This is a genomic window from uncultured Salinibacterium sp. (genome assembly GCF_963974405.1).
Lineage (GTDB): Bacteria > Actinomycetota > Actinomycetes > Actinomycetales > Microbacteriaceae > Rhodoglobus.
On record NZ_CAXBBH010000001.1, the window covers coordinates 453,021 to 683,706 of the forward strand.

213 protein-coding genes, 4 tRNA genes and 2 pseudogenes (2 of these 219 only partly in view) are annotated in these 230,686 nt (G+C 61.0%); 113 read left to right on the forward strand and 106 right to left on the reverse strand.

Features of this window, described 5'->3' with window-relative positions; all coding sequences use genetic code 11:
- Both purL and AACZ26_RS02195 read right to left on the reverse strand, forming a co-directional pair.
- A protein-coding gene (gene purL, locus AACZ26_RS02190) for a phosphoribosylformylglycinamidine synthase subunit PurL (RefSeq protein ID WP_339620615.1) crosses the window boundary here: on the reverse strand, positions 1-62 show its 5' portion. The gene continues 2,191 nt to the left of window position 1, outside the view; 62 of the gene's 2,253 nt are visible here — the first part of the coding sequence; its start codon is at positions 60-62; its stop codon lies off the left edge, out of view.
- Between the two features lie 146 nt (positions 63-208).
- Complete coding sequence (locus tag AACZ26_RS02195) at positions 209-604, reverse strand: hypothetical protein (protein ID WP_339618763.1); 396 nt, start codon at positions 602-604, stop codon at positions 209-211.
- Positions 605-760: 156 nt separating this feature from the next.
- Here AACZ26_RS02195 and AACZ26_RS02200 point away from each other — a divergent pair, with 156 nt between their 5' ends.
- On the forward strand, positions 761-1,594 hold the full coding sequence (locus tag AACZ26_RS02200) for an aminoglycoside phosphotransferase family protein (protein WP_339618764.1): 834 nt from the start codon (positions 761-763) through the stop codon (positions 1,592-1,594).
- A 207-nt stretch (positions 1,595-1,801) separates the two neighbouring features.
- Positions 1,802-2,809, forward strand: coding sequence for an Abi family protein (locus AACZ26_RS02205; protein ID WP_339618765.1), 1,008 nt, complete (start codon positions 1,802-1,804; stop codon positions 2,807-2,809).
- A 57-nt stretch (positions 2,810-2,866) separates the two neighbouring features.
- On the opposite strand, the gene AACZ26_RS02210 is transcribed toward AACZ26_RS02205, so the two are convergent.
- The 4 genes from AACZ26_RS02210 to AACZ26_RS02225 form a co-directional block, all read right to left on the reverse strand.
- A complete protein-coding gene (locus AACZ26_RS02210; protein WP_339618766.1) occupies positions 2,867-3,268 on the reverse strand; it encodes a hypothetical protein in 402 nt (133 codons plus the stop codon).
- Positions 3,269-3,284: 16 nt separating this feature from the next.
- Positions 3,285-3,521, reverse strand: a complete 237-nt coding sequence (locus AACZ26_RS02215; protein WP_339618767.1) for a hypothetical protein — start codon at positions 3,519-3,521, stop codon at positions 3,285-3,287.
- A 66-nt stretch (positions 3,522-3,587) separates the two neighbouring features.
- Entirely contained in the window at positions 3,588-4,169 is a 582-nt protein-coding gene (locus AACZ26_RS02220; RefSeq protein ID WP_339618768.1) for a hypothetical protein, read from the reverse strand.
- 49 nt (positions 4,170-4,218) lie between these two features.
- A complete protein-coding gene (locus AACZ26_RS02225; RefSeq protein ID WP_339618769.1) occupies positions 4,219-4,845 on the reverse strand; it encodes an ATP-binding cassette domain-containing protein in 627 nt (208 codons plus the stop codon).
- A gap of 196 nt (positions 4,846-5,041) precedes the next feature.
- Between AACZ26_RS02225 and AACZ26_RS02230 the strand changes: the two genes are divergently transcribed.
- The 4 genes from AACZ26_RS02230 to AACZ26_RS02245 all read left to right on the forward strand — a co-directional run bounded on the left by AACZ26_RS02230 (position 5,042) and on the right by AACZ26_RS02245 (position 8,151).
- Positions 5,042-5,491, forward strand: a complete 450-nt coding sequence (locus tag AACZ26_RS02230) for an antitoxin Xre/MbcA/ParS toxin-binding domain-containing protein (protein WP_339618770.1) — start codon at positions 5,042-5,044, stop codon at positions 5,489-5,491.
- A complete protein-coding gene (locus tag AACZ26_RS02235; RefSeq protein ID WP_339618771.1) occupies positions 5,491-6,069 on the forward strand; it encodes an RES domain-containing protein in 579 nt (192 codons plus the stop codon). The genes AACZ26_RS02230 and AACZ26_RS02235 overlap by 1 nt, the downstream gene beginning before the upstream one ends.
- 124 nt (positions 6,070-6,193) lie before the next feature.
- Positions 6,194-6,655: a Fur family transcriptional regulator gene (locus AACZ26_RS02240; protein WP_339618772.1), complete on the forward strand. Its 462-nt coding sequence runs from the start codon at positions 6,194-6,196 to the stop codon at positions 6,653-6,655.
- Positions 6,652-8,151 (forward strand): catalase, encoded by a 1,500-nt coding sequence (locus tag AACZ26_RS02245; protein WP_339618773.1) that lies wholly within the window; start codon positions 6,652-6,654, stop codon positions 8,149-8,151. The genes AACZ26_RS02240 and AACZ26_RS02245 overlap by 4 nt, the downstream gene beginning before the upstream one ends.
- 134 nt (positions 8,152-8,285) lie before the next feature.
- On the opposite strand, the gene AACZ26_RS02250 is transcribed toward AACZ26_RS02245, so the two are convergent.
- Positions 8,286-9,026: a sulfite exporter TauE/SafE family protein gene (locus tag AACZ26_RS02250; RefSeq protein WP_339618774.1), complete on the reverse strand. Its 741-nt coding sequence runs from the start codon at positions 9,024-9,026 to the stop codon at positions 8,286-8,288.
- 59 nt (positions 9,027-9,085) lie between these two features.
- The gene (locus AACZ26_RS02255) at positions 9,086-9,550 is read right to left on the reverse strand and encodes a GNAT family N-acetyltransferase (RefSeq protein WP_339618775.1); all 465 of its coding nucleotides are present in this window, start codon (positions 9,548-9,550) and stop codon (positions 9,086-9,088) included.
- 79 nt (positions 9,551-9,629) lie between these two features.
- Here AACZ26_RS02255 and AACZ26_RS02260 point away from each other — a divergent pair, with 79 nt between their 5' ends.
- Complete coding sequence (locus tag AACZ26_RS02260; RefSeq protein ID WP_339618776.1) at positions 9,630-11,858, forward strand: glycoside hydrolase family 3 C-terminal domain-containing protein; 2,229 nt, start codon at positions 9,630-9,632, stop codon at positions 11,856-11,858.
- Positions 11,859-11,946: 88 nt separating this feature from the next.
- Here the strand turns inward: AACZ26_RS02260 and AACZ26_RS02265 are convergent, their stop codons facing one another.
- Positions 11,947-13,389, reverse strand: coding sequence for a glycosyltransferase (locus AACZ26_RS02265; protein WP_339618777.1), 1,443 nt, complete (start codon positions 13,387-13,389; stop codon positions 11,947-11,949).
- A gap of 67 nt (positions 13,390-13,456) precedes the next feature.
- Entirely contained in the window at positions 13,457-14,839 is a 1,383-nt protein-coding gene (locus AACZ26_RS02270; RefSeq protein WP_339618778.1) for a DUF2254 domain-containing protein, read from the reverse strand.
- A gap of 125 nt (positions 14,840-14,964) precedes the next feature.
- On the opposite strand from AACZ26_RS02270, the gene AACZ26_RS02275 reads away from it, so the two are divergent.
- Both AACZ26_RS02275 and AACZ26_RS02280 read left to right on the forward strand, forming a co-directional pair.
- Positions 14,965-16,206 (forward strand): mechanosensitive ion channel family protein, encoded by a 1,242-nt coding sequence (locus AACZ26_RS02275; RefSeq protein WP_100387990.1) that lies wholly within the window; start codon positions 14,965-14,967, stop codon positions 16,204-16,206.
- 6 nt (positions 16,207-16,212) lie between these two features.
- Positions 16,213-17,055 carry a type II CAAX prenyl endopeptidase Rce1 family protein gene (locus AACZ26_RS02280; protein WP_100387991.1) on the forward strand — a complete coding sequence of 281 codons (843 nt, stop codon included), beginning with the start codon at positions 16,213-16,215 and terminating at the stop codon, positions 17,053-17,055.
- Positions 17,056-17,062: 7 nt separating this feature from the next.
- Here the strand turns inward: AACZ26_RS02280 and AACZ26_RS02285 are convergent, their stop codons facing one another.
- The 3 genes from AACZ26_RS02285 to purS are packed head-to-tail and all read right to left on the reverse strand — an operon-like array spanning position 17,063 to position 18,516.
- A complete protein-coding gene (locus tag AACZ26_RS02285; protein ID WP_339618779.1) occupies positions 17,063-17,527 on the reverse strand; it encodes a DUF3817 domain-containing protein in 465 nt (154 codons plus the stop codon).
- An 18-nt stretch (positions 17,528-17,545) separates the two neighbouring features.
- The gene (gene purQ / locus AACZ26_RS02290) at positions 17,546-18,244 is read right to left on the reverse strand and encodes a phosphoribosylformylglycinamidine synthase subunit PurQ (RefSeq protein ID WP_100387993.1); all 699 of its coding nucleotides are present in this window, start codon (positions 18,242-18,244) and stop codon (positions 17,546-17,548) included.
- Positions 18,244-18,516, reverse strand: a complete 273-nt coding sequence (gene purS, locus AACZ26_RS02295) for a phosphoribosylformylglycinamidine synthase subunit PurS (RefSeq protein ID WP_100387994.1) — start codon at positions 18,514-18,516, stop codon at positions 18,244-18,246. The genes purQ and purS overlap by 1 nt, the downstream gene beginning before the upstream one ends.
- 74 nt (positions 18,517-18,590) lie before the next feature.
- On the opposite strand from purS, the gene AACZ26_RS02300 reads away from it, so the two are divergent.
- Complete coding sequence (locus tag AACZ26_RS02300) at positions 18,591-19,844, forward strand: MFS transporter (protein ID WP_339618780.1); 1,254 nt, start codon at positions 18,591-18,593, stop codon at positions 19,842-19,844.
- A gap of 58 nt (positions 19,845-19,902) precedes the next feature.
- On the opposite strand, the gene AACZ26_RS02305 is transcribed toward AACZ26_RS02300, so the two are convergent.
- A complete protein-coding gene (locus tag AACZ26_RS02305) occupies positions 19,903-20,460 on the reverse strand; it encodes a YceI family protein (RefSeq protein ID WP_339618781.1) in 558 nt (185 codons plus the stop codon).
- A gap of 138 nt (positions 20,461-20,598) precedes the next feature.
- On the opposite strand from AACZ26_RS02305, the gene AACZ26_RS02310 reads away from it, so the two are divergent.
- A complete protein-coding gene (locus AACZ26_RS02310; protein ID WP_339618782.1) occupies positions 20,599-21,609 on the forward strand; it encodes a serine hydrolase domain-containing protein in 1,011 nt (336 codons plus the stop codon).
- On the opposite strand, the gene AACZ26_RS02315 is transcribed toward AACZ26_RS02310, so the two are convergent.
- Genes AACZ26_RS02315 through AACZ26_RS02335 form a run of 5 tightly spaced genes read right to left on the reverse strand, consistent with a single transcriptional unit; the run spans position 21,606 to position 26,856 of the window.
- Positions 21,606-22,466: a VOC family protein gene (locus AACZ26_RS02315; RefSeq protein ID WP_339618783.1), complete on the reverse strand. Its 861-nt coding sequence runs from the start codon at positions 22,464-22,466 to the stop codon at positions 21,606-21,608. The genes AACZ26_RS02310 and AACZ26_RS02315 overlap by 4 nt on opposite strands.
- A 43-nt stretch (positions 22,467-22,509) precedes the next feature.
- A complete protein-coding gene (locus AACZ26_RS02320; RefSeq protein WP_339618784.1) occupies positions 22,510-23,709 on the reverse strand; it encodes a pyridoxal phosphate-dependent aminotransferase in 1,200 nt (399 codons plus the stop codon).
- Positions 23,710-23,742: 33 nt separating this feature from the next.
- Positions 23,743-24,264 (reverse strand): Lrp/AsnC family transcriptional regulator, encoded by a 522-nt coding sequence (locus AACZ26_RS02325; protein ID WP_339618785.1) that lies wholly within the window; start codon positions 24,262-24,264, stop codon positions 23,743-23,745.
- Positions 24,257-25,606, reverse strand: a complete 1,350-nt coding sequence (locus tag AACZ26_RS02330; protein ID WP_339618786.1) for a M20/M25/M40 family metallo-hydrolase — start codon at positions 25,604-25,606, stop codon at positions 24,257-24,259. The genes AACZ26_RS02325 and AACZ26_RS02330 overlap by 8 nt, the downstream gene beginning before the upstream one ends.
- A gap of 2 nt (positions 25,607-25,608) precedes the next feature.
- The gene (locus tag AACZ26_RS02335) at positions 25,609-26,856 is read right to left on the reverse strand and encodes a Xaa-Pro peptidase family protein (protein WP_339618787.1); all 1,248 of its coding nucleotides are present in this window, start codon (positions 26,854-26,856) and stop codon (positions 25,609-25,611) included.
- A gap of 167 nt (positions 26,857-27,023) precedes the next feature.
- Here AACZ26_RS02335 and AACZ26_RS02340 point away from each other — a divergent pair, with 167 nt between their 5' ends.
- Positions 27,024-28,634, forward strand: coding sequence for an ABC transporter substrate-binding protein (locus AACZ26_RS02340; RefSeq protein WP_339618788.1), 1,611 nt, complete (start codon positions 27,024-27,026; stop codon positions 28,632-28,634).
- A gap of 127 nt (positions 28,635-28,761) precedes the next feature.
- Here AACZ26_RS02340 and AACZ26_RS02345 read toward each other — a convergent pair whose 3' ends face one another.
- Positions 28,762-29,838 carry an alkene reductase gene (locus AACZ26_RS02345; protein WP_339618789.1) on the reverse strand — a complete coding sequence of 359 codons (1,077 nt, stop codon included), beginning with the start codon at positions 29,836-29,838 and terminating at the stop codon, positions 28,762-28,764.
- A 362-nt stretch (positions 29,839-30,200) separates the two neighbouring features.
- Between AACZ26_RS02345 and AACZ26_RS02350 the strand changes: the two genes are divergently transcribed.
- On the forward strand, positions 30,201-31,172 hold the full coding sequence (locus AACZ26_RS02350) for a helix-turn-helix domain-containing protein (protein WP_339618791.1): 972 nt from the start codon (positions 30,201-30,203) through the stop codon (positions 31,170-31,172).
- 36 nt (positions 31,173-31,208) lie between these two features.
- Here the strand turns inward: AACZ26_RS02350 and AACZ26_RS02355 are convergent, their stop codons facing one another.
- From AACZ26_RS02355 to AACZ26_RS02365, 3 genes are read right to left on the reverse strand one after another with little or no spacing between them, the layout of a single operon-like run.
- Positions 31,209-31,778, reverse strand: coding sequence for a TetR/AcrR family transcriptional regulator (locus AACZ26_RS02355; RefSeq protein ID WP_339618793.1), 570 nt, complete (start codon positions 31,776-31,778; stop codon positions 31,209-31,211).
- On the reverse strand, positions 31,762-33,315 hold the full coding sequence (locus AACZ26_RS02360) for an MFS transporter (protein WP_339618795.1): 1,554 nt from the start codon (positions 33,313-33,315) through the stop codon (positions 31,762-31,764). Before AACZ26_RS02360 ends, AACZ26_RS02355 begins: the two co-directional genes overlap by 17 nt.
- A 50-nt stretch (positions 33,316-33,365) precedes the next feature.
- A complete protein-coding gene (locus AACZ26_RS02365) occupies positions 33,366-33,734 on the reverse strand; it encodes a VOC family protein (RefSeq protein WP_339618796.1) in 369 nt (122 codons plus the stop codon).
- A gap of 63 nt (positions 33,735-33,797) precedes the next feature.
- Between AACZ26_RS02365 and AACZ26_RS02370 the strand changes: the two genes are divergently transcribed.
- Complete coding sequence (locus AACZ26_RS02370) at positions 33,798-34,250, forward strand: MarR family transcriptional regulator (RefSeq protein WP_339618797.1); 453 nt, start codon at positions 33,798-33,800, stop codon at positions 34,248-34,250.
- Positions 34,234-34,830, forward strand: a complete 597-nt coding sequence (locus tag AACZ26_RS02375; protein WP_339618798.1) for a DUF4166 domain-containing protein — start codon at positions 34,234-34,236, stop codon at positions 34,828-34,830. The genes AACZ26_RS02370 and AACZ26_RS02375 overlap by 17 nt, the downstream gene beginning before the upstream one ends.
- On the opposite strand, the gene AACZ26_RS02380 is transcribed toward AACZ26_RS02375, so the two are convergent.
- Positions 34,827-35,471: a response regulator transcription factor gene (locus AACZ26_RS02380; RefSeq protein ID WP_339618799.1), complete on the reverse strand. Its 645-nt coding sequence runs from the start codon at positions 35,469-35,471 to the stop codon at positions 34,827-34,829. The genes AACZ26_RS02375 and AACZ26_RS02380 overlap by 4 nt on opposite strands.
- Positions 35,468-36,808, reverse strand: coding sequence for a histidine kinase (locus tag AACZ26_RS02385; protein WP_339618800.1), 1,341 nt, complete (start codon positions 36,806-36,808; stop codon positions 35,468-35,470). Before AACZ26_RS02385 ends, AACZ26_RS02380 begins: the two co-directional genes overlap by 4 nt.
- A gap of 152 nt (positions 36,809-36,960) precedes the next feature.
- Here AACZ26_RS02385 and AACZ26_RS02390 point away from each other — a divergent pair, with 152 nt between their 5' ends.
- The gene (locus AACZ26_RS02390; RefSeq protein WP_339618801.1) at positions 36,961-37,434 is read left to right on the forward strand and encodes a hypothetical protein; all 474 of its coding nucleotides are present in this window, start codon (positions 36,961-36,963) and stop codon (positions 37,432-37,434) included.
- Between the two features lie 43 nt (positions 37,435-37,477).
- Here the strand turns inward: AACZ26_RS02390 and AACZ26_RS02395 are convergent, their stop codons facing one another.
- The 3 genes from AACZ26_RS02395 to purD form a co-directional block, all read right to left on the reverse strand.
- On the reverse strand, positions 37,478-38,467 hold the full coding sequence (locus AACZ26_RS02395) for a squalene cyclase (RefSeq protein WP_339618803.1): 990 nt from the start codon (positions 38,465-38,467) through the stop codon (positions 37,478-37,480).
- A gap of 45 nt (positions 38,468-38,512) precedes the next feature.
- Positions 38,513-39,343, reverse strand: a complete 831-nt coding sequence (locus tag AACZ26_RS02400) for a phosphoribosylaminoimidazolesuccinocarboxamide synthase (RefSeq protein WP_339620616.1) — start codon at positions 39,341-39,343, stop codon at positions 38,513-38,515.
- Between the two features lie 65 nt (positions 39,344-39,408).
- Positions 39,409-40,659, reverse strand: coding sequence for a phosphoribosylamine--glycine ligase (purD, locus tag AACZ26_RS02405; protein ID WP_339618804.1), 1,251 nt, complete (start codon positions 40,657-40,659; stop codon positions 39,409-39,411).
- Positions 40,660-40,706: 47 nt separating this feature from the next.
- Here purD and AACZ26_RS02410 point away from each other — a divergent pair, with 47 nt between their 5' ends.
- Both AACZ26_RS02410 and AACZ26_RS02415 read left to right on the forward strand, forming a co-directional pair.
- On the forward strand, positions 40,707-41,078 hold the full coding sequence (locus AACZ26_RS02410) for a sterol carrier family protein (protein ID WP_339618806.1): 372 nt from the start codon (positions 40,707-40,709) through the stop codon (positions 41,076-41,078).
- On the forward strand, positions 41,075-41,437 hold the full coding sequence (locus tag AACZ26_RS02415; RefSeq protein WP_339618808.1) for a hypothetical protein: 363 nt from the start codon (positions 41,075-41,077) through the stop codon (positions 41,435-41,437). Before AACZ26_RS02410 ends, AACZ26_RS02415 begins: the two co-directional genes overlap by 4 nt.
- 6 nt (positions 41,438-41,443) lie before the next feature.
- Here the strand turns inward: AACZ26_RS02415 and purF are convergent, their stop codons facing one another.
- Complete coding sequence (purF, locus tag AACZ26_RS02420) at positions 41,444-42,901, reverse strand: amidophosphoribosyltransferase (protein WP_339618809.1); 1,458 nt, start codon at positions 42,899-42,901, stop codon at positions 41,444-41,446.
- Positions 42,902-43,018: 117 nt separating this feature from the next.
- Between purF and purM the strand changes: the two genes are divergently transcribed.
- A complete protein-coding gene (gene purM / locus AACZ26_RS02425; RefSeq protein ID WP_339618811.1) occupies positions 43,019-44,125 on the forward strand; it encodes a phosphoribosylformylglycinamidine cyclo-ligase in 1,107 nt (368 codons plus the stop codon).
- Here the strand turns inward: purM and AACZ26_RS02430 are convergent.
- Positions 44,122-45,054: a LysR family transcriptional regulator gene (locus tag AACZ26_RS02430; protein ID WP_339618812.1), complete on the reverse strand. Its 933-nt coding sequence runs from the start codon at positions 45,052-45,054 to the stop codon at positions 44,122-44,124. The two genes, purM and AACZ26_RS02430, sit on opposite strands and share 4 nt — an antisense overlap.
- Positions 45,055-45,138: 84 nt before the next feature.
- On the opposite strand from AACZ26_RS02430, the gene AACZ26_RS02435 reads away from it, so the two are divergent.
- Positions 45,139-46,047, forward strand: coding sequence for an EamA family transporter (locus tag AACZ26_RS02435; RefSeq protein ID WP_339618813.1), 909 nt, complete (start codon positions 45,139-45,141; stop codon positions 46,045-46,047).
- Between the two features lie 69 nt (positions 46,048-46,116).
- A complete protein-coding gene (locus tag AACZ26_RS02440) occupies positions 46,117-47,325 on the forward strand; it encodes an aminotransferase class V-fold PLP-dependent enzyme (RefSeq protein ID WP_339618814.1) in 1,209 nt (402 codons plus the stop codon).
- A gap of 46 nt (positions 47,326-47,371) precedes the next feature.
- On the opposite strand, the gene AACZ26_RS02445 is transcribed toward AACZ26_RS02440, so the two are convergent.
- The 3 genes from AACZ26_RS02445 to AACZ26_RS02455 are packed head-to-tail and all read right to left on the reverse strand — an operon-like array spanning position 47,372 to position 51,988.
- The gene (locus tag AACZ26_RS02445) at positions 47,372-48,514 is read right to left on the reverse strand and encodes an enolase C-terminal domain-like protein (RefSeq protein ID WP_339618815.1); all 1,143 of its coding nucleotides are present in this window, start codon (positions 48,512-48,514) and stop codon (positions 47,372-47,374) included.
- A complete protein-coding gene (locus AACZ26_RS02450) occupies positions 48,511-49,560 on the reverse strand; it encodes a Gfo/Idh/MocA family oxidoreductase (protein ID WP_339618818.1) in 1,050 nt (349 codons plus the stop codon). Before AACZ26_RS02450 ends, AACZ26_RS02445 begins: the two co-directional genes overlap by 4 nt.
- A gap of 25 nt (positions 49,561-49,585) precedes the next feature.
- Positions 49,586-51,988 (reverse strand): hypothetical protein, encoded by a 2,403-nt coding sequence (locus AACZ26_RS02455; protein ID WP_339618821.1) that lies wholly within the window; start codon positions 51,986-51,988, stop codon positions 49,586-49,588.
- A 158-nt stretch (positions 51,989-52,146) separates the two neighbouring features.
- Between AACZ26_RS02455 and AACZ26_RS02460 the strand changes: the two genes are divergently transcribed.
- From AACZ26_RS02460 to AACZ26_RS02490, 7 genes are all read left to right on the forward strand, one after another.
- Entirely contained in the window at positions 52,147-53,040 is an 894-nt protein-coding gene (locus AACZ26_RS02460; protein WP_339618823.1) for a sugar ABC transporter permease, read from the forward strand.
- A 2-nt stretch (positions 53,041-53,042) separates the two neighbouring features.
- Positions 53,043-53,861 (forward strand): carbohydrate ABC transporter permease, encoded by an 819-nt coding sequence (locus tag AACZ26_RS02465; RefSeq protein ID WP_339618825.1) that lies wholly within the window; start codon positions 53,043-53,045, stop codon positions 53,859-53,861.
- Positions 53,862-53,966: 105 nt separating this feature from the next.
- Entirely contained in the window at positions 53,967-55,256 is a 1,290-nt protein-coding gene (locus tag AACZ26_RS02470) for an extracellular solute-binding protein (RefSeq protein ID WP_339618826.1), read from the forward strand.
- Between the two features lie 73 nt (positions 55,257-55,329).
- Positions 55,330-56,496, forward strand: a complete 1,167-nt coding sequence (locus AACZ26_RS02475; RefSeq protein WP_339618828.1) for a mandelate racemase/muconate lactonizing enzyme family protein — start codon at positions 55,330-55,332, stop codon at positions 56,494-56,496.
- Positions 56,497-56,507: 11 nt separating this feature from the next.
- Positions 56,508-57,569 (forward strand): LacI family DNA-binding transcriptional regulator, encoded by a 1,062-nt coding sequence (locus tag AACZ26_RS02480; protein ID WP_339618831.1) that lies wholly within the window; start codon positions 56,508-56,510, stop codon positions 57,567-57,569.
- Between the two features lie 14 nt (positions 57,570-57,583).
- Entirely contained in the window at positions 57,584-58,567 is a 984-nt protein-coding gene (locus AACZ26_RS02485) for a thiamine pyrophosphate-dependent dehydrogenase E1 component subunit alpha (protein WP_339618834.1), read from the forward strand.
- A complete protein-coding gene (locus AACZ26_RS02490) occupies positions 58,564-59,547 on the forward strand; it encodes an alpha-ketoacid dehydrogenase subunit beta (protein ID WP_339618836.1) in 984 nt (327 codons plus the stop codon). Before AACZ26_RS02485 ends, AACZ26_RS02490 begins: the two co-directional genes overlap by 4 nt.
- An 80-nt stretch (positions 59,548-59,627) precedes the next feature.
- On the opposite strand, the gene AACZ26_RS02495 is transcribed toward AACZ26_RS02490, so the two are convergent.
- Positions 59,628-59,858, reverse strand: a complete 231-nt coding sequence (locus AACZ26_RS02495) for a DUF3073 domain-containing protein (RefSeq protein WP_339618838.1) — start codon at positions 59,856-59,858, stop codon at positions 59,628-59,630.
- A 155-nt stretch (positions 59,859-60,013) separates the two neighbouring features.
- Between AACZ26_RS02495 and AACZ26_RS02500 the strand changes: the two genes are divergently transcribed.
- On the forward strand, positions 60,014-61,135 hold the full coding sequence (locus AACZ26_RS02500; protein WP_339618840.1) for an NAD(P)-binding domain-containing protein: 1,122 nt from the start codon (positions 60,014-60,016) through the stop codon (positions 61,133-61,135).
- 50 nt (positions 61,136-61,185) lie between these two features.
- Positions 61,186-62,346, forward strand: a complete 1,161-nt coding sequence (locus AACZ26_RS02505) for an AAA family ATPase (protein WP_339618841.1) — start codon at positions 61,186-61,188, stop codon at positions 62,344-62,346.
- 20 nt (positions 62,347-62,366) lie between these two features.
- On the opposite strand, the gene AACZ26_RS02510 is transcribed toward AACZ26_RS02505, so the two are convergent.
- Together AACZ26_RS02510 and AACZ26_RS02515 are read right to left on the reverse strand one after the other, a co-directional pair.
- Positions 62,367-62,744 carry a CrcB family protein gene (locus AACZ26_RS02510; protein WP_339618843.1) on the reverse strand — a complete coding sequence of 126 codons (378 nt, stop codon included), beginning with the start codon at positions 62,742-62,744 and terminating at the stop codon, positions 62,367-62,369.
- Positions 62,741-63,136 carry a CrcB family protein gene (locus AACZ26_RS02515; RefSeq protein ID WP_339618845.1) on the reverse strand — a complete coding sequence of 132 codons (396 nt, stop codon included), beginning with the start codon at positions 63,134-63,136 and terminating at the stop codon, positions 62,741-62,743. The genes AACZ26_RS02510 and AACZ26_RS02515 overlap by 4 nt, the downstream gene beginning before the upstream one ends.
- Positions 63,137-63,280: 144 nt before the next feature.
- Between AACZ26_RS02515 and AACZ26_RS02520 the strand changes: the two genes are divergently transcribed.
- On the forward strand, positions 63,281-63,922 hold the full coding sequence (locus AACZ26_RS02520) for a hypothetical protein (RefSeq protein WP_339618846.1): 642 nt from the start codon (positions 63,281-63,283) through the stop codon (positions 63,920-63,922).
- 31 nt (positions 63,923-63,953) lie between these two features.
- Here AACZ26_RS02520 and AACZ26_RS02525 read toward each other — a convergent pair whose 3' ends face one another.
- The gene (locus AACZ26_RS02525; RefSeq protein ID WP_339618847.1) at positions 63,954-64,607 is read right to left on the reverse strand and encodes a hypothetical protein; all 654 of its coding nucleotides are present in this window, start codon (positions 64,605-64,607) and stop codon (positions 63,954-63,956) included.
- A gap of 61 nt (positions 64,608-64,668) precedes the next feature.
- On the opposite strand from AACZ26_RS02525, the gene AACZ26_RS02530 reads away from it, so the two are divergent.
- Together AACZ26_RS02530 and AACZ26_RS02535 are read left to right on the forward strand one after the other, a co-directional pair.
- Positions 64,669-66,090 (forward strand): PLP-dependent aminotransferase family protein, encoded by a 1,422-nt coding sequence (locus tag AACZ26_RS02530; RefSeq protein WP_339618850.1) that lies wholly within the window; start codon positions 64,669-64,671, stop codon positions 66,088-66,090.
- Between the two features lie 134 nt (positions 66,091-66,224).
- On the forward strand, positions 66,225-69,380 hold the full coding sequence (locus AACZ26_RS02535) for an efflux RND transporter permease subunit (RefSeq protein WP_339618852.1): 3,156 nt from the start codon (positions 66,225-66,227) through the stop codon (positions 69,378-69,380).
- 32 nt (positions 69,381-69,412) lie between these two features.
- Here the strand turns inward: AACZ26_RS02535 and AACZ26_RS02540 are convergent, their stop codons facing one another.
- Complete coding sequence (locus AACZ26_RS02540) at positions 69,413-69,886, reverse strand: ASCH domain-containing protein (RefSeq protein WP_339618853.1); 474 nt, start codon at positions 69,884-69,886, stop codon at positions 69,413-69,415.
- A gap of 83 nt (positions 69,887-69,969) precedes the next feature.
- Between AACZ26_RS02540 and AACZ26_RS02545 the strand changes: the two genes are divergently transcribed.
- The 16 genes from AACZ26_RS02545 to AACZ26_RS02620 all read left to right on the forward strand — a co-directional run bounded on the left by AACZ26_RS02545 (position 69,970) and on the right by AACZ26_RS02620 (position 90,803).
- Positions 69,970-71,118 (forward strand): hypothetical protein, encoded by a 1,149-nt coding sequence (locus AACZ26_RS02545; RefSeq protein WP_339618854.1) that lies wholly within the window; start codon positions 69,970-69,972, stop codon positions 71,116-71,118.
- 338 nt (positions 71,119-71,456) lie between these two features.
- Positions 71,457-73,706 carry a DEAD/DEAH box helicase gene (locus AACZ26_RS02550; protein ID WP_339618856.1) on the forward strand — a complete coding sequence of 750 codons (2,250 nt, stop codon included), beginning with the start codon at positions 71,457-71,459 and terminating at the stop codon, positions 73,704-73,706.
- Positions 73,707-73,821: 115 nt separating this feature from the next.
- A complete protein-coding gene (locus AACZ26_RS02555; protein ID WP_339618857.1) occupies positions 73,822-74,217 on the forward strand; it encodes a PGPGW domain-containing protein in 396 nt (131 codons plus the stop codon).
- A 146-nt stretch (positions 74,218-74,363) separates the two neighbouring features.
- Positions 74,364-74,573, forward strand: coding sequence for a hypothetical protein (locus AACZ26_RS02560; RefSeq protein ID WP_339618858.1), 210 nt, complete (start codon positions 74,364-74,366; stop codon positions 74,571-74,573).
- Between the two features lie 134 nt (positions 74,574-74,707).
- Complete coding sequence (gene kynA, locus AACZ26_RS02565) at positions 74,708-75,565, forward strand: tryptophan 2,3-dioxygenase (protein ID WP_339618861.1); 858 nt, start codon at positions 74,708-74,710, stop codon at positions 75,563-75,565.
- The gene (locus AACZ26_RS02570) at positions 75,562-76,719 is read left to right on the forward strand and encodes an amidohydrolase (protein ID WP_339618863.1); all 1,158 of its coding nucleotides are present in this window, start codon (positions 75,562-75,564) and stop codon (positions 76,717-76,719) included. Before kynA ends, AACZ26_RS02570 begins: the two co-directional genes overlap by 4 nt.
- Positions 76,716-77,981 (forward strand): aminotransferase class V-fold PLP-dependent enzyme, encoded by a 1,266-nt coding sequence (locus AACZ26_RS02575; RefSeq protein ID WP_339618865.1) that lies wholly within the window; start codon positions 76,716-76,718, stop codon positions 77,979-77,981. The genes AACZ26_RS02570 and AACZ26_RS02575 overlap by 4 nt, the downstream gene beginning before the upstream one ends.
- Before the next feature lie 6 nt (positions 77,982-77,987).
- The gene (locus AACZ26_RS02580) at positions 77,988-78,806 is read left to right on the forward strand and encodes a PaaX family transcriptional regulator C-terminal domain-containing protein (RefSeq protein WP_339618866.1); all 819 of its coding nucleotides are present in this window, start codon (positions 77,988-77,990) and stop codon (positions 78,804-78,806) included.
- 224 nt (positions 78,807-79,030) lie between these two features.
- Entirely contained in the window at positions 79,031-83,230 is a 4,200-nt protein-coding gene (locus AACZ26_RS02585) for an ExeM/NucH family extracellular endonuclease (protein WP_339618867.1), read from the forward strand.
- 181 nt (positions 83,231-83,411) lie between these two features.
- Positions 83,412-84,350 carry a cysteine synthase A gene (gene cysK, locus AACZ26_RS02590; protein WP_339618868.1) on the forward strand — a complete coding sequence of 313 codons (939 nt, stop codon included), beginning with the start codon at positions 83,412-83,414 and terminating at the stop codon, positions 84,348-84,350.
- A gap of 54 nt (positions 84,351-84,404) precedes the next feature.
- Positions 84,405-84,974, forward strand: coding sequence for a serine O-acetyltransferase (cysE, locus tag AACZ26_RS02595; protein WP_339618870.1), 570 nt, complete (start codon positions 84,405-84,407; stop codon positions 84,972-84,974).
- 61 nt (positions 84,975-85,035) lie between these two features.
- Positions 85,036-85,992: an ABC transporter ATP-binding protein gene (locus AACZ26_RS02600; RefSeq protein ID WP_339618872.1), complete on the forward strand. Its 957-nt coding sequence runs from the start codon at positions 85,036-85,038 to the stop codon at positions 85,990-85,992.
- Entirely contained in the window at positions 85,989-87,050 is a 1,062-nt protein-coding gene (locus tag AACZ26_RS02605) for an ABC transporter permease (protein WP_339618873.1), read from the forward strand. Before AACZ26_RS02600 ends, AACZ26_RS02605 begins: the two co-directional genes overlap by 4 nt.
- 189 nt (positions 87,051-87,239) lie before the next feature.
- Positions 87,240-88,571 (forward strand): ABC transporter substrate-binding protein, encoded by a 1,332-nt coding sequence (locus AACZ26_RS02610; protein ID WP_339618874.1) that lies wholly within the window; start codon positions 87,240-87,242, stop codon positions 88,569-88,571.
- Positions 88,572-88,710: 139 nt separating this feature from the next.
- On the forward strand, positions 88,711-89,844 hold the full coding sequence (locus AACZ26_RS02615) for a sugar ABC transporter permease (protein ID WP_339618875.1): 1,134 nt from the start codon (positions 88,711-88,713) through the stop codon (positions 89,842-89,844).
- On the forward strand, positions 89,841-90,803 hold the full coding sequence (locus AACZ26_RS02620; RefSeq protein ID WP_339618876.1) for a carbohydrate ABC transporter permease: 963 nt from the start codon (positions 89,841-89,843) through the stop codon (positions 90,801-90,803). Before AACZ26_RS02615 ends, AACZ26_RS02620 begins: the two co-directional genes overlap by 4 nt.
- Before the next feature lie 63 nt (positions 90,804-90,866).
- Here AACZ26_RS02620 and AACZ26_RS02625 read toward each other — a convergent pair whose 3' ends face one another.
- Positions 90,867-91,745: a DMT family transporter gene (locus tag AACZ26_RS02625; protein ID WP_339618877.1), complete on the reverse strand. Its 879-nt coding sequence runs from the start codon at positions 91,743-91,745 to the stop codon at positions 90,867-90,869.
- A gap of 62 nt (positions 91,746-91,807) precedes the next feature.
- On the opposite strand from AACZ26_RS02625, the gene recQ reads away from it, so the two are divergent.
- The 6 genes from recQ (at position 91,808) to AACZ26_RS02655 (ending at position 98,847) form a co-directional block, all read left to right on the forward strand.
- Positions 91,808-93,862: a DNA helicase RecQ gene (recQ, locus tag AACZ26_RS02630; RefSeq protein WP_339620617.1), complete on the forward strand. Its 2,055-nt coding sequence runs from the start codon at positions 91,808-91,810 to the stop codon at positions 93,860-93,862.
- Between the two features lie 37 nt (positions 93,863-93,899).
- On the forward strand, positions 93,900-94,853 hold the full coding sequence (locus tag AACZ26_RS02635; protein ID WP_339618880.1) for a siderophore-interacting protein: 954 nt from the start codon (positions 93,900-93,902) through the stop codon (positions 94,851-94,853).
- Positions 94,854-94,883: 30 nt separating this feature from the next.
- Positions 94,884-95,921: an iron ABC transporter permease gene (locus tag AACZ26_RS02640; RefSeq protein ID WP_339618881.1), complete on the forward strand. Its 1,038-nt coding sequence runs from the start codon at positions 94,884-94,886 to the stop codon at positions 95,919-95,921.
- Positions 95,918-96,910 (forward strand): iron chelate uptake ABC transporter family permease subunit, encoded by a 993-nt coding sequence (locus AACZ26_RS02645; protein WP_339618883.1) that lies wholly within the window; start codon positions 95,918-95,920, stop codon positions 96,908-96,910. Before AACZ26_RS02640 ends, AACZ26_RS02645 begins: the two co-directional genes overlap by 4 nt.
- The gene (locus AACZ26_RS02650; RefSeq protein WP_339618885.1) at positions 96,907-97,719 is read left to right on the forward strand and encodes an ABC transporter ATP-binding protein; all 813 of its coding nucleotides are present in this window, start codon (positions 96,907-96,909) and stop codon (positions 97,717-97,719) included. Before AACZ26_RS02645 ends, AACZ26_RS02650 begins: the two co-directional genes overlap by 4 nt.
- Positions 97,720-97,836: 117 nt before the next feature.
- A complete protein-coding gene (locus AACZ26_RS02655; protein WP_339618886.1) occupies positions 97,837-98,847 on the forward strand; it encodes an iron-siderophore ABC transporter substrate-binding protein in 1,011 nt (336 codons plus the stop codon).
- 92 nt (positions 98,848-98,939) lie between these two features.
- Here the strand turns inward: AACZ26_RS02655 and trxA are convergent, their stop codons facing one another.
- On the reverse strand, positions 98,940-99,341 hold the full coding sequence (trxA, locus tag AACZ26_RS02660) for a thioredoxin (protein ID WP_339618887.1): 402 nt from the start codon (positions 99,339-99,341) through the stop codon (positions 98,940-98,942).
- Between the two features lie 198 nt (positions 99,342-99,539).
- Between trxA and AACZ26_RS02665 the strand changes: the two genes are divergently transcribed.
- Complete coding sequence (locus AACZ26_RS02665; RefSeq protein ID WP_339620618.1) at positions 99,540-101,642, forward strand: acyl-CoA dehydrogenase; 2,103 nt, start codon at positions 99,540-99,542, stop codon at positions 101,640-101,642.
- A 64-nt stretch (positions 101,643-101,706) separates the two neighbouring features.
- Here the strand turns inward: AACZ26_RS02665 and AACZ26_RS02670 are convergent, their stop codons facing one another.
- The 3 genes and pseudogenes from AACZ26_RS02670 to AACZ26_RS02680 form a co-directional block, all read right to left on the reverse strand.
- Positions 101,707-102,513 carry a tryptophan-rich sensory protein gene (locus tag AACZ26_RS02670; protein ID WP_339618888.1) on the reverse strand — a complete coding sequence of 269 codons (807 nt, stop codon included), beginning with the start codon at positions 102,511-102,513 and terminating at the stop codon, positions 101,707-101,709.
- A gap of 70 nt (positions 102,514-102,583) precedes the next feature.
- A complete protein-coding gene (locus AACZ26_RS02675) occupies positions 102,584-102,718 on the reverse strand; it encodes a hypothetical protein (protein WP_339618890.1) in 135 nt (44 codons plus the stop codon).
- Positions 102,715-103,056, reverse strand: a pseudogene (locus tag AACZ26_RS02680) (DMT family transporter); the annotation flags it as partial. The pseudogene AACZ26_RS02680 and the gene AACZ26_RS02675, both read right to left, overlap by 4 nt.
- A 537-nt stretch (positions 103,057-103,593) precedes the next feature.
- On the opposite strand from AACZ26_RS02680, the gene AACZ26_RS02685 reads away from it, so the two are divergent.
- Positions 103,594-103,860, forward strand: coding sequence for a zf-TFIIB domain-containing protein (locus AACZ26_RS02685; protein WP_339618892.1), 267 nt, complete (start codon positions 103,594-103,596; stop codon positions 103,858-103,860).
- A gap of 702 nt (positions 103,861-104,562) precedes the next feature.
- Here AACZ26_RS02685 and AACZ26_RS02690 read toward each other — a convergent pair.
- The 4 genes from AACZ26_RS02690 to AACZ26_RS02705 all read right to left on the reverse strand — a co-directional run bounded on the left by AACZ26_RS02690 (position 104,563) and on the right by AACZ26_RS02705 (position 107,918).
- Positions 104,563-105,162, reverse strand: coding sequence for a metalloregulator ArsR/SmtB family transcription factor (locus AACZ26_RS02690; RefSeq protein WP_339618893.1), 600 nt, complete (start codon positions 105,160-105,162; stop codon positions 104,563-104,565).
- Positions 105,056-105,958: a cation diffusion facilitator family transporter gene (locus AACZ26_RS02695; protein ID WP_339618895.1), complete on the reverse strand. Its 903-nt coding sequence runs from the start codon at positions 105,956-105,958 to the stop codon at positions 105,056-105,058. Before AACZ26_RS02695 ends, AACZ26_RS02690 begins: the two co-directional genes overlap by 107 nt.
- A 620-nt stretch (positions 105,959-106,578) precedes the next feature.
- The gene (locus AACZ26_RS02700; protein WP_339618897.1) at positions 106,579-107,196 is read right to left on the reverse strand and encodes a DUF305 domain-containing protein; all 618 of its coding nucleotides are present in this window, start codon (positions 107,194-107,196) and stop codon (positions 106,579-106,581) included.
- A gap of 32 nt (positions 107,197-107,228) precedes the next feature.
- Positions 107,229-107,918 (reverse strand): DUF3105 domain-containing protein, encoded by a 690-nt coding sequence (locus tag AACZ26_RS02705; RefSeq protein WP_339618898.1) that lies wholly within the window; start codon positions 107,916-107,918, stop codon positions 107,229-107,231.
- Positions 107,919-108,232: 314 nt separating this feature from the next.
- On the opposite strand from AACZ26_RS02705, the gene AACZ26_RS02710 reads away from it, so the two are divergent.
- From AACZ26_RS02710 to lspA, 3 genes are read left to right on the forward strand one after another with little or no spacing between them, the layout of a single operon-like run.
- Complete coding sequence (locus tag AACZ26_RS02710) at positions 108,233-108,622, forward strand: metalloregulator ArsR/SmtB family transcription factor (RefSeq protein WP_339618900.1); 390 nt, start codon at positions 108,233-108,235, stop codon at positions 108,620-108,622.
- A complete protein-coding gene (locus AACZ26_RS02715) occupies positions 108,619-110,574 on the forward strand; it encodes a heavy metal translocating P-type ATPase (protein ID WP_339618901.1) in 1,956 nt (651 codons plus the stop codon). The genes AACZ26_RS02710 and AACZ26_RS02715 overlap by 4 nt, the downstream gene beginning before the upstream one ends.
- Positions 110,571-111,077, forward strand: coding sequence for a signal peptidase II (gene lspA, locus AACZ26_RS02720; protein ID WP_339618903.1), 507 nt, complete (start codon positions 110,571-110,573; stop codon positions 111,075-111,077). The genes AACZ26_RS02715 and lspA overlap by 4 nt, the downstream gene beginning before the upstream one ends.
- Before the next feature lie 461 nt (positions 111,078-111,538).
- Here lspA and AACZ26_RS02725 read toward each other — a convergent pair whose 3' ends face one another.
- The gene (locus AACZ26_RS02725) at positions 111,539-112,498 is read right to left on the reverse strand and encodes a cytochrome c oxidase assembly protein (protein ID WP_339618905.1); all 960 of its coding nucleotides are present in this window, start codon (positions 112,496-112,498) and stop codon (positions 111,539-111,541) included.
- 1,681 nt (positions 112,499-114,179) lie between these two features.
- Between AACZ26_RS02725 and AACZ26_RS02730 the strand changes: the two genes are divergently transcribed.
- Positions 114,180-114,575, forward strand: coding sequence for a M23 family metallopeptidase (locus AACZ26_RS02730; RefSeq protein ID WP_339618907.1), 396 nt, complete (start codon positions 114,180-114,182; stop codon positions 114,573-114,575).
- Positions 114,576-115,060: 485 nt separating this feature from the next.
- Here the strand turns inward: AACZ26_RS02730 and AACZ26_RS02735 are convergent, their stop codons facing one another.
- The 5 genes from AACZ26_RS02735 to AACZ26_RS02755 form a co-directional block, all read right to left on the reverse strand.
- Positions 115,061-115,273, reverse strand: a complete 213-nt coding sequence (locus AACZ26_RS02735) for a hypothetical protein (protein ID WP_339618909.1) — start codon at positions 115,271-115,273, stop codon at positions 115,061-115,063.
- A 268-nt stretch (positions 115,274-115,541) separates the two neighbouring features.
- Complete coding sequence (locus tag AACZ26_RS02740) at positions 115,542-115,793, reverse strand: hypothetical protein (RefSeq protein ID WP_339618911.1); 252 nt, start codon at positions 115,791-115,793, stop codon at positions 115,542-115,544.
- Between the two features lie 376 nt (positions 115,794-116,169).
- Positions 116,170-118,650 (reverse strand): heavy metal translocating P-type ATPase, encoded by a 2,481-nt coding sequence (locus AACZ26_RS02745; RefSeq protein ID WP_339618913.1) that lies wholly within the window; start codon positions 118,648-118,650, stop codon positions 116,170-116,172.
- A 62-nt stretch (positions 118,651-118,712) separates the two neighbouring features.
- Entirely contained in the window at positions 118,713-119,027 is a 315-nt protein-coding gene (locus AACZ26_RS02750; RefSeq protein WP_339618914.1) for a zf-TFIIB domain-containing protein, read from the reverse strand.
- Positions 119,024-119,467, reverse strand: a complete 444-nt coding sequence (locus tag AACZ26_RS02755; RefSeq protein WP_339618916.1) for a metalloregulator ArsR/SmtB family transcription factor — start codon at positions 119,465-119,467, stop codon at positions 119,024-119,026. The genes AACZ26_RS02750 and AACZ26_RS02755 overlap by 4 nt, the downstream gene beginning before the upstream one ends.
- 74 nt (positions 119,468-119,541) lie before the next feature.
- Between AACZ26_RS02755 and AACZ26_RS02760 the strand changes: the two are divergent.
- Both AACZ26_RS02760 and AACZ26_RS02765 read left to right on the forward strand, forming a co-directional pair.
- Positions 119,542-119,737, forward strand: a pseudogene (locus tag AACZ26_RS02760) (integrase core domain-containing protein); the annotation flags it as partial.
- Between the two features lie 610 nt (positions 119,738-120,347).
- Positions 120,348-120,605, forward strand: a complete 258-nt coding sequence (locus AACZ26_RS02765) for a hypothetical protein (RefSeq protein ID WP_339618918.1) — start codon at positions 120,348-120,350, stop codon at positions 120,603-120,605.
- Positions 120,606-121,307: 702 nt separating this feature from the next.
- On the opposite strand, the gene AACZ26_RS02770 is transcribed toward AACZ26_RS02765, so the two are convergent.
- A complete protein-coding gene (locus tag AACZ26_RS02770; RefSeq protein WP_339620619.1) occupies positions 121,308-121,649 on the reverse strand; it encodes a hypothetical protein in 342 nt (113 codons plus the stop codon).
- A 480-nt stretch (positions 121,650-122,129) separates the two neighbouring features.
- Here AACZ26_RS02770 and AACZ26_RS02775 point away from each other — a divergent pair, with 480 nt between their 5' ends.
- Positions 122,130-123,017, forward strand: coding sequence for a TerC family protein (locus tag AACZ26_RS02775; RefSeq protein WP_339618920.1), 888 nt, complete (start codon positions 122,130-122,132; stop codon positions 123,015-123,017).
- Positions 123,018-124,738: 1,721 nt separating this feature from the next.
- Here the strand turns inward: AACZ26_RS02775 and AACZ26_RS02780 are convergent.
- The 3 genes from AACZ26_RS02780 to AACZ26_RS02790 form a co-directional block, all read right to left on the reverse strand.
- Positions 124,739-124,814, reverse strand: a tRNA-Phe gene (locus AACZ26_RS02780).
- A gap of 78 nt (positions 124,815-124,892) precedes the next feature.
- Positions 124,893-124,966 (reverse strand) — tRNA-Asp (locus tag AACZ26_RS02785).
- Positions 124,967-124,990: 24 nt separating this feature from the next.
- Positions 124,991-125,066, reverse strand: a tRNA-Glu gene (locus AACZ26_RS02790).
- A gap of 258 nt (positions 125,067-125,324) precedes the next feature.
- On the opposite strand from AACZ26_RS02790, the gene AACZ26_RS02795 reads away from it, so the two are divergent.
- Positions 125,325-126,611 carry a peptidoglycan DD-metalloendopeptidase family protein gene (locus AACZ26_RS02795; RefSeq protein ID WP_339618922.1) on the forward strand — a complete coding sequence of 429 codons (1,287 nt, stop codon included), beginning with the start codon at positions 125,325-125,327 and terminating at the stop codon, positions 126,609-126,611.
- A gap of 105 nt (positions 126,612-126,716) precedes the next feature.
- Here AACZ26_RS02795 and AACZ26_RS02800 read toward each other — a convergent pair whose 3' ends face one another.
- Entirely contained in the window at positions 126,717-127,208 is a 492-nt protein-coding gene (locus AACZ26_RS02800; RefSeq protein WP_339618923.1) for an inorganic diphosphatase, read from the reverse strand.
- A 48-nt stretch (positions 127,209-127,256) separates the two neighbouring features.
- On the opposite strand from AACZ26_RS02800, the gene tilS reads away from it, so the two are divergent.
- The 13 genes from tilS to panC all read left to right on the forward strand — a co-directional run bounded on the left by tilS (position 127,257) and on the right by panC (position 139,142).
- Positions 127,257-128,336 (forward strand): tRNA lysidine(34) synthetase TilS, encoded by a 1,080-nt coding sequence (gene tilS, locus AACZ26_RS02805; protein WP_339618924.1) that lies wholly within the window; start codon positions 127,257-127,259, stop codon positions 128,334-128,336.
- The gene (gene hpt, locus AACZ26_RS02810; RefSeq protein ID WP_339618926.1) at positions 128,326-128,877 is read left to right on the forward strand and encodes a hypoxanthine phosphoribosyltransferase; all 552 of its coding nucleotides are present in this window, start codon (positions 128,326-128,328) and stop codon (positions 128,875-128,877) included. The genes tilS and hpt overlap by 11 nt, the downstream gene beginning before the upstream one ends.
- Before the next feature lie 10 nt (positions 128,878-128,887).
- A complete protein-coding gene (locus AACZ26_RS02815) occupies positions 128,888-130,321 on the forward strand; it encodes a serine hydrolase domain-containing protein (protein ID WP_339618927.1) in 1,434 nt (477 codons plus the stop codon).
- A gap of 171 nt (positions 130,322-130,492) precedes the next feature.
- Entirely contained in the window at positions 130,493-132,493 is a 2,001-nt protein-coding gene (gene ftsH / locus AACZ26_RS02820; RefSeq protein WP_339618928.1) for an ATP-dependent zinc metalloprotease FtsH, read from the forward strand.
- 7 nt (positions 132,494-132,500) lie between these two features.
- Positions 132,501-133,085 (forward strand): GTP cyclohydrolase I FolE, encoded by a 585-nt coding sequence (gene folE / locus AACZ26_RS02825; protein WP_339618929.1) that lies wholly within the window; start codon positions 132,501-132,503, stop codon positions 133,083-133,085.
- A gap of 10 nt (positions 133,086-133,095) precedes the next feature.
- Complete coding sequence (gene folP / locus AACZ26_RS02830) at positions 133,096-133,905, forward strand: dihydropteroate synthase (RefSeq protein WP_339618931.1); 810 nt, start codon at positions 133,096-133,098, stop codon at positions 133,903-133,905.
- Complete coding sequence (gene folB, locus AACZ26_RS02835) at positions 133,902-134,321, forward strand: dihydroneopterin aldolase (RefSeq protein WP_339618933.1); 420 nt, start codon at positions 133,902-133,904, stop codon at positions 134,319-134,321. The genes folP and folB overlap by 4 nt, the downstream gene beginning before the upstream one ends.
- A complete protein-coding gene (gene folK / locus AACZ26_RS02840; RefSeq protein ID WP_339618934.1) occupies positions 134,318-134,848 on the forward strand; it encodes a 2-amino-4-hydroxy-6-hydroxymethyldihydropteridine diphosphokinase in 531 nt (176 codons plus the stop codon). Before folB ends, folK begins: the two co-directional genes overlap by 4 nt.
- The gene (locus AACZ26_RS02845) at positions 134,842-135,330 is read left to right on the forward strand and encodes a DUF3180 domain-containing protein (protein ID WP_339618936.1); all 489 of its coding nucleotides are present in this window, start codon (positions 134,842-134,844) and stop codon (positions 135,328-135,330) included. Before folK ends, AACZ26_RS02845 begins: the two co-directional genes overlap by 7 nt.
- Positions 135,327-135,812 carry a PH domain-containing protein gene (locus AACZ26_RS02850; RefSeq protein ID WP_339618939.1) on the forward strand — a complete coding sequence of 162 codons (486 nt, stop codon included), beginning with the start codon at positions 135,327-135,329 and terminating at the stop codon, positions 135,810-135,812. Before AACZ26_RS02845 ends, AACZ26_RS02850 begins: the two co-directional genes overlap by 4 nt.
- Entirely contained in the window at positions 135,809-137,533 is a 1,725-nt protein-coding gene (locus AACZ26_RS02855) for a PH domain-containing protein (protein ID WP_339618942.1), read from the forward strand. Before AACZ26_RS02850 ends, AACZ26_RS02855 begins: the two co-directional genes overlap by 4 nt.
- Complete coding sequence (locus AACZ26_RS02860; protein ID WP_339618945.1) at positions 137,533-138,282, forward strand: DUF2520 domain-containing protein; 750 nt, start codon at positions 137,533-137,535, stop codon at positions 138,280-138,282. The genes AACZ26_RS02855 and AACZ26_RS02860 overlap by 1 nt, the downstream gene beginning before the upstream one ends.
- Positions 138,279-139,142: a pantoate--beta-alanine ligase gene (gene panC, locus AACZ26_RS02865; protein WP_339618948.1), complete on the forward strand. Its 864-nt coding sequence runs from the start codon at positions 138,279-138,281 to the stop codon at positions 139,140-139,142. The genes AACZ26_RS02860 and panC overlap by 4 nt, the downstream gene beginning before the upstream one ends.
- Positions 139,143-139,210: 68 nt before the next feature.
- Here panC and AACZ26_RS02870 read toward each other — a convergent pair whose 3' ends face one another.
- Positions 139,211-139,621 carry a GNAT family acetyltransferase gene (locus tag AACZ26_RS02870; protein WP_339618950.1) on the reverse strand — a complete coding sequence of 137 codons (411 nt, stop codon included), beginning with the start codon at positions 139,619-139,621 and terminating at the stop codon, positions 139,211-139,213.
- Between the two features lie 110 nt (positions 139,622-139,731).
- Here AACZ26_RS02870 and lysS point away from each other — a divergent pair, with 110 nt between their 5' ends.
- From lysS to AACZ26_RS02885, 3 genes are all read left to right on the forward strand, one after another.
- Positions 139,732-141,231 carry a lysine--tRNA ligase gene (gene lysS, locus AACZ26_RS02875; RefSeq protein ID WP_339618953.1) on the forward strand — a complete coding sequence of 500 codons (1,500 nt, stop codon included), beginning with the start codon at positions 139,732-139,734 and terminating at the stop codon, positions 141,229-141,231.
- A gap of 5 nt (positions 141,232-141,236) precedes the next feature.
- Entirely contained in the window at positions 141,237-141,404 is a 168-nt protein-coding gene (locus tag AACZ26_RS02880) for a hypothetical protein (protein ID WP_339618956.1), read from the forward strand.
- Positions 141,405-141,502: 98 nt separating this feature from the next.
- Complete coding sequence (locus AACZ26_RS02885; protein ID WP_339618958.1) at positions 141,503-141,691, forward strand: hypothetical protein; 189 nt, start codon at positions 141,503-141,505, stop codon at positions 141,689-141,691.
- 32 nt (positions 141,692-141,723) lie between these two features.
- On the opposite strand, the gene AACZ26_RS02890 is transcribed toward AACZ26_RS02885, so the two are convergent.
- From AACZ26_RS02890 to AACZ26_RS02925, 8 genes are all read right to left on the reverse strand, one after another.
- Positions 141,724-142,680, reverse strand: coding sequence for a pirin family protein (locus tag AACZ26_RS02890; RefSeq protein ID WP_339618960.1), 957 nt, complete (start codon positions 142,678-142,680; stop codon positions 141,724-141,726).
- 35 nt (positions 142,681-142,715) lie between these two features.
- The gene (locus AACZ26_RS02895) at positions 142,716-143,879 is read right to left on the reverse strand and encodes a peptidase C39 family protein (RefSeq protein ID WP_339618962.1); all 1,164 of its coding nucleotides are present in this window, start codon (positions 143,877-143,879) and stop codon (positions 142,716-142,718) included.
- Between the two features lie 41 nt (positions 143,880-143,920).
- Positions 143,921-145,522: an ABC transporter ATP-binding protein gene (locus tag AACZ26_RS02900; RefSeq protein ID WP_339618965.1), complete on the reverse strand. Its 1,602-nt coding sequence runs from the start codon at positions 145,520-145,522 to the stop codon at positions 143,921-143,923.
- The gene (locus AACZ26_RS02905; RefSeq protein ID WP_339618967.1) at positions 145,519-146,376 is read right to left on the reverse strand and encodes an ABC transporter permease; all 858 of its coding nucleotides are present in this window, start codon (positions 146,374-146,376) and stop codon (positions 145,519-145,521) included. The genes AACZ26_RS02900 and AACZ26_RS02905 overlap by 4 nt, the downstream gene beginning before the upstream one ends.
- Positions 146,373-147,311, reverse strand: a complete 939-nt coding sequence (locus tag AACZ26_RS02910; RefSeq protein WP_339620621.1) for an ABC transporter permease — start codon at positions 147,309-147,311, stop codon at positions 146,373-146,375. Before AACZ26_RS02910 ends, AACZ26_RS02905 begins: the two co-directional genes overlap by 4 nt.
- A gap of 54 nt (positions 147,312-147,365) precedes the next feature.
- Positions 147,366-150,038 carry an ABC transporter substrate-binding protein gene (locus tag AACZ26_RS02915; protein WP_339618969.1) on the reverse strand — a complete coding sequence of 891 codons (2,673 nt, stop codon included), beginning with the start codon at positions 150,036-150,038 and terminating at the stop codon, positions 147,366-147,368.
- Between the two features lie 77 nt (positions 150,039-150,115).
- A complete protein-coding gene (locus AACZ26_RS02920; RefSeq protein ID WP_339618971.1) occupies positions 150,116-150,349 on the reverse strand; it encodes a helix-turn-helix domain-containing protein in 234 nt (77 codons plus the stop codon).
- Positions 150,349-151,008 carry a hypothetical protein gene (locus tag AACZ26_RS02925; protein ID WP_339618973.1) on the reverse strand — a complete coding sequence of 220 codons (660 nt, stop codon included), beginning with the start codon at positions 151,006-151,008 and terminating at the stop codon, positions 150,349-150,351. Before AACZ26_RS02925 ends, AACZ26_RS02920 begins: the two co-directional genes overlap by 1 nt.
- Before the next feature lie 184 nt (positions 151,009-151,192).
- Between AACZ26_RS02925 and AACZ26_RS02930 the strand changes: the two genes are divergently transcribed.
- The 3 genes from AACZ26_RS02930 (at position 151,193) to AACZ26_RS02940 (ending at position 156,047) form a co-directional block, all read left to right on the forward strand.
- Positions 151,193-152,278, forward strand: a complete 1,086-nt coding sequence (locus AACZ26_RS02930) for a hypothetical protein (protein ID WP_339618975.1) — start codon at positions 151,193-151,195, stop codon at positions 152,276-152,278.
- Positions 152,279-152,445: 167 nt separating this feature from the next.
- Complete coding sequence (locus AACZ26_RS02935) at positions 152,446-154,923, forward strand: ATP-dependent Clp protease ATP-binding subunit (protein ID WP_339618977.1); 2,478 nt, start codon at positions 152,446-152,448, stop codon at positions 154,921-154,923.
- Between the two features lie 125 nt (positions 154,924-155,048).
- A complete protein-coding gene (locus tag AACZ26_RS02940) occupies positions 155,049-156,047 on the forward strand; it encodes a Gfo/Idh/MocA family oxidoreductase (protein ID WP_339618979.1) in 999 nt (332 codons plus the stop codon).
- An 85-nt stretch (positions 156,048-156,132) separates the two neighbouring features.
- On the opposite strand, the gene AACZ26_RS02945 is transcribed toward AACZ26_RS02940, so the two are convergent.
- A complete protein-coding gene (locus tag AACZ26_RS02945; RefSeq protein WP_339618982.1) occupies positions 156,133-157,560 on the reverse strand; it encodes an acyltransferase in 1,428 nt (475 codons plus the stop codon).
- A 264-nt stretch (positions 157,561-157,824) separates the two neighbouring features.
- Positions 157,825-158,211: a substrate-binding domain-containing protein gene (locus tag AACZ26_RS02950; RefSeq protein ID WP_339618984.1), complete on the reverse strand. Its 387-nt coding sequence runs from the start codon at positions 158,209-158,211 to the stop codon at positions 157,825-157,827.
- A gap of 31 nt (positions 158,212-158,242) precedes the next feature.
- Between AACZ26_RS02950 and AACZ26_RS02955 the strand changes: the two genes are divergently transcribed.
- The 4 genes from AACZ26_RS02955 to AACZ26_RS02970 all read left to right on the forward strand — a co-directional run bounded on the left by AACZ26_RS02955 (position 158,243) and on the right by AACZ26_RS02970 (position 161,128).
- Entirely contained in the window at positions 158,243-158,746 is a 504-nt protein-coding gene (locus tag AACZ26_RS02955) for an amino-acid N-acetyltransferase (protein ID WP_339618986.1), read from the forward strand.
- Positions 158,747-158,772: 26 nt separating this feature from the next.
- Positions 158,773-159,390, forward strand: a complete 618-nt coding sequence (locus AACZ26_RS02960) for a hypothetical protein (protein WP_339618988.1) — start codon at positions 158,773-158,775, stop codon at positions 159,388-159,390.
- 12 nt (positions 159,391-159,402) lie between these two features.
- Positions 159,403-159,828: an SseB family protein gene (locus tag AACZ26_RS02965; RefSeq protein ID WP_339618990.1), complete on the forward strand. Its 426-nt coding sequence runs from the start codon at positions 159,403-159,405 to the stop codon at positions 159,826-159,828.
- Between the two features lie 202 nt (positions 159,829-160,030).
- Positions 160,031-161,128, forward strand: coding sequence for a DUF2510 domain-containing protein (locus AACZ26_RS02970; RefSeq protein WP_339618992.1), 1,098 nt, complete (start codon positions 160,031-160,033; stop codon positions 161,126-161,128).
- Between the two features lie 71 nt (positions 161,129-161,199).
- On the opposite strand, the gene radA is transcribed toward AACZ26_RS02970, so the two are convergent.
- From radA to AACZ26_RS02990, 4 genes are all read right to left on the reverse strand, one after another.
- Complete coding sequence (gene radA, locus AACZ26_RS02975; protein ID WP_339618994.1) at positions 161,200-162,555, reverse strand: DNA repair protein RadA; 1,356 nt, start codon at positions 162,553-162,555, stop codon at positions 161,200-161,202.
- A 31-nt stretch (positions 162,556-162,586) separates the two neighbouring features.
- The gene (locus tag AACZ26_RS02980) at positions 162,587-162,907 is read right to left on the reverse strand and encodes a metal-sensing transcriptional repressor (protein WP_339618997.1); all 321 of its coding nucleotides are present in this window, start codon (positions 162,905-162,907) and stop codon (positions 162,587-162,589) included.
- 2 nt (positions 162,908-162,909) lie between these two features.
- Positions 162,910-163,212, reverse strand: coding sequence for a rhodanese-like domain-containing protein (locus tag AACZ26_RS02985; protein WP_339618999.1), 303 nt, complete (start codon positions 163,210-163,212; stop codon positions 162,910-162,912).
- A gap of 63 nt (positions 163,213-163,275) precedes the next feature.
- A complete protein-coding gene (locus tag AACZ26_RS02990; RefSeq protein WP_339619001.1) occupies positions 163,276-164,931 on the reverse strand; it encodes an FAD-dependent oxidoreductase in 1,656 nt (551 codons plus the stop codon).
- A 244-nt stretch (positions 164,932-165,175) separates the two neighbouring features.
- Between AACZ26_RS02990 and AACZ26_RS02995 the strand changes: the two genes are divergently transcribed.
- The 3 genes from AACZ26_RS02995 (at position 165,176) to AACZ26_RS03005 (ending at position 166,689) form a co-directional block, all read left to right on the forward strand.
- Positions 165,176-165,796 carry a hypothetical protein gene (locus AACZ26_RS02995; RefSeq protein WP_339619003.1) on the forward strand — a complete coding sequence of 207 codons (621 nt, stop codon included), beginning with the start codon at positions 165,176-165,178 and terminating at the stop codon, positions 165,794-165,796.
- A 96-nt stretch (positions 165,797-165,892) separates the two neighbouring features.
- The gene (locus AACZ26_RS03000; protein WP_339619005.1) at positions 165,893-166,480 is read left to right on the forward strand and encodes a DUF1349 domain-containing protein; all 588 of its coding nucleotides are present in this window, start codon (positions 165,893-165,895) and stop codon (positions 166,478-166,480) included.
- 119 nt (positions 166,481-166,599) lie between these two features.
- Positions 166,600-166,689: transfer RNA gene (locus AACZ26_RS03005), tRNA-Ser, on the forward strand.
- A gap of 68 nt (positions 166,690-166,757) precedes the next feature.
- On the opposite strand, the gene AACZ26_RS03010 is transcribed toward AACZ26_RS03005, so the two are convergent.
- The 3 genes from AACZ26_RS03010 to AACZ26_RS03020 all read right to left on the reverse strand — a co-directional run bounded on the left by AACZ26_RS03010 (position 166,758) and on the right by AACZ26_RS03020 (position 168,723).
- Complete coding sequence (locus tag AACZ26_RS03010) at positions 166,758-167,000, reverse strand: hypothetical protein (protein WP_339619007.1); 243 nt, start codon at positions 166,998-167,000, stop codon at positions 166,758-166,760.
- A 9-nt stretch (positions 167,001-167,009) separates the two neighbouring features.
- Entirely contained in the window at positions 167,010-168,014 is a 1,005-nt protein-coding gene (locus AACZ26_RS03015) for a TerC family protein (RefSeq protein WP_339619008.1), read from the reverse strand.
- 199 nt (positions 168,015-168,213) lie between these two features.
- Positions 168,214-168,723, reverse strand: a complete 510-nt coding sequence (locus tag AACZ26_RS03020) for a GNAT family N-acetyltransferase (protein WP_339619009.1) — start codon at positions 168,721-168,723, stop codon at positions 168,214-168,216.
- A 136-nt stretch (positions 168,724-168,859) separates the two neighbouring features.
- Here AACZ26_RS03020 and AACZ26_RS03025 point away from each other — a divergent pair, with 136 nt between their 5' ends.
- Both AACZ26_RS03025 and AACZ26_RS03030 read left to right on the forward strand, forming a co-directional pair.
- A complete protein-coding gene (locus tag AACZ26_RS03025; protein ID WP_339619011.1) occupies positions 168,860-171,406 on the forward strand; it encodes an AAA family ATPase in 2,547 nt (848 codons plus the stop codon).
- Positions 171,406-172,623: an MFS transporter gene (locus tag AACZ26_RS03030; protein WP_339619013.1), complete on the forward strand. Its 1,218-nt coding sequence runs from the start codon at positions 171,406-171,408 to the stop codon at positions 172,621-172,623. The genes AACZ26_RS03025 and AACZ26_RS03030 overlap by 1 nt, the downstream gene beginning before the upstream one ends.
- 63 nt (positions 172,624-172,686) lie before the next feature.
- On the opposite strand, the gene AACZ26_RS03035 is transcribed toward AACZ26_RS03030, so the two are convergent.
- Positions 172,687-173,577 carry a VOC family protein gene (locus tag AACZ26_RS03035; RefSeq protein WP_339619015.1) on the reverse strand — a complete coding sequence of 297 codons (891 nt, stop codon included), beginning with the start codon at positions 173,575-173,577 and terminating at the stop codon, positions 172,687-172,689.
- Between the two features lie 140 nt (positions 173,578-173,717).
- Here AACZ26_RS03035 and AACZ26_RS03040 point away from each other — a divergent pair, with 140 nt between their 5' ends.
- The 3 genes from AACZ26_RS03040 (at position 173,718) to AACZ26_RS03050 (ending at position 176,468) form a co-directional block, all read left to right on the forward strand.
- A complete protein-coding gene (locus AACZ26_RS03040; protein WP_339619017.1) occupies positions 173,718-174,713 on the forward strand; it encodes a YihY/virulence factor BrkB family protein in 996 nt (331 codons plus the stop codon).
- 103 nt (positions 174,714-174,816) lie between these two features.
- Positions 174,817-175,521 carry an SDR family NAD(P)-dependent oxidoreductase gene (locus tag AACZ26_RS03045; RefSeq protein WP_339619018.1) on the forward strand — a complete coding sequence of 235 codons (705 nt, stop codon included), beginning with the start codon at positions 174,817-174,819 and terminating at the stop codon, positions 175,519-175,521.
- Positions 175,522-175,526: 5 nt separating this feature from the next.
- Entirely contained in the window at positions 175,527-176,468 is a 942-nt protein-coding gene (locus tag AACZ26_RS03050; protein ID WP_339619019.1) for an amidohydrolase family protein, read from the forward strand.
- On the opposite strand, the gene AACZ26_RS03055 is transcribed toward AACZ26_RS03050, so the two are convergent.
- The 9 genes from AACZ26_RS03055 to dcm all read right to left on the reverse strand — a co-directional run bounded on the left by AACZ26_RS03055 (position 176,456) and on the right by dcm (position 186,241).
- Positions 176,456-178,762, reverse strand: coding sequence for a heavy metal translocating P-type ATPase (locus AACZ26_RS03055; RefSeq protein ID WP_339619020.1), 2,307 nt, complete (start codon positions 178,760-178,762; stop codon positions 176,456-176,458). The two genes, AACZ26_RS03050 and AACZ26_RS03055, sit on opposite strands and share 13 nt — an antisense overlap.
- A complete protein-coding gene (locus AACZ26_RS03060) occupies positions 178,762-178,986 on the reverse strand; it encodes a cation transporter (protein ID WP_339619022.1) in 225 nt (74 codons plus the stop codon). The genes AACZ26_RS03055 and AACZ26_RS03060 overlap by 1 nt, the downstream gene beginning before the upstream one ends.
- Before the next feature lie 85 nt (positions 178,987-179,071).
- Positions 179,072-179,353 (reverse strand): metal-sensitive transcriptional regulator, encoded by a 282-nt coding sequence (locus AACZ26_RS03065; protein WP_339619024.1) that lies wholly within the window; start codon positions 179,351-179,353, stop codon positions 179,072-179,074.
- A gap of 64 nt (positions 179,354-179,417) precedes the next feature.
- On the reverse strand, positions 179,418-179,789 hold the full coding sequence (locus AACZ26_RS03070; RefSeq protein WP_339619026.1) for a hypothetical protein: 372 nt from the start codon (positions 179,787-179,789) through the stop codon (positions 179,418-179,420).
- A 58-nt stretch (positions 179,790-179,847) separates the two neighbouring features.
- Complete coding sequence (locus AACZ26_RS03075; protein WP_339619028.1) at positions 179,848-180,555, reverse strand: hypothetical protein; 708 nt, start codon at positions 180,553-180,555, stop codon at positions 179,848-179,850.
- 160 nt (positions 180,556-180,715) lie between these two features.
- Positions 180,716-181,228, reverse strand: coding sequence for a nucleotidyl transferase AbiEii/AbiGii toxin family protein (locus AACZ26_RS03080; protein ID WP_339619030.1), 513 nt, complete (start codon positions 181,226-181,228; stop codon positions 180,716-180,718).
- Positions 181,229-181,627: 399 nt separating this feature from the next.
- Complete coding sequence (locus AACZ26_RS03085) at positions 181,628-182,494, reverse strand: type IV toxin-antitoxin system AbiEi family antitoxin domain-containing protein (protein WP_339619032.1); 867 nt, start codon at positions 182,492-182,494, stop codon at positions 181,628-181,630.
- A 178-nt stretch (positions 182,495-182,672) separates the two neighbouring features.
- Entirely contained in the window at positions 182,673-184,883 is a 2,211-nt protein-coding gene (locus AACZ26_RS03090) for a DEAD/DEAH box helicase (protein ID WP_339619034.1), read from the reverse strand.
- 119 nt (positions 184,884-185,002) lie between these two features.
- Positions 185,003-186,241: a DNA (cytosine-5-)-methyltransferase gene (gene dcm, locus AACZ26_RS03095; protein WP_339619036.1), complete on the reverse strand. Its 1,239-nt coding sequence runs from the start codon at positions 186,239-186,241 to the stop codon at positions 185,003-185,005.
- A 139-nt stretch (positions 186,242-186,380) separates the two neighbouring features.
- On the opposite strand from dcm, the gene AACZ26_RS03100 reads away from it, so the two are divergent.
- Entirely contained in the window at positions 186,381-187,127 is a 747-nt protein-coding gene (locus AACZ26_RS03100; RefSeq protein ID WP_339619038.1) for an Eco47II family restriction endonuclease, read from the forward strand.
- Between the two features lie 210 nt (positions 187,128-187,337).
- Here the strand turns inward: AACZ26_RS03100 and AACZ26_RS03105 are convergent, their stop codons facing one another.
- On the reverse strand, positions 187,338-187,736 hold the full coding sequence (locus AACZ26_RS03105) for a (deoxy)nucleoside triphosphate pyrophosphohydrolase (RefSeq protein ID WP_339619040.1): 399 nt from the start codon (positions 187,734-187,736) through the stop codon (positions 187,338-187,340).
- A 212-nt stretch (positions 187,737-187,948) separates the two neighbouring features.
- On the opposite strand from AACZ26_RS03105, the gene AACZ26_RS03110 reads away from it, so the two are divergent.
- Positions 187,949-188,590 (forward strand): hypothetical protein, encoded by a 642-nt coding sequence (locus tag AACZ26_RS03110; RefSeq protein ID WP_339619042.1) that lies wholly within the window; start codon positions 187,949-187,951, stop codon positions 188,588-188,590.
- Between the two features lie 124 nt (positions 188,591-188,714).
- Here AACZ26_RS03110 and AACZ26_RS03115 read toward each other — a convergent pair whose 3' ends face one another.
- The 4 genes from AACZ26_RS03115 to AACZ26_RS03130 all read right to left on the reverse strand — a co-directional run bounded on the left by AACZ26_RS03115 (position 188,715) and on the right by AACZ26_RS03130 (position 195,702).
- Complete coding sequence (locus AACZ26_RS03115; protein ID WP_339619044.1) at positions 188,715-189,494, reverse strand: DNA-formamidopyrimidine glycosylase family protein; 780 nt, start codon at positions 189,492-189,494, stop codon at positions 188,715-188,717.
- The gene (locus AACZ26_RS03120) at positions 189,487-194,196 is read right to left on the reverse strand and encodes an ATP-dependent helicase (protein WP_339619046.1); all 4,710 of its coding nucleotides are present in this window, start codon (positions 194,194-194,196) and stop codon (positions 189,487-189,489) included. Before AACZ26_RS03120 ends, AACZ26_RS03115 begins: the two co-directional genes overlap by 8 nt.
- Before the next feature lie 70 nt (positions 194,197-194,266).
- Positions 194,267-194,890, reverse strand: a complete 624-nt coding sequence (locus AACZ26_RS03125; RefSeq protein ID WP_339619048.1) for a dienelactone hydrolase family protein — start codon at positions 194,888-194,890, stop codon at positions 194,267-194,269.
- A gap of 23 nt (positions 194,891-194,913) precedes the next feature.
- Positions 194,914-195,702 carry a hypothetical protein gene (locus AACZ26_RS03130; RefSeq protein ID WP_339619050.1) on the reverse strand — a complete coding sequence of 263 codons (789 nt, stop codon included), beginning with the start codon at positions 195,700-195,702 and terminating at the stop codon, positions 194,914-194,916.
- 254 nt (positions 195,703-195,956) lie between these two features.
- Here AACZ26_RS03130 and AACZ26_RS03135 point away from each other — a divergent pair, with 254 nt between their 5' ends.
- Both AACZ26_RS03135 and AACZ26_RS03140 read left to right on the forward strand, forming a co-directional pair.
- Positions 195,957-196,763, forward strand: a complete 807-nt coding sequence (locus tag AACZ26_RS03135; protein WP_339619052.1) for an SDR family oxidoreductase — start codon at positions 195,957-195,959, stop codon at positions 196,761-196,763.
- Between the two features lie 138 nt (positions 196,764-196,901).
- Positions 196,902-197,441 (forward strand): NUDIX hydrolase family protein, encoded by a 540-nt coding sequence (locus AACZ26_RS03140; RefSeq protein ID WP_339619054.1) that lies wholly within the window; start codon positions 196,902-196,904, stop codon positions 197,439-197,441.
- Between the two features lie 654 nt (positions 197,442-198,095).
- Here the strand turns inward: AACZ26_RS03140 and AACZ26_RS03145 are convergent.
- The 4 genes from AACZ26_RS03145 to AACZ26_RS03160 form a co-directional block, all read right to left on the reverse strand.
- Positions 198,096-199,787 (reverse strand): DEAD/DEAH box helicase, encoded by a 1,692-nt coding sequence (locus tag AACZ26_RS03145; protein WP_339619057.1) that lies wholly within the window; start codon positions 199,785-199,787, stop codon positions 198,096-198,098.
- A gap of 312 nt (positions 199,788-200,099) precedes the next feature.
- Complete coding sequence (locus tag AACZ26_RS03150; RefSeq protein WP_339619059.1) at positions 200,100-200,702, reverse strand: DUF1684 domain-containing protein; 603 nt, start codon at positions 200,700-200,702, stop codon at positions 200,100-200,102.
- Between the two features lie 100 nt (positions 200,703-200,802).
- Entirely contained in the window at positions 200,803-201,789 is a 987-nt protein-coding gene (locus AACZ26_RS03155) for a DNA topoisomerase IB (protein ID WP_339619061.1), read from the reverse strand.
- Positions 201,790-201,853: 64 nt separating this feature from the next.
- Positions 201,854-202,354, reverse strand: coding sequence for a hypothetical protein (locus tag AACZ26_RS03160; RefSeq protein WP_339619063.1), 501 nt, complete (start codon positions 202,352-202,354; stop codon positions 201,854-201,856).
- Positions 202,355-202,426: 72 nt separating this feature from the next.
- Between AACZ26_RS03160 and AACZ26_RS03165 the strand changes: the two genes are divergently transcribed.
- Together AACZ26_RS03165 and AACZ26_RS03170 are read left to right on the forward strand one after the other, a co-directional pair.
- Entirely contained in the window at positions 202,427-202,948 is a 522-nt protein-coding gene (locus AACZ26_RS03165) for a 2-phosphosulfolactate phosphatase (RefSeq protein ID WP_339619065.1), read from the forward strand.
- A gap of 87 nt (positions 202,949-203,035) precedes the next feature.
- Entirely contained in the window at positions 203,036-203,338 is a 303-nt protein-coding gene (locus tag AACZ26_RS03170) for a DUF427 domain-containing protein (protein WP_339619067.1), read from the forward strand.
- Positions 203,339-203,431: 93 nt separating this feature from the next.
- Here AACZ26_RS03170 and AACZ26_RS03175 read toward each other — a convergent pair whose 3' ends face one another.
- From AACZ26_RS03175 to AACZ26_RS03210, 8 genes are all read right to left on the reverse strand, one after another.
- The gene (locus tag AACZ26_RS03175) at positions 203,432-204,070 is read right to left on the reverse strand and encodes a CGNR zinc finger domain-containing protein (protein ID WP_339619069.1); all 639 of its coding nucleotides are present in this window, start codon (positions 204,068-204,070) and stop codon (positions 203,432-203,434) included.
- A gap of 51 nt (positions 204,071-204,121) precedes the next feature.
- Positions 204,122-204,589 carry a SprT-like domain-containing protein gene (locus AACZ26_RS03180; protein ID WP_339619071.1) on the reverse strand — a complete coding sequence of 156 codons (468 nt, stop codon included), beginning with the start codon at positions 204,587-204,589 and terminating at the stop codon, positions 204,122-204,124.
- A 24-nt stretch (positions 204,590-204,613) separates the two neighbouring features.
- Positions 204,614-205,297, reverse strand: a complete 684-nt coding sequence (locus AACZ26_RS03185; protein ID WP_339619073.1) for a signal peptidase I — start codon at positions 205,295-205,297, stop codon at positions 204,614-204,616.
- 1 nt (position 205,298) lies between these two features.
- Entirely contained in the window at positions 205,299-206,147 is an 849-nt protein-coding gene (locus tag AACZ26_RS03190) for a hypothetical protein (RefSeq protein WP_339619075.1), read from the reverse strand.
- Positions 206,135-207,103 (reverse strand): hypothetical protein, encoded by a 969-nt coding sequence (locus AACZ26_RS03195; protein ID WP_339619077.1) that lies wholly within the window; start codon positions 207,101-207,103, stop codon positions 206,135-206,137. The genes AACZ26_RS03190 and AACZ26_RS03195 overlap by 13 nt, the downstream gene beginning before the upstream one ends.
- On the reverse strand, positions 207,100-207,702 hold the full coding sequence (locus AACZ26_RS03200; protein ID WP_339619079.1) for a TasA family protein: 603 nt from the start codon (positions 207,700-207,702) through the stop codon (positions 207,100-207,102). Before AACZ26_RS03200 ends, AACZ26_RS03195 begins: the two co-directional genes overlap by 4 nt.
- A 94-nt stretch (positions 207,703-207,796) precedes the next feature.
- Positions 207,797-208,348 carry an alternate-type signal peptide domain-containing protein gene (locus AACZ26_RS03205; protein WP_339619081.1) on the reverse strand — a complete coding sequence of 184 codons (552 nt, stop codon included), beginning with the start codon at positions 208,346-208,348 and terminating at the stop codon, positions 207,797-207,799.
- Between the two features lie 348 nt (positions 208,349-208,696).
- On the reverse strand, positions 208,697-209,563 hold the full coding sequence (locus AACZ26_RS03210) for a fused MFS/spermidine synthase (protein WP_339619083.1): 867 nt from the start codon (positions 209,561-209,563) through the stop codon (positions 208,697-208,699).
- A gap of 79 nt (positions 209,564-209,642) precedes the next feature.
- On the opposite strand from AACZ26_RS03210, the gene speB reads away from it, so the two are divergent.
- From speB to AACZ26_RS03225, 3 genes are all read left to right on the forward strand, one after another.
- On the forward strand, positions 209,643-210,656 hold the full coding sequence (speB, locus tag AACZ26_RS03215) for an agmatinase (protein ID WP_339619085.1): 1,014 nt from the start codon (positions 209,643-209,645) through the stop codon (positions 210,654-210,656).
- Between the two features lie 211 nt (positions 210,657-210,867).
- Positions 210,868-214,392 carry a DNA-directed RNA polymerase subunit beta gene (rpoB, locus tag AACZ26_RS03220; protein WP_339619087.1) on the forward strand — a complete coding sequence of 1,175 codons (3,525 nt, stop codon included), beginning with the start codon at positions 210,868-210,870 and terminating at the stop codon, positions 214,390-214,392.
- Positions 214,393-214,436: 44 nt separating this feature from the next.
- Positions 214,437-218,318 (forward strand): DNA-directed RNA polymerase subunit beta', encoded by a 3,882-nt coding sequence (locus tag AACZ26_RS03225; protein ID WP_339619089.1) that lies wholly within the window; start codon positions 214,437-214,439, stop codon positions 218,316-218,318.
- A 69-nt stretch (positions 218,319-218,387) separates the two neighbouring features.
- Here AACZ26_RS03225 and AACZ26_RS03230 read toward each other — a convergent pair whose 3' ends face one another.
- The 3 genes from AACZ26_RS03230 to AACZ26_RS03240 are packed head-to-tail and all read right to left on the reverse strand — an operon-like array spanning position 218,388 to position 221,226.
- Positions 218,388-219,386: a hypothetical protein gene (locus tag AACZ26_RS03230; RefSeq protein WP_339619091.1), complete on the reverse strand. Its 999-nt coding sequence runs from the start codon at positions 219,384-219,386 to the stop codon at positions 218,388-218,390.
- Entirely contained in the window at positions 219,383-220,612 is a 1,230-nt protein-coding gene (locus AACZ26_RS03235) for an ATP-binding protein (protein ID WP_339619093.1), read from the reverse strand. Before AACZ26_RS03235 ends, AACZ26_RS03230 begins: the two co-directional genes overlap by 4 nt.
- Positions 220,609-221,226 carry a response regulator transcription factor gene (locus tag AACZ26_RS03240; RefSeq protein ID WP_339619095.1) on the reverse strand — a complete coding sequence of 206 codons (618 nt, stop codon included), beginning with the start codon at positions 221,224-221,226 and terminating at the stop codon, positions 220,609-220,611. The genes AACZ26_RS03235 and AACZ26_RS03240 overlap by 4 nt, the downstream gene beginning before the upstream one ends.
- A gap of 228 nt (positions 221,227-221,454) precedes the next feature.
- Between AACZ26_RS03240 and AACZ26_RS03245 the strand changes: the two genes are divergently transcribed.
- The 8 genes from AACZ26_RS03245 to AACZ26_RS03280 all read left to right on the forward strand — a co-directional run.
- Entirely contained in the window at positions 221,455-221,901 is a 447-nt protein-coding gene (locus tag AACZ26_RS03245; protein WP_339619097.1) for a hypothetical protein, read from the forward strand.
- A gap of 92 nt (positions 221,902-221,993) precedes the next feature.
- Positions 221,994-223,667: an ATPase, T2SS/T4P/T4SS family gene (locus AACZ26_RS03250; protein WP_339619099.1), complete on the forward strand. Its 1,674-nt coding sequence runs from the start codon at positions 221,994-221,996 to the stop codon at positions 223,665-223,667.
- A 21-nt stretch (positions 223,668-223,688) separates the two neighbouring features.
- On the forward strand, positions 223,689-225,731 hold the full coding sequence (locus tag AACZ26_RS03255; protein ID WP_339619101.1) for a PilT/PilU family type 4a pilus ATPase: 2,043 nt from the start codon (positions 223,689-223,691) through the stop codon (positions 225,729-225,731).
- Positions 225,731-226,972, forward strand: a complete 1,242-nt coding sequence (locus tag AACZ26_RS03260) for a type II secretion system F family protein (protein WP_339619103.1) — start codon at positions 225,731-225,733, stop codon at positions 226,970-226,972. Before AACZ26_RS03255 ends, AACZ26_RS03260 begins: the two co-directional genes overlap by 1 nt.
- A 272-nt stretch (positions 226,973-227,244) precedes the next feature.
- Positions 227,245-227,694: a prepilin-type N-terminal cleavage/methylation domain-containing protein gene (locus tag AACZ26_RS03265; protein WP_339619105.1), complete on the forward strand. Its 450-nt coding sequence runs from the start codon at positions 227,245-227,247 to the stop codon at positions 227,692-227,694.
- 139 nt (positions 227,695-227,833) lie between these two features.
- Positions 227,834-229,216: a prepilin-type N-terminal cleavage/methylation domain-containing protein gene (locus tag AACZ26_RS03270; protein WP_339619107.1), complete on the forward strand. Its 1,383-nt coding sequence runs from the start codon at positions 227,834-227,836 to the stop codon at positions 229,214-229,216.
- Positions 229,213-229,920, forward strand: coding sequence for a type II secretion system protein (locus AACZ26_RS03275; RefSeq protein WP_339619109.1), 708 nt, complete (start codon positions 229,213-229,215; stop codon positions 229,918-229,920). Before AACZ26_RS03270 ends, AACZ26_RS03275 begins: the two co-directional genes overlap by 4 nt.
- Positions 229,917-230,686 carry the 5' portion of a hypothetical protein gene (locus tag AACZ26_RS03280; protein ID WP_339619112.1) on the forward strand. 976 nt of this gene lie beyond the right edge of the window, so 770 of the gene's 1,746 nt are visible here — the first part of the coding sequence; it begins with the start codon at positions 229,917-229,919; its stop codon lies beyond the right edge, outside the window. Before AACZ26_RS03275 ends, AACZ26_RS03280 begins: the two co-directional genes overlap by 4 nt.

A 230,686-nucleotide genomic window follows, 5' to 3' on the forward strand; every position in this document is an offset into this window, starting at 1 on the left:
GCGTACTCATCGTCTTTCAACCCCAGGGCGCCGTAGGGCTGCTCTTTCTCGGGCGTAGCCATCGCGTTCGATACCGTGTCGGCAACATGCTGGCGGGAATTGGTTGAGACGTCAGTCACGAGGGGCTTCTCCCAGAAGATTATGGATGCCGGGGTGCTCACGCCGGCCGCCTCCAGTCTACCTAGGTGCGCGGGCGCACTTCAGCGGGTCACAACAGCATCAGGATGAACCCCGCAACGATGCTCAAGAGGCCGATTGCGGTGAGGATCGAGCCGAGGAGGACGGCGCCGTTCATGCGGCGGGGCCGCGCAAGACTCCACCGAGAGGGATGGCACTCGTCGTAGTACAGATCGACTTGGGCGCCGACATCCATGATCGGAGCCTCGGATGGTTCGTGAAGGATGGAGTGCTGACTGCCATCGCCATCGGACCAGCGAAAGCCTTGAAAGCCACCGGCTTCGAAAACCTCGGCACTTGTCTTGACCCATTTGCACGCCCGCATGGCCATGATCCAGCCAAAAATCAGCAGCGGGATGCCGGGGACGAGTCCGACCCACGACATCGTTTCGAGCACCGCTCCCCACGCGCCCTCAGGTCCGCTCATTGTGCAATATTATCTGCTGCCGGGGTTCTGCAGGGTGCCGCTGGTGGCTACGAGGATGACGTTGAAGGGGACCACGCAACTACTCCAACGAGAGGTTGCGGTGGATGTGCTTGGCTGCATTTCTGGCAACCCTCCGCTCATGCGAGTATGAGTCACATGACGGCTGTGGAGACGGATGGCATTATCGCGGCGGTGTCGGAAACTTTGCGGCGCACGGTCACGCTCGTGCGCCCGCTGGCTGGCGGACAGCACGCGACGACGCTTGTGGTCGCGGACTCGACCACCGAGTACGTCGTCAGAGTGTTTCCGCCATTGGACGATGCGGTCGTGCATGAGCCACAGATCCTCGATTGGGTCGCCGCTCTGGGCGATCGTGTGCCTCGGCTCATCGCCACAGGCGAGTTCGGCGACTGCCCGTTCATTGTCACTTCGCTGGTCGCTGGCGGCCCGCCCTCATCCGACTTGCCGCTGCAGAGTATTGCGGGGCAAATGGCGGCGGTATTGGCGCAGATCCATCAACTCGACAGTGTCGGCCTCCGAACCCTGTCTTGGGAAACGCCGCGCGGTGACAGCACGATAGAGGTGCTTGGGAGCAAAGCGTGGAAGCAGCTTGACCTGGCCGACCACGTTCTCACCCATTACGACTTCTGGTGCGGAAATGCCATGTGGAAGGGCGACACGCTCACCGGTGTCGTCGATTGGTCGGGCGCTCGCAGTGCTCCACGCGGCTTGGATGTGTCATGGTGCCGCCTCGACCTCGTGCTCCTCGGCTCCGTCGACGCAGCAGATCATTTTCTCGCCGAGTACGAGCGTGAATCGGGGCATTCCCTTCCCGACATCCATGCGTGGGATCTGGTGGCTGCCGCCCGGTCGGCCTCTCGCGTTGAATCCTGGGCCCCCAACTATCGCGGTATCGGATACAGCGACCTCACTGAGAGCACTCTCCGCGCGCGTATGGACGACTGGACCTCACTGCTCTGCGTCAGCTGACTGTGCGTTCTCGGCATCCGTTCGACGTCGACCTGAATGCAGCTATGAGCGTGGGCCTCTGTTGTTACGGCCGACAGCAGGCGCCTATGCGGATGCCCGTAAGGGGGTTCGATTGCGAAACATTCTTTGTCGCGGAACCTCACTGCCCACTTGTCGGAGGGGCATGGTAGTTTGTATGTAATCGTTCAGCCCGCCCGGTATTCTGGTGTGGGCTGGATTTCTTTAACATGGCAGAATCAGGCTGTGGCCGCCACTTCTAAGAAGTATCAGACGATCGATCAGCAGGTCGATCTACTGAGAACTCGTGGCCTCGAAATTGATGGAGAACCGGAACGTTGGCTCCGCTCTGTGAACTACTACCGGCTCAGCGGCTACTGGTATATCTATCGGCAAATAGCCGTATCGAAAGATGGCAAAGTCAGCCGCTCGGATCAGTTTGAAGCCGGAACAACGTTTTCGTCAATCACAGACCTATACGAATTTGATCGCAAGCTTCGCACTCTTCTGCACGATGGTGTCGAACGTGTAGAAGTGGCGCTCCGCAGCCAAGTCAGTTACGTGCTCGGCGCTCACGGGCCACTCTCCTATGAAATCCCATCCACTTTTCGAGACACCTTCGATCATCAAGGCTGGCTTTCGGATGTGGATAGACGCGTGACCCGGGCCTCCAGACGGTCCCCCTCCATTCAGCATCACCAAAACCAGCGCAGCGGTGTAATCCCCATCTGGGTTCTGGTCGACATTCTCGATTTCTCCGATGTCTCTAAACTTTTTGAGGGCATGAAGGTTAGCGATCAATACGCGGTAGCCGACGGGCTAGGTTTACACATCGACTTAGACAAAGTCACCGGGAATCAGCGGAACAAATCTCTCAAGAACCATCCGCTGGCTCGCTGGCTCGAACAACTGTCAGTCGTCCGTAATATTGCAGCACACCATGGGAGACTCTGGAACCGAACGGTCGTCCCAGCCCCAACCGCCGCTATGAAAACAATTGAGGGCCTCGAGGGCCTGCCAAAGGGACAGAGCGAGAGCATCTTCGGCGCTCTCGCGGTCATCGCGAAGATTCTCCAGACGACATCACCGGGCTCGACTTGGGTCCACAAGGTGGGCGCGCTAGCGGGCCAGTCGCTCGACGAGATGCCTAGGCGTTCAACTCGGGAGATGGGCTTCCCCGACGACTGGCGCACAACGAAACCTTGGGTTGGCAGGTAGGGGAGGGACCACTAGTTCCAGTGCGCACCTTTAGCTATCCATTCCCGCACCCATCGTTCACCACCTGACGTCCGCTACGCACAGACCTTCTGCGCTCTCGCGATAGAAGACAAAAATCGGGCTCACGTCGCTGGTCCCGCTCCATCCTTCGAGGTTGATGCTCCAGGAGGCATCGAGCGACGGCCGGTCGAAAGAGGCGTCGGCATAGAACTGTTCGGGCTCTCCGGCGCGCAATCCGTTCCAGGCTTGCGCGTCACCAAAGCCCGCTGCAAAGTCTTCGCACGCGAGCGCGTCTTGATCACCTGAGGATGCAGCGCGGAGGAGCTGGTTCGTCGTGTCGATGACGCGAGCGCCGTCGGCGCCCCAGATGGCGATGTCGATCCAACGCCCCGCAAGGATCGCCAAGGCCACGACCGCAATGATCACGCCAGCGATCGGCAGTAGTCTTCGCGTCTTCATGGGGTAACCATAAGCGTCAGGCATCGAGAGACGACTCGGTGTTGAGCCCAGACAAGCTGACCGCGAAGCCCCCGATCATGAGGATTCCGGCGATGCCGCCAATCGCAAATGGGAGTAGGAACGTCGGTGGTGAAGCCGTGAGCGGCCCCGCTTCGTCGATCCACGTGCCGTACTCAATGCCGTGGAAGAACAGCAGCACCAGAATGGCGGCGCCCAGTAGTCCGCTCGTCACTGCCCAGATTCGGTTTCGCATGTTTGTGTTCTCCACGAGTGGATGAAAGTAGGTGAGGGTCGAAGGGTGCCTGCGCCGCTGGCGCAGTTAGCCCTGCCCGGGCCCGCCCCAGCGACCGCCGTCGGGAGGCTCTGGGCAGACGGTGTCCTCGGTGAAGACGCCGATCTCCGCGCGCACGGCGACTCCGTCCGCGGTGCGGTTCACTGTGAAGGCGATGCCTTCGAGGGAATCTTGCTCAGGAACGTTGCCGAGGGTCGCGCTGTCTATTTCTGGCCCGCCGGAAAGCGGTAGCGCCCCGGGGTCAATTAGCCCCGCGGTCGGGTGCTCCTTGAGCCAGTTCGCAGTGTCGATTACGTCCGCACCCGCGATGCTCCAATATCCCGTCCGCGTCTCCATAGGCGAGCACGGCCACGCATAGTACGAGTATGCGAACGGTGGTGTGGTTGCCGGGATACTCTCGGAGAGCACGGCATCGGGCGGCAGTATCGCGCCGTCGAGCCACGAGTCGGCCTTTGCGACAGCAGCAGAATCCACCTTCGTGGCGGCGGGAGAAGGGGAAGTGGATAGCGATGGTTCCGGAGCGGCAGCGCCGTCATCCGCTACCGCTGCGCATCCCGCCAGAAGTGCGGCGCTAACCGACAAGACGAAGACACTGCGTAGACGTGGCATTTGCTCACCTTACGTCGTGACGGTGATTCTGCCTAGATGGTCGCCGGGATTAGACCGCGGCGAGATCGAGCGCACGTTTGCGACCCGGCAGCGGGAACCAGCGCCCATCGTGTTGGCCGACGCGGATCGGATGCGCGAAGGGGGTCGTCACGTTTTCGGTGGTCAGCACCTGTTCGGCTGGCCCGGCCTGCGAGATCCGCCCGTCTGCAATTAGTGCGGCAGGGGATGTCGTGGAGGGCAGTTCTTCGAGGTGATGCGTCACGAGAATCGAGGCCAGTCGCGGAAAGCTGTGGGTGAGCGCATCGATGGTTTCGAGGAGTTGCTCGCGCGCCGCGACATCCAGCCCGGTGCTGGGCTCGTCGAGAAGCAGCAGGTCGGGTTCGGCGATCAGTGCGCGCGCGATGAGTGCTCTGCCGCGTTCTCCTTGCGACAGCGTCGGCCACCGGTGGGCGTCCTTGCCTGCCAGCCCCATCTGTTCGATGAGTTCTGCCGCGCGTTGGGTCTGCTGCGCGGTGGGTTCCCAGCGCGGGGGAGTCTCGAGGGATCCGGTGAGGCCAGTGAGTACGACACCCCGAATCGTGAGGGGTGCGTGAAGCGGATGACGCGGGTTGACGTGCCCGATCGAGTTACCCATCGCTCGCAGTTCGACCCGGTCGAGGTGCTCAATTACATACACCCTACAAATTTGTAGGGTGTATATTGGCGCTGTGGCCGAAAATAGAAATCGCGTGGAGTCAACTACTCACAGCGAGAATGGGCAGATTGTTTTTAAGCACGCGGGAGATAACGGGTCATTCTGGGTGCATGAGGACTCCGAACCTGCGATCAGGATGTCAGACGGCCGAATTATGCCATTCTCGAAGTTCAAATCCATGCCGGGCATCTTCGATGCGATCATCATCGAAGACGTACCCAAGGAGAAGCGGCCGACTCGCCCCAAGAAATACGCGTCGAAGACTGGGGCATCTGCGCCGAAACGAGTTGGAAAGCTTCTTCAAGCACAGCAGCGAGTTGAGTTTCTTATAGATAGCCTCGGGAGTCAACGAGAGCTCGCGGAATTGCTGAATGTTTCAAGGGGTCAGCCTAGCAAGTGGCTCAAGGGTGCGGAGAGCCCTAGCGCGGACACGGGAGCGTTTCTCGTCGATCTCGACCATGTAATCGCGCGCGCGTCCCTGGTCTGGGGCGGCGAAGTGTCTAAGCGATGGCTCGTCGGTTCCGAGCCGTTCTTGGGGGGTGCGCGACCCATTGATGTGCTGCGTCAATATGGAAGCCGGGACGTGATCGACGCTTTGGATGCAGTGACTGCGGGTAGTTATTCCTGATGCTGGTATACCGCGTTTTCGGCTACGACCCGGCGGCAGCCATTGGGGGTTCAGGCCACCCAACCTATATCTTTCCTAGACAGACGACAGGTCGTTGGGACAATTACGACCAGTACAAAATTGTCTATGTTGCGGCATCCCCTGAGGGCGCGATCGCAGAAATGTTCGCACGCATTCCCGAATGGTCCGACAGTATGTTTGACGTAGGCTACCTGCCTGGCGGGAGGTTCGCACTCGCGACTTTTTCAGTGCCGGATGGAATCTCCCTTCGAGACCTCGATGACGCGAATACTTTGGTTGAAATGTCGCTTAGGCCCACACAGGTAGTAATTCAGAATCCGTCTTACACCCAAGGGCTTGCGCTGTCGATATTTCGTGAGCGCAGGAATGATGGAAGCAAGCGATGGGCTGGAATTCGCTGGTGGTCCGCTTGGAAAGCTCAGTGGCCTGTAATGGCGATCTGGATTGAACCTGGAGAGCCCTTTCCGCTCAGATTGCAGTCTGTCGAACCGCTTGACGTGGCTCATATCGCAGTGGTGGACGCCGCAAGCTCCCTCGTTCGACAGTTCGTTTCTTGACGAAGGTCGTTCAGCCAGCATCTAGCCTGCAACGCGCCTGCTGGAGGCCGAGAAGCGCGCAAAGCGGATAGCGTCACGCGCAAGTTGTCTTGATCTATTCAAAACAACTGATACGGTCGTAACCATGGAAACAGTGACGGATGCGGCGCTCGCCGACACTCTGCGAGAGGCCGGTCTGAAAGTGACCGAGTCCCGCGTCGCTGTGCTGAGCGCGCTCACCGACATCCCGCACTCGGATGCCGACACGATCTTCGGGGCTGTGCTGCCGAGTTTGCCCGGCACCTCGATCCAAGCCGTCTACGGAGTGCTGGCTGCACTCACGACGGCGGGCTTGCTGCGCAAGATCGAACCGGCAGGGTCATCCGCCCTCTATGAACGCCGCATTGGCGACAATCACCACCACATCGTGTGCACCGAATGCAGTGCCGTGCGTGACGTTGACTGCGTCGTCGGTCACGCGCCGTGCCTCGCCCCCTCCGATGCCGGTGGCTTCACTGTGCACACCGCCGAAGTGAACTTTTGGGGCGTCTGCCCCGATTGCCAGAACGTATCGATCATCCACCCCCACACAAAGGAGACATCGTGACCAAACCCACGACTACCCAGGCCGGCGCACCCATTGCGAGCGACGAACATTCGCTCACCACGGGTCCTGATGGCGTAACAGCACTCCACGACCGTTTTCTGGTCGAGAAGCTTGCGTCGTTCAACCGTGAGCGTGTGCCGGAGCGCAACCCTCACGCCAAGGGCGGTGGAGCATTTGGTGAATTCGTCGTCACCGAAGACGTCTCGCAATTCACGAAGGCCGCCGTCTTCCAAAAGGGCGCCAAGAGCGAAACCATTCTGCGTTTCTCCTCCGTCGCCGGTGAGCAGGGTTCGCCCGACACCTGGCGCGACGTTCGTGGCTTCGCACTGCGTTTCTACAGCACCGAAGGTAACTACGACATCGTCGGAAACAACACTCCCGTGTTCTTCCTCCGCGACGCCATGAAGTTCCCCGACTTCATCCACTCGCAGAAGCGCATGGGCGATTCCGGCCTGCGCAACGGCGACATGCAGTGGGACTTCTGGACCCTCTCGCCCGAAAGCGCCCACCAGGTCACGTACCTCATGGGTGACCGCGGACTCTCGAAGTCATGGCGTCACCTCAACGGCTACGGCTCGCACACCTACCAGTGGATCAACGCCGCCGGTGAGCGCTTCTGGGTGCAGTACCACTTCCACTCCCGCCAGGGCGTAGAGCTGATGGAAGCTGCGGATGCCGAGCGCATCGCCGGAGAAGACGCCGACTACTACCGTCGCGACCTCTTCGACTCCATCGCTAACGGCGACTACCCCACCTGGGATGTCTCCGTTCAGATCATGCCGTACGAAGAAGCAAAGACCTACCGCTTCAACCCCTTCGACATGACCAAGGTCTGGTCGCACAAGGACTATCCGCTGATTCCGGTCGGCCACTTCACGCTCAACCGCAATCCGGAGAGCTTCTTCGCGCAGATTGAACAGTCAGCGTTCTCGCCGTCGAACATGGTTCCCGGCACCGACATCAGCCCCGACAAGATGCTGATGGCGCGTGTGTTCTCCTACCCGGATGCCCAGCGCAACCGCATCGGAGCCAACTACAACCAGCTCCCCGTCAACCAGCCTCACGCCTCTGAAGCGCGCAACTACCAGCACGAAGGCGCCATGAACTACAAGATTGGCGACGCCGCTGACCGCGTCTACACGCCGAACTCGTTCGGTGGACCAGCAGCTCAGCCCGAGCTCGCTGGCGAAGGCGGCTGGGCAAGCGACGGCGAACTCATGCGCAGCGCCCAGACACTGCACTCTGAAGACGACGACTTCGGCCAGGCCGGAACGCTCTACCGCGATGTGTTCTCCGCAGAATCCAAGAAGCGCTTCATCGAAACCCTCACCGGCCAGGGCCGCGGCATCACCGTGCCCGAGATCCTCGAGCGCTTCTACTGGTACTGGGGCAGCGTGGATGCCGAACTCGGCGCCACCCTGCGCAAGACCGTTCCGGGCAATGGCGACACCGCCAACGAAGAAGCCGACCCCGTCGGAGTCGGCCCCGCCGAGTAACACTGCAGTGACTCGTCTGCGCTAACGCGGAGTCGAACAACGGATGCCCGGTCCCGAGTGTGGGGGCCGGGCATCCGTTCGTTAAAACAGCGCCGGCAACCGCTGGGATGCGCGAGAGCTGACGTGCGAGAGCGCTAGCCCGCGAGCGCCAGAGCCCCATCGATGATCGCAACCGCCCCGCCGACGTAGGCGATGATGACGACCGCGATGCGCGCCGCCCGGTGGCTGACGTGAGAGTTGAGCACCTCACCCAGCACCAACCCGACAATGAGCGCAGCCACAATCACGAGCCAACTCAGGGCATCCAGTTGGGGAAGAGCGCCGTCAGAGAACAGACTCTTAGTAACGAGCGATGCCGTTCCGACAACCACAAAATAGGGCTGCAGGGTTGCCGCGAATTTCACTTGAGGCCACCGCATCATCACCGCATAAATACTGATCGCGGGGCCGCCAACGCCGGCAGCAGTATTCATAAATCCGGATGCTGCGCCAGCCACGATCGCCGCCGGGCGGGCCGCCGCCACGAATGTTGTGCGCCGGATCATCAGAGTCGCCGTGAGCGCGACAATCACCAGCACGCCAATGCTTAACTGTGTGATCGGGCCCGGCAGCCGAGTGACAAGAAGCGAGCCAGGCACAATGGCGATTACTGCCGGGATGACCAGCCACGCGAAAGTGCGCCACTCAATGTTGCGCCACACGCGCGGCACAATGAGCGCCGCCGACACCACACCGCACAGATTCACGACAAGAACGCCGTCGAAGGGGCCAAGCAGGATGACGACGAGCGGTGAAGCGACGAGCGCGAAGCCCATTCCGGTGATGCGTTGCGACAGTGCCCCCACGAGAACGGAGAGCGCGACGAGAGCAAGCACTGATCAAGACTAGAGTGCTTGTCTAACCGCCGCAGACAACAGTGGCCGAACGGCGCGAACTAGAGCGTTTTGGAATAGCAGACGCTGAGGGGTTCGCCCACGTAGTCACCAAAGTTCTCGATGCGCCCGTAGCCTTCGCGCTCATAGAAGCGCATCGCGTCAGGCTGGGCTGTGCCCGTCTCCAACAGGAGCTGCGTCGCCGACTGGGCGCGGGCCCACTCTTCGAGCCCCTTGAGCACGGCAATTGAAATGCCGGTGCCTCGCTGGGCTGGCGTGACATACATGCGCTTGATCTCGAAACGGTCATTATCGAGTTCGCGAAGCCCACCACACCCGGCAGGAACGCCATCGACGTAGGCAATAAGGAACACCACTACCGAGTCAGCGGTGGGCTTTACGCCGGGTTCGCTGTCTTCGGTTCCGTAGCGCGCAGTGAGTTCAGCCCGCTGCGCGGAACGAAGCATTACGGAGTCAGCGTGCTCAAACGGAACGCTACGGAGTTCAAGTTCGTAAGTGTCTTCCACGTCAGAATCCTAGTGTGCGCGGCTGACTATGCCTCCCAGATTTTGCGAGAGCACAGCTAGAGGGTGCAGACTTCGAATCATGGAGAATGCGAACGGCATCGTGCCGAGCGTTGGCGGCGGGCCGATCAGTGACCACGCCGTGCCGGTCGCGATGAAAGCCTCAGTTCACGCATTCGACGAGGCGGTTCAGGCTGTTCGTGCAGGTGAGTTCGATGTGGATGCCGCCTCCGACCAACTCATTAGCCTTCTGACCGAAAAAGAACTGCTCGGTTTGCTCGACGGAGACTCCCCGCGTCGCCTCTTACCCTTCATTCCTGCCCTCCTCGGGCGACGACCGTTCGTGGCCGGTGCGGTGTCGCGGCTCGGCATCCCGGGCATCCGGTTCAGCGACGGTGCTCGTGGTGTTGTGATCGGTGCCGCTACCGCGTTCCCGGTGACGATGGCGCGAGCAGCAACGTGGGATCCGGCCCTCGAAGAGCGGGTCGGGGCGGCGATCGGCGCCGAGACGCGCGCGAGGGGCGCCAACTACTCTGCCTCGGTGTGCGTGAACTTGCTGCGGCATCCGGCCTGGGGCCGCGCGCAGGAGTGCTACGGCGAAGATCCGGTGCTGGTCGGGCAGATGGGCTCGGCCCTCACTCGCGGTGTTCGGGTGCACACGATGGCGTGTGTGAAACACTTCGCGCTCAACTCGATGGAGAACGAGCGTTTCGAGGTCGACGTCGCCGTCGATGACCACGCGCTGCATGAGGTGTATTTGCCCCACTTCAAAGCGGTGGTGGATGCCGGAGCCGACTCCGTGATGAGTGCCTATAACAAGGTGCGTGGCGAATACATGGACGTCAATCGCGCCCTACTGACAGATGTGCTGCGAGACGAATGGGGTTTTACCGGATTCGTAACAAGCGACTGGGTATTCGGCACTCATGATGCGGTCGGGAGTCTGCAGGCCGGAATGGACATCGAGATGCCGCTACGGATGCTGCGAGCGCGCGCGCTGCCTGCCGCACTTCGTCGTGGGGAGCTTGACCGCGCGACAGTAGTGCAGGCGGCGCACCGCATCCTGCGGACCAGCGTTCTTCATGCGGCAACGCGGGAGAAGCAGGAGCCGAAGGTGACCGTCATCGCCTCCGCCGAGCATCGGGCCCTTGCGCTCCAAGCCGCCGCAGAATCGATCGTGCTGCTCAAGAACGATGCCGTCGGCGAGGCACCGCTGCTTCCGCTGGCTCCCGGCACACGGCGGCTCGCCGTCATCGGCCGCCTCGCTGACGAAGCGAACCTGGGCGATCACGGCTCCTCGCGGGTTCGTCCGCCGTCCACCGTCTCCCCGCTGCAAGGATTGCGCGAAGCGTTCCCGGATGCGCAGATTACGACCGACAACGGCACGAACGAGAGCGCTGCAGCCGAGCTCGCGGCGCAGGCAGAAACCGCTGTCGTTGTCGTGGGCCTCGACCAGCACGACGAGGGTGAGTCTGTCGTCACCGGCGGAGTCGACGTCGGGGTGCTGGGCCGCGCGTTCAACTCTGGCTTATCGCGGCGCCTCTTCATCGGGCTCGCTCACCTCGCGGCGCGGTTTGTGCGGGGCGGCGATAGGAGCTCGCTTGAGCTTCGACCATCCGACGCCAGTCTCATCCGGGCCGTTACCGAGGCCAACCCCCGCACCGTTGTGGTGCTGGTCGGCGGAAGCGCGATCTTGACCGAGGAGTGGCGGGATCGCGTTCCCGCCCTTGTTCTTGCGTGGTACGGCGGGATGGAGGGCGGGCACGCGCTCGCGAGCATGCTCACAGGAGACATCGAACCTGGAGGGCGCCTGCCCTTTGTCATACCGCGAGACGTGGCACATTTGCCGCCGTTCGATAGCGCAGCGAAGGCGGTCGTCTACGACGATAAATGGGGCCAGCGACACCTGGATGGTCAGGGCATTGCTCCCGCGTTCCCCCTCGGTTTCGGCTTGGGCTACACGACCATGACGCACGAACTTCTCGACCACACCTTCACCGAATCGGGTGGAACCGCTCGCGTTCTCGTGACCAATACGGGCGACCGCGACGGATCCACCGTCGTGCAGCTCTACGCCGCCGATCTGTCGGCCGGGCATCCGGTGGCCCAGCTCGTGGGGTTTCAGAAAGTGACGGTGCCGCGCGGGGAGAGCACGACCGTGCAGATCGGACTCGACGCGGGACCGACGTTGCAGCGTGACCCGAGCACCCGGCAGTGGCACCCCCGAGCGGGTGACTGGGCGCTGATCGTCGCTCAACACAGCCCTTCACACTGGACCGGAGCAGTGCCGTTGCGAACCGCTGACGGCTAACTGTCGGCGTCGATCGCCGACGCCTAACGCCTAACGCCTAACGCCTAACGCCAAACGGATTGCGGCTGCGACTACCCTGCGACTCTGTCTACTCGCGGGGCAGGGCGTCGATTCGCACGCGCAGCGCATCGTCGTTGCGCAGCACTGCCCGAATCAGTCGGCGCCCCTCCCAGCGGATCGAGGCGAGCGTTTGGTCGGGCCTCAACACGAGCTCTCCTTCAGAAGACGCGTACCGTTTCTGCAGGTCTTCCAACTCCTCTGCTCTCAGCAGCGCCACCGTGCTGTTATCGGTGGGATCAGTGAGCCGAACGAGGGCGGATTCTCCCCGGAGGTCGCTCGCTACCAATTGTCGTTCGCTGGCGGAGAGAATGGATTTTTGAGCAGCACGAGTCACGACGATCGGACGGCTCGGGCCGTCAAGCAAGCCAGCGAGAACGTCTGCCGCGGCATCCGGTCGGCCCGTGCTTTTCGCCGCCGATTTCATCCGTTGCAGGCGCCCAGGCTCGGTCAAGATTTGGTCGATCTTCCAGCCGAGGGTGGTGACGTTGTTGCAGCGAACCGCGGCACCCTGTTCCAGCAGGTAGTCACCGTTGCGAACTTCTTGCCCCGGGATGGGGTTCACCAGCACCATGGGCAACCCTGCTGCCATGCATTCGGAGGCGGATAGCCCACCCGGTTTGCCCACGAACAGGTCGGCGCTCCTCAGCAAGGCGGGCATCTCTGTCGTAAACCCGAGCACAGTGAAACGATCATCGGTGCCGACGAGCTTCTCAATGCCCCGTCGAGTCTCCTCGTTGTGCCCACAGACCACGGTCGCTGTGAACGCCGAGCGCATGTGCAGCGTCTGCCGTACCGTCGCGATCGCGTAATCTCCGCCTGCGGCGCCGGCAGAGATCACGATGTGGGGGATGTCGTGGGCGGCGCGGTCTGGTTCGGCATCCGAATATCTACTGATCGGGATGCCGGTGGCTGCCACACGATCGGGCGGAAGTCCGAGCGCTATCAGCTCGATCTTGCCTTCCTCGCGCGCCAGATTAAACGAGTGGAACGCGCTCGTCAGCCAGAGACCTTGAGGATCATAATCGGTCGTCACAACCGCGGTTTTGGCATCAATGACTCCGCGCATGAGGAGTGTGGCCATGAGCTGGGCGGGAAGAAAGTGTGTGCTGACGATTGCGGTCGGCTGGAAGCGTTTGATCGCGCGGATCACGGGAAGCGAGTTGGCTTGGGTCCACGGGTCGATCGGTCCCCTTCGCCAAAATGGTGCATCGCTGACGTCATAGGCCCAGTCGAGCAGCCACGGCAGACCCTTCGCGAGCACGAAATAGCCTTTGCCCACCACGTCACGGTAGAGAGCGCTGCTGACCTGCAAGACGTCGAGCACTTGCACTTCAGCGATCTCGGTGCGGGTCGCGCAGGCTTGGTGCACTGCCGCAGCGGCGCTGTTATGGCCCGAGCCGACGCCGGCGGACAGGATCAGTACCCGCTCTCCTCCGGTCACGGGAAGCTGAGGGCGGCGCTTCACGGGCATGGGGGAATGATAGCCGAACCGGGTGCGGGCGGGCCGGTTGTGCGCGCGTGAATCCCGCGGTAGTTATTTACACCCAATGGTGATCGTTGGTCGCCGCGCGGGCCGCTTTCGCGAATCCCTCAAACCGTTCGCGCTCCACGACGTCATACATTTCAGCCGCAATGGATGCCTCGAGTCGGTCGATCTGCTCAGACACCGCCGCGGACTGCTCGGGGCGTTGCGCGCGGTATCCCACTTCTTGCAGCAGTTGGAACAAGCGCTCAACTACCCCGGGGTCGCTCGCGCCGTAGCGGCGCGGCTGCGTCATGGCGATATCGAGCAGGCTCACAAAGTCGTGGGTCTTGATGATCACTCGCACCAGATCGTCGTCGTCGCTGAGCCCTGTCGATTGCACGGGCATGTCGGCGATCGAGCAGAGGGTCGCCGAAATATGGCCGAGCGTGTGAACGGCAGTCGTCGGGTCGTTCACTCCCGGTGAGAGCGCCCGTGACGCGATATCGACGAGTTGCCGAATGCCAAAACCAATATCTTGGCTAGCGGTGCGTTCGTAGGCGAGGCCGATAGCGCTCGCTAGGGGGCCGTTGATTTCGGCGCGTTCGTCGTCATCCACGTGGCGGAGGGGGTCGCGTGGCCACCAGCGCGCAATGGGGGTTCCGCTGACCACATGGTGCCCGACCGGGTGCTCTTCTCGCACCACAATGTCGTGCTTGATGGCGAGCGTGAGAAGTCGCGAGCGGTCGATCGAACGAATGAACCCTGAGCGTGTTGCGAGGCTCAGCTCGAGTCGCTCGGCTGGCGGCCACTCGGGTAGGTCGACTTCGCCGGTAGCCATAGTGGATGACACGAGCTCGATGGTCTTGCTGGTTTCGACGTACACCTGACGCATGGTGGTCTCAATGCGCAGTTGCCGCGCGAGGTGTGCCAAGAAGAGCGTCAGCATGACAACGCTCGCCAAAGTCAGGAGCGAAGCTAAGGTCACTGCGAGTCGCGGCACGAGGGGGTCAATGGTGTCTGAGCCATCTTGAACGGTGCGCAGAACGGTGAGGGCGTAAGCGAAGGTGCCGACGAAGACCGCGAGGGTCCAGTGCACGGTGCGGTCTTTCAGGAAGGTGCGCAGTACGCGCGGCGATGCTTGGCTGCTCGCGAGCTGCAGTGCAACAACGGTGAGGGAGAAAGTCAACGACGTTGCCGTGATGAGGGAGCCCGAGATGGCGGAGAGCACTGAACGGGCACTCTCCGGGCCGCCCGCAAAGAGCAACCGTTCGAGAGTCACGGGCAATGATGAGTCGATTGCGCGGTCGATGAGCGGGATGACAATTCCCAAAGCCACCGCGAGTGCGATTGAAATGGTGGGGAGGGGCCACAGTTCGGCGGCGACTCCTTCGCGCACTGTGGCAGCCCAGCGACGCAAAGAGTTTCGTCGTGCACTGTGAGTTGCTTGATCGCCCACGCTGTCCCTCTCGTGTTGTCGCCGACGTTGATCACGTCAGTAAACCACGTCACGCCATCACGTCAGGCAATGCCCCAGCGCCTGCCTCTAGGGTGGAACAACGCGAATGAAAGGAAATCACTCGAGTGTTCGAATGGAAATCGTGGCTGGGCCTTGCCCTCGCTGTGGTGATTGCGCTGGTTGCTGTTGTGGTCGTGGTGGGAGTGATCTCGCTCATTGTGCGCGGAATCGCCCGATTGCGACCAGGGGTTTATGAAACGCTTGCACCCTTGCGTCGACGCTTGAGGGTGCTGCTCGCGCTTCTCGCTATCTGGGTCGCGATCTCTATTACGCTGCCCGTTCAGGATCTCCGCGACGTCACCAACGGTGTCTTCCGCGTCTTAGTGATTGCTGCAAGTGGCTGGGTGCTCATTGCGGTCATCAACCTGCTGCTCAATCGTGCTCTGCACCGCTACCCGATTGACGTTCCCGACAATCGTGCCGCTCGCCGCATCCGCACTCAGGTTCAACTCATTCGGCGCGTCTTGGCTGCCGTCATCGTCATCGTTACTGTTGGTGCGATCCTCTTGACTCTCCCCGGCGCACAGGCTCTGGGGGCTAGCGTGCTGGCTTCCGCCGGCCTCGTCAGCGTCGTCGCCGGTATCGCCGCCCAATCCGCTCTCGCTAACGTTTTTGCGGGAATGCAGCTCGCCTTCAGCGACGCCATCCGAGTGGATGATGTTGTGATCGCCGACGGCGAATGGGGTCGTATCGAAGAGATCACTCTCACCTACATCGTCGTGAGCATTTGGGATCAGCGCCGCCTCGTGCTGCCTTCCACCTACTTCACGACCACGCCATTCCAGAACTGGACCCGCAACGCCACCGAGCTGCTCGGCGAGGTCAACTTCGACCTCGACTGGCGAGTCAGCATCGACCAGATGCGCACGCAACTGAAGAAGATCGTTGCCGAATCCGACCTGTGGGATGGCCGCACCGCCAACATCCAAGTCGTCGACACCACCGGTGGTTTCGTTCGGGTTCGGGTTCTTATCAGTGCCGCAGATTCGGGCGCCCAATGGGATCTCCGCACGCACGTGCGTGAAGAGATGGTCGAGTGGTTGCAGTCGAAGAACCCCGCAGCGCTGCCTCGCACCCGCGTGCTCATGGTCGAAAACGAGGCGCGTGCGCGCAGCAAGGGCTCCTCTGAACCTCAAGACCGCGGGCTCTTTAGCGGTAGTGCCGAAGCAGATGCCCGTCGCCAGGAGTTTACGGGCGCCATTCCCGTGCAAGAGAATGGTCGGGACAACATTCTTGATGTTGCCGAGTCGGATCCGGAAGACCCGCACGACCCCCTCGACAAGCGCAGTACCCACGATAAGGACTAGTACCGCATGCCCGCAGTCGACAGTGCTGTCAGCTCCTCTCCACTGAGTTCACGCAGTTGGGGGCTTGTGCCCGCAGCGCTGTTGAGCGGATCAGCGGTGCTGATGTTCTCGCTCAGGCTCACGCTTCTTGGCTACCTCGTGGTCGCTATCGCGCTCGCTGCAGCGTGGTTCACCGATCGCAACAAGCACACTGAGGGCTTGGCGAAGGACCTGTTTCTGATTGCGGTCGGAATGGTCATCGTCTCCACGGTGTCGGTCGCCGCCGACATCAGCTGGGGCAACTTCTTTCTTCTCGGGTTTGTGCTGGCGGCCGCCGTAGCTGTGCCCTACGCTCTGTCGCGGTTTGTGTTCAAAGACCGACTTATTCGCTTTCCGTGGCGGGGCGGATGGCCGTGGAACCGTGTTCAGTGGGGCTACTTGTTTCTCGTGCTCTTTCTTGGCTGGCTCATTTTGCCGTTCTACTTCATCACGAGCGGGGTCTACCTCAACTGGCCCATTGTCACGACGCCCGACGAGATCGGCCGCCTCTTTGTTGGAGTGAACGCGGTCGGCACCTGGGATGAGTTGTTCTTCATCCTCACCGTATTCGTGCTCTTCCGCAGGCACTTCCCCGTGTGGCAGGCCAACCTGCTGCAGATGGTGATCTTTGTGTCGTTCCTGTGGGAACTCGGCTACCAGTCGTGGGGCCCGCTGCTCACTATCCCGTTCGCCCTCCTGCAGGGCTGGATCTTCTCCACCACAAAGTCGCTCGTCTATGTACTGAGCGTGCACCTACTCTTCGATGCTGTCGTGTTCCTCGTCATTGTGCACGCCAGAAACCCGGGAGTGATTCCGTTCTTCCTGCTCTAGAACGACGCTAGTCTTTGCCGCCGGGAGGCCCAACTGTGATCAGCACGACATAGAGCGCGACAACGGCGGCAATGATGACGCTCGCGAGCAGCACCGGGTGGTTGAGCGCCCAGCGCATCGTGCGGTCAATCCAGCCAGCATCACGCGGATGCTCAGAAGCTTCTTTGCGCCAGTCACCGTTCAGGCGACCCGAACGTGCAAGCCACAGCTCAACCGGAATCGTGGCGTAGGGGATCACAGCGCTACCGATAGTGAGAACGGCGGTGCCGACGCTCCAACGCTGGTTCACCGTCAACAACACGGCAGTGGCACCGTACGCGAGGAAGACGAAACCGTGGATGGCCCCACCGATCGACACCGCGACATCCAGCCCCGCCGTAGCGCGCAAGATGAGGCCGGTGATCAGGAGGGTCCAGGTGACCGCTTCAGCGAATGCCAGTACGCGAAACAGTGACTTCGGTGTTGCAAACATCAGGCTGAACTTTCGGAGTTAGGCGTTGGCCATCAACGAGCTAATCGCGCTCGTGAAGAACGTGAGACCGTCGGTGCCCGAACGCATTGCGACGCGAGTGTCTGGACCAAAGCCAGGCTCGGTGGCGTGCTCCGGATGCGGCATCAAGCCAACAACATTGCCGCGAGCATTCGAAATGCCGGCAATGTCATTCGCTGAACCGTTGGGGTTGACCTCGAGGTAGCGGAACACAACCTGGCCTTCACCCTCAAGGCGATCAAGAGTGGCCTGGTCGGCAATGTAGCCGCCCTCACCGTTCTTCAACGGGATGATGATCTCTTCGTCTTCTTTGAAGCCGTTGCTCCAAGCGGTGTCAACATTCTCGACACGCAGTTTCTGGTCGCGGCACACAAAGTCACCGTGGTCGTTGCGCACGAGACCACCGGGAAGAAGGTGCGACTCCACCAAAATCTGAAAACCGTTGCAAATGCCGAGCACCGGCATTCCGCCGTTCGCAGCCGCGATGACCTCGCTCATGATGGGCGAGTGGGCTGCGATTGCGCCGGCACGAAGGTAGTCGCCGTAGCTGAACCCGCCCGGCAGAACAATGGCATCCACATTTTTGAGGTCGTGGTCGCCGTGCCACAGGGCTACCGGCTCGCCGCCACCCAGCTTGACCGCACGCTGAGCGTCACGGTCGTCGAGCGAACCCGGGAAGGTGATGACTCCGATGCGCACTATGCGCCCTGAGCGTCGTCGGCGGAACGAGCCTCGCCGACATAAATCACATCTTCGATCACCGTGTTGGCCAGAAGATCGTTGGCGATCTCCCGGGCCTCAGCCAGCAGCTCATCAGTGATCGGACCCTCAACGGTGAGCTCAAATCGCTTACCGATGCGCACCGAAGTGAACTCGTTCTTGTCGAGACGGACGAGGGCGCCGGCTACAGCCTTGCCCTGAGGATCGAGGATTTCAGCCTTGGGCATTACCTCGACGACGATTGTTGGCACCGAATCACTCCATGATTTCGCGCGGGAAGATGCCCTCAGTCTAGCGGAGCGCGACGGTGCGCCAGACTGTACCCATGGACATCGATCGCGCAGTGCAATCCCGCATCGTCAGAACCCTCGTGGCGGGCCAGGTGCTCGCCGGTCTCGGTCTGGGTGCGACCGTTGCTGTTGGCGCGATTCTGGCCGCGGACCTGGGCGGCGAGACGCTGTCTGGTGCGGCAGCAACATCCAGCACTCTCGGTGCAGCGCTCGTCTCAATTCCGCTGGCGCGACTCGCTCAACGCTGGGGGCGGCGACCCGCACTGGCCTTGGGTGCCGGTGTCGCGGCTGGTGGTTCGCTCATCACTGTTCTTGCCGTGGGCCTCGCCTTTTTTCCGCTGCTCATTCTGGGTTTCGCGATGCTCGGCGTGGGAACGGCCGTTGGTCTTCAGGCGCGCTTTGCGGCGACGGATGTTGCGGCTGCCGAACATCGCGGCCGCGACCTGTCGCTCGTCGTGTGGTCCACCACGATCGGTGCCGTCGCGGGCCCCAACCTGATTGGTCCAGGCGAAGCTATTGCGCAGTGGTTGTCACTGCCCACAAACACAGGATCGTTCGCCTTTGCGATTGCAGCCCAGCTCGCAGCTATGGCGCTGTACCTCGTGGCGTTGCGGCCCGATCCGCTCACCCTCGCTCGCAATCGCCCTGTCGACAGCGCGGTTGCTGCGGATGCCGGAATAGTGCGCGGTCGAGGCCCGTTGGTCTTCGCGATCGCTGCCATCGCGATTAGCCACGCGGTGATGGTCTCGATTATGGCGATGACGCCAGTGCACCTCAGTCATCACGGAGCGAGCCTCACGATCATCGGCTTCACGATCAGCCTGCACATCGCCGGTATGTACGCGCTCTCTCCCGTGTTCGGTTGGGCAAGTGACCGTTTTGGCCGCATTCCCACGATCCTTATCGGGCAGGGATTCTTCGCGGCATCCGTTTTCGTCGTCGCACTCGGACAACTCAGCAATGCGGCCGTCACCGTCGGGCTTGTGTTGCTCGGCCTCGGCTGGAGCGCATCAACCGTGGCAGGCTCAGCCCTCGTCGCCGACCTCGCCACCGGAAAGACGAAGCTGCGGATTCAGGGACGCAGCGACACGATCATGAGCCTCGCTGGTGCGTTCGGTGGAGGCTTCGCCGGGCCGATTCTCGCGATCGTTGGCTACGCCGGGCTCGCGTGGGGTGCAGGAATTCTTGTGCTGATTGTTGCCGCTGGCGCGCTCGTCGTCTGGCGCAGCGCCTCCGTTGCCGCAGCCGAGAAGCTGCTGCTGAGCGACGTCGCAGGGCCCGCGTCATAACAAAGGCCTCTCCGCGCAGTGCGCAGAGAGGCCTCGTCAAGAATTCGCGAGAATGCGATTACTGCTGAAGAGCAGCCTGAAGGTCGAAGTTCAGGGTTACATCTTCGCCGAGGAGTACGCCACCGGTTTCGAGAGCGGCGTTGTAGTTGACGCCGAAGTCGGTGCGGTTGATGACGGTGCTTGCGCTCGCTGCGGCGATGGTCTGGCCGTAGGGGTTCGTGGCGATTCCGCCGAACTCGCCCTTGAGGGTGATGGGCTTGGTGACTCCGCGAAGCGTGAGGTCGCCTTCAATCGTGAGGTCGTCGCCGTCGATTGCGATCGAGGTCGACGTGAAAGTGGTGGTGGGGAACTGCTCGACGTTGAAGAAGTCGTTGGTGCGCAGGTGACCATCGCGGTCTGCCTGGTTGGTGTTGATCGTCGCCATGTCGATCTCTGCCGTCACCGAGTTCTCGGCGGGGTTCTCTGACGTGACGATGGTGCCGCTAAAGCCGTCGAACGTGCCGCGGACCTTGCTGATCATGAGGTGCTTGACCGTGAACGACACGGTGGAGTGGGTGGGGTCGAGCTGCCAAGTACCAGCGACAAAGTTGGTGTGGGTGTCAAGTGAAGTAGTCATGTGTTCGTGAACTACGGGGCGGGTGCGCTTATTCCTCAAAACGGGACTAGTTTTCTGAGAATGCACCGAGTGCGACGGGGTGCAAATGGGCGAGCATCCGCCCCACAATAAGTCAGCGACAGTCGCTAGGCTCGCAGTATGGATATCACCGGACTCGACGAATTTCTTGAGCAGAACGACTTCTCGGGCACGGTCCTCATTAAGCGGGGTAACGCGACCGTCTTTGAGGCGGTTGCCGGCAAGGCCAGCCAGCGCTGGGACGTGCCGAACACAACAGACACTCGATTCGATTCCAGCTCAATCACGAAACTCTTCACGAGCGTGGCAGCGCTGCAACAGGTGTCGAAGAATGACCTCGATCTCGAAACATCCATTCATCACTATGTTGACCTCGCCGACACCGAGATTGACCCTGCTGTCACTCTCCTGCACGTGCTCACCCACACGAGTGGCATTGCGGATGACGTGGATGAAGAAGAAGGCGAAAGCTACGCCGACCTGTGGGCTGAGTTCCCGACGTACACGATTCTTGAGCCCAGCGATCAGCTGCCCACCTTTGTGAATAAGGAGCCGCTCGCTGATCCCGGCGTCGAGTGCGTGTACACCAACGCAGGCTATGTGCTCGCGGGTCTCGCGATCGAGAAGGTCACCAAGACGGGCTACCGCCAGTACATTTTCGACGAGGTCTTCGCGCCCGCGGGCATGACGGATTCGGGTTTTTATGACCGTCGGGATGCCGCGCCGCGCGTTGCCGAAGGCTGGGACTACATCGACGGCCGCTGGGTTTCCAATATCTACAGCGCCCCGCCCATTGGTTTGCCCGATGGCGGAGCCCACGTCACCGCCGCAGACCTCATCCGTTTCATTCAGGCGGTGCGCAATGGCGAACTTCTCGATAGCGAGTTCACGGAAGAGTTCCTCACCCCTCAAGTGCAGTACGACGATGAGACCTGGTACGGATTCGGACTCGAGTTCGACATGAACGACGACGGAACTGTGCGCAGCTACTTTGCGGATGGGGTCAGCCCCGGAGCGTCGGGAATCGTGCGTCACTATCTCGACGACGGGCTCGACGTTGTAGTGCTGTCGAACTCTGAAGAGGGCGCGTGGCCGGTCATCCGCGAGATCGACGAACGCCTCGGCGGTTAGCTCGCGGCGCTCACCCGAATCTGGTTGGCCCACGGGTCATCGAAACTGACCGTCTGGCCATCGTGACGCAACTGGATGCCGTGGTGCGTCATCCGTTCGCCTAGCTCGCCGAGATCATCAAGGCTTGGCACGGTGATGTCGACTTGGGCCAACCCGAGAGCGGGCAGGCGCGGACCAGCACCGCTCGAGTTCCACGTGTTCATGGCCATGTGGTGGTGGTAGCCGCCAGCGCTGACGAATACGGCGCTACCGGGAATCTCCGTGGTCGCTTCGAAGCCGAGTTGGTTGACGTAGAACTCCCGCGCAGTGCGCACGTCGCCCACTTGAAGGTGCACGTGACCGACGCGTGCCCCACCGATGACGGGTTGCTCGACTGCACTCTCGGTGAGGTTCTCGTGCAAAAACGTGTTGGGGTCGAGATAGAGCGTGCTCATCTCGACGGTGCCGTGAACCCAGCTCCACTCGGTGCGGTCGCGATCCCAGTACAGTTCGACGCCATTGCCTTCGGGGTCGGTGAAATAGAATGCCTTGCTCACGAGGTGGTCTGAGCTGCCGGTGAACGTCTGGGGGTAGCGAGTGGCGACCGAGTAGACGGATGCCGCAAGCGCTTCTTCCGTATCGAACAGGATGGCCGTGTGAAAGAGTCCGGCATCGCGAGGGCTCGCATGCTTGAGTGCCGGCGAATGCTTGAGGATCACGACGGGTGTGGTGCCGCGACCGAGCACGACGGTGTCGGATGACTCGCTGAGCACTGTCAGCGCCACGGCATCCCGGTAGTACGCGGTGAGAGCGTCAAGGTTAGCGACGCTGAGAGTCACAGCGCCCATGGCGGTGTCGGCGGCAAGGAGGTCGGTCATGTCGGATATAACCTCGCCACCGAGCGCGGTATTCCTCCGCGATCTAGGCGGCGCTCAGGCCCTTGCTCTCAGCGAGCGAGCGCAAGCCGGCAGCCAATCGCGAGACACCTTCGTTGAAGATTTCGTCGCGACCGTTCGAGCCGTACATGACGCGGATGTAGCCTTCGCCCGCGTCGCCGAACCAGGTGCCGGGGGAGACGCCCAGTTGCTGAGTGCTCACCAAATGCTTGACCACTTCGATCGAAGTGCCGAGCTCGGCAATGTTGACCCAGTGGTAGAAGCCGCCCTCGGGCATCGACGCTCCGACGCCCGGAATTCCGTGGAGGGCATCGAAGATGGCGTTGCGGCGCTGGTTGTAGATGACGAACCACTCGTCGGTGTAGGCCGGATTCTCGTAGGCAGCGGCGACGCCATACTGGGCGAAGGTGTTGGTCGGGCCGACGTAGTTGAAGGTCGCAATCTTCAGCAGGGGCATGATCTCTGCTGGTGCAACGAGGTAACCGACCCGGAAACCGGTAAGCCCCAGGTCTTTCGAGGTTCCGAATACGGTGAGGGTGCGTTCGCGCATGCCGGGCAGCGTCGCGAAGTTCACATAGTCTGCGCCGTCGTAGACCTGACGTTCAAAGTCTTGATCAACAATGACGCCGAGGTCGAACTCTTCGGCGAGAGCTGCCAGCTCCAACAGGTTTTCGCGCGTGTATACCGTGCCGGTGGGGTTGTTGGGGTTGGTGATCACGATCGCACGGGTGCGTTCCGTGATGCGCGAGCGGAATTCATCCATCCGCAGGGCGAAGCCATCTTCTGCGTAGGTCGGAACCTGAACGCAGACCGCACCCATCTGGTGGATGTCGTTGATGTTTTCAGCGAAGCCGGGGCTCGTCACGAGCACTTCGTCACCGTGGCCCGGGCGGATACAGATACGAATCGAGAGAAAGAGGGTGAAGGCTGAGCTTGGCCCCACCATCAGTTCTGTTTCGGGGTCGATCTCCATGCCATTGAAGTCACGAAGCTTGTTGACGAGAGCGGTCTTGAGCCGAGGCTCGGCGTAGCCGTTGTCGAGTGAGTAGTGAGTCTTGCCATCATCGAGAGCCTGCTTGGTGGCATCGATCACGTGGTCAGGAAGGCACTTGTCTGGTGCAAAGGGGTCGGCGCCCATCATCATGATTCGACGCTCAGGGTCGAGCCCCGCATAGAGGGAAAAGTCGGGGGCGGCGAGGTCTCGCCACGAATCATCGATGCGCACGGAATTACTTTCTGTTGGAGCTACGGAGGGCAGTTAGTCGTCGATGCCGAGAATGTGGCTCAGCGGCGAGGTGTCTTCGACGCGCCCGAGGCTGATCATCGCTTCTACCCGCTGGAGCCCGGGAACGGCCCCCAATTTCTCGAGCAAAAGGTTTTGAAGTTCAGCGTGATCTTTGAGCCGAAAGCGCGCCATCATGTCGTAAGTGCCACTGAGAATCAGAATCTCGGTGAGCGAGGGGATGGTTTGCAGCGCCTCGACGACGCTGGGCATTTTGGCATCGGAGGTGATCTTGATGGGGATCACGACGAGCATGGGGCGGCCCATGGCCGACCAGTCCATCTCGATACTGCGCCGGCGGATGACACCCGTGCGCTCAAGACGCGCGACTCGTTCTCCCACGCTCGGCGCCGACATCCCGACCATCGCGCCGAGACTGCGCAACGAGATGCTGGAGTCTTCGTGCAAATGGCGGATGAGCTGCAGATCGATTGTGTCGAGCTCAACCTGGGGTGTGCTCTTCTGCAGCAGGTCGATAATCGTCGTCGGCTCAGCCATTCTGGGCAAAGCCGTTCGCTTCGAGGTTGTTGAGCAAATCGAGCGTGAACTGGATGTGGGTGAGGTAGTCCTCGAGGTAGCCGTGTTCGTTGTAGCCGTGCATGTTTCCCTCCGGTCGCAGTGTTCCGGTGGGCGAGATGAGGGGAGCCCCCAGATGCTCAAGGAAAAATGCTCCTGGACCGGAACCCGTCATCACATCGTAGATGACGGGTTCTGCCTCGAAAGCTTTCGTGGCGGCCTCGAGCACGGAGACGGCGAATGGCGTGTCTACCGGCGAGAATGCGGGCTGCATGGTGCGGATGAGCTCGATCTGAATGTCGGGCGCGGTCGAGCTGAAGTGGGTCTTCAAGGTGTCAAAGCAGGCGCGCGGATCCATGCCGGGAACGAGCCCAAAGCGCACCCGTGCCGTGCAGCTTGCGGGGATGCTCTGGCGAACACTTGAGTCGAGGTCGAAGCCCGACAGGCTCATTGACGGGCGGAAAATGAAGTTCTCTTTGAGCCGGGCCGCGGGGAGACCTTGCAGCGGGCTCACGCCGGGAAGGCTAATGGCGTCAATCGGCAGCGACAGCTCTTGAGTGCGTTTCTTCGCCGCGGCATCGGGAGTGATTGCGGAGTCAGTGAAGCCGGGCACCGCAATCGCACCCTCGTCGTCGACAAGCGACGTAATCGCCTTCATCATCTCGAGCGGCGCTGAACGCAGAATCTGCGAATACGAGGGGTGCTGGTTGGAAGCCAAGATGTTCAGGCTCAGACTGATCTCCATGCCGCCGCGGCATCCGAAACCAACCGCGGGGCGACCGTCGTCTTCGCGAAGGTAGCTTTCCCACAGCACGGCGTCGGAGCTGAGGCGTTCGGCATTCTCGGCGAGCACTGTTTCGAGGCCGGGGCTACCGATCTCTTCACAGGGGTCGGCGAGGTAGATCATGCTGTAGGGCAGGCCATCGGGGTGATCTTCGATGAAGAGTTCGAGCGCACGAAGGCGGCTCGTGACATCCGCTTTATCATCGCAGGCACCGCGAGCCCACATCGCACCGTCGCGAATCTCTGACTCGAAGGGGCCCGAGATCCACTGGTCGAGGTCGCCGGCAGGCTGCACGTCGTAGTGGTTGTAGAGCATGAGCGTTTTGTCGCTCGCTCCGGGGAAGTAGGCGACGACGACCGGCCCGTATTCGGGAATCTCGATGCGTTCGACGCGCTCGCTGAGCTGGCGGAGTCTCTGCTCCAGCCAGTCAGCGGCAGCCTCGATTGCGTCACGGTCGCCTGCCACGGAGGGGAAGCGACAGAATTCCTGCCATTCGCGGATGCTCTGCTCGCGAGCGGCATCAATACGGGGGTCGCGCACGCTTAGACTCCTCGCGAAATCGCTACGGGGGTGAGCTCGTACGGGTAGTCCGTGATGAGCTCGGCACCATCCTCGGTGACGAGAACGATGTCTTCGAGGCGAACGCCGCCGAAACCTTGGCGGTAGCAGCCGGGCTCGATGGCGATCACGTCACCGGCAACGAGTACGGCATCGTTCTGGCCGAGACCGGGAGCTTCGTGAACTTCGAGGCCGATTCCGTGGCCGAGGCTGTGGAAGTAGCCCTCGGTGAGAACTTCACCTGGCTTTTTGGTGAGTTGAGTGGGGAAGCCAGCGTTGCTGATCGGCTCACACGAGATACGGTGCAGCTCGGCAACGGGAAGGCCGGGGCGAATCGCCGCGAGGGTGTTGTCGAATGCTTCTTTGACGATGCGCCAGTACGTTTCGAGCTCTTCGTTGATCTCGCCCTTGACGAAGGTGCGGGTCATGTCGGAGTTGCCGCCCGATGCGGTGTCGCGCGGGCAAATATCAACGGTGACGGGCTCGCCCTCAAAGATCTGGCCCGAGCCAGCGTGGTGACCGATGCAGGTCTGTTCGCCGTGCGCGACGATGAGGCCAGCATCTTCGCAGCCGTTGCGCAAGAAGGCGGCGCGGATGCCCGTCTTCAAGTCTTCACACGTGAGGGGCTTGCCGTCGATGAGCAATCCGCCATCGGCGCCGACCGTTGCCGCTTCCATCTGGGTCGCGACGTGCGCAACGCCTGCTTCGGCGGCGATCTGCGCACGGCGCATGCCGGCGAGTTCTGCTGGCGATTTCACGCGGCGACGCATCTCGAAGAGGTCGTTATCGACGGTCAACTCGATCCCCGCTGCGCGGAGGTGGTCGGCGACGCCGAGCGGGAAGGTGGAGGGAACGCTCGCGCTCGTCACGCCGGTGCGCTTGCACGCCTCAACTAAGCAGTCGAGCTCGGCGAGGTCGGGGCCCTGTCCGGAGGCACGCAAGTCATCGAAGCCGAGTTCTTCGAGTGGGAAGACGGTCATGTTGTCGACGTCGCGCATCCGGGCGGCCTCAAGCGACTTGATGGCGGTGTACCGCTTGCCGTCAACCTCAATGTAGAGGAACGGGTCGTGCACCTCGTGGGTGATTACGTGTCGCATGTCTGCGGACATCGTGCTCGAAAACATGAGGATTGGCGCGCTCGTCATCGTCTCTACTTCTTTCTTTGCTCGGTGCGGCTGCATGCCGTCTTGGCGAAACCTTACGGCATCGCGCTGAAAGCAATGATAGGCCATGTGTCGTTTTTGTAAATTGTTTGTAAGGCAGCTAGGCAATGCAACCTAACAACGCGATAACATTGTGGCACTTTACTTTAGGTTGCAGATTTTCACGCCTAATGTAATTCCAACGCCCGGCGCAGCTCACCGATTGCACCGCAGGCGCTCATTGCACAGGAGGAAGCATGAAGACAGCACGTTTCGGGATGGGCGCTGTAGCGCTCGTTTCTGTTGTCTCGCTCACTCTCGCCGGCTGCGCGAGCAGCGATGGCGGAGATTCGGGCGACACCAACAAGATCATCACGACCAACGGAAGCGAGCCGCTCGGTCCGCTCATCACCGTCGGCACTACCGAGACCGGTGGCGGCAAGATTCTGACGTCCATCTATGCGGGTCTGGTTTCCTATGCAGCCGATGGCAGCATCCAGAACGACGTCGCTGAGTCGATCGAGTCTGAGGATGGTCAAAACTGGACCGTCACGCTCAAGGACGGCTGGACGTTCACGAACGGTGAAGCAGTTACCGCGAACTCTTTCGTCGATGCATGGACTTATGGTGCGACCTTCAGCAACGCACAGGCATCGTCGTACTTCTTCGACAACATCGAAGGATTCGACTACGAGGCTGATTCCGAGCTCACAGGATTGAACGTTGTGGATGACCTCACGTTTGAGGTGGCCCTCACCGCTCCCGAAGCTGACTGGCCCCTGCGTCTTGGCTACACCGCCTACATGCCGTTGCCGTCGGTTGCTTTCGAGGACCTCGAAGCGTTCGGCGAGAACCCCATCGGGAACGGTCCGTACATGATGGATGGTGAAGACGCGTGGCAACACGACGTGCAGATCGATCTCGTTACGAACCCCGACTACGAGGGTGTGCGCAAACCAGCCAATGCCGGTGTGACGTTCAAGTTCTACACCTCGCAGGATGCCGCTTACGCTGACGTTCTTGGTGGAAACCTTGACGTTCTCGACGCCGTTCCCGACAGTGCTTTTGGGCTCTTCGAGGAAGAATTTGGTGACCGCGCTATCAACCAGCCGGCCGCTATCTTCCAGGCATTCAACATTCCTTACTACCTTGACCACTTCAGCGGTGAAGAAGGAAAGCTGCGTCGTGCGGCAATCTCGATGTCAATCGACCGTGATGAGATCACAAGCGTGATCTTTGAGGGAACTCGCACGCCGGCCACTGACTTCACGTCGCCCGTCGTTGACGGCTACTCGAGCTCGCTCGAGGGCGCTGACGTGCTCGCTTACAACCCTGAAGAAGCTCAGAAGCTGTGGGCAGAGGCCGACGCCATTTCACCGTTCGGTGACGCGACGTTCGACATCGCCTACAACGCCGATGGTGGACACCAAGGGTGGGTTGACGCTGTAGCAAACAGCATCAAGAACACGCTCGGAATTGAAGCGATCGGCAAGTCGTACCCCGACTTCAAGTCGTCGCTTGAAGACCGCGTTGCAGGCACGCTGACCGGTGCAACTCGCGCCGGATGGCAGGCAGACTACCCCTCGCTCTACAACTTCTTGGCTCCCCTCTACCAGACCGGTGCGGGATCCAACTATGAGGGTTACACGAGCCCTGAGTTCGATGCTCTCCTCAAGGAAGGCGCGCAAGCGCAGTCCGTTGATGAGGCAACCGCTCTCTACCAGCAGGCTCAGGAAGTCCTCCTCGAGGACCTCCCCAGCATTCCGCTCTGGTACTCGAACGCCACCGGTGTCTACGCAGACACCGTGAGCAACGTCGAGTTCGGTTGGGATTCAGTACCGCTGTACTACCAGATCACCGCCAACTAGCCAGACTGGCGTGAACTAACACCAGGGATACGATGCCCGGGTCGACTTCGGTCGGCCCGGGCATTCCTGTGTGCGCACTGTTGGCAATTCAGCCCAGTAGAGGCGAGCCAGCCGCGGTGGCGCCCAGCTAGCTTGGCTCGAAGGTTGGGTAGTCCGTGTAGCCTTCGGGCCCGCCGCCGTAGAAGGTCGAGGCATCGGGGCTGTTCAGGGGCAGGTTCTCTCGCCAACGGTAGGCCAGGTCGGGGTTTGCGATAGCCGGACGGCCCACGACAACGCCCTCGGCGTGACCGTCGCGAACCAGGCTGAGGGCCTCATCACGAGTCGTCATCTGCGCGAAGCCACTGTTGAGCAGCACCGGTCCGCCGAAGCGGGCCCGCAACTCTTGTACGAAAGTGCCGGTGGGTTCGGCGTGCAGCACGCTGAGGTAAGCAAGGCCGAGCGGGGCGAGGGCGTCGACCAAAGTGCCGTAGGTCGCAAGTGCGTCGGCGCTATCCGTTTCTAACGCGTCTTGGATGTTGTGTTGCGGAGAAATGCGCAGTCCCACGCGGCCGGCACCGAGTGCATCCGCTACCGCGGTCACGACCTCGATTACGAAGCGAGCGCGATTCTCGGGGGAGCCGCCGTACCGGTCGTCGCGCTGGTTGGAGGCGGGGGAGAGGAATTCGTGCAGCAGGTATCCGTTTGCCGAGTGAAGCTCCACGCCGTCGAACCCTGCGTCGATAGCGTTGCGTGAGGCTGTCACAAACTCGTCGACAACGCCGGCGAGTTCACCCTCGGTGAGCGCGTGCGGCACCGGGTAGGGCTGCTTGCCATCGTAGGTTCGGGTCTGACCATTGATCGCGATCGCGCTTGGACCGACAACGGTGCGCCCACCGTTGGTGCTCTCGTGGCTCACCCGTCCGGCGTGCATCACCTGTGCGACGATCTGGCCGCCTGCTGCGTGAACTCCGGCCGTAACCTGCTTCCACCCCTCGAGTTGCTCGGGCGTGACGAGGCCGGGCTGGCCGGGAAAGCCTTGCCCCGCGTGGCTCGGATAGGTGCCCTCGGACACAATCAGGCCGAGCGAGGCGCGCTGCGCGTAGTGCTCGACGACCATCGGGCCGGGAACGCCCGCTTTTCCTGATCGGGTGCGCGTGAGCGGGGCCATGACCAAGCGGTTGGTCAGGCGCAGCTCGCCGAGGGTCGTGGGGGAAAACAAATTCACAGCGGATCTCTTTCTGTTGCTCGTATCAGATCCAACATCGGCTGGCACGAACTATTCCTCCCTGAGAAAGTGCCCGGTTCGCCGGTTATAACGCGCACGAGGGTTGTGTAGGTGGCCGGTTTGGATGCGTTCTCTAAGGCACGCGCCTCCAGTCGGTAGGCATCCTGCGATAGCCGTCTCGCGGGAGTTCGCGGAGGGTGCCAAGGATGGCGAGGGCGGAAGCGGTGGCGATAATGATTGCAATGAACATGGCATAAACACTATGATCATGTAAAACCTGCCAACAGTGGCAGGCGTGTCGCCTTTCGAATGAATACTGCCAACTCGGGGTGTGGCCTATTCGGCGAAGAGTAGAGGACCTCATGGAACGCGTAGCGGTCATCGTGCAAGACGGATTCACGCCATTCGAGTTCGGGCTAGCCTGCGAAGCCTTCGGTCTCGATCGCACCGACGACGGCATCCAATCGTTCGACTTTCGAGTGCTGACTCCCGAGCCCGGTGCTATCCGCAGCAGCATCGGCTACACGATGAACGTCGAAGACGACCTCTCCTTCGCTGATGACGCCGACGTGATCGTGCTCACTCCCGTTCCGCGTGCTACGTGGGGCACGGTGGATGCGCGAATCTCCGCAGCGCTCGAACGGGCGGTCGCGCGCGGAGCCTGGGTGCTCGCCATCTGTAGCGGTTCGTTCACCTTGGCGGCATCCGGACTGCTCGATGGCCGTCGTGCCACAACGCATTGGATGTACGCGCAGGCCTTTGCTGACATGTACCCGAAGATCGACGTCGACCCCGACGTGCTTTATGTGCAGGATGACCGCATCATCACGAGTGCGGGAACGGCAGCGGGGATTGACGCGTGCTTGCACCTGTTGCGGCAAGAGCTCGGGGCTGAGATTACCAATCGCATAGCGCGCCGCATGGTGATCGCTCCGCAGCGCGATGGGGGCCAGGCGCAGTTCATCAGCAAGCCATTACCCGTTGTGTCAACCGAATCGTTCGCTGCCGTGACCGAATGGATGCTGCAAAACCTGCGTGATGAGCTTCCGGTCGAGGAACTCGCGCGCCGGGCACAAATGTCCCCGCGCACCTTCGCGCGACGCTTCAAGACGGATCTCGGCACCACCCCCGCGGCTTGGCTGGGGCGGCAACGGTTGCTTCACGCCCAACGGCTTCTCGAGGAGACGTCACTCGGGCTTGAGCAGGTGGCGTGGGAGAGCGGTTTTGGTTCCGCCGCCGTGCTGCGGCAGAACTTCGCACGCAAACTCGGCGTCACACCCACGGCGTATCGCAGCCGATTCAGCTGTGCGGAGAACGTGGCGGTCAGTGCCTAGCAGTGAGAACGCCGTAGCGCGATGCTAGCCGCCCGCTTAGGATGCCCCGGGCTCCGCCATAGCCAACAAGCGGTCCCGCACTGACTCGAGCTCTGACGCCGTCAGGAACGGGCTGTCGATGGAGGTAGCTAGCCCCTCGGCAGCTAGCCGGAGCACGAGCGATGTTGCGATGTCGATTCCGTCAGAGGCGAAGGCCGCTCGCCAAGCTTCGGCATCGTCGTTCAAAATATTCTGAATCGACTGTTCGCTCCCGGACACCAGCATGAGGAAGGTGGGGGAGAAGAATTGCCTCATGAAGACACTTTCGGAGGCAAGCGTTCGAATGTAGCCGCGAAGTAGTTTTCCTGCTCGATTCTCCGAGATGTCTACGTTCGAGTGGACTTCATCCCAGAACCGTTGCGTCGCATCGGAGACGATGGCGTCAACGAGCGCATCGCGACTAGCAAAGTGATGAGTGAGAGCCCCTTTCGAGACGCCCGCTCTCGTTGCGACGTCGGCAAGGCTGACAGACGTTCCGCGCTCGGAAATGAGCTGAATCCCAGCCTCAATGAGTGCATTGCGCGTGCGTTCCTTGTCTCTCGTTGCACTTTTACCGCTGTCCAGCACGGATCTCCTCGCTCTCGGTGGTGTTTTTTGTGTCCGTTGGCGCAGCCAAGGGGATGAGCCGCCACGCAACAAAGGCCGCGACGACCAGCAACGCTGCGGCGATGAACGTGGTCATCTGCATGCCGTGAGTAAACGCCTCCTGCGCGATTGATAATAGTTCCAGATTCTTGCCTGCAAAGCTGGCGGATGCACTCGCCAGCGATTCCGTGAGCGATTCGGCGTCTGCGGATGAGGTGCTTGCCGGAATCTGAAGGTGTGCCCGGTAGACGGCGGTCTGAATCGAGCCGAGCACCGCAATACCCAGCGCGACCCCGAGTTCGTAGGCGGTTTCGGCGATTGACGAGGCTGCCCCGGCGCGCGCGGGCGGCGCGGCGGAGACCACGGCATCGGTCGAGAGTGTCATCGCGATTCCGATTCCTAACCCGACGACCCCCAGCGAGATTCCCATCCACAAAAAGCTGGGTAGGCCTTCGGTCAGCGCAAGGCCGGTCAATCCCGCCGCTCCGAGTAGCAGCCCGGTGGCAATGGCTCTGCCGAGTCCCAGCTTCGACAGCAGCGTTCCCACGATCGCGATCACGGCAATCGAAGCGAGCATCGCGGGCATCTCCGCCAATCCGGCCCAGAACGGTGAATAGCCTTTCACCAGTTGTAGGTACTGGGAGAGAAAGAAGAGCACCCCGAAGAACGCGAAGATTGCTAATCCATTCGCCGCGACAGCGCCGCTAAAGGCGGGGATGCGGAAAAGGCTGATATCGACGAGGGGCTCCGGCAATCGTTGTTGGCGGCGGACGAAAATCCACCCGGAAACTGCACTGATGAGGATGCCGGCCAGCACTGACCAGTCCACGCCTTGGCTTATAGCGTGCTTGATGGCGTAAACGACGGGCACAATCGCGAGCACGGACAGTGCGGCAGAAAGGAGGTCGATTCGCGCCGATTGCGAGTTCTTTGATTCGGGCAGAAGCACAAGGCCGAAGATCACAATGAGCGTAATGACCGGAACATTGATGAGGAAGACCGATCCCCACCAGAAGTGTTCGAGCAGGATGCCGCCCACGAGTGGTCCCAGTGCTCCGCCTGCGGTAGCGCCGGCCGCCCATATTGCTACTGCCTTTGTGCGTTGAGTTGGGTTGAGGAAGAGGTTGCGAATGATGGACAGCGTGGAGGGCATGATTGTCGCACCCGCAACGCCGAGGAGCGCTCGAGCGAGAATGAGCATCTCGGCTGAGGGTGCGAACGCTGCCAAGAGGGAGGCGGCCCCGAACGCCACGCTGCCGATGAGAAGCAGTCGCTTGCGTCCGATTCGGTCAGCAAGATTGCCCATGGTCACGAGCAGGCCCGCGAGAACGAATGAGTAGATGTCCCCGATCCACAGTATTTCCGTGGCGGTTGGTGCCAGGTTTGCGGTGAGGGCAGGCACGGCGAGGTAGAGAACAGTCCCGTCAATTGCGAGCAGCATGACGGCCAAGATCAGCACGGAAAGGGCAAGCCATTCTTTGCGGCAGGCAACGGGGAAGGCTGGTTGAGCTGTATTCACTAGCCCAGCATAACAAACCTATCGTTTTGTTATGAACAACGAATGGTTTGTTAGGCCCGATCGTGAAGCGTGATCTGGTAGCCGTCGAGGTCGGCGAAAGTGAAGGTGCGACCGAATGGGCCGTCCGTCGGCGCTGAGATGATGGTGACTCCGTTGGCGGTGAGCGTGTCGTGGATGTCTTGGGCATCTGGTGCATGGAGCCAGATGCCTACGCCCAGTCCTGGCTGCGTGACCGAGTCGAGGTCGACGCCGGGGGCGGCGGAGCGGACGGCGAAGGCGGCGGGCTTCGTGTCGAACACGATCGCATGGGGCGGGCCGGGCTGGCGGGTCAAGCCCAAGTACTTTTGGTAGAACGCGCCCGCGGCGTCGAGGTCGCGAACCTGCAGCGAAATGAATCCTGGTCCGGATGAGTGAGGCATTGTTGCTCCTTGGGGGTGCATGTCAGTTAGTTGACATCCTGCACTCTATGTCAGAATATTGACATGACGCAACAACCGTCGGGAATTGATCTAGAAACATCCGTGGGGTATCTCGTGAAAGAGACATCTAGTGCGCTGCGGTCGTCGATGGAGGCGGTGCTTCGACCGCTGGGGATGAGCATCACCCACTACTCGTGTCTCGAGCTCTTGGCGCAACGGCCCGGCCTCTCCAACTCGGAGCTCGCGCGCGGCACTTTTGTTACTCGTCAAGCCATGAACGTGTTGCTCCTGTCTCTCGAGCGTGACGGCCTCATCGTTAGACCGGAGCAACCAGCAGCCGGGCGCGTTCTGCCAGCGGAGCTCACCGCCGCTGGCCGGCGACAATTGGCGACCGCTAGCGCTTCGATTAAAGCTGTTGAAGACAGGATGAAGTCCGCCTTGAGCATTGACGAGCAGGCGCATTTGCGCGATCTTCTGACGCGGTGCGTGACCTCATTGCGTGGTTCTGGTGAGTGACTCGGTCTACCGACGCGTGCTCGGCGTCGAACTCGACACGCTGGCTCCCGAGCTTCGCCCGTACTTCGACGGCGGGCAACGAATCGGTGTCGGCAGCGGAGTATTCGAGGTGGCGGGTTCGCCACTGCGCATTCTGAAGCCGGTGTTGGCCTTCATGGCATGGCAGCGCATCCTCTTCCCAGAGTATGCCCGCGACGTGCCGTTTGATGTCGTGAATACTCCCACCTCGGATGGCCGCCTCAGCGCAGTGCGCACCTTCCATTTCGCGGGGCGCGATCGTCCTCTGCAGGATGAAATGCGCGTCGTCGATGGTCGACTGCACGACTTTTTGGGCAGACGTGGTGGCTTCGAAGTGCGTCTGGCGCTCACGGTTGCTGACGGCCGTATGCGGCTGCGCTCCGACCGTCAGTGGCTAAACGTGGCGGGCCTGCGCATCCGCATTCCCGCCCTCGCTACAGTCACGGTTGACGAGTCGTGGTCGGATGGAGCGCAGCATGTGGATGTTCGGCTCCGCACCCCGTTGCTGGGCGACTGGTTTCGCTATGCCGGGCACTTCACTTACAGCTACCAGCCTCGCTAAATCCACCCCTGTTGCCAGGCTTTGTCGGCGGCATCGTGACGGGATTGCGCGTCGAGTTTTGTCATTGCTGACGATAAGTAATTGCGCACGGTGCCTGGCGCGAGATGCAGGGCATCGGCGATTTCTTGCACGCTCATCGTGGAGCGGCTAAAACGCAGCGCGTCGAGTTCCCGGTCGGTGAGCGGGCAGCGTTCGGCAGTGAGAGCCGTCGCGGCAATCTCGGCGTCGATGTAGCGCTTGCCGGCCGCGACATCCCGAATCACTGCGGCGAGATCTTCTGCGGGTGTCGACTTCGGAACAAAGCCTGAGACCCGCGCAGCGAGAGCCCGGCGCAGCACGCCGGGGCGGGCATGCCGCGTCACGATGACCACTTTCGTCGCGACGGTCGAGAGGATGCGCGTGGCGGCTTCGATTCCGTCGGCCTGCGGCATCTCTAGGTCGAGCAGGCATACATCCGGTTGCAGCTCGAGCGCTTGCGCCGCCGCCGCAACACCGTTGTCGACACTCGCAACAACGTCGATGTCGGGTTCGAGGTTGAGGAGCGCGCTGAGGGCTCCTCGAATGAGATGTTCATCGTCGGCGATAAGAAGGCGGATGACGCGGGGCTCCGTAGCGGCGTCGGTCACGGCAGTGTCGCTCATGCTGTCACGCTCGCGCGGGCCGGAATTCGCACCCTCAACTCGAAGCGGCCAGCGCCCGTATCGCTGTCGGTCGCGAGCTCCCCATCGAGGGCGGAGACGCGCACGCGCAGCCCGGCGAGCCCACTGCTGGGGGTGTCGCCGAGGGGAGAAGCCGCGCCAACCCCGTCGTTAATAATCGTGAGGGTGCTCGCCACGGCATCGGTGTCGAGGCGGATCGAGACATGAGTCGCGGTGCTATGCCGCAAAATATTGGTGGTTGCTTCGCGCACGGCGAGCCCGAGTGCGCGGCGGGCATCTGCGTCGGCGGGCATGGCGCCCACCACCAGCTCGCACTGTGCGCCGGCGGCCGACAGCACTTCGCGAGCATTCTCTAGCTCATTGTCGAGCTCGACTTCGCGATATCCGGCCACAAGCGAACGGGTCTCTTCGAGCGCCTGCTTGGCGATGAGTCGAGTTTCGTGAATGTGTTCGCGTGCTGCCTCGGGGTCAATGGCGAGCATCCGTTCGGCCAACTCCGATTTGAGGGCGATGACTTGCAAGTGGTGGCCTTGGATGTCGTGCAGGTCGGAGGCGAATCGCAGCCTTTCCTCGGCGACAGCAAGTTCGGCTGCACTAGAACGGTGGCGGTCGAGGGTCACGACGATGTCCCACCACCACAGACCCGAAAGCACCATAATGGGCAGCAGCAGGCCATAGAAGACCGCCAGCCACACGTTGCTAATCGCACTAGGGCTGACCGGGTTGCCAAAGACGGTTGCCGAAAGAATCGGGTGGGCTACAGAGATGAGCAGCCCCGTGATCAGCACGCTCCACAACCAGCGGCGAGGCAGCAGCGGAGCAATCACGCAGACGGCCATCCACAGCGGAAGCACGGCGAGAAAGCCCACGTCGGGCCTGAACAGTCCCAGCACCCACACCGCCGCAGCGGGGACGAGGAGCGCGATCAGCCACCAGGTGTTCGGGATGCCTTCCCCGCGGCCTGTGCGCAGGAACCAGCATCCGCGGATCTGAGCCGTCGCTGAAACGAGAGTTAACGCAATGAGGAGAGCATCGAGAGGGGAACGGGACTGCGCGAAGTTCGCCAGAATGCTGAGGATCACAATTGCATCGAGCACGATGTAGAAGAACACGATCGAGCCGAGAGTGTAGTTCCAGGTGGTGCGCACACCTCGGGCCTGTTCGCGACCGGGCAGTTTCTCGGTCGGCGTGACCGGCGTGGCCTGTGCCTCGGTATCGGAGGTGGCGGTGCCGGGCCTCACGACAACCCCGGTACTGGGGCCTGGGCGGGCAGGGCTGATGCGAACATGCTCCCAGCGTAGAGCAGTGACATTTGTCATGGTCAGTGATGCGAAAGTGCAGCGGATGCCGTGACACGGTGCCACTGCCCAGCGCCGGAGCTAGCGGCAAAGATTGAATCATCGCCGAGCACGAACGCCGGCAATCACTCGGATGCACTCCCTCATCCGGCGTCTTAACGGAAAGGCACACCATGTACGACACCCTCAGCAATTTCACGTCAAGCCTCCCGGAGCTTCTCCAGTGGGTTGGGGTCATGCTGATTGCAGCGATCCCATTTGTGGAGTCGTACGGTGGCTCAGTGCTCGGCATCATTGCGGGCGTCAATCCGGTTGTCGCGATTGTTGCTGCGATTGTCGGAAACTTTGTCTCGATGCTGATCGTGGTGCTCACCGCCCACGGAGTTCGTTCAAAAGTGTCGAGCAATCGGGAACCGAAACCCGAGACTGCACGTCGCGAGAAACTGCGGGCACGCTTCGACCGCTATGGAGTGGCCGGGGTAAGCCTGCTCGGTCAAACCCTTCTGCCGAGCCAGATCACTTCCGGCGCAATGGTGTCCTTCGGTGCGTCGAAGAACGCCGTCATCGTGTGGCAGACAATTTCGATCATCATCTGGGGTGTCGTGTTCGGTGTGCTCGCGACGCTCGGCATCACTGTTCTGCGCTAGCCGGATGCTCGCGGCTGACGCTCATCGGAGGCTACGGGCGATCTCAGGCTAGCGACCGTCCATCAGCCCGCCCAGCATCCCACCAGTCGAGCACGCGGGTTCCGATGAGTGTCAGCCAGCGCGATGGTTGACCTTCGGGCACGTCGATCGTGAACCAGTTGCGGCCCTTCAGCGGGGTTGTCTGAAGCCAGGTGCCATCCTGCTGGCGGGCATCGCGCATGACTGCGATCGCGTCTGCAAGGCGGGCGTCGGGTTCCGCGCAGTCGAACTGCGCGGCATCCCAAAAGTAGTCGAGTGCCGCAAGCGCGCTGTAGCGGTGGCGGTTTGGGTAAACGAAGTGTGTCACGAAGCTACCGACCTGCTCTCCAGTGGTCGCGCGATAGAGAAGTTTGCGCGTCAGTAGATATTCTTCGCCGCGATGCCGAGACTCAGTCACGCTAGCGTCCCCGGTTATCCGCTCGTAGGAGAGCATGCCGCGCAAAGCATTGAGGGTCGAGTGAAAGGATGATCGAGTCGAGTTGCCTTCTTCGGCTTCGCAATTCCAACCACCGTCCGCGAGTTGGTGGGCAGGAAACCACGCCGCAAGTGCGGAAACGTCAGCGCCGAGCCACGCACCGTTCGCGAGAGTGAACGAGTTTATGCAGACATCAACTTCGCCTCCCCAATAGGGAAGGTCGTCATACTCCCAGCGACTATTTGCCTCAAGCTTCGCAACCGTATCGCCAAGCTCAGACGCGGCAACTCCCCACTCCCTGAGGTCTTTAAGCGACCAGGTCGTGGCAACCCATGGTTGCCCTGGCTTTTCAGCCTCAGGACTATCGAAATATTGCGCAGGAAAGTATGCGCCACCAGCCCACTGCCCATCAGGATCTTGCTTCGCGAGCAACTCTGCACCGAAACCTTCGATAGCAACACGAGCCCGCGTCGCCTTCCAGATGGCGGGCTCCGCATGGATTAGATCCCGTTCAACCTGCCAACGAAGTGCAGGATCGGAATCGAGCAGCCACTCCATAACGTTCGACTGGTCCGTCATTGCAGCACTATAGCTCCGACATTCGAGGTGTGGAAGAGCGACTTGCTACGCGGTAAGCCGCTCAATCAGCTCGCGATACCGGGCAGCAGTCTGCTCCACGATGTCGGCAGGAAGCTCGGGCGGAACGCCCTGCTTGTCCCAGTGGGCGGAGAGCCAGTTGCGCACGATCTGCTTGTCGAAGCTCACGAGACGGCCAGGGCCACCGGCGGCGTAAAGTTCGGCATCCCAGTAACGGCTCGAATCGCTCGTCAAAACTTCGTCGGCGAGAACGAGAGCACCCGTCTCCGGGTCGGCACCGAATTCGAACTTGGTGTCAGCGAGAATCACCCCACGCGTCTCTGCGATTGCGGACGCCCGCGCAAAAATGTCGAGCGAAGCATCCCGAAGCGCAGCCGCCACTTCAGCGCCCACAAGCTCAACGGTGCGCTCAAAGCTGATGTTCTCGTCGTGCTCACCCATCGGCGCTTTCCACGCCGGAGTGTAGATGGGTTCGGGCAGGCGGTCGCCATCGCTCAAACCAGCAGGCAGCGCAATGCCGCACACGCTTTGCGATTCCTGATACTCCAACCAGCCGCTGCCCGACAGGTAACCACGAACGACACACTCCACGGGATACATTTCGAGCCGCTTCACGACCATCGACCGGTCAGCAAGCTCCGCAGGCGCCTCGACTGTGGTGTCGGCCAAATGGTTCGCCACGTCAGGCAACTGTGCGAACCACCACTTGCTCAACTGTGTCAGCAAAGCACCCTTGCTCGGGATGCCCGGCTCAAGCACATGGTCGAATGCACTCACCCGATCACTGGCAACCATGAGCACAAGCTGTTGCTCGTCGGGGCGCACATACAAGTCACGGACTTTGCCGGAATACGTCAGCGTCCAGGCGCTCGCCTCGGCATCGCTCGCCGCAGCATCCGCACCAGTATCGTTCACGGCGTCACTCACTTCGCGACGCGCAAAGCAATATCGCTGCGGAAGTGCGAACCCTCAAGGTGGATGTGTCCGAGAGCTTCGTAGGCACGTTCGCGGGCGACCGCGAAACTTTCACCGGTCGCGACAATGCTCAGCACGCGTCCGCCTGTGGCCACAAACTCGTCACCCTTTTTGGCGGTGGCTGCGTGGGCGATAGTGATTCCCTCAACGGCGAGTGCGGCATCCAACCCCGTAATGGGGCGCCCGATCTTGGGGTTCTCGGGGTAGCCCTCGCTCGCAAGCACAACAGTGACGGCGACATCGTCGCTAAACACCGGCGCAGCATGGTCGGCGAGGCCGCCAGTTGCTGCCGCGTAGAGCAGCGAACTCAGGGGCGTCACCAAACGAGGGAGAACGACCTGAGTCTCAGGGTCACCGAAGCGTGCGTTGAACTCGATAACGCGGATGCCGTCCTTCGTGACGATGAGCCCGCAATAGAGCAACCCGATGAAGGGTGTTTGCTCCTCGGCGAGCTGACGAACCGTCGGCAGCGCAATGGTTTCGATGACTTCGTCAACGAAACCAGCGGGGAGCCAGTTGAGCGGCGAGTACGCGCCCATGCCGCCCGTGTTGGGTCCGTCGTCGCCGTCGTAGGCACGCTTGTAGTCCTGAGCGGGAGACAGCGGAACAACGCTGTGGCCATCGCTCAACAGAAAGAGCGACACCTCTTCGCCCGCCAGGTACTCCTCCACAAGAACGCTGCCGTAGGTGAGCCAGTGCTTAGCGTGATCAACGGCCGCATTGCGGTCGCCCGTCACGAGAACACCCTTACCGGCGGCAAGACCATCAGCCTTCACCACATAAGGGGCACCGAACTCGTCGAGGGCATCAGTGGCTTCGTCAATCGAGCCCGCGCGGTGGGCGCGACCGGTGGGAACATTAGCGGCATCCATGATGCGCTTCGCAAAAGTCTTGCTGCCCTCAAGGGCAGCGGCAGCCTTGCCGGGACCGAACACGGCAATGCCGCGACGACGCAGGGCATCGGCGACGCCCTCAACCAGAGGGGCCTCTGGTCCGACGATGACCAGCTCGATGTCGTTGTCGAGGGCATACTCGGTGACAACATCACCACGAGTGGGGTCGAGCGCCACCGTCTCGACGACCGCTGCAATGCCGGCATTGCCGGGCGCAGCCGTGATGTCGTGCGTCTCCTCCTCGCTCAGAAGAGACGTCACAATGGCGTGCTCGCGGGCACCGGATCCAAGAACAAGAATTCGCACAAGCACAGCCTAACCAAGCCCACAGCCTCAATTGCTAGCGTTAAGGTATGGCACAGGTGAAGATTGCCCCCATAGCGGGCGAAGCAAGCATCCGAATGGTGCGAGACGGTCGAGCCGATCGCGATGCGACCGCCACCGCCGTGCGCTACCTCCTGCAAGTTCTCGCCAAAGAAGCCGAAGGCAACTCGGTCGAAGTGCGCGTGCCTCCACACGGCGCCGTTCAAGCGATCGAGGGCCCCAACCACACGCGCGGCACCCCACCCAACGTGGTCGAAATGGATGCTGAAACCTGGATTGCCCTCGCCACGGGAACACGGGAGTGGGCCGAAGCCCTCGACTCCGGCGATATCAGTGCCTCAGGGTCGCGCGCCGACCTCAGCGAGTACTTGCCCGTGGTGTGGGAGAGAATAGTTCCGTGAGTACTACGCCAGAACACGAGCCCGCGGCATCCGCCCCGCAGCAGCCTGCGATGAAGACCACGGTCGAATCACTGGGTGTGAGCATTCGCCGCGCACCCAAGTACGGCGCGTTCATGATCGTCGGTGGTGGGCTCGGTGCCGTAGCCACGTTCATTCTCACGATGGCGTTCCCCGTTGATCCCTCGGTCGGATTCGGTACCCTCTTTGGCTACTTCAGTCTCTTTGGTATTCCTGCCGGTGTCGCAGTCGGTGCTCTCGTCGCGCTCATCGCCGACCGCTCCTCGCGCCGTCGCGCTAAGTCGGGAACGGCCGAGCACGAAATCTCGGAGCCAGAAGCGTACGAGGGCACGCTCGAATAGCGAGCGCTAGCTCAGCTGCGTCTGCTCGAGCCAATCGAGGTAATCGGGCGTGATGTTGCCCGAAACGTATTCGCCCGTGAAGCAGCTCATTTCGAGCGCGGACACGTTTGAACCTTCGGTGATCGCGGCCTGCATGTCTTCGACCTCTTGGTAGATGAGGGCGTCGGCGCCGAGTTCCATGGCGATTTCGGGAATCTTGCGGCCGTGGCCGATAAGTTCTGCACGGGTCGGCATGTTGATGCCGTAGACGTGGGGGAAGCGCACGGGCGGTGCTGCTGAGGTGAAGGTGACCTTGTTGGCGCCAGCTTCGCGAGCCATTTGCACGATCTCTTTTGAAGTGGTGCCGCGCACGATCGAGTCATCCACAATCAGGATGTTCTTGCCTTTGAACTCGCTCGACATCGCATTGAGCTTCTGCTTGACACTCTTCTTGCGTTCGGCCTGGCCGGGCATGATGAACGTGCGGCCAACGTAGCGGTTCTTGTAGAAGCCTTCGCGGTATTCAACACCGAGCTTCTGGGCGACCTGCATGGCGGCGGGGCGCGACGAGTCCGGGATCGGCATAACAACGTCGATGTCGCCCATGGGGGTGTACTTGGCGATGGTGTCGGCGAGCTTGTTGCCCAAACGAAGGCGTGCTTCGTAAACGGAAATGCCGTTCATGATCGAGTCGGGGCGCGCAAGGTAAACGTATTCGAACGAGCACGGAATCAGCACCGGTGCTTTGGCGCACTGCTTAGAGAACATTTCGCCGTCGGGCGTGATGAAAATTGCTTCGCCGGGAGCGACATCTCGCACCAGTTCGTAACCGGCACTCTCCAGCACGAGAGATTCGGATGCCACGATCCACTCGGTGCCGACGAGACCTGTCTGGCGGCGACCCAGCACCAACGGACGGATGCCGTAGGGGTCACGGAACGCGAGCAGGCCGTGCCCGGCGATCAACGCGATCGCGGCGTAGGAGCCCTCAACGCGCTCGTGCACGCGCTCGATAGCGGTGAAAACCTGCTCGGGGTCAAGGTCGAGACCCGAAACCTGCTCTTGAAGTTCGTTGGCCAACACGTTGACGAGAAGTTCGGTGTCGCTCGTGGTGTTGAGGTGGCGACGATCGATGCGGAACAGTTCATCGGTCAGTTGCTGCGTGTTTGTCAGGTTGCCATTGTGAACGAGGATGATGCCGTACGGCGCGTTCACATAGAACGGCTGAGCTTCTTGCTCATTGAACGCGTTGCCTTTGGTCGCGTAACGAACATGGCCGAGACCGGAGGTTCCGACGAGGTTGCGCATATCGCGAGTGCGGTAAGCCTCACGCACTTGACCGTTAGCTTTCTGCAAGTGCAGAGTGTTGCCATCCGCGGTGGCAATACCTGTGGAATCTTGACCGCGGTGCTGCAGTAGTAGCAGTGCGTCGTATACCTGTTGGTTGACGGGCTGAGAAGAGACGATACCGACAATGCCGCACATGCTTTCGCGTGGCTCCCTGAGGTCGAAGAGCAAGTACCCGGGGTGAGTACGGTCTAGTTTCTCATACCCCAGCTGATCTGCGGCGACCGGGTTACATCAGACCGGTACGCTAGAGCCGTGACCGAGAACTCTTCCTCCAGTTATGCCGCAGCCGGTGTTGACACCGCAGCTGGTGACCGTGCCGTAGAACTCATGAAAGCGGCCGTCAGCGCCACTCATGGGCCCAACGTGGTCGGAGGGTTCGGCGGATTCGCAGGCCTCTATGACGCCTCGTTCCTCAAGGACTACACGCACCCCCTGATGGCGACGTCGACGGATGGCGTAGGCACGAAGGTTGCGATCGCTCAGGCGCTCGACAAGCACGACACCATCGGCCAAGACCTCGTCGGCATGGTCGTCGACGACATCGTCGTGGTGGGCGCTAAACCCCTCTTTATGACCGACTACATTGCGTGCGGCAAAGTCGTTCCTTCGCGTATCGCTGACATCGTTGCCGGTATTGCTCGTGGATGCTCGGCAACCGGCACTGCGCTGGTGGGCGGCGAAACGGCAGAACACCCCGGTCTTCTCGGCCCAGACGACTACGACGTTGCCGGTGCAGCAACGGGCGTGGTTGAAGCAGGATCCCAACTCGGCCCGCACCTCGTGGCTGATGGCGACGTTGTGATCGCGATGGAATCCTCGGGCATCCACTCGAATGGTTTCTCGCTTGTTCGCCACATTTTGGCCAACAACAAGGTCGGCTATAGCGACCACCTCAACGAACTCGGCGGAGTTGTCGGCGAAGTGCTCCTCGAGCCGACCCGCCTCTACACAATGCCGCTGCTCAACCTGCTCGATGCGCAGCCTGGCGCAGTGCACTCCCTCAGCCATGTCACCGGTGGTGGCATCGCCGCCAACCTCGCGCGCGTGCTGCCCGTCGGGTCGTGGGTTGAAGTCGAACGCTCCACGTGGTCGCCGCCCACCGTATTCCGGGTGCTCTCCGACCTGGCCGGTTCCAGCCTCGAAAGTGCCGAAGGAACCTGGAACCTCGGAATCGGCATGATCGCGATCGTGGCTGCAGACGCCGCCGACGCAACCATCGCCTCCCTGACCGCCGACGGCATCCCTTCGTGGGAAGTCGGTCGCGTCTCGATGGCCGCCCATGACCTCTCTGGTTTCGAACAGGGCGCCAAGGGCGTCAACGGTGGCGCTGTGCGGCTGAGCGGTTCGTTCGCCAACTAGTCGCTGGTTATAGCTGCTGCGGCAGGTGCCAATCCTGCTGCGGATGTCGTGAGCAGTGCGCGTATGGTGCGCACTGCTGGCGCTTCCGTCATTGTCGCTCGCCAAATGAGAGTGATCGGGCGCGTCGGCACGGGGTCTCTGAGAGGGACTGCCACAACGCTGGCCGGAAGTTGCCCACGCCCGAGGCGGGGCACGAGAGCAACGGCTGCCCCCACTTCGACGAGCGCTACTTGAGAAGCAAACTCGAGACACCGAAAGTCGATGCGTGGTGGGTGTGGGTCGCCGCGGAACATGTGACAAAACCACTCGTAGCAAATCGTTCCGTCAGGCGTGCAGGCCCACGTACGGTCGCGCACGTCCTCTGGAGTGACAAAAGCACTGCGCGCGAGCGGGTCGTCTTCGTGAACCAACACGTCGGCGACATCCCGAAAGAGTTCTTCGCTGCACAGGCTCGGCGGCATGGCCATGCCCACGCCCTCCCAGTGGTGCACTAGCGCGATGTCGAGGGCGCCGGCGGCGACGGCCGCAACCGCATCCCAGGGTTCGAACTCGGTGATCGTGACGCGAAGCTCGGGAAAGTCACTTGTGACCTGCGCGAGAAGCTGGGGGATTATCCCGCGTACCGCAGTGGAGAAGGCGCCCAATTTAAGGGTGCCTGCTGGGCGGGTGCCGGCGTCGTGCAGTCCTGAGCGGAGCTCTTCAATGCGTTTGCGCAACATAGCCCCCTCATCGACAACGCGGCGGCCAGCAGCGGTGAGCACAACGCCTCGGCCCTCTCGATCAAGCAGCTGCGCGCCGAGGTCACGTTCGAGCCGCTTGATCTGTTGCGATACCGCGGATGGCGTGAAGCCGAGATCGTTTGCGGCGGCGTGAACCGTACCTGTTCGTGAAATTGCGATGAGAGCGTCGATGGCGGCCAAATCGATCATGCACCAATTATGTAGCTAGTCCACCGGATAGTGTGCAAAACCGTGCGCTGGTGCTTCCTCATTTGAGCCGTAAGACTACTCAGCATGCCCCTTCGTTCGATACTCGCTGCCGTGCTCGTTGCCGTTATCTGGGGACTCAACTTCGTCGTGATCGATGTGGGACTTGAGGGGATGCCGCCGACGCTGTTTGTCGCGTTGCGCTTTGCCGCGGTGATTGTTCCTGCAATCTTCTTTGTTCCTCGGCCTAAGTCGCGGTTTCGCGACGTAGTACTCATCGGGCTGTTCATGAGTCTCGGGCAGTTCGGACTGCTCTACACGGCGCTCGCGATGGGGATGCCCGCGGGTCTTGCCTCGCTCGTGCTTCAAGCGCAAGTGGTGCTCACCGTGGTATTCGCGGCTCTCGCTCTGCGTGAAACTCCGACCCGCAGCCAGCTGCTCGGAGTCGTCGTTGGTGCGGCCGGACTCGTGGTGGTGGGCAGCGGTCGCGGGGCGGAAACGCCCGTCCTCGCCTTCTTCGTGACGCTGGCCGCTGCCGCATCGTGGGCCATCGGCAATGTCATCGCACGCCGGGTCGGCCGCATCGGCACAACATCCTCGCCCTTGGCCGGGCTCTCGCTCACGGTCTGGTCGGCGTTGGTTGTGCCCCTTCCGATGCTTGCGCTCGCCGTGGTGATCAACGGGGCGGATGCTGTCGGCTTCGCCCTCACTCACCTCACTGTTCCGCAGCTACTGTCGACCGCCTACACCGCGTGGCTCGCCAGCCTGGTCGGGTACGGCATCTGGAACACACTGCTTGCGCGTCATGCGGCCTCGGCCGTAGTGCCGTTCACGATGCTCGTGCCCGTGGTCGGAATGACCACCGCGTGGCTCGCACTGGGTGAAATCCCGACCGTGCTCGAAGCGGTTGGCGGACTGATGTTGCTCCTCGGCGTCGCCATAACCACGGGACTAGTGGGCCGAAGCCTCCGGCGACAGCGGCTTGCGTTGTCGTAGCGCGAAAATTTCGACAGCACCCGGCTGCTCTGAGCCAGAATCGTCGTTCCGTGCGCTTGAATGGGCGCTATGGCAACTGACAAACCCGAACCACTCCTGACGCGCGACGGTTCACCCGCCGCAGCACTCTGGAGTCTCAACTCGCGCTGGCGTCACATCAACCACGGGTCGTACGGCGCAGTCCCCGTCTTCGCGCAATTGCGTCGCCTCACTTATCTGCAAGAAGCCGAGAGCGCCCCGCAACGCTGGTTCGGCGCCGCGCCTGCTCGTGTTGCGCAGGCCCGCGCCGACCTCGCCGACTTCATCGGGGTGGATGCTGATCACTTTGGGTTCGTTCCGAACGCTAGTGCCGGCATGACGGCATCCATCCGTTCCCTGCAATTGAAACCGGGCGACGAACTAGTTATCACCGACCACACGTACGGGGCGGTCGCTTTCTCCGCCAAGCGCGAAGCCCGCCAGCGCGGCGCTACAGTGCGCACTGTTCCTATCGATCTGGATGCTTCGCCAAAACAGATTGTGAACGCGCTCGGCAAGGCGCTCGCCAAAAAACCTGCCGGCCTCATCGTCGACGCCTCCAGTTCGTCAACGGCGCGAGAGTTCCCGCTTGCTGAATTGGCAGCACTCGCTGCACAGCACGAAGTGCCCCTTCTCGTGGATGCTGCTCACGCGCCCGGCATTCAGCACCGACCTGCAGAGGGCGTGGCGGCATCCGCCTGGGTCGGAAACCTCCACAAGTTCGCCTGCGGTTTTCGCGGAACAGCGGTGCTCGTTGCCGAGAAGACCTTCGCGAAAGAGCTGTATCCGCTCATCGACTCGTGGGGAATGGATGAGCCGTTTCCCGCACGCTTCGACCAGCAGGGCACCATTGACTACACCCCCTGGCTCGCCACGGTGGATGTCATCACCGGTCTCGAAGATCGCATCGGATGGGATGCTATCCGCGCCTACATCGACACCCTGCTGAACTACTCAACCGACATCGTCGCCGATGCGCTCGATGCGGCCTCAGGCGAAGAATCGCGAGTGGATGTCGGAGCACCGGCTCCGGGAATGCGTCTGTTGCGTTTGCCCGGCACTCTCGGCGCTACCGGCCCCGAAGCTCAAGCCCTACGCCAGCGCATTACCGACACACTCGGTTTCGAGACTCAGATCACCAACTGGCGCGACACCGGCTACCTGCGTCTCGCCGCGCACGCCTACAACACGGCCGACGACTACGAGCGCTTCGCGGAAGACGTCGTGCCGACGCTCGTGAACTGGAGCCGCGAGGGCTAGCCCGTACAGTGCGCGAGAGTCCCGCGTCGTGGAGTGCACGTCGTAGCTACAACCCGGAAGCTGCGCTCGCCGCACGAACACGGTCTGCATCGACCTCGATACCCAAGCCGGGCGCGTCCAGCGCTGTCAGCCGACCCACACTTGAGTGCGATTCGGGCGCCCCGACAATGTCATAAAGTTCGTTGCGTCGAGGAGCCAACTCAAACTCATCGCATGCCTCGCTCGCGAGGGAAAGCGCGAGAGACGCCGCATACACGAGCGGTCCAGCAAACGCGTGGGCATTCGCTTTCACGCCGGCTCGGGCGCACAGCGCTGCGGCAGCGCGAAAACCGCTGACTCCCTCGACTCGCCCCGGGTCCAAACCCACGACATCCACCGTGCCCGTGCTGACGATCTCGCTCACGCCCGTCGCGTTCCACTCGCGCTCCCCGTAGGCGATAAGCACACCGCGAGCATTGTCGTGCAAGTGCCGGTAACCGTCAGGATCGCGGGCTCCGAGCGGCTCTTCGAGCCACGACAGCCCTAGCGGTGCCAAAGAGTCGATGCGGTCTTGAGCTTGCTCAACACTCCAGCCCACCCGCGGACCAACATCGATCATGATCTGGGTGTGCTCGCCTACCGCAGCGCGAAGGGCCGTCATGAAGGCAATATCTCGCTCCAGTTCAACCCCCAACCGAGACGCCCCAGCCTTGCCGAAAGCAATCTTGATCCCAGAGGCCCCGCGACGAAGAACCCACTCAGCCATCTCCGAGGTCATCTCGTCCAAGTCGGAGACCGAGGCATGGCACGTAATGATCGGCTCAAGGCTTGCGCTGGCGGATGCGCCAAGCAATTGAGCCAGATTGCGTCCTCCACGATGGCCGACTAGATCCCAGAGCGCCATATCGATAGCCGACACCGCGAAACTCGCAATTCCAGCACCGCCATGCCACCAGGCGTGTGCCGCCATCGTCGCATTCGCTGAATCAGGGGAAGCCGAAGTCCCCACGAGAGCATCGGCGAAGCCGCGAACGAGAACGGCGGTCGCGCTCGCAGCCTCACGCACGATGGTGGCTGCCTCGCCCCAACCCACATGACCCGCGTCATCCACCACTCGTACCAAGCAGCTGTAGCGTGTGCTGTCGTGATCGTTGGATTCGCGGTAGGGCATCGGAAACGCCTCGACCTGCACAATGACTGGATGATTCATCGAGCAACGCTCCCGCCGTGAGCTGCACTGCGATATACGAGCTCAAGCGCCTCGGCTGTCAGAGCACCCAGAGATCCCGGCGCCGGGTTATCGCCACGCCCGAGTGCACTCTCGATGAGAGCGTGCGCGGGCCCAGACGCCTGGTACGCTCCATCGCCCTCGGAAAGACTCAGGCGGTGTTCGCCACTGTCTGGTCGATAAATCCAGGCCTCTTCGCGAAGAACATCGACCATTGCTTGCCCTTCGCTGCCCACCGCCCGAACCTGAAGATCATGCTTGTCTTTCCACGCTCCGGCATGCGCGGAGGCGCCTGAAAGCACGCCAATAGCGCCGCTTTCAAAGGTGAGGACTGCGGCGTCATGCAACTCCACCGCTGTCGTCGCTGCGCCAAACATCTGAGCGGATGCTGCAACAACACGGTCAGGAAATAGGGAGAGTGTGAGGCCCAAAGCGTGACTCAATTGCGCTTGACCATATCCGCCACCGGAGATGAGCGGATCAGTCCAGGTGGCAGTCTGCGGGGCAGAATCTTCAGCAGAATCTGGGTACGCTCCAGTGCCGCTCAAGAGTTCCCGTGTCGAGGATGACATGTGCACAGTCACGTGTTCAAGACGGCCGACCCCGACGCGATTAATCAACGCTCGAGCATCTCGGATCATCCTCATGTAGTTCCACCCGAAGGCGATCAAGAGTTCACGCTCGTTCTCTCGCGCAATCGCAACCAAATCCCAGGCCTCGGATGCCGCAATAGTCATTGGCTTCTCGCATAACACGTGAGCGCCCGCTCGCAACGCGGCGGACGCGTGCTCGTGGTGAAGCGACGAGGGCGAAGCGACGATCACCGCGTCCACTCCGGGGCTGAGTACGTCACGATAGTCGGTCGAGGCACAGGCGAAACCGAACTTGTCGCGGATGCGTGCGGCGGCATCCGCATTCGACCGGCAGACGCCGACCAGCTCAACATCGTCACGCGAGGCGAGAGCTGGCAAGTGGGCGGCCACCGCCCAGGACCCCGCGCCGATCACTGAAACTCGGATCTTCTTCATTGAATACCTCCGGATGTTGCTGGTGTTAGCCGGTCACGCGGTAGCGGCGGAGTGCTGATGCAAGAACGCTGAATCCTTCAACGAGTTGGCCCTCGTAGCCGCTTGGTGTGCCATCTTTCATTCTCCAGTCGATTCCGGAGCCGAGCCCGCCGAATGACGTGTCATCGGCAATTGTGGTGGCAAGTTCTTCGAGAACCTGCGCTGCTGTGTCATTAAGGCCGACTCGATCGAGTGCTTCGACGATCACTCGAGTGCCGTGGTGAGAGTATCCGCCTTGCTGGTAACTGCCCATGGGAAGTCCGAAGACGACACCACCGATGTCGTACTCGGGAATACGCCAGATGTTGAGTGGGATGCCGTTGCGGAAGTCCGTGAGCCCGATCGAATCCCAGGCAGCGACGAGCGATTCCATAACGCCACGCGCAGCCTCGACAGGCAAGAGTTCTGTCATGCAGGCCATTCCATTCAGCTGGGAAAACCCGTAGTCGTGCAGAGCGCCATCCTTCGAGCGCCATCCCGCTATGAGTCCCGTGTCGGAGTTGTAGAAAGTGTCGAAGTAGTTGCTCTTGAGCAGTGCTCGGCTCGCGAGAAGGCGGGCGGCGAGCTCACTTTCTCCGTGAGCCTCGAGCACGGGAATCCACAGCGACCATGTTTCGAACACCACCGCGTTGGCCCAGGCGTCTTTCCAGCCGAAAGACAGTACGTCAGCCCAACAGGTGCTCCACTGATGGTCGCCACTGTTGCCGACGCGCAACTCTGATTCAACGAGGCCGTCTCCGTCGACATCGCGAGCGAGCATGCTTTCAATTTCTCGCAGGAGGGTTGCACGGTTTCGCGCGAACCATTCTCCTGATGACTCCCACGCAGCGAACCGTGCTGCAGCGCCGAGCGTATTTGCGCTCATATGCACGTACTCGTCATCGAGACGATAGTCACCGTGAGACGTCGTTCCGCTGCCATAGCTGGGAGCGCCGTCGAGCCAGCGCTGCAATGATCGGCCCACCCACTCCATCGCCGGGAGATTCGGAACCTCATCCAGCTGCTCAGCGATAGCAGAAACATCGGCTAGCGATGTGGTGCAGTGCATCGAAGCACCGTTGTTGGAATAGGTCGCTGTGTCGCCACGGAATGGCAGAGCGGTGAGCGTGTGCCGTTCGAGCATCCGGCGAATTGCTGCTGGAGTGTCATCGCTAAGCGTTGCGAGAGTGGGGGTTTCGACGGCGAGCTCGATGTCTGCCGCATGGTGTCCCGCCGGCAAAATATAGTCTCCGAACCCTGTCGCAATCTCGCCAACTTTAAGCTCAAGGGTGTTGGTGTCGAGGGGGCGCACGGAGTCGCTGCGCCAGAGTGCATTCTCGCTGCCGCTGATACTGAGGGTTCCGTGGCGAGGAAAGTGCCAGGCGAGGGGGCCGTCGAGCAGGCCGGTCTCACCGCGGTACGTGAGCTGGCCGAGCGCACACGATGGCGTGACGCGATTGTTCGTGGCGACGTGCCACGCCGAACTGGTCCACGCGCGGCGTTCTACATCGCTCGTACGCTCGACGTGCATCCGGATGCGGTCAGCTTCGACCGTAAATTCCAGAACGTAGCTTTGGGATGCCGCCTCGCTCGTGAACTCGTAGCGCACTGTCGAGCCCCGAACCGTTGTTGTCCCGACGTAGTCGGTGTGCAGGAATCCGAGAGGCATGAGCCCGGTAGTTGCTGTAAACCGTGGGCCCTGGGCAAGATACTCGGCGTTTTGATCGCGCAACACGGGATAGACCCCCGAGGGATAAACGCCGCTGCGAACGATATCCATCGATCGCGGCATTTGCAGCAGATTGAAATGAGTATTTCCCGCTCCGTCAGCATCTAGCGCTAAGTAGGACCATGCGGGGGAAGTAAGTCGAAAACCGACCTGAAGGTGGGGTGTGTTGAATCGCACTTCAGTCTGAGTTGCGCGAGCGCTGACTTCGGGAGACTGGTGGCTGAGATCGAGGGCCGATACCGAGAGGCTGCCTTCGTTATCTGGTTCCCAGTCGTTGTTTGTTTCTCCCTCAAGTAGGAGGCCAGTGGATGCCAAATTCCATCCTGGCCACCATTCGTCGGTGGCTGCCCGTCGAACTTGGGCTACGAGTGAACTTGCTTCAAGCCCACCGAGGTTGATGCTTGCGCCTTGCGTGAGAACTTCCTCGGCGGTGGATCTCAAGTGGCCTACCTCGCGCCAACCGTTTTCGCCGTTCTCTGTGAAGACCACGACGTCGAGCGCAGCGTCAATTTCTTGCCCGCTTGCGCACTTATGGTATCCGGGTGCTTGGGCGACCGAGAGTCTGTTGAAGACCGCTGGTTTGTTCGTAAAGATGGCCCGCTGGTGAATGATTCGCTGGTCTGGCGCGCTTTCTTCTCTGTCCGTCGGAGTGCTCCACAACGAGCGCGTGTGAAGCCTCATAGGGGCGGCCTTTTCCATCTCCCACGACGGTGTGGCGAGTGGATGTGAGAAGAGGTTCATCAAAACCGGTAACCTTTCCAGAAACGTTGACAGGATGAATGTAACCGACTTACGCTCTCAACGAAAGCCCCATCGCGAACACCCGAGGAAAACAAAGAATGGCCGCAAAGACGCGCACGCTATCGAAAGTGACCAACCCTGGTCAGGCCTTCGTCCTGCCCCAGCTCTTGCTCATTCTCGCCTTCATCTTTTGGCCACTGTGCGCTGTCTTCTACTACTCCACCACTCAATACGACGGGCTCTCTGAACCCATCAATGTGGGCCTCGACAACTTCGTCTTCTTGGCGACCTGGCCAGATTTCTACCGCATCCTCCTGAACAACCTTGTGCTCATCGGCGGTGTAGTCGTGTGGGTTCTCGTGCCTTTCATCATGGCCATCGCAGTTTTCCCGATGAAGGCAGCATCGACGATTCGGGCGATCTTGTATATTCCGGCAATGTTGCCACCCATCATCGTCGGTGGAGTGTTCCGCATCGTCCTCGCGGATGAGGGCCCAGTCAACGCTGGCCTTCGAGCCGCCGGCCTTGGCTTCCTCGCGCCCGGGTGGTTTACCGACCCGAACTTCGTTCTCATCACCGTTGTCGTTGTCATCGGGTGGGCAACACTCGGAAGCGGTGTGCTCTTTTATTCCACGGGGCTAGCGGCAATTTCGCCAAGCTACATCGAGGCAGCTCAACTCGACGGCGTGAACCGGTGGCAGCTGATTTGGCACATCTATCGCCCAGCGCTGCGACCCATAACGAGATTTTGGATACTTCTCTTGACGATCTCGACCGTGACCGGTTTCTTTCCCTGGATCTATGGACTCACTCAGGGTGGCCCCGGTGTGGCGTCGACGACCCTCGACTATGCCGTGTACGCGACGCTCAATCAGGGATCGACGCTCGGGCGAGGTGCCGCGATCGCGGTCGTCAGTCTCGTTTTCATCGCGCTCATTGTGCTCATTCAGACCGGGATGCGGCGTATCCGCAAGGCGGAGGAGTGGAACTAGCCATGAAGAAGAACAACTGGTTCGAAACAGTCATTGTCGCTCTTGCGCTCATCATCGTGCTGGGGCCCATTTTGTGGGTCGTACGCGTTGCCCTCAAGCCCACCGCCGAATACGTCGGCGAACCGGCCAATTTCGGCGGCACCTGGACACTCGAGAACATCGGCACGGTCTGGGTCACCGGCGGAATGGCTCAAGCAATCCTTCACTCAACGATCACCGTGGGGGTGGGGGCAACCCTTGCGGTCACTCTCGCCGCCTGCACTGGCTTCGCGCTCGCGCGCTATCAGTTCCTTGGTCGACGTTTCACGATCGCGCTCACGACTTCGGCCATGTTTCTGCCCGCAGCTGCCCTCGTGATCCCCATGTTCGAATTGCTTCAAGTGTGGGGGATGCTGGATTCACTTGTGTGGCTTGGTGTTGTGTACGGGGTCATGTTCTCCGCGTGGGCAACAGTCTTCATGCGATCGTTTTTCTCGCAGTTGCCCTCTGAAGTCTTCGAGGCCGGTGATGTGGATGGTGCTGGGCCAATCAGGCAGTTCGTCTCGATCGCACTGCCGATGGCTAAGCCCGCACTCGCGACCGCTTTCATCCTGACCTGCTTCTTGCAGTGGAGCGAGCTTCTGCTTGCTTTGTTGCTGCTGCCATCCGGCGATACGCCGACGGTCGCAGTAGCGATTGCGCAGTTCTCGTCACAGTTCCGCACCGGAGGCCCGCTTACTGCAGCAGCAATGCTCGTTGGCACGGCTCCGGTGCTCTTGCTCTTTGTTTTCGGACAAAGGTGGCTGCAAGCCGGAGCCATATCGGGGGCGGTCAAGGACTGAATCTCAGACCGCCCCCTACCCCCAGGGGTGATCGCAAGACCATCCCAGCACTACCCCAAGGTGGGCAAAGAAGCGCATCACAATCACACAATGGAGGTACGACAAGTGTCACAGATATTCACAAAACGGCGTGGACTCTCGATCGCTGCGGCAATCGGAGTTGGCGCACTGCTCGCGGGTTGCGCCAGCGGCGACAACTCAGGTTCGGCCGATTCACCGATTACCCTTCTGACCAGTGGCGATGCTGACACCACTCAGGGTCAAGGCAAGGCCATGAACGACGTCATTGCTTTGTTCACCGAACAAACCGGAGTCGAAGCAGAACAGGATCGCGTTCCCTTCGATCAGTTCTTGGCATCCGCAACGACAAAGGCGCGGGCAGGAAAGCTTGGCGATGTTGTTGAGATGTTGCCTGGCGCGAACTTCGAGTCGCTGTTCAGCTCGGTGGCCGACCTCACTCAAGAGCAGTTTGCCGATGCAGACCTTCTCAGCGGTTGGTCTGCCACGGTCAAGGACGTCGCCGATGATTCCGTATTTGCTGGTGTGCCCGTCGGTGCACAAGGTGTCGTCTGGTACTACAACAAAGCACTCTTCGAGCAAGTTGGCCTTGATCCCGAGGCTCCACCAGCTACGTGGGATGAGATGCTCGCAACGTGCGATGCCTTCAAGGCCGAAGGCATCTCTCCAATTGGGATGTCGGGAAGCGACTCCTTCATCCTGTGGTGGGCATGGTCATCCCTTTCACCGCAGTTCTTCTCTACCGAAGACGTGAACGCGGTTCGCGCCGGCGATATCCCGCTCAACGATGAGCGCTTTATGGACTCGTTGCAGCCGTTACTTGATTCCTACAATGCGGATTGCTGGAACGATGACTTCGCTGGCAAGAAGTTCACCGATGTAGAAGCAGATTTCGGTGCTGGCAAAGTCGCCATGGTCCCCGGGCTCATTTCGAATGCAATCAACTGGAAAGTGTGGGACGACAAGCTTGGCACTGACGCCTATGGCGTCTTCAACGCTCCCAAAGTTGCAGGAACCAGCCTTCAGGGTCAGTTCTTCAACCCCGTTCTGATGTACGGAGTGAGCGCGAAGTCGCAGAATCCGGATGCCGCGCTCAAGCTGATCGAGACGATGGCCTCTGCCGAAGGACAAACGATCCTGCTCAAGGAAGCAAGCCAGTTCCCGAACCGCACCGACGTTGATGTTGTCGGTGTAACGGGAAGCACCGGTGCGGGCCAGATCCTAGAAATCGTCGACGCTGTTGGTGGAGTCGACGTTGCTCAGAACCAGTTCAACGGTGCTGCGCAATCGGCGTCATGGACCAACCTCACCCAGACGATGATCTCGGGTGACCTGTCCGCGTTCCTTGACGACCTCGAGAAGCAGCAGCGCGGCTAATCGCCGTAAGCGACGAGTCCGAGCCACTACCCTCACCACGCGCTTGGTGAAAGAAAAACGGAGTTCAAAGAACATGCACAATCAACCAGTTCACGCTGAACACGATCCTCTGGATCCGCAAGCGCACGGCCTGACGATTACCCGCATCGAGACGATCCCTATGGTCGCACCGCTTGCCCGAGAGTTTCGAGGTAGCCACTACCACATGACTCATCGCGCAACGATTGTGACCCGGATCCACACCGATGCGGGAATCATCGGAGAGGCATATACCGGAGATGAACACGAGACGATGTTTGACATCGATCGCATCATTCACGAAGAACTCGCTCCCACACTGATCGGCCAAGATGCAATGGCAATTGAACGGCTGTGGGATTCCGGGTACAAAGTGACGTTCGATATTCTTCGTGATCGCCGGCTCGGACTCGTCGCCCTCGCGGCAGTGAATACTGCTATTTGGGATGCTGTCGGTAAGGCACTCAAGACGCCACTCTGGAAACTCTGGGGAGGATATCGCAATGAGTTGCCAATGATCGCGATCGGTGGCTACTACGGTGAACCTCTCGGGAGCATCGCTGATGAAATGCATCACTATCAAGAGCTGGGTCTAGCCGGGGTCAAGTTCAAAGTTGGTGGGCTGAGCGCCGCGGAAGATGCGGCTCGTATTACTGCAGCTCGCGAAGCGGCTGGAGATGACTTCATCATCTGCATCGATGCCAATCAGGGCTACAAGCCAGATGTCGCGGTCGACCTGAGCCGGCGGATCGGTGATCTCAACATCCGCTGGTTCGAAGAGCCGGTCGAGTGGCACAACGATAAACGCTCAATGCGGGATGTGCGTTTTCGGGGGCCCGTTCCCGTCTGCGCCGGTCAAACCGAATTCAGCGCCAGCGGTTGCCGGGATCTGATGGAAACGGGCGCGATAGATGTGTGCAATTTTGATTCCTCGTGGTCGGGCGGGCCGACCGCGTGGTTGCGAACCGCCGCAATCGCGACCTCGTATGACGTGCAGATGGGGCACCATGAGGAGCCGCAAGTGTCGACACACTTGCTGGCGAGTCAAGCTCACGGCACTCTCGCCGAGTGTTTCCACCCCGATCGCGACCCGTTCTGGTGGAACATGATTGTTAACAGACCAGAACTCAACAACGGCATCCTGACCCTGAGCGACCGCCCCGGGTTGGGCTGGGATCTGAACTGGGACTACATCGACCAGTATCGGGTCTCGAAAGACTAGGTGAATAAAACATGAGCGATCTCTCTGGAAACCGGCGAGGAATGGGCGAGCGTCGACAGACTCCGCCACTTCGCCGAGCAGGAATGCGAGAAGTAGCAGAACGCGCAGGCGTCGCTATCTCGTCGGTCTCCCGAGTGATTTCCGACCATCCGGATGTCAGCGACAAGATGCGTGAACGCGTGCTCGCAGCCATCGACGAGCTGGGATTTCAACCGGATGCTCTCGCCCAAAGTTTGCGCACCGGCGAGAGTTTCACGATTGGCTTTGTCGCTGCCGACATCGGTAACCCTCTTCTTGCCCAGATCGCAATGGGGGCGGAGCGTGTGCTCCGTCAACGCGGCTATTCGATGTTGGTGGCGAACTCCTTCAACGAGCCAGGGCTTGCCCTTGAGCAATTGCGGTCAATGGAGCAACGCCGTATCGATGGCTTGCTGATTTCGGTCAGTGATGAGAACGATGAGGCGCTCAATAAGGCTCTCGATTCCGCGCATTACCCGATCACACTCATCGATCGTGAAATTGCGACGACGTCGGCCTCGGCAGTGCTCAGCGACCATGCTCAAGGTATCCGGGCGGCGGTTGAACACCTGATTTCGCTGGGGCATCGGTCGATTGCCCTCGTTAACGGTAGTTCTCAAGTGCGACCATCGCGTGAACGAGCGGAGACTCTGGCCGCGGTAGCGAGTGAGTACCCGAACGTTGTGTCGACCATCCGAATGGGCGATTTCAGTGCTGAGCACGGTTATAGCGCAACCATTGAGCTGATGAGCGCTGCGGATGCTCCCACTGCTCTGATTGCAGGAAGCAACCAGATTCTCGTCGGAGTGTTGCGCGCGTTGCGCGAGCTCATGCTCGACATTCCCGGTGATGTCAGCCTCGTCACGTGTGACGACGTGGCGCTTTCCGAGTTCCTTACTCCCGCGATCAGCACCATTTCGCGCGACCCTGCCGAAATTGGCCGCACCGCTGCTGAGCTCGTACTGGCTCAGCTGGGTGGCGCCGAAAGCGAAGAAGCGCATTTACCAACAGGATTCAGAACCACAGACAGTTGCGGTACCCCGCGACAGAAGTAGGAAGTTGTGAGCTAATGACGTACCACCCTGTGAGCCCAACGCTCGCTGACCCACTGCCCGCAGATGCCCTTGAGCTATTGCGTTCGATGTATGAGATCCGGTTTTTTGAAGACGAGATCATGGGTCTTTTCAGCAAGAATTTGGTGCGAGGCAGTACGCATCTTTGTCAGGGGCAAGAGGCTGTCACCGTTGGGGTGTGCAGTGCGCTCAGCCCAGGTGACACGATGACGTGCACGTATCGCGGCCATGGTGCCGTGTTGGCGATGGGGGCTCCCCTTGACCGCGCCTTTGGAGAGATCCTTGGGCGGGCAGGCGGGCTGTGTGGGGGCAAAGGCGGCTCCATGCATCTTGCCGATGTCTCTGTCGGCGCTTTGGGATCGAACGCGATCGTTGGCGCTCACCTCCCGACGACCGTTGGTGCCGCTCTTGCCTCAAGCTATCGGGGCACTTCTGAAGTGAGCGTGGCGTTCTTTGGCGACGGCTCCACCAACATTGGGGCATTTCACGAATCCCTCAATATGGCCGCAATCTGGAAGTTGCCGGCGATTTTTGTCATCGAGAACAACCAATACGGTGAGTATTCGACGATGGCGTCGACTACCCCCGTTGAACGCTTGAGCGATCGAGCTGCGGCTTATGGCATGCCGGGAGTCTTCGTCGACGGCAATGATGTTATCGGGATGCGCGCCGTTACGACCGAGGCTGTCGAGCGTGCTCGAGCGGGCGAAGGTCCGACACTCATCGAGGCCGATACCTACCGCCACAGCGGTCATTCGCGCAGCGACCCCGCCAAATATCGGCCGGAAGACGAAGTTAAATCGTGGTTTGCCCGTGACCCCATTGTGAAATTGCGCGAGGCGATTGAGGCTGCAGGTGGGGCGGATGCTGCTGCCGCTGTTGAGCGCGCGGCCCGAGACGAAGTCGCCGCAGCCCGAGATCTCGCACTCACGTGGCCTGAGCCAGAACTTTCTGCCGGAATGGAGCACATCTACTCATGAGCGACACCCTCAACTATCGCCAAGTTATTGCTCGCGCTATTGCTGATGAGATGCGCGACGATCCCGATGTGTTCATGATCGGTGAGGATATTGGTGCAGCAGGCGGGGCGTTTAAGACATCCGCCGGGCTGTTTGAAGAATTTGGGCCACGCCGCGTTCGAGACACCCCGATATCGGAGCAAGCAATTGTTGGTGCAGCTCTCGGCGCAGCGATCATGGGTTTGCGTCCCATCGCTGAAATTATGTTTGCCGACTTCGCGGGCGTCTGTTACGACCAAATTGTGAATCAGGTCGCCAAGCATCGTTACATGACGGGCGGGCAAGTGACGGTTCCTTTGACGATTCGCATGGCAAACGGCGCGGGTACGGGATTCGCGGCTCAGCACTCTCAGGCTGGTGAGAATTGGTTCCTGAATGTCCCCGGTCTCAAAGTGGTCGTTCCCGGAACTGTTGAGGATCTTTATGGCTTGCTTCGTGGCTCGATCCGTGACAACGATCCGGTGCTTTTCTTCGAACACAAGGGACTGTTTTCGTTGAAGGGCGAGGTGCCAACAGGCGACGACGCCGTGCTGCCTTTGGGGGTGGCCGCCGTCGTGCGAGAGGGCTCGGATGTCACGATCGTCGCAACCCAGCAGATGCGTCACCGTGCGGTGGAGGCGGCGGATGCTCTTGCCGCAGCCGGAATCGAGGCTGAGGTTATTGATCCGCGCACGCTGATTCCTTTCGATGACGATGCTGTTGCTCGTTCACTGGCGAAGACGTCACGACTGCTCGTGGTGCAGGAGTCTCCGCGCGACGGCAGTTGGGGTGCATCGTTGGTCTCGCGAATGACAACAGAACACTTCACGCTGTTGGATGCTCCACCTTCGCTGCTCTCCAGCCCGGATACACCCGTTCCCTACGCTTCCATTCTGGAAGAGGCGTGGCTGCCGTCCGTCGACGCGATTGTGGCGAAAGCGAAAGAACTCGTAGCGTTCTAAAGTTGTCTCGACAAAAAGCGAGCGCCCGACCCATCAGGGTCGGGCGCTCGCTTTTTCACGTTGTGTGATGAAGGCTGCTGTTAGGCGGTGCGAGTTTCCTCGTCGTCTTCATCGTCTTCGGTGTCGTACGTGTCGCTGTACGAATCACCAGCGGAGTACTCCGGCCACTTCTCACTGTCTTCGGAAACCGGGGCAGTGTTTTCTGATCCGCTCAATTCTCGAGCGAGCGCGCCATAGTTGGTGTCTGGGCTGAAGTACTTCAAATCCCGAGCAACCTTGGTGTGCTTTGCCTTTTGACGGCCGCGTCCCATGCGAGACCCCCTCATACGTCTGTCCCGGTGCACTGACGGTGGCCAGCGAACGAGCGAACAGGGATGGATGAAAACTAACCTGAAGTTTAGCACGCACGACAGAGAGGTCTTGGTTGGCGGTGCACAGGTGTGGTTGGGGCAGGTAACGTTAGCCCGTGACATCCACCACTGAAACCGACACCTCTGTTGTCGTGATTGGTGCTGGCCAAGCGGGATTGTCGGTCGCCTACTATTTGCGGCGACTTGGTCTCGATCCCGGCAACGACTTTGTGCTCCTTGATCGCGGCCCCGGAACCGGTGGCGCCTGGCAGCACCGTTGGGAAGCGTTGCGCATTGGTTCTGCCCATCGCATCAACGATCTGCCAGGGCTCGATGAACTCGGGTTGAGTTTTGAAACCGCTGACCGCCACATGCCAGCCAAGAAAGTCGTGGCTGACTACTACCGTGCGTACGAAGATCATTACGACTTCAAAGTGGTTCGCAACGCCGATGTTGTGGCCGTCGACAACTTTGGTGAACACCTCAACGTGACGTTCACGCTCGATGGCGAGGAAACGAAAACGGTCAGCACGATGCTGGTCATCAATGCGACTGGCACGTGGGGCGCTCCCTTCATTCCCTGGTATCCGGGGCTCAAGTCGTTCGAAGGGCGCCATTTGCACACGAGCGAGTATCGAAGCGCTCGAGAGTTCACCGACCAGAGTGTCGTCGTGGTGGGCGGTGGTACCTCAGCAATCGGGTTCCTGCTCGAGTTGGAAAACCTTGCGGCCAACCTCACCTGGGTCAGCCGACGCCCCATCGACTTTCTCGAAGACGGTCCCCTCAATCTCGAAGCGCGCAAAGAAGCAGTGCTCATCCAGGATGAGGCGGCCCGGGCCGGCCGAGTGCTGCCCAGCATTGTCAGCGGCACTGGTGTTCCTCGTACCCGCCGCATCCAAGCAGGCATTGAGCGAGGCGTTCTGACGCCACGACCCATGTTTTCGAGCATTGAGCCGGATGGTGTTCGCTGGAAAGACGGTGCGTTTCAGCAGGCAGATGCCATCATTTGGTCCACGGGTTTTCGGCCAGAACTGCGCCACCTCGCGCCCTTAAAACTGCGTGAAAAAGAGGGTGGCGTTTCTGTCGGGCAAGGTGTCGCATGGCGGGACCCTCGCATCTTCTTCGCGGGGTACGGCCCGCAAGCATCCACGATCGGTGCCAACCGAGCGGGGCGGATGATCGCCCGTCAGGCCATCGCCACCCTCAGCAAGATGCAAGCCATGAAGAACGGGCGCTAGCGCTCCCAGCCGTCAGGATTAATGACAGCCGCGTTGATTAGGCTCACGGCATGATCACGACGCTGGCAATTGAGGGATTTCGGTCGCTGCGACATGTAGTGCTTCCGCTGGCGAGGCTCACGGTTATTTCGGGCGCGAATGGCGTCGGCAAATCGAGTGTGTATCGCAGTTTGCGGTTACTGGCCGAGGTCGGTCAGTCTGGCGCGATTGCTGCACTAGCGCGTGAGGGTGGATTGCAATCACTGTTGTGGGCGGGGCCAGAGTCGGGGGCGACCGCTGCACGGCAATTCGGGCATCCGGTTCAAGGAACGGTGCGCCGCAACTCTGTCGCGTTGAAGCTTGGCTACGCGAGCACAGGTTTTGGGTATGCGGTCGACTTCGGGTTGCCGACAGACCAGAGCACAATGTTTGCCCGTGATCCTGAGATCAAAGCAGAGTCAGTGTTCAGCGGTGCAGTTTTGCGCCCAGCTACAGCGCTGACCGAACGACACAACGGTGCAGTTCGCGTCAGGAATTCTGGTGGTGAGTGGATTCCGCACGACTACAGACTTCGTCCAACCGAAAGCATGGTGGCGGCATTCGCGGACCCCGTTGCAGCTCCCGAACTCATGGAAGTGCGCCAGAATCTGAGTTCTTGGCGCTTCTACGATCATTTTCGAACGGACCCTCAGGCCCCCGTTCGGCAGCCACAGTTGGGCACCCGCACTCCCGTCTTGGACCACAGTGGCACCGACCTCGCCGCGGCGCTGCAAACCATCACTGAATTTGGCGACCGTGCGCTACTCGATCGCACTATCGCTCGAGCCTTTGACGGTGCATCGGTGAAGGTGCACGCGCAAGACGGGCTCTTCTCTCTCGTCATGGTGCAGCCAGGGTTACTGCGCCCACTCGAGGCGAACGAGCTTTCGGACGGCACGCTGCGGTTCTTGCTGCTCGTCGCGGCACTACTGTCGCCCAGCCCGCCCACTCTGCTCGTACTGAACGAACCAGAGACCAGCTTGCACCCCAGATTGCTTGCCCCTCTGGCTGAACTCGTTGAGGCAGCATCCGCGCACACACAAATCGTTGTGGTTTCGCACGCCTCCGGTTTGGTCGACGAACTTGAGGAAGCGGGAGCGAGTCGTATTCACCTCGAGAAGCGCGACGGTGAAACCAGCATTGAGGGCCAAGGAATGCTTGACGAACCAGCGTGGAGTTGGCCGAAACGCTAGCGCGCGGCCGCCGTGCACCTTTATGAAGCGAGTGCGATGAGACCGAAGTAGGTGGCGGCTGCGACGCCAATGCCGACGACGAGGTTGGCGAGCACGCTCACAACAGCAACCCGCACTCGCCGAATGTTCACGATCTGCATAGTCTCGACGCTCAGTGTGCTGAAGGTCGTAAGGCCCCCGCAGAGCCCGGTCAGCAGAATGATCTCTAGATTCGGGTCGATAGTGCCGACATGAGCCATTCCCGCGAGAGTTCCGCCTAGAGCAGATCCAACGATGTTCACGACCAGTACCGCCCACGGAAAGCCGGTGGTTGAAGAGAAAGCGCGTGCCGTCAAGTAGCGCAGCACAGCCCCAACCGCGCCGGCTCCGAGGATCGCAAACACTACCCCGGCGGTCATTCGTTCACCAGGTCAGGGCGGCGGTTGCGGCTGAAGCCCAAGCGGAGCCCCAGGGCGGCGGCGGCAAGCCCGAGCACTGCCGTGGCTGCAACATAAATGAGCGCTGGTACCCACTGATTGACGCCGATGAGCTGAACCGCAGCGACGGCGAGGGCCGAAAAAGTGGTGAAGGAACCCAGCAGGCCCGCTCCCAGTCCCGCGCGCGCCCAGGCCGGCGACGGTGCCCACAGTTCGGCGACGACGAGCGCGAGAACGAAACTGCCAGCAATGTTGGCGACGAGGGTCGACAGCGGAAAGAGACCGTCATCCGTAGCGAAGACGAGATCGAGGGCGAAACGCATCCCGGTGCCGAGCGCGCCGCCCACAGCGACGGCAGCTATTTCGCGAATCATGCGCTGCCTTTCGTGTGCCAATGCTCAAGCGGGTGCTGCCTACACGATCACCCTAAGGCAAGCGGCAGGTGCTCGATGCTATTCGCCCCACCCATGTCGCGCGCTCTTAACACAGCGTTGCTCAAGCAGTCTTAGACTGAGGCAATGACCCGAACCACTGCGCGCCGCCGACGTTGGCCGTGGATCGCGCTCATCGTCGCGGTAGTTCTGCTCGTGCCGATCGCGATTATTGTGGTTCCGATTCTCACTCACGAGAGCGCCGGGCAATCGAGCCAGCAGCTTGGTGACGGAGAATGGCCGCTCTCGGTGACCGCCGAGGGGGATGACGGGCGCACTCGCACCTTGACGCTCGCTGGAGAAAACGGCGAACCGATCGACACCGAGGCCCTTGTGCGCGGTGAACGGGTGGTAGTGACAGGAAGTGGCTACGACGGAAGTCGGGGTGTCTACGTCGCGGTGTGCGTCATCCCGCCAACTCCCGCAGACAAGCCAGGTCCCTGCATCGGTGGTGTACCGAGCCAGCAGCAAGAGAACGTCGCCGAGGGCACTGTGCAGTGGGCGCCCAGCAATTGGATTAACGCTGACTGGGCCTGGCGGCTCTTTGGCGCTCGCAGCTATGACGACACCACGGATGGCACTTTCACTGCGTATCTCGAGCTTGGAGATCCGCAGGGCGAGGATGCCGACTGCATTACGAACAAGTGCGGTATCTTCACGCGCAACGACCACACGGCACTCAACGATCGAGTTCAGGATGTTTACGTGCCGGTGAAGTTCGCCGAATAACGGTCGCTGCCGCTACCCGCTGAGGCAGCGACTACTGCGTAACGGCAACGTCGGGGCGCGGCTCCGGCGTCACCACGGTGTCGGCCGTGATGGCAGCCGGCACCATGAGGCGCGGAATCGTGAAGTGCACGATGGGTCCGATCAGGAGCGCGAATGCGAGCGTGCCCCAGCCGAGGTTTCCGCCCAGAATTGCACCGATCGTGAGTACGACAAGTTCGATGCTGCTGCGCACGATCCAGATCTTGCCGCCGTAGCGGTGGTGGATGCCCGTCATCAGGCCGTCCCGCGGTCCGGGCCCAAAGCGTGCCCCGAGGTAGAGGCCCGTAGCTATGCCCAAGAGCACTAGCCCGGCGACGAACACGAGGATACGCAGACCGAGGCCTTCGATCTCGGGCAGGATCCAGAGACCGATTTGGGCGCTCGGCCCGACGAGGGCGACATTGAAGACTGTGCCAATCCCGGGTTTCTGGCGGATGGGAATCCACAACAGCAGCACGACGAGGCCAATGATGTTGGTGACAAAACCAAAGGGGATGCCGGTGCTGAGCGAAACACCCTGCCCGAGAACATCCCACGGGGCGACGCCAATCTCTGCGCGAATCATGAGCGCGATAGCGATGCCGTAGAAGAACAGGCCGAAGCCGAGTTGGGCAATTCGTCGTGCCATGGTTGCGCGGGGAGTCATAAAAGTATCCAATTACGGGATTGGACTTCGAGCAAGAGGCCAATCACGCTATCGTGGCCTCATGAACAGCCTTTCTGCCCGCGCATTGGTTGTCATGATGGGCGAGTGGCGTGCATCCGGTTCGAATGCGGCCTACTCCGCCGTAGCTGACCGCATCCGGCTACTCATCATGGACGGCCGCATACTCACGTCGACACGTTTGCCTGCAGAGCGGGAGCTGGCTCTCGCGCTCGGGGTAAGTCGAACAACAGTGACGGCGGCCTATTCAGCTCTGCGCGAGGGCGGCTACGTGGAGAGCACACGGGGCTCGGGCAGTGTCGCTCAGCTTCCGCACCGCGCAAGTCTGATTCCTGATTTAGCGGCCCCGCAGATGTTGGACTTCAGTAAGTCGACGATGTCGGCAGCGCCTGAAGTGATTGAGGCCTCCCGGCGTGCGGCAGAACAATTGCCGGCGTACTTGGGGGAGTCGGGCTTCGATCCGGTCGGTCTTCCCGTGCTGCGCGAGGCTATTGCGCGCCGCTACGAAGAACGAGGCTTGCCCACGAGTCCTGACCAGATCATGGTGACGTTGGGTGCTCAGCACGCTATCGCGCTCATTTCCCGCACGCTGATGGCGCGCGGTGATCGGGCCCTCATGGAAAACCCGAGCTACCCCCACGCGCTTGACGCACTGCGTGCTGCCGGTGCGCGACTTGTTCCTGTGGGAGTTTCGACGGAGACCGGCTGGGATGCCATTGCTGTCGAGCAGGCTATTCAACGCACGAGCCCCTCACTCGCTTATCTCATGCCCGATTTTCACAACCCCACTGGGCAGTCGATGCCTGACGAGCTCCGCGAGAAAGTGCTGTCGCTCGCTGCCCGCCAGGGCACGGCGGTGATCGCTGACGAGACGATGGCAGAGCTCGACCTCGATGGCAGTGGCACTCGCTTGCCTTTTGCCGCGCACGGCAATGCCATTTCGGTGGGCTCAGTTGGCAAGACGGTCTGGGGCGGTCTGCGCACCGGCTGGATCCGTGCAGATCACGCCACCATCCGACAACTAGTGCGTGCTCGCTCTGCCGGTGACCTCGGAACGCCCTTGCTTGAGCAACTTGTCGTCACCAACGTTCTCGAAGATTTTCCTTCGATACTGGATGCCCGACGCGCCTCTTTACGCGCCGGCCGCGAGCACCTCTCTGCTCTCCTCGCCGAGCAACTGCCGTCGTGGCAGGTGCCGCACACCCCGGGTGGAATGACCGCCTGGGTCGGTCTCGGCCAGCCCGTTAGCTCGCAACTGGTGCTCGCTGCCCGCAATGAAGGGCTCATGATTGCGGCCGGTCCACGGTTCGGAATGGATGGCGCTTTTGAACGCTTCCTCCGCATCCCGTTCAGCGGGAGTGCAGCCGACCTCGAGCGAGGAGTCTCGGCGCTCGCCGCAGCGTGGTCGACGATCATCCGGCATCCGTTCTCGCCTGCCAGCAGCGAGCTCGCAAACGTGGTGTAGTCCACGGGTGTCAGGTTTAACCCAGATGTAATCTCGCGAGAGTACGCGCATTCTTGTGCGGGCTGCGAGAATTGCTCTCACCAAGAAGTGGTTTTGCAACCGCGCCCGCGTTTAACAGCAACGAAAGTTCCCTCGTGCATCTGCTCTCCGTTTTCTCTTTACGTAACCGTGCACTGATTGCGCTTGTCACGATTGTCATCGGAATTTTTGGTGGAGTGGCACTCACCTCGCTCAAGCAAGAGCTCATTCCTTCGCTGTCACTACCCCAGATTTTCATTGTGTCGACCTACCCTGGTGCGTCGCCAGCGGTTGTCGATAAGGATGTTTCGGCCCCCATCGAGGCGGCCATTCAGGGTGTTCCCGGCCTCGAGTCCACGTCGTCAACCTCGAACTCCAACTTCTCCAATATCTCGGCCTCCTTCGATTACGGCACCAATATTGCGACCGCTGAACAGAAGATTCAGCTCGCCATTAACCGCATCTCTGGTCAGCTTCCTGACTCCGCCGACACCCAAGTATTTACCTTCAACTTCACCGACTTGCCTGTCGTGCAGATCGCCGTCTCGAGTGATCTTGATGCGCGCGAACTGTCTCGCAAGCTCGAAGAATCCACTCTTGTCGATCTCAAGAAGGTCGATGGTGTCAGCGACGCAACTCTGCTCGGCACCTCAACGCAACGCGTCGTCATCACCCCCGATCCTGAGAAGCTTTTCGCGAATGGCCTGAACAACCAGGACATCACGGCGGCCCTTGACGACAATGGCGTTCTGTTGCCCGCCGGTGAAATCACGGAAGATGGCCAAACTCTCACGGTGCAGGCAGGCAACCGAATCACCTCGGTCGATGCGATTGAGGCGTTGCCCTTGCTCGGTGGCTCGAACACTGAGGTTGTCACGCTGAGTGATGTCTCGACTGTCGAGGTCATCGACGACCCTGAGACGGGAATCTCTCGAGTCAACGGTGAGAACGCCCTCACGATCGCCATCACGAAGAGCCCTTCGGGAAACACCGTCGCGGTATCAAACGCCGTCAACGATCTCATCCCTGAGTTGGAAGAAGCGCTCGGCAGCAACACTCAGTTCACCGTCGTGTTCGACCAGGCGCCGTTCATCCAAGAATCGATCAACAGCCTCACGACTGAGGGTCTGCTCGGGCTCGTCTTCGCTGTCATCGTCATCTTGGTGTTCTTGCTGTCGATCCGCTCGACGCTCGTGACCGCAATTTCGATCCCGGCATCCGTGCTCATCACGTTCATCGGTATGCAGGTGTCTGGCTACACGCTGAACATCATTACCCTCGGTGCGCTCACGATCTCTATTGGTCGAGTGGTGGATGACTCGATTGTGGTTATTGAGAACATCAAGCGACACGTCTCGATGGGAGAGCCGAAGCTTCAGGCGATTCAGACTGCCGTGAAGGAAGTTGCGGGAGCCATCACGGCGTCGACCGTGACAACCATTGCGGTCTTCTTGCCGCTCGCTCTCGTCGGCGATGTGACCGGCGAACTGTTCCGGCCCTTTGCCTTGACAACAGCAATTGCGCTCGCGGCGTCGCTTTTCGTTTCGCTCACGATTGTGCCGGTGCTGGCGTACTGGTTCCTTGGCAACAAAACTGCTCCGCGGCACACCGAAGCAGCTGTCGAGCATCCTCATGCCGCTGGCCTGCCACAGGAGGAGAAGACCACCGCACTCCAGCGCGGCTACCTCCCCGTCATCCACTGGACGCTCAAGCGCCCGGTCGCGACCCTGCTAACCGCTGTGCTTCTTCTCGGCGGAACCGTCGCGCTCGTGCCGTTTATGAAGACCAACTTCATCGGTGACAGCGGTCAAAACACGCTGACAGTGAGTCAGACGCTGCCGCTCGGGGCAAGTCTCGAAGCTCGCGACGAAGCCGCAAAAAAGGTCGAAGAAGTGCTGACCGGCATCGAGGGCGTTGAGACTGTTCAGCTGTCAATCGGATCCAGTGGTGGCTCTCTGCGAGCCGCTTTCTCAAGCGGTGGAGCGAGTACTTTCTCACTCACGACCGACCCCGAAGTCGATCAGGTTGAGCTTCAGAAAACCGTGCGTGACGCGGTTGCTGATATCGACGACGCGGGTGAAATCACGCTCGCTTCTGCATCGAGCGGTTTCGCATCGAGCGACATCGAGATCAACATCACGGCGACGAGCGATTCTGAACTGCGCGAAGCCTCGGATGCCCTGCTTGAGCAGGTACGCGACCTCGATGTCGTTGCCGAAGCCACGAGCAACCTCTCGGAACAGCAGCCCTTTATCTCCATCACGGTGGACCGCGAGAAGGCCGCGAAGCTCGGCCTCAGCGAGATCGCTGTCGGCGGAATTGTCGCGGGGGCAATGAACCCGAGCGCTGTCGGAAGTGCCGTCATTGACGAGGCAACTCTTTCGATCTACATCCTCAACGAGTCGGCGCCTGTCACTATCGCCGAACTTCGTGATTTCGAGATTCCGAGCGCTGCTGGTCTAGTTCCGCTCACTGACGTTGCAACGGTGGATGTCGAAGACGGGCCCGCGAGCATCACTTCGGTGAAGGGCGTACGTAGCGCCACTCTCAGCGTGACGCCGGGCAGTGACGATGTCGGCACAGCATCCGCGTTGGTTGCCGCCGCCGTGGAGGAAGCCGATCTTCCTGCGGGAGCTTCGGCCGAGCTCGGCGGCGTGGCAACCGAGCAGACGGATGCCTTCCAGCAGCTTGGTCTTGCCCTTCTGGTCGCGATTCTGATCGTGTATGTCGTGATGGTTGCCACCTTCAAGAGCTTGCGCCAGCCGCTGCTGCTGCTTGTATCGGTTCCGTTCGCCGCGACCGGTGCCATCGCGTTACAGGTTATTTCGGGCATCCCGCTCGGTGTTGCTTCGCTTATCGGTGTGCTCATGCTGATCGGTATCGTCGTCACGAACGCGATCGTGCTCGTTGACCTCATCAACCAGTACCGTGCGCGCGGAATGCGGGCCCGGGAAGCGATTGTCGAAGGTTCTTCTCGCCGACTTCGCCCCATCCTGATGACGGCAGCCGCCACAATCTTCGCGCTCCTGCCGCTCGGAATTGGTCTTACGGGTGAGGGTGGCTTCATTTCGCAGCCGCTCGCCATCATCGTGATCGGTGGACTCATCTCGTCGACGCTGCTCACGCTTATCGTGTTGCCGGTGCTCTACTACGTTGTCGAAGGTGCCAAGGAGCGTCGCGAAGACCGCAAGTCTGCTGGCACTGACCGCAAGAGCCGACGCGCAGCCAAGAAGGCCGGTCGCGCGACTCCCACGGCGGCGACTGCGGAGTAGAAGTTCTCTCGATCACTCGCCTCAGCTGGGCTCTACGCTGAGCGCGCTCCGATGTGCAGGAGCCGCAGTTGTTCGCAAACAACGAGCATGTGAGGGGCGAAGCCCTTCGGGCTCTCGGAGTGTTCACGCCAGTATCGCTCATGAACTGTGCGCCAATGCGAAAGGCTTCGGTCGCCCTCACCCTCCGCGAAGGCGTGAGATTCGGGAACCTCATCGAAAGGGATCAGATCGATCGCCGTGGTCTCCAGCAACGCGCGGGGAACTCCGCGTCCGTCGAGGATGATGTTCAGCCAGCCCACTTCAGGTAAGGGGTCGCCAGTGTGTTCATAGTCCCAGAGAGATGACGCTGTTGCGGTCTTAGTGCCGGCTAACACTAGGTCTAAAAGGCCATCGGCGTGGCCGGGGGTTGCGCCGAAAGCCCATGCATCAGGGGCCGCCTCGGGGAGTCCCTGAATCGCGGCGCGGCACTCGCGCCAGAATTCGTCAACCGTCAGGGTTGTGCTCATCTACTCATCCTAAGTTGACGCTCTTTTCCCGCGCCGGAACCCACGGATGTTCTAGGCTGGTGCGGGGAAACGGAGATTCTGTCATGAACAATGCTTGGGGTAATGGCACGCTGGGCCAGTCGATTCCGGTGCCGGTCGTGCACTCGGATCAGTTTGGTTGGGCGCGCAATCAGTGGGCAGACCAGCCTGTTGTCTGGCCGAAGTCACCGCCGCGGGTTGCTCCGCTCACCGTGACTACTCACGTTCTCCTGGGGCTGTTCCTGATCGTTGGTCTCGCGGGCGTCATCCTTTATCTCATCGAATACCTCGAAGCGTCGGCGGTTGATTCGAATCGGCAACTGGTTCTCGGCGCGATCGTGGGCGACCTTGCCATTGCGCTAATCGCGGCGACTTTGGCTAGGTTCAACTTTGCCGTCGGTTTTGCTCGAGTCTTGTTCTTGTTTTTTGCTGTGACAGCGGTACTTGGTTTGGCTTGTGGCGTTCTGGTCATTGTGCGGGACCACGATCGTGCATTCGAGTTTGAGACCATCCCGCAGTTGGCGAACTTACCCTTGCTCATCGCGGGCGCAGTCTTTGTCGTTCTCGCAATCGTTGTGTGGAGAAGTCTCATAACGCAAGTGAGCAGTTTCGCCCACTGGCGTGGAAACGTACTCACAGCGCTCAACACCGTCTTTCCTCACGGCCGGCGCGAGCGGGTCTTTGCCAGCGAGCCCGTCATGATTGATGAGAATTCGGGTGAACTCGAACGCCGTCTCGCTGTGGCCGAACGCCTCACAGCTCCCTTACTCGAGCAGCTGCTGCGGATGCCAGGCGTCACGATTGTTCAGGGCATCGAGGTGCCGGGCTCACGCACGACCCACGTCGGGCACGCTGTCGTCGCGGGCAACCAGATCGCATTTATCGATTCCTTGCTCTGGGCTCCAGGCGAGTATGTCTTGGATGCTTGGGGTCGCGTGGTCCGAGATGGAAAGATCGACGAACATATCAACGTGACCACCGCACTCGCCGCTAAGCGACTTACCGAGGACCGTCCTCAACTCATCTCTCGGTCGTGGGCCGTCGTGCACAGGCTGGCGGATGCCCCGCTCACGATCGCGACAGCCCCGCAAAATAGCGTTCACGTGGTGAGCCCGGAGGACCTTCTGCGCGAGGTTGGTGAATGGCTGGCTCCGGTGGGAGAGCAGGTTGATGCCTTCGCCCTGCAGTTCGCGATCAATTCGCGCCTCAAGTAAACCGGCGTGCTCTACCTCGTTCTCGCTATTGCGCGCCGAATGCAGTAAAGTTGATAAGTCGGCTCAAGACAGCGCGAAATCTCGCGTATGGGTTTGTAAGTCTTGCGGGCCGGTTTGCCAGTCCATCCAACTGGTGACAATCACACGAATGTATGTGACGGCCTCGGTCAAAGACTGCCCGGGTTCAGTAGTGCAGCGTACGAATGTTCAAGCTAGTTAGAAGATGACCAATTGGTGTCTACCAAGTCGGTTTCTCGCTAATTAAATGGTGAGCGTTGGCGTGCGCGCGTGCTCCACGCACTAGATGTGTTCCATCTAAGAACAACCCGGAAAGAACTATGCCTAATTTCAATAAACCTGCCACGGGTCGTGGCAACAAAAACTTCAACTCCGGTGCGCCTAAGCGCGGCGGTTCACGCAGCGAAGGTCACCGCGGATTCCGCCCCGATCAGGGTGAAGCTCCCAAGCGTCGCTGGAGTGCGGATGACCGTGCTGCTCGTACCGGTGACCGTCGCCCAGGTTCGGCTCGCCCCAACCGCGACGACCGTCGCCCCGACTGGACACCTCGCGAGAAGCCTGCCCGTGGTGGACGCCCCGAATTCGGCGACCGCAACGAGCGTCCCTCGTATGGCGACCGCCCGCAGCGCAACGAACGTGGTGCCTATGGTGACCGCAGCCAGCGCGACTCGCGTCCCGAGCGCGGTGGCCGTCCTTCGTACGGTGACCGTCCTGAGCGTGGTGGTTACGCCGGTCGTTCAGAGCGTCCCTCGTATAACGATCGCGGTGCATCCGCTGGTCGTGGCGAGCGTCCTTCGTACGGTGACCGTCCTGACCGTGGCGGTCGTCCTGAGCGTGGTGGTTACGCCGGTCGTTCAGAGCGTCCCTCGTATAACGATCGCAACGATCGTGGTGCATCCGCTGGTCGCAGCGAGCGTCCCGCGTACGGTGACCGCCCCGAGCGCGGTGGCCGTCCTTCGTACGGCGACCGCAACGAGCGCCCGCAGCGCACCGAGCGTCCGTCGTACAACGACCGCAACGATCGTGGCGCACGCCCCGATCGTTCAGAGCGTCCCTCGTACAACGATCGCGCCCAGCGCACCGAGCGCCCCTCATACGGTGACCGTAACGACCGTGGTGCATCCGCTGGTCGCGCCGAGCGCCCGTCGTACAACGACCGTGCACAGCGCACCGAGCGTCCTGCGTACAACGACCGCGCCCAACGCTCAGAGCGTCCCGCTTATGGCGACCGCCCCGAGCGTGGTGGACGCCCGTCGTACGCTGACCGCGCCGAGCGCCCGCAGCGCACCGAGCGTCGCGAAAGCTCCTACTACCCGAACCGTGACGAGAAGTCGTCGCACGAGATCCAAGAAGATGTTGTTCTTGAGCGTCTCGAAGCCAAGGTAGTTACCGCCAGCGAGGTTGAAGGCAAAACCTTTATCGACCTCGGCATCGGTTCTAACATCTCGCGTCAGCTCGCATCCATGGGTGCAGAGTCGCCGTTCCCCATTCAGGCAGCAACCATCCCCGACGTTCTCGCCGGCAAGGATGTTCTTGGCCGCGGAAAGACCGGATCGGGCAAGACCATCGCTTTCGGTGCGCCCCTCGTTGAGCGCCTCATGGAAAACAACGGTGGCAAGGACCGTCAGATGGGCCGCAAGCCACGCGCCCTCATCCTGGCTCCGACTCGTGAGCTCGCTCAGCAGATCGACCGAACCGTTCAGCCCATCGCTCGCAGCGTTGGCCTGTTCACCACGACCATCGTGGGTGGCGTTCCCCAGTACAAGCAGGTTGCCGCGCTTCAGCGCGGTGTCGATGTCATCATCGCGACTCCCGGTCGTGTTGAAGACCTCGTACAGCAGGGTCGTCTCGACCTCAGCCAGGTGAAGGTTACTGTTCTCGACGAGGCCGACCACATGTGCGACCTCGGGTTCCTTGAGCCCGTTCAGCGCATCCTGCGCGAGACGAGCGATGGCGGCCAGAAATTGCTGTTCTCTGCGACTCTCGACAAGGGTGTTGCGACGCTCGTCAACGAGTTCTTGGTTGACCCGGCCGTGCACGAGGTCGCCGGTGAAGACCAGGCTTCCTCCACGATCGACCACAAGGTTCTGCTCATCGAGCAGCGCGAGAAGCGTGCCATCATCCGCCAGCTTGCTGGTGGCGACGGCAAGACTCTCGTCTTCACTCGTACGCGTGCGTTCGCAGAAGAAATGGCTGACTACCTAGAGGATGCCGGAATTCCGGCCACGAGCCTCCACGGTGACCTCAACCAGTCGCGTCGTACCCGCAACCTGCAGCAGCTCACGAGCGGACGAGTCAACGTGCTCGTCGCCACTGACGTTGCAGCCCGCGGCATCCACGTGGATGACATCAGCCTCGTTATTCAGGCTGACGCCCCCGAGGAGTACAAGACGTACCTGCACCGCGCCGGCCGCACCGGTCGCGCAGGCAAGGTCGGAACCGTGGTCACGCTCATCAACCGCAACCGTCGTCGCAAGATGGACGAACTGCTCGGCCGCGCCGAAATCGATGCTGAGTCGATCGACGTAGCGCCCGGCGATGCTGTTATCGACAGGCTTGCAGCGCTCTAACTAGCGCGCAGCTCACTCGAGCATAAGAATGCCCCGGATGCCCCACTCGCGTGGTCGGTATCCGGGGCTTTCTGTCTTTCACGGTACGCACGAAACGCTCTCGTAGACTCGCACCATGAACGAGAAGAAATCAGTCGCCGCGCGCGCTGGCGCAGCGGTAGGGCAGGGCGTCAGCACAGCCGCTCACGGAACGCGCGCAGCGATCCGCAAAAACCCGAAAGCTAACCGCGTGTATCGCACGACAGTTGGTGTCGTGGGTGGCACGACGGTCGCGCTTGGCGTTGTACTGATTCCGTTGCCCGGCCCCGGTTCGCTGGTTGCTCTCGGTGGGTTGGCGCTTCTTGGCACCGAATTCGAGCCGGCGACGAAGGCAAGCGGCAAAGCGAATGCTCTTGCGCGCAAGGCGCTCTCCGCGGCGCAAGAGAAGCGCAAAAAGCGTGCCGCTCAACGAGCCGAGGCCTACTCTGAAGCTGACGCCGACGCTGAACACAGCGCTTCATCACCGAAATAGTCCGCTGCCGATCGCTTTCAGCACAGCAGTACGTGCTCATACTCGGGAGAGCACGAAGCAAGACGCCGCCACATGTTCAGGAGCGCCGTCGCGTTGTCAGTTTTGCGTCGCGGAGTTTTGTCAGGGTTCGACCGTATTGTTCGGGCATGACTTCTCATGATGAAACTCAAGACGAGCCGATGATGGATGGCGCGACCGACGCTTCGGCGGGCGCTAAACGGCAGGGCAAAAACGACCAAATCGAGGCCGACGCTGCGCGCGACAGTGCGCTCGAAGACAGTGCTGTCGAAGACAGCGTTCGCAGTGTTCGCGCGGTCGGCGAGGATCGGACTGCAGAAAGCGCAGACGGTAAGTAGGGTCCGCGTAGGCGGATCGTGTAGATCGCGTGCGTGGCGGTTCGTGCGCGACTGTTTTCGCGGGAGCTGCGCTGGCGCATCCCGAACAAAACACAAATGTGGCGGTCGTCGCACAAGTGCAATAGAGTGTCGTCATGTCGGACACTCACAATGAACGCGCCCTAGAAGACGAGATCGTTACCGACTTTAGCGAGCGGATGTCATACGGCTCGTACTTGGAACTCGACACGCTGCTGAGTGCGCAGTCTCCGCAAAGCAAGCCCGAGCATCACGACGAGATGTTGTTCATCATCCAGCATCAGACCACCGAGTTGTGGCTTAAGCTCGTGATTCATGAACTCGTCGCGGCCCGTGATCTCATTGCCGGCGACAATCTATCGATGGCGCTCAAGCGCATCGCGCGCGTCAAGCACATCCAGCGCACCCTCACCGAACAGTGGTCGGTTCTTGCGACGCTCACTCCGAGTGAGTATTCGCAGTTCCGCGACTACTTGGGCAGCTCATCCGGTTTCCAGTCCTACCAGTACCGTGCGGTCGAGTTTCTGCTCGGCAACAAGAATGCGGGAATGCTGAAGGTATTCGAAGCGCAGCCTGAAGCTCACGCTCTGTTGAGCAAGCTGTTGGCCGAGCCGAGTGTGTACGACGAATTCTTGCGCTACCTGAGCCGGCACGGTTACGAGATTCCGGATGCCGTTCTCAACCGCGATGTCACCCGCGGGTATGAGCAAAACGAGCAGCTCATCAACACCTTCCGTCATATCTACGACAACGAGAGCGAACACTGGCTCGCCTACGAGGCCTGCGAAGAGTTCGTTGACCTCGAAGAGAACTTCCAGCTCTGGCGCTTCCGTCACATGAAGACGGTCATGCGCATTATTGGTACGAAGCGGGGAACGGGTGGCTCGAGCGGAGTTGGTTTCTTGCAGAAAGCTCTCGACCTCACCTTCTTTCCTGAGCTGTTCGCCGTGCGCACCGAGATCGGTCGCCCGTGACCGCGGAACCCGACCCGGAATCCGGCTCCGACTCGGCTCTCAGCGTCGACTACGCCGTCGATGGCTATTGGCTGCGCCAATGGCACGGTCCCGCGACAGTGCGCGTCAGTCCGCACGGCATCCGAGCGATAGCGGATGCCGCAAGCCCGAATGCGATCCGTCTTCCGGGAGTGCTGCTTCCGGGCTTTCGCGACGCGCACGTGCATCTGGGCCTGACGCAGCCGCGCGCTCTCGTGGCTGGGGGTCTCGCGGCCGTTGACGATCTGGGTGGTCATCCTGATCGCCTTCGTGAGTGGGCTCGCGATGACGCGGTGCCGGCGCTGAAGTATGCGGGGGCATTCATCACCGCTCCTGGCGGCTATCCGAGTAAGCGAGCTTGGGCTGCGACCCTCGCGGTCGCTGAAGTGTCAACGGGTGAGGAGGCTATGGCTGCGGTCGCCGAGCAGCGTGCGGCTGGAGCCACGTTTGTGAAGCTCGCACTCAATGCTGAAGACGGGCCTGTCGTTGACGATGACACCCTGCAGGCGCTCGTTGATTATGCCCACAGCGGGGGCATCGAGGTGGTCGCTCACGTTCAAGGTTCTGGTCAAGCACAGCGCGCTTTCGAGGCGGGGGTTGATCGCCTCGCACACACGCCGTGGACCGAGAGGCTCAGTGATCCATTCATCCGTGAAATGGCGAAACCACACTCTCGCTTTCTGGCCGGTCGACACTCGTGGATCAGCACTCTCGACATCCATGGTTATGGCCAGCGCGGCCGTGACTTTGAGGCGGCGAGTGAGAACCTGCGACGGTTCCATGCTGCGGGCGGCACCGTTCGCTACGGCACAGACTTAGGCAACGGCGAGCTACCTCTTGGCCTCAACCAGCGTGAATTGACCGCGCTGCAGGATTCGGGTGTGCGCTACGACGCCCTTTTGCGCACACTGTGCTTGCCCGGTTTTGGCAGCGCTGTCAGCTACCTGCCCACAGTGCCGGCCGCGGATGCTGATTTCGCATCGTGGCTCATGACTGTCACCGTCGTCACCGCTCGCGACCTGCTCCAGCCCAACTTCGCCGTGAGCGCGACCCGCGCGCGCTCGGCTCGCAATGGCGACGTCGCCGTTGCTGCTGCAACAACCCCCATCCCGACCACCTGGAGGAACGACCAATGACCGACACCCACGCCCCGAGAGCTGCGCACATCGACGCCAGCGCGGCAATCGACACGAGCGCTGACGCTGCCGCAGCTCTCGATGCCGCCGACCCGCTGAAGAGCTATCCCGCTCAGTTCGTGCGTTCGGATGAAGTGCGGGCGTATCTCGACGGCAACTCGCTCGGGCGCCCGACGACTGCCAGTGCAGCACGGCTCGCTGAGTTCGTTGAGCAGCAGTGGGGTGGTCGCCTCATCCGTGGCTGGGATGAGTCTTGGTACGAATTGCCGCTGACGCTCGGTGATCGTCTCGGCGCTGCCACGCTCGGTGCCGCCGCCGGGCAGACGTTCATCGGCGACTCGACAACTGTCGTGCTCTACAAGCTGATTCGGGCGGGGCTCAGCGCACGCCCCAACCGCAGCGAGATCGTGATTGACACCGGCAACTTCCCGACCGATCGCTACCTCGTTGAGGGCATCGCGGCAGAGCTCGGCAAGACCCTGCGCTGGATCGATCCGGCGAGCGACGCGGGGGTAACCGCCAGCGAGGTGAAAGCCGCGCTCAATGAAAACACGGCGCTCGTTGTTGTCAGTCACGTCGCGTACCGCTCGGGCCACCTCGCCGATATGCGGGGAATCACAGAACTTGTCCACGATGCCGGAGCGCTCGTGCTCTGGGATCTCTGCCACTCTGCTGGCGTCGTCGACACTCAACTCGATGCCTGGGGCGTCGACCTCGCAGCCGGATGCACGTACAAATACCTCAACGGAGGCCCGGGTTCTCCGGCGTTCGGTTACGTGCGCGCCGAGCACATCGACACCATGACGCAGCCGATCCAGGGCTGGATGGGCAGCAACAACCCCTTCGAAATGGGGCCCGGTTATGCGCCCCACGCGGGTATCCGTCGCTTCATTAGCGGCACTCCATCGATCGTTGGTTCGCTCGCGATGCACGACATGCTTGGGCTCATCGAAGAAGCGGGCATTCCCGCAATCCGCGCCAAGTCGGTTGCTCTCACCGAATACGCGCTTGCGCTCATCGACCAGTTGCTAGTGCCGCTCGGCGTCACCGTAAGCTCTCCGCGGGATTCCGCCGAACGGGGCAGCCACGTGACGATCGACCACGAAAGCTTCGCCGCCGTGAATGCCGAACTCTGGAAACAGGGGATCATTCCTGACTTCCGTCGGCCCCACGGCATCCGTCTTGGACTATCGCCGCTCAGCACAACCTTCGCCGAAGTGCAGCTGGGCATCGACGCTATTCACGCGCAGCTCTCGAAATAACCGACCGTGATTCTGGATGATTTCGACTCCCGACCGGGGAGTGCAACCTCACTTCTGCGCACGTTTGTGGGTTCGCAGCTGCGTCAGCTCGGTGGCTGGATCTCGTCGGCGCATCTCGTGCGCATCATGGAGGCGCTTGGAGTGCCAGCCAATGGCGCTCGCAGTGCAATCGCGCGCGTGAAATCGAAAGGTCTCTTGCTGCCCGAGGTCGTTAATGGCCACCAGGGGTACCGAGTCAACAGTGACGCCGTGCCGATGCTCGAGAGCGGGGACCGTCGCATCTTCAGCTTCCGCCAGCAGCGCGAGGATGACGCGTGGTGTCTGATCTCGTTCTCGATTCCGGAGTCGCGTCGTGACGCGCGGCACCAGTTGCGCCGTCGGCTCGGCTGGATCGGGTGCGGTACCGTTGCGACCGGCCTGTGGATCTGCCCCGCCCACCTGAAGGGGGAGGTGTTGGGCATCCTCGATGACCTCGACCTCAGGGACTGCGCAACCCTGTTTATCGCGGGGCGACCCGAACTGAATCGGTCGTTTGCGGATGCGGCAGCGCAGTGGTGGGATCTTGACCGCTTGCGCGAATTACATGACCGCTTTCTGGCCCAGAACTCTGCTTTGGTGGGGCCCGCCTCGAGTGACGCTGAGGCTTTCGCGCGCTACATTCACGCCCTCGATCAATGGCGGGTTATTCCGTATCTTGATCCGGGTTTGCCCGACTCGGCGCTTCCTGAGGACTGGCCGGGGCGGTCGAGCCTCGACCTGTTCGGTCGCATTTCGCGTTCGCTGGCCGCCCGGGCTCACGGTTTCGCCCGCGCCACGAGCGCGTAGCGGCGCTGATCACTCGCGCAGAAGAACAACGGGTTACGCGCACATGAGCAATCCGTTTAAAACCTTGGAATGAGCTGTGGGCACGGCTATGGTCTGAAATACCCCTTATTGGGGGTAGACCGTTGATTTCACAATTCATAAGGGGACTGCCCGCTATGTATCCACGAAGCAGCAGGCCAACGAGGCTTACGATCGGGGCTCTTGCCACGTCGTGCGCCATTGCGTTGGCTACGATTACCGCTCCGGCTGCCCTAGCCGCCGAAGTAACAACGACCATTGCCGACGTTCAGGGCACTTCCGCCTCGAGCACCATGGTCGGCGACACCGTCACTGTCGAGGGTGTTGTCACCGCTGACTACCGTGGGGCTTCGGGCTACCGCGGCATCGTCATTCAGACTCCCGGGTCGGGCGGGGCGAGCGATGCTACGCCTGGCGCCTCCGATGGAATCTTCCTCTACCTCAACAACGCGAACCCGCCCGTCGCTATTGGCGACAAGGTCACCGCGACCGGCCCCGTCGATGAACGCTTCGGCCAGACTCAGCTCGGTGCCGGCTCCACGCCCGCGAGCGTAGAACTCGTCACCGCTGCCGCCGATCTCGATCCCGCCGATCTTGTGCACGCATCCGCTCTCGATGCCAGCGTCGTTGGTGCCGATCGGGAGCCGCTCGAGTCCATGCTCGTCACTCCGACCGGTGACTACCTCGTCTCATCAAGCCACCAGCTCTACAACTTCGGCACGCTCTGGCTCAGCCCAGAGGAGCTCGCCGTCAAGAGCACCGAAACCACGGATGCCGGAGCCGACGCCACTGCGATCGCCGCCGCCAACCGTGCCAGCCGTATCCTCCTCGATGATGGCTACAGCATCCAAGTTTCCAACGGGTCTCACCCCGGTGACCAGCCGTACTTCTCGGCTGACACCGTCGTGCGCAACGGCGACACCGTTCAGTTCCCGGCGAACCCTTACGTTCTCAGCTACGGCTTTGATGACTGGCGTTTGCAGCCCACCATCGCGATCAACGATGCGACCCCGGCGGAGTACCTGCCCACGTTCGAATCAACGAACCCGCGCGAAGAGTCGGCTCCTGTCGTCGGCGGAGAATTCAAGGTCTCAGCATTCAACGTCTACAACTACTTCACGACTCTGACGAGCGAAGATTCGGATGCTCGTGGTGCTGACACCGCAGAAGAGTTCGCTATCCAGCAATCGAAGATCGTGGCAGCCATCAACTCCCTCGACGCGGATGTTGTGGGCCTCATGGAGATCGAGAACTCGATCAAGTTGGGTGGAGACCTCGACGAAGCACTCATCGACCTCGTTGGTGCTCTTAACGCGGCAGCCGGTGCGGGAACGTGGGATTACGTTCGCACACCAGCAGCTCTCAACGATGCAGCCATCACTGACTTCATCACGAACGCGATCATCTTCAAGCCAGCAGCCGCCACCCCGGTGGGGGATAGCTTCACGGCGGTCGATGAGTCGGTCTGGGATATCGCGCGTGAGCCGATCGCTCAAACTTTTGAGTCGAACGGTGAACTTGTCACGGTGATCGCTAACCACTTCAAGTCAAAGGGTGGTTCGGGAACAGAACCTAGTGACGGTCAAGGCTTCTTCAACGCAGAACGCGTTGAGCAGGCCAACGCCGTCAAGGACCTCGTTGACTCGATCTCCGCTGACGAAGCCAAAAGCGACCAGGTTGTTCTTGTTGGTGACTTCAACGCCTACTCCGAAGAAGACCCCATTCAGGTCTTCACCTCGGCGGGCTACGTCGACACTCTCGCCGCAATGACCGACGACCAGTACACCTACACCTTCGATGGCGAACTCGGATCGCTCGACCACATCATCGTTTCGCCGTCGCTTGCCGACCGCGTAACTGATGCTGCCGTCTGGAACATCAACTCGCCTGAGTGGTCAGACCGCGGTTATGCCTACCCGGCGGCCGAATCGGGAACTGTCTTCCGTTCGAGCGACCACGACCCGATCAGCATCGGCCTCAGTACCGAGGCAGCGCCGGTCGAGATTGAGATTCTCACCACGAACGATTTCCACGGTCGAATTGAAGCGGGCGGTGGGGTTCCCGGTGCAGCTCAGCTCGGTGGAATGGTGAACTACTGGGAAGCGCTCAACCCCAACACCACGTTCGTCGGTGCTGGTGACTTCGTTGGTGCAACGACCTTCACGTCGTTCATTCAAAACGACCAGCCCACCATCGACGTGCTCAACGAAATTGGACTCGACACGAGTTCCTTCGGAAACCACGAATTCGATCAGGGCCGTGCTGACGTTGACGACCGCATCTTGGATGCCGCCGACTGGCCCTACCTCGCAGCGAACCTCTATGACCGGGACACCAACGCTCCGGCCTACGACGAGTACTTCCTGCAAGAGTTCGACGGTGTGAGTGTTGGATTCATCGGTGCAGTCACTGAAGATCTCAACGAACTCGTGAGCCCCGCTGGAATCGAGTCCCTCGAGATTCGCGGAATCGTTGACGAGGTAGACCGCGTTGCGGACTACCTCACCGACGGAAACGACGCCAATGGCGAAGCAGACGTTCTCGTGCTGCTGGTTCACGAAGGTGCGGCATCCACCGACATCGCAGCATCAACGGACAACTCGGCCTTTGGTCAGATTGTCACGGGCGTGAGCCCGAAGGTTGAAGCGATCGTGTCGGGTCACACTCACCTTGCCTACGACCACGAAGTCACCGTGCCCGGCATGGACCGCCCTCGCCTGGTCGTCTCGGCTGGACAGTACGGTTCCAACTACGGTCACTTTGATCTGACTGTTGACCCGGCAACGAAGGAGATCATCAACTTCGAAGCCGAGGTTCTGCCGATTACTGGCTTTGAACCTGACCTCGCCGTGCAGGCGATTGTCGATGAAGCTACCGCAGCTGCGGCTGAGCTCGGCAATGCCAAGGTCGGAGAGATCTCGGACAGCATGTTCCGTGCGGTGCAGTCGCCGGTAGACGGAACCCCGTTCCCGGAGAACCGCGGTGGAGAGTCGACCCTCGGCAACTTCGTCGCTGATGTTCAGCTCTGGGCAGCATCCGAATTGGGCGCTGAGATTGCGTTCATGAACCCCGGTGGTTTGCGCACTGACCTTGTCTACGAAGCATCGGGCGCGGGCGACGCAGACGGCGAAGTGACCTACCGTGAGGCGGCGAACGTTCAGCCGTTCGGTAACACGCTCACGACGATGTCGCTGACCGGTGCTCAAATCAAGATGGTTCTTGAAGAGCAGTGGCAGCCGGCGGGTGCGCAGCGTCCCTTCCTCAAGCTCGGCGTTTCGGAAGGGTTGACCTACGCGTACGACCCGACTGCTGCTCAGGGCGAGCGAGTGACCGCGATGTACCTCAACGGTGTTCCCGTGGATGCCGCAGCCAGCTACAAGGTGGTTGCTAACTCCTTCCTCGCGGCCGGTGGCGACAACTTCGCCACTCTGGCTGAGGGAACCGACCGCGCCGACAGCGGCCGCGTCGACCTGCAGTCGATGGTCGAGTGGTTCGAAGAGAACACCGTCGCAAGCCCACCGCTTGAACAGCGCGCCATCGGTGCTGTTGTTTCGGCTCCGGATGCCGACGGCTTCAACCCGGGAGACGACGTCACGCTCGACCTCTCCTCGCTCACCTTCAGCCGGGGCGGCTCAGGCGCCACCACGGTCGAGGTTTCGGTTGATGGAAACGTGCTCGGTTCGGCAACGATCGACCGCACCATCGTGAACACCACGGATGAGCAGGGTCGCGCAACGGTGACCGTCACGATTCCCGCCGGCACGCCTTCGGGCACGCTCGCGTTGACCGTCACGGTTCCGGGAACGGATACCGCGATTGCGGTACCGATCGAAGTTGTGACTACTGCTGAAGCCATCGAGAACACGAAGGCTCCGAGCATCCGCGGAAAGGTCGAAGTCGGCAAGACTGTCAAGGCAGTGCACGGCAACTGGAGCGTGAAGTCACCCGACTACAGCTACCAGTGGCTGCGCGATGGCGCGCCGATCGCTGGCGCGACAGATAGCCGCTACCGCATTACGACCGAAGACATCGGAACCGAGCTGAGCGTGCAAGTCACGGCCAGCAAGGATGGTTACACCGATGGTGTCGCCGAGTCCGACGCTCAATCAGTGGAGAAGATCTCCTCGAGTGTGCGGTCGAGCCTCTCTTCCTGGTTGGTCTGGGGCAACCGCTCCGTGACGGCGGATGCCAGTGTCAAGGTCGGCAAGGATGGCTCGACCGCCGGAGAGGTGACCTTCTATGACGGTCGCACCGCAGTCGGCACGAGCACGGTAGACAAGCGCGGTAATGCCTCGCTGAAACTGCCGAAGTTGAGCCGCGGCATCCACCTCATCTGGGTCGAGTACTCCGGTAACGACACAGTGAAGTCAAGCTCGAGCTTCCCGCGCTTGGTGATTGTTCTTTAGTCGCCAGTACGTAACTAGCTGAGTGAAACGAAGAGGGCCCCGCATGTTGCGGGGCCCTCTTTCGTGTAGCGCCCATTACAGAATTACCCAGTGTGATGAAATAAATTTGGTGTGCTGATTGCTACTAACTATGGTGAGCAAGCTCCCATCGATCTCCGACCTACGAAGGAACCCCTGAATCATGGCTAGTCGTATCTACAACAACGTCACCGAACTCGTCGGTAATACTCCGCTGGTTCAGCTCAACTCCGTAACAGACGGTGCTGGCGCAACGGTGCTCGCAAAGCTTGAATTCCAGAACCCGTCAGCCAGCGTGAAGGACCGTATTGGTGTTGCCATCATTGATGCGGCAGAAAAGGCCGGTGCGCTCAAGCCTGGCGGAACCATCGTTGAGGGCACGAGTGGAAACACCGGAATCGCCTTGGCCATGGTCGGCGCTGCTCGCGGGTACCGCGTTGTTCTGACGATGCCCGAGAGCATGAGCAAGGAGCGCCGAATGTTGCTTCGCGCGTTCGGTGCCGAGCTTGTACTGACCCCTGCTGGTGAAGGCATGCGCGGCGCTGTCGAGAAGGCAGCAGAGATCGTCGCAAACACTGAAGGCGCTGTTGCTGCTCAGCAGTTCGCCAATGCAGCGAACCCCGCCATTCACCGCGAAACCACGGGTCCCGAAATCTGGAACGACACCGACGGCGCCGTCGACATCTTCGTCGCCGGTATCGGAACTGGTGGAACGATCACCGGTGCTGGTGGCTTCCTCAAGGAACAGAACCCTGAGATCAAGGTTGTTGCTGTTGAGCCTGAAGAGTCGGCCATCCTCAACGGTGGAGCACCTGGTCCCCACAAGATTCAGGGAATCGGGGCCAACTTTGTGCCCGAGATTCTCGACCGCGATGTGTACGACGAGGTTCTCGACGTCAACATCACGCAGTCCGTCACGATGGCACGCCGCCTTGCTGCCGAGGAGGGCATCCTTGCCGGTATTTCTTCCGGTGCAACTGTGCACGCCGCTCTTGAGCTCGCGAAGCGCCCCGAGAACGCGGACAAGACGATCGTCGTTATCGTTGCGAGCTTCGGTGAGCGTTACCTGTCGACCCTTCTCTACGAAGACCTCGTCGACTAGTCACTCTTCGTTTTAGCTATCGCCGGTTACCACCACTAACGACGGAATTTTCTATTGTTTGCTCGAACTCGTGAAGATATTGCTGCGGTGCGCCGGCGCGATCCGGCCGCTCGCGGTGCTTTCGAGATCTGGCTGACCTATTCAGGAATGCACGCCGTGTGGGGTTACCGGTTTACGCATTGGTTGTGGACTGCGCGGGCGCTTTTTCTCGCCCGCGTAGTCTCCCAGTTCGTTCGCTTTTTGACCGGGGTAGAGATCCACCCTGCCGCTCAGATCGGTCGCCGCGTCATCATTGACCACGGTTCTGGCGTCGTCATTGGTGAAACTGCCATCGTGGGCGACGACGTATTGATCTACCACGGCGTCACTCTCGGCGGCACAAGTTCGCAGGGCGGCAAGCGTCACCCCACTCTCGGCAGCGACATCGTTGTGGGGGCCGGTGCGGCCATCCTCGGCGACATCACGATCGGGTCTGGTTCCGTTGTGGGTGCTGGTGCGGTAGTTGTGGCGGATGCCCCAGCCGATTCTCTTCTCGTCGGAGCTCCCGCCGTCGCTCGACCCAAGCGTGGAACGAAAGCCCCGCTCGACGACTTCGGTTACACCGATCCTGCGATCTATATCTAGCGCGACTGCTGTTCTCGCTAGGGTGGACTGTTCGTCAGATTAGTAAGTTATGCTCAGCCGCATGGTGAGTACCGAGCTGCTGCACACTGCCCCTGAGCCCGCGGGCATCGTCGTCGAGAATGTTGGTCGATCGTTCGGCAACGTCCATGCCGTCCGCGATGCGAGTTTCGTCGCAGACCCCGGCACGGTTACTGGCCTCATTGGTCCGAATGGTTCCGGCAAAACCACCCTCATGCTCATGCTGGGTTCGCTGCTTCAGCCGGATGCCGGCAGCATCCGGATTGCCGGTCATGATCCTGTGACCGAGACCGCTGCGGTGCGTTCGCGGCTGGGGTGGATGCCCGATGTTCTCGGTTCGTGGTCCACAATCAGCGTGCGTGACACCCTCATTTACACGGCGCGAATGTACGCTATGGATAAAACGACCGCTGCGGGGCGTGCAGCGGAACTCATTGCCCTCGTTGACCTTGGTGAACTCGCCGACAGCCCCACGCGTGTGCTCTCGAGAGGCCAGAAACAGCGGCTGAGTCTCGCTCGCGCGCTCGTGCATGACCCGTCGGTTTTGCTGCTCGATGAACCAGCCTCTGGCCTCGACCCCGTAGCTCGCGCCCACTTGCGCACCCTTGTTCGCCGTCTCGCTTCCGAAGGCAAGACGCTTCTCGTGTCGAGCCACGTGCTCTCTGAGCTAGACGAAATGGCTGACGGTGCCGTGTACCTATCGAAGGGCGTCACAGCATCCGCGGAAGCCTTGGCGCGAAGTCGCGCGACGGCTCGGCCCTGGCGCATCCGCTCGAGCGACGCCGTGGCTCTGCGCGCGGCACTCGTTGCTGAGGGAATCGAGGAGGCCGCGATAGCGACCGATCGCACGGAACTGATTGTTGCTCTGGAGGGCGAGGCTGCGGCATCCGCCCTGCTTGCTCGCTTGGTGGGTGCCGGAGTCGCAATCAGCACTTTTGCCCCAGCCGTAGGCGACCTCGAACATGCCTTCATCGATCTCAGCACGGAGGACAATAAATGAAAGCGTTCTTCTCTGGCGTTGGAGTGATTCTCTCGCTCGAACTGCGTCAACGCGTGCGCACCACGAGTTGGTACATTCTTCTCGCCGTTTTTGTGGGCCTGATCTTCATGGTGACGGTGTTGCTGTCATTTGCGCTGAGCGGCTTCGGTAGCGATGACAACGGCGCTGGCGGTATCTTCTCGACGATCATCTACTTTGTGCTGCTCTTGGGCACTCTTGTTGCCCCAGCGCTTTCGGGCAACGCGATCAATGGTGACCGGGATGCTGGCACGCTCGCGACGACGCAAGTGACGCTCATCACCACGGGCCAACTCATCATGGGCAAGTTTCTTTCGGCGTGGGTGACGGCACTTGCGTTCTTGGCGGCGGCTATACCGTTTCTCGTTTATTCGGCTCTCGTTGGCCAATTGCGGGCAAGCACGATCCTTGTCTCGATTGTGATTTTGGCGCTTGAACTTGGAGTCGTGGCGGCAGTAGGGGTTGGGCTCTCAGGGCTACTCTCGCGACCGCTCTTCTCTATCGTGGTTACCTATCTCGTGGTTGCCGCACTCAGCGTCGGAACTCTCATCGCCTTCGGTCTCGGCGGGCTAGCGCTGCAGACGACGGCGACACGGACCTCAAGCTACGCCCTCGAGTACGACAGCGCGGGCGCGCCAACGGCCTGTTCGGCACCCGAGAGCTATGAGTATCAGACGCCTCGATTCGATCTTTTTTGGGGCGCACTAGCGTCCAACCCGTACGTCATTTTGGCGGATGCTGTGCCGACCACGTATGACACAAACGGTCAGCCGACAGATCTCTTCGGCTACTTCAAGCTGGGCACCCGGATGGCGCAAACCGCGCCGGACCTAGAGGGCGGCTACAACGAGTGCGTCGTGGGAGAGCGAGAGCAGTATCCGGACTCCCCAAGCGCTCGCGAGGTGATTGACTCCACCACTCCGAGCTGGGCGGTCGGGTTAGCGGTGCACCTTGCCCTCGCCGGAGGGCTTCTTGCTGGGGCCTGGTCGCGCACGAAGACCCCAGCAGCACAGCTGAGTCGCGGCAGCCGCATCGCCTAATGTCTCATTCCGGTTTCGGTCGATGAATCTGTAGCGTAAGCGCTTGCAGAACCCTCTCGGAGTGGCTTAGCGTGATTGATGAACACGCTCTCTGGAGATTTTGTCACTCTGAGGGGCGGGTTCTGAGCTGCAGTTGTTCCCCCGTATGCTGCTCGGCTTGCGGGCAAAACCTCGACGAGGAGGATTTGTATGATTTCCCACCACTATCGACGAGCCTTGCTGCCGATTGCCACTCTGGGCATCGCAAGTATGGTTCTCACCGGCTGCGCATCAGGCTCTGGTGGCGCAGGCGGGCCCGGCGATTCAGGAGACGCGGATGGCGTTGTCACCATCTACGGAACCATTGCCGACACAGAAGCTGAACTTCTCGAAGAATCCTGGGCTGACTGGGAGACCGAGAACGACATCGACATCCAGTACGAATCCAGTAAAGAGTTTGAAGCTCAGATCAGTATTCGTGCGCAGGGTGGCAACGCGCCCGACCTTGCAATCTTCCCGCAGCCAGGTCTGCTTGCTGACCTTGCATCTCGCGACTACATCCAGCCGGCACCCGAAGGCGTTCAAGCGAACGTCGACGAGTACTGGTCAGACGACTGGGCCGCGTATGCAACCACGGGTGACACACTGTACGGCGCGCCGCTGATGGCCAGCGTCAAGGGCTTCGTGTGGTACGCCCCGTCACAGTTCGCTGAGTGGGGCGTTGAGGTTCCCGAAACATGGGACGAACTGCTCACCCTCACGCAGACGATTGCTGACACCACCGGAACCGCACCGTGGTGTGCAGGATTCGGTTCGGATGCCGCAACAGGCTGGCCGGGAACGGACTGGGTAGAAGACCTCGTTCTTCGCGAAGCCGGAGCGGAGACCTACGACAAGTGGGTTTCACACGAGATTCCGTTCAGTGACCCTGCCATCGTTTCTGCCTTCGATTCCGTGGGCGAGATCCTCTTGAACCCTGACTATGTGAACGCGGGATTCGGCGATGTGAAGTCGATCAACAGCACACCCTTCGGTGACCCGGCTCGTGCCTTGGGCGACGGAACCTGTGCGCTGCACCACCAGGCATCGTTCTTTGATGGCTTCATCCAGGATCCCAAGAACGGCAACGCTTCAGTGGGACCGGATGCTGACATCTGGGCCTTCGTCACTCCTTCCGTTGAGGCCGGCGGCAACGCTGTCACCGGTGGTGGCGAGATTGTCGGCGCGTTCTCGAACGACGAAGACACCATCAAGGTGCAGGAATATCTCTCGAGCCCCGAGTGGGCAAACTCTCGCGTAGCTCTCGGTGGTGTCATCAGCGCTAACAATGGCCTTGACCCCGCCAACGCGAGCAGCCCGATCCTTCAGCAGGCCATTGAGATTCTGCAAGACCCCGAAACGACGTTCCGCTTCGACGCCTCCGACCTCATGCCGGGTGTTGTTGGCGCAGGTTCGTTCTGGACGGGAATGGTCGACTGGGTCAACGGCAAGTCAACCGAAGAAGTGCTCTCGACGATCGATGCCTCATGGCCGTCTGAGTAGTTCGACTTCATAGAGTGATCGCGGTATGAGTCGCGGGCTGGGATGTTGTCCCAGCCCGCACTTATATCCGCACCACGCGACAGAGTTGTCGTAGAGTCAGAGCAGCGAAGAGTCCAGTGATGCACTCGAAAGGTTTGTCATGTCAGCTTTCCTAGCCTGGGTTTCGACCCTTCCAGCCCTTGCACAAATCCCCCTTGTGCTGCTGGCGTTCTTCGCAGTGATCGCACTGCTGATTTTCTTTCTCGAAGTTGCGCCGCGATCGGGACGCAAATTCACCATCATCCGCGCCGTTGCGTGCGTGCTCATTCCCGGGCTCGTGTTTCTTGCGCTCGGCTCAGTCTTGTGGGCGGCAGCCGCGGCAACCGTGTTCGGCGCACTGTTCTTTTACCTCGACTACAGGTCAAAGCAAGGCGCTGGGTACTTGTTCCAGCTGGTCGGTTTTCTGAGTCCCGCCATCTTCCTCCTGGCCATCGGACTCATCTACCCGACGATCCAGACCACGATTCAAGCGTTCATGAATAGCCGCGGAACCCGCTTTGTTGGCCTTGAGAACTTCATCTGGATCTTCACTCAAGACACCGGCATCCGCACTGTCGCCAACACGTTCGTCTGGGTGCTGATTGTTCCCGCCGTCTCCACCATTTTTGGTCTCGCCTACGCCGTGTTTATCGACAAGTCGCGCGGCGAAAAAGTGTTCAAACTCCTCGTCTTCATGCCCATGGCTATCTCGTTCGTGGGCGCAAGCATCATCTGGCGTTTCGTGTACGCCGTGCGACCCGCCGGGCAGGAGCAGATCGGTCTTCTCAACCAGATTGTGGTCTGGCTCGGCGGTGAACCCGTCTCGTGGCTGTCGAATTCGCCGTGGAATACGTTCTTTCTCATCGTGGTGCTGATCTGGATTCAGACCGGTTTCGCCATGGTGATCCTGTCGGCTGCGATCAAGGGTGTTCCCGCTGAGCAACTCGAGGCCGCGGAGCTTGACGGGACCAATGCGTGGCAGCGCTTTATGAATGTCACCGTGCCGGGCATCCGCAGCTCACTCGTCGTTGTCTTGACCACGATCTCGATTGCCTCCCTGAAGGTCTTCGACATCGTTCGAACAATGACGGCCGGTGCCAATGAGACCAGCGTGATCGCCAACGAAATGTACTCCCAATGGCAAGGCTTCGAAGTCGGCAGGTCGGCAGCTTTCGCCGTCGTGCTGTTCCTGATGGTGTTGCCGATTGTTATCTATAACGCGAGACAGATCCAAAAGCAGAGGGAGATCCGATGACTGCGACAGTTCCCGCACGAGTTCCGGTCGACAAGAAGACCAAGAAGCAACTCGCTCGAGGTGAAGGGGCTGGAACGCGCACCAAGAAGCGCCTCACGAGCCGAGGGGCAACTATTGCCGCTCTCGTCATCGCGGTGCTCTGGACGACACCCACTTTCGGCCTCTTCATTTCGTCGATCCGGCCGCCGGAGCAGATTCTCCGCAACGGTTGGTGGACGATCTTCCAGAACCCCGGGTTCACTCTGAACAACTACACCGAGGTGCTCGCCGCGGGTAACAGCACGCTGAACCTTGCGGGCGCATTCATTAACTCGATTGCCATCACGCTTCCGGCCACGATCTTTCCGCTCGTGATCGCCAGCCTGGCTGCCTATGCCTTCGCCTGGATCAAGTTCCCTGGTCGAAACTGGATGTTTATTGGCGTCTTTGCGCTGCAGATTGTGCCTCTACAGATGGCGCTTGTTCCCCTGCTGAGCCTGTTCTCCCGTGGCCTGTCGATCGGCGACGTTGAACTGTTCTCAAGCCTCAACGCCTCCAACTCCTATTCGCAAGTGTGGATTGCGCACACGATCTTCGCGCTCCCGCTAGCAATCTTCCTGCTGCACAACTTCGTCGCCGAGATCCCGGGTGAACTCATTGAGGCAGCTCGAGTGGATGGTGCTGGTCACGGTCAGATCTTCTTCCGCATTGTGCTCCCGCTCACGATGCCGGCAATCGCCTCCTTCGCGATCTTCCAGTTCCTCTGGGTCTGGAACGACCTTCTCGTAGCGCTGGTATTTGCCGACGGACGAGTTGCGCCCATGACGAAGCTCTTGGCAGAGATCACCGGTAGCCGCGGTCAAGATTGGAACCTGCTCACCGCCGGTGCCTTCATCTCGATCCTCGTGCCACTCATCGTGTTCTTCGCACTGCAGCGGTACTTCGTACGCGGACTCCTCGCCGGATCGACGAAGGGCTAATTCGACGAAGGGATCGCGTGCAGAACGTGCCGGGGGCTGATGCGTCGTCAGAACGGCTGCGCGTTAGCCGCCAAGCACAAGCAGGATGCTTGCGGCGATGCCCAAGGCGATGCCCACATATTGCACGGGCGCGATTCTCTCGCGCAGCACAATCGCCGCCAGCAACACCGTGCCAGCGGGGTAAAGAGCAGTGAGCACCGCGATGACCGAGAGGTCACCCGTGCGAACGCCCGTAATGATGGCCATGTTGGCGATCACATCGAGGGTGCCGCCGACCATAGCGAAGTAGATTCCACGACGCCACGCGGGGTGTCGGGCGGGAGCTGATGCTCCGGCTCGCTTGCGCTTAGCTAACGCGGCCATGACAAAGAACAGCGTGAACATGAGCAGCGCATTGACGACGCGGTTGCCCACAACGGGAATGATGCCAGAGTCGTCGGGCGCGGCATCCAGAATCACAAAGAAGAGCCCGATTGCGCTGCCAGCGCCCACCGCCATGAGGAGCGCTTTGAGGCTCGGACGCACGGCGTCTTTCTCGGGAACGAAACCGACGAGCACGACCGCGATGAGCGCGACGGGGATCGCGACGAAACCGAACGTGCCCAGGGACTCTCCGCGCAGCAGGCCGACCGTCACCGGCACAAGCGCCGACATTACGGCCGTCACGGGGGACAGGATACTCATGGGCCCGATCGCGAGGCAGGCGTAGAGCAAGCCGATCGCTACTGCGCTGTTGACTCCCGCGAGTATGCCGTAAAGCACCGCTTCGGTTGACCACACGTTGGTGACGAAAGGGAAGATGAAGAGCAGCACAACGAGCCCAGCCAGGGCGCCGACTGCGGTTGCCAAAATGGGGCTAATCCGTTTGGCAGCGATGCCACCGAAAAAGTCTGCGGCACCGAAGGTGAGCGCGCTAGAAAGCCCGAGAAATACGGTAAACATGGTGCCTGTCGCTGTGGGGACGAATCAAGCCAATGGTAGTGGCTGCGCCTAGACTTCTCGGCATGGTGTCTGCCCAGTCTGTTCTTGAGTCCACGTTCGGTTACGACTCGTTCCGGGGGCAGCAGGGCGAGATCATCGACACGATAGTCGGCGGCGGCGATGCCCTTGTTCTCATGCCGACCGGTGGCGGCAAGTCGCTGTGTTACCAGATTCCCGCTCTCGTGCGTGAGGGCACCGGCGTAGTTATCTCGCCTCTCATCGCTTTGATGCAAGATCAGGTGGATGCTCTCGCCGCCGTTGGCGCGCGTGCCGCGTTCCTCAACTCCACCCAGTCCGCCGACGAGCGCACTCGCGTCGAAAACGCGTACCGGGCTGGTGAGCTGGATCTGCTCTACCTCGCCCCGGAGCGCCTCCGCGTTTCCTCCACTGTCGATCTGCTCAAGCAGGGCCAGATCGGGCTTTTCGCCATCGACGAAGCGCACTGTGTGTCGCAGTGGGGCCACGACTTTCGCCCCGACTACCTGCAGCTCGATGTGTTGCACGACCTGTGGCCGAGCGTCCCACGTATTGCGCTGACCGCCACCGCGACCGAAGCCACTCGCAAAGAGATCGCCCAGCGACTCAAACTCACCGACGCCACCCCGTATGTTTCTAGCTTTGACCGGCCCAACATCCAGTACCGCATAGAAGCGAAGGCGCAGCCGCTGCAGCAATTGCTGACGCTGCTGACCACCGAGCATCCGGGCGATGCGGGCATTGTGTATTGCCTGTCGCGAGCTTCGGTCGAGAAGACGGCGCAGTTCTTGGTCGAGAACGGCATCCCCGCGCTGCCGTATCACGCGGGTCTCGACTCGCGAGTGCGGGCAAGCAACCAGAGCCGCTTCTTGCGAGAAGAGGGCATGGTGATGGTTGCGACAATTGCGTTCGGTATGGGCATCGACAAGCCTGACGTGCGCTTCGTCGCGCACCTCGATCTGCCCAAGAGTGTTGAGGGTTATTACCAAGAGACTGGGCGTGCCGGCCGTGACGGTTTGCCCGCAACCGCGTGGCTTGCCTATGGCCTGCAGGATGTCATGCAGCAGCGGCGCATGATAGATCAGTCGGGCGGCGATCTGGCTCACCGTCGTAATCTGAGCGCCCACCTCGATGCGATGCTCGCGCTGTGCGAGACAGTGGAGTGTCGCCGCGTGCAGTTGCTTGGCTACTTCGGTCAAGACTCGACTGCTTGCGGCAATTGCGACACGTGTCTGTCGCCGCCCGAGTCGTGGGATGGCACTGTTGCGGCCCAAAAGTTGATGTCCACGATTGTGCGACTGGAGCGCGAACGCAACCAGAAGTTTGGCGCCGGACACCTGGTCGACATCCTGATCGGCAAGATCACTCCGCGGGTAACTCAGCAACGACACGACGACCTCGCAACGTTCGGCATCGGTTCGGATGTCTCGGAGCAAGACTGGCGTTCGGTTGTGCGGCAGTTGCTCGCGCAATCGCTGCTGGCGGTGCAAGGGGAGTACGGCACGCTTGCGATTACGCCTGAGAGCGCCTCGGTGCTGAACGGATCGCGCACGGTCAAGCTGCGCAAGGAAGCGCCTCGCAAGGGGCGCGGATCGAGTGCCGGTGGCGGTGCGGCGAAGCGCAAGGTCATGACTGATCTGCCCTCCTCGGCGACCGACCTCTTCGAGAGTCTGCGGTCATGGCGTGCCGGTGTCGCCCGCGACAATGGGGTTCCGGCGTACGTTGTGTTCGCGGATGCCACCCTGCGCGGTATCGCCGTCACGAAGCCCGAGTCGCTGGCTGAGCTCTCGGAGATCAGCGGTGTCGGTGAGAAGAAACTCGAGACCTTTGGGGCGGCAGTGCTTGCGGTTGTCGCCGGCGGATCGGGTGAGGTCGAAGCCGCACGCGGTGTCGCTGCCGTTGCTGCACCGGTGTCCACTGCAGCCGCTCCCTCGACTCCACCGAGGCAGTCACGGCCGGCGACACGGCCGGCGTCTTCGCGACCTGCCTCTCGACCGGCCGCAGCGCGCCCGGCCCCGGCAACCGCGGTTCCCGGCGACGAAGACGACATCCCGTTCTACTCGGATGACGATGCTCCGTACGATGGGCCCCCTGAGTTCTAAACTTTTCGTCTCAGGTTAGGTATGCCATACTTAGGCAATGCTTACCTTGGAACGCGAGATCGCGAAAGACGCCCGCCCGGGCTATCGACCGTTCATGGCGCGTGTGGAAAGCATCCGCGAACTTTCGTCTCACTTTAGGCGCGTCACCTTCACGGGGCCGGAGTTCGAGACTTTCGGAACTGATGGTTTCGACCAGCGCATCAAGATAGTTTTGCCGCTTCCGGGCATCGGCTTGAGCGACATTGGTGCAACCGATCCTGAGACTATCGCCGAAGGCACGTGGTACTCCCGCTGGCGTGCGCTGCCCGACGAGGCACGTAACCCTTTCCGCACCTACACGATTCGTGCTGTGCGGCCCGAACTTCGCGAGATTGACGTCGACATGGTCTTCCATGGCGCTAACGGTCCCGCCGGTCGCTGGCTCGCTAAGGCAACGATCGGTGACGAGGTCATTATCGTCGGCCCCGACGCCGCAAGCATCAACTCTGGCGTCGGAATCGACTGGCACCCTGGCCCCGCTCGCACCGTACTTCTTGCGGGTGACGAAACATCCGCGCCCGCTATCTGCAGCATCCTCGAGCGCCTCGATCCCAGTGTGCAGGCTCACGCGTTCATTGAGATTCCGGATGCCGCAGACAAGCTTCCGCTTGACGTGGGCGTCAATTGCTCCGTCACGTGGCTCGCGCGCAACGAGCAGCCCGCAGGCTCCGCGCTCGACCCCGCCGTCCGGGCGTGGACGAAAGCCAATTCGTCACTCGTGTTACCCGCACTCTCCCCTGCTGAGCAGCCGCTGGGTGACATCGACGTTGATACTGAACTGTTGTGGGATTCGCCGGGTGTAGCATCCGGAACCCACTTTTATGCCTGGCTTGCGGCAGAAGCAAGCGTCATCAAACTGCTTCGCCGTTTTCTCGTGAGCGAGACCGGCGTTGACCGCAAGCAGGTTGCCTTTATGGGCTACTGGCGTCTCGGCAAGTCCGAAGCGCAGTAACTCGCACCGCAACAACGACAACCACCGCCCATGACCCAGACCGTTCCGGCTTCGCGCACGACGCTGAGCCTCCGTACCCGGCGCTGGGTCACCCTGTTCGCAGCTCTCGGGCTGCTCGCAGTAGTTCTCGTGTTGAGCCTTGCTCTTGGCGCTCGCGGCGTCGAGTTCTCACAAATCTGGCAGGCACTCTTTGCTCCCGAGGCGGGCAACAACGACCAGCTTGTGATCCGGGAGTTGCGGCTGCCCCGCACTATCGTCGGCGTGCTCGCAGGGCTCTCGCTTGGCGTAGCCGGTGCAGTCATGCAGGGAGTCACTCGCAATCCGCTCGCAGATCCGGGCCTCCTCGGTGTCAACGCCGGGGCCTCGCTTGCGGTTGTCTTTGCGATCAGTGTGCTGTCGATCTCTAACCCCACGGGCTACATTTGGTTCGCTTTTGCCGGGGCTGCTGCTGCCGCGAGTATCGTTTACGCGATTGGCTCGCTCGGTCGGGAAGGGGCAACCCCTGTCAAGCTTGTGCTTGCCGGAACAGCCGTCACCGCCGGCATCACGTCGATGATCTCGCTGGTCCTTATCTCGGATGCCGACACCCTCAACACCTATCGGTTCTGGTCGGTGGGCTCCCTTGCAAGCAGCAATCTCGACGCTGTGCAGATTGTCATTGGTTTCGTGATGATTGGGGCCGTTCTCGCTATCACTTCGGGGCGGATGCTCAACCTCGTCGCCCTCGGCGATGACCTCGCTCGTGGCCTCGGTCAGCGGATCCACGTAGCCCGGGCAATTGCTGCCGGAGCTGTCGTTCTGCTCTGCGGATCAGCCACTGCTCTCGCCGGGCCGATCGTCTTTGTCGGTCTTGTTGTGCCCCACATTGTGCGCCCGTTCACTGGCCCTGATTACCGCTGGATCATCGCAGTCTCTGCCGTGGTCGGTCCCAGCCTCCTCTTGGTCGCTGACATTGTGGGTCGCCTCGTGGTCGCGCCTTCTGAGCTCGAAGCGGGACTCGTTGTAGCGCTAATTGGCGCCCCGGTCATGATCGCCCTCGTGCGCCGAGTGAAGTTGGCTGGACTGTGAATCGCACTCAACGCATCATCACCGGGTTGTCGATTGGTGCCCTCGCCCTCGCTCTCGTCAGTATTGCGGTTGGGGCATATACGCTAGCGTTGCCCGATTTGCTCGCAACACTGTTCGGCGGCGGCACCCCGTCAGACCGCTTCATTGTCTTTAAACTGCGGCTTCCACGTGTGTTGCTCGCGATGCTTGTTGCTGTCGGCTTTGGCCTTGCCGGCGCACTGTTCCAAAGCTTGCTGCGTAATCCTCTGGCGAGCCCCGACATCATTGGTATCAGTGGTGGCGCTAGCGTTGCCGCAGTGCTCAGCCTCCTCATTTTTGGGGCGACCGGGCTTGTCGTGTCGCTTTCCGCTCTCGTCGGCGCGCTCATCGTCGCCTTCGTGATCTACCTCTTATCGTGGCGCTCAGGCATGAACGGAATGCGCTTCGTTCTGATCGGTGTCGGCATCGCGTTCATGGCGCAATCGGTGATCGGCTACCTCATTACCCGCGGGGATGTCCGCGACGCACAGCAGGCGCTCGTCTGGATGGTCGGCGGGCTTGGCGGTGCCAGCTGGGAAGACGTACTCATCATGGTCGTCAGTCTCGTCGTGTTGGTGCCCGCAGTTGTGCTGCTCGCTTCACGACTCCGGATGCTGCAGCTCGGCGATGATCTTGCTGCGGGCCTCGGCGTGGCCGTGCAGCGCTCGCGGCTCGCCCTCATCGTCGTGGCTGTCGCCCTCGTGGCGATCGCAACCGCCCTTGTGGGGCCGCTCGCGTTTGTCGCTTTCGTCTCCGCCCCAATTGCTCGACGACTAGTGCGCGGGGGAGGGCTCGCGCTTGTGCCGAGTGCCCTTGTGGCGATTGTTCTTGTGCTTGGCGCTGACTTTGTTGCCCAACATCTCCTCACCACAGGAACTCAGGTGCCCACCGGAATTGTCACGGGCATCGTGGGTGCTCCGTACTTGCTGTGGCTCATCTCCACCACCAACCGCGAAGGACGTGCCTCGTGACCCAGATTGACGCGCCCCAACGGCCTACGCACGATCTGCGCGCCGACAACGTGACTCTCAACTATGGCGGCCGCGACATTGTGTCGAACGTGAGTGTGGGGATTCCTGACGGCAAGATGACCGTGATTGTGGGCGCGAATGCCTGCGGCAAGTCGACTCTGCTGCGCGGATTGTCACGGCTGCTGCGACCGGCTTCTGGTCGAGTGATGCTCGACGGGCGCGACATCCATTCGCTGCAGTCGAAAGAGGTTGCTCAGCTTGTCGGAATATTGCCGCAGTCGCCGATTGCCCCCGAGGGCATCACGGTGCGCGACCTTGTGGCGCGAGGGCGTTATCCGCATCAGGGTTGGTTTCAGCAGTGGTCGCCGTCGGATGAGGCGGCTGTCGAGCACGCGTTGAACGCGACCGATACTGCCGAGTTGGCGTCGCGGCGCATCGAAGAGCTTTCTGGCGGTCAACGTCAGCGGGTGTGGATCGCGATGGCGTTGAGCCAGAATCCCGACATCCTGCTGCTTGATGAACCGACGACGTTCTTGGATGTGCGTCACCAGCTTGATGCGCTTGACGTGCTCGCTGACCTCAATCGAGAACGCGGAACCACTGTTGTCATGGTGCTGCACGAGCTGAACCTAGCGGCACGCTATGCCGATCACATGATTCTGATGTGTGAGGGGCGCATCCTCGCTCAAGGAACACCGTCTGAAGTGGTTACAGCCGAGCGGATGCGCGAAGCTTTCGGCCTTGAGGCTCAGATCATTGATGATCCGGTGTCGCATTCACCGATGGTGATTCCGCTTGGTCGCCGCTAGTTCGCAGGGCTACCGCGCCTTGCCCACCTAGATGTCCCGCTTTCCCCACCCAGCTTGCGAATATTGGTTAGGCAAGCCTATCCTTACCATGCACCTATCGTTCGATCGAGGAGATCAATGTCACGCCGACCCCGCCTTGCCGCTCTCGCGGCGGCCACCGCTGCACTTATCGCGCTGAGCGGATGCTCTGCTTCCGGCCCAGATGGCGATGCAGAAGCGCCTGCAGCATCCGACGCTTTCCCTGTCACCATCGAGCACGCGTTCGGTGAGACCGTCATCGAGAGCGAACCCCAGCGGGTTCTCACCCTGGGGTGGGGCAGCGGCGACGCCGTGCTCGCGCTCGGTGTGGTTCCTGTGGGTATGGAGGCACAGAACTACGGTGGCGACGAGAACGGCGTTTTGCCGTGGGCCGCGGATGCTCTCGCTGACCTCGGTGGCGATGCTCCCCTTATCTTCCCTGCCACCGCTGATGCTCCCGCCTACGAGCAGATCGCCGAAGCTGCGCCGGATCTGATCCTGGCGACGTACTCGGGAATCACTGAAGAGCAGTACGACCTCCTCAGCGAGATCGCACCCGTTGTCGCTTACCCCGACCTGCCGTGGACCACCCCGTGGCGTGATGTGATCAGCATCACCGGCACCGCTTTGGGCAAGTCAACCGCAGCGGATGAGGTGCTCGCGAGCATCGACGAGATCGTTGCCGAGAAAGCTGCCGAGCATCCTGAGTTTGCAGGCAAGACCTTTGCTGCAACCTATGACGTTGGAGGAACCTTCTACGTCTACAAGCCAGCTGACCCCCGCGTGGAGTTCTTGATTGACCTCGGTCTCGAAAGCGCTCCAGCCGTTGACGCTCTCTCGAACGGCGATTCCTCGTTCTACTACACGCTCAGCTACGAAAAGCTCGATGCGCTCGATAGCGACTTGCTGATCGGATACTTTGAGAACCAAGAGGCGGGCGAGGCTTTCGCTGCCCAGCCCTACGCGCAGAGCATTCCAGCCGTCGCTGCTGGCGGGTTGGTCTCTGTCGAAGGTGCAGCTCTTGTATCTTCGGTTTCTCCTCCCACGGCACTCTCGCTGCCCTGGGGTGTCGACAGCTTCGTTGACGCGATCGCCGCAGCGCTGAAGTAACGCACGATCTAAACCTCGCGGTTTCTATGAAAGGGCCCCGCCGACGAATGCGTCGGCGGGGCCCTTTGGCGTCTGCAGGAGTTGAGCGCAGGCTAGTTGGCTGGAGCTGCGGGAGCTTCGCCAGCTTCTGCTGCGGCCTGCTGTTCAGCAACCTGCTTGTGAACCTCGGTCATGTCGAGGTTCTTGACGCCCTCGATGACCTGCTCGAGAGCAGGGGCGGGGAGTGCGCCGGGCTGTGAGAACACGAGCACGCCGTCACGGAACGCCATGAGGGTCGGGATCGAGGTGATTCCCGCAGCGCCAGCGAGCTCCTGCTGGTCTTCGGTGTCTACCTTGCCGAACGTGATGTCCGGGTGAGCTTCGCTCGCGGCCTCAAAAATGGGGCCGAATTGCTTACAGGGGCCACACCATTCGGCCCAAAAATCTACAAGCGTGATTCCTTCTTTGGTGACCGTCTGGCCAAAGTCTTCTGCGGTGAGAGTAATAGTCGACATAGTTACATCCTTTCACGGAGCGGAACAACGGCAACTGAATAATGATTCCCACAACGCTACGGCGGCTGATTTGCGGTTTTCCACAAAGGGATGCGGTGGGTCCGGCATCCACTTGGTTGACGGTCAACGAGCCACTTTGCACCCGCCCGCAAGGCTCGTACCGTGACAATTACCGAACTTTCAGGAATCGAGATAGCCATGACCCAGGTTCACGACCACACGGCGACCGAGACGGCGCCGGAATCATCCATCCCCGCCCGCGACGACGCTGCCACCCCCGCTGGCAACCCCGCCATCAATGTTGAGTGGTTGGGAGAATATCTTCTGGGCAAGTGGGCGAAAGCGCGCAAGGAATCACGCGCACTCATGTCGAACCCCGAGTTCCACCGCGTTGACGGGCTGTCGATGGAAGACCACCGTGAACGGGTTCTTCACCAGCTTTCACTTCTCGTCGATAACGGCGCCGTTCAGCGCGCGTTCCCGGCTGAGCTCGGCGGCAACGACGACCACGGCGGAAACATTGCGGCCTTCGAAGAGGTCGTTCTCGCTGACCCCTCGCTGCAGATCAAATCTGGCGTTCAATGGGGCCTGTTCGGCGCGGCCGTTCTGCACCTCGGCACGAAAGAGCACCACGACAAGTGGCTCCCCGACATCATGAGTCTCAAGATTCCTGGCGCTTTCGCGATGACCGAGATCGGTCACGGTTCGGATGTCGCGAGCATCGCCACGACAGCGACCTATGACCCCGACACCGACGAGTTCGTCATCAACACCCCGTTTCGCGCGGCCTGGAAGGACTACCTCGGCAACGCTGCGCTTCACGGCAAAGCAGCCACGGTTTTCGCGCAGCTCATCACCAAGGACGTCAACCACGGCGTGCACGCGTTTTACGTTCCGCTTCGTGACGACAACGGATTCCTTCCCGGAATCTCGGGCGAGGATGACGGTCTCAAGGGCGGCTTGAACGGTATCGACAACGGCCGCTTGGCTTTCGACCACGTCCGTGTTCCCCGCACTAACCTCCTCAACCGCTACGGCAGTGTCGACGACAACGGCGACTACAGTTCTGACATCGACAGCCCCGGCCGTCGCTTCTTCACGATGCTGGGCACGCTCGTTCAGGGCCGTGTTTCTCTCGATGGCGCCGCAGTGCTCGCGAGCAAGCTAGCCCTCACCATTGCCATCACGTACGGCTCGGAGCGCCGACAGTTCACGGCATCCAGCAACACCAAAGAAGAAGTGATTCTCGACTACCAGCGTCACCAGCGTCGACTGCTGCCGCGACTCGCACAGACCTACGCGATGTCGTTCGCGCACGAGGAATTCCTCGACAAATTTGATGGCGTCTTCTCTGGTCGAACCGACACTGATGCCGACCGCCAGGACCTCGAAACGATTGCGGCAGCGCTGAAGCCGCTCAGCACGTGGGCTGCCCTCGACATTCTGCAGGAAGCCCGTGAGGCGTGTGGTGGTTCTGGTTTCATGGCCGAGAACCGTCTCACCCAGATGCGCGCCGACATGGATGTGTACGCCACCTTCGAGGGTGACAACAACGTGTTGCTGCAGTTGGTTGCCAAGCGCCTTCTCACCGACTACTCGCGCAAGTTCGCTAGCGCAGATCCGGGAGCGCTCGCCCAGTACGTTGCCGATCAGGTTAGCGACGCCGCCGTGAACCGCACTGGCTTGCGCCGTTTTGCGCAGAACGTTGTTGACTTCGGTTCCACCGCCCGGTCGATCGGGTATGTGCGCGACACTGATTCACAGCGCCAGTTGTTGACGGATCGCGTGGAGACGATGGTGGCGGATGTCGCGGGCAAGCTGCGTCCGGCGACGAAGCTTCCGCAGGCTGAGGCTGCCGCTCTCTTCAACAGTCACCAGAATCAGCTCATCATGACGGCCTACGCGCATGCCGAGCTGCTGCAGTGGGAGGCGTTCACTCGGGCCCTCGAGAAGATCGAGGATAAGGACACCGCGAAGGTCATGACCTGGTTGCGTGACCTCTTCGGCTTCTCGCTGATCGAGAAGAACCTCGCGTGGTACCTCATGCACGGTCGCATCTCGACGAACCGTGCTCAGGCGATCACCGACTACATCGATGACCGCTTGCTGCCGCGCTTGCGCCCGCAGGCTCTGGATCTCGTTGCCGCGTTTGGTCTCACCGACGAGTTGGTGCGTGCACCGATCGCCTCGGGTGCCGAAGCCATTCGCCAAAACGAGGCGCGCGACTACTACGCCGAGCGTCGCGCATCTGGCGAGGAGCCGGTGCACGAGAAGGATCTGAAGCAGAAGAAGCGACGCTAGCGCGCTCGCCCTCCGAAATTTTTGGAGGCTGCCGGCTCAAACACAAGGGGTGTTGTCGGCAGCCTTAACCACTCGCAGGTTGGGTTTGCTCGGAGCGCAGCCTTGCAACTGCGAATACTGTTGCGCTCGTAAGTACGGCGGCGACAGCGATGATTGCGGCAACCGCGGTGGGTTCTGAGATCCGGTCTCCGGTAAGCCTGCCGACGGCGACCCACGCGAGCCCCCAGCTGAGCGAAAGAGATGGCGCAAAGTGGGCGCGGCCGCGAGCGGCGAGGGCGATGCCCACTGCTCCGGCGACGATGATGATGGCCACACCCCACACGTCTTCGTGGATTCCGAACCCGGAAAATCCGATAGCGACCAGCCACGCCGTGATGTTCGCTGCGGTCGCAACACACACCCACCCGAGATAGAGGCCAATGGTGCCATCGGTGACGATCGCATCGATCGCGCCAGCTGCGGGCAAGTTCACGGTGGTCAGGTATGCCTTGATGAGCACAATCAGCAGCAGGATGATCACGGGAACGCTAAGTGCAAGCAGGCCGTATTGGATGGAGAGAATCCAGACCGCATTGAGAACCAGCGAGGCAGCAACCCAGTAGCCGACGCGGCGGTGCAATTCGGTGCTTGACTGCTTCGGCAACATTTGCCATACGGCGTACGCGATGAGGCCGAAGTAGATGACGCTCCAGATGCCAAACGCTGAACCGGCGGGGGCGATGACGGTGGCGTCGGCGCTGAGCGCACCGCCCGCAGCATCCTGAATCGGAGTCCCGCCCGCGGCACCAGAGCCGACGAAGGCCCCGACGAGGGCGAAAACTGCGCTCGCTGCGACGGTGATCTGCCTGACCACATCAGTGGATTCACGCATCACGTTCTCCTTCGGTTGGCTCTTAGCCTAGAACTCCTGCGCAGGAGTCACCGAAAGAATCGCGGGGTTGTTAGTGCGTGAAGCCGGCGAGCAGACTCGGCACGGCAAGGTTCACAAGAAGGATGACACCGGTGAGCGCAACGATCCCGCCCATTGCGACGAGAGCAAGCTTGCCGAGAACGGCGACAACAGAGATGGTCTTCATGCTCTAAGGGTAGCGGAGGAGCGGATGCGAACTGCCACCCCGGCGGAGAGAGTCACGACCGCACCGCCGATGATGGTCGGAACCGTGAGCTCCTCCCCGAGAATCAGAGCGGCCCAGGCGATGCTCAATACCGGTTGCACCAATTGCACCTGGCTGACCTGCGCCATCGGCCCGATTGCGAGTCCGCGGTACCACGCGAAGAAACCGAGGAACATACTCACCACGGCTAAGTATCCAAACGCAGCCCACTCGATAGGTTCGGCGGCCGGCGGCTGTTGGATTGCTGAGATCACCGCGAGCGGGATCTTCGCCGGCGCTGCAGCAGCTGCTGACCAACTACTTCGCGGCACGCACTGTGAAATAATGCCGTGAACAAATTTACGAGCTCATTTTGACATGACTCCTCGAGCTCACACCCTGCCTCAACGGCAAGGTCGAATGCTCACACCGGATCGACTCCGAAGAGTTACACCTGCTCGTCGAAGATCTAGGTCATCGACGGTGTCATTCTGCAAAACGACGGGCTCCAGCACCGGAAGGACTACTTCAACGACGATCGAGAAAGCTATTCGTACCAGAGTTGTTCGAGGCTGATGGCTATGGCTGCGCCCTCGTCCAGTCGGACTTCGGCGATATTTGCCCAGTCCCGCTGCTGTCCGTCTGTACTCCGAGAGAGTATGACCTCGCTCGCATCCCCTCCACGTGCTTAGTCGTTGAGATTCGACCGGTAGTCAAAATGAGTCGACCGCATCGATCAATTCTGAGGAAGACGTTTCACAGCCATCAATCAACCTACTTATTGGAAGATTAGTCGACGGCAACAAACGTTGACGAGTCTGGACGGGATCCGCCGTCCCGCAAGAGATTGGTGTCAGATGAAGTGTCCTAACGATGGCGAGACGTTGCTTCTTTCCGAACGATCCGGAATCGAGATCGATTACTGCCCGCAGTGTCGAGGAGTCTGGTTAGATCGAGGAGAACTCGACAAGATCGTGGAGCGCTCGCAGGCTGAAGCCTCCTCGGCTCCATACGAGCAAGAACCGCCTAGGCGAAGCAGTGGTCACGGTCATCAGAGTCACGGGTCGCAACGCGAGCAATACGGCAGACGGAAGGAAAGTTGGCTCAGCAACCTGTTCGACTGAGACCAGAGAGGGAGCTCGGGTTCCGCCCGAAAGAGAAGCTCGCTGTACTTCGACAACTCGAGGAATTCGACGGCAGCGTGGCGGCGAATTACCGTTAGTACACCGGCACCGGGACCGCGTATTTCACACGGCGCAAACTGATTGAAGATGGGCGGTTCGCAGAACTGAGCAATCGATTCAGCGTGCCGCACCATTCGCCGTACGCGTCGTAGCCTGTGATAATTTAGCGCGTCCGTAGGTCGCGCCTCAGGCGCGATTCGGATCGCACTACGTTGCCTCGTATGTGAAGCGCACTGGTGCCATCACGATCAACCTGCCCGGCGATGGACGAACCGGAACGTAGTCGGGTTCAGTCGGCCCCAGCGTCCGAGCGCTACAGGCCATATGAGATCCAATGCTCAGGGCACTAAGCCGGGGGCTACCTAAATTTCATGGATCATGTGCTCTCTAAGCTGCTGTTCGTTGACGAACGAGTCCAGACCGACGACGGTAAGGAATTCGGCCGAATCTTCACCTGGTGTTTGTTCAACACGGGCATCAGGCATCCCTATTTCAGGTCAGCCACGCCGCTCTGACGCCCCACGGCTGAACGCTCACGTCGCACTCACCCCGAAAGGTTCAGCCGGCTTCAGCGTCGACGGCGTGACCCAGCTAAACGTTGAAGGGCTAGCGCCCGCACTCCACGCTGCGATAGTGGTTCGGCTAACAGAGCGTCTGACCGCTGAATGTTCCACTGGGTGCTGTAGGAGGCGCTGCATGCAGCATGATCGTGTGGTCTACGTGTTCGAGTCCCAGTTCCAACAGAACTCGCACATGGGAATCCGCGAGTTCGTAGTGGGCTACGCGTCCGCTCCGGTGCACCTCGACGACTCGGTGCGCACGCAACAAACGAAGTGCGTGGGACGCCGCAGATTCACTGAGGTCGATGGCTGCAGCCAAATCACGAACACACATAGGACCGTTGAGTAAAGCGATCAGGATCCGAACTCGGCTCGGCTCGCCCAATAGTTTGAATACGTCAGCCAAGTTTGCGATGTCAGCTTCCAACGGCATGTTCGATCTAGCAGTCTGGACATGCTCGGCATTTACGGTGCGCGCGAGAGCGATCGCGGGTGGAACCCGAGGCACCGTTTGTCTGTCTTGGTTCACTTTGCGTCTGCTCATATGTCCAACTGGATACACATTTCCTCCATAACTATACTGCGTTGGTCGTCTCGTTGTACTCTCTCGGTTCACATTGGATTGTTGCGTGAGAGATGTTGTAGCGCTCGTCCAGCAGTCCGAGAACCGCATCGAGTACATCCTGATAATCACTGTCGGAATCGATTGCCACATGCCCGCTGGCGCTTTCCAAACCTGACGTGATTGTCCACACATGCAGATCGTGCACCTCTGCCACCCCCGGAAGTGCCAGAATCTCGCGACGAATTTCTTCGATATCAAGATGCGGAGGGGCGACCTCCATCAGGATCCGCAGGGCCTGACTCGTGAGCTTCCAGGTACGAGGGAGGATGAACAATCCGATGCCGACCCCAATGATTGGATCAACGTATTGCCATCCCGTTGTATACAGGATGATTGCGGCAACGATAACTCCGACGGAACCCAATAGATCCGCGAAGACTTCCAAGTATGCGCCTTTGAGGTTTAGGCTCTCCTTGGACCCCGCCATCAAGAGTCTGAAACTGATCAGGTTGACGACTAAACCGATGAACGCCACGATAAATAGGGGCAGTCCTGGCACTTCGGGAGGATTGCTGAAACGCTTTATAGCCTCGATGAGGACATACCCTGCGACAGCGAACAGGAGGATACCGTTTGCTAGGGCGGCGAGGACCTCAAGCCGATAAAAGCCGTAGGTTCGTTGCGTCGTGGTCGGCCGAGATGCCAAGGTTATCGCTGTCAATGCCATGCCGAGACCAAGAACATCGGTGCCCATGTGTGCGGCATCGGAGATGAGAGCTAGTGAATTGAAGGTGAAACCGGCGATGAATTCGACAATCATGTATGTCGCCGTCAGCGCGAACGCAATGAACAGCGGTTTGCGATGCTGCCCAGCCGCGCTCACTGCAGAAGCATGTGAATGATCAGAGCCCATAGCTCAGCCTCTCCCTAAAAATTTGGTGTGGTCCGTCTCCCTAGAATTCCCGCAGGAGCGCGATCTTGACGTTGGCAGTTCGATGACTTCCATTCGAGCCAGCGCTCCAATAAATCTCGATCCCATATCTGAACATTCTTGCATACTTCGCAGGCGCGCTGTTGTTGGTGGTCGTAGTCTGCGGCTCGCAAACTCCGAGGCCTGTGGGTTCGGAGAGCATAAACAGGCACGCGCAGAGTATCCGAAAGTCGTAAACGGCGATAGCGAGAGGGGGTGCTCAATCAAGATGGTCGCTACGGCGGGTTGAGCGATGGCGACGTAAAGACCGAGAGACCAATGTTCGCTGTATTCGATGAGTCGAATGCATCGGCGAACGCCCCGCCAGCAGCTGCCGTTTTGGGTGAACGATACAAACGGAGCACTAGGCCACTGCAAGAAACATCGTCGCGCTGGAGCCCATTGATCCGAATCAACTGGAGAGAATATTTCGCCTCCGTGTGCACGAACCTAATCCACACGCTAGCAGGGCCCCTCGTCTCGGCCAACATAGTGACCACATGCTCGGCAGAGAGTTGGATGCCGGAGCTTGCGCTCGGACTCCTTGCGACCGATCGTTGTAACTACAGTGCAGCCAGGAGCTCCTTCATGTAGGTCATTTCGCTCTTCTGGGTGCGCACCATTCTCTCCGCAAGAGAGGTTACGACCTCATTGGTCGACCGGTCGAGGAGTGCTTGGGCCATCTCGACCCCGCCGGTGTGGTGCGCGATCATGAGCTTAAGGAAAATTGCGTCGGAGCTATCAGTGCTTGTCCTCAGCTCCTCCATCTGCTCAAAGGTGGCTAGGCCGGGCATCACCATTTCCGAGTGGGGTGCGGAACCCATGTCGCTTGGGCTGCCATCGAGCGTCGGCTGCATCATCCATGTCATCGAGGGTTCGGCGGAAGCTTGCGGCAACTTCCACATCGTCAACCAACCGTACATTTGGCCCGCCTGCTGCCCCTGAGCGGTAGCAATGTCGTACGCGAGCGTGCGGATCTCTTCGTTGTTGCTCTTCTCGCGGATGATCATAGACATTTCGATCGCTTGCTGATGGTGAACCTGCATGTCACGTGCGAAGCCGGCTTCTGCGCTCGTCGTCGATGGGGTTGATGGTGCTACCGGGAATACCAGGCGCCCAAGAAAGATCCCAGCGATCAGCAACAGGACCGCGGCGAGCACTGCGGCGACTACTTGCGGCATAGGCCGCCTCAACGGCGCATCTGCTGCGTCATTCACGCGATCCGCCCTGGGCCATCGATCGCACCGGAGCAGGAGGCACCCGCCTCAGGCGCGTCGCCGCCCTGCCAGAATTTGTCGACGAAGTCCTGAAGCCGAGGATCGTCAACGCCGTCCAGCTCTACCTGATTCGCCCACGCCGAGATAACGACGGGGGACTGAAGGTCGGACATGGGGGAGAGTACCGAGAAAGTCGACGGCACAGCATCCTGGAGTGCCTTCAGATCGTCGCCCGTTACCTGATCCGGGTTGTATGTGACCCAGACAGCGCCGTGCTCTTGTGAATGCACGGCGTTCTCGTTGGGAACGGGTTCGGTGTAGATTCCGCAATTGAGCCAGGCTGGGGCGTGCTCGCCGCCGGCGGGAGGGCTCTGCGCGTAGTCGACCACGCCTTCGACATGTCCTGCGACGACATCGGGATAGTTCTGCAATCCGGTGATTTCGATGGCATCCGGGCTCACTTTTGGGGTGCCGTTCGTGACAACAATGGTGACGATCAGGGCCAGAACACCGACCGCTGCGACTATGCCCGTCACGATGCCGATTAGGCGATTGCGCTTTTCCGCGGCCTGCTTCTTTTTGAGAGCGGCGACCTTTACAGCACGATTCTCAGCACGTTGCTGCTTCACTGTGAGGTCTTTGCGGGCGGCGGGAGGCATCGGTGACTCTGAGTTGCGGGGTTTCACTGTGAAGATCCTGTCATCGGGTTGGTGGGCAGGGAAGGCAATATCTATGAAGATTAGTCCACTCAGTTTGTGAGGAACGCCAGAGACGATCTACCCGCCGAGAACGTCATAGCAGGTTCGCGAGCAGAACTCTCGACGTACCGCGAATGTGACGAGGACGAGGGTTCCCTTGACGGTCGTTGAGCAGGGTCGCGCCTGAAGCGTTCATGGTTGCTGAAGATCAGTAGCGCTGCAATGGAGCTGACACACAGTGATGCTCACCCTTGCTCATACCCGCAAGTCGCAACATCCCGAATTGGCGCTATAATCGTCAGATGACGATTGAAAATGAGGCCCAAGTGGGCGCGTGCGGACAGCTCAATCCTGCCGTGGCGCTGTTCAATTCCCTCAGCGACCCGACCCGCCTTAGCATCGTGATGCGAATGACCGGCGGGGAGGTGCGAGTAGGCGATCTCGTCGGCGAACTCGGCCTAGCCCAGTCCACGGTGTCGGCGCATGTGGCGTGTCTGCGCGACTGCGGCCTTGTTCAGGGTCGAGTACAGGGACGCAGCGTGTACTACTCACTCGCACGCCCGGAACTCATGGACATGCTTGCCCAGGCCGAGGTCCTCCTCGCTGCCACCGGTAGCGCGGTCAGCCTGTGCCCAAATTACGGCACGGGCAGTGTCGGCGTCGCCTCACTTACGAAGGAGAGTGCCCGATGAGCGATGCCTGCGGCTGCAGCGATGAACAGGCCAAAACCGGAGGAGCCAACGAACCAGAGAAAGCCGTAGGATTCTGGCACGTGACCGAGATCCGGGCCGCTGCGATTTCCGGTGGGCTGCTGATCGTGGCGTGGATCGCGGGGTTGTTGGGTGGCCCGCAATGGCTGACGCTGCCTCTGGAAATCGCGGCGCTGCTAGTTGCCGCCTGGACGTTTGTCCCCTCCACAATTCGGCGTCTCGCGAAAGGCAAAATCGGGGTCGGCACGCTGATGACCATCGCTGCCGTCGGCGCGGTCGTGCTCGGGCAGGTCGAGGAAGCGGCAACCCTCGCCTTCCTCTACGCGATCTCCGAGGGGCTAGAGGAATACTCTTTAACGAAAACCCGCCGAGGCCTGCGCGCATTGTTGGATCTGGTCCCGGCTGAGGCGACCATCCTGCGAGACGGCGCGGAAGCCACCGTCGCCCCGACAGAGCTCGCCCAGGGGGACCGCATGGTCGTCCGGCCCGGGGAACGCTTGGCCACCGACGGCAGGATCATCACGGGCCGGACCTCCCTGGACACCTCGGCACTGACCGGGGAATCTGTCCCGGTTGAGGCCGGGCCTGGAACCGAGGTCTATGCCGGGTCCATCAACGGAACAGGCCCGCTCGAAGTCGAGGTCACCAGCACAGCCGAGAACAACTCGCTGGCGAGGATAGTCCACATCGTCGAGGCCGAGCAGTCCCGCAAAGGCCCGGGCCAGCGCCTGGCCGACTCGATCGCCAGCAAGCTCGTTCCTGGCATCCTGATCGTTGCAGCCCTGATAATCCTTTACGGCTTCATCGTCGGCGAACCGCTGCTGTGGTTTGAGCGTGCCCTCGTAGTCCTAGTTGCAGCCTCGCCGTGCGCCCTGGCCATCTCAGTACCTGTCACCGTCGTCGCTTCCGTGGGTGCGGCCACCCGCCTCGGGGTGCTGATCAAGGGCGGAGGTGCTCTCGAAACCCTCGGCAGGATCCGCACCATCGCACTGGATAAAACAGGAACCCTCACACGCAACAAGCCAGCCGTGATCGACATCGCGGTCACCGAGACCGCGACCCGCCAGCACGTGCTCGCTCTCGCCGCAGGCCTCGAATCCCGCAGTGAGCACCCTCTGGCTCGCGCCATCCTCGCTGCGACCCTGGACCGTGCGGCCGTCACGGACGTGGACGCTGTTCCCGGTGCTGGCCTGGAAGGTCGGCTGGAGGGTCGGATCGTCCGGCTCGGGCGTCCGGGCTGGATCGACGCCGGGCCACTGGCCCCCGACATCGAACGGATGCAGCATGCGGGTGCCACCGCGGTTTTAATTGAGGACGACGGGCTGGTAATCGGTGCGATCGCGGTCCGTGACGAGCTGCGTCCCGAGGCCCGCGAGGTCGTCACCCGGCTCAAGGCGTCCGGCTACACTATCGCGATGCTGACTGGTGACAACATCATCACCGCCACTGCACTCGGCAAGGCGGCAGGCATCCCAGAGATCTATGCGGATCTGCGCCCTGAGGATAAGGCGGAGATCATCCGCACGCTCAAGGCCCGACAGGGCACCGCGATGGTCGGCGACGGCATCAACGATGCTCCGGCTTTGGCAACGGCCGATACTGGCATCGCCATGGGCGCCATGGGGACCGACGTCGCCATCGAAACGGCGGACATCGCTCTCATGGGCGAGGATCTTAACCACCTGCCCCAGGTGCTCGATCACGCGCGCAGGACCAGGGGCATCATGTTCCAAAACGTGGGTCTGTCCCTGCTTCTGATCGCGGTGCTAATCCCCCTCGCACTTTTCGGGGTTCTGGGTCTTGCCGCAGTGGTCCTGATCCACGAACTTGCCGAAATTGTCGTGATTGGCAATGGCGTCCGGGCCGGCCAGATCACCCGTAAAACTACCCTAAAGGAAAGCCAATTCGCCTCGGCTTTGGAGTCGACCGTATGAGCGCCACAACTTCCATGCCCAAAACACCCACCCGATCCGCGCGCAGGATTAGAACCGTGCTGCTGGTCAGTGCGGTACTCATAGCTGCCACCGATTTAGCAATCAAAGCACTCGTCGAAGCGCTACTTTTCCGTGGGAACGTCGTCGACCTGGGACTGATGAACATTAGGCTGCTCTACAACTCGGGGGTTGCGTTCAGCCTTGGGACTAATCTTCCTGCCGGGGTTCTCATCGCGGGAACCGGCCTGATAATCATTGGGCTGATCTGGTACACGGTCTCTGTTGCTCCGACCATGACCGCGCTCTCCCGTGCGGGCGCGGCGCTGCTTCTCGGTGGTGCGCTTGGCAACTTCATTGACAGGCTCGACGGGCGCGGTGTCGTCGACTACTTACATACCGGCTGGTTTCCCACATTCAATCTTGCCGACGTATTCATCACCGCAGGGGTAGCACTGTTCATTTTAGGTACGTTGCTGTCCCCGCGAACCCAAACCCGCCGCTGACCACAACCCGAGTGCACCATAGGACCCGGCCGGCCGAGCTTCACCGCTGCATGGCTGCTAGTTTGCACGGTCTAACTGCCCAACGAGAGTTCTTCTGCAATTCGATCACGTAGCCGACGATCTCGGTTCAGGGGAATCTGCGAGTTGGTGTGCAAGTGCAGTTTGTGATCATCGTTCTGGTGCTCAGTGAAATCCGTCAGCCAGAAGTTATTCGGTCCGCTGACAGCGAAGCATTGACTACGGTGGTACCCGAACTTCAGGCCTCCGTGGATCCAACAAGGCCCAGTGGACGATGGGGGCCCCGGGCAAGCTATTTCAGACGTCAACTAGACGGCGCAGCAGACCGCGTCCCGCCCATGAGCGACCTGCTAGCCCACGCCCGAAAGACAAATTCTCGGGTCAATTTCCTTGTTGCGGACCGTTGCTCCCTTGTGAATAAGCATCATCTTCTTTGGCGATTCTCACCACGGGCGTCTGAGTTCACGATTACGTAGTTCCGCGAGGTACTCGTTATAGGCGTCCAGTTCGGTATCGCCGTGCACATCGGATCGCCGGTCGGCTAGAGCCGCCTTCGAGGTATCGTCGTGGAACCACCGACGAAGGATGTAGAGCATCATGAGGACGGTAGGAGCTTCCCCGTATGACCAGGCAAGCCCCCCTGCGATGCCCTGATCGGCGAGCGGGTTGACGCCCATTGACGGTGGAGGCGTGCCGAAGGAGTCGGCAAGCAGGAAGGGGCTCATCATGACGATTACACCGAAAAACGCGTGAAGTGCGACCTCGGCGGTGAGGTCAAGCACTCGGGCTGGGAACGACATCCGAACAGGCAGCGGGTCGTCGCTGAGGATAGGAATTGTGAAGAGAATTCCCGCGGCGAGGAAACTGAGTTCTAAGCCGAGATGGCCAAACGGAAGAGCGAGAATCAGGTCAGCTAAACCTGCGAGATAAAGACCATAGAAGAAGAACAAGAAAAGCGGGACGGTAACGACAGGATGCAACAGCCACCGGCTGCCTCGGCTTCGGAGTCCGATGAATGCAAAGCGGAGCACAAAGCGCCCCAAGCCGTGATGAGGGGTTGCGCGAAGGAGCAGCGTTCCTGGCAGTCCAAGTATGAGTAACGGGGGCACAAGCATCATCAGGGTCAACTGCTGGAACATGAATACGGACAGCATTACGTAGCCATAGCCTTCAACGCCAAGTCCCGTGACAATGACAATTATCAAACATCCCAACAGGAACGTGAGAGTTCGCCACACTGGCCACGGACGTCCGCTTGCCCAAAGCCGAACGGCTCCCAGCAAATACACCGCGGCCAGTGCCACGCCAATGATGGGGATAAGAGGCACCGGTTGGAGGTCGAAAGCGAGGAACTGGCCAAGGCTTGGAGGGGAATCAGGAATGCTCACCCAGTCGGCATTCATACTTGCGGAGCTCCATTCTTTTGGCGTTCGCTGTTGCCCGGCATCAAGGAATTGGCAGGTCCTCTGAGAAAAAGTACGAGCGTCCGAGGGCTGGCCTCACCAGAAACTGCTGAGGCAGCGACAGCGTTGAGTAAGCGACTCGAAGAAGTTGGCATGGTAGAAAACGGTATGAATAAAATGGAACCTACGAACGAGAGGCTGTGCGTCTGCGATCCGAGACGACGACACCGGCCCGTGGCGTTCTGCTCTAGCTGTAGTCGATAAATTGAGTGAGTGGAAGGTTTTCGTTGATCCGAGAATTATCTCACAAACTCATCAGTGGCTGAGGCTATCGTCTTTCTGCATCGTTGGTTCGGTAGTCCCCACGATTGCGGTGGTCTGCACGAAAGGTCGCGGATGTTCAACAGTTGGCGACGTGGACGCACCGTACCCGCGAATATCTAGCTCGCAATCCCTAGGGTGAGGGACCGTTCGGCTATTTGACAGCTTCGAGGTACAGGTGGCCATTAAGCTAGTACTTTGTGAAAGGAGAGGGACGGCTTGATGGGTGAAACGCTGGCTTTTTCGCACCGTCCGCAATCCCGCTGGAGGCGCGTCGGGATTGCCCTCATCGTAGTTCCCGCGGCTCTCATCGCCCTACTTGCGGTGCACTTTTTCCTTGCAGAATCTCAGGTGCCAACACCTCACGCTGTGAGTTCTTCAACTGTGGGGTCGCCAATACTCTTGGCAGTTCAAGGGGATTCTGCTTTAAGTGATGTGTGCATAGAGACCTGCGGTCCCGTCCACGACCTGGTAGCTGTGGCATGTGTGCTCGCACTTTTAGTCTCGGTGTTTTTCATACTCTTCCACTTTTTGCGCCTCGATTTGGAAAGCCCGAGGCAGGTATTCCAGAGCGTAATGCAGCGCCTTTTTGTACAAGTTCCGGCGTCTCGACCTTCGCTCCTGATCCTTTCTATTAGTCGAACCTGATTCGCGTTCGCCCAGCTGTGCTACATAAATTTCGCACGCGCTGAAGCGATTCACGACATTCGACCAATAGAAGAGAACGTGATTGAGGATTAGAACAGTCGGACCCGTAGCCGCTTTGCCCGACACGGGCTTGGTTCTTTCGGGAGCCCAGTACAGGCACGTGATGCCCAGTCAGTTCATCCTCTTCAGCACCATCTTTTCCGGGAGTGCCGCCCGTATTTACTCTCGGCGCCACTCGTCACGCAGTTTGGACACAATGAACTACCGCAACCATGCTCCTCGGGGAGCAGTTACTCGTCGCCAAAGTCTCAAGTTCGAGCGCGACGCACAACGCTCGCGAGGCCGCAGATCCTCGGAAACGTTGGCCCGTGCAGCATCACCACGCCGCCTGCCTGAGGGGGCAACTACTTGGCGCCCCGCGCGCAGCGGTGCTAGGGGTGGTATCGCGATCATTCTAATCGCGTTGCTGGCGGGCACGTACCTACTACCGGCGTACGCGACGCCAGAGAGCGGCGCAACCGAAGTATTTGCTAGCCAATCTGTGCCGATACAGTCGCTGAGTGTCGCGGACACACGCCCGACACGACAGGACGACTTTCCGGAACGTGATAGCTTCAGCGCAATCAAGGCGGTCCCTGGGGCAGCACCATACTCGCTCACTGCCGACACGTTCACTAACGACCCAAACTCGCTGATCCAGTGGCCTTTCTTGGTGGGGGCCCCAATCAGCAGCGGGTTTGGATACCGCACTTGCGATGGATGCCCGGTCTTCAACAAAGGCATCGACATCACTCCTGGATTGGGTACTCCGATTCAGGCCATCGCCGACGGCATAGTCACTCAAGTGGGCGCAAATGATGCGGACTACGGGACCAACCTCATAATCACCCACCAGATCGATGGTCAGATTATTAGTAGCCGGTATGCCCACATGGTCGAAGGTTCATCGCCACTAGCAGTTGGCGACAGGGTTTCAGTAGGCGATCTCGTCGGCCAGGTGGGTAACACGGGCATCAGCACTGGCCCTCACCTGCATTTCGAGATCCTCCTTGACGGAGTCACTCCGACTGATCCGTACGTCTGGATGAAAGCGAAGATTGGCTCGTAAACAGGCCCCAGACCAGCACCGCGCTTCACGACAGCACTCACCCGATCGAAAGGAAAACCGCCACATGTTTCCGTTTGCGATTCCCGGTCCTGAAATTGGTTTCATTGAGATCGGGCCGGATGGGTCCGCTGCACGGGTAGGTGACATCTGAGTTGGCTAGCCAGAGAGGGTGGCCTGAAGGACGTTGCTGTGCCTAAGCCCTATCCCCGTGATTTCCGCGACGTCGTCGTTCGTGTTGCGCGTAACCGTGAGTCTGGTGTGACGATCAAGCAGATTGCGTAAGACTTTGGTGTTCACACGATGACGTTGCAGAAGCGGTTCCAGCGGTTCCACGGTCGATGACGGCTCGGAGCCTTGTCAGAGCCAGACTGAGTCGACCGAGCTTCGAGAGGCCCGGAATCGAATCCGGCTGCTCGAGCGGGAGGTCGAAGTTCTTCGCTGGGCTGCGGTGTACCTGTCGCAGGCTAACCTGCCTGGAAAAGGCTCTACCCGCTCGTGAAGGAGCTCGCCGCTGACAGCATCGCTGCGGAGGCGTTGGAACTGTGCACGTTGGGCGCGGTGTCCGTGGCGGTGAAAATCCCCGCCTGATGCGCCCATTTATAACAAGTGATCCTCACGAACCCGAACCCGAGCTCGCGCACGACCTGCTCTTCGCCCGTGGGATAGAGCAAGTGGCCTCCCGACGCCAGCGATAGCACGCGTTAACACTGAGCCCTGACCCGGCCGCGAGGGCAAAGACCGCACCCCCCACGATCCAACCGGCGAAAAACTCCTCCGCTCTTTCGACTTGTACTGCACATTCTCTAGACCCGTCAGCCGGTTGACCATTACACCCTCACGTTCAGGGTGTTGCGACGATGACTGGAATTCAAGCAGGTTACCGCCGCCGACGGGACATGAGGGAAGTGATCGGCACGAAAGCGAGGTTCCTCACTGAAAAGTGAGTGCGAGGGGTGAGTTGGTGCCTCACGCTTTGTGGGCGCGAGGGCTTGCAGTTATCTGATCGTTTGGGCTCGACGGGTCGACGTTTCCAAGGGTGTCGTAGACGCGTTTGCGGCGCCCGTCGGCGGTCGTGGCATACCCGGTGGGCTTCTTCGTCGAGGTGAAGAAGTTCAACCGCGCCGAGACCACCGTGCAGAGCTCGCCAAGCAGGGCGAGCTCTGCACGGTGACGAAGGGTTTGTCCAGATCGCCCACCTCGGCCAGTAGCGGCAGTCACAAGCCGAGAATCACGGTCAGGCACTTCCCGCAGACATCCCATCAGCGCCCACACATGCTCCGGCAGCAGGGACTCGTCGCTGTAGCCCTTCCGGTCGCAGCCGCCGCTTACTGACCTGCTCGGCAGGGTCAGGCAGCGCCGAGCCAGTGCGCATCCGCCTCGAGCGGCTCATTCCCGTCGTCGCCATCACCTCATCAAGGATACGGCCCCGGTCGATCTTGGACGCCTGCCGATACGCAGTACGCAGCTTGTTCGTGACATGTCGCCTGGCGGCCATCGGAATTTTGCCTTCCACACAGGCAAGCTTCGCGCTCTAAGTAGCTGAGGCAGCAAGCAATCCCTCGCGCGCAATGAAGATGAGGCACGTCGGAAAGTGTTACTTGGTCTTGGGCTCCCGGTAGGCTAGCAGGCGCAGTGCGTTGGCCACCACCAGTAGGGTTGATCCCTCGTGGACCAAGACAGCGAGGCCGATCCCGAAGATCCCTGTGATGGTTGCCGGGATGAGGACGGCGACGACACCCAGGCTGACCCAAAGGTTCTGGCGGATGATCCGGCTGGACTGGCGGCTCAGGTTCACGGCGAAGGGGAGCCGTTCGAGATCGTCACCCATGAGGGCTACATCCGCGGTTTCCATGGCGACATCGGAGCCGGCCGCGCCCATGGCGATTCCTACGGTGGCGTTGGCCATGGCCGGTGCGTCATTGACGCCGTCGCCGACCATGGCGACCTTGTGTTCCCTGGTGCGCAGGTCGATCACGGCCTTCACCTTGTCTTCGGGCAGGAGATCACCGCGGGCCTCGTCGAGTCCGAGCTTCCCGGCGACCGCGTTCGCGACGGTTTGGTTGTCACCGGAGAGCATGATCATGTGACGGATGCCGGCGGCACGCAGCTGCGTAACGACCGTCGCCGCGGAGTCCCGGGGCGTGTCCATCAGGCCGAGGACGCCCAGGTACCGGGATCCCCGGCGGACCACCATGGTGGTCCGCCCTGCCGCCTCGAGCCGGGCGGTGGAGTCGGTGATGTTCTTCGTTAGCGGTGCTCCGTCGATTTCCGTGAAGAGCCGTTGCTTGCCGATGTGAATCTCTTCACCATCGATCAGTGCGCTGACTCCACGGCCGGTGATGCTGGTGACTGCTCCGGCGGAAAGGAGGGGTGTTCCGTCCAGTCGGGTGCGGGCCGCCGTCACGATAGCGGAGGCCAGAGGGTGGTCGCTCTGCGACTCGACAGCCCAGGCGACGCTGAGCAGCTCGGATTCCTTGACGCCGTCAGCCGGTTCGACATCAGTCAGCTCCGGTTTGCCTGCCGTGAGGGTGCCGGTTTTGTCGAAGGCAATCGCACGCAGGGTGCCGAGGTTTTCCAGCGGACCGCCGCCCTTGATGAGCAGCCCGCCGCGTGCGGCACGGGCCAGCCCGCTCAGAACCGCGCTCGGTGTCGAAATGGCCAGCGCGCAGGGGCTCGCGGCGACCAGAACAGCCAGGGCGCGGTACAACGTGGCGGAAAACGGTTCGTCAATGACAAAGCCGGCAAAGAGCAGCACGACGACGAGGATCAGCACGGCGGGGACGAACACGCGCTGGAACCGGTCCGTGAAGCGTTGGGTCGGGGACGTTTGGGCCTGGGCTTCGCTGACCATCCGCACTACGCGGGCGAGCGTGGAATCCTTGGACAGCCGGGTCACTTCGATCTCGAGTGCGCCTGGTCCGTTGACTGTGCCGGCGTAGATGCGGCTCTCCGCGGGTATGTCCTGTTCGACACGGGAATCGCCCGGCCTGATCGGGGCCTTGTCGACCGGGATGCTCTCGCCGGTCACAGCTGACTGATCCACACTGCTTTGGCCGACGACGACGAAACCGTCCGAGGGGATGCGAGTGTTGGGTTTGATGATGACGGTGTCACCAAGCCGCAGCTCCCCCACCGGAATCTCCTGTTCGGTGCCGTCGCGCTTCACGATCGCGCTCACCGGAGCGAGTTCCGCCAGGGCCTGGATGGCGCGCCGGGCGCGTCCCATGGCGTAGCTCTCCAAGGCGTGGCCGATGCTAAACAACGCAAGCAGCAGGGCGCCCTCGGCCAGTTCCCCGAGCACTGCGGCGCCGGCAGCTGCGACCAGCATCAGGAAGTCGATCTCGAATCGCTTGGCCATCACCGTCTGGATGGCTTCCTTGAGCGTGAAGTAGCCGCCGAAGAAATAGGCTGCGATGTACAGCCCCGTCGAGACGGCGTCCGGAACAGAGGAACTCAGCCCGAGCAAGAAGCCCGTCGCGAGGGTAAGGGCGCTCAGAACCGCGAAGATCAGTTCGCTTCGCTCACCGAAGATCCCGCCGTGCTTGTGATCATCCTTCTTGTGCCCTTCTGTCTCGTGCGCGGACAATGGGGCAGCACCTGACTCGAGCCTTTCTGTAGTGCCGGGCTGGCCGGTTCGCGGTGTCCCGAAGTGCTCGAGGAGTTCCAGGATCGCTTGGTCCGAGGTGCGGTCGGTGAGGTATTCGACGGAGACGGAACCGGTGGCTGACGCATGGGCCTCCACTACGCCGTCCAAGCTGCGCAGCCGCTGCTCGAGCAGCCGCGCCCGGGCCGGCCGCGAGATGCCGTCTACTCCGACGCTGAGGTGGCCGAAGTCGCTGTCCACTCGTGCCCCCAGGGACACGGTCAGTTCACGGATCCGCTGCAGGCTGATAACGTCCGGTTCGAAGTGCACGCACAGCTGGGCTGCTCCGGTGCCGTCTGCGCGTTTGACGTGGGCATTCATGACGCCCTCCCGGGACTGAAGACCGGCGGTCAGTTGCTGCACGCAGATGTCCTGTTCATCCAATGCCTCGGGTAGCACAGTGTTGAGGTCAAGTTGAGTGTCGGTTGCCATGAGTGTTCATTCCCAGTGTCAGGGTGGAGCCGGGTAAGGAGTGTTGGTTTAAGGCGTCGGGGTTACCCCAACAGGTTGCTGAGGAATCCGCCGCGCTTCCGGCGGTCGGTCCGCTCCCCGTGTCCTGAGTCGCGACCGTCGTGGCCGCCGCGGCGGCTGTCCCCTTGGTCTGGGTACTGGGGTTGCGGGTATCCGGGCGCGGGATTCCGGCCGACGTAGAAGGAGCTTTCGACGTCCATCGACGACTCGAGCTCGCCCCGATCCAAGAAGATTCCTCGGCGGCCGTCGCATTGATTGATGACGACACCGTTGCCTTCATAGGGGCGCAATTCCGCTCCGTCTTTGGGGCAGGTGGGAGTGGCGAGCGAAGGGTTCACAGTGACTCCTGATGGGTGGGTTCGGTAGAGGATTCGACTCCGGAAGGGCTTGAGCTAATAGCCGGGGAGTGACCGACATGGGTGATCGCCATGTCCAGCAGCATCCGGACGTGGCTATCGTCGAGCCGGTAAAAAACGACGCGGCCTGCGCGGCGGGTCTTCACGACGCGCTGCGCCCGCATGAGGCGGAGGGCCTGGCTAACCGAGGATTCGCTCTGGCCGCTCACTGAGGCGAGGTCGTGCACGCACACCTCGCCGACTTCGAGTAAAGTGGCGAGGATCCGGACGCGGCCGGGATCCCCCAGCAGCCGGAACACACTGGCGACCCGTTCAATATCCTCCGTCAAGGGCAGCGCCCCTTGGAGAACATCACCCCGTGCCCGGCCGTCGCCGTCCAGCGGTCCGGACGGGTTGGGAATGGACTGAAGTCTTCGGATCATATGAATATCTTATCATTTGATCAGATATGAACAAGGGGCTGGTTTGGCGGTAGGGCCGCACCACGTCCTTAGCACGCCCCAACCGACCCCAGACCAACGGGAAAATTGAACGCTTCAACCGCACCCTCGCCCAGGAATGGGCCTACTCGAGCAGCTACTCAACCCACAAAGCACGCGCAGCCAGGTACCCACACTGGCTCCACCACTATAAATACCACAGACCCGACCGGCATCGGCGGACAATTACCCTCAGACCGCGCCCACAACCTCACAGGGAATTACAGCTATGCCATTCAGCGCCCCAAGTCGTTGATCTATCGCATCCTGAGTTCGCGAAGATCCCGGACCTGCCGGTCTACGGAACGTCTCGCTGGCCTCGACCAGATGTATGTGTTCAGGTAATCGTGGCTTGAAATGACCTGTAAACGCTTGTCCTGCACCAGTGTGATGGCGCAGTCTCTCCACTCACGAACGGATTTTCCGTGAAGGCGTGGGCCCTTGTAGTCGGGGGACGTAGGTAGCGCTTTCGCACGAGAGCGAGCAGAGCGTCGGTGGTTATGCTCCTCCTCCAGTGCTGGTGTCGCTTGAACGTACACGCAGGAGCCAGCTTCGAGGCCCCGTCAAACAAGGGCGTGCACGACACAGCAAAACCGGAGCAAGCCTGCCTATGGTTGCCACCATGCAGATGACCACACCCGCCCCGCTGGCAAATAGACGAAACCGCTCATGGATCGCCAGGGGCGCAGAAGTGATAGTGCTGGCTAGCATCGCCGGCGCGACGCTCACAGGTTGTTCCGTGGTTTCCGATGTGGTTGCTGGTCAAGTCAGTGGGGCGGCCTGCAGCGCTGGATCTGGAGTCGCGGAACGGGTTGCCACGGACGTGACCACTGCTATCGGCGACATCGCCGTTGCCCCCGCCGCGGCTCTCGCGACGTTGAAGGCCGCCGAGGACGCGTTGGGGGTTGGCGTCCTAGGAATCACGGCCGAGCCCGCCGCGTCAGCTGTCGCGGACGCTAAGTCGACATTGGGTGAGCTCGTCGTGATTGCGCAGGACGCGACGACGGGTGTTCCAGTGGACCAAGAAGCCGTGGACACCCTGCTTGAGCAATTCACCGTTGACCTCGCGGGGGTCTGCTGACCCGAGGGCGCGACATCGCCGCGGCGGCGAGCGCGCCGAGACTCAACCCAATAGTTTGCCATTCGAGCTGGCGACCAACGAGGGTCGCAGATGTTGTCGACTCGATCAGGGGGCACGTCCTGAACCAGATCCAATGCTCGAATTCTGTCGATTGCCAACTGCTGGGCGCTCTGGTCGGTGCGTCCGAAGTCGGCGTTGTTGGAGGACGCGCACATCACACGGGCGCCGTCGCTGGCCGACTATCGCAACACCTGATTGTCGACGACGTCGAATCAGAGGCTGATCCCCACTGCAGCGTCGCCGATCGTGAAGATCGAATCCATGCTGCCGGGCGTGAAGTCCCTCTGGATCAGGTCGATGAGATCGGAGGCAAAAGGGCGCCAGAAATCACCGCCGCAGACGTACTCGCGGAACGGAACGGGACGGGACGTTTCTTATCCTAGAAGTCCACTGCGCTCTGGCTGGGGCCCCAAAAGGATCTCGGTATTGTAGGTGAGGCCAATGCGTTCTGTGATTCCCCAACCAATGAGAGGCGCGGCCATTTTTCGCGAGATATCGTCAAATATCGTCGCCATAGAGGTATCTCTAAGCGGACTGCGGGCTGCGGATGTCTCTGGCCACAGCACGACGTCGATGCGCTAACCGTAGAGATGAATCCTCGCCTAACGTCGTGCCGCGAGCAGATTTCCCGGGCCGCGGTCATCAAAGTAGCCGGTGGGCCCCGAACTGAAACACTCCTGCCGCGCCAGCAGCAGCGAGTACGACCAAGAAAATTACGCCAACGCCATACATACCAACCCAGCCGATAAGGAAGGACAGCGAGCTATCTGACTGCGACATTGCGACGCGTCCCCAAGGGAAGCCGCCGTACGGTCGCGTACAGGCGATCGCATCCCTCAGCAGCCAGAGCCCGGCGATAGTTACGGGCAGCAACCCCAGCCGTCCGAACGTGTAGGGCCAGACTTTCGGGAAGCGAGCGGTACGCAGGCGAAGTGGCCAGGCTTCCGGCGGTGAACCAAAGTGAGTGAAGTAGCACCAGTGCAGCCATCGGCAAACGACCGAGAAAGAGGAAAGCCTACTCGATGTGAGCTAGGTAAAAGGCGACCCCACCGATGAAACCAACCAGAGTCGCACCCCGACACCGCGGCCGAGTAAGGTCACCAGAATCATCGCGATAACTGGGAATGCAAGTACGCTGACTCCTCCGTCCGGGAATATTGCGCCCAAAGTTACCCCTGCTGCGACCGCGGAGATCATCGTGGCCACAAGCGGGAGCAGTGGCCTGAAACACGCAGGTCCTGCGACAGTCTAGCCAGCGATCATTCCACCGGAGCCCATCGTCTCGGCTCGCAACGAGATGCAGTTTCTGTGAACCGCCGCCCGGCTGTTTGCATAGGTCGAGGCCTCCTCGAGCCCAGGTCGCACGCGGGCGTACGAAGTTGTCATCGTAGATTGGGTGGCTGCTTGGACACTGCGACGTTGATGCACTAACGCTGGTGGGAGATAGGGGGCAGATTCAAGCTCGTGGCGCTTGTATCCTTGAGTGTGGACCTATCGCTGTCGCCTGACCTCATCGCCGCCTTCCTGACGCTTTTCGTGCTCGAAATCGTTCTAGGGATCGACAACGTCATCTTCATCTCTATCCTCGCCAGTAAGCTCCCGATCGACCAGCAAGCTAATGCGCGGAACCTCGGTCTGAGCCTTGCGATGGTCACTAGGATCGGGCTACTGTTCGTCGCATCGTGGATCATCTCCCTCACAAACGATCTCTTCGCACTGTTCGGGATGGGGTTCTCCGGCCGCGACATTATCCTCATCGTCGGCGGGTTTTTCCTCATCTACAAGGCAGTGGGAGAGATCCACGAAAAGCTGGAAGGCGCCGAGTCGGAGGGGGCTGCAGGGAGCAAAGCCGTGTCCTTCGGTGCGGTAATCGTGCAGATCCTGCTGCTCGACATCGTCTTCTCATTCGATTCCGTCATCACGGCGGTCGGCATGGTCGACAACCTTCCGGTGATTATCGCGGCCGTCGTTCTCTCCTTCGGAGTGATGCTCTTCTCCTCGAAGTTCATCTTCACATTCGTGAACCGGCACCCCACAGTGAAGATGCTTGCACTCGCGTTCCTCGTGCTTATCGGCGTGGCCCTGATCGCCGACGGCTTCGAGGCGAAAATCGACAAGGCCCTGATCTACGTGCCTATCGCGTTCGCGATTGTGGTTGAAGCGCTGAACCTTGTCTACAAGGCGAGGCAGGAGAAGCGGCGGGGTGAGGGAACGGAACCCGTGAAGCTCCGATCCGCCTACGTGAAATCGTCCGACGACGACGCTGTCGCTGCAGCAACCTCAAACGATCCGAAAAGCGGTTCCGTAACGCTGTCCCGCAAGCCTGTATCCGGCACCCACCAGAGTGGGTGAAAGGGCCAGCGCAAACCAGCTGCTCGTCTGAATCTAGAGCTATCCTCTAGGTAGCTAGCTGTATGGATCCACTCTGGAACCGTCAATACATACCTCAAGGTGGAGGTGGTAAAAGGTCAAATAGCCGGTGTCGCCAACCTGGCCGATCATGACGTACTGCCCACACCCCCTGTCCTGGCTCGCTGCCGTCACAATGCCGGACGAGGCAGCGATTATGGGTGAGCCATAGCCAGCCATGATATCGATGCCATTGTGGAACTTGCCACCGTCGCGCCACCCATATCCATCGTTTACGGGCGATTGGATGGCCACATCTCCAGCATTCCGGACTCCGCGGCGGACGTGACCTGTAAGGGCGAGATCGTCTCGATGCCGAAAGTATCACGTGCGTTGGGGCGCTTGGGAAGGTTGAGACTTACAAGCTTTGTGATTCGGGAGGCAGCGTCTCGACGGAAGCTGTCGTCAGGGTGGGAGACGACTGTTCGGGTGCTCCAAGGGCGACGACGGGTACACTAAGGCCGATCAGCAGCGCGCCAATGTCGCAGAACGTAAAGAGGGCGTTCAAGAAATCACGTTCGGGACGCGGGCGGTTGAGATGGACACTCTCGCCAGTGAACGACCAATTCGTGGATTGTCGCGTCATGCACCGGCCGGGCGAAGCATCATGGCTGAAGCCCGCTTTCAAGATCCCGAAGCTGTGGGCGGACTTTACGGACTCGCCCAGAGTTCGACCTGGGTTGCCTACTGCCCTCAGGGGTAGTTCCCGACATGAAGGAGGTGGAGCAATGTCGTTATCGCGAGTGCGACCGTTCGTTCGCTGCACCATGTGGAGGTGAGCGCTGCTGGCCCTCGTTGGGATACCCGCACGTCCTCTGGGATTCATAGCGAGGTACGCCCTAAGTTTGGAATCGGCGGTTTCTCCTGACGGAGATCACGGGCACCACCACTGGCCGATCCCTTCGCCGTTCAAACACATGGTGTTGGGATATTGAACCCCGCCTCGGACCAGTCGAGACCACCAACCATAAAATCCTCATCGACGGGGTCTGGGTCGGATCTTGGTGTCTACTGATCGCGGTCACCGAAACACTCGAGATCCTTGCCTGGCAGTAGCGCGCCCGTGAATCCACTGCAGTCTGGACGGCACTATTGGAACGCATCCCCGGCCCCGCGGTGGTCGCTGGTGATGGCGGTGCTGGAATTGCGTCAGCGGTGCACCGTGTCTGGATAGAAACCCGGACACAACAATGTCTGTTCCACGTGTAGGTGAACATTCGGCCATCTCATCCTTAGTATCCGCACCGACGCAGGCCGACGCCTGCGCGCATTGTCCCGAGAACTACGCAACCACCCGACCAAGAGCCAGCACACACATCTGAGACCGAGGAATAGCCCGAGCCGAGTTGCAACGACACCACCGCAACAGCCGAAGAAGGCCTCTGGGCCAGATCAGATGGGCAGGCAGGAGACATGACACACGCCCGAACCCATCCACACGTTCTGGGCCCATAAGCCAGATCTGCACGGGTACGATCTTCGGCACACGGCCGCGGTCATACTTTTTGTGCAGGACTCTCTGCTCCGGACGTGCACGCGATCCTCGGGCACTGGTCCCCCGCTGTGGCGCATTCGGCACTGAGCGGCGTCTATGCCACGAAATCGATAGGTCAACTTGAAGGGGGTGAAGAAGCCGCACAATCCAGCTACTGCTGGGAATCTAATGGTGGCTCCGACGGGCGTCGATCCCGTGACCTCACGATTTTCAGTCGTGCGCTCTACCAACTGAGCTACAGAGCCGTAAGAGTTGCCTCTTACTCGTAAAGGTTTCCCCCTACTACACAAAAAGCCCCTCCTTTCGAAGAGGCGTTCTGTTTGCGACCCTGACCGGACTTGAACCGGCGACCTCCGCCGTGACAGGGCGGCGCGCTAACCAACTGCGCTACAGGGCCTAGCTATTTAATTCTGTGTTTGTCTGGTGACCCCAACGGGATTCGAACCCGTGCTGCCGCCGTGAAAGGGCGGTGTCCTAGGCCACTAAACGATGGGGCCTCGAAGTCACAGAACTTCTTAGCTACCGAGGGAAAAGCATACGGTGCCTTTCGCGAATTACCAAACCGAGAACCAGCCCAGCCAAGCAACGCCCGAAAACATGTTTTCCAACAGGCTTAAATGTACTCGACTCTTGGACCTACAGATACTACGTTCATTGAAAGGTTGAGACTTTTGCTCAATCTGTTGTTAGTGTGGTCAGTGTTATTGGTGTGACTGGTGTCCGCTGGTCTGCGCTCATCACGGTCGAGGGGAACTATGAACGTCATACATGCGAGTCGGGGGACCGCATCGAAGCTCACGTTGCGCGCGCTGGGTTTTCGAGTAATCGGCTTCACTGCCGTGCTCAGTCTTGTTGTCGGAGCAACGCTCTCCGCCAGTAGTAGCCAAGCCGCATTCGCCGTTGAGTACCCCACCTGGAGTGACGTCGCTGACGCCCGCAACAACGAGGCCGCGACCAAGAAGGTCGTCAACCGCATCAAGGCCGCTCTCGTTCAGCTTGAAAGCCAAGCCGCTGCAGCTCAGAAGGATACCGAAGACAAGGGCACAATCTGGCAAGATGCCGATACCAAGTACCAGGCCAAGTCTGCACAAACCGCGACGCTTCAAGAGCAGGCTGATGCCGCGACGATCGAAGCAGACGAAGCTGAGAAGCGCATCGGTGAACTTGCCGCACGGCTTGTCCGTGGCGGAAGTGGCGACGTGACCACCAACCTTCTCGCCAACTCACAAGACGCCGACGCGTTGCTCTACAACTTGGGTATGTCGTCGAAGATTTCGCAGCAGACATCCGCACTCTTTGATCGCGCCGTGCAAGCCCGCAATATCGCCCAGTCGCTAAGTGATGCCGCAGAGGTTGCTCGCACTGAACTTGAGGCTCTCAAGATTGCTGCAGAAAAAGCGTTCGTTGCGGCGCAAGAGGCATCCAGGCTCGCCGAAGCTGCGCTCGCGGAACAAAAAGAACGCAAGATTGAGTTCGACGCTCAGCTTGCCGCCCTCACTTCTGCTCGCCAGGCAACAGAGACCAGCTACCTCGCCGGTGTTCGCAAGCGTGAAGAAGAACGTGCCGCTGCTCAAGCCGCAGCCGAGGCTGCCGCGCAGGTTCCCAATATTGATGCCGGTGAAATTAGTTTGAGCGGTTGGGCTCTCCCTGTCAGGGGATATATCACTTCGGTCTACGGCTACAGCTCGAACTATGGTTCGACTTTCCACAAGGGTGTTGACCTTGGGGCCAGTTGCGGGACCAACATTTACGCAGCCGCGAGCGGAACCGTTATCTACGCAGGTTACGGTTGGAATGGTGGTTACGGGAACTACATCATCATCGAGCACGCGAACGGATTGCGCACCGCATACGGTCATACCCTTGACGGTGGCCTTCGCGTTTCCACGGGCCAGCGCGTAGCAGTCGGTGCCCTCATCGCCAAGGTGGGGACTACTGGAAACTCCACCGGGTGCCACCTCCACTACGAAGTTCGCCCCAGTGGTTGGGACACCACCGACCCGGTTTCGTTCATGTCGAGGCAGGGCATCCGCGTCGGCTAACGATCTGCGCTTCACTACTTAAACGCCAATGGCGGGTGCCCGAAAGCATCCGCCATTTCGCGTTAAGCCGCCAGTGCGGCCCGATAAGGCCGCGACCAGAGAAGGCTAGTGGCCTTCGGCCTTGAGCTTCTCGAAGCCGGCAAGAACGATGTCTTCAGCCTCGGCCGCGTTGCCCCAGCCCTCAAGCTTGACCCACTTGCCTGGCTCAAGGTCCTTGTAGTGCTCGAAGAAGTGCTCGATCTCGCGGCGCGTGAACTCTGGCACATCTTCCAGATCCTGGATGTGCGACCAGCGCGGGTCCTTGGCCTGAACACAGATGATCTTGGAGTCGATTCCGCCGTCGTCGCTCATGTTGAGCACAGCAACGGGGCGAACCGAGATGCCAACACCGGGGAAGGTGGGGGCGTCGAGCAGAATGAGGGCGTCAACTGGGTCACCGTCGAGGCCGAGAGTGTTCTCGAAGAAGCCGTAATCGGTGGGGTAGGCGAAGGTCGTGAAGAGGTAACGGTCAAGATAAACACGACCAGTTTCGTGGTCAACTTCGTACTTGTTCCGGCTTCCGCGCGGAATCTCAACGACAACGTCGTATGCGGCCATCTGGGTGCTCCTAAGAAAATTGGGGGGTTGCTGCAATAACGTTACTGGATGCACTCCGAACGTCGCCCCCGGTTGACTCCCGCTATTGCTGATGTCCGCCGTGCTGTGCGCACCGCACTGGCTGCTCTGGTGCCACAGAGCGAGGGGCGCCCCGCCGCTCGAGGACGAGGCGCCGACGAGTCACGCAGCCCCGGTGCCGGGTCGACGCCGCTCGTGCTTGTCGCCCTCAGCGGGGGCCCTGATTCTCTCGCGCTTGCGGCGGCGACCGCCTTCGAGGCGTCCAAGGCTGGCGTGCGCGCCGGTGCCGTGATCGTGAATCACAATCTTCAAGAGGGGTCAGCGGATGTCGCAGCCGCCGCCGCGCAGCAAGCACGCGACTTAGGGCTTGACCCCGTAGACATCCGCTCGGTTCTCGTCGGTGACGCCGGAGGCCCCGAGTCTGCCGCCCGTGACGCGCGCTACGCGGCGCTCGCCGCTGCCGCTGCCGAGCACGGTGCTCTCCGGGTGCTGCTCGGCCACACTCTCGACGATCAGGCCGAAACAGTGCTGCTCGGGCTTGCCCGCGGCAGTGGCGCGGGCAGCCTGAAGGGGATGGCAGTCGACACCGGGCAGTATCTACGTCCGCTGCTCGCCATCACCCGCGCCACGACAGTTCAGTGCTGCGAGGACTCCGGAATCGTGGCGTGGAATGACCCGCACAATCTCGATACGTCCTACACGCGAGTGCGGGTTCGGCAGACTATTTTGCCGTTGCTGGAGAGTGAACTTGGCCCCGGCATCCGCGACGCTTTAGTGCGCACGGCCGACCAGGCACGCGAAGACGCGGAAGCGCTCGACCATTTTGCCGAAGAAATGGCAGAAGATTTGGCCGATATTTCGGAGGCCGGAATCTCGTTGCCCGTGCGTGCGCTCGCTGCCAATCCTGCCGCTCTTCGCCAGCGTTTAATTAGGTTGGCGGTCGCGAGCGAGTTCCATGTTTCACTGAGCCGCAGCCACACTCTGGAGATTGCACGGCTCGTCACCGACTGGAGGGGGCAGGGACCGATTGACGTTCCCGGCGTTAGGGTTGAACGACGAGAGAACCTTCTCCACTTTTCGGCCCACAGTGAGGAACGCGATGCAGTTTAGCGATGTCGAAGGAGACCTCAGCGAGGTCCTTCTGACTCAGGATGAGATCCACGAGAAGATCGCCGTCATGGCGCGTCAGATCGAAGCCGACTATGCCGGCGAGAAGCTGCTGCTCGTCGGTGTGCTGCGCGGAGCCGTCATGGTCATGGCTGACCTCGCGCGTGAACTCAACCTGCCGCTGGAGATGGACTGGATGGCCGTCTCCTCGTATGGCGCTGGCACACAGTCCTCGGGTGTGGTTCGTATTCTCAAAGACCTCGACAGCGATCTTGAGGGCCGCAAGGTGCTCATCGTTGAAGACATCATCGACTCGGGCCTCACGCTCTCGTGGTTGCTCGGCAACCTCCGCAGCCGTGGCGCCGCCTCGGTGGAGATCTGCACCCTGCTGCGTAAGCCAGAGGCTGCCAAGGTCGAAGTAGAGGTCAAGTACGTTGGTTTCGACATCCCCAACGCTTTTGTTGTCGGGTACGGCCTCGACTATGCCGAGAAGTACCGCAATCTGCGCGGCGTTGCAGTGCTCGCACCCCACGTCTACGCCTAGGGCTCGCTGAATGAGGGCGCAGGCGGCAATTGATCAGGCCACCGACGAGATTGTTGGTCTGTTTGAAAATCGGGTGACCGAGCAGAAAACTCCGGGAACGTTCTTTGCGGTCTTCGGCCCGGACGGCATTGTTCTGGAGGGCGGCTACGGCGAGAAGGTTCTCGGTGAGGGCACCGCTCCCGATCGCGACACGGTGTTCCGTATCGCGTCGTGCACGAAGAGCTTCACGTGCACGATGCTGCTGATTCTGCGCGACCGCGGCGAGCTGAATCTTGATGCGCCGATCACTGATTTTGTTCCGGCATTCCGAGCGCTTGCTCCCGAGGCCGCTCCTGTCACTCCCAGCGTGCGTCAGCTCATGACGATGTCGGCCGGGTTCCCCACCGATAACCCGTGGGGCGACCGCATGGAGGAGATGACGAGGGCAGAACTCGACGAGTTCGTTGCGACGGGCATCCGCTATTCGAGCACGCCGGGCACCCGTTTCGAGTATTCGAACCTTGGCTATGCGCTGCTCAACGAAGTCATCGCGGAGGTCACGGGTCGCAGCTACATCGAGGCAATGACCGCCGAGATTCTTGAGCCTCTTGGTCTCACCTCGACACGCTTCGATGAAGACCCGGATGCCGATATCGCCCTCGGTTACCGGCTGGCGAATGGCGTGTGGCAGGTTCAGCCGTTCACTAAGCCCGGTGTCTTTTCGGCCATGGGCGGTTTGTTTTCTACCGCGACTGACTTGGTGCGTTGGTCGCTGTGGCTCGCTGGTGCCCTTGACGCGGAGCGCACATCAGAGGGACCGCTGTCTTCGGCAAGTCGTCGGGAGTTGCAGCAGATTCAGCGGGTTGTTCCGGATGGGATCTCGAAGGTTGCCGAGTTCTCGGAGCCAACTGCTCACGGTTATGGCTATGGTCTATTTGTTGACGAGGGTTCGACGAAGATCGTGTCGCATTCGGGCGGCTACCCCGGCTTCAGCGCGCACATGCGCTGGCATGCGCCGACCGGGCTCGGAATCGTGGCCTTCGAGAATGGCACTTTTGCGGCATCCTCGATTCCGGCAACTCAGGCCCTGCAGGCGGCCCTCAATGCTTATGGCGAGCTGACAACCCCTGCGGCAGCCTGGCCAGAGACTCTTGCGGCACGCGAGGTCTTTGATGGACTTGTGCGCGAGTGGGATACCCCGACCGCAGAGGGACTCGCTGCGGTGAACCTGGCGCTCGATGTTCCGTGGACCGAACGCGTTGCCGCGATTGCGAAGGCTGTGGCAGAAGTCGGGCCGCTCACTGCCGCTCCGCTCACGGAACTGCCCCGCACGCTCAGCGATACTCCGGCAGTCACGAACTGGACGATCGACGGTGAGCGTGGCCGAATCAAGTGCCACATCTTGATGAGCCCGGAGCTTCCACCGCGCGTGCAAACGTTCGCGGTCACGACCGAAAACCACTAGCGCGCCGAGCGCCGGGGCTCGCAGTGACTCCGGTCACGGCAGCGCAACTGATCGCAACCTGAAACGGCATTACGCCGAGGGAAAACACGCAGTGGTCTTGCAGCGCGATGACGGTAACCTTGCAGCACGTTTCTTCAGAGAGAGGTACTGGGTCATTCGACTCGGAACATCATGGATTTTAAGCGCATTTTTCGCGGCCCGGTTCCGTACATCATCATCGGTATTGCCGCCGTTTCGATCGCCGCGAGCTTTCTTTTGGGTGAGGGCTTCAAAGAGGTCACCACTCAAGAAGGTCTTGAGCTTCTTCAGGGATCAACAGTCTCCTCTGCCACGATCATCGATGGTGAGCAGCGGGTTGACCTTGAGCTCTCCAAGGCTGACGGCGATAACGGCACCAAGGTGCAGTTCTACTATGTAGCTCCGCGTGGCACCGAGGTCGTTTCGGCGATCAATGGCGCCGACGTTAAGGAGTTCAACGACAAGGTTCCTCAGGAGAACTTCTTCGTTTCCTTCCTCTCGATCATGCTGCCGTTCTTGATCATCGGCATCATCTTCTTCTTCATCTTCAGCCGCATGCAGGGTGGCGGCGGCAAGGTCATGCAGTTTGGCAAGTCGAAAGCCAAGCTCGTGGGCAAAGACACCCCACAGGCCACATTCGCGGATGTTGCTGGCGCTGACGAAGCCATTGAAGAGCTTGAAGAGATCAAAGACTTCTTGAAAGAGCCAGCCAAGTTCTTGGCCGTCGGTGCCCGTATCCCGAAGGGCGTACTGCTGTACGGCCCTCCCGGTACAGGTAAAACCCTCTTGGCGAAGGCCACTGCGGGCGAAGCTGGAGTGCCGTTCTACACGATTTCTGGTTCTGACTTCGTTGAAATGTTCGTGGGTGTGGGCGCGAGCCGCGTTCGTGACCTCTTCGAGCAGGCTAAGCAAAACTCGCCCGCGATCATCTTCATTGACGAGATCGACGCTGTCGGTCGTCACCGTGGTGCCGGAATCGGTGGCGGTAACGATGAGCGCGAGCAGACCCTCAACCAGCTGCTGGTTGAAATGGATGGCTTCGACGTGAAGAGCAACGTCATCCTGATTGCTGCAACCAACCGCCCTGACGTTCTCGACCCTGCGCTTCTGCGCCCTGGTCGTTTCGACCGCCAAATCGGTGTCGATGCTCCTGACATGATCGGTCGCAAGCAGATCCTCGAAGTGCACGCCAAGGGCAAGCCGATGGCTGAGGGAGTCGACCTTGAGGTTCTCGCTCGCAAGACGCCAGGCTTCACCGGTGCTGACCTCGCGAACGTGCTCAACGAAGCCGCTCTGCTGACGGCTCGTTCGAACGCGCAACTGATCGACAACCGTGCGCTCGATGAGGCCGTTGACCGTGTGATGGCCGGACCTCAGCGCCGTTCGCGCCTCATGAACGACAAAGAGAAGCTCATCACTGCGTATCACGAGGGTGGTCACGCGGTCGCTGCCGCCTCGATGCGCAACACCGACCCCGTCACGAAAATCACAATCCTCCCTCGCGGTCGTGCCCTCGGCTACACGATGGTTATGCCACTCGAAGACAAGTACTCCGTTACGCGCAACGAGCTGCTCGATCAGCTCGCGTATGCGATGGGTGGCCGCGTCGCGGAAGAAATCGTGTTCCACGACCCGACGACCGGGGCATCCAACGACATCGAAAAGGCCACCTCGATTGCTCGCCGCATGGTCACCGAGTACGGCATGAGCGCCAAAGTTGGTTCCGTGAAGCTCGGTAGCGCTTCGAGCGAGCCCTTCATGGGCCGCGACATGAGCTCAAGCCGCGAATACTCCGACGACCTCGCCAAGATCATTGACGATGAAGTTCGGATGCTCATCGACCAGGCCCACGACGAGGCATGGCAGATGCTGAACGAGAACCGCAAGGTGCTCGACAAGCTCGCCCGCGAACTGATGGAGAAAGAGACGCTCGACCACGTTGAGCTCGACAAGATCTTCAAGGGGATCGCCAAGCTTCCCGAGCGCCCGCAGTGGCTCTCGAGCGACGCGCGCCCTGTTTCGCAGCTGCCTCCGATCAAGGTGCCCAAGAAGAAGGTCACCGAAGCGGAAGCGAGCGACAGCGACGAAAGCACGCCATCGAAACCGGCACGCACCCCACGGCCACGCAAGTCGCCGGGTGTAGCAACGGCCTAGGTGCGGCATGTCGATCGACATCGCGCGCATTGAAGCTGCGGTAGCCGAAATTCTGGATGCCGTCGGCGAAGATCCGACGCGGGCTGGCCTCACCGCCACCCCACGTCGGGTCGCCGAGGCGTACTCAGAGTTCTTTGCGGGCAACGAGGTCGACCCTCTCGTGCATCTCTCCGACAGCATCGAGTTCACGGCGAAAGCGGATCAGACCGGTGAACTGGTTGTGCTGCGCGACATCGAGTTCCGATCAATGTGTGAGCACCATTTGCTGCCGTTCTTGGGCGTCGCCCACGTGGCGTACGTTCCCGATGAGCGCATCATTGGGCTCGGCAACATTGCTCGCGTCGTCGAAACGATCGCGGCGCGCGCTCAACTGCAAGAGCGGTTAACGGAAGAGATCGCGGACGCTTTCGACGAGGGTCTCTCGCCCACGGGCGTGCTCGTCGTCATTGATGCGGTTCATGGCTGTGTCTCGACCAGAGGCCCGCGACAGACAGCGAGTTCGACCGTGACACTCGCCTCGCGCGGAACCCTCAGCAACCCCGTTGAGCGAGCAGAAGTCATCGCCCTTATCGGCCGAGGCGGCAATGCGTAGAAACCCTCGCGTGACCGTCCCCCAGATCTTGGGCATCCTGAACGTCACGCCCGATTCCTTCAGCGACGGCGGCCAATTTGAGCACGTTGATGCCGCCATTGCTCGGGGGATTGAACTGCGAAACAACGGCGCGGATGTCGTGGACGTCGGCGGCGAATCGACTCGCCCCGGTGCCGAACGGGTGCCGCCTGCGGTTGAGCAGAAGCGGGTAATCCCGGTGATCGAAGCGCTCACGGCCGAGGGCGTGACGGTGAGCATCGACACCATGAGCGCCGAAACAGCACTGGCCGCGGCGAATGCGGGAGCATCCATCATCAATGATGTCTCCGGCGGTCTTGCCGACCCCGAAATGTATCGCGTCGTCGCCGAAACTGATCTGATCTACATCGCGATGCACTGGCGTGGGCACAGCACCGAAATGGACCAACTGACTCACTACGACGATGTTGTTGCCGACGTGCGCAGCGAACTCAAGGCCCGGCTGGCCGAGATGATGGTGTGGGGAGTAAAGCCCAATCGGGTAGTTCTTGACCCCGGTCTCGGTTTCGCGAAGAAGTCGCGTCACAACTGGGCGCTCTTGGGGCGACTAGACGAAATCACGTCCCTCGGGCATCCGGTTCTCATCGGCGCTTCGCGCAAACGGTTTCTTGCATCGATGCTGCCCGCCGACGCTCCGCCAGCCGAGAGAGATCTCGCCACCGCTGTAATCAGCAATGTTGCCGCCGAAGCCGGGGTGTGGGCGGTGCGAGTGCACGATGTTCCCTCGACACAGATTGCACTGTCGGTGTACCGCGCAATGCAGAAGGGTAGGAGACGATGAATCCCGCACTGGACGAAATTACCCTCACAGGCTTGCGCGCAACAGCGTTTCACGGCGTTTTTGACCACGAGCGGCGTGACGGTCAACTCTTTGTCATCGACGCGACGGTGTATCTCGACTTCGCGGCCGCCGCCCGCACAGACGAGCTTGCCCGCACCATCCACTACGGCGAACTGGCCGAAGAAATTGTGGCTGCTGTCGAGAGCAACCCCGTCGATCTCATCGAGACCGTCGTCGAGCGCATCGCCGCGGTTGTGCTCACGCACGACGCTGCCGTGAGCACCAAGATCACACTCCACAAGCCCGAAGCGCCCATCACTGTTCCCTTCGATGACGTGTCCGTCACGATCACTCGCCACCGCGCCGCAGCCCCGCACACCGTGGGGTTCAGCGCCGACCCGCAGGCACATTCATGATTCGTCAACAACGACTCCGCGTTGAGTTGCCCGTCATGCTCGCCCTCGGCAGCAACCTTGGCGACCGCGAAGCCACCCTGCGCGATGCCGTGCACGCCATCAATGCGCTCGACGGAGTGACCGTGGATGCGGCCTCGAGCATCGTGCAAACACCGGCTCTTAAACTCTCCGGGATTGACCACTCGGCCCCCGCCTATCTCAATGCGGTCGTCTCAGCTCGGAGCGCGCTGGAGCCGCACGCGCTCCTCGCTGAGCTGCAGCGCATCGAAGCCGAGAATGGCCGCGTGCGTGAAGAACGCTGGGGCGATCGCACTCTCGACATCGACATCATTTCGTTCGCCCACCTCCACGTGGATGACGAGCTCCTGACGATCCCGCATCCTCGCGCCGCTGACCGCGCGTTCGTTCTTGTGCCACTGATGCAGCTTGATCCCCACGCGAATCTTGTCGGAGTAGGTGCTGCCGCTGAGTTGCTCGCCGGTATCGAGAACGACACCACTGAGTATGAGGCGGCGCCCCTGTGGTAGCCCGCACCTCTGTTCTGCATCTGGTGGCAGTGGCAGCAGCGGGTGCCGCTGTCGGCTGGTTGCTTGAAGTGCTGCTGACAGCTTCCGGAAAGCCCATTGTGCTGCCCTCGATCGCCTTGGCAGTCTCGCTGTTCTTGATAGCCGTCGTCGTGGTGCTTTTGGCCGTGCAGGTATTCCGTTCCTCGCGCGGGCTGCGCAAGCAACGCGTCAACCCCTTCTTCGCCTTGCGCGTCGTTGTGCTGGCGAAAGCAGCAAGTTTTTCGGGGGCCCTATTGGGCGGTGGCGCGCTCGCGATCTCGTTCTATCTTCTCAGCCGTACGGTGTCGCCCGGCGCCGGAACAATCGCCACCAGTTTTGTCGTTTCGAGTGGCGCGATAGTCTTGCTGGTCGCAGGACTGATTGCGGAACGTTTGTGCACTATTCCGCCTGATGACGACGACCCGTCGTCGCAGAGTCCGATGGACCCCCAAGGAGCAGCGTGACCGAGAGACTCGATCTTCCCGACGCCGAGTGGCGCGGAGTTTCCCGCAAATACGCCTTCGTTGAAGTCGGGGGCCTTCTCATTTTCGGCATCATTCTCACCATCGGCACCTCGATCCCCACCTTCGTTACGAGTATTTCGTGGCTCGCGGCGATCCCCATTTCGCTCGGCATCATTTTTCTGATCAACATCATCCTCACCCCGCGCAGAGTGCGCGCGATCGGCTTTATGTTGCGCGAAGATGACCTCGTCTTTCGCCGCGGGCTGATGTTCCGTCGCGTCGTTGCTGTGCCCTACGGCCGCATGCAACTCGTCGACATCAACCGCGGGCCCCTTGACCGTGCCGTCGGGCTGAGCGAGCTGAAGTTTGTGACAGCGGCGGCATCAACCGGGGTCGTTATTCCTGGACTGCCTGAGCAGGATGCTGAGGAGTTGAGAGACACGCTCGTCGCCCTGGCTGAGAGCCGCAGGGCCGGACTGTGAGCGACCCCCGCGAGCCTGCGGCCGAGCAAGCGCAGCCTGTCGCGCCAGTCGCTCCGGCCGAGACTGCGGCTGCTGCCGAGGCTGCTGAAGTGCCTGTCGCACCCGCCGCACTCGACCTGAAGGTGCCCGAGAGCGCGCGTCGTCTCGCTGACGGAGAGTGGCATCGGCTGCACCCGGCCACGCCCTTCTTGCGCGGCGGTATCGCTTTTGTGGCGATCATTGGTGTCATCGTGGTCAATGCTCGCGATGTTTTTCTCGACACGATTTTCGGTGGTGGAAGCCGGGAGCTGCGGTTCTTGGAACGATTCGCTGAATCCAGTCTCATTCTGCTGGCAATTCTCGCCGTTGTCGTGATCCTGCTTCTGAGCGTCGGTGGCTTCTACCTGTCGTGGCGGATGCACACCTTCCGCATCACCGATGAGCTCGTGGAGGTGCGCAGCGGTATCGTGTTCCGCACCAACCGCCGTGGCCGACTTGATCGCATCCAGGGCATCAATATTTCGCGGCCTTTTCTTGCGCGACTTTTTGGCGCGGCCAAGCTCGAAGTGAACGTTGCTGGTCAAGACGCCAACGTTGAACTCGCCTATCTGGGCTCTGCGGGAGCCGATGACTTGCGGATCGCGATCCTACAGCTTGCCTCGGGCACGCGCGCGGCCGAAGCAGCGGCGGCCTCCGCAGCGCCGGACAGCCTGGGCGGCCTCGTCGAGTCGCGGGTGAATGAGTTATTGGCCCCCGAGCTTGACCCGAACGCGGCACCACCCGAGTCGATCGTTCGCATTAGCATCCCGCGCCTTATTGGATCGCTCGTGCTGAGCGAAGCGACCGTCATCGCGATTCTGGTGGGCATCGGCATCATCACGACGACCGTCGTGACCGGCGAGTATGGCTGGATTTTTGCGCTACTGCCTGGCCTGTTGGGTCTCGGTGGTTATTTGGCATCGCGACTCACGCGCTCACTGCGGTACTCGATTGCGTCGACGGATGACGGCATCCGGGTCGGTTATGGTCTGCTGTCGACGACCAACGAGACGCTCCCGCCCGGGCGCATTCACGCCGTTGAGGTCTCGCAGCCGCTGTTGTGGCGCATCGCCGGATGGTGGGAAATCAAGATCAACACTGCCTCGCAAGCAGCAACCTCAGGCGGTGCGACGGCCAAGACAACACTTTTGCCCGTCGGTGATTTGAACGACGTGCACCGTGTACTGCAGCTAATTCTGCCGAGCCTCGCCAATGACGAATCGCGCGAGCTGCTCGACGCGGGACTCGCCGCCGGAGCCCACGACGATGCCTACGTCACGTCGCCGAAGCGAGCTGCGGCTTTGCGTTGGTTCTCGTGGCGCCGCAACGGTTTTGTTCTCATTGCGGATGCCGTAGCGCTGCGCAAGGGAGCTATCTGGCGTTCCCTCGTGCTTGTGCCCGAAGCGCGCATGCAAAGCGTCAGCATGAACGAGGGCCCGCTACTGCGCCGCATGGGTCTCGCGGAACTCCGAGTGCACACCGTTGCTGGCCCCATCGCGGCCACGATCGGTGCTCTCGATCGCAACGATGTCGTGCGATTCTTCGACGAAGTTGCGCACGCTGCTGTTCACGCGGCCGGTGTGGATACGAGTCACCGCTGGCGCAGCGCAAGCGCACAGGCAAGCGCCAACCAGCCTGAAGCGGCAAACGAGCCGTCGACAACACCTGTTGACGAGTCCGCACCACCCGAGGGCCAGGCGTAGTGGCGCAGGCAGCAGGCCGGCTCGGAATCGGCATTATTGGCGCGGGCAAAGTTGGCCCGATTCTGGGGGCAGCACTTGCGGGCGCTGGCCACGCCATTGTGGGCATCGCGGCGACGTCGGAACGCAACCTCGAGCGAGCGAGTGCGATACTTCCTGATGTTCCCGTGCTCGATATCCCGACTCTCGTCGAGCGGAGCGAGCTCGTCATTCTGGCGATTCCCGAGGGCGAAATTGAGTCGTTCGCTCAAGGGCTCGCCGATGCTGGTGTCTGGCAACCGGGGCAACTCGTGTTGCACACTGCGCCAGGGCTCGGCTATGAGGCGCTGGCGCCAGCGCTTGCGGCGGGTGCGATTCCGCTTGCCGTGCATCCGGCCATGGTGTTCACGGGAACAAGCCTCGACCTCTCGCGCCTGCACGAAACGTATTGTGCGGTGAGCGCACCCACGCCGGTGTTGCCGATCGCGCAAGCGCTCGTCGTCGAAATGGGTGCTGAACCCATCGTGATCAGCGAGAGTGAGCGCGCCGTCTGGGCCGAAGCCGTTAGTACCGCGACAAGTTTCTCGGCCGCGATCGTCGGTCAATCCTTAGATTTGCTCGGTAGCGTCGGGGTGGATGCCCCCGCTCGCGTTCTTGGTCCGCTGTTACGTTCCTCGGTCGAGAGTGCGCTTGCGCGAGCAACCGCTACTAGCATCGATGTTTCCTTGCTCGACCCCGAGCCGAGGCCCTATTCACCGGAGGATCCCTCGTGAGTTCACACCCCCGCCCGCAAGTTATTGAGACCGTCGCGGGTATGCGCGATGTGGTGGCGCATGAGCGCTCCGCAGGCCGCACCGTTGCACTGACGCCCACTCTGGGCGCCCTGCACCAGGGGCATCTTGCTCACGTTGAGCGCGCCGCGGAACTGGCGGATGTGCGAATCGTCTCCATCTTTGTGAATCCCACCCAGTTCGGTGCCAACGAGGATCTTGAGAAGTATCCGCGCACCATGGATGAAGATCTGGACATGCTCGGCACGCTGGGGGTTCCTTATGTCTTCGCGCCCAGTGTTGAGGAGATGTATCCGAAGGGACCAACCTCCACCACGATTTCTGCTGGCCAGATCGGCACAATGTTCGAAGGCAAGACGCGTCCCGGCCACTTCGACGCTGTGCTCACAGTCGTCGCTAAGCTGCTCGCCATTACGAGCCCCCAGTTCGTCACATTCGGTCAGAAGGATGCCCAGCAGCTCTTTCTCGTTCGCCAGATGATCACCGACCTCAACATCCCGGTGCAGCTCGAGATCATCGAGACGGTTCGCGAAGAAGACGGCCTCGCCCTGTCGAGCCGCAATCAGTTCTTGGATGCCAGCCAGCGTGAGGCAGCATCCATTCTGTCGGCTGCTCTCAAAGCGGCGACCTCGGCCGCCGATAGTGGCCTCGATGCTGTCATTGCGGCGGCGCAGGGTGCGCTAATGGGCGAGTCACGCGTCGAGCTCGACTACTTCACGGTTGTCGACACCGACACCTTCATGCCGGTGCCGGACGGCTACCGCGGGCCCGCCGTTGCGCTCGTGGCAGCACGTGTTGGTGAGACGAGACTGATCGACAACTCAAGCCTCTACGTCGGCTAGGGCAGCGGGGGTCTCTCGTGGCCCCGCTAAACGCCAAGAACCGCCGCAATGCACTGAGAGTGTGTGCTTCACCGCAGCCATTTGGCGAGCACCTGGACATCCGCATTCTCGTAGCCCAAGCGGTCGTAGAAGCCGGTTGCCTGTTGGTTTGTCGAGCGGACCATGAGCTGAACCTTCACGGCACCCTGCTCGCGTAGCCAGTCTTCGGCGGACGCCATAAGACTTTTGCCCACTCCGTTTCCTCGATGGTGGTCAGCGACGGCGAGGTAATAGACCCATCCTCTGTGGCCATCGTGCCCGGCCATGACGGTGCCGATGAGTGTCTGATCGTCGAAGCATCCCAGTACCGTCGAACTTGGGCCCGTCAGCGCGCGTTCCAGATCTGATGCTGGTGGATTCCATGGCCTCGTTAGTCCAGCTGAGTGCCACAGTTCAGCCGCAGCGTCGACGTCAGAAGAGCTGAGCGTGCGGATTATCATCGCCCTATTCTGCCGCACGAAGCGACGAGAGACGGCGGCCTTACTCCACGCTAACGGGGGCACAGCGAGCGGCGCGACAGCGTGTCGCTATCCCGGCTACGATTGAGGGCGTGAATGACGCCGCTAACGCCCCCGAGCCCACCGAGGCTGAAGTTTCTGAGCAAAAAGCTGTTCGCTTAGAGAAGCGTCAGCGACTCATCGATTCGGGTGCTGAAGCATATCCGGTCGGCGTCGCTATCACCACGAGCATCCCGGCCGTGCGCGAGAAGTATCCTTCGCTTGAAGCGGATGACACCACGGGTGATGTTGTCGGTCTTGCGGGTCGCATCGTGCACCTTCGCAATACCGGCAAGCTGTGCTTCGCGTCGCTGCAGTCTGGCGACGGCCAGCGCATCCAAGTCATGGTTTCTCTCGGCGAGGTTGGCGAAGATTCACTCGCTCTCTGGAAAGAACTTGTTGACCTCGGAGATCACCTCTTCGTCAGCGGCGAGATCATTTCGAGCCGCCGCGGCGAGCTTTCCGTCATGGTCAAGGAATGGAAAATTGCCGCCAAGGCAGTGCTTCCTTTGCCCAACCTGCACTCCGAGTTGAGCGACGAACAGCGTGTTCGTAGCCGCTACCTCGACCTCATCGTTCGCGACCAAGCACGTTTCACTGTGCGTGCTCGGGCCAAGGTCAACGCGAGCCTGCGGGCAACGTTTGCCGCGCACGACTACCTCGAAGTCGAAACGCCGATGCTGCAGACGATGCACGGTGGAGCATCCGCTCGCCCCTTCGTCACGCACTCCAACGCCTTCGACACCGAACTGTATTTGCGCATCGCTCCTGAACTGTTCTTGAAGCGTGCCGTCGTCGGTGGCATCGAGCGTGCCTTCGAGATCAACCGCAACTTCCGCAACGAGGGTGCAGACTCCACGCACTCACCCGAGTTCGCGATGGTGGAGGCCTACCAGGCCTACGGCGACTACAACCAGATGGCTGACCTGACGCAAGAGCTCGTTCAGAACTCTGCCGTCGCCGTCACAGGCTCGATGCTTGTCACGCTGTCTGATGGCACCGAGTATGACCTCGGTGGTGACTGGGCGCGCATTTCGATGTACGACTCCCTCAACGAAGCAGCAGGGCTCAGCGTCACTCCGCAGACTCCCGCTGACGAGTTGAAGACTCTTGCGGATGCCGTCGGCATCGAAGTCACTCAGCCCACTCACGGCAAGTATGTCGAAGAATTGTGGGAGCACTACGTGAAGCCGGGCCTCGACCGCCCGACCTTCGTCATGGACTTCCCCGTCGACACAAGCCCGCTCGTGCGCGACCACCGCAGCATCGAGGGCGTTGTCGAAAAGTGGGACCTCTACGTTCGCGGCTTCGAACTGGCCACCGGCTATTCCGAGCTCGTTGACCCGGTTATTCAGCGTGAACGATTTGTCGAGCAAGCGTTGCTCGCCAGCCAGGGCGACGTTGAAGCCATGCGCCTCGACGAAGAGTTCATCCGGGCGCTTGAGCACGGCATGCCCCCGACCGGTGGAATCGGTGTCGGCGTTGACCGCTTGCTCATGGCCATCACGGGTCTGGGCATCCGCGAAACCATCCTCTTCCCGCTGGTTAAGTAGTCCCCATGAGTGACCACGAGAGCCCAGACACCCCGGCAACGCCCGCGGCTTCTTCAGAGCCGGCGAAGTCGACGGTCACCCCTCTGCGCATCGCACTGTGGGTGCTGGTGGCTGGCGCTGGACTCTTCATGCTCATTTCGGGACTCGTCGGCGTCTTTGTGAAGGCTCAATAGTGGATCGCAAATCGTCGCGACTCATCATGACTGTGACTCTCGTGGGACTTGTCGTACTCATCGCGATAGTCACCCTCGTCAACGGTTAGGGTAGAAACGTGCCTCAAGAATTCTGGTCGAACGCGATCTTTTCCGTTGTCCCGACGATCGCCGTTGGGCTCGTCTTCTGGTTCGTGATGGCAGCGATCATTCGCTCCGACCGCACTGAACGCAGCAGCTACGCCAAGATCGAGGCAGAAGAGCGCGCCAAGATGGCGGCCCAAGCCGCTGACCCGAGCGAGTCGTAGTCTTCGACCAACATATTCTCAGCCGCGCCGCCCTACTCGCGCGGTTTCAGCCTGATCGTCGGCAGTTCTGGTGCGGGCAGCGGATGCCCGTCAAAGTTCTCGACGGTGCCGAAACGTCCGGAGGGGTTTGTGCCCTCAATCACGTCAGCCTGCCACTGCGCGCGAAAATCGACTATCTCGTCGTGACTGCGCCCGATGAAGTTCCACCACATGATGATGGCTTCGCCGAGCGGTTCGCCGCCCAGAAGCAAGAGCCGGGCATCCGTCGCGGCAGTGATGGTGAGTTCGGTGAGGCCGGGCGCGAGGTAGGCGAGATGATCGGTGGGGGTCTGCACCGTGGCGACAGTCACGTCTCCGGCATCCACGAGCACGCCGTGCTCGAATCCCGGGTTGACAGAAAGCGTGATGGTCGTGCCCGCCGGGATGTTGAGCTGTGCGCCCAGCAGGGGAGAGAAGACGTGTGCCGGCGAGGAGACCCCGGCAAGTTCACCGATAAACACACTGACGCTCGCGCCCTGATGCTCGAAAGGGGACGGCGCGTAGTTCTCAAAAGTGGGAGCGGTGTCGCGGTGCGCGTCGGGGAGAGCAACCCAGAGCTGCGCCCCGTGCAGCAGAGTCGGTTCGGCAGGCGAGACCTCCGAATGCGAGATGCCGCGACCGGCCGTCATGAGATTCAACTCTCCTGGCCGAACGGTCGCGAGACTGCCGACGCTATCGCGGTGCTCGATGTCGCCGGCAAAAAGCCAACTCACGGTTTGCAAGCCCGTATGCGGATGCGGCGGCACGTGCATCCGGGTGGATTCTGGCCCGTAGTGGTCGACGAAACACCAGCCGCCGATGAGCGATCGAGAACGCTGGGGAAGCGTGCGCCGCACATTCATGGCACGCGGGCCACCGAGCGGAACGTCGCGAGGCTCAAGCAATTGCACGCCAGTACCCTGCTGCGTTTCGCACAGCACCTCAGCGGGATTCTCTTCAGGGTTGCTCACGGTGGCTCCTCACCCGATCGTCACGTCGCTGAGAGCTAGCGTGCCACAAAAATCACCCCGCGATAAGCCGGGTCACCGTAGGCGATCATCTGATCGAGCACCGCGACCGAGACGGGAAGGTCGTGCGAATCGACCCACGTTTCGCCCTGCTGTGCTGTGATCCAGGGGTCATTGAGCAGCACAGTGTCGCCCTTCACCGAGTGGGCAACAACCCAGTGCGGTGTGGAGACGTCGTGCATGGGCTCTTCCTCGATCAACAGCACGGCGAGCTCTCCCGCCGCAACGCGCTCGGTAATCTGCTCAATCGACAACGGGTCAGTGTGTTGCTGGATGCCGCGGCTCGCGACCTCGGCACGAGACTGCTCTTGCAGCTGCTCACGGAAGGTTCGCTCGTCCCCCTCATAGCCTTCGAGAAGAGTGGGAGCGGTGGTGTCGAGGTGCAACTCAAGACGGATGGGGGACGCTGACTCTGTGATCGCATCGTGCACGGCCACCGCGAGACCGAGAGGCTCGCAGGCCGGAAAGTTCGTAGCCGCGCGCCAAAAAGCGAGCTCGCGCTCACGCGCGGCCTCGTCTTCAGCATCAGCGAACGGTTCAAGGCCGAGATGGCTGAGCGCCGTCATCGCGGCGACAGCACCGCACGTGAACATCGTCGTCTGACCGTAGTAACGCAACTGCTCGTGCGGCCACAAATCGTGCCACAGCGCGAAACCGCGAACGCCCTGAGTGCCATCCGCCGACGAGATCGGGTCGCGCAGCGCGGTGAAGCCGAGATCGCTCGCGAAGGCGGGAAGCTCGGCATGCGCGGGGAGCTGCCACTTGAGGCAAGCGTCACCGCGCTCGGCGGAAGCCGCAATGACCTGCCCGAGGAGGGTGCGGGCTGCCGTCTCCGCGGAGGCTGCTCCGGCAGAGCCGCCATCAGACCAGAGTTCGACGAGCTTCGTGTAGCGCGTATTGGGGCGACCCGACGTGAGAGCCGCAGCCATTCCGGTGGGGGAGTTGAGCATCCACACCCGGGGGTCGTACGGTCCGCGATCGCGTTGCCACTCGGCAACCCGCTCAGCCCCGAGAGCTTCGATGAGGTGAGCAGGCGCGTCCGCGGGCGCGAACTGAATGACAGCGTCAGCGTCAGCGTCGACGGCAGTACCGGCAGTACCGGCAGCGGGAGAGGGAGTGGGAGCAGGAGTGGAGTTGTCCACGGGGTCCTTTCGGGGCGAAGCGGGCGCTTGTGGCGCCGACCTCAGTGAGTAGGTGCTTCGTGAATTGACGCTGCAACGAGCGCCTGAGTGTAGGGATGAGTCGGCGCATTGAGGACGTCGTGACAGAGGCCAGACTCCACGACGTCGCCGTGGCGCAGCACGTAGACGCGGTCGGCCAGTTGACGCACCACGGCAAGGTCGTGCGAGATGAAGAGGATCGAGAGGCCGAGTTCGACACGCAGTTTCGCCAGCAGGTCGAGAATCTGTTTCTGCACAGACACATCGAGTGCCGAAACCGATTCGTCGCAAATCAGCAGTTCGGGTTGCACCGCCAGAGCGCGAGCAATAGCTACCCGTTGACGTTGCCCACCCGACAGTTCGGCCGGCCGCTTGCGCGCGAACTCGAGCGGCAACTCCACCAGGTGAAGCAAACCATTGAGGTCGGATGCCGGACGTCCCGCCACCCGCAACGCCAACTTCAGCGACCTGCCGACACTGATCATCGGGTTCAGTGACGAATACGGGTCTTGAAACACGATCTGCATTTGCTTAGGCGTGCGCGAAGCACGGCCGGGAGCGAGAGCAACACCGTCGAACATGATTGTTCCGCTCGACTCTCGTTCAAGGCCCGCAATGCAGCGCGCGATCGTGGTCTTACCCGAACCGCTCTCGCCGACAATTCCGACGGTCTCGCCACGGCCGACAGTGACACTGACTCCGTGCAGCACGGCCTTGCCGCTGAAGTTCTTGGTGACATCGGTCGCAACAACGAGATCGGTTGCCGCAGCAATCTCGCCTCCCGTGGCAGACACATCGCCCGACACGGCCGCCCCGGATGCCGCCCGCGCGACCCCGGCGGAGCGGTCAGTCAGCGAGGGGTCGGCTTCGATGAGCGCCCGCGTGTAGGGGTGGCTTGGCGTATTGAGCACGGAGCTCGTGATGCCGCGCTCCACAATTTCACCGTGGCGCATGACAAGCACATGCTCCGCACGCCCGCGCACCATGCCGAGGTCGTGCGAGATGAGCAGGGCAGCCATGCCGCGCTTCGCTTGCAGTCGCCGAAGTAGGTCGAGAATCTCGCCCTGATTACTCGCGTCAAGAGCTGTGGTTGGCTCGTCAGCAATGAGCAGCTCGGGGTCAGTGGCGAGCGCCGCCGCGATGGCAACCCGCTGACGCATTCCGCCGGACAGTTCGTGGGGAAAGGCGCGCGCAACATCCGCGGGCAGGTTCACTTCGGCTAGCCGTTGAGTGACGAGCTCGGCGCATTCTGCGGCGCTGAGGCGAGTAGCGCTCGCGGCCTGAATCGTCATCCCGATCTGGGCGCCGCACCGGTGCACGGGGCTCAAGCTCGTGAAAGGATCTTGCAGCAGCAGAGAGATGCGGCGACCTCGAGTGGCGCGCCAGACAACATCCGTGGCCGGCAGTTCGATCGTGGAACTCGTGAGCGTGATCGTGCCGCGCGCCGTGAAGCCGTTCGGCAGCAAACCAGCAATGGCTTTCGCCGAGAGTGTCTTGCCCGAACCCGATTCTCCAATGAGGGCAAGGGTCTCACCCGGCGCGATAGAGAAATCGAACGGCTCCACAACAACCCCAGCGGGTCCATCAACTCTCAAGCCGGAAACGGCTACCTGGTTCTCGCTCATGAACGTCCCGTTCTGGTCAAAACTTGGCCGAGCCAGTCGCCGACGAGGTTCGCGGCCGACGCGACACCGATGATGAGCAAAGCCGGAACGAGCACAGCAGCCGGATTGTCGACCATGATCGCGCGACCATCCGTCAACTGGCGACCCCAATCAGCTGTGCCCGGAGCAACGCCAACGCCCAAGAACGACAGCGACGAAAACGCCACAAGCGCAAAGGCGACATTGAGCATCGAGTTCGTGATGATGAGCGACGACACATTCGGCAACACCTGCGTAAACATGATGCGCGCCTTCGACAGCGACAGCATCTGGGCCGCCTCCACGAACGGTCGCGCCGCCTGCTCCATCACCCCGGCTCGCACAATACGGATGTCCGAAGGCGAGAACAACAAGATCAACAACAGCACCGTCATCCAATAGCCAGCACCAAACACACCAGCAACCACAATCGCGGCAAGCAACAGAGGGAGGGAAAACAGAAGGTCAGTCCAGCGCCCAATAATGAAGTCGATCGGACCACGAAGATAACCAGACACCGTGCCAAGCAGAATGCCGAGAAGCATCGACCCGAGTGCAACACACACCGGACCAACGAGAGCGGATGCTGCTCCCGCGATCGTCAGCGCGAGCACGTCACGGCCCAATTCGTCGGTGCCGAGAAGGTGGCCAGGGCTGCCAGGGGGCAAGAGGGAATCGAGGATCGACTGGGCTGTGGCATCCGGGGCAATGAGGTTGCCAAAAAGCACGAGGAACGCGGCGACTCCGAGCAGGGCGAGAGACAACCACACGGCAACCGGATGACGGCGGCGCGAGCCGGGTGCTTTAGCGAGAACTATGGCTTCGGTGCTGCTCACTGTGCACCCTCCTTAGCGCGGATGCGGGGATCGAGGAAGATGTAGGCGAGGTCGGCAAGCAGGGCGATCGTTGCAATTGTCACCGCGACCAGCAGGGTGAGTGCTTGCACGACGGCGATGTCTTTGAAGAGCACGGAGCCTTGCAGCAGGGTGCCGAGTCCCGGCAGCGCAAACGTGGTTTCGGCAAGAACGGTGCCACCCACGAGGAAGGTCAGCACGAGGCTCGCGCCTGTGACGATGGGGATGGCGGCGTTGCGCAGAGCGATCATGTGCACTTGGTGGTCGGGGAGGCCTCGAGCGCGGCCGAAGGTCACATAGTCGCTTTCGAGCTCGCGCAGCATGGCCGTGCGAGTGAGTTTGAGGATGATCGCGCCGAGCCCGAGTGCCAGAGTGATGGCGGGCAGCACGAGGTGCCAGAGGGTGTCGAGGCCGCCGTCGCCGGAACCATAGACGGGGAAGATCGGAACGTAGAACGCGAACCCGTAAAGAAGGAGGAGGCCGACGGCGAAGGTGGGAGCACTGAGGCCCACAATTCCGAAGCCGGTGGCGAAGCGGTCAATCCAGCTTCCCGAACGCACGGCGCTTTGGACGCCGAGGGGAACCGCCACAATCACGGCGAGCACGAAGGCAAATCCGCTCAGCGCTGCTGTGATGCCGAGCCGCGACCCGATCACATTCGAGACGGAATCTTGCAGGCGGATGGACTGCCCGAAGTCACCGGTGAGAGTGTTGCCCAACCAGATCAGGTATTGCATATAGAGCGGCTGGTCGAGGTTGTACTGCGCGCGGATAGCGGCGATGGCCTCCGGCGATGATGCACGGTTGCCGAGCAAGTTCTTGACGATGTCGCCGGGAGCGAGGTGCAGCATCGAGAACACAATGATCGAGAGCACCAACAGAATTCCGACGGTGCCGAGCACGCGCACCACAAGCATGCGGCCCAAGGACCGAGCTTGTGATGCGCGTGCAATCGGGGTGGTTGTCACAGATTATCCAGCGGGAGTGAGCAGGGTTGGCCACGAGGAGATGAACGCGAATGAGCTGTAGTTGCTCATGTCGATGTTCTTCGAGAACGCGGTTGCGGATTGTCCCCACCAGAGCGGAACGCTGATGACGTCTTCGGCCTGCAGCGTTTCAGCCTCGATGAGGAGGTCGATGCGGGCGGCGGGGTCATTTTCAGCGCCAACTCGTTCGAACAGCGAGAGAATTTCGGGGTTCTCGTAGTTCGAGATGTTGTAGTCGCCGAGCATGTAGGTCGACACTTCGGCAGGGTCACCCAGAGTGGAGAAGTACCACATGAGGCCTACGCCATAGCTGCTGTCTTGCTCGAGGCTCGCGAGCCATTCCTCGATGGGAACTTCACGAACATTCAGCGTGATGCCGATCTTGGAGAGGTTCTCGGCGAGTGACTGCGCTGCGGTGCCGAGCTGCGGGCCGGTCGAGGGGAACAGCATGTCGGTTTCGAAGCCATCCGGGTGGTCAGAGGCTGCCAGTGCTGCGGCTGCCGCGTCGAGGTCGAAGTCGTACTGCGGGATAGTCGCGAGCAAGTCGCGAGCGTCATCGGGGCTGTAGACGCTTCCGAGGGATTCCGGGGTAGCGATTGCGGTGGCAACTTCGCCGTGACCGCGCAGCAGCTTGTCGACGATTGTGGTGCGGTCGACGCTGTGGGCGAATGCTTCACGCACCTTCGGATCGTTGAACGGCTCGAGTGCGGTGTTGAAGTACATGCCGACATAGGAGAGGTCGTTGACGTAGTCAACACGCATGTTGTCGAGGTCTTCCCACTGGGTCGACTGAGCAAGCGGCACATTGAAGGCCACGTCGATGTCGCCAGACTGGGCGGCAAGCAAGCGAGTGCCCTCATCGGGGATGAACTTGACGTTGATGTTCTTCACCTCGGGAAGGTCGCCCCACCACGTGTCGACGCGTTCGAAGTTCACGTGCGAGTCGGGCACGAACTCGGTGACCTTGTAAGGGCCAGTGCCCAGAAGCAGTGCGCTGCTCGTACCGACTTCGCCGTTGTTCTCTTCCCAGAACTTCTGCGAAGTGATGAAAGCTGCACCACCCGTACTCATGTTGGCGGCGAATGCCGCATCAGGGGCTGACAGGGTCACGGTGACTTCGAGGTCGCCCGTCTTCTCGACACTCTCCACGCCGCCCAAGTAGTACGACAGGCCGGGTGAACTGGTTTCGTCCCGCGCCTGCTCGAGGCTGAACACAACGTCATCAGCGGTCACCGGGGTGCCGTCTTGGAACTGGGCATCGTCACGCAGCTCGTAGACATAGGTCACATCATCCGGCTGGTCCCACGATTCGGCGAGGCCGGGCTGCAAGGCGCCGTCAGCATCGATCGAGACGAGGCCCTCTTGAGTGATGGAGGCGATGTAGTAGTTGAGGATTCCGCTCTCGGCGCCTACATACAGGCTGGAAAGCGAGCCGGGCAGAGCAACAGTGATGGTGTCAATGTTGCCGTCGCCGGTGGGGGTGCTCGATGTGGCGCAGCCAGCGAGCAACAGGGCCGAGGCAGCAACGGCGACGGTGGATGCCCTCGCCCCCTTGGCCAGGGTGGAGTTAGTAGTTCTCATGCGAAGTTCGTGCCTTTCGGTGAGCGTTACAGGAGGGGTGAAGGGTGCGGATGAAAATTTCGCGCGTTGGAGATGAGAATGCTGCGACAGTGCCGCGCGATCACTGCTGGTTTTCCGGGCCACCTCTCGCATGGCCAATAACCGGAGGGCTACGGCGATGCTGGGGGTGTCGGCTGAGTCGTCGAGAGTGGTCGCATAGATGCGTCGACGAAGTTTGGGTTGCAACTCGAGGGCAACGACGCCGCCGGGCAGTGCGGTCGTGGCGAGAGCGAGCTCTGAGAGGAACGTCACACCGATTCCGGATGCCACGAGCGCAAGTGCCGCGCCCGTTGTTGTGACACCATGCCGCAGGGTGGGCTTCTCGCCCAGACCGGTGGCAACGGCGACAAGTTGTTCGGTGCAGGTCGCTGGGCCGCCGATCCACGTGAAGGGGAGGAGCCCGGCGACGCTCGCCGTCGAACCCAGCTGGTCGGCAACCGCACGGGGAACAATCGCGAGCACATTTTCGGAGAGCAGGAAGCGCGAACGCAGTCCCTCCGCGCTCGTGTGCGAACTCGTTGCGGTGGTGTGGTCGCTCGCGTAGCGGTAGTCGAGGGCGATATCGGCGCGACCATCGGCAACGGCTTTGAGGGCGGCATCCGGTGCTGCTTCGCTGAATTCGACGTGGATGCCCGGAAACTCTCGATCGAGGCGCGAGAGCAGCGGCGCGATGATGCTGGCAACGGCGGCGGGGAAGGCGGCGAGGCGAACGGCGCCGCGGTCGAGCCCGAGGTGGGCGGTGAGGTCGCTGGCGGCGGCGGTGATGGCGGCGTCGATGCGGGGGGCGTGGCGCGCGAGGAGGGCGCCGGCTTCGGTGAGTTCCATGCCGCGCGGGGTGCGCGCGACGAGGGCGATGTTCAGGCGAGCTTCGCTGCGCTTGAGCTGTTGGGTGATGGCGGGCTGGCTGAATCCCAGGCGACGAGCTGCGGCTGAAACGCTGCCGGTTTCGGCGATCGCGACCAGAATGCGCAGCATGTGCAGGTCGAGCGCGCGAGTGAGTTCGTCAAGGGTGACGGATTCTTCAGGTGCGTCCTGCATAACGACACCTTATGGCCAAACGACCACTACATAACGTTACAGAATGATTAACTTTGGCTGGGTGGCGCTCGCTGCGACTACCGGTCAGCGGTCACGAGCAAGTCACCGACTTCGCAATCGAGCGCTACGCAGACGGCAAACAGCGTCGAGAATCGGATGGCGCGGGCCCGGTCATTCTTCAAAATGGAGAGGTTCACGACGCTCACGCCCACAATTTCGCTCAGCCGTGTGAGCGTCATCCCTCGTTGCTCGAGCAGTTCATCGAGCCGACAGTGGATGCCGGTGGCGTCGTTCTCGTCCGCCGGCACCATCAGACGAGCCCGTCGGTCTCGCGCTGGAGGCGCTCGCCGAATTCGAAAGCGGCACCGACGACGCCGAGGGCGAGACCCCACGCGAGGGGAGCGAAGTCCACCAGTACGCCAAACACCATGAGGCCTTCTCCGGCTATCCCGCTGTCGTGGCTTGCGAGAACGGGCTCGCCCAGAAACCTGACGACTTCAGCGTTCGCGATCCCTTGAATCAAGGGAACGAACATTCCTGTAGCCATTACCAGCACGCTCGCAGCCAGGGTCGACCATGTGGCGGAGCGTGCAAAGGGACGTTTCTTGAGGAGTCGCGTGCCGAGAATGAACACAATTACAGAGAGGCCGAGGCCCAGAAGGGCGCCGACTGTCTCCTGTCCGACCAAGAGCACGCGTATGGCGGTGGGCAAGCCGTCGATGACGAGGGACACGGACTCATAGCTGGCGGAACTGATGGCGGTAACCCTGTCGGCGAAGTCTGGGGAGCCGGGATTGGCGATTTCGAGTCCGTCAATTCTGATCTCGCTGGCGGTAAGTAAGTGCACTGATCGAAGCACAAGGGCGACGAGGTTCACGACTCCGACTGCTAGTGCGCCAAAGGTGATCGCGCGGAGTCCCCGATTGTTGAGAACTTCGAGTCTCTGCTCTGTCTTTGGTTGGAGTTTCATGCCGAATTCCTAACGTTTTTCGATACTATCGATAATCGTTAACATAATGCTTATCGATAGGGTGCGCAAGCGCTGGACGTACTGCACGTCGCGTCCCTTGTCGAATACGCAAATTCCCCGGCAGCCTCCCCGGGAACGAAACGTAAGCTTGAGTCGTGTTTTTCCTCGGCGGATCCTGAGCGTGGTGGCTGTTCTGGCGCTGCTCGCGCCCGCGCTAGGCGGGTGCACCGTGAGCGATGAGCAAGCATCCGACCTCCGCATCGAAGGACTCTCTGAGGAACAGCGCCGCGATTTCGTGAACAGTCTTGCCGAACTCAGAGCAATCCCGGGGGTGAGTGAGGTGTCGTGGACGCCAACTCCGAAGACGTATTGGGAGAGCTACGCGACAATTGAGGTCGAGGTGAGCGAAGCGTTTGCAGAGCAGCAAGTGAGCGCGATAGCCGCGACGATGAATCGCTACGACGGGGGCGGTAACAATCCCGCCCTGCCGGTTTCGTTCAGTATTCGTCTCGTCGGCGACGATGACGCCGGATTCACGGTTTTTGGGCTCGGCCTTCCGCGCGACCAGGTCGTTGAGAACTATCGATACTGGCGAGAAATCACCGCCGTGATGGCGCTCAAGATGAGGATGGATCTTCACTCGACTGTTTCCCGCAGAGACTATGACATGCGCGTCATTTCGGCTCCGACCGACGTGCATCCACTACAACCTCTGCACCAGATGATTGACCATTACGACGGACTTGCCTCACTTTCTTCTCCGGAAGGCAGGCCCGCTGATGCGCTCTACGCCGACGGCACGGGAGTTTTTGAGCTCTGGTCCATCCCGGGCTTGCAGTCGTCTGGTTCGCTTCCGCCCCGTGGAGTGGCGGAGCTAGCCGAAAGGCTCAGCAGTCTTTTTCCCTTGCGCGCTAACCCTTGGATCACCTCGGAGCCCGAGGCCGAGGGTAGCTTTCCGGAAGGAGCCAGCATTCGCTGGGCGAACGACAACATGCAGCAGCAGGGTCGTCAGGTGGAGTTGCTTTTCCCCGAATACTCCGAGGCGGACTGGCCCGCGATTGTCGCCGCAGCCGCGGCATCCTCTCAACTACCCGGGCTCAATTTCCAGTATTACGCCTCCGATCGCGACTTCTTCTTCCACACCTCGACGTGCGAGGGGACCGTGCAACCCACCGTCGACGATCAAGCGCTCGTCGACGCGGTGCGGGCGAGCGGGGTAACCCTGCTGGAAGGGGCAGCGCCGGGGCAGTGCATCCCTGAGTTCTACTAGCGAGTGGGCCACACCTCCGCATCAGCGTGCAGGCCTCGGCGCGTGCATCCCTGAGCGCCGGCCGCACACAGTCACGCCTAGGGCGAACAGGGGACTATTTCACGATTTCTGTCGTTAGTCTCTTTACATCGGTACCGAATCTGAAGCGGTATCTAAGGAGTGAAGAGATGTTTGAGAGATTTACCGACCGCGCCCGTCGTGTAGTCGTTTTGGCCCAAGAAGAGGCCAAGATGCTCAACCACAACTACATCGGCACTGAGCACATTCTGCTTGGCCTCATCCACGAGGGTGAAGGCGTTGCCGCAAAGGCGCTGGAGTCTTTGGGTATCTCGCTCGATTCCGTGCGCGAGCAAGTGCAAGACATTATCGGCCAGGGTCAGCAGCAGCCGACCGGCCACATCCCCTTTACGCCGCGCGCCAAAAAGGTACTTGAACTGAGCCTGCGCGAAGCGCTGCAGCTCGGCCACAACTACATCGGCACCGAGCACATCCTGTTGGGTCTCATCCGTGAGGGTGAAGGCGTTGCCGCTCAGGTACTCGTCAAGCTCGGCGCTGACCTCAACAAGGTTCGCCAGCAGGTCATCCAGCTGCTCGGTAGTTTCCAGGGCAAAGAGGCGGTTGCCGTTGGCGGCAATGAGTCAGCGCCCGACAAGGGATCGCAGGTTCTTGACCAGTTCGGCCGCAACCTCACTCAGGCGGCTCGCGATGGCAAGCTCGACCCCGTGATCGGTCGCGAGAAGGAGATGGAACGCGTTATGCAGATCCTCTCCCGCCGCACCAAGAACAACCCGGTGCTCATCGGTGAACCCGGTGTCGGTAAGACGGCTGTTGTCGAAGGCCTCGCCAACGCGATTGTTGCGGGCGACGTACCTGAAACGCTGAAAGACAAGCAGCTGTACTCGCTCGACCTCGGAAGCCTCATCGCCGGTAGCCGCTACCGCGGTGACTTCGAAGAGCGCCTCAAGAAGGTCACGAAAGAGATCCGCACTCGCGGCGACATCATCGTCTTCATCGACGAGATCCACAGCCTCGTCGGTGCCGGCGCTGCTGAAGGCGCCATCGACGCAGCCTCGATCCTCAAGCCGCTTCTGGCTCGTGGCGAGCTCCAGACCATCGGTGCGACGACCCTCGACGAATACCGCAAGCACTTTGAGAAGGATGCCGCGCTTGAGCGCCGCTTCCAGTCCGTGCAGGTGCACGAACCTAACCTCCCGCACACCATCAACATCCTCAAGGGACTGCGCGACAAGTACGAGTCGTTCCACAAGGTCTCCATCACCGACGGTGCCATTGTTGCCGCAGCAAACCTCGCCGACCGTTACGTCGCCGACCGTTTCTTGCCAGACAAGGCCATCGACCTGCTCGACGAAGCTGGCGCACGCCTCCGCTTGTCGATCCTGTCGGCACCGCCAGAGCTGCGCGAATTCGACGACAAGATCGCCGACGTTCGCTCGCGCAAGGAAGGTGCCATCGAAGACCAAGACTTCGAGAAGGCCGCTAGCCTGCGCGACGAAGAAAAGAAGCTGCTCGGAGAGCGCCTGCGCCTCGAGAAGCAGTGGAAGTCGGGCGACGTCGGCTCAAGCGGAATCGTGGATGAAGGCCTGATTGCCGAAGTTCTGGCAGCAGCAACCGGCATCCCCGTCTTCAAGCTCACCGAAGAAGAATCCAGCCGCCTTATCTTCATGGAGAAGGCACTCCACATGCGCGTCATCGGTCAAGAGGAAGCCATCTCGGTTCTCTCCAAGACCATTCGTCGTACCCGTGCAGGCCTCAAGGACCCCAACCGTCCGAGCGGTTCGTTTATCTTCGCCGGTCCTACCGGTGTCGGTAAGACCGAACTCGCGAAGGCTCTTGCCGAGTTCCTGTTCGACGACGAGTCGGCCATGATCTCGCTCGACATGAGTGAGTACGGCGAGAAGCACACCGTGTCGCGACTGTTCGGTGCCCCTCCCGGATTCGTAGGATTCGAAGAGGGTGGCCAGCTCACCGAGAAGGTGCGCCGCAAGCCGTTCAGCGTTGTGCTCTTCGACGAGATCGAGAAGGCTCACCCCGACATCTTCAACTCGCTCCTGCAGATCCTCGAAGAGGGTCGCTTGACCGACGGCCAGGGCCGCGTGGTGGACTTCAAGAACACCGTCATCATCATGACCACCAACCTCGGTACGAAGGACATCACCGCTGGCCCCATGGGCTTCCAGGTGGAAGGCGACTCCTCAACAACCTACGACCGCATGCGCGGCAAGGTTGTTGAAGAACTCAAGAAGCACTTCAAGCCTGAGTTCCTCAACCGTGTTGACGAGACCATCGTCTTCCCGCAGCTGAGCAAGCCAGAACTGCTGCAGATTGTCGACCTCTTCATCAAGCGTCTCTCGGAGCGCATGATGGATCGCGACCTCACGGTCGAGATCACGGTTCCTGCCAAGGAGCGTCTCATCGAAGTCGGGTTCGACCCCGCCCTCGGTGCACGACCGCTTCGCCGCGCAGTGCAGCACGAAGTCGAAGACGCGCTCAGCGAGAAGATCCTTCACGGTGAACTCAACGCTGGCGACCACGTTCACGTTGACTTCGTTGACAACAAGTTCGTGTTCGTCACGAGCCGCCAGCCCGGACTCCCCGAAAAGGAACCGGCCGAGGTCGAAGCCTAAACAACGCACCACCCACCAGCGGTTGGGCATTACTTTCGAGTGAGTGCCCAACCGCTGGTGTCGTTTAAGGCTTATCTCACGAGGTCACTGTGCCGAGCATCCGCCTCGACTGCTACTCTCGCCGGATGCGAGCGACACGATGGGCGATCCTCGGCCCCGGAGCGATCAGTGCAGATTTCGCACAATCACTTCAGCAGAGTGAGCACGGCATCCTGCACGCCGTCGCAAGCTCTAACGCCGAGCGGGCCGCGCACTTTGCGCGCAACCACGGTGTTGCGCTGAGCGGCAGCTATGAGAGCGTTCTTGACCGCGACGATATCGATGCCGTCTACATCGGCACCGTGCACACCACCCACGCGCCGCTCGCGATAGCTGCGCTCTCTGCAGGTAAAGCTGTGCTGTGCGAAAAGCCCATTAGTCCTACTCTCGATGAGACGCTGCGCGTGCTGAAGGCTGCGCGCGACGCCCACGTGCCCTTCGTGGAGGCCTTCAAATACCGGTTCGGTCCCCTCGCCGCAACACTGCGAGACCTCATCGCGACCGGTGAAATCGGAGACATTCAGAAGCTAGAGGCGGGTTTCGGGTTCACGGCGGAGCATCGTGAGGGTCGCCTTTTCGATCCGCAGCTTGCAGGTGGTGCCATTCTGGATGCTGGTGCCTACCCGGCATCGCTCGCGGTGGGCATCGCAACCTGGGCACCACACGGAACTCGCCAACCGGGCCCACGGCGGTTATCCGTTACCTCCGGTGAAGGAGAGATCGGATCGACCGGTGTTGACGAGTGGGCCACGGCGAAGGTATCGAGCGGTGACTTCGCGGCGAGCATCCGCACCTCGATCGTTGCTGACCTGCCTCGATCGTGCACCATTGTGGGAACACGGGGCGCGATCGAAGTCTCTAACGTCTGGGGGAGTCGGCACGAGAGCGCAACCGAACTCATCCTGAACCCGAGCGGAAGGCCCGCACAGACAATGAGTTTCGCCACCGTCGACCCGATGGCGGCAGAAGCAGATGCGGTGTCACTTGCCCTCGACGACGGGCGAGTTGAAATCCCCGAGATGCCGTGGGCTGACAGTATCGCTACCGCCGAGTTGTTGGGTCAGTGGCGGGCTTCGCTTAACTGAGGTCGCGGCGGGGCGCTGGCTCTGGACGGTGCACACCCCGAGGGCGATAACCCAGACTCTCCGACAAACCCACGATATCGGCCAACTACCAGATCGTGGAAAGCCACATTTCCGTGCCTTGAAGCCCCGGCATCGTCTCGGCAGAATCGCTGCCCGGTGCGCGGAAGCCGAATCCCTCTTCGGGAACCCAGCGGATGAGCGCCTGATCGAGCAGTTGCTCGGCGACGGCACGCACCTCCGCGGAGCGATAGCCGTGTGAGCGAGTCAGCCAGAGCGGATGCGCGATGTCGAGAATGTTGCACGCATTCTGTTCCTGCGGCTCGACGATGCTCGGCTCTCTACTGTGACGCAGAACCGTGTCCACGACGGCTTCTGGACAAGGAACAGGAAGGCCCCACTGCGCGAAGGTGCCGCGAGTCGCGCGGTAGAACCCGTTAACGACCTGCAAGAGTCCATCCTGTGAGTTCGAGCTGCCCCACATTCCTGTCGCCGGATCGACGGCGGTGAGCATCCACCCCAGCAGCGTTTCTCTCAAGCCTGCAGGCACGGTGTCGCCCCGCTCTTGGCTCCACTGGATCGCCGTGCCAATGATATCGACGCAGTGGCCGCCGTGCCACGCGTTATCTTTCCACGGAAGTTCACCCAAGAATGCGCTGAGCTGTGCAGGCGAGGCCTCAGTGACGAGGCGAAGCGGCCACTCGAGCTGTTCGCCTAACAGGGCAAGCGCATAGCCGACGCTCAGCACGTGATAGCCCGCGTCGGGGTCGAAATTGTCAAGGCCGAGAGAAGGCACGGTGCCTGTTGTAGACGGCGGCATCATTTGAGCGCCGTCGCTGCTGAGCTGCGGGATTGCGCCCGTCGTGGGGTCCTGCCACGACGTGAGCCGCGTCACGTGCTCTTCTGCCGAGAGCTGGGGTGGCGTTTCGTTGAGCAACAGCGCCGCGATTTCGATGGCATCGCAGTGGGCTCGCACGGTCGGCTCAGCGCCGGGCCGGTCGATAAACCTCGCGAGCGAAGGGTTCCAGGAGCGGTCGAGGATGCGCGTGGCCTGAGCGCGTGCCTGGATGCCGAAGTCGCGTAATCGTTCGGCACGATCATCCGTCGGTGTCGGTGTCGGTGTCGGTGTCGGTGTCGGTATCTGTGCCTCTGAGGCCACGTTCTTGACCTCAGAGGGCTGCTGGGCCACGACGTCAACTGGTTCGAGGACCGCAGCCGGCTCGACTCGCCACCGCAAGAACCGTGCCGGGTTGCCGCCGACGATGGCGCCGTCGGGAACGTCCTTCGTGACAACAGCACCCGCGGCGAGCACCGTCTGGTTACCCACGGTAACGCCGTCTAGCACGACGACGTGCGAACCGATCCAGACGTCATCGCCGATAGTGATCCCACGACTCACGAGAGGTTGCCGGAAAAACTCGACCGTAGTGTCAGCGATGGTGTGGTTGAAGCCAAGTAAGGAAGTGTGGGCGCCCATCCGCACCGCATTGCCGAGGTGAACTGTGCCGCGCACCACGGTATAAGGATTGATACTGCAATCGCGGCCGATGTGAATCGTGCCAGTGAGGTATGCGCCCGCCGCTATATAACTGCGATCGCCAAGCCGGAGACTTTCACAGTCGACGTTCGAAAGTTCAGAGACGAAACACTCGTCACCAAGCTTGTAGCGGGGTCCAGTCGAGCGAAGTTCAGCCTGGTGCTGACGCTGCAACTCGTGAGCATCGGCGCTCGCTAAACTCCAGAAGTTCCACGGCGAAAATTGGTGCGGGTCAATCAACGATCAGGCCCCTGACTCACTGGAACTGCGCGGAGGAGCCGTCGATCCGCGCACGTTGAGGCTCGGGCTCAAGACCACGCGGTTGACTGGGCGAGTGGGGTCCGCGATGCGTGAAATGAGCAGCCCGACTGCAGCAGCACCGACCGCTTCTCGTGGAGGGCTCACTGCCGTCAGCGCCGGCGTGAACAATTGAGCCACTTCGTCGTCATAGGCGATGATCGACAGGTCTTCCGGAATTGAGATTCCGCGCGCGAGAGCAAGGTCAACGAACGCCATCGCTTCAGGGTCGGAGTGCACGAGAAGAGCTGTTACCCCGGTGGCGAGGGTCATGTCGAGCGTGGCATTGACGGCATCCGAAAATTCGGGGCTGATGCGGTCGGGCCGTGTCATCAGCGAGGGTCTCGAGCGGTAGCGTTATTGCGTGAGCACATTCAGCATCCGCCCGGCGATCACCGCCGACGTTCGGTCAATTCAGGGCCTCGTGGAGCCTCTCGTCAACGAGCGCATCCTTCTGGGTAAAGATCTCGTTGTCTTCTACGAAGCAGTGCAAGAGTTTCGGGTTGCGGTCTCCCCAGACGGCACCGTCATCGGTTGCGGTGCCCTCCACGTGATGTGGCAAGACCTGGCCGAAGTGCGCACTCTTGCGGTTTCTTCGCAATGGCTTGGACAAGGAGTTGGTCATGCGCTCCTGAACCATATTGAGACGGATGCCCGCGCGCTGGGCCTCGAGCGCCTGTTTTGTTTGACCTTCGAGACCGCGTTCTTCAGTCGCCACGGTTTCGAGCCGGTAGAAGAAGAACTGGTCGATCCTGCCGTTTTCGCCCAGTTGTCGCTGTCGCCTGACGAAGGTGTGGCCGAATTTCTGGATCTTTCCCGTGTAAAACCCAATACCCTCGGCAACACGCGCATGCTGAAGCGCCTTTAGCGGCCCCAGACGTTTAGCCTTGCGGTATGTCGACGTTTAGGAACCCTGTCGGCCCACAATCAAGCAGCGTGTATTGGCGCCGGCGCTTGATAGTCGGGCTAGGTCTCCTCGCTGTGATCGCAATCATCCTGTTGATTGTGTTCGGCCCCAAAGCATCGTCAGATCCCGCTTCTCCCTCCCCGAGTGAGACACCGGCTGGCGCGTCATCCAATACTCCAGTTGAGACGGATGCCGCGGGCTCTACTGTGTGTGACCCCGCCAAGCTCACGCTCGAAGCGGTCACCGACGCTTCCAGTTACGACGAGGGTCAGAACCCCCAATTGTCGTTCTCTATCAAGAGCACCATGACGGAGCGGTGCTCTGTTGAGGCGGGCAGCGACATCCAAGAGTTCGTTATTACTAGCGGCGAAGACGAAATCTGGAACTCTAAGCACTGCCAAACTGGCGGTGAAGCGGGCACTGTGGTGCTGCAGCCGGGAGTTCCGGTGCAATCAAGCTCGATCGAGTGGGACCGTACCCGCTCGGCGACAGACACGTGTGAGTCGGACCGTCCTGTCGTTACCGCGGGTGGTGCCAGCTATCACCTTGAGGTTTCACTTGGCGACATTAGCTCTGAGAGCACCAAACAGTTCTTGTTGAACTAACCCGGATAGGTCATGACTTCTTCAACCTCCGCGGCGCAGAGCGCCGAATTCAGTTCGCCCATGCTCGCGCAAGCTCTTGAAGCGGGTGACCCCATGTCGGTGGCGCTCGCCTTGCGCAACGATCGCGTCATGGTGCCCATGCTGGTCGATGTCAGTAGTGGCGATGACGCGCAGGAGGCGGGGGAGCCTCAAGTTCGCGTATTTCGGCGTGGGGATGCCGACCAGTACATGCTCTTGTTGTTCTCCTCGGTCGACACCTACGTGGCCATGGTGCCCGAGGAATCTGACCATCAGGTTGTCGCTTATCGTGCCGATGAGTTGAGGGCATTCTTGGAGACTAATAAGGGTGTTTTGGAGTCTGTCTGGTTCGACGTCGCAGGCCCTCACACTATGCAAGCGTCGCCCGATGACATTCTGGATGCCCTCACACTTTCGTGACGGGCGTTGCTGCCAAGTTTTTCCGTAGTTTGGTCCGCGCGCGTTTTCTCGCGACCTGACCCAGTTCAGGGGACAAGTAGCCCAAAAGAGAGCATTTCGGGCCTTTTTCGGCACTCTTTCGGGTTACATCCAGACTCAGCCCAACATCAATGTTATAAACAGGCCTTTCTATCCCCCGTCTGCGCCCGTTACTCTATTCAACGTGGAAGACAACAGTTTCGGTGTGCCAGCGGGATGGTACCCAGACCCTTTGGGTCTGCCCCAGTTGCGCTGGTGGGATGCCCAAGCCTGGACTGAGCACACCTCAGATGCTCGCGCCCCTATCGTTGTGCAGCCGGCGACCAAGCTGGCATTCGCCGACGATGACTTCGACGACGATTCAAGCGAGTTGCCGTCGCGACGAGAGCAACGTGATCGGGAACGCACCGATGACGATTTCCTCGTCACTGAGACGCGTAGCGAGCCAGAGCCCGAGACGGCCCCTGTTCATGACGAGCTGAGCGCTCAACCACTTCTCGCAATGACGCTGCGCGAGCTTGAAGCTCCCGTTGATGAGTCTCGCGAGCTCGAAGAGCCTTTGCTGCTGCCGAAGTCTGCTGCTGCTCACGCGAACACGATGCCCGGTGCATCCACCCTGAGTGCTTACGCGGAAGAAGAAGAAGCGCCTGAGCGCGAGATTCGTCAACACCGCACTTACAACCCCGCAGTCTGGCTCATCGCAGTCCTTCCTCTCCTGCAGCTTCTTGTCAGCATGTTCTTGATTGCCGTTGCTGGTCTTGGCGACAACTTGCCTTTGCTGCTTGTTGTGTGGATTGCTCCTTACGTTGTTGTGCTGGGTCTTGCCGCCTACGACAACCTTCTGCTGCAGGTGTGGGGTCATGAACACCCAGCGAACGCTGCATGGGCATTCTTGACGGCTCCCGTCTACCTCGTGATCCGCGGTATCCGCACGATGCGCGAGACCGGCAAGGGAATTGCTCCGATCGCTACGTGGTCGGCAACTCTCGTGTCGCTCGTGATCGGAATGCTGATTCTTCCAGGGCTGATCATTTCGCTCATCCCTCAGACCTTTAGCAACCAGATCGAGAATTCGATTCAGGCTCAGGCGGCAACGCTGGGTGCCAACATCGAACTCGACTGCCCGGCAACACCGCCGGTACTTGTGGGTGACACTTTCACGTGCCGCGCTGTAAAGCCCGATAACGGCCAGCGCGACTCGATCTTGGTGAGCCTGCAGCGCGAAAACGGCTGGATCAGCTGGCGCGTAGAGGACTGGGGTCTCTGGACTCTGTTCGGCTAGCCACTCGGCTTCCACGTTCTGTGTCGCAACGGCGGCTCATCTTCGGATGGGCCGCCGTTGCGTCGTTACGGTTAGAACTCCGGAATCTGTACGCGTTCGTCGGTGGCGCTCGCGAAGGCGAGGCGGAGCGCTTCACGCACGTGTGCCGCATCGGAATCAAGCACTGTGCTGAACCCGAGACGTGCCGCTTCTGCTCGTCGCTGTTTTGCGGAGGAGGCGGGGCGAATTTCGCCAGCCAAGCTGATTTCGCCCACGACAGCCATCGTGGCGGAGAACGCTTTGTCTTTGTAGGCGCTGGCAATGGCGAGAGCGATCGCGAGATCGGCGCCCGGTTCGGTGACCCGGATGCCGCCCACCGTCGAGACGTACACGTCGAAGGTCGAGAGAGGAATTCCCGCTCGTCGCTCAAGCACCGCGAGCAACATCGCCACTCGAGAAGCGTCGACACCGTTGACTACGCGACGGGGCTGTGGCGCTTGCGACTTCACGATGAGAGCTTGCACCTCCACGGGGAGGGCACGTCTGCCCTCGAGCGCGATGGTGACGCACGTTCCACTCACTGGTTGGCGGGCGTGGGAGAGGAAGAGGCCGCTGGGGTCGGAGACTTCGGCGATGCCTTCGCCCGTCATCTCGAAGCAGCCAACTTCTTCGGTGGAGCCGAAACGGTTCTTGTGCGCGCGCACGAAGCGCAGTGCTGTCTGGCGGTCTCCTTCGAACTGAAGCACGACATCCACGAGGTGTTCGAGTAGTCGTGGGCCCGCTATGTTGCCGTCTTTCGTGACGTGGCCGACGAGCAAAATGGGCAGGTTCTGGTCTTTGCTGACACGGATGAGCGTGGAGGCGACTTCGCGTACTTGAGAAGGCCCGCCCGCAATGCCCTCTGTTGCGGTGGAGGCGACGGTTTGCACGGAGTCGACGATCACGAGCTGAGGTTTCACGTGGTCGATCTGGCCGAGAATTGTGCCGAGGTCAGTCTCAGCAGCGAGGAACAGTGACGGGTGAAGAGCGTTGGTGCGCTCGGCGCGCAGACGAACCTGGCTCACGGATTCTTCGGCCGTGACATAGAGAACCCGCTGACCGGATGCCGCTGCCCGAGAAGCAACTTCGAGCAACAGCGTGGACTTGCCGACGCCTGGCTCGCCACTCAACAGAATGGCAGCGCCGGGAACGACGCCGCCGCCAAGCACGCGGTCAAACTCGGTGATGCCACTTGGCCAGTGCGCGACCGACTCGGCGCCGATCTCGGTGATCGAGCGTGCACCGCTTGCTTCAGAGACAGCAACGGTCGAGACGCGCTTGGCGATGCCGGTGTTGGCTCCCGCATCGGTGACGGTGCCCCACTGCTGGCACTCGCCGCAGCGACCGACCCATTTGATGGAGGTCCAGCCGCACTCAGTGCAGCGAAAGTTAGTTACAGCTCGGGCCATGTTTCAAGAGTAGGCGTCACGACTGACACCGCTAGGCGAGAGTGAGGAACAGCTTCTCGATGTCGTCTTGAGTCATTCCGTCGTGGCTGCCCGTGTTGCCAGCCGCGTCTTCTGTGGAGCATGACTGGAGCGCGTTCGCGATGATCATGAAGCCAGCCCGGTCAAGCGCCTTGCTCACAGCAGAGAGCTGCGTGACGACGTCTTTGCAGTTCGACTCCGGGCCCATCGACTCGATGAGTGCCCGGAGTTGTCCTTCGGCGCGCTTGAGGCGGTTCATGACCTTGCGCATAGCTTCGGGGTCGTGGTTGGCCTCGCGTTCCGTGGTGAGGGCAGCGACAGCATCCGTGGTCATGGTTAGTTGACCTTGGTCACGGGGAGACCAGAGTTGCGCCACGCCGACGTTCCGCCCTCGACGTTGACAGCATCAAAGCCCTGAGTGCTGAGCCATTCGACGGCTTGCGCGCTGCGTCCGCCGCTTTCGCAGATGACGTACACGGTGTCGTCGCGGTCAATTTCTTCGACGCGAGCAACGAGTTCTCCGAGGGGAATACTCGCAGCAGTGGGTGCATGCCCCGAAACGTATTCGACGGGCTCGCGCACATCAACGATGACGGGGTTGGTGAGTTCGGACAGGGTCGTGGTTGTAACAGTATTCATGAGACTCCTTCTGTGAGGGATGGGTGGTTGAGTGAAAGAAATGGGCGGGGAGAACGTGTCGGTCTACGAAGTGGCGGCACTCCAGGTGCGGTAGCCACCATCGAGATTGACGGCATCGAAGCCGTTCTGGGCGAGGATGCGCACGGCGGTGTGACCGCGCTGCCCCACCTGGCAGTGTGCAATAACGCGGCGGTCGCCGAGTTCATCGAGTCGACCGCGCAAGTCATCGAGCGGAATGTTGACGGCGTGCGGGATGGCGCCGCGTTCGAATTCGGCGACGGTGCGAACATCCACCAGCAATGCTCCTGCCGCCAGCTCGGCATCGATTTCGTGCCACTGGATCGAGGCGCTGAGTCCGTCGCGCAAATTCTTCGCAACATAGCCGAGGTGGTTGATGGGGTCTTTCGCCGAACCATATTGCGGGGCGTAGGCGAGTTCGAGATCAGCGAGGGCGCTCGCGGGAATGCCGAAGCTCGTAGCGGTCGCGAGCACATCCATGCGCTTATCGACGCCCTCTTTGCCGACAGCTTGAGCGCCGAGAATCAGATCGGTCTCGGCGTCAACAATGAGCTTGAGCGAGAGCGACTGGGCGCCGGGGTAGTAGCCCGCGTGCGAGACGGGGTGAGTGTGGATGACGCGAATATCGCGACCAGCGGCCCGAAGCGCGCGTTCGGTCGAACCGAGACTCGCGACGGTGAGGTCGAAGACGCCGACAATGGCAGTGCCGAGTGCCGGCCGTGACGCTACGTCATCGCCCGCGAGGGTATCGGCCAGGTAGCGACCGTCACGGTTCGCGGGGCCAGCCAGCGCCACGAGCTCATGCTCGCCGCTGATCGCGCCGACCTTCTCGGCAACGTCGCCGACCGCATAAATGTGGGGTGCACTGGTGCGGTATCCAGCGGTCACTTGGATGCCGCCTCCTGCCCCTGTGGCCAAACCGGCGTGCACGGCGAGGGCGTTATCGGGGCGCACACCGATAGCCGCGACGACAACGTCTGCCGCGACGCTTGAGCCATCACTGAGTTGGACGGAGGAGTCATCCACCGCCACCGCTTCGGTTCCGAGACGCAGGTCGACACCGTTGGCGCGCAAGTGGGCTTCGACGGGGCTGACCATTTCAGCGTCGAGGGTGCTCAGAATGTGAGCGGGGCGTTGAATCAGGGTGACGGCGAGGCCGCGCTTGGCGAGGTTCTCGGCCATCTCGACACCGATATAGCCGGCGCCAAGCACGACAACGTTGGCGGTCGCCGGGTCGAGGTCGCCGAGGGAGGTGTGGAGGGCGTCGACGTCTTCGATGTTGCGGAGTACGAGCATCCGTTCGCTGCCGGCAATCGCGGGGATGGCAGCACTCGCGCCGGTCGCAATCACGAGTTCATCGAAGTGTTCGGTGCTTGTGGTGTCGTCGTCGCGGCTGTGCACGGTGATGGTGTGCTCGGTGGGGTCAATGGCGGTCACTTCGTGGTTGACCCGCACGTCGAGGCCGAATCGGCTGCCAAGGCTCGCCGGGGTCTGCAGCAAGAGCTCTGCGCGTTCAGTAATGACGCCACCGAGGTAGTAGGCGAGGCCGCAGTTGGCGAACGACACATGCCCGCTGCGCTCAAACACCACGATCTCGGCGTGCTCATCGCGGCGACGCATGCGGGTGGCGAATGACATTCCGGCGGCGACTCCGCCGATGACGAGGATGCGGCGGGGGCGGGGAGTGGTGGTGTTGCTCATCGTGCCAGCATACCCCCGGGGGTATGCTGCTGGCCACTTGTTCTCCCCAAGCTGAACATACGCAGGGTGGCACTGAGAAGCAAAGCGACTACCGGCGCGCGCCCTGAGGCGGGAACGCAGTGTTCTTGACTCGCGGAAGGTGGCGGGGGCGCGCTCTCTGGAAGCACCCGTGAACTTTATGAGGAATACGCGATTCTTGCGGCCGAGGTGTTTACGATGGGGGAACGAACAAGGGAGCATCGCGGTGGCCGACAAGAACATAGATCCACGATTCGACCCCGTCTTTCAGCGCGGGTATGCGGCAGGCCAGGGCGGGGAACGCTCCGACGCCGCTGCAGCCGCACGGAATGTTGATGCCTACCGAGACGGTTCGGTGGGCTTCACCCCTCCCGCGGGTCGGGCTTCGAGCGCTAGTCCCGCCGCTCCGTTAGACCAACGGGCGGATGACCGGATAGGTGTTCCGCCGGTCAACTCGCGTGTGAGCGCGCCTGAGCCGCGCCATCCGGAACCGGGTTATGGGCAGTCTGGAATGCGTGAACTGGGCGACCTCTCACCCCAATCGCACTACGTCGGCGAGGCGGGGACTCCTCAGGAAAGTGATTCGCCCGCGCCCGTGAAGAGCATCGCCCGCAACCCATGGATATACGTGCTGTGGGCCGTAGGCGCAGGCTTTACCGCTGCCGGAATTACGGGACAACTGTGGGCGTACTCGAAGCTGTACACGCAATCGGGCGTCGATGTTCTCGACTACGGGCTAATAACGTCGATTCAAGGTCTCGCACCGATCGTCGCCACCGTGGGCGGGTTGAGCCTGGTCGGAGCGATGGTCGTGCATGCCCTCAACTGGATGCGCCAGAACCCGTAACGGGATACTCACGAGCCCGTGAAGCCGCGTCGGGTTACCCGATCCGCAGCATCCGCGCCATTATCGTCTGATTGAACCAGCTGAGAGACTCGCTTCATGAACAACATTGCTTGGGCAGCGGGACGGTGGACGACGCCGCCGCTTCACCACGAGACCAAGGATGACGGCCTCCACGTCACCGCACGGGAGAACAGCGACGCCTGGCGGATCACCTCGTACGGGTTCATCCACGACTCCGAGCACGCGCTTCTGGCGCCATTCGAGCAAGACAGTGCCGTCGAGGTGTCATTCCTCCTGAACTTCGCGGCCCAGTTTGATCAGGCAGGAGTCTTCATCCGAACGGACGAAAACAACTGGATCAAAGCCGGGATCGAATGGAGCGACGGCGAGGAGAGCCTGGGCGCTGTCGTCACGCGAGGTGTGTCCGACTGGTCTCTTTCTCCCACGCCTGGATGGGGCGGACGGCTAGTTACCGTGCGTGCCAGCCGATCGGGCGACGCCGTGACGATTCGCGCGAGGGTGGATGACGAGCCCTGGCGCCTTGTACGAGTGGCACCGCTCGACCCGGATGCTGCCGTCTCTGCGGGGCCGTTCTGCTGCGCGCCTACGCGCAGCGGTCTGACAGTGCATTTCATTTCGTGGCGCACTACTCCGCCGGACGCGAGCCTGCATCCGGAGAGCTGACGGGCCCCGACGTCTATTACGGGCTGCGTGTTCTCGGCGCGATGCCTGTGAGCGCCGTCGATGGGATGCGCAAGAACCCGTGAACCCGCGTCGCCAATATTTGTACTAAACTCTCTCCCGGTACCGTGTCCGAGCGGCCGAAGGTGCAACTCTCGAAAAGTTGTGTGTGTGAAAGCGCACCGTGGGTTCAAATCCCACCGGTACCGCCACAGAAAAAGCCCCGCATTCCTTGTGAATGCGGGGCTTTTTCTTTGCATGAACGGCGCTTCGAGTCGCTTTAGAACTGGGACTTGTTGCTTGGCCGATTGGGATCGTCATCGCGAAAAGGGAGCGCCGCGACAACGAGCGCCGGAATGATAAATCCGATCGCGAAAGACAGCCAAAAGAACGAACCAAAGCTGCGATCCTTGCGCTTGGCGGCTCCGCCCACGAGAAGCGCGACGAGCACGTTTACAACAAAGATGCCGCCGAGAACGAGTGAATAAACCAGGTCGAATGTTGCGGGGAGTAGAGGGTTCACCCGCCGAGCCTATCGAGTCGCGCCGAGACCGTCGACCTCCGCGAGTTCCTTGTCAGTCGCCATGCGGAATCCGCCACCAGCGGGGGCTTCAACTGGGTGGCGCGGTTGCCCGCGGGTAGCCAATAGGCTGGCCCCGATCGACGTGGCAAGAATCACGAAGATGACTCCGAGCGAGATTGTCGTCGAGATGTAGAACACCTCGAGTAGGAGCATTTTGATGCCGACCCAGACGAGCAAGAGGGCGAGCCCGATCTTCAAGTAGATGAAGCGGTGCATGAGGTCGGCGAGCAGAAAGTACATGGCGCGCAAACCCAGAATCGCAAAGGCATTGGCGGTGAACACCAAGAAGGCTTCATCGGTGACGGCGAAGATCGCGGGAATCGAGTCAACAGCAAACACAATGTCAGTGACCTCGACCAGCACAAGCACAGCCAAGAGCGGGGTAGCGAGCAGCACGCCCGCTTTGCGCACGACAAGTCGCTGCCCGTAGAAGGCATCTGTCATGGGCACCCGTCGGCGGAAGACCTTCAACACCACAGACTTCTCGGGGTTGTAGTGTTCGTTTCGTTTCCGAAGCATCTGGATGCCCGTGAACACCAAGAATGCCCCGAACACGTACAGCACCCAGGCGAAGCTACTGAGAAGCGCTGCGCCGGCGGCAATGAAGAGGCCGCGGAACACGAGGGCCCCGATCACGCCGAGAAACAACACTCGGTGCTGGAACTGCGGAGGTACTGCAAAGGCGGTGAAGATGATGGCCCAGACGAAGACGTTATCGACGGCTAGGGACTTTTCGATAATGAAGCCTGCGAAATATTGCTGGCCGAATTCGGCGCCAAACAACCACCAGATGATTCCGCCAAAGGTCACGCCTGAGGCGACCCACACAACAGACCAAGCTGCGGCCTCTTTCACGCTAATGACGTGAGCGGTTCGATGCGCGATCAGGTCGATCGCGAGCATCAGGAGAATAACGCCGACAACGGCCAGCCAAGCCCAGAGGGGAACGTTCACAAAGACTCCAGAATGTTAGAAATTCTGGAGGTCTCGTCGAGCCCTCTCGGGCCCTAGCTGCACCGGGCCATGATGACACGACCGTAATGACGATGAGCTTCGCGGGGACTACTCCCCTCCGTATTCATACTTAAACATATTCTGCGGTCGCACACAACGAATCCGACGCGGATGCGGCGTTTTCGCAGCTTGCGGCGCTCTACAGCTGTTTGATCATTTCGAGTTCGCGCCTCGACTTGTCGAGAACGTAGGGAACCGAGTGGCCGGTTAGCGTGAAGCCGCGCCGCTCGTAGGCGACGCGGGCCCGAGCGTTGTCTTCGTGCACGCCGAGAGTGAGCGTGCTGCCATAGGCGGATGCCCACTCTTCGACCGCTGCAAGCAGGGCATCCGTCACCCCAGCTTCGCGTCCGCGAAAGTCTGGCGAGACATACACACCCACGAGAAGTGGACCGGTTCGCGCGTCAGGGATATAGCCGCCCATCGTGCCCACCCACCTGCCCTCGGCAGTGATGGCAGCTAAAGCGATGCCGCGAGGGTTCTGACCGCGCACAGCACGAACGCGCCACTCTTCTTCTGAAGTGATTCGAGCGCTCTCAAGGCGTTCGGCAAAACCAATCGGGGTATCGTCGAGCATCTCCAGCCGCAGATCGCGAACCTCGCGCCAGTCGGCTGCATCAGTTCGTCGTACGGAGAATTCTTGAGCGGCCATTAGTGGAGCTTAGCTGCACCGCGCAGGTGCGAGATCAGCAACGATTCGTGCCTCGGAGGCGAACGAACTGCGCGCGCATTATCGTGAGGAGATCTCGCTAGAATGACATCTTGACTAACGGGAGGGTGACCGCACGATGCTCTTTGTGCCTCGCCTGCCCGCCTGGGCCATTTCGCGTCCTCGACTTCACACTGCACTCGATGCGGCTCGCGATGGGGCGTGCGTTGTCGTACATGCGCCCGAAGGCTTCGGCAAAACCATCGCGGTCGCCGAGTGGGCGCACACTCGCGGCGACAATGGCGTGTGGGTCACTCTTGATCCCTCCGCGCACTCTCGGCAAGCGGTGTGGCGGCGTATCCTTCGAGCTCTTGATGTGCCTGAACTCACTCTCTTGCTTGCAGAGTTCGAATCAGAAGACCCCGGAAGCTTTCGCGAAGCGGTCAGTTGGGCTCTCGCCGAGCGCGCTCCCGTCATCGTTATTGACGAGTGCGATTACATCGACGACGCCGACTTTCTCACGGATCTGAAATATTTGCGAGGAACCGGTGCTGCCGGATTCGTCTTGATTGGTCGCACCTCACCGGGCGTCGCTGATGCGCCCACGCAGTGGAGTGACTCGCTCGTGGCCGTCACTCGCGAGCAGCTCGCCCTCAGCCAGACTGAGACAGGTGAAGTGCTCGAAGCCTCCGACGTGCCGATCTCGCTTGTTGACAGCGTGTGGGAGCGAGCTCAAGGATGGCCACGAGGAACGCGTGCCGTTGCCAGCGCTCTCGACAGCCACGCCTCTCGACTCGTCGCCACCCATGTGATTGACGATGCCCTCGAACAAGCCGCCAACGGCATGTTGGTCACATTGCGAAGCTTGGGCAGCGATGTGGTGCGCGTCGCCCAGCTTTCTGCGCTCGTGGGTCCAGCATCCGGTGCGGTCATCAAAGAACTGCTGCCCGACGTCGACGTTGAACACGCGCTGTGCGATCTCGAACTGACGGGTGCGGGAATGTGGGCAGAGTCGCGGGGAGAGCCGGAGTTTCAGCTTGTTCCGCACATCCGTACTCTCGTAGAGCGTTCCGAAGGCGGTTTATCACAGTTACGAACGCCCGCCCTGTTGCGCGCTGCAGCTCAGATCGCTGAAGACGCCGGGCGCACTGCAGACGCGGCACGGCATCTCTGCGCGATCGCGGATTGGACTGCTCTGCAGGCTCTCGCCAAACGCAACTTTCGTGCGATCTTGGTCTTCGAGAAGGAAGAGTGGCTGGCTGTCACTCGCACGATTCCCGTTTCTGCTTTTCAGCAGGAGCCGATTGTGGGCGTGCTGCACGCTCTGCTCGCGAACACTGATCCAACGGAAAGTTCTTCACGGTTGCGCGCGATCGTTGGGCTCGCTCTGAGCCACATCACTAATCGACTTCGATCGACTCCGGATGCCGTCGATCAGGTCTGGACGACAGTGTCGTTGCTGGGCGGCCAGCGGTTGTCTGGGCGATACAACGCAGCTCTCAGGACAGCGAATTCGGTGGATGCAGTGATCCAGACTCTCACCGCGGAGCAGCGTGAAAGTCTGGAATCCTTGCTCCCCGTCGCGCACTTGCACGTGGGAACGACCCGTCTCTACGCGGGAGCGGTGACGCAGTCGCGAGACGATTTTCGGCACTCGCTCTCTGCCTATGCCGAGCCGGGATGGGGCACTGTTCATGCCGGCAGCCTGATCGCCCTTTCCCACGCTCTAGATGGAGAGTTCGTCGAGGCTGGGCGTGCGATCACCGAGGTGTTGGATGCCCCTAAACCGCGTTCGTGGCGGGGAACCTACTCGGCGGCAGGAACTCATCTGGCCGAAGCCATGATCGCTCTTGAGCGAGGTGATGCGCAGGGCGCGCTCGAAAGTGTTGATCTGCTGCAATCGCATTACAGCACCATCGAGCATTGGCCGTTGATGCTGTGGCTGCGCGGCCAAGCCTCACTCCTTCAGGAAGGCGCAGACGTCTCGGAGTGGACGTTTGTTGATCAGGTTCAACGCCGTGCTCAGCGCACTCCCACGAGCGAATGGATGAATTCACTGCTTGTCGCGACACGGATCGATCTGCTTCTTGCCTCTGGCGAGTTTGGTCGCGCTCAGCGCGTAGTGGAATCGTCACGCAAGAGCAACGCGATGCCGCTGCGTATTGCTCGCGCGCGAGTGAAGCTCTTGACTGGTGATAACGACACGGCGATCGCCAAGACTGCTGCGATTCTTGAGCAGCACGGCCTGCCGCCGCGAACGCAGCTCAATGCTCTGCTCATCAGCGCAGTCGCCTACTTGCGAGCGGGCGCTCCTGAGAAGGCGAACAAGGATGCTCGAGAGGCGCTTCGCATTGTCGAGGCTCATGAGCTCTCTTCGCCGTTGCGCACAATCCCCGCCGATGAGGCGAATGTTTTGGGGCTCTCGGTCGCCACGACGGACGCGAGCGAGAGCGCTGCCGCCGAAGCCAACCCTTTCGGCACTCACGCCCCACTCCCGCGACTGACCAACACCGAACTCGCTGTTCTTGCCTCCCTCGTTCAGCACTCATCGGCCGCCGATCTTGCGACGGCGCTCTATGTGTCACCGAACACGGTGAAGGCGCATTTGCGGTCGATCTACCGCAAACTTGGGGCCCGAAGCCGCGCACAAGCCCTCGCCATCGCGCGCACTCGAGGACTCGTTTAATGGGGGCTCGCACGCGAAGCACCCTTCTACCTTCGCTTTCGGTGACGATGGGCGCGATCTATGTCGCGATCGGTGGCGTTGTGGCAGTTCTGTTGCCTCTTCGCGTTGAAGAGATCACCCCCGACGGCAAAGTAGAAGCACTCGCGGTTATCTCCTCCGTTGCGTTCGCAGTCACCCTGTTCGCGCAGCCCCTGATTGGCGCGGTCAGCGATCGCACTCGCGACGCGCTTGGCGGTCGGGTTCCGTGGGTGATCGGCAGTGCTCTGATCGGAGCTATCGCGATTGCCGCGATGGGCTCCGCCACTACAGTCGTTGCGCTCTGCGTACTGTGGGCCGTTGGGCAGTTTGCGTTGAACGGGGCGGATGTCGCGACATCCGCCTATGTTGTGGATTCGTACCCTCGGGGCAGTCGCGGCGTTCCTTCGGGAGCAATTGTTGCGAGCGTTGCGCTCGGCACGGGCGTCGGCGTCGTGGTGTCCGGGGCTCTCAGCTCCACCTCTCAAGTCGCCTGCATTGTGGTGGCTGCCGTTGCGGCACTCGGGGGCCTCAGTTTCGCTCGCGTGCAGCGCAGCCGACCGCCGCTCGTGACTCCGCGGCAACCTCGCCCGAAAATTGTGTGGAGCTTCGCCCGGCTGAACCCCCGAAAATACCCCGACTTTGCGTGGGCCGTCGCGACCCGATTTCTGTTCACCCTCGGGCAACAGGGTGTCACGGTGTACCTGCTCTACATCGTCGGCGATATCGACGGGGTCAGTAGGGATGCCGCACCGCTCTTCGTCGCGGCCCTTACGGCGACCGGGCTCGTGTTTCTTTTCACCTCCGCCGCCATTGCGGGAGTCGTGAGTGACCGCTGGGGCCGGCGCCGCACCGTGCTCCTCGTGAGCAGCGCGGTAATGGCCTTCGCGATGCTCGTGCCCCTGTTCTGGCCACACATTGCGGTCATGTTTGTGTTCGCGGCGTTGAAAGGGATCGCACTTGGCGGGCACCTTGCCGCGGCAGGCGCGCTCATCAGCGAAGTCCTTCCCGGCGGGGATGCTGCCGCAGGTCGCGACCTCGGGATGGCCAACGTTGCCGTCAACGCCGCGCAAGCTGTTGCCCCGCTGCTCGCCGGTGCTGTCATTGTTCTTGCGGGTGGCTACGCAGCACTATTCGTTGTCGGAATAGTGGCAGCGCTCGCCTCCGGTGTCACCATTCTCCAGGTGCGGAGCGTTCGTTAGGCGTGAAATCGAGCCCCGTCGGCTACCGACGGCAGGAGCCGGAGGATCCACACGCCAGCAGCTTTAGAAATCGGCGATGACGAGTTTCTTCATCTCGAGCAGCGCCGCGAAGGCTCCGGGGCGGGCCATGAGCTCGGCCATCCGGTCCGGAATGATCTGCCAGCTCACACCAAATTTGTCTTTGCACCAGCCGCACGCTTCGGCCTCTGGAACGGCAGACAGCGCCGCCCACAACCTGTCGATCTCGTCTTGATCGGCGCACGGAACGCTGAACGACACCGCCTCGGTGAAGGTGACGTGCTGCCGGGTGGCGGCATCCATGGCAACGAACCACAGATCTCTGAGCTTCACATCACCAAACATGACAGACCCCGGATGCGCAGGGCCCGTGCGTTCGGTGTAGCGAACATCAGCGCCCAATTGTGAGCCGTCAAAGACTGAGGCGTAGAAATCCATCGCCTCCCGCGCGCGGTTCTGCACGCCCTTGCCGAAGAGCAAGGCTGGCATGATCGTCGGGCGCGGCTCACCATCGGGGTTGCTTAAGATGAGTTGCCAATTCACGCCAAAACGGTCGCGCAACCATCCGTACCGCGGGCTGAAATCGTAGGCGTCGATGGGCATGAGTGCACTGCCACCGTCGATGAGCGCGTTCCAGAGCGCATCGAGGTTGCTGCGAGCATCCGCATCACGCGAGGGATCGAAGTTGACCATGAACGAGAGGGCTTCGTTAAAGGGAAACCGCTCACCAGCGTTGATGGCGAGAAACTCTTGATCGGCCAGGCGGAAGTCGATCGTGAGCACTGAACCCGCGAGGTCTCGTTGAAAGTCCGCTAGTCCCTCAGCGGGATACGGTGTGGTGCCCAGTATGGAACTGTTGCGAAAAATGGACGTGTAGAAGGTCGCTGCTTCTTCGGCATCGCCGTTGAACCACAGGCACGGCGTGATCGTTTTCATGGCGTTTCTCCTCGAACCCATGTCGTCGCAACGCGCGGCGGCTAGTGCGATGAGCATAGACCTGTCGCGCCGCGTGTTCTAGTGCGTGATGGTAATTGCGAGCGGCCCCTGATCGCTGCAGAGTCACTTAAACTGAGCGGATGACGAACTCCGAGGCGACGAGCAACCTCATCGCGCCGCGACGGGAGTGGCGCTACGCTCTCCGCCGCGCTTATCACGGCTTCATGCTGCACCGCGGGATCGATTCGGCGGCAACTCTGGCGTTCTTCTCGGCGCTCGCTACCTTGCCGGCCGCTCTCAGCGTTGTTTCTGCCTTCGCACTCGCTCAGGGGGAGGAGAAGGCGGCAGAGACAGTGCTCGACCTCGCCAATGAAGTGCTGAAGCCCGCCACTGTTGACGTGCTGAAGGAGCCCCTTACTCAACTATTCTCGGTCGGCAGTCCCGGCCTGGCCCTTGCGATGGGGCTCGTGCTCAGCGTGTGGTCGCTATCGAGCTATGCGACAGCTTTTGGCCGCGCAGCCAACAGCGTGTACGAAGTCCAAGAGGGTCGACGCTTTGTGAAGTTCCGCGGACTCATGCTTGTTCTTTCAGCGTTTTTGCTGGCAGCATTTGCCGCGGTCGTCGTCTTGCTCCTCACCACTACGAATGTGGCGACGGCAATCGGCACAGAGCTGGGAATCGGCGACCCGTGGGTGGCGATCTGGTCGTTCGGCCGTTGGCCCGTGCTGCTCGCTATCCTCACCGTCATCATTGCGGTGCTCTACTACTACACTCCCAACATCCGCCATGAACGGATGCGTTGGGTCAGCACCGGGGCTCTGTTTGCGATCGTCACGTGGGGGCTTGCGACCGCAGGATTCGGTTTTTACGCGTCTACGGTTGCTAGCTACGACCGCGTTTATGGTTGGCTCGGGGGTGCTCTCGCGCTCCTCATCTGGCTGTACATCAGCAACCTCGCTCTCGTGGCGGGGCTAGAAGTGGATGCCGAATTTACCCGACTGCGACAGTTGCTTGCTGGGGTGCCTGCCGAGAACACTGTGCAGTTGCCGCTGCGCGATACGTTTCGCAATCTCGTGCTTGCACGACGCCAGGCTGAGGACGAAGCACGGGCGATCAGTATTCGCAATCGCGAATAGTGCGGTGAGCGCCGTCAGAGGTTCGCCGATCTTGCAGCGGTTGTGCTTCTCCGGATAGGCTCGCCACTACGGCTGGAAACGTTACCAAGTCCGGAGGAGTGTCATGTCACGCAAAGTCGCTGTTGTCACAGGAGCCGCCCGAGGGCTGGGGGCTGCCATCTGCCGTGCTCTGGTTGACGACGGGTACCAGGTCGCCGCGCTTGACCTCACGGCATCCGCTGAAACTCACGACGGCATCCTCACTATCGAGTGCGATGTCTCTGATGAAGTTGCAGTAAATGCGGCGATAAATTCTGTCGAGCAGCAGCTCGGAATGCCGTCGGTGCTGGTTAATAATGCGGGCATTCTCGCTCCGGGGCGCATCGATGACACCAGCCTAGAAGTCTGGAATCGCACCCTAGCCGTCAACCTGACAAGCGCCTTCCTCTTGAGCAAGCGCGTGCTGCCCGGGATGCGTACCGCTGGCTACGGTCGCATCATCAACGTGGGCTCATCCGCGGGCAAGAATGGGGGGTTCAGCACGGGCGGGGCGTACGCAGCGTCTAAGGCCGCGATGATGTGCCTAGCGAAATCGATTGCTACGGCGGAACGAAGCAACGGCATCACCTCGAATGCGGTTGCTCCCAGCATGATCGAAACCGACATGATGGGCGCACTTCCCTCGAAAGCCATGCTCGACCGTGTTCCCGTCGGTCGAATGGGAACACCAGCCGAAGTCGCCAACGTCGTTCGCTTTCTCGCCTCTGAAGGTGCAGCCTATGTCAACGGCGAAGTAATCGATGTCGATGGCGGCCTCTTCATCGACTAGCCTGCGTGACCGGCCGCTCGGGTGCGCCGCCGCACCTTCGCACCGCTGCAACGTTGCAGCAGAATCAGGAGCCCATTGTGAACGACATTCCCTTTGTTGATACCCATGTGCACTTCTATGACCTCGGGCATCCCGAGTTGCGTTATTCGTGGCTCGATCCGCAACTGGATCACCCGGTGATCGGCAATATCGACGCGGTGAAGTCGCGTCAGTACCGTCCAGAAGACTTTCTGGCAGAGTCGCGCTTCAACCACGTGAGCAAAGCCATCCACGTGCAAGCGGCTCTGGGCAGCCCCGATCCCGTCGTCGAGACGCAGTGGCTCAGCGAGGGCTTCGAACGCACGGGGATTCCCCACGGCATCATCGCGCACTCGAATCTGATGGCCGACGATCTGGAGGCCGAGCTCGACCGGCACGCAGAGTTCGCTGGTTTCCGCGGCATCCGTGATTTCTCTGAGGGTGACTATCTCGTTGATGAACGCTACCGGCGCGGAGTGCGCACGCTCGGCGCTCGCGGACTTGTCGCATCGATCGACTGCCTGCCCGAAACGTTCAGCAAGGTCGCAGATCTCGCCGCGTCGGCACCCGAGACATCGATCTGCGTTGATCATTGTGGTTTTCCGCGTCAGCGCGATGACGAGTACTTCGCGTTCTGGAAGCGCGAGATGACCGAAATCGCTGCCCGGCCGAATACGTTCATCAAAGTGTCGGGATTGGGCATGGTCGACCAGCGTTGGACGCTCGATTCTTTGCGTCCCTGGGTGGACGCTTCCATCGACCTCTTCGGCACCGACCGCACCGTATTCGGGTCGAACTGGCCACTAGACCGACTCTTCAGCTCCTACAGCGACCTGATTCAGGCCTATCGCACGCTCATTTCGGGCTACGCGCCACACGAGCAGTTGGCGCTGTTTTCGGGCAATGCTGAGCGAATCTACGACGTGTGATGGGAGGAACGCACGTGTGACTTGAACCTGCGCAACCGCAGACTGTTCAGCACGACGAACACCGAAGAGAACGCCATCGCTGCGCCCGCAATGAGCGGGTTCAGCAGGCCAAGCATCGCGATCGGTAGGGCAGCCACGTTGTAGGCGAAAGCCCAAAACAGGTTGCCGCGGATCACGCCGAGGGTGCGCTTGGCGAGGCGAACCGCGTCGGCGACCACTAGCAGGTCGCCGCTGACGACCGTGATGTCGCTGGCTGCAATCGCGGCATCCGTTCCGCCACCCATGGCGATGCCGAGGTCGGCGGCGGCGAGCGCGGCAGAGTCGTTGACCCCGTCACCGACCATCGCGACGGTGCGGCCTTCGGCTTGCAATTGGCGGATGACGTCGAGTTTGCCCTGCGGAGTGACTCCGGCGTGCACGTCGGAGATTCCCACAACGGCGGCGACGGATGCTGCCGCTCCTGCATTGTCGCCGGTGAGCAGCACGGGGCGCAGGCCGAGCCGCGTGAACTCGGCTATGGCGTCCGCACTGCTTGCCTTGACGGTGTCGCCGACAACCAGCACGCCTCGGGCCTGACCGTCCCACGCGATGACCATCGCGGTGGAGCCGGCAACTTCAGCTTTCTCAACCAGAGTGAGGGCGGCATCCGACACTGTCTGGTGGTGGTCGGTCGTGAGCCACGAGGGCTTGCCGACGAACACCACAGTGTCGTCGATTGTCGCCTGAACACCATTGCCCGCGTGCGAGGCGAAGCCGGTAGCGAGTGGCAGTTCGAGGCTGCGTTGGGTTGCGGCGGCGACTACGGCACGGCCGACCGGATGCTCGGAGCCAGCTTCCACGGCGGCGGCGCGAGCCAATACGAGCTCCTTGTTTTCGCCGTCGAGCACCTCGATCGAGCTGAGGCGCATTTCGCCGGTCGTAACGGTTCCGGTCTTGTCGAGCACGATCGTGTCGACGGTGCGCGTACGTTCGAGCACTTGGGGTCCGCTGATGAGGATGCCAAGTTGTGAACCGCGACCCGTTCCGACGAGGAGGGCGGTGGGCGTTGCGAGTCCGAGGGCGCAGGGGCACGCGATGACGAGGGTCGTGACGGCGGCCGTGAAAGCGAGTTCGATGGGCCCGCCGGCGATTATCCAGCCGACGAACGCAACGACGGCAAGGCCGAGAACGACGGGAACGAAGATCGCCGAAACGCGATCGGCGAGACGCTGGATGTCGGCTTTGCCAGTTTGGGCTTCTTCGACAAGTCGGCCGAGGCGGGCCAGTTCGGTGTCGCGGCCAACGCGGGTGATTTCGATGACGAGTCGTCCGCCGACGTTGAGGGTGGCGCCCGTTACGCGATCGTCGGGGCCGACTTCGACGGGAACGGATTCGCCGGTGAGCATGCTCGCATCGACGGCGGAGTTACCTTCGATCACGAGGGCATCGCTGGCGATCTTCTCGCCGGGCCGCACGACGACGTGGTCGCCGACGGCCAGCGCCGAGACGGCGATGCGCTGCTCGATACCGTCGCGCAGAACGGTGGCATCTTTTGCGCCGAGCTCGAGGAGGGCACGTAGGGCAGCCCCCGACTCGCGGCTTGCGCGGGCTTCGATGTATTTGCCGAGCAGGATGAACACGGTGACGGCCGCGGCAACTTCAAGGTAGATCTCGCTAGCGCCACCGTGCGGGGTTCCGAAGAACGTCATCGTCATGTGCATCCCGGCTTCGCCAGCGCCGCCCACGAAGAGAGCGTAGAGCGACCAGCCGAAAGCGGCGATGACGCCGAGGCTGATGAGGGTATCCATGGTGGCGGCACCGTGGCGCAGATTGATCGCGGCGGCTCGGTGGAATGGCCAGGCACCCCACACGGCCACGGGAGCCGCGAGAGTGAGGGCGAGCCACTGCCAGTAGGTGAACTGCAGGGCAGGAATCATCGACAGCAGAACGACAGGCACGGTGAGGGCGGTCGAGACGAGCAGTCGGTGCAGTAGCTGCGCGGCGCGGTCATCTGCGGCGGGTGAGCTCGCGGCATCCGGGGTCTCGGAGATCGGCGCGGGGATGACGGCGCTATACCCAGCAGCCTTGACAGTTTCCAGAAACTGGGCGGTGTCGGTGCCTTCGGGGGCGCGAACACGAGCTTTTTCGGTCGCGTAGTTCACGGTCGCCTCGACGCCGGGAAGCTTGTTGAGCTTGCGCTCGATGCGGTTAGCGCACGAGGAACAGGTCATCCCGGTGATGTCGAGTTCGACATCGAGAAAGTTGACGGTGTCGGCGGTTTGTGCGGTGCTCGCCGTGAGCGGTTCGGAGGTCATCAGAGGCTCTTCACGAGCGTGTAGCCGGCCTCCTCGATTGCGGCGCCGACAGTTGCGTCGTCAAGGGGAGCATCGGAGGTGATCGAGACGGTGGAGGGCAGCCCCGAGGCGAGGTCGACGGTCACTTCGGTTACGCCAGCCACTTCGGTGAGTTCTTCGGTGACGCTGGAGACGCAGTGGTTGCAGGTCATTCCTTCGACCAGGTAATCAGCGGTGTGAGACATTGTTCTCCTTCTATTGGGGCGTGTGCGTGTGCAGGTGCAGGGGTGTGTTCCGGCTGCGGTGGGCAGGCGCGGGTAAATGCTGTGGTCAGGACCGCACGAGTCGCGCGATGGCGGCGCTCGCTTCGCGAATCTTCTCGTCGGCTACGGCGCCACCTTCGCGGCTGGCTTCGGCGACGCAGTGGCTGAGGTGGTCATCGAGCAGGGCGAGCGCGACTGATTCGAGGGCTTTGGTCGCGGCTGAGACTTGAGTGAGCACGTCAATGCAGTAGGTGTCTTCTTCGACCATGCGGTGGATGCCGCGAACCTGACCTTCAGCGCGACGCAGTCGTTTCAGCAGTTGCTCTTTGTTGTCGTCGTAGCCGACCATGGCATTCCTTTCGCACGGATACCCCTTAGGGGTATCACCATTACACGCCTTGCGTGCGCGAAAGTCAACCGGCGATAGATGCGCGAGTGAGTGCTGACTCGAATTCGGCGACTGATCCGGCTACGGCATCCAGTTCTCGATCGGTGAGTATTGCGGTGATGCTGCCGTCGTCGTGATGGGCGAGCACGAGGGGCAGTCGGGCGTTCGCGACGAATTCCGTTTCGGTGGGGGTGATCTCGTTGCGGTGCCGCACGTCGAAGGGCACTCCGAGGCGGTTGACCATGGCGTCCCATTCGGGTTTGCGGCGAAGGGGTGAGTGGGTGATGTCGCACAGCGCGCAGGCGGTGGTGCCGAGGAGGTGGCCGATCACATACCGCGTTTCGCCCCACAGCCCGCCGTCGGCGTTGTAGATGCCGGTGTAGCGGATGATCGCCATGATGTCTCCTCGGGTGCGGTGATGCGGTGTCTAGCCTCCCTGTAGTTCGGAGCCGTGGTTAGCCGCGGATGGCTTTGTAGATTGACTCGCGCAGATCGCGCCAGAAGTGTGCCGTGGATTGCGATTGTTCGAGTGGTTTGCCGTTGAGCACGATGCCTGGGGACGTGGAATTGATGGTCATGACGTGGTTGGCGAATTGGTGCGCGGTGTTCGCTGAATTCTTGGCGGTTGATGTCAGTGCGGTTCGCGATGTCTCGAGGTGGTTGCTGGCTGAGGTGGCGACGGTGTTGGCGGTGGCCAGGATGTTGTCGCGGTGAACAGCGAGTGCTTTGGCCGCGTTCATGATGATGGCGAGTATGGCGAGCACGGCGGCGATCGTGAGGGGAACGACGACTTCTTCTGCTCGAGTGGGGAAGGGGAGATCGAGGCGTCCGACAGAGAGGTTTTCGATGATGCCGGTGGTGCCGCCACCGGCAACGAAGCTGGCGTAGGCGTCGGTGAGTAGTCCTGCGAGGCTTCCGAGGGCGGTGGCGGTGGCACCGATGACGAGTGCGAAGAGAAAGTCGCGGCCGCGACTGACTGGGCCGTGTGAGCCTAGGGCGAAGAGTTGAAATGCTGCAAACATTCCGATCGCGGCGACTGCGGCCGCGATTCCAGTTCCGAGTAGTCCGACGAAGACTGCTGCGGCGATGGCGAGGGGTATTGCTAACACCGAGAGGAACGCGCCGAGGGCGAAATTGCGGGGCTTGGTGTGGGGATCTGACACTGTGGCAACCTCCGATCGCGCTGCTACGGCAGCGTTGCGATAGCTTCCAGAGTAGCTTTTTGCTGGCGCGCTGGCGCGCTGGCACGATTATTTGTCTGCCCCTCCGGGTGTGAGGCTCTGCGGGGCTATCTGCGGAGGGTGGTAGTTGGCACAGGCGAGCTCATTGTGATGTCATCCAGATCCCAGCGTCCGGCTCCCACCAGCCGTCAGTAACAGTTCCGTCCAATATCGGGTTCAGCATTGCTCGGACGCGTTCCTCGGCGGCTGAGACATTGGGGAAATTGTCCAAGAGCCCGAGGGGTCGAGCGAGCACCAGGTATCGACTTGACCAGTCCGGAGGGACGACGAATGCTTCAATTTGTTCGAGTTCACGACGCTTGGACTCAGTTGATACGGCAATCCACAGGCGTCGAGCATCGAAGGATTCCGTTATCGAAATAAAAAGGAGATCGATCAAGTCCTTGACGCGCGACGAAGGAGATTTGCTCTCTCCGTATGTCGCGTGGGTTGCGCATAATTTGTCCGCTACTTGGTCCACTATTGGGTACAGCACGTAGTCGTAAGTGCGTAGACGGGCAAGCGGCAATCGATTGGCCGGGCTCAACGTTTCGAGCTCACCAGTGGGCTTGTAGCCGGCTGCAAGATCGATCGACAGAGTGCTCTGCTTCGACACGCCAACATAGACGTCAAAAGTCAGGCGGCAGCCAGCCGTATAGGGCTGGTTCTCTCCGTCCAACTGGTTGACCCTGTTCGCAAGTTCGAATCTAAATGATCCTCAAGGTCGACGGTCGCCAGCTGTTTCAGATCGGCTACGGCAGCTTCGAGGTCGCCCTCTCCCGACGACAAGTCGATATCTTTTGTGGCCCTACTGGTTGACAGCCGAGCGAGCATCCCGGTGCCGCCCTTGAGAGCAAACTTGGGTGGCTGAACGGAAAACACTCTGCAGAGGAATCGGTCAAACGTCGCTTGTCGGATCAGATCGCCGACACCGACTGAGGTGGCTCGCACGTCTCGCTGTGCGGCACTTTTGATTGCTGCCTGAACGGCGCGACCGTTGGGATACGGAGATTCGTCAGCCTGCATCGGATGCCTGCTTCTGCGTCGCGAGATTCTGTAGCACATTGACATCCTTCACGAGCGCTTGCACGGATCGCATATCGTCCCCGGATGTGACACTTTGCGATCGTTCAATCGGCATTGCGAGGGCTTCGGATGGCATTGTTGCGTCGTCGGGAGAGGTCGCAGAGAGCCATGCTGGGTTTGAAGTCACCCGTTTGATTTGGGTTGCGACATCCACGCGGCCCAGTTCGAGAAGCTTCCTCAGTAGTGCGAGTCCGTCGTCCTTGGGAAATCCATTTCGTGCGGCGAGCGGGTTAAGAAGGTTCGCCAGAAAATCGAGTTGAACGGTTCTGGAACGGAGCGCATCGCCAACGAGATCCCCGACCAGGCTGAGGTCTTCTTTGTCTTGCACTAGGTCCGCGATCGTTCGTTCGATTCCCGTGGTCGGAATTCCGGCTACCAGTGTGATCTGGTCGGCTGCGAGGGGCCTTCGCTTGAATCGGATATCGGGGCGCTGCGACTGTCGACGAGTTGGCGAAGTAAAAACATAGGGAGTGGGAAGGAGGTCTCCGACTCCGTGCAGGGCCGCCGCCGTATTTCCGCTCACCACGATGCCGACTGCCCCGTCGCGAATGCGGTCTTCGGCCACACGATCTGGATCGAGGCTGAGCCAAGCAGCTCGAATGTCGTCGAACTCGTGGGGCGAACTCCCTGCATCTCTATAGACGCCATGAGCTAGACGCTCGAGATGTCCACTCTCAGCGAGCCGCGCAATTTGTACTCGGCTTACATGTTGCGAACTCGCCTGCGAGGTCGTGACCATTCCCCACTGGCCTGACGAGATTTCAGCCAGCGCTCGTAGAGCTTCTGACACGTTCATGCTTGAATTGTAACGTCTAGATAGATACTTTTCAAGTACAAGCGGATGTTTTTCGCGTCCAAATGGACAGAACCTGATCCCACGCTGCCAGCCGTGGGGCACGCCGCCTGACGTAGGCGTCTGAATACTTGTGACGTAGTTGTCGAGTTAATTGGTCGCGCAAGACGTGTCGTAGGGGTTAGCCGCGCAGGGCGAGTGCAAACGGGAGTACGGCTTCTGTTCCGGCTTCGCGGAGTGCTTTGGCGGCGATGGTGAGGGTCCAGCGGGAGTCGACGAGGTCGTCGACGAGCAGGATGGGGCCGTTGGGTAGCGGGTTGCCTGCGGCTGATGCGGTGCCCTCGGTGTAGCCCTCGGCGGTTCCAGCTGCGTCGCTGCCGCCGGCCCATTCGAACTGTCCCCACACGCTCGCGAGTCGGTAGGCGCTGTTGCCGCCGGGTTCGCCGGTGGGTCCGCCGCCGGTGTGGCTGAGGGTGCCGAGGTAGGGCAGTTTGCCGGCGCTCGCGAGGGCTTGGGCGACGGATGCCACGAGTTGTGGTCGGCTGCGTGACGGCATGGAGACCACGGCGACGGGTCGCTCATCCCAGCCCCAGTCGGCGAGCACGCGCACGCAGGCGGCGACGAGCGCGGGGCTTGCGGGTGCGTCGGGGGTTCCGGGGGCGAAGAGGGTGCGCAGGGTGCCGCCCCAGCCGAGGTCGGTGAGGCGGGCGAGGGCGCGGCCTTCGCTGGCGCGCAGTTCGGGGGTGATGCGTCCGCGTACGGGGACGCCGAGCTTGTCGGCTCCGGTGGGCCATTGCGCGCGGGGTTCGATGGGCACGCCGACTTTGTCGAGGGTGGCGGTGGCGCGGGTGGTGGCATCCGTGCTGATGTCGGTGGGGTACCAGACGCCGGCGCAGTTGTCGCAGCGGCCGCATTCGGTGGCGGTGTCGTCGTCGAGGGCGCGTTGCAGGTATTCCATGCGGCAGCCTTCGGTGCCGGTGGGCAGCCGTTCGTAGTCGAGCATGTGTTGTTGTTCGGCGCGGCGGGCGGCGGTGACTCCGGCGTAGCGTTCGGCGTCGTAGCTCCAGGGTTGGCCGGTGGCGGTCCAGCCGCCTTGCACGCGGGCGACGGCTCCATCCACGTCGAGCACTTTGAGCAGGAGTTCGAGGGGTGTGCGGCGCAGGTTCACACGGGCTTCGAGCGCCGGTGTGGAGACGGGCCCGGCCCCGGTGTTCGCTGCTTCAGTTAGTTCAGCGATGACGAGTTCGGCGTTGGTTTGGTCGGGCATGGATGCGGTGGCGAAGTATTCCCAGATGTCTTCGTCTTCGCGGCCCGGCATCAGCAGCACGTCGGCGTTGTCGGTGGCGCGGCCGGCACGGCCGACTTGTTGGTAGTACGCGACGGGGGAGGAGGGGGCGCCGAGGTGGATGACGAAGCCGAGGTCGGGTTTGTCGAAGCCCATACCGAGGGCGCTCGTGGCGACGAGTGCTTTCACGGTGTTGTTTTTGAGCGCCTGTTCGGATTCTTCGCGTTCTTGCGGGTCGGTTTTGCCGGTGTAGGCGCGCACCTCCAGGCCGCTGTCGCGCAGTAGCCGCGCGGTGTCTTCGGCGGCGGAGACGGTGAGCGTGTAGATGATGCCGCTGCCGGGCAGTTCGGCGAGGTGGCTCAGCAGCCAGCCGAGGCGAGCTCGGGCATCCGCGAGTTTAAGGACTCCTAGGCGTAGGGATGCTCGCGCGAGGGGTCCGCGGATGGTGACGACTTCGGTGCCCGCAGTGGCTGGGTTTTCGGTGCTGCCGGTGGGGTTGGTTTCGAGTTGCGCGGCGATGTCGGCGACGACGCGGGAGTTGGCGGTGGCGGTGGTGGCGAGCACGGGGACGCCGTCGGGCATGGTGGCGATGAGTTCGCGCAGGCGGCGGTAGTCGGGGCGAAAGTCGTGGCCCCAGTCGCTGATGCAGTGCGCTTCGTCGACGACGAGCATCCCGATGCGGTTGATCAGTGTGGGCAGTTGGTTGTCGCGAAAGCTGGGGTTGTTGAGGCGTTCGGGGGAGACGAGCAGCACGTCGACTTCATCGTTGGCGAGCTGCTGCTGAACTTCGGCCCATTCGTGCGGGTTGGTGGAGTTGATGGCGACGGCTCGAACTCCGGCGCGGGATGCCGCGGCAATCTGATCCCGCATGAGCGCGAGCAGTGGCGAAACGAGCACGGTAGGGCCCGCACCTCGTCGGCGCATGAGCAGCGTAGAAACGAAGTAGACGGCGGACTTTCCCCACCCCGTACGTTGCACGACAAGCGCGCGGCGGCGCCCACCGACGAGCGTCTCGATCGCCTCAAACTGTCCCTCATGAAAATCGGCACTCTCATTGCCGACAAGCGTGCGGAGAACGGTCAGGGCATCGGTGCGGGTATCTGTCACGTGGCTAGTGTGGCAGGGGGTGCTGACTTTTCGGTGCGGGAGGGGGTTTATAAGATGATCCCTAATGTGCGCCGATTGGAGTGATGAGCCGCGAGTAAGTAATCGTTTTCCTACGTGGCTTACTCGTCGATCTGCTCGAGGGGGACGAATTGGTCGAATTTTTCCCGATCTTCTCCGGTAATTATTGCGTGAGCGGCACGCCCCAAGTGATACCCAAGGTTGACAGGTACAGCGTTTCCAATCTGCTTGTACTGGGCGGATACTGAGCCTGAGAAGGCCCACTCATCAGGGAACGTCTGGATGCGCGCGTACTCGCGCACATTCAGGGGGCGGGTTTCTTCGGGATGGCAACGCTCAGTCTGCTTTTGGGCAGGATTGCATGTGAGGGTAAGCGAAGGCTCGTCCCAGCTCAGCCTTCTTGCCATTCCAGTCTTCCCACCGCCTAGGTGATAGCTGCCCTTTAAGTAGTCGCGCTGGAGAGAGTCAGGGAGGTCGCGCCAGTAACCACCTGCAGGAACTTGACTCATGACATTTCGCTTGTACTCCGAGTACTCCTGGCCAGCGGACTTTGGCGCATCGCCGATTGCATCCCAAAGGCTCACGATGTAATCACGTTCCCGCGGGAAAAGAATCGGCGAATCAACATCATTGCGCACAGCTACGATGATCAATCTTTCTCGCTTCTGCGGAACGTCGAGATACTGCCCCCTGAGAACTCGGTAGTTGACCTTGTAATCCAGATCCTGGAGCACGGCGACCATGGTCTTGAGCGTCCGCCCGCTGTCGTGCCCCAGCAGTCCTCTGACATTTTCTCCGATTGCGACCTTCGGTCGAACTTCCTTCACAGCCCGAGCGAACTCGTAAAATAGCGTCCCGCGCGTATCCTCAAACCCTTGTTTTTTGCCAGCGTAGCTAAAAGCCTGGCATGGGAATCCGCCTTCGAGAAGATCAACCTTGCCCGCAAACGGGGTGAAATCTACGGTCGTAACGTCGCCTTCAACAACATTCCAGTCCGGTCGGTTCAGCCGAAGTGTAGCTGCAGCGTGCTTGTCGAATTCGTTCAGAAGGAGGTGACCAAACCCGGCGTTGGATAGCCCTAGGGCGGTTCCTCCGGCTCCAGCGAAGAGATCAATGGCGCTGAGTCCAGTTTTTTCGCTGTGGAGGATCGAGAAGTGACGATCTCCTTGACTGCGCGAGTGCTGTTTCTGTTGCAAGCGTTCGATTTCAGCGGTGTCGAATAGGCGGTGATTGGTCTCCGAGCGTGTGCTCCTAATCATCCCGCGCTTATCCCAGCGCCGAATAGTGTCAACGGAGACGTTGAGGTGTTGTGCGGCGGCAGCGACGTTTAGGAGGGTCATGAGTCCATTCTACGGTAACCATTGCCCTATGCAGTGGTTACCAGATAGCCGTGTTCGATCAAGAATCTCCCGCCGCGCTATGTCCGCGCCGCTAGAGTCGAAACTAAGTGACAAATTCTTGGGTGGAGAGGTGTTTCGATTGACTTATCTGGACTTTATCTCGGACGACCGACTTTTCGAGTGCACAAGGGATCTTCTAGGGCACTTGGAGAATGCCCACGCAAAGAAAGACCGGACGCTCTACAAGAACGTCCTCGACCCCTTTGGCGCTCTATTCGAAGCTCAACAAGATGGGTATTTCCTCGACGATTGGATTGCTGCGGAGCGCGCTCGACAAGTTCAGAAGACGTTTCAGAACCACCTCGGTACATTTCATGAGCGAATTCTCGGGAGCATAGAAGGGTGGACTCGTCTCGGAAACGCGCCATCGAGAGTCGATCTGACGAACAAGAACCTCAGAATTATTGCGGAGGTGAAAAATAAATTTAACACCATAACCGGCACACGCTTGCCTCAAGCCTTAAGTACCTTGACCGAACAGGCGCGCACTTACAGAGCTGAGTGGGGCGGCGACGTCACCGCGTATCTTGTATACATAATCCCTCAGAAACCGGCAGGCATAACGAAGCTCCATAAGAAAGTCCCGCGAATCGGTGAGGTCCAAATCATTGACGGTGCCCGATTCTACGACCTCGCATCCGGAGAGAAGGACGCTCTCGCTCAGCTCTTTTACGTGCTCCCGGACGTTATCGCTTCGATAACGGGTCGATACACCTCGGAGGGTGGTGCCGCTGAGCTCAGAGAGAGCTTTTCTAACCTATACATCCGCGCGTACGGGAGCGCAGCATGGAACCGCGTCGAGTTGGCACGGGGTGGCTCGTTTTGATTTCTAGAGGACAAGCTTTGTGTCCTCCGAGTTCACCTTGAGCGCTCGACCCAAAATTCCGGCGCTACATCTCCCCCCCCCCCCGATTCAAGCGAACGCGCAAGACAGGGTGCTCAAGATGCGCCTGACCGATACGCGCATCATAAACAGACTTAGCGGCTTGCGATCAGGAGTGCGCCGTAGGTTCGATATCTACGCAGCGCGCTCGCGTTAGGCGCTCGCCGCCGTTTCAATCAGTTCGACGGCAGGGATATCGGCAGGTGCCCATTCGAGGTCGCTCAGCTCGGGTGGCGCGAGCCAACGAACCTCCGCGTGCTCAGTCAGCGCTGGTGTGCCGGAGAGCAGTTCGCAGTAGAACGTGGTCAGCACGACGATTCCGAAGTCGTACTCGTGAGTCGTGGTGGTGATCAGCTCGCCCACTGCCACCTCGCACTCGAGTTCTTCGGTGATCTCCCGTGCGAGTGCATCGCGGGGAGTCTCTCCGGCTTCGATCTTGCCGCCAGGGAACTCCCACATCCCGGGCAACGCTCCGCCGGGCCCGCGCTGCGCGCACAGTATGAGGCCTTCGCGCACGATGACTGCGCCGACGACGTTGATCTGTTTCTTCACTGATGATCTCTCGGGACGTCCGCAGGGGCAGCTGGTTGGCTTTCGAAGCAGGATCGACCTGCTCGCTTCAGCCTATTGGCGAGCCCCAACTCGGCGACATCCGACACCGTTTAACGCTTATATCGAAGACCCATAAATTTCAGGCTTTAGGCAAGCGGAGGTCTATCGAAATAACTCGAACGTCGTTTGAGAACCTCGGTATTCTTCTTCCAATGAAGAAAAATCAGAAAAAACGGCGCTACAGCGGCATTGTCATCGCTATAGGAGTCTCATCGGTTGTGGGTCCTGCCTCCTACTTGTTACTGTCCCTGGCTGGCAATCAAGGAGCCGGCGCCATTGTCTTATGGATCACTGCGCTTCCCTCGATTATTTTTGTCTCGGTGTCACTCGTAGTGCTTGGAGCCGCTGCGCCGTATCGGCCGCTTGTTAGCCGCGAATCGCTGCTCTGGTCCTGGCTGCACTTTCTGGGGCGAGGGTCTGCCGGAGTGCTCTTGCTCGTGTCAGGCTCTCTAATTGGAGCGCTTCTTGGCATCCTCGCTGCTGACCCTGGAGATGACTTTTCAGGACTAATCTTCTTTGGCGCTGCTGTGGTTTACGTGTGGCTCACGATGATTGCGATCATGTGGACGATCCGGGCCTCAGTCGACGTCAAGCGCCTAGGAGCTCAACGTGAGCGACTGATCGAGGAATGGTTAGTCGAACAGAAGACACGGAAGCCGAAGCCAAAGGCGGTGCTTTTAGCGTCGGGATCCGAGCTCGCGTCTGTTGTGATCGTCGGACTCGTAATGGTATTTCTTCTCACAACAGCCCTCTTCGGCATAGCGACGTTGAGCGGTTTCTGGTCGTCCTCTTAGCGGTGGAAAATTGAGCAGCTCGCGCTGTCCGTCCAGATCAAGAACGATTTCACAACGCGATTCTTTGGGAATGTTGAAACCCGCAAGGCCGATCCATTCATCGCTGGCAGCGGCACCCTAAGTCCTACTTCTGGCAGCTTGGGCACCACCACATGTAGCGGGTGTCGGTGGGGCCGGTGCCGAGCTGGTCTGACTCGATGCGGGTGCCGCAGCGCAGGCACGCTTCGCCGCGCCGCCCATGCACCCAGTAGCGGGGTTTGCCGCGCGGCAGGCCCGTGAGATTGCGGATCGGGCGGTCCTTGTTCACCATGATCGCCTTGAACGCGAGCGCGACGAGGCGCTTCGGGTCGGCGATCTCGCCGATGGGAGTGTGCGGGCGAACACCGCGCAGAAAGCTCAACTCGTTCGCATACACATTGCCGAGGCCCGCCAGATTCCGCTGATCGAGCAGCGCGAGTGCTACCGGCCGCGCCGGGTCTGACAGCAGGTTCGCCAGCGCGAGATCGGCATCCCAGTCGGGCCCCAGAAGGTCAGGGCCCAGATGGCCCACAATGCTGTCTTCGGATGCCGTGGGCACCACCTCAAGCAGCCCCAGTTCGAAACCTACCGCCGTCTTCGTTGCCGTGCTCAACACTCCTCGAGCCAAGTAGGACGGCTTGCGCCACCGCTCGCCGGCGCCGTAAATCTGCCACACGCCCTCCATCTTGAGGTGGCTGTGGATGGTGTGGTCGCCCACCCGAATCAGCAGGTGCTTGCCGCGCGGCACCACGCTCGTGACGGTCTGTCCGCTGAGGTCGAGCGTCGCAAAGGCGGGCACCCGAAAGTCGGTGCGGGTGAGCACTTGCTGGTCGAGCGCGGCCCGTAGTTTCGCTGCCGCCTTATAGACGGAATCACCCTCAGGCACGAAGCCTCAACCCCTGCGGCGTCGCGACAAACCCAGCCTCCACGAGGGCTTTGCCCACCGGGGTGCCGACGGCGAAATCACCGTTGACTTTCTCGATGCGCAGCTTCGGCAGCGTTCCGCGCAGGGTGCTCGTCAGGGACCGCGTCGCGGCGTCCACGACGGCTGGTTCCAGATCGAAGGCCAGCAGCGACTTGCCACCACGCTCTAGGTAGAGCGCAAGGTGCCCATCGACCATCACGATGATCGCACCAGCCTTGCGGCCGGGGCGATGCTTCTTGGGGGAGTCAGCGGCAGGCTTAGCTGGAGCAGGATCAAGATTCTCGTCAGACGGGTCGGCAGCGTCTGCGCCGTCACCCCCAGCATCCTCGCCACCTAGCCCCGGCCATCCAAGAGCAGCCCCGTAGGGGTTGGCGGGATCTGTCGCGGCGAGGGTGATCGCCAGAAGTTGGGGCGCAGCATCTGGATCCCGAGTGAAACCACGCAGGCGGTCAACGGTGGCTCCGGTCGCAAACTGGGCAGCACCGAGCCCCTCGATGAAGTAGCCGCGGCGGGCGCGACCGGTCTCTTCGAAACCACTCAGCACCCGGTAGGTCAAGGCGAAACCACCACGGATGCCCTCGCTCACGACCGCGCCGCGCGTGACGACAGCGTGCCGTTCGAGCATCAACTCGGCCGTCGACTTGGCGCGCACTGTCGTCTCACCCTCGGCGGTCTCGAGCAGCGCCCACCGGCCGGACGCACTCGGCGGCCCCGCCTGCGCCACCGTCGAAACGCGACCACGATAGGCGCGAGCCCGTGCCGGACGCGGTGCCCGAGTAGCCCGCACGGTTCCTCCGAGATGCGCCCGCAGAGGCGCAAAGCTGTCGTTCGTGATGAGCGACCGCCACACCAAATCCCACAGTTCCTTCAGCAGCACCTTGTCATCCGTGCTGCCCACCTGATTCGACAGCTGCCTAAAGAAGAATGCACCGCCACCGGCCAGCGCCTCCAGAATGCTCTGCTGCAATTCGCTCAGCCCATCCCTGTCGGGCTCGGGCAGCGTCAGCGCAGCGGTCGCGGCCGGGTGCAAACTAATCCAGCCATCGCTGCCGGCCAGCGCACCCTGCCCGGCCCACACCACTTCGCCCGAGGTCGTCAGCTCATCGAGCCACGCGGGCGAATAGTCGCGAATGCGGGCATTCAGAATGAAGTTCTCCCACGCGGATGCCGGGGCTGAGTACCCAGCCAGTTGGTCGATCACTTGGGCCAGGCCATCAACACCGCGCAGCGAGTCGCCCGCAGCGGACACGTGTTGCCAGGCGGGCAGGAACCGACCAAGCGTCGCGTGCGACACCGGCTCGACCTCTTGCCGCAGTGCCGCAAGCGAACGACTGCGCAGGCGTCGGAGCACATCCACCGAGCACCATTCGGTGCCGCTCGCGCCGGGGCGAAACTCGCCATCGACCACGCGGCGGTCGGACGCGAGGCGACGCAGGGTGTCCTGCACGACGGCGGTTCCGAGACCGAAGCGTGCTGCGGCATCCGCCAGTGTGAAGGGTCCGTGGGTGCGGGCGTAGCGACTGACAAGGTCACCGACGGGATCATCAACGGGCTCGATGAACGCGGCGGGCACACCAATCGGCAGCGGAACCCCGAGCGCATCACGCAGTCGTGCCGAATCTTCGATGCCAGCCCAGCGGCGTTCGCCCGCGATGGTCACTTCGAGCACGCGGTTCGCTTTCGCGAGCCCGGCGAGGTCGGTGGCGAGGGCTGCACCGGTCACGAGCGAGCGCGCTTCGATCTCGGCGACGGTCTGCGGGCCAAGCACGCGCAGCAGGTCGACGAGCCCCTCAGCATCCCGAGCGTGACGTTCTGGCACCAGCCGTTGCAGCTCATTCTCGGTCTGGGCAATCACGTCAGGGTCGAGCAGTTCGCGCAGCTCGGCGCGACCAAGAAGCTCAGCAAGCAGCGCCGGGTCAAGCGAGAGAGCAGCGGCGCGACGCTCGGCAAGCGGCGAATCACCCTCGTATACGAAAGCGGCCATATAGCCGAACAGGAGGGCGCGCGCGAACGGCGACGGCACCTCCGTCTCCGTCTCCATCACCCGGATGCCGCGGCTCGCGATGCGCTTCGTCACCGCCGTGAGCGCCGGCAGGTCGTACACGTCCTGCAGCACCTCGCGCACCGTCTCAAGCACAATCGGAAAGCTCGGGTACTTGCGCGCCACATCCAACAGTTGCGAGGCGCGTTGGCGTTGTTGCCACAGCGGCGAACGCTTGCCGGGGTCGCGGCGCGGCAACAGCAGAGCGCGAGCAGCGCACTCCCTAAAGCGTGCCGCAAACAGCGCCGAACCACCGACTTCTTCCGTGACAATCTGCTCAAGCTCATCAGCGTCGAACACAAAAAGGTCGGCACCGGGCGGGGCGGCATCGGTGTCTGGAATGCGCACGACGATGCCATCGTCACCGGCCATGGCCGCGCCATCCACCCCCAACTGTTCGCGGATGCGCGCCGTAATCGCCAACGCCCACGGCGCGTGCACGGGCATGCCGTACGGGGAATGCAAGATCACACGCCAGTCGCCCAGCTCATCCCGGAAGCGTTCGACCACGAGAGTCGTATCGCTCGGCACGTGACCAGTAGAGGCCTTTTGCTCGGTGACGAGAGCGATCAGGTTCGTGACGGCATGCTCATCGAGCCCGATTGACTGCGCTCGAGCGCGCGCATCATCAGCGGATGCCGTAGCAATTTCTTTAGTGAACGCCCCGATGGCTTCGCCCAGCTCTGCCGGGCGGCCCAAGCCATCGCCCTTCCAGAACGGAACACGGCCGGGTTGCCCGAACGCGGGGGAGACGAGCACTTGGTCGTGGGTTATGTCTTCGATGCGCCAGCTCGTGGTGCCGAGGGCGAAGACGTCGCCGACACGGGATTCGTAGACCATCTCTTCGTCGAGTTCGCCAACGCGACGGCCGGGGGCTCCCGCTTCGCCGCCGATCATGAAGACGCCGAAGAGGCCGCGGTCGGGGATGGTGCCGCCCGAGGTGACAGCGAGGCGTTGGGCTCCGGGGCGACCGCTGAGGGTTCCCGCGACACGATCCCAGACCACGCGAGGCCGCAGTTCGGAGAATTCGTCGCTCGGGTAGAGCCCGCTCAGGAGGTCGAGGGTCGCGTCGAAGGCACTGCGCGGCAGGGTCGAGAAGGGGGCGCTGCGGCGAACGGTGTCGAACCAGTCCTCGATATCGATTTCATCGAGAGCGACGGCCGCGACAGTTTGCTGCGCCAGCACGTCGAGCGGGTTTGTCGGCACGGAGAGGGCTTCGATCTGGCCGCTTCGCATCCGCTCCACAGCAACCGAAGTGTGGATGAGGTCGGTGCGGTGCTTCGGAAAAAGCAGGCCTTTAGAGATTTCTCCGACCTGATGCCCGGCTCGCCCAATGCGCTGAAGCCCACTCGCAACCGACGGCGGCGACTCGACCTGGATCACGAGGTCGACGGCACCCATATCAATGCCGAGTTCGAGTGAGCTCGTCGCGACGACGCAGCGCAGCACTCCCGTCTTGAGGTCATCTTCGATGATCGCCCGCTGGTCTTTGCTGACCGAGCCGTGGTGCGCGCGGGCCAGCAGCGGGGCGGCACCCAGCGTTGATCCGCCCTGCGCCATCATCTGGGCTGGCGGCTTCCACGGTTGCTGCGGTGCAGCGTAGGCGGCGGCATCCGCACTGGCTTGGCTGCGGGCGCGGGCTTCGTCGCCATCGATGCTGCCGTCGCTCATCCGCTCGTCATAAATCTCATTGAGCCGGGCGGTGAGGCGTTCGGCCAGTCGCCGCGAATTCGCGAACACAATCGTGGAGCGGTGGTCGAGAATCGCATCCACGATGCGTTCTTCGACGTGCGGCCAGAGCGAACCCGCAGATTCGGGCGTCGCCTCATCATCGTGGCCGGAGCCTCCCGCCGCGGTGTCGCGCGCTGACGCCACCGTGCCCGGAATGGTCATATCGGGCACGGGAACGATGACGCTCAACTCGAACGTTTTCGCCGACGGCGGGTGCACGATCGTCACGGGGGCGCGTCCGCCCAAGAACCGAGCAACCTCTTCGATGGGACGCACGGTGGCCGACAGCCCGATGCGTTGCACGGGTTTCGTGAGCAGGGCATCCAACCGCTCCAACGACAGCGCAAGGTGGGCACCACGCTTGGTGGCAGCGACGGCGTGCACTTCGTCGATGATGACGGTGTCGACGTTCTTGAGGGTGTCGCGGGCCGCCGAGGTGAGCATCAGATACAGCGACTCGGGAGTAGTGATGAGGATGTCGGGAGGGGTGCGTGCAAGCAGGCGGCGGTCTTGCGCGGTCGTGTCTCCCGATCGCACGCCCACGGTGATGTCGGTTTCGCCGAGCCCGAGGCGGCGGGCCGTTTGAGTGACGCCGACGAGGGGCGCCCGAAGGTTGCGCTCGACGTCAACGCCCAGAGCCTTGAGTGGAGAAATGTAGAGCACGCGGGTGCGCTGCTTGGGGTTAGTGGGGGGAGGGCTCGACGCGAGCTGGTCGATCGCCCACAGAAATGAGGCGAGCGTCTTGCCCGAACCGGTGGGGGCGACCACGAGCGCATTGGCTCCCGACGAGACGGCATCCCAGGCGCCGAGCTGCGCCGGGGTGGCAGCATCGAACGCGCCCTCGAACCACTCTCGGGTGGCGGGCGAAAATTTGCCGAGCACATCGCTCATTGTTCTATCTTCGTCGCAACCGCTGACAGCGCACTACGGATTTCGCCCAAGGCGTGCTGGTTGCCCCCTTCTACGCGTGCGTGTGCAGAAAGCTCACGAAGTCGTTGAGTTCGTCGGTCGAGATCGAGTGCGCTAGGCCTTCGTAGATGTGGGTTTCCGCACGGGCATGGTCGACGAGCCATTCTTCGGTCCGCTCAATGGCGGCTGCGGGAATAACGGGGTCGTCGGTGCCGCGTCCCCAAAATACGGGCGGGCGGATGCTCGTGAGCGCCGCATCGGCGGGGTGCGCAGCACTGGCCACGAACCCGGAGAGTGCGACGGCACAGCTGAAGCGTTCCGGGGCGAGCCGCAAGAGTTGGAGCGACATGGCGGCTCCCTGCGAGAAACCGAGGAGGCTCACACTCGTGAACTGCTGGCCATCAAGCCATTCGAGCACGGCGTTGGCTGCGTCATCCACACCAGAAACCTGGGGGAGCCCGCCACCGCTGAGGTCGATGGGGAACCACGAGAACCCGCCACTTTCGAGGATGGGCGCTCGCAGCGAGGCGATGACGGGGCCGAGCGGCAGGGCCGGTGCCATGCCAAACAGATCGCCCTCGTGGGAGCCGTAGCCGTGGAGCAACACGATGAGCGGACGCCCGGCCCGTTCCCGTTCGGGGGCCGACCAGAGCACTGCGGAGGAATCGATCTGCATGGGCAAAGCCTACGGGGCGCGGCCTAGGGGCTCACTGTGACGGCGAGCGCGGTCGAGAAGAGCTCGAACTTTGTGCCCAGCGCGGAGAGCGCAGCCGTATCGCAGGTCAGCACTGCGAGGAGCTCGCCCTCCGAACCAGGCATCGACCGCGCCGCAATTTCAATGGTCTGGGAAACACCATCGGCGCTCTTCTGGTCAATCGTCGCTGAAGCGAACTCGATCGTTGACTCGCTGGCGGCGCTCGCGATTGCGATGTCTATGGGGGCGCCCGCATTAAGAATCAACGCGTCAGGATTATCGGCCGTGAAACCTTTGATTTCCCGGGAAAGAAGGGCGTAGGAGAGCTCAGCGTCGCTCGCAGACTCGGCCTCGGACACAGCAACACCTTGCGACGTGATGAGCTGGCACCCCGTGGCCTCATCCTGAAACACGTCGATGCCGTCCTGATCGAAGGGCAGCGCCTGCCAGGTTGGCTCAAGCGTGAACGACCACACGGGTTGACCCTCGAAAACAGCACTCCCCTCGAGCGGAACCTTCTTCGCCGCCTCGGTGCGATCATCCGAGGAGTCGGAAGCGCCCGGAATCGGGGCGGCCCCGCGCGCAGGCTCGCAGTCGCCATAGACGTAGCAATTGAGTCCTTGACTTGCCTGGCCAAGCAATAAGCCGGTGAACACTATGGCGACAAGGCCCGAGAGAACCAGAAAAGGAACCCCGAATAAAAGCGCCCAGGCCCACCAGGGCCACCCGCGACGAGCCTGGGCCGGATGGGGAGTCGCCGATGGCGCGGTGGTAGCGGGGTTGTTCTCAGTCATGGTTCCCTTTCGCGTTGCAGACGAGTGCCTGAGTCAAGAACGCTAAAGACACAGAGCCACCCGGGAGGTGGGGACGGCGCTCCCTGTGCACAGAGGTAGAACTGGCGACATTGTTGACGACTAGTCCGGACTCCACACGCCACTCTCCGCAGCTGGCACTCGGCATGCGGGCATCCTCGCGAGGCCAGCACTAGCCGCTCACCTCAGTCGGTGCCAGACTGCACCTAACAGCCCGAAGGCGAAGGAGCCAAAAAATGCAGCTAACAAACAAAGTCTTTGTTGTCACCGGCGGTGGCAACGGAATGGGACGAGAAGTAGTGCTCGGACTCCTTGCCCGAGGTGCCCGAGTAGCGGCGGTCGACCTGAACGAGCCGGGACTTGCGGAGATGGCGAAACTGGCCGGCGCGGCATCCGCCCAACTGACGACCCACCCTCTGAACGTGACTGATCGCCACGCAGTGCTTGCCCTCCCCGATGCGGTAATTCACGCCCACGGCCAAGTCGATGGAGTCTTGAACGTTGCGGGCATCATCCAGCCCTTTGTGAAACTGACAGAGCTCGACTTCGACACCATCGAGCGGGTCTTCAACGTCAACTTCTGGGGTGTCGTGAACATGACCAAAGCATTTCTGCCTGCCCTCACGGCGCGCCCCGAAGCCGCCGTGCTCAACGTCGCGAGCATGGGCGGCTTTCTTCCCGTGCCCGGTCAGGCTGCCTACGGGGCGAGCAAGGCTGCCGTCAAACTGTTCACCGAAGCGCTCTACGCAGAAAGTTTGGGCACCAACCTCGCCGTCACCATCGTGTTCCCCGGCGGCGTGGGAACGAACATCACCGCAAACTCCGGCGTCGCAATGCCCGAAGTTGCCGCTGCCAAGCCGGGCAAAGAATACAAAACAACCAGCCCAGCGGATGCCGGCCAGCAGATCATCGAAGGCCTAGAGAAAGGCTCCTTCCGTGTCGTCATCGGCAGCGATGCCAAGTTCATGGACCGTTTCTCACGATTCTCTCCGCGCCGAGCAACCGAACTGATCGCCTCCAAGATGAAGGACCTGCTCGGCTGAGGCGACGCGAAAGTCCGGGCGGAAGAGATGCTGCATGACTGCCCGTGACGGGGCGCCGCGGCATCCGCCCCGCTGTCGGGTGCGCACCAAAGTTGCACGCTGTGCACGCCACAGCCGCACGATAGGTGACAATGGAGCATGAGCTCCGTCGGCACACCAGATCCCAACTCGTCTTGGCTTTCAGATGAAGAGCTTGCGGAGACCCGCAGGCGACTGCCGCTGATCTATGTTGAGGCTGTTCCAGTGCGCGTGGATGGGCTGGGTCGCGTCACTGAGGTCGGCACTCTTGTGCGCGGCAACGATGGTGAGATCACGCGGACGCTCGTCTCTGGTCGTGTCATGTTTGGCGAGACGTTGCGCGATGCCCTGTTCCGTCATCTGGAAAAGGATCTGGGCCCCATGGCCTTCCCGCTGTTGCCCGCAAGCCCGACTCCGTTCATGGTCGCCGAGTACTTCCCGTGGCCCGGCGATAGCCAGTTCACCGATCCTCGCCAGCACGCCGTCTCGATGGCGTACGTCGTTCCCGTCACGGGCACGTGCGAGCCGCGTCAGGATGCGCTCGAGCTGACCTGGTTGAGCCCGGCCGCGGCGGTCTCCGACGATGTCACCGCCGATATGGAGGGTGGCCGCGGGGCGCTCTTGCGCGCGGCGCTCGCCTCTGTCGGGGTACTACCGTAACTGCGAGCTAGCTCCTGCGGGTCAGTCTGCTGCGGGTCAGTCTGCTGCGGGCAAACTTTGGAAATTCAGGAAAACCGTTCGCGTGGTCGCGCTCGGTCGCGTCTGGTGGCGAAGAAAGCACAGAACTCTGCGGGAGCAATGCCGTGCACACGGACGACTCAGCAGAATTTCCTGAATTTCCGTAGTGCAGCGTGACCGCGCTCGCGGTCGGAGAGTAGTAGTGCGCTGCGCGCTCTGCGTTGCGCGCTGTGCGCTCTGCGTTACGCGTCCGCGTCCGCGTTACGCGTCCGCGTCCGCTGCCGCTGCCGCTACCGCCACGCAATGTTGGAAATTCAGGAAATCTGGTGCGCGCGCGTGGGCTGCCAGTATGGATGCCCCGAAATTCGGGCATGCAGAGGCCGGTGCACATTGGTCGAAACAGAGTTTCCTGAATTTCCGAAGGGATGCACTCACACCAGCGCGAGCTGCCCCTGAATTTCCGAACGGATGCGCTCACACCAGCGCGCACTGCCACAGCCGGCTTAAACGCCGAAGGGCGACGAACCCCACCCCAGCAGTGCTGGGAGGTGCTCGCCGCCCTTCGGCAGTGAAACTATGTTTTCGGGCTGCCTTGGCCGCCCCAAAAGATATGGCCCGAGGGCCCAGCGCTAGGTCCTAGTGCCCGCTGCTTGAAGCGCGACGGTTCGGCCGAACGACCTGGCCAACACGAACCGGTCCACCGTTGCCGGCCTGAGCGCGACCCTTGCCACCGCGCGGACGCGAGGGGGCTTCGGACTGCTGCTGGCGCGGCTGGTGGGTTGAACGCTGTTCGCTTGCACCGGAACCGGCGACAACGGCTCCGCGACCGGAACCCTGCTGCGAGTTACGCTGCTGGCCGCTGCGAGCGCCGCCGCGGGGCTGGCCATCACGGGCACCATCACGAGCACCGTCGCGTGCTGCACCGTTACGGCCGCCACGAGCGCCACCGCCACCGCCACCGTTACCAGCACCGCCGCGTCCACCGGCGCCACCACGGCCACCCTCACGGGCTCCGTCGCGTTCGCCTTCATAGAATCCGGCGCCTTCGCCACCACGACGTGAACGCTTGCGCTGGGCGTTTGCGCCCTGCGAGCGTCCACCCTGCGACTGGCCACGGGCGGGAGCTGCTGCGCGAGGCGCAGGCTTGACGTATTCGGCAACTTCACCGGTCAGAGCAATGACGGCATCCGACTTTGCGTTCACGTGCTGCGGGGTCACCGTGATGGCGGCCTTACGCAACAGCGCTGCGGTGTCTTTGCGTTGGGTGGGCAGAACGATCGTGACGACGTCGCCCTCTTCGCCAGCACGAGCGGTACGGCCGCTGCGGTGCAGGTAGGCCTTGTGTTCTGCTGGCGGGTCAACGTGGATGACCAACTCAATGTTGTCGACGTGCACGCCTCGCGCTGCAACGTCAGTAGCAACAAGCACCTTCACGTCGCCAGCGGAGAATGCGGCGAGGTTACGGTCACGGGCAACCTGCGACAGGTTTCCGTGCAGGTCAACGGCGGGGATTCCGGCATCCGTCAACTGGCGTGCCAGCTTCTTGGCGTGGTGCTTGGTGCGCATGAAGAGGATGCGGCGGCCGGTTCCCGATGCCAGCTTCTCGACGAGAACGCGCTTGGATTCGACGCTCTCGGTCTCGAACACGTGGTGAGTCATGGCGGAGACGTGCGAGGTCGCTTCGTCAACAGAGTGCAGTACCTCGTTGTGCAGGAAGCGGCGAACCAGCTTGTCTACACCGTTGTCGAGGGTGGCGCTGAACAGCATGCGCTGTCCATTGCTGGGGGTCTTGTCGAGGATGCGGGTCACCACGGGCAAGAAGCCAAGGTCGGCCATGTGGTCGGCCTCGTCAAGCACGGTGATCTCTACGGCGTCGAGGCTCACGAAGCCCTGCTTCATGAGGTCTTCGAGACGGCCGGGGCAGGCAACGACGATATCGACGCCGGCCTTGAGGGCGGCAACCTGACGGTTCTGGCTTACGCCACCGAAAATCGTGGTGGTGTTGAGGCCGTAGGCGGCAGCGAGAGGTTCGATCACAGCAGAGATCTGCGTGGCGAGCTCACGGGTCGGTGCGAGCACGAGGCCGAGGGGGCGACCCGAGCGGCGCTTGCCACCCGAGAGTTTTCCGCCGAGGCGCGCAACCATCGGGAGGGAGAAGGCGAGGGTCTTGCCTGAGCCTGTCTTTCCGCGGCCGAGAACATCGCGGCCGTTGAGCGTGTCAGGCAGGGTGTCGAGTTGGATGGGGAATGGCGTGGTTTTGCCGTCGGCTGCGAGTGCAGCAACGAGAGGGGCGGGCACGCCAAGCGAGCTAAAAGTTTGTTCAGTCAAAACGGTGGTGCCTTTCGGGCATAAGTAACAGATGGGCGTTACACCGGAGGCGCACGGGTTCAGAAAGCACCGACGCTGTTCCTCAAGAACTGCACCAGGCTGATCTACACCGACCCAATCAGGCGTTTCGCACGAATGCGGCACACAGGTCAGATCTCGAACTTTCGTTCGGCGCGGATGACTCCAGTTCGCCGGAGAAAGTTATCTACGAGCCACACGTTTCTGATTGCCGTGGGCGAGAAGAGGGAAGCGTTCTACGACGCAGGGAAACACAATTGTTTCGCAAGTAACCCCAGCGTAGCAGTTATGCCCCTAGTAGCGCTCGCCTACCGGCACTTGCACAGCCAAAGTGTTGCCGGCCTGAGCCAGCGGGCACGCCCACGCGGGGTCGTAGGCGCACGACGGGTTATAGGCAAAGTTGAAGTCGAGCACGAGCGATTCTGGCGTGCTGCCCGGCCCCAGATCGGCACCCTTGACGGTGTCGAGAAGGTAGCGGCCGCCACCATAGGTGCCACCCTTCACACGAGAGAGGGCATCTTTCACGGGCACAAAAATTCCGCCACCATACGACGCCAACCGCCACACATCGAGAGACCCCACCTGATCAATCTCGACCGTGCCCAGCAGGTCGAAAGGCACCACGCCATCCGTTCCCGTCTCCACATTCATGCGGCTACCATCCCCACGAACAATGGATGCCTCGAAACGCCAATCGGGATCGTACGCCTCAAACGGCAGCCCCTTAAAGTCGCGCAGGTCCTCGGGCAACAGCGGCGAAGCTGGATGCGTAGCAAACATCTCATCTCGACCCGCACGCCAGTCGGCGTGGGCGCTCGCAGCATCCGGATTTTCACGGATGGCGGCATAGAGAGCAAAGTTGCGGCGGCGCCAGTCGGCGACCTCAAGGGCGGTCATGGCTTCAGGCTATCCCGGGCGGCCGACAGCGAGCGTGGCGCTGACGAGTTCCCGGTGTGGGCTGCACCTGCGGCAGGGGCCAATTCCGCCCTGCCGACTCTTACTTGTCGCGGGCGAGCAGCCTGCGCACTTCGCTCTCGGCAGAGGCGAGGCGGTGCGGGGCGATGGTTTCCCCCGCCGAGAAGAGGTCGACGATGCGCGGGTCAACGTAGCTCTTCTTCGCGATTGCTGGAGTGTTGCCGAGTACCTCTGCGGCGGCCTCCATCGCTTCACGGATTGCCCGGGAGCGCGCCCGCTGACTCGAGGGCGCGCCATCCTCCGCAAGGTTCAGCGCGAGACTCGACGCTGCCGCGATTGTGCCGCGCAGGGTGCGAAAGTCTTTGGCGGTGAACTCGCCGCCGGTGCGTTCGCGCACATAGTCGTTGATGTCGGCGGCCGTCAGTGAGACACGTTCGCGGCCCTCGCGCCACGACAGCACCGATGCATCGGGAGCGCTGCGGAGGCGTCGTCGAATGAATTCGGCGAGGTCGGCATCCACAATTTCGCTCTCCCACTGCTGGCCGCTCTTGGCAGGAAAACACAAGTGCACGCGGTCGCCCACGACCGTGACGTGATCGCACAGCAAAGTGGAGAGACCGTGGCTGCCGTGTTCTTCGGCGTAGCGCTCGCTGCCGACCCGCAATGAGCCGGTGTCGAGCATCCGAAAGGCGGCAGCAAGAGTGCGTTGGCGGGGGTCTTCGCTTGAGCGCAGTGTGCGCGTGACGACCCCGCGTGCGCCAGGCAAAGCGGCAGCGAGTTCGAGGGCCCGATCGAACTTCACGCGATCTTGACGCTCACGCCAAGCGGGGTGATAAATGTACTGGCGACGGCCAGCCTCGTCGAGTCCAGTGGCTAAGACATGGCCGTTGTCGTAGGGACTAATCCACACTTCGGTCCACGCTGGTGGGATGGCCAGCGACCTGAAACGAGACGCGAGAGAGGCATCGATGACGGTGGCGCCATCAGGGTCGCGAAAACTGAACCCCCGCCCCGATCGCACACGCGAATAGCCGCGCCCTGTCGTATTACTCCGCCGCAGTCGAGGCACAGCGTGTTCCTTTCGCGCCCGCGATTCGGCTCACTAGCCGAGGGCTGAGCCGACGTCGGCCAACCTAGAGCGAAAGACTAGTTCTCCTAGTTGTGCCCCACCTCCATGAAGGGGCCAATCGTCGAAGAGCAGCCCCGCGCCACTGCCAGAACGCCCAATAGAGCGGCCACAGCATGGGAGTGAGGGCACCGGCGCTGAAGATGAGTTGATCGCGGTAGAGGGTTTTGCCTCCCGGCGCGGCGCTAATCGCCATGGAGTGTTCCCAGTGAGTGACGAGAGCGAGGGGGCCGCTCAGCCCGCGACCGCTGTCACGCATCACTCGAACTCCGGTGGGGGCATCCGGAAACGACACATCAATCACTTGCTGGCCAACGGGAAAAATCCCCCCAGCCGACATGTGCACCGGATGCTCGCCCGGCTGCCACAGCTCAGGAAAACCTCCCACCTCTAACGATCTGAAGGTAGACAGTGGAGCTGAAACCTCTTGAAACACTTGGGGACTCCGGATGGCGCGCCACGCATCGTCGGGAGCACAATCGAGTTCAAGTTTCAGTAGCACGCGCATGAACCCAGTGTGCTCTTGTCACATTCAGTAATCCAGCCTCATCTCACGCGATCTACGGTTTAGCCTCAAGAAGTGAACGATCCCCGCACTCAACCCCAGTACCAGGTCCGCTTTGGCTTCGGTCGCGCCCACGCGAACGAACTGAGCGTTGGCGCAGATGTGGTCGTGTGGGCGGATGCTCTTGCCGACGGTTCAACGCCCGCCCCCGAGCTGCCCGGAACGTTCTCCATTCTCAGCGCCGGAACCGGGGCAGCCACGGCCGTCGCCGAGTGGGTCATCGCGCAACAAGAACTCAAGGGTGACCGTTTCACCGTCGCCGTCATCGCTGCCGGAAACGTGGACGGCGGGTTCACCGTCGACGACCTCCTCGCGGCGGGTGCGATCGTGGATGCTCTCGCCGACGCCGGTATTGACTACATTTCTCCGGAAGCGGCATCCGCTGTCGCTGCGTTTTTCGGCCTCAAATCTGCTCACAACCATTTGTTGTCGGCGAGCACGGCGGGTCAGCAACTGATTCTGGATGAGGGGCGTGGCGCACTTGATGCCGCCATTGTCAGCAACGGTTCAGCCGGCTTTGCCATCGTTCGGGAATGACGCTTGCTCGTCGAGCGTTGAACTGAGCAGTCACTGACCGAGAAACTCGTCATTGGCTCAGCAATGACCGACTCAATGGAGGACAGTATGAAGGCAGTAATCGGCGACACCGTCATCGCAGAAGCACCCCAAGAAAATCTCATCAAGATCGAGGGCAACTGGTACTTTCCGCCGGCGAGCGTGAACCACGAACTGCTGGAGAAGAGCCCCACTCCGTACCACTGCCCATGGAAGGGCGACTGCCAGTACTTCACGGTCAGCGCCAACGGCCAGCAGTATCAGGACCGCGCTTTCGCCTACCCCGATTTGCTCCCCGGTGCGGCAGAGCGCGTGGGCAAAGACTTCTCCAACTACGTCACTTTCTGGAAAGAGGTTCAGTTCGTCGACTAATCGACAACTGATAGTGCCCCGCTAGCGACGCGTGCGCGTGTGCGTGCGTGCGAACGCGAGCTGTCGCTCGGTGGCGCCTCTCTTTGTGCGCAGTTAGCGTGCTGCATTTCGGGCACGGTGGCTGCGCACTTTTGCGCGGTTGCCACACCGTTGCATCGAACACCACCGGCGGTTGTTGGAGCGTGATTCGTCGTAGAAGACGAGGGCGCAATCCTCGGCCGCGCATTCGCGGATGCGTTCGTGTTGTTCCGCTCCGAAAAGAAACACGGCTTCGCGCGCCATCGTCGCGAGCGCCTGACCGGTGCGAACGCGAGTGCGACCGGCCTGCAGCCCGCCTCCAGCCAGCCGTGGTGGAACATCCGGGGTCGCGGCAAAAAGGTTAATGATGTCGATCTGCTGGGGCGCGGGCTGCCCGTTCGCACTCAGTGCAGTTGCGATTGTGGCGATAGCCTCACGCAAACCTTTCGCATCGGTGAGATCGCGATCGGTGACGGTGCCATCGCAGGCCTCAAAGCGGCCTTCAAGCCACGTTGCGAGATCGGCGGGGGTGTTCAGTCGCTCCCAGACGGGGTTATTGCCCATCGCTCCGGTGTAGGCAAAGTCGAGAGCGCGGGCGCCAGAATCAAACCACCACTGTTGCGAGGTGCGAGAGGTAAACCACTGGCCGGTCACCGCCCCTGTGTTGTCTAGTGCGGGCGTGCCGGTTGGGGAATCAGTTTCGGGATGATGCACCTAACCATTATCGCCGGTTACGGCGCCCGGCGTGACCGGCTGCGCTCGCGGCTACCCGCGAGGGCGCGACACAACCCGGTGCACCCACTCGATGCGGTTCGCGGAGCTGAACGTGCGGGAGCACAGCCCACACGCGAGCGGTCGGCTCGGCTTGCGGTAGCGAAAATGCTGGTGACCGGCAGGGCACGTGCCCACCCACGGGGCAAACTCGTCGGCGATCGCGCCGCCGTGCAGGCGCTTGCCCTCATAGCCCAGCTCTTTCGCAACCGCTTTCCACTGTGCTCCGTGCCCGGCACCGGGCCCAGCCATGGCATGCGCAATCTCGTGCAGGAGCACTTGGTGGATTTCGTCATCCTTGTAGCGCGCAGCGAGATACTTCGACACTGAGATGCGTTTGTGGGTGTAGTTGCAGAGCCCCGCGCGAGTCTTGGCGTTGTCGAAAGTGAACTGCCAACCCTCATTCAAGTGCAGTCGGATAAGCGCTTCCGCCCACACGCGCACTCGGGAAAGTTCAGCCACCTGTTGAGGCTAATCGATGAATCTCTAGCCCAACCGCATGGTGTTGTCGGCAAGTTCGACTTCATCCGCGTCCATTGCTGCTTCGATGGATGCCGCACGGTCTGCTTCTCGCTGTGCTCGGGCCCGACGACGCTTACGCTTGTGTGCACTTGAAATGATCCCGCTGGCAATCATGAATCCGGCGTAGACGAACAGGGCAACGGCGATAACGGGAACGAGCCATGATTTGGCACTGCCGTTCACGAAGTTGCTGAGGTACCCAATCCACGGAACGCTGTACCAGAGCTTGCCCTGCACTTGCACCGGCAGCACCTGCAATTCGTCGGCGACATCATTGTTGTCGCCTTTCAAGGTGAAGGTGCGGCTACCGTCGCTTGAGTTGGTGATCCCGGCCACGCGGTGCGTAATGACGCCGGGTTCGCCTGACTTGATTTGATAGGTGATGACATCGCCTACAACGATCTGCTCAGTCTCTATGGGCTTGACGACAATAAGGGTTCCCGGGGGCAATCGTGGTTCCATCGAGCTCGTTAGTACCGTGAGCGGCATAGCGCCAGCGAGGTTGGGGATGACGATAACGAGTGCGCCGATGAGAACTACGAGCGCGAAGAGGCCACCGCTGATGCCCATCCCGAGGTAGTGGAGAACACCGTGGGGTTTTTCTTCGTCAGCATGGGCAACGGAACGAGCAGCTGCGCGAGTGGTCACATCAGACATCTTCTCGATCCCTTCGTTTGCGGCGGCCGACGAGCCAAGAGATTCCGGCGCCGATTAACACGGCGACGAACAAGATGAGTACAAGGTACTCCTGGTAGAGACGCCACGTGTTGGGGTCGAGCGCAAAAGCGGCGGGGAAGGTCGGAGTGAGTTCGTTCGCTGCGTTGGCGTTGGCGCTGGTGTCAGTGACTGCAGGGTTGGGGCGCGGCGCGGGAATTGCCAGCGCGGTGGTGTCTCTCTCTGGCGGTGTTGTCGTCGTCGGGCTGCTAGTGCCGGGCAACAGTGGCACTGTCGAGCCAGAGTTGCCGCAGTGTGTTGCGGGCAGGCTTCCGGGTGTCGCGTCCGACAGCGCAAAGCGAAGCGACATGGATGCCGTGGCTCCTTGACCTTGCGAGCCGAAGAGGTCGCCGAGCGTCAACGTCGATGTCACGGGCACGGTCTGTCCCGGAGCAATGAGTAGTCCTTCGTTGGTCACGAGACAGGGGGAGGCTCCGCTAATTGCGTGGGAGGCTCCCGAGATGCTCGGAGTGCTTGTCGTAACAGTCAGGGCGTTTGCGAAGTGCGAGTCGGAGAACGATACGTCTCGCAGGGTGACGCGAAGATATCCCGCCGCGGTTCCTGTATTGCGCACGTAGATTGTCTTGGTTTCGCTGTCTCCCGGGCTGAGAGTAGCGATGCTACCGAAGAGTGCCCCGGGCAGATTGCGGGCAAAACTTACTCCGTCTGTGCTCAGTTCAATCACGCCGACGCCCGTTGCTGCGCTGGCGGGTGCAGCGCCGAGAACGAGCATTAGCGCTGCCGCCGCGACCAGACCGGATGCCCGCTGAATTAGTTTGCGCATGAGACACCGGGTCCCCACCACGGGTTCGAATACCACAGTCCGACGGCGGTTGATGGGCTTGATTGTGTTGAGTTGCTGGCGATCGCAATCACGGTGATCGAGCCACTGCTTGAGATGTCGCCTGCGGTGATGGTTGTTGACGTTCCTGAAACTGTTCGGAGCAGGGTTGGGCCTGTGCCGTTGTCGAAGTAGACGCCGTAGGTGATGGTAGTTCCCGCGGGTGCTGTCGATGCTGACCACGAGACGATGGCTTCGGGCCAGGCGCCCCACCAGCCGGCTTGAGTCGTGCATCTCATGTTCGAGGGGGCGTTCAAGGCTCGGATGGACTGTGTGAAAGATCGATCGGCAATAGCGGCGGCGTCGCTGGTGTTCCAATTGGTGCCCGCGCTGGCATTCACCGCGTAGGTGGCGGTGATCGTCTTGCCAGCTTGAGCCGACATGCTGTCGGTGAATGTCGTCGACGCGCAGAGAGTCGCGCTGGCCGTAGATGCGACTGTCATGTTGAGGCTGCTGAGGGAGACGGTGCCGCCCGCAAGAGTGCTCGACACAACGGGAGTCGTAGCGGCGCACGCCGAGCTCGTGCCAGCCCAGAACTTCACAGCAATTAGCCCGCCAGCAAGCGTTCCGGTTCGGGAGATCGTGATGCTCGTAACGGAGGCTTCTACGGATCCGGTGTTCCGCACGGTGATGGGCTTGGTGACGGTCTGGTTGGTTGCTGTGTAAGTGAACGGACCAAGTGCGCTGATTGTTCCCGCGCCTCCGGCCGTTGCAGTCGACAGGGCTACTGCGCCCGTAGTCGCGGTAGCGGTCTTAGCGGAGGATGCAGTCCAAGCGGCGAAGCTGACACCGGAGACGAGAGTGAGGAACACGGCAACACCGGCGACGACAGAAAGACGCGTGGAGCGACTCATTCCGCGGTATCCCTGGGGAGTTTCGCGCTCTGTTGTGCGGATCACGGCTGAACTCCCGAGATGGTGGCGGTAATGGCAACGTTGGTCGACTGTGCCGTCGAGGGGGCATTCGCCGGAAGGGTCACGACGAGGCAGGCGCTCGCGGTCGCGCCGGCGGCAAGAGTGCTGTTCAAGGTTCCGGAGGGAACGCCCGAGGCAGGGCATGCGCCGTTGGCGACTGAAATGGTGAAGGGGTTCGTCGTAGACGATCCCGTGGCCGTCGCAGCGATTGCGGGGGAGAGCACGAGGGGCACGTCACCGGTGTTGGTGATCGTGAAGGTGCCGGTGACTGATTTTCCTGGCGCAAGGGCAGTCCAGTTCAGGGACTGATCGCCGACCGTGAGGGCGGCGGTTCCGGAGCTGACGGCTGAGCCGGGGCTGGCGGTGACCGATGAGTTCAAGTAGGCGTAAGTGCCACCGGTGCCGACGAGGCCGACCGACACGGCCACGGCAAGAATTGCCATCGCCTTGACAATTCCGAGGGCGCCTCCGCTGAGAGCTTTCACCGGCGATGTTGCGATGCGCTTGTGGCGGCCTTTGACGATCTTGTGGCGGCCCTTAACGGACGTAGGGCGGTTCGACCCGTGAACTGTTGAAGAGTTCATGGTGCACCGCCTTTCGATGAGAGAAAACTGCTATCAAGCGTGAGAAGGATTGCCGGGTGTGCGTCGTGGTGACCGCACACCCAGCCGGGTAAAACTAGTTCTGTGTGAGCGTGATGCTGAAGTCGCTGAGCGATACTGCACCGAGCTTGGAGGAGTTCTCTGCTCCAGCGGTTGCGCTCTTCGGGTAGGTGATCGTGACGGTCACGACAACGGGCTGCGTTCCGGCTGCGGGGCTGACGCTCGTAGTTGCTGCACCGTTGACGGTGAAAGCGGCCGACTTGGTGAGTGCGGCGGCGAGAGCGGTGTCAGCGGCGCTCGAGGTGGCAGGCGTGATTGCAAGCGTGCCGAGGGCAGCGGTTGCAGTCAGGTTGTCGCCGGTTGCGGTGACGTTGAAGGTCTTCGTGAAGGTGACGGTGTCGCCGGGAACGATCTTGAAGCCAGCGGGCGAAGCTACGGTCGCTGCGTTGCCGAGCTTCCATCCGTCGGTGCTGCCGGTCGCTGCTGCGATGCTCAGTGTTCCTGCCGAGATGGTTCCGGGGGCGCTGATGGTTGCAGCTGAGTTCCAGGTTGCGAGGGTTCCTGCGCCGCCGAGGAGAAGAGCAATTCCTGCTGCACCTGCGATGGAGCCTTTGACGAGCTTGTTCATGATGTCCTTTCGCGGCGCAGCAAAACTGGCCGGGATGATTGTGGTTCGGGGTTATCGGGATTCAAGAAGCTGTGTGCTGGTTTCGGGTTCCTGCAACGCGGGTCATTCCAACGCGAAGATTCGGGTTTCGCGTTCAACTTCTAAATGCAATCTACTTGTCCGCACTATGGAGGACAGTCCCCAGTAATGGGGGGCACCCCGTGTCCGCACCATGGGGGACTAGAAGGTTTAGTTTGGGGTACAAGATACCCCGGTTTTCCGGGGTTTAGGGCAGAATCGGGCCGAAGGGGTACACGCTTTGTACCCCGAAAGTGTCGGAAAAATCGGGGTACAAGGGGACAGATCTGTCTATCCTCTACCCGGTTTCACTTGAAAAATATTTTTGGATGGGGGTGGAGATTTCACCGCAGTGGCGTCTGTGACGACCGGAGAGCTGCCGATGAAGTCCAAGAGTTCGACCCCGGCGACCACTTTTGAAGGGTGCGGACCGCCGGCCAGGAGGCGAGGCATCCAGTGCAGGGGGAGTGCTGACGGGGAACCGACAAGCACGATGTTGCCAAAACGACGTCCCTTGAGAATCTGGGTTTCGGCGAGCGCCGCCACGTGACCGACCGTGTGCTTGAGCGTTGCGGCCTGACTGCGAGCGAAGGCGAGTCCTGGCCCATCGGCGACATTGACCACGACGACACCCTCTGGGGCGAGCAATGTCATGGCTTCCGTGTAGAACTCCACACTCGTGACGTGGGCGGGAGTGCGTGCACCGCTAAAGACGTCAACGACAAGCAAGTCCACAGCGCCACGAAGTCCCGGCGGAAACTTGGCAAGCACTTCGCGAGCATCCCCGTGACGAACGCGGATGGAGGCCTGCTTCGACCACGGAAGTTCCTTGCGAACAAAATCAACGAGATCCGATTCCAACTCGACGACCTGTTGGCGTGAGCCCGGGCGCGTGGCCTCAACATAACGAGGAAGGGTGAGGGCGCCACCGCCAAGGTGAACGGCGGTAATCGGAGCGCCGGGGTCAGAGATTTGGTCGATGACGTGGCCCATGCGCTGCACGTATTCGAAGAACAGCTGGCTCGGGTCATCCATGTTGACGTGGGATTGTGGCGTGCCATCCACGGTGAGGGTGAATGCGCCATCCTGCCAACGGTCTGGTGCGATTTCGGCAAAGTGGCCGCTCAGTTTCAGGGTGGTGCTGGGGTGCTCGGCCATGGCATTGACTTTGCCACACTCCGTGTCGACATGCAGCCGTGCTCGCGGGTTCTGCCGGCCCCGGGCGCTACGGTGAATCATGGCTGAGACAAACCGCGAACTTCCTCCCCACTTGCAAGCGCAACTCAATGCGCAGTCCTATGTGGGGCCGGCAACGTTTGGCATGCGACCGATGCTGAGTGAGCCCGAGCAACTCGATTCGTGGAAGCCGGATGTTGCTGTCGTTGGTGCGCCGTGGGATGACAGCACCACCAATCGTCCGGGGGCCCGCTTTGGTCCCCGTGCGTTGCGGGCCAGCGCCTACGATCCGGGTACCTATCATCTCGATCTCGGCGTGGAAATCTTCGACCACCTCGATGTGGTCGACTACGGCGATGCCATCACGAGCCACGGAATGTGGGAGCTCTCGAAGGCGGCCATCTACGAGCGCGTAGGGCAGGTTGCCAGCCGAGGGATTGTGCCGTTCGTTATCGGTGGCGACCATTCGATTACGTGGCCAGCAGCCACAGCGGTGGCAGAACATCATGGCGTCGGCAACGTCGTCATGATCCATTTCGATGCTCACGCTGACACCGCAAACATTCTTGAGGGCAACCTCGCAAGCCACGGAACCCCGATGCGCCGCCTTATTGAGTCGGGCGCTATTCCCGGCCCCAACTTTCTCCAGGTCGGTCTTCGCGGGTATTGGCCTGGCGAAGAAGATCAGAAGTGGATGCGCGATAACGGCCTGAAACACTTCATGATGCAGGAGTTCTGGGAGCGCGGAGTCAAGGCCGTGCTGCCCGACATCATCGCGGCGGCGAAGGCGCGGGCATCCAAGGTCTACATTTCGATTGACATCGATGTGCTCGACCCTGGCTTCGCCCCGGCAACGGGAACCCCGGAACCGGGTGGCTTCGCTCCCATTGACTTGCTGCGCATCATCCGCCACATAGTGCTTGAAACGGATGTTGTGGGGTTCGACATCATGGAAGTTGCGCCGGCCTACGACCACGCCGACGTCACGGTGAATAACGCTCATCGACTCATCTGGGAAGCCTTCGGAGCGATGGCCGCGAAGAAGCGTTCGGCAGGACTCACAGCAAACCCCTAGTCGAAACCACGATTTAGGTCAAGAATCGGGTGGACACGGCGTGCCAAACCGGCTTATAGTGGATCCTTGCGCTCCCAGACAAATTAAGCGGTCATATTGCGGACAGCTGGGTGCCCCGAGTATAGCGGCGGGGTGATTCTGGTGAGCATTTCATTACCGACCGTCAATCATCTTGACAGACGAACCCGACGGGGTTCACGGAGGTTGTTCCTTGGCTGCTGCGCGCGATGCGTCCACCAATAAGTCCCCAAAGAATGGCCGCGCAGCTTCGCGGCTTTCTTTCGCTAAAATTACCGACACACTCACGGTTCCCGATCTGCTCGCGTTGCAGACCGAGAGCTTTGACTGGCTCGTCGGCAACGAGAGCTGGAAACAGCGTGTAACCGACGGTGTGACTGCCGGTCGCACTGATCTGCCGACTCGCAGTGGTCTCGACGAAATCTTTGAAGAGATCTCGCCGATCGAAGACCTCGGCGAAACGATGCAGTTGTCGTTCACCGATCCTGAGCTTGAAGAGCCCAAGTACTCCATTGATGAGTGCAAGGAGCGCGGCAAGACTTTCGCAGCGCCTCTCTACGTCAACGCTGAGTTCATGAATCACCTCACCGGTGAAATCAAGACTCAGACCGTTTTCATGGGTGACTTCCCGCTCATGACGGCTCGCGGTACGTTCATCATCAACGGAACCGAGCGTGTTGTTGTTTCTCAGCTCGTTCGTTCGCCCGGTGTGTACTTCGACCGCCAGCCCGAGAAGCTCTCCGACAAGGACATCTACTCGGCTCGCATCATCCCGAGCCGTGGTGCTTGGCTTGAGTTCGAGATCGACAAGCGCGATCAGGTCGGTGTTCGTATCGACCGCAAGCGCAAGCAGTCGGTCACGGTATTCCTGAAGGCCCTCGGTCTGTCCAGCGAAGAGATCCTCGAGGAGTTCAAGGGCTTCCCGTCGATCGAAGCCACCTTGGAGAAGGACAACATCCTCACCAAGGAAGAAGCGCTCAAGGACATCTACCGCAAGCTGCGTCCAGGCGAGCAGGTTGCTGCAGAAGCCGCACGCGCGCTTCTCGACAACTTCTACTTCAACTCCAAGCGTTACGACCTCGCGAAGGTTGGTCGCTACAAGATCAACCGCAAGCTTGGTCTCGACACCGACATTAAAGAGTCGGTCCTTACAGTCGAAGACATCATCGCCACCATCAAGTACATGGTGTCGCTCCACGACACCACTGCTCCCAACGTTGCTGTCAGCGACAGCGGCGCAGCGAGCATCAAGGGTGTACGCGATGGCAAGAAGGTCGACGTCCGTCTCGACATTGATGACATTGACCACTTCGGCAACCGTCGTATCCGCGCTGTTGGTGAGCTCATCCAGAACCAGGTTCGCACCGGCCTCAGCCGTATGGAACGTGTTGTTCGCGAGCGCATGACCACGCAGGACATCGAAGCGATCACCCCGCAGACTCTGATCAACGTGCGCCCCGTCGTCGCCGCGATCAAGGAGTTCTTCGGAACAAGCCAGCTCTCGCAGTTCATGGACCAGAACAACCCGCTTGCGGGACTGACCCACAAGCGTCGCCTTTCGGCGCTGGGCCCTGGTGGTTTGAGCCGTGAGCGCGCTGGTGTTGAAGTTCGAGACGTTCACCCCTCTCACTACGGCCGTATGTGCCCGATTGAGACCCCTGAAGGCCCCAACATTGGTCTGATCGGTTCGCTCGCATCGTTCGCACGTATTAACGCATTCGGTTTCATCGAGACCCCGTACCGTCGCCTCATCGACGGTGTTGTTTCGACGACCATCGATTACCTGACCGCGAGTGACGAAGATGACTTCGTCGTCGCGCAGGCCAACGCACCGCTCACGAAGGACATGAAGTTCGCTGAGCCTCGCGTGCTTGCACGTAAGAAGGGTGGCGAGGTTGACCTCGTTCCCGTTGAAGACATTGCCTACATGGATGTTTCGCCGCGCCAGATGGTGTCGGTAGCGACCTCGATCATCCCCTTCCTCGAGCACGACGATGCAAACCGCGCACTCATGGGTGCCAACATGCAGCGTCAAGCTGTTCCGCTGCTGCGCAGCGAGAGCCCGCTCGTCGGAACCGGTATGGAAGCCTTCGCCGCAATTGACTCAGGTGACGTTGTCACCACGCTCAAGGCTGGTGTCGTCTCTGAGGTTTCTGCAGACGTTGTTGTTGTTCAGCTCGATGAGGGTGGAACGCAGGAATACTTCCTGCGCAAGTTCGACCGCTCTAACCAGGGCACGAGCTACAACCACCGCGTTATCGTCAGCGCTGGAGAGCGCGTCGAGGTCGGCCAGGTCATCGCTGATGGTCCAGCCACTGAGAACGGCGAGCTCGCCCTCGGAAAGAACCTCCTCGTGGCATTCATGCCGTGGGAGGGTCACAACTTCGAGGACGCGATCATCCTGAGCCAGAACCTGGTCAAGGATGACGTACTGTCGTCGATCCACATCGAAGAATACGAAGTGGATGCCCGCGACACGAAGCTCGGTAAAGAGGAGATCACGCGCGACCTGCCGAACGTCAGCCCAGAACTTTTGGCTGACCTCGACGAGCGTGGAATCATCCGTATCGGTGCAGAGGTTCGCCCCGGCGACATCCTCGTGGGCAAGGTCACGCCTAAGGGTGAGACTGAGCTTTCGGCTGAAGAGCGCTTGCTCCGTGCCATCTTCAACGAGAAGAGCCGCGAAGTTCGCGACACCTCGCTGAAGGTTCCCCACGGTGAAGCCGGCACGATCATCGCTGTCAAGGAATTCTCCGCAGACAACGACGACGAGCTCGGCTCGGGCGTCAACCAGCGTGTTGTTGTATACATCGCCCAGAAGCGCAAGATCACCGAAGGTGACAAGCTCGCTGGTCGTCACGGCAACAAGGGTGTTATCTCCAAGATTCTGCCTGTCGAAGACATGCCGTTCTTGGCTGATGGAACCCCGGTTGACATCATCCTGAACCCCCTCGGTATCCCCGGTCGAATGAACTTCGGTCAGGTGCTCGAAACTCACCTCGGTTGGGTTGCGAAGCAGGGTTGGGAAGTTGAAGGAAAGCCGGATTGGGCAAAGAACTTGCCCGAGGAAGCCTTCAGCGCTGCGCCAGGAACCAAGGTTGCTACCCCCGTATTCGACGGTGCTTACGAAGAGGAAATCGCGGGTCTTCTCGACTCCACGACTCCTACTCGTGACGGAGATCGTCTCATCGACCACACGGGTAAGACCCGCTTGTTCGATGGTCGCTCGGGCGAGCTTTTCCCGGCTCCCGTCTCGGTCGGTTACATGTATATCCTCAAGCTGCACCACCTCGTCGACGACAAGATCCACGCTCGTTCGACCGGACCGTACTCCATGATTACTCAGCAGCCACTCGGTGGTAAGGCTCAGTTCGGTGGACAGCGCTTCGGTGAGATGGAAGTGTGGGCGCTCGAGGCGTACGGTGCCGCATACGCGCTGCAGGAACTTCTGACGATCAAGTCGGACGACATCCTCGGTCGCGTCAAGGTATACGAAGCCATCGTTAAGGGCGAGAACATCCAGGAGCCCGGTATCCCCGAGAGCTTCAAGGTGCTCATCAAGGAAATGCAGTCGCTGTGCCTCAACGTCGAAGTTCTTTCGGCTGACGGTTCAACGGTCAACCTGCGCGACTCGGACGATGAAGCGTTCCGTGCCGCTGAAGAGTTGGGCATCAACATTTCCGCGCGGTTCGAATCCTCGTCTGTTGACGAGATCTAACCCGACCGATTACGACTGCAGAACTTTCGAAGAGAGAAGATAAATTGCTCGACGTTCACGCGTTTGATGAAATCAAAATCGGTCTCGCTACCGCCGACGACATTCGTCGCTGGTCGCACGGTGAGGTAAAGAAGCCAGAGACCATTAACTACCGCACACTCAAGCCGGAGAAAGACGGTCTGTTCGGCGAACAGATCTTCGGACCTTCGCGCGACTGGGAGTGCTCCTGTGGCAAGTACAAGCGTGTCCGCTTTAAGGGCATCGTTTGTGAGCGCTGTGGTGTTGAAGTAACCAAGTCGGCTGTGCGCCGTGAGCGCATGGGCCACATCGAGCTCGCTGCTCCTGTTACCCACATCTGGTACTTCAAGGGTGTTCCGAGCCGTCTCGGTTACCTGCTTGACATGGCACCGAAGGACCTCGAAAAGGTCATCTACTTCGCTGCATACATGATCATTTCGGTCGACGAAGAGGGCCGTCATGCTGACCTGCCCGCGCTTGAGAACGAGATCCGTCTCGAAATCAAGACGCTTGAGGGCCAGCGCGATTCCCGCATCGCTGACCGCTTGACCAAGTTCGAGGAAGACCTCGCCGCTCTTGAAGAAGAGGGTGCGAAGGCCGACCAGAAGCGTCGCGTCAAGGATGCTGCTGAGAAGGAAATGTCTCAGCTGCGCAAGTCGATCGATGAGCAGATTGCTCAGCTTGAGCGCGTGTGGGAAGACTTCCGCACCCTCAAGATCGGTGACCTGAAGCCTGAAGACTCCGTCTTCCAGGAACTGCAGGACCGTTTCGGTAGCTACTTCGAAGCATTCATGGGTGCCGAGGCAATCAAGAAGCGTCTTGAAGCCTTCGACCTTGCGCTCGAGAGTGTTGAACTGCACGACCAGATCGCTAACGGCAAGGGTCAGAAGAAGATCCGTGCCATCAAGCGCCTGCGTGTTGTCAACTCGTTCCTTCAGACTGGCAACTCGCCGGCCGCGATGGTGCTCGACGTTGTTCCGGTTATTCCTCCGGAGCTTCGCCCGATGGTTCAGTTGGACGGTGGCCGTTTCGCGACCTCCGACCTCAACGACCTCTACCGTCGTGTGATCAACCGCAACAACCGTCTGCGTCGTCTCCTTGACCTCGGTGCTCCCGAGATCATCGTCAACAACGAGAAGCGCATGCTTCAGGAAGCCGTTGACGCACTGTTCGACAACGGTCGTCGTGGTCGCCCCGTTACCGGTACCGGCAACCGTGCCCTCAAGTCCCTGAGCGACATGCTCAAGGGTAAGCAGGGTCGTTTCCGCCAGAACCTGCTCGGAAAGCGCGTTGATTACTCCGGTCGTTCGGTAATCATCGTTGGACCGCAGCTCAAGCTGCACCAGTGTGGTCTCCCGAAGCAGATGGCTCTCGAGCTGTTCAAGCCCTTTGTTATCAAGCGCTTGATCGACTTGAGCCACGCACAGAACATCAAGAGCGCCAAGCGCATGGTTGAGCGTGCACGTCCGCAGGTCTGGGACGTTCTCGAAGAGATCATCCGTGAGCGCCCCGTTCTGCTGAACCGTGCACCAACCCTGCACCGTTTGGGCATCCAGGCATTCGAACCTCAGCTCGTTGAGGGTAAGGCTATTCAGCTTCACCCCCTCGTTTGTGCTGCATTCAACGCTGACTTCGACGGTGACCAGATGGCTGTTCACCTTCCGTTGTCGGTCGAAGCACAGGCTGAAGCTCGCGTGCTTATGCTCGCCAGCAACAACATCCTCAAGCCGTCTGACGGTCGCCCGGTGACTCTGCCCACACAGGACATGATCATCGGTCTGCACCACCTGACGACGCTCACGGAGGGGGCTGTCGGCGAAGGCCGTGCGTTCTCGTCGGTCGCTGAAGCGATCTTCGCGTTCGACCAGCACTCGCTCGACCTCAACGCGAAGGTACGACTGCGTCTCGACAACGTCTACCTCGCAGAGGAAGACGCTCCCGAGGGCTTCGTTCAGGGACAGTCCAAGCTCATGGAAACGACCCTCGGTCGCGCACTCTTCAACGAGGCGCTTCCGAAGGACTACCCGTACATCGAGGCACTCGCTGACAAGGGCCAGATTTCGGCCATCGTCAACGACCTCGCTGAGCGGTACGTGAAGGTGGATGTTGCTGCAGCTCTTGACGCGATCAAGGATGCTGGTTTCCACTGGGCAACTCGTTCCGGTGTAACCGTTGCGCTGTCTGACATCGTGACCCCGCCGAACAAGCCTGAGATCATCGGCCGCTACGAGAAGTTGGCTGCCAAGGTTCAGGGACAGTTCGAGAAGGGACTCACGACTGACGCTGAGCGTCGTCAGGAGCTCATCGAGATCTGGAACAAGGCAACCGCAGAAGTAGCAACTGCCATGCAGTCCAACTTCCGTACCGACAACAACATCAACCGCATGGTGTCGTCTGGTGCTCGTGGTAACTGGATGCAGGTTCGTCAGATCGCCGGTATGCGTGGTCTGGTATCGAACCCGAAGGGTGAGATCATTCCTCGCCCGATCGTCCACTCCTACAAGGAAGGCCTGACGGTAGCCGAGTACTTCATCTCGACTCACGGTGCTCGTAAGGGACTGGCCGACACCGCACTGCGTACCGCAGACTCCGGATACCTCACGCGTCGACTCGTTGACGTGTCGCAGGATGTCATCATTCGTGAAAACGACTGTGGCACCCGCAAGGGACTGGACATGCCCATCGCAGCGCAGAACGCTGATGGCAAGTGGATCCTCGACGACAACGTTGAGAACTCGGTCTACGCTCGCAGCCTCGCTGCGGATGCCACCAACGAGAAGGGCGATGTCGTCGCTTCTGCTGGTGCAGACGTCGGAGACGTTCTGCTCGAGAAGCTCGTTGCAGCTGGTGTTCACAGCATCAAGGTTCGTTCGGTGCTCACGTGTGAGTCCGCTGTTGGTGTGTGTGCAGTCTGCTACGGCCGCTCGCTCGCAACCGGTCTTCTCGTTGACATCGGTGAGGCTGTCGGAATTATCGCCGCACAGTCGATCGGTGAGCCCGGTACCCAGCTGACCATGCGTACCTTCCACACCGGTGGTGTTGCTTCGGCAGATGACATTACGCAGGGTCTTCCCCGCGTTACGGAACTCTTCGAAGCGCGTACCCCTAAGGGTGCGAGCCCCATCGCAGAAGCCGCTGGTCGCGTCACGATCGAAGACACCGACCGCAGCCGCAAGCTGATCCTCACGCCAGACAATGGCGACGAGCCCATCGCTTACCCGGTTCTGCGTCGTGCAACCCTCCTCATTGAGGATGGCGAGCACGTCGAGCTCGGTCAGCAGCTTCACGTTGGAAACGTTGACCCGAAGGAAGTTCTTCGTGTTCGCGGTGTCCGTGCCGTTCAGCAGCACCTCGTCGATGGTGTCCAGGGCGTTTACCGCTCACAGGGTGTACCGATTCACGACAAGCACATTGAGGTCATCGTTCGTCAGATGCTCCGCAAGGTGACTGTTGTTGACCACGGTGACACCGGACTCCTCCCGGGTGAGCTGGTCGACCGTTCGAAGTACAACGAGCTCAACCGCGGTGTTCTCACCGAGGGCAAGGCAACGGCATCCGCTCGTCAAGAAATCTTGGGTATCACCAAGGCTTCGCTGGCGACCGAGTCGTGGCTGTCGGCTGCGTCGTTCCAGGAAACCACCCGCGTTCTTACGCAGGCGGCTATGGAAGGCAAGTCTGACCCGCTCATGGGACTCAAGGAGAACGTCATCATCGGTAAGCTCATCCCGGCTGGTACGGGATTGGCTCGCTACCGCGATGTATCGGTCGAGGCAACGGACGAGGCGAAAGCCGAACGTTACCCCAACCGCATCTTCGCCGATGATGCAAGCCTCACTGAGAGCGACTTGAGCTTCGTCGACTTCGACAGCTTCAGCTCGAATGATTCCACGCCGGGAACCTACAACTAAGTAGTCTCGGCATCACCTCCGGGTGATACCACGAAGGGCCCTCGTCACTGCGACGGGGGCCCTTCGTCGTTAGGGTGCGGGAATCTCTATGCGCGAATACTCTTTGTCATCCGTGACCACGGTGGCAAGAACAGGGCGCCCAGCAGGCAGCAGCCGGATCGTGACCGCTCCGGTGGAGGCATTGTTCAGGGTGTGCACAGCAGCCTCTGTGATGCTCGACAGCGCTCCATTTGGCAAAGCGAGCGGGTAGCGGTCATCGAGCAGAACTACCGTGATGCCGCGTCGCCGTGCTCTCTGCACCGCGGAGACGATCTCAGGCAAGTCGAGCTGGCGAGCGCGAAGGCTATCGCGCAGTCGCGCCTCGGCGATCACAAGTTCAGCGCGGTCATCATCCGTGAGTTCGCTCCCGTCGGCAATGCGCTGCAATTGCGTGCCGACAGCAGCGTCAAGGCCCGCAAGCCGCCGGGAGCGCTCCGCCGTGCGGGCAAGAGCGGCCGCTTCCGCCGCCGCCCGTGCAATCTCAACATCGTGGATGCCGTCGAGCCGCTTCCTTGTGCGTCTCATGCCGACAGAAAATAGCGACCCGACAAGCACGAATGGTGCTTGACGCGCGACCAAGAGAACGGCTTCGAGAAGGCGATCCTCGGTCGAGAGCCCCCACAGGATCACCACCACCCCAATGGCTGCGAACCCCGCCCATGCCAATAGCTCACGCCGACGCAAACTGAGGTAGAACATCGACAACGCGCCAGCGCCGACATACCACTGTGAGAATCCGCCCACGATCGCGTTGTCTGAGGAGATCACCGTCGCGATCACGCTAGCGGCGATGGTGAAGATGCTGGCTCCGAGGCCAACGCGCGGCTGGGTGTCCTGAGTCAGGAGCGTCCACACCGCAGCGAACAACGCAATCGAAATATAAACGGGCAGCGGCGAATGCACGTCGTCGAGCGAGAGTAGCCCCAGCACCGAGATCGTTACGAAGTAGGTCCAGATGAGAATGTGGGCGCCAAGACCCGTCATTTGCGGCAGGTCGAGCTGGGTGCGCGTGCCAGATCCTGAGGTCACTGCACCCACCCCACCGTCACTTGTGTGCCGCGGTTTGGCTCGGACCACACTGTTGCGCTGGCCCCGGCAAGGGCATTGACACGGCCGAGAATGCTCACCATAATTCCGAGGCGGTTCGCGGGGACAGCGGCGGGGTCGAACCCGGTGCCGTCGTCGTTGATCGTGATCTCGACACCCGCCTCGCTAAGACTGAGTCGAACACTGCGTGCGACAGCGGCGATATCACCCCTAGCGTCACCTCCGGCATGGACCACACTATTGCGCAAAGCCTCAACAGTTGCTTCGATGAGCGCGCTAGCGATAGAGGATGGAAGTGGCGCGTGACGATTGCCATCAATGACGAATTCCGCGGCATCGGTGGTCTCGGTTATAGATGACGCGAGACCTTGAACAAAGTAGTCGACGTGGATGAGTTCGGGAACATTCGTGGCTGCATCGTTGAGTTCGCTGAGGCGGGCGATCGTGCGCGCTGCTTGCGCCCGCGTAGAGGCTGAGTCGCTACGTCCCGCACCGGCAGCAGCAAAGATCGTGGCGATTACTTCGTCGTGCACGAGAGCGTCAAGGTGCGCTTGTTCTTCGCCGCGGGCAGTCAGCGCAGCCGCGCGCATCGAGGAGGCGCGGGCTGCGGAGGTGGCAACATCAACTTCACGACCTGCGGACATCGCGACCCTCACGACGGCGGTGAACGCAGCGCAGACAGGGACCGTGAAGAGTGCGAACTGGAAAGCGAGGGAAGGATCGGCGCCGCCATCGGCAATGATGCGAATGGGCGCAATCAGCAACGCTGAGGCCAGCAAATAGATCCACGCCGCTGATGAACGCCACGCCACCGCAGCGGGCACAGTCCCCAGTGCCGTGAGGCCAACGGTCCAAGGAGCGGCATCGGCAGGCATCGGTCCGTTGACGAACGCCGGTATCCAGCTCACTACGGCAGTAGCAAAAGTGACCGCATATGCTCCGTGCAGAATGCGAAGCTGGCGCAGCGAACTCCACGGTGCCGCGGCGGCCATGATTACGGGCGTTCCGAACACGGCCGTGCCTGCGACTACCTGCCAGAGGGGGATGACGTAGGCAGCTTGGTCAAAGAGCGAACCGAGTGAGAGACCCAGAAACATGATCGCGGCGGCGGCCAGCACGAGCGTAACGGTGCGCACGACGCCAAGCTCGGCGCCCGGTTCCTCGCGGAACGTCGGGCTCACGTGGTTCGGGGTCTTGCTGATGCTCATGAGCTCGGGGGAGGGAGGATTCCATCCTCGACTGCACGCTTGTAGAGGTCGACTTTTGTGGCCGCGGGCCTGCCTGCCATGGCGTACTTGTGGCGAATGCGACGCACATACTCGGCGACGGTGCTCGATGAGAGGCCTGCGTGGTGAGCCACTGCTACAGATTTGTCGCCGGAAGCATAATGGGCGAGCACTTCTTGTTCTTTAGGGCTCAGGCCAGCCGCGGCAAGTTCTGGATCGGAGTCGAGGGCCGCAGCCCAGTCAGTCGTCACGACGGGATTGCCCCTGGCCGCCTCACGCACAGCTTCCACAATCACATCGCGCGACTCCGACTTGCGCACAATCCCCAACACGCCAGCACGGGATGCCGCACGAACTTCAGAGGCATTGTCTGCCGCGGTAAAGACGAGAACGTTGATCCCGCGCTCCCGAAGCCAGGCAACATTCTCGCCAACCTTGCTTCCATCCGAAAGGCGCACGTCGAGCACGACAAGATCAAGTTCTTTAGCGACCGGTTCAAGATCCCGAACAGTGGCCGCGGAGGCATGAAGAGCGATATCCGGGGACTGCCCCAGAAGCGAAGCGAAGCCGAGTTGCACGGTCTCATGATCATCCACATGGCCTACGCGGTAGGTGCGTGGAGCTTCCTTGTGCAATGTCAATCGTGTCCCCGTTCGGATCAGGGTAAGCGTACGCCCGCAAGAAATTGCAGCGACTAACGACAAATCTACCGGAACTTTCTGTCTGCCCCCCAAACGGGTGTCATTGATACTGACGACTGCCGCATTCGTTGCCGCAGTGCAACCATCAGTACGTTAGAAGATCTTTCGTGGGGGAGCAGGCTAATGAATCGTCACGCCGTGAACGACCTCGTCGACTGCTCTCTTCAGCGTTGGTACCGTCTGGTTTCAGAATGGCGAGAGCCTGCTCTTGGCACCGAAGCAGGCTGCGTCGAGTGCCGTCACTCCGACTTCGCTGCGTTCGACCACCTTTCGCAGTGGCCCCATGACCTCATCCACTCCTTTGTCGAGACGCTTGAGTTGGTCACATTTCAGCTTGCCGTCGCCCTGCATGAAGAGCAGCACTATCGCGGTGAAGGCAGCCGTTCTGGAAAGCCATGCCACAACTGCATTACCGCTGCGCGCTCCGCCGTGCAGGCGTGCGCACACCGTCATGCTCAAGATGTTTCCGATGTCATCTCGGAATGTGCGTTGCCGCGGCTTGCCGCCTACGTCGAAAGAAACATCAATTTGGCGCTCAATGCTGCGACTCGCGGCGAATGGGCTTCCTGAAACGCCCCTACTACCCCTCACAAGTGGGTCTAGTGGTGCAGATGTGAGTCGATTAGCGTGGGACTCCGCTAGGACCTTGGGGGGAGGCACGCGTGACCACACTTGCTGAAGTACTGATTCTTCGCGGAATGATGCCAATTGAGAGCATCGATTCTGTAGGGACTTCTCACACCGACGAGGAAGCCCTCGTTCGAAACCTACTCGACAGCGGGACCATTTCGCCGGCACAACTCGCTTCCGCGCGCGCCGCCCAGGCCGGGGTCCCCTTTGTTGAACTCGTCGACTTCGCCGTTGACCACCAAGCAGTTGCGCTCGCACCCGCCGCTATTTGCCGCCGACACGAAGTTTTGCCGATCGCCTTCAGCGAGGGATACCTCGTCTTGGCCATGGTCGACCCCGGCAACATTTTTGCGCTCGATGACATCCGATCAGCAACGGGACGCCAGATTCGCGTTGTCGTCGCCGAACGCAGCGACCTCCAGACCGCGCTCGATCGATTCCACCGCGCCGATGGTGAGCTGTCCAGCCTCAGCAGCGAGCTTGAGCAGGAAGCAACAACCACGGATGTCGCTCTCGCGACGAACAACAACGAACCGACCGAAGATGACGCGCCTATCGTTCGCTTCGTGAACCTGCTCATCAGCCAGGGCATCCAAGACAAGGCTTCCGATATTCACATCGAGCCGGGCGAACATGACCTCGGTGTTCGTTACCGCATTGACGGTGTGCTTCACGAGATGCAGCGGGCTCCTCGCCAGATTCAGAATGGTGTAATCTCGCGTCTCAAGATCATGGCTGAGATGGATATCGCAGAGCGTCGCAAGCCTCAGGATGGCCGCATCTCGGTCATCCACGGTCAGAAGAAAATTGACCTTCGTGTTGCCACCTTGCCGACTGTCTACGGCGAAAAAGTCGTTATGCGTATTCTCGACAACTCGAACACAACGCTCGACCTCAGCCAGCTCTACTTGCTTGAGCACAACGCCAAGATCTACAAAGACGCATACAGCAAGCCCTACGGCATGATCCTCGTGACGGGACCAACCGGTTCCGGTAAGTCGACGACGCTGTACACGACGCTCAATGCGGTCGCTCGACCCGAGATTAACGTCATCACGGTCGAAGACCCGGTCGAGTACCGTATGGCGGGCATCAACCAGGTTCAGGTCAATCCGAAGGCCGGTCTCACGTTCGCGAGTGCTCTGCGCTCGATCTTGCGTTCAGACCCGGATGTCGTGCTGATTGGTGAGATCCGAGACCAAGAAACCGCACAGATCGCCATTGAAGCCGCTCTCACAGGTCACCTTGTGTTGAGCACGCTTCACACCAACGACGCTCCTGCCGCGATTACGCGACTTATCGAGATGGACATTGAGCCCTTCTTGGTCGGTTCGGCAATCGACTGCGTTGTGGCTCAGCGACTTGCCCGACGCTTGTGCGATCGCTGCAAGCAGCCTGCGACACACAACCCGCAGGACCTCGTGAACTTGAAGGTCGGTTTCGATCCTGCAGGACCGATGCCGACGCTCTACGGACCTGTGGGCTGCACCGTGTGTTCCAAAACGGGATACCGCGGCCGTATTGCACTGCACGAAGTAATGGCAGTGTCTGAAGAAATCGAACGTCTCGCTGTTGCTCGCTCATCGAGCGCTGAAATCAGCCGAGTCGCCGTGCAGCAAGGAATGCGCACTCTGCGTATGGACGGCTGGGCCAAGGCACAACTCGGCTTGACGTCAGTCGAAGAGATTTTGCGCGTCGTCGCATAAGACGAAGTATCTGGGGGAATTATGGCTAAGCGGATTTACGACATCCCGTCGCAATCGGTAGACGAGAGCTTGTTCACACCGAAGGGACAAAGCGCTCCTTCTGGGAACAGCGTCCCGTCGGATACACCACCGCCGGCGCCGGGAACGAGCGTTCCTGGAGCAGGCAGCCCACAAGCGTCACCTTCGTTCCCTGAGTGGGCGCAGACTGGTGCGGCGCCGTCTGCCTCCGCAGCGACAGTTCCTGCGTCGCCGCTCCCGACGATTCCACCACCATCCGGTTCGATCAAGAGCAGCGACACTTCTGGTGTTTCTGCGCCGCCTGCGCCACCCGCGCCGCCGGCTCCTGCTGCGCATACTGAGCCGACTGCTGCTCCTCAAGCAGCAACGCCTCCCGCCGATGCTGCCGCAGAGGGCGGACGTCGCGCCCGCCGGATGGCGAGCGAGCCAGTGACCTCGATCGACTCGCTCGATGAACTCTTCCGTCAGGCCGCAGCGGGCGCAATGTCTCAGACGTCGGCGGCGACGTCGGCTGCTGGCGCATCGATGCCTGCCCCCGCCGCTGCGCCTGCACCCGCACCTGCTGCTCCCGCCGCCGAGGCGGCACCTGCCGCGCCTGCGCCGTCACCGACAGCGGCAGAAGTGCCGTACTTCACTACGGATGCATCGAACTCGGCGGGCGACAGCGCGACACAGATCACGAACGAGGTCCCCTCGGACGCTCCTACGGTTAAGTTCCCGTCGCAGGCGGCCGCTGAGAGCGGACTGCTCGATCTCCCCGAGGTTGCCCCTGACATTGCCGGTGAGAGCAACTTGAATTTCCCGCCGCCTGGCGCTGATGAGGGGCTGCTGAGCTTCACAGGCGGATTCGGCGCCGCAGAGCCGCAGCAGAGCCGCGAATCACAGTTGCTTTCCGTTCCGCAGATCGTGGAAGAGGAACGCGAACCGCGTCCCGAGATGGAACTCACGGCTCGCGAGGGATCAAATCCTGAACTACTCGATGCGCTCAAAGAAGTTGTGTACACCGGCGCTTCGGACCTTCACATCTCGTCTGGCGCTGTGCCCATGATCCGTGTGGATGGTGGCCTTCAGCCGCTCAAGGGAATCGGAGTGTGGGACAAGGATCGCACGCGCGACGCGCTATTTAGCATCCTCGATCAGAAGCAAGAAGAGCAGTTCCTCGAGGCGCTCGAACTTGACTTCGCCTTCGAGCTGTCGGAAGCGGCTCGATTCCGCGTGAACTTCTACATGGACCGGGGAAACCTGGGCGCGGCGTTCCGTATTATTCCGACCGAGATCAAGCAGTTGAAAGACCTCGGCATCCAAGAATCGGTGTCGCAGTTCGCGACTCTGCCCCGTGGACTCGTGCTCGTCACCGGACCAACCGGTTCCGGAAAATCGACTACGTTGGCCGCGCTCATCGACCTAGTCAACCGCACCCGTGCTGACCACATTGTGACCGTGGAGGACCCGATTGAGTTCTTGCACGGAAACCAGAAGTCGCTCGTTAACCAGCGAGAGGTCGGCCGAGACACTCACTCGTTCACGAGCGCGCTCAAGCACGTTCTGCGCCAAGACCCCGACGTTATTTTGATTGGTGAGCTTCGAGACCTCGAAACAATCTCGATTGCGTTGACGGCGGCAGAAACGGGTCACCTCGTGTTCGCGACTTTGCACACTCAGGATGCTGCGCAAACCGTTGACCGTATTATCGACGTTTTCCCACCGCACCAGCAGGGCCAAGTGCGCACTCAGCTCGCAGCAGTGCTGCAGGGCATCATTTGCCAGACGCTTGTTCGACGGGCGTCTGGCAAGGGCCGCGTCGTGGCAACAGAAGTGCTCACGATGAACCCGGCTATCGGAAACCTGATCCGAGAAGGAAAGATCTACCAAATTCCTTCCGCAATGCAGGCCGGCCGTGGCGCCGGTATGCACACGATGGATCAGCATCTCGCTGGTCTCGCCAAGTCGGGCGCCATTACCGAAGAGGCCGCCATGGCTAAGTCGCATGACCCCGAGGGCATGCATCGATTGATGAGCGACAGTTCAACGGGAGTGCCGAGATAATGGCCGCTACTACCTCAACCACGAAGTCCTTCGAATACAAAGCTCGTGATCAGTCGGGCAAGATCGTCAAGGGGCGCATCGACGCGTCGACCGAGAATGCAGTAGTCACTCGCCTGCGCGCGATGGAGATCAGTCCGATTTCTATTACGGAGGCGGGCGCAGGCACCGGTCTCAATAAAGAAATCAACATTTCTTTTCTGCAGAAGCGTGTTGGTCTTGATGACCTTGCGGTCATGAGCCGGCAGATGTCGACGATGATTTCCTCGGGCCTGTCGTTGATCCGAGCTCTCGTCATTCTCTCGGAGCAGACGGAGAACCCCACGCTTGCTAAGGCGTTGACCGAGATTCGCCAAGATGTCGAGACGGGCGGAACGTTGTCTGACGCGTTCGCCAAGCATGGCACCGTCTTCCCGCCCATCATGATTCATCTCGTTCGGGCCGGCGAAACGGGCGGCTTTCTCGATAATGCCCTTGAGTCGATTGCAAACAACTTCGAGGGTGAGGTGAAGCTCCGTGGCACGATCAAGTCGGCTCTGACCTATCCCGTTGTCGTCCTGATCATGGCGGTAGCAGCTGTTATCGGAATGCTCCTCTTCATCGTTCCGGTGTTTGAGGAGATGTTCGCTGACCTCGGTGGTGAGCTTCCGCTGCTCACTCAGATTCTGGTGTGGATGTCGGATGCGATGACGATTCTCGCCCCGATTCTTATTATCGCCGGCATAGTTTTCAGTATTTGGTGGCAAAAGAACAAGCACACTGAGAAGGTCCGCAAGTTTGTGGATCCCTGGAAGCTGCGGATGCCCGTCTTCGGGCCGCTGTTCAGGAAGGTGTCGATCTCACGCTTTACGCGCAACTTCGGAACGATGCTCGGCGCTGGTGTGCCGATTCTTCACGCGCTTTCGATCGTCGGGGAGACGTCGGGAAACTACGTGATTGAGGAAGCGCTCCGTCGGGTGGCTGACTCTGTTCGTTCTGGTCAGTCAGTATCCGTTCCTTTGGCAAAAGAGTCAGTATTTCCGTCGATGGTCACCCAAATGGTCGCGGTCGGTGAGGACGCGGGTTCCATGGAGGTCATGCTGTCGAAGATCGCTGACTTCTACGATGATGAGGTTCAGAAGACTACTGAGCAACTCACCGCGCTTATCGAGCCCCTCATGATTGGTGTGATTGGGGCGATCGTCGGCGTCATGGTGATTGCGCTCTATATGCCGATCTTCGCGATCTTCGACCAGATCAAGTAACGCCTAGCAGCTCCAAGCGGGAGCGTCGCGACCCGAGTCGTGATGCTCCCGTTTGGTCTTTAACTATGCGTTCACTAGCCCCCAATGGGGTGCAAAAGTGAGTTTGGCGCGCTAACACCCCTCACACTGGGGTGGCTATTGAGGGAGTTCACCCCCGTTTGTGGGATTCTCAGCTTGCGCACATGTTGAGAGTATTTCCGTGGGGGGCTGAGAAGCTGATTTTTTCTGGGGGCCCCTGTCCACGATTCGAACCACAGACAGGAAAATCCAAAATGATCGCACGTTTGCACGAAGCACTGCGCACCAAGCGCAACGACCTCGAGAACGACCAGAAGGGCTTCACTCTCGTTGAGCTCCTCGTTGTTGTTCTGATCATCGGCATCCTTGCCGCGATCGCCATCCCCTTCTTCCTCAACCAGCGCCAGGGCGCTTGGGAATCGCAGGTCAAGTCGGACATCGCCAATGCAGTGATCGCTGCTGAGACGTACGCCGTTGGCAACAACGGTTCGTTCGCTGACATGGCTCACACGCCGGGTGCAACGGCAGCTGACCTGCCCACCGGTGACCTGGTTGACAACGGATACAAGGCAACGCCGTCCGTGGTCCTCACCTCTGCGGTTGACGCAGATGGCAACGGCTACGTATTCACGGTCACCCACCGTGAGTACACCGGCCCTACCTGGACCTACACCAGCACCGACGGAACAACCGTAAAGTCCTAGTCCGCTAGAGGCTTGCAGGAAGGGGCGTCGCCACGCGGCGGCGTCCCTTTCCCCGTGGGAGAGTGATCGCTCTCTCGAGAGAATCCCAACTCTCTTGCATCACCTACAACCCTTACTTACCCGCACGAAAGGGCTCATCATGCACAAGGTTCTACAGCGACTGCGTAGCTCCGACGCAGGAATGAGCCTTCTTGAAGTTCTCGTGGCGATGATGATCTTCGCGATCGTCTCGCTCGGCGTTCTTCAATCACTCACGACCGTACTTTCAGTCACTCGCGATAACCGCGCTCGCGTAGTTGCTGCCAACCTCGCTTCTCAAGAAATTGACCTAGCTCGAGATGCCGCTGATGTATTTACGCTCGGCGATGCTACCTACACCACGAGTCTCAATGGCGACGACTTCACGATCATTCGCTCCACGCAGTGGGTGCCGTCGAGCAACACCGCTGCAGCCTGCGGTACCGGCGGTGGAACACTGCAATACAAGCGCGTCAACGTTGCCGTTAGTTGGCCTAACATGCGCCCAGGAACTGAGCCAGTACGTTTCGACACACTGCTCGCGCCAGACGATCGCATCAACGACCCCGGACTGGGCACCATTCTCGTTTCGGTGACAGGAGGCTCTGGCGGCGGATCAGCGGGCGTGAACGTCACCGCCAACAAGGCCACGCCGCCCAACGGAGCTCAGAACCTGTCCGTGGCGCCGCCGGCGACCGATGCCGAAGGCTGCACCTACATTCTCAAAGTTGCACCCGGCAATTACAACGTTTCGATCTCTCGCTCCGGTTACATCACAGATGCCGGTCAGATCACGTCGCCGAGCAAACTCACGCAGGTCGTCGCCGGTACCGCTAGTTCGGTCTCGTTCAACTACGACAACGCGGCTCGCTTCAATGTGAAGTACGTTGCCAACCCCACGCCGACGAATATCCAGATCCCGGCCAACATGCCGACTTCGTTCAGCAGCTCGTACGGCATTCACCTCAATAGCGCCACGAACTCCTCGCTTACGCGCGGAATCGATCTCTTCCCCTGGAAATCGGGGTACGTCGGTTTCGCCGGAACCTATATCGCCAAGCCGGAATCCGCGACCAGCTCTGAACCATACTGTGCGTCTCGTAATCCTCAGGATTGGGAAGAAGTTGATGTCTCAGGAGTGACCTTCCGCTCGCCCGATGCTGTGGCCGTCGCGACAGTGCCCGGGGGCAACGCCGAACTCACTGTGCCCATGGGGCTAGTCGATGCCACTGGGCTCGCTGGCGGGCGTGTGCGTGCCACCTCGATCGCCCCCGTCACGGGCAGTGGAGATCCCGGGTGCACGATTAGCAGCGAATTGACGTTCGACACCATTAACCCCGGCACCACTCACCTCGCCCTTCCCTACGGAACGTGGCGAATCGAACGATCGGTCACGTTGGGCGTTTGGCTACCCCTGGGATTAGGCAGCTTGCTCACTCCTGTCGTGGGCGGCACGGCGAGCGTTCCTAGTGTCGTGACGGTTGACCCAAGGGTGGCATCGTGATTCAAAATTGTCGAAATGCTCTCTTCGCGCGGGTTTCCCGCGTCCGCCGCGATGAACGCGGCGTGACCCTCAGCGAACTGATTGTCACCATCGCCCTCATGACCATGCTGCTCGCGATGGTCATGACCATCTTCATCACTTTCACCCGCACGTTCGCCGACGAACGCTCCGCTACCTCTAATACCGCGGGTGCCACTGTGGCGATGAATGAACTTACTCGAGTGATCCGTGCGGGTACGCCTATTCCCAAAGGTCCTTCTCTGCCGAATGATCCAGTGTTCAGCTATGCCGCCGCCAACCAGATTGTTCTTCAGGCCTACTTAGACACGGATGCCGCGGATCCCGAGCCCGTGAAGGTGGAGTTTCTCATCACATCGGATCGTACGCTCGTGGAACGACGGTGGACTGCGATCAAATCTGGCGGCTTGTTTACCTTTCAACCAGCGGTGGCTTCTGAACGCACGGTTGTGCGACAGATATCCAACGGAACTACTCCGGTCTTCCGCTATTTCAACGCGAGCAATATCGAGCTCGAGCCACCAGCGGGTGGGCAACTCACCGCAGCACAGCGCAATGCTGTCGCAGCGGTGAAGATCTCAATGACGGTGCAAACCGACCCAAGTGGCCGTGCAAAAACGGCGAGTATCGAAAACACCGTAGGTATCCCGAACCTCGACCTCTCAAGAATTGGAATCGACCGATGATCCGACTCGTTCGTGCCCGCCTCGCTGGCGAAAAGGGCGCTGCCCTTCCGATGGTAATTGGCATCACCGTCGTTCTTGGACTGCTCGTGACCACGGCCGTCGCCTTTGCGACCGGTGGGTTCCGACAGGCAGCTGCCACTCAAGAGTGGTCGGCGTCTCTTGCCGCGGCGTACGCCGGCATCGAGGACTACCAAAGCAGGCTCTCGGAGGACACCTCATACGTACAGTACGGAAACCCGCTCGCGCCGTTCTCGTCGACTAGTGACGTTCGTTTGCCCACGGGCGCTGTCGCTAACGCGGCTTTCAACGTCGCTGAAGGCGAAGCCTGGGTGCCCATCCCCGTCCCAAGCCCGGGGGAGAGCACGTCGTTCTTCCGCTATGAGGTAGATAACTCGGAGTATTCGAGCAGCGGAGTGATCCGAGTGCGCTCGACGGGAAAGGTCGGCGGGGAGACTCGTAGCATCGTGGCGGACCTCCGTCAGTCTGGCTTCATCGACTTCCTCTATTTCACGGATTATGAAATCCAGGACCGCGCGTTCTCTGGCGCTGGAAGTTCCTGCGAAAAGTACTGGTGGGATGGACGCAGTAGCGTTTCCGGAAGCTGCGGAGAGATCGCGTTCTCGGGCGGCGACACGGTTGACGGGCCCGTTCACTCCAACGACACGATCCGTATCTGTAACGCCACTTTCTTGGGTAAGGTCACCACGAGCTACGCGCCATCGAGTGGGGTCACTTACAACCCGCGAGACTCCAACGGCTATAGCTG

Excerpts from the sequence above, each read along its gene's own strand:
- AACZ26_RS02980 (WP_339618997.1), bottom strand. The coding sequence starts at position 162,907 with ATGACCACGGATGCTGTCGCTGCCCTCACCACGGAACGCGAGGCCAAC.
- AACZ26_RS02690 (WP_339618893.1), bottom strand. The coding sequence starts at position 105,162 with ATGTACTCGATGCGGTTCTCGGACTGCTGGACGAGCGCTACAACATCT.
- AACZ26_RS02710 (WP_339618900.1), top strand. The coding sequence starts at position 108,233 with ATGACGATTGAAAATGAGGCCCAAGTGGGCGCGTGCGGACAGCTCAAT.
- AACZ26_RS02670 (WP_339618888.1), bottom strand. The coding sequence starts at position 102,513 with ATGCGTGAATCCACTGATGTGGTCAGGCAGATCACCGTCGCAGCGAGC.
- dcm (WP_339619036.1), bottom strand. The coding sequence starts at position 186,241 with ATGACCCTCCTAAACGTCGCTGCCGCCGCACAACACCTCAACGTCTCC.
- hpt (WP_339618926.1), top strand. The coding sequence starts at position 128,326 with ATGCAGTTTAGCGATGTCGAAGGAGACCTCAGCGAGGTCCTTCTGACT.
- AACZ26_RS02350 (WP_339618791.1), top strand. The coding sequence starts at position 30,201 with ATGGAACGCGTAGCGGTCATCGTGCAAGACGGATTCACGCCATTCGAG.
- AACZ26_RS03040 (WP_339619017.1), top strand. The coding sequence starts at position 173,718 with ATGACGAACTCCGAGGCGACGAGCAACCTCATCGCGCCGCGACGGGAG.
- AACZ26_RS03070 (WP_339619026.1), bottom strand. The coding sequence starts at position 179,789 with ATGGCGATCATCCGCTACACCGGCATCTACAACGCCGACGGCGGGCTG.
- folE (WP_339618929.1), top strand. The coding sequence starts at position 132,501 with ATGTCGATCGACATCGCGCGCATTGAAGCTGCGGTAGCCGAAATTCTG.
- AACZ26_RS02640 (WP_339618881.1), top strand. The coding sequence starts at position 94,884 with ATGACCCAGACCGTTCCGGCTTCGCGCACGACGCTGAGCCTCCGTACC.
- AACZ26_RS02235 (WP_339618771.1), top strand. The coding sequence starts at position 5,491 with ATGCTGGTATACCGCGTTTTCGGCTACGACCCGGCGGCAGCCATTGGG.
- AACZ26_RS02950 (WP_339618984.1), bottom strand. The coding sequence starts at position 158,211 with ATGACACGGCCCGACCGCATCAGCCCCGAATTTTCGGATGCCGTCAAT.
- AACZ26_RS02910 (WP_339620621.1), bottom strand. The coding sequence starts at position 147,311 with ATGCTTGTGGTGCGCGTGCTCGGCACCGTCGGAATTCTGTTGGTGCTC.
- lspA (WP_339618903.1), top strand. The coding sequence starts at position 110,571 with ATGAGCGCCACAACTTCCATGCCCAAAACACCCACCCGATCCGCGCGC.
- AACZ26_RS02685 (WP_339618892.1), top strand. The coding sequence starts at position 103,594 with ATGAAGTGTCCTAACGATGGCGAGACGTTGCTTCTTTCCGAACGATCC.
- kynA (WP_339618861.1), top strand. The coding sequence starts at position 74,708 with ATGTCGGACACTCACAATGAACGCGCCCTAGAAGACGAGATCGTTACC.
- AACZ26_RS02725 (WP_339618905.1), bottom strand. The coding sequence starts at position 112,498 with ATGAATGCCGACTGGGTGAGCATTCCTGATTCCCCTCCAAGCCTTGGC.
- AACZ26_RS03260 (WP_339619103.1), top strand. The coding sequence starts at position 225,731 with ATGGCCGCTACTACCTCAACCACGAAGTCCTTCGAATACAAAGCTCGT.
- AACZ26_RS03205 (WP_339619081.1), bottom strand. The coding sequence starts at position 208,348 with ATGAACAAGCTCGTCAAAGGCTCCATCGCAGGTGCAGCAGGAATTGCT.
- AACZ26_RS03065 (WP_339619024.1), bottom strand. The coding sequence starts at position 179,353 with ATGGTCGGCTACGACGACAACAAAGAGCAACTGCTGAAACGACTGCGT.
- AACZ26_RS02410 (WP_339618806.1), top strand. The coding sequence starts at position 40,707 with ATGGCACAGGTGAAGATTGCCCCCATAGCGGGCGAAGCAAGCATCCGA.
- AACZ26_RS02935 (WP_339618977.1), top strand. The coding sequence starts at position 152,446 with ATGTTTGAGAGATTTACCGACCGCGCCCGTCGTGTAGTCGTTTTGGCC.
- AACZ26_RS02395 (WP_339618803.1), bottom strand. The coding sequence starts at position 38,467 with ATGACGGACCAGTCGAACGTTATGGAGTGGCTGCTCGATTCCGATCCT.
- AACZ26_RS02715 (WP_339618901.1), top strand. The coding sequence starts at position 108,619 with ATGAGCGATGCCTGCGGCTGCAGCGATGAACAGGCCAAAACCGGAGGA.
- AACZ26_RS03060 (WP_339619022.1), bottom strand. The coding sequence starts at position 178,986 with ATGTCTCACACCGCTGATTACCTGGTCGAAGGAATGACCTGCAACCAC.
- folK (WP_339618934.1), top strand. The coding sequence starts at position 134,318 with ATGATTCGTCAACAACGACTCCGCGTTGAGTTGCCCGTCATGCTCGCC.
- AACZ26_RS03140 (WP_339619054.1), top strand. The coding sequence starts at position 196,902 with ATGAGCTCCGTCGGCACACCAGATCCCAACTCGTCTTGGCTTTCAGAT.
- AACZ26_RS02990 (WP_339619001.1), bottom strand. The coding sequence starts at position 164,931 with ATGAGCAACACCACCACTCCCCGCCCCCGCCGCATCCTCGTCATCGGC.
- AACZ26_RS02230 (WP_339618770.1), top strand. The coding sequence starts at position 5,042 with ATGCCGGGCATCTTCGATGCGATCATCATCGAAGACGTACCCAAGGAG.
- AACZ26_RS02880 (WP_339618956.1), top strand. The coding sequence starts at position 141,237 with ATGAGTGACCACGAGAGCCCAGACACCCCGGCAACGCCCGCGGCTTCT.
- trxA (WP_339618887.1), bottom strand. The coding sequence starts at position 99,341 with ATGTCGACTATTACTCTCACCGCAGAAGACTTTGGCCAGACGGTCACC.
- AACZ26_RS03130 (WP_339619050.1), bottom strand. The coding sequence starts at position 195,702 with ATGACTGAGAACAACCCCGCTACCACCGCGCCATCGGCGACTCCCCAT.
- AACZ26_RS02925 (WP_339618973.1), bottom strand. The coding sequence starts at position 151,008 with ATGAAACTCCAACCAAAGACAGAGCAGAGACTCGAAGTTCTCAACAAT.
- AACZ26_RS02200 (WP_339618764.1), top strand. The coding sequence starts at position 761 with ATGACGGCTGTGGAGACGGATGGCATTATCGCGGCGGTGTCGGAAACT.
- AACZ26_RS02800 (WP_339618923.1), bottom strand. The coding sequence starts at position 127,208 with ATGGCCGCATACGACGTTGTCGTTGAGATTCCGCGCGGAAGCCGGAAC.
- AACZ26_RS02655 (WP_339618886.1), top strand. The coding sequence starts at position 97,837 with ATGTCACGCCGACCCCGCCTTGCCGCTCTCGCGGCGGCCACCGCTGCA.
- AACZ26_RS02745 (WP_339618913.1), bottom strand. The coding sequence starts at position 118,650 with ATGGCAACCGACACTCAACTTGACCTCAACACTGTGCTACCCGAGGCA.
- AACZ26_RS03235 (WP_339619093.1), bottom strand. The coding sequence starts at position 220,612 with ATGAGCATCAGCAAGACCCCGAACCACGTGAGCCCGACGTTCCGCGAG.
- AACZ26_RS02755 (WP_339618916.1), bottom strand. The coding sequence starts at position 119,467 with ATGATCCGAAGACTTCAGTCCATTCCCAACCCGTCCGGACCGCTGGAC.
- radA (WP_339618994.1), bottom strand. The coding sequence starts at position 162,555 with ATGGCCCGAGCTGTAACTAACTTTCGCTGCACTGAGTGCGGCTGGACC.
- AACZ26_RS02560 (WP_339618858.1), top strand. The coding sequence starts at position 74,364 with ATGACTTCTCATGATGAAACTCAAGACGAGCCGATGATGGATGGCGCG.
- AACZ26_RS03190 (WP_339619075.1), bottom strand. The coding sequence starts at position 206,147 with ATGCGCAAACTAATTCAGCGGGCATCCGGTCTGGTCGCGGCGGCAGCG.
- AACZ26_RS03150 (WP_339619059.1), bottom strand. The coding sequence starts at position 200,702 with ATGACCGCCCTTGAGGTCGCCGACTGGCGCCGCCGCAACTTTGCTCTC.
- AACZ26_RS02900 (WP_339618965.1), bottom strand. The coding sequence starts at position 145,522 with ATGAGCGAGAACCAGGTAGCCGTTTCCGGCTTGAGAGTTGATGGACCC.
- AACZ26_RS02490 (WP_339618836.1), top strand. The coding sequence starts at position 58,564 with ATGAGCGACACCCTCAACTATCGCCAAGTTATTGCTCGCGCTATTGCT.
- AACZ26_RS03160 (WP_339619063.1), bottom strand. The coding sequence starts at position 202,354 with ATGCGCGTGCTACTGAAACTTGAACTCGATTGTGCTCCCGACGATGCG.
- AACZ26_RS02675 (WP_339618890.1), bottom strand. The coding sequence starts at position 102,718 with ATGAAGACCATCTCTGTTGTCGCCGTTCTCGGCAAGCTTGCTCTCGTC.
- AACZ26_RS03035 (WP_339619015.1), bottom strand. The coding sequence starts at position 173,577 with ATGAAAACGATCACGCCGTGCCTGTGGTTCAACGGCGATGCCGAAGAA.
- ftsH (WP_339618928.1), top strand. The coding sequence starts at position 130,493 with ATGGATTTTAAGCGCATTTTTCGCGGCCCGGTTCCGTACATCATCATC.
- AACZ26_RS02610 (WP_339618874.1), top strand. The coding sequence starts at position 87,240 with ATGATTTCCCACCACTATCGACGAGCCTTGCTGCCGATTGCCACTCTG.
- AACZ26_RS02555 (WP_339618857.1), top strand. The coding sequence starts at position 73,822 with ATGAACGAGAAGAAATCAGTCGCCGCGCGCGCTGGCGCAGCGGTAGGG.
- AACZ26_RS03085 (WP_339619032.1), bottom strand. The coding sequence starts at position 182,494 with ATGAACGTGTCAGAAGCTCTACGAGCGCTGGCTGAAATCTCGTCAGGC.
- AACZ26_RS03135 (WP_339619052.1), top strand. The coding sequence starts at position 195,957 with ATGCAGCTAACAAACAAAGTCTTTGTTGTCACCGGCGGTGGCAACGGA.
- AACZ26_RS03270 (WP_339619107.1), top strand. The coding sequence starts at position 227,834 with ATGCACAAGGTTCTACAGCGACTGCGTAGCTCCGACGCAGGAATGAGC.
- AACZ26_RS03055 (WP_339619020.1), bottom strand. The coding sequence starts at position 178,762 with ATGACCTCCGAACCGCTCACGGCGAGCACCGCACAAACCGCCGACACC.
- AACZ26_RS02365 (WP_339618796.1), bottom strand. The coding sequence starts at position 33,734 with ATGCCTCACTCATCCGGACCAGGATTCATTTCGCTGCAGGTTCGCGAC.
- AACZ26_RS03025 (WP_339619011.1), top strand. The coding sequence starts at position 168,860 with ATGCTCTTTGTGCCTCGCCTGCCCGCCTGGGCCATTTCGCGTCCTCGA.
- AACZ26_RS03045 (WP_339619018.1), top strand. The coding sequence starts at position 174,817 with ATGTCACGCAAAGTCGCTGTTGTCACAGGAGCCGCCCGAGGGCTGGGG.
- AACZ26_RS02465 (WP_339618825.1), top strand. The coding sequence starts at position 53,043 with ATGAAGAAGAACAACTGGTTCGAAACAGTCATTGTCGCTCTTGCGCTC.
- speB (WP_339619085.1), top strand. The coding sequence starts at position 209,643 with ATGGCTGAGACAAACCGCGAACTTCCTCCCCACTTGCAAGCGCAACTC.
- AACZ26_RS02195 (WP_339618763.1), bottom strand. The coding sequence starts at position 604 with ATGAGCGGACCTGAGGGCGCGTGGGGAGCGGTGCTCGAAACGATGTCG.
- AACZ26_RS02380 (WP_339618799.1), bottom strand. The coding sequence starts at position 35,471 with ATGAGCGACACTGCCGTGACCGACGCCGCTACGGAGCCCCGCGTCATC.
- AACZ26_RS02325 (WP_339618785.1), bottom strand. The coding sequence starts at position 24,264 with ATGGCTGAGCCGACGACGATTATCGACCTGCTGCAGAAGAGCACACCC.
- AACZ26_RS02515 (WP_339618845.1), bottom strand. The coding sequence starts at position 63,136 with ATGATTCGCGAAATAGCTGCCGTCGCTGTGGGCGGCGCGCTCGGCACC.
- AACZ26_RS03255 (WP_339619101.1), top strand. The coding sequence starts at position 223,689 with ATGGCTAAGCGGATTTACGACATCCCGTCGCAATCGGTAGACGAGAGC.
- AACZ26_RS02495 (WP_339618838.1), bottom strand. The coding sequence starts at position 59,858 with ATGGGACGCGGCCGTCAAAAGGCAAAGCACACCAAGGTTGCTCGGGAT.
- AACZ26_RS02600 (WP_339618872.1), top strand. The coding sequence starts at position 85,036 with ATGGTGAGTACCGAGCTGCTGCACACTGCCCCTGAGCCCGCGGGCATC.
- AACZ26_RS02525 (WP_339618847.1), bottom strand. The coding sequence starts at position 64,607 with ATGACTCCCCGCGCAACCATGGCACGACGAATTGCCCAACTCGGCTTC.
- AACZ26_RS02210 (WP_339618766.1), bottom strand. The coding sequence starts at position 3,268 with ATGAAGACGCGAAGACTACTGCCGATCGCTGGCGTGATCATTGCGGTC.
- AACZ26_RS02550 (WP_339618856.1), top strand. The coding sequence starts at position 71,457 with ATGCCTAATTTCAATAAACCTGCCACGGGTCGTGGCAACAAAAACTTC.
- AACZ26_RS02815 (WP_339618927.1), top strand. The coding sequence starts at position 128,888 with ATGAGGGCGCAGGCGGCAATTGATCAGGCCACCGACGAGATTGTTGGT.
- AACZ26_RS02665 (WP_339620618.1), top strand. The coding sequence starts at position 99,540 with ATGACCCAGGTTCACGACCACACGGCGACCGAGACGGCGCCGGAATCA.
- AACZ26_RS02695 (WP_339618895.1), bottom strand. The coding sequence starts at position 105,958 with ATGGGCTCTGATCATTCACATGCTTCTGCAGTGAGCGCGGCTGGGCAG.
- AACZ26_RS02985 (WP_339618999.1), bottom strand. The coding sequence starts at position 163,212 with ATGAATACTGTTACAACCACGACCCTGTCCGAACTCACCAACCCCGTC.
- AACZ26_RS02795 (WP_339618922.1), top strand. The coding sequence starts at position 125,325 with ATGAACGTCATACATGCGAGTCGGGGGACCGCATCGAAGCTCACGTTG.
- AACZ26_RS02215 (WP_339618767.1), bottom strand. The coding sequence starts at position 3,521 with ATGCGAAACCGAATCTGGGCAGTGACGAGCGGACTACTGGGCGCCGCC.
- AACZ26_RS02390 (WP_339618801.1), top strand. The coding sequence starts at position 36,961 with ATGTACGACACCCTCAGCAATTTCACGTCAAGCCTCCCGGAGCTTCTC.
- AACZ26_RS02450 (WP_339618818.1), bottom strand. The coding sequence starts at position 49,560 with ATGAAGAAGATCCGAGTTTCAGTGATCGGCGCGGGGTCCTGGGCGGTG.
- AACZ26_RS02315 (WP_339618783.1), bottom strand. The coding sequence starts at position 22,466 with ATGACCGACCTCCTTGCCGCCGACACCGCCATGGGCGCTGTGACTCTC.
- AACZ26_RS02460 (WP_339618823.1), top strand. The coding sequence starts at position 52,147 with ATGGCCGCAAAGACGCGCACGCTATCGAAAGTGACCAACCCTGGTCAG.
- AACZ26_RS02960 (WP_339618988.1), top strand. The coding sequence starts at position 158,773 with ATGTCGACGTTTAGGAACCCTGTCGGCCCACAATCAAGCAGCGTGTAT.
- AACZ26_RS02370 (WP_339618797.1), top strand. The coding sequence starts at position 33,798 with ATGACGCAACAACCGTCGGGAATTGATCTAGAAACATCCGTGGGGTAT.
- AACZ26_RS03170 (WP_339619067.1), top strand. The coding sequence starts at position 203,036 with ATGAAGGCAGTAATCGGCGACACCGTCATCGCAGAAGCACCCCAAGAA.
- AACZ26_RS02285 (WP_339618779.1), bottom strand. The coding sequence starts at position 17,527 with ATGTTTGCAACACCGAAGTCACTGTTTCGCGTACTGGCATTCGCTGAA.
- AACZ26_RS02575 (WP_339618865.1), top strand. The coding sequence starts at position 76,716 with ATGACCGACACCCACGCCCCGAGAGCTGCGCACATCGACGCCAGCGCG.
- AACZ26_RS02530 (WP_339618850.1), top strand. The coding sequence starts at position 64,669 with ATGAACAGCCTTTCTGCCCGCGCATTGGTTGTCATGATGGGCGAGTGG.
- AACZ26_RS02240 (WP_339618772.1), top strand. The coding sequence starts at position 6,194 with ATGGAAACAGTGACGGATGCGGCGCTCGCCGACACTCTGCGAGAGGCC.
- AACZ26_RS03210 (WP_339619083.1), bottom strand. The coding sequence starts at position 209,563 with ATGGCCGAGCACCCCAGCACCACCCTGAAACTGAGCGGCCACTTTGCC.
- AACZ26_RS02510 (WP_339618843.1), bottom strand. The coding sequence starts at position 62,744 with ATGACCGCCGGGGTAGTGTTTGCGATCCTCGGAGCCGGCGCGGTTGGG.
- cysK (WP_339618868.1), top strand. The coding sequence starts at position 83,412 with ATGGCTAGTCGTATCTACAACAACGTCACCGAACTCGTCGGTAATACT.
- AACZ26_RS02305 (WP_339618781.1), bottom strand. The coding sequence starts at position 20,460 with ATGACTACTTCACTTGACACCCACACCAACTTTGTCGCTGGTACTTGG.
- AACZ26_RS02520 (WP_339618846.1), top strand. The coding sequence starts at position 63,281 with ATGACCCGAACCACTGCGCGCCGCCGACGTTGGCCGTGGATCGCGCTC.
- AACZ26_RS02440 (WP_339618814.1), top strand. The coding sequence starts at position 46,117 with ATGGCAACTGACAAACCCGAACCACTCCTGACGCGCGACGGTTCACCC.
- AACZ26_RS03020 (WP_339619009.1), bottom strand. The coding sequence starts at position 168,723 with ATGGCCGCTCAAGAATTCTCCGTACGACGAACTGATGCAGCCGACTGG.
- AACZ26_RS02620 (WP_339618876.1), top strand. The coding sequence starts at position 89,841 with ATGACTGCGACAGTTCCCGCACGAGTTCCGGTCGACAAGAAGACCAAG.
- AACZ26_RS02915 (WP_339618969.1), bottom strand. The coding sequence starts at position 150,038 with ATGCAGGACGCACCTGAAGAATCCGTCACCCTTGACGAACTCACTCGC.
- AACZ26_RS02435 (WP_339618813.1), top strand. The coding sequence starts at position 45,139 with ATGCCCCTTCGTTCGATACTCGCTGCCGTGCTCGTTGCCGTTATCTGG.
- AACZ26_RS02385 (WP_339618800.1), bottom strand. The coding sequence starts at position 36,808 with ATGACAAATGTCACTGCTCTACGCTGGGAGCATGTTCGCATCAGCCCT.
- AACZ26_RS02310 (WP_339618782.1), top strand. The coding sequence starts at position 20,599 with ATGGATATCACCGGACTCGACGAATTTCTTGAGCAGAACGACTTCTCG.
- AACZ26_RS03110 (WP_339619042.1), top strand. The coding sequence starts at position 187,949 with ATGAAGAAAAATCAGAAAAAACGGCGCTACAGCGGCATTGTCATCGCT.
- AACZ26_RS02540 (WP_339618853.1), bottom strand. The coding sequence starts at position 69,886 with ATGAGCACAACCCTGACGGTTGACGAATTCTGGCGCGAGTGCCGCGCC.
- AACZ26_RS02505 (WP_339618841.1), top strand. The coding sequence starts at position 61,186 with ATGATCACGACGCTGGCAATTGAGGGATTTCGGTCGCTGCGACATGTA.
- AACZ26_RS02480 (WP_339618831.1), top strand. The coding sequence starts at position 56,508 with ATGAGCGATCTCTCTGGAAACCGGCGAGGAATGGGCGAGCGTCGACAG.
- AACZ26_RS02475 (WP_339618828.1), top strand. The coding sequence starts at position 55,330 with ATGCACAATCAACCAGTTCACGCTGAACACGATCCTCTGGATCCGCAA.
- purF (WP_339618809.1), bottom strand. The coding sequence starts at position 42,901 with ATGTGCGGCATTGTCGGTATCGTCTCTTCTCAGCCCGTCAACCAACAG.
- AACZ26_RS02260 (WP_339618776.1), top strand. The coding sequence starts at position 9,630 with ATGGAGAATGCGAACGGCATCGTGCCGAGCGTTGGCGGCGGGCCGATC.
- AACZ26_RS03125 (WP_339619048.1), bottom strand. The coding sequence starts at position 194,890 with ATGCAGATCGATTCCTCCGCAGTGCTCTGGTCGGCCCCCGAACGGGAA.
- AACZ26_RS02635 (WP_339618880.1), top strand. The coding sequence starts at position 93,900 with ATGCTTACCTTGGAACGCGAGATCGCGAAAGACGCCCGCCCGGGCTAT.
- AACZ26_RS02280 (WP_100387991.1), top strand. The coding sequence starts at position 16,213 with ATGCCCGCAGTCGACAGTGCTGTCAGCTCCTCTCCACTGAGTTCACGC.
- AACZ26_RS03265 (WP_339619105.1), top strand. The coding sequence starts at position 227,245 with ATGATCGCACGTTTGCACGAAGCACTGCGCACCAAGCGCAACGACCTC.
- AACZ26_RS02870 (WP_339618950.1), bottom strand. The coding sequence starts at position 139,621 with ATGATAATCCGCACGCTCAGCTCTTCTGACGTCGACGCTGCGGCTGAA.
- AACZ26_RS02455 (WP_339618821.1), bottom strand. The coding sequence starts at position 51,988 with ATGAGGCTTCACACGCGCTCGTTGTGGAGCACTCCGACGGACAGAGAA.
- AACZ26_RS02965 (WP_339618990.1), top strand. The coding sequence starts at position 159,403 with ATGACTTCTTCAACCTCCGCGGCGCAGAGCGCCGAATTCAGTTCGCCC.
- AACZ26_RS02940 (WP_339618979.1), top strand. The coding sequence starts at position 155,049 with ATGCGAGCGACACGATGGGCGATCCTCGGCCCCGGAGCGATCAGTGCA.
- AACZ26_RS03030 (WP_339619013.1), top strand. The coding sequence starts at position 171,406 with ATGGGGGCTCGCACGCGAAGCACCCTTCTACCTTCGCTTTCGGTGACG.
- folB (WP_339618933.1), top strand. The coding sequence starts at position 133,902 with ATGAATCCCGCACTGGACGAAATTACCCTCACAGGCTTGCGCGCAACA.
- AACZ26_RS02220 (WP_339618768.1), bottom strand. The coding sequence starts at position 4,169 with ATGCCACGTCTACGCAGTGTCTTCGTCTTGTCGGTTAGCGCCGCACTT.
- AACZ26_RS03200 (WP_339619079.1), bottom strand. The coding sequence starts at position 207,702 with ATGAACTCTTCAACAGTTCACGGGTCGAACCGCCCTACGTCCGTTAAG.
- AACZ26_RS02615 (WP_339618875.1), top strand. The coding sequence starts at position 88,711 with ATGTCAGCTTTCCTAGCCTGGGTTTCGACCCTTCCAGCCCTTGCACAA.
- AACZ26_RS03120 (WP_339619046.1), bottom strand. The coding sequence starts at position 194,196 with ATGAGCGATGTGCTCGGCAAATTTTCGCCCGCCACCCGAGAGTGGTTC.
- AACZ26_RS03000 (WP_339619005.1), top strand. The coding sequence starts at position 165,893 with ATGAACAACATTGCTTGGGCAGCGGGACGGTGGACGACGCCGCCGCTT.
- AACZ26_RS02300 (WP_339618780.1), top strand. The coding sequence starts at position 18,591 with ATGGACATCGATCGCGCAGTGCAATCCCGCATCGTCAGAACCCTCGTG.
- AACZ26_RS02700 (WP_339618897.1), bottom strand. The coding sequence starts at position 107,196 with ATGCCGCAAGTAGTCGCCGCAGTGCTCGCCGCGGTCCTGTTGCTGATC.
- AACZ26_RS03245 (WP_339619097.1), top strand. The coding sequence starts at position 221,455 with ATGAATCGTCACGCCGTGAACGACCTCGTCGACTGCTCTCTTCAGCGT.
- AACZ26_RS02265 (WP_339618777.1), bottom strand. The coding sequence starts at position 13,389 with ATGCCCGTGAAGCGCCGCCCTCAGCTTCCCGTGACCGGAGGAGAGCGG.
- AACZ26_RS02340 (WP_339618788.1), top strand. The coding sequence starts at position 27,024 with ATGAAGACAGCACGTTTCGGGATGGGCGCTGTAGCGCTCGTTTCTGTT.
- AACZ26_RS02430 (WP_339618812.1), bottom strand. The coding sequence starts at position 45,054 with ATGATCGATTTGGCCGCCATCGACGCTCTCATCGCAATTTCACGAACA.
- AACZ26_RS02605 (WP_339618873.1), top strand. The coding sequence starts at position 85,989 with ATGAAAGCGTTCTTCTCTGGCGTTGGAGTGATTCTCTCGCTCGAACTG.
- AACZ26_RS02485 (WP_339618834.1), top strand. The coding sequence starts at position 57,584 with ATGACGTACCACCCTGTGAGCCCAACGCTCGCTGACCCACTGCCCGCA.
- tilS (WP_339618924.1), top strand. The coding sequence starts at position 127,257 with ATGCACTCCGAACGTCGCCCCCGGTTGACTCCCGCTATTGCTGATGTC.
- AACZ26_RS02335 (WP_339618787.1), bottom strand. The coding sequence starts at position 26,856 with ATGGCCTATCATTGCTTTCAGCGCGATGCCGTAAGGTTTCGCCAAGAC.
- recQ (WP_339620617.1), top strand. The coding sequence starts at position 91,808 with ATGGTGTCTGCCCAGTCTGTTCTTGAGTCCACGTTCGGTTACGACTCG.
- AACZ26_RS02545 (WP_339618854.1), top strand. The coding sequence starts at position 69,970 with ATGAACAATGCTTGGGGTAATGGCACGCTGGGCCAGTCGATTCCGGTG.
- AACZ26_RS02920 (WP_339618971.1), bottom strand. The coding sequence starts at position 150,349 with ATGGTGCCGGCGGACGAGAACGACGCCACCGGCATCCACTGTCGGCTC.
- AACZ26_RS02445 (WP_339618815.1), bottom strand. The coding sequence starts at position 48,514 with ATGAATCATCCAGTCATTGTGCAGGTCGAGGCGTTTCCGATGCCCTAC.
- AACZ26_RS02625 (WP_339618877.1), bottom strand. The coding sequence starts at position 91,745 with ATGTTTACCGTATTTCTCGGGCTTTCTAGCGCGCTCACCTTCGGTGCC.